The organism is Arthrobacter sp. ISL-85, assembly GCF_018613675.1.
Classification (GTDB): Bacteria; Actinomycetota; Actinomycetes; order Actinomycetales; family Micrococcaceae; genus Arthrobacter.
Genome location: NZ_JAGGPQ010000016.1, coordinates 1 through 225,107, shown reverse-complemented (window position 1 = coordinate 225,107; position 225,107 = coordinate 1). Strand labels below are relative to the sequence as shown.

Sequence of the window (225,107 nt, the reverse complement as noted above, 5' to 3'; positions counted from 1 at the left end):
CCTGCCCTAGGCTGGGGCACACAGCACTCTGGGATGCTGATGAATATGGGGGGAATCCTGGTGGCAGGAACTTTGTGGGGCGCCGACGTCCAACAACTGCGGACCCTCGCGCAGCAGTTCAGCAAGACGGCGGATCTGCTGCAGCAGCAGTCAACACAGCTGAGCAGCCAGATCAACAACAACCCGGCTTGGAAGGGCGCAGACGCCCAACGGTTCCGCTCTGACTGGAACAGCAGCCACCGGACGCTTCTTCAGCAGACCGTCTCGCGGCTGCAGCAGGAATCGAAAGTACTGCTCAAGAACGCTGACGAGCAGGAGAAGGCGAGCACCGACGGCTCGGGCTCCGGCAGTCATCCGATTCCTGGGGTCCCCGGCTTCGGCGGGCCTGGTTCCGGATCTCCAGCGAATCCTTCCGGCCCGGATTGGCTGGCCAAGGGTTCGCCGTTCCGGGACGGGTGGGGTCTCCGCAGCCAGGTCAAGGAGGGCTTGGATCTGCCGAAAAGTGTTTTTGGTTTAGCCACGATGGCCTCCCAAGGGCTGGAGAACTTCACTGACGCCGCCCGCTGGGGCAAGCTGCAGGCCAATAGTGTCACCTACAACCTGTTGGATACAGGAACAGATTTCCTCGGGCTCAAGAATCTTTACAAATACTTCCCGGCGCTCAATCAGTTCGGCGGCGTGTTCAAAGAAAACACATGGCTGTTCAAAGGCCACGGCCCAGTGCTTGAGGGCCTCGGCAAGGGCGGCCTAGGTGTATTGTCCTCGGACGTTAGGAACGTGCGGCGTGGATAGGTGACAAAAAGAAGACCTCCGAGTGGAGTGGGGCTTGTCTAAGAGTCCGATCCACAAGGAGGTCTTCAATGTCCCATGCTAACGCGCTCCTCACGCCCAAGGGCAGGCTCCGGCTTGCCCGGTGCATTGTCGAGGACGGGTGGTCCCTGCGCCGGGCGGCGGAACGGTTCCAAGTGTCGGTGACAACCGCGGCCCGTTGGGCCGCCCGCTACCGGGCCCATGGTGAAGCCGGGATGAACGACCGTTCCAGTCGACCTGTCAGGTCCCCGGGACGCACGTCCGTGCGGCGGGAACGGCGGATCATCGCGGTGAGGGTCAACCGCCGGTGGGGCCCTGCCAGGATTGGTTTTCTGCTGGGCATCCACCCCTCCACGGTGCACCGGGTCCTGTCCAGGTTCGGGCTGGCGCGGTTGTCCTGGCTGGACCGTGCGACGGGCCGGGTGATCCGGCGCTACGAGCACCACAGCCCCGGGGAGCTGGTCCACGTGGACATCAAGAAGCTCGGGCGGATCCCGGACGGAGGCGGCCATCGTGTCACAGGCCGGGCCAAGGGCAATAGGAACAAGACCGGCACCGCCGTGAACCGGTGGCCGGGCTACGCGTTCCTGCATAACGCCGTTGATGACCATTCCCGGCTCGCCTACACCGAGATCCTGTGCGATGAGAAAAAGGACACCGCCGCCGGGTTTTGGGAACGCGCCAACGCCTTCTTCGAGTCCCACGGGGTTACCGTAAAACGGGTACTGACGGATAACGGCTCCTGCTACCGCTCTCATGCTTTCAAGGACGCGCTGGGGCCGGCGATCAAACACAAGCGCACCCGCCCGTACAGGCCCCAGACCAATGGCAAAGTCGAGCGTTACAACCGCACGATGCTCGATGGGGCCTACGCCCGTCCTTACCGCTCAGAGGCCGAGCGTGTTGCCGCCTTCGCCGATTGGCTCCATCACTACAATCATCATCGAGGCCACACCTCCCTCAAAGGTCAGCCACCAGCCAGCCGCGTCACCAACCTCACAGGTCAATACACCTAGGCCGGGCGGTGGGGTGGCTGGGCATCGGCCTGAACGGCATGGACACCGCGAACTACCTATCGGAAGGTAAAACGGGAGACGCGATTTGGTCCGGGGTGAAAACTGGACTGGGTATAGCTTGTTTCCTCCCGCCTCCCGCAGGAACGGTCTGTCAGGTAGCCAGCGCAGGCATCGCGATTTACGAAATGCCGGCGGTTAAGAACTTCGTGAACGGTGCGGTAAAAGACACAGGTGAAATCGTCGCCAAAAAAGCTGTTGAAGGCGCATCGTTTGTCGCCGAAACCGGAAAGAACTTGGCGGGCCTGGGCCAGAGCGCAGCTAAGTTCCTCGGAATCGGTTAGCGCAAAATCAAAGGAGCATAACGGATGACCCCCACGCTGCAAGAGGAAACGGCCCCGGATTCAGCCGTTGGTTTCGGCTTTGCCGAGGTCGCGTTCATGCTCAAGATGTTCGGGACGGCGTCGGCCACGAAGTCGGCTGAAGTGCTTCGACTGGAGGCGGAAGTAGATACTGATCGCCTATGCGTCGCTGGCGCGTCCTCGCTGCTCGGCCGGGGATTCGCCACCATCGGCGAAGACTTGGAACTTGAAGGGCCCGCTGTTGCAGTCGCTTACGCGCTGGCAAGAGCGCAACGCTGGACGGAAATCAGCCTCATAACCCCCGAATTCACTGACACGGTGGTCCACGTTGAGTCAGACAATGTCTCGGTGCTGCTCCAGCCGCGAACTCTCGAATCCTGGTTTGTGTTCGCTCAAGACCCGGCTTTCCCTGGCGCCGAGGCCGAGCTAGCCATTATCAAGGAACACGTCAGCAACCATCCTGGCGGCACGGCCTTCATTCGCGTGCGAACACTGGCCGGCGACGAGCATCTGCTCATCAGGCCTGACGCCGACGGCTGGGCCACCGGCAAAATCCTGGATCCTTCCCAGGACGTTGTTGAGACCACCGGATTGGACAATTTGGGTCTTTTGGGCCGGGTCCTTGCTGCACGGGGTGAAGCCGCATGAGCCACCGGAAAAACCAATCAGAACGTGGTCGCAGAAAAGGCTACTACGCCCGGCAAGTGGAGGCCGAGGCAGCACGCCAAGGCCTAACGGTGGAGGAATACGGGGTCTACAAGGGCGACGTCGGGAGCGCCATTAAGCCGGTGAATTCGGCTGGTGGACTGCTGTTCCTGAGCATCCTGATCACGCTGGTCATGACGGTTGTGGCCGTGCTTGTCGTCAAATTATTTATGGACGGGACCGAAGAACCCAATTGGGGCCAAATTGTGTTCGCCATTGCGTTTGGGCTTTGGATCGTCCCAACGACATGGGCCTATTACTTCAAGGAACGCAGGGCTGTACGTCTCCGGAAAGCATCAGGCAAGACACTTCAGCCCCCCACCCGTCGCTCAAGCCAAGCGGACTGGTAGCCGGCTGAAAGGCTTGCCCAAGACGCGTTTCGCCCTCACCGACGACCAGTCACGCGCTTGGTTCGAAGCCAATCCTTCAAACATCGTCATTTCCCCGAAAACCTCCCGGAGGGCACGCGCCCGTTTCCCGAGGAGGCTTCGCCGAACGCCCCCGCCAACAATAAGGATGTAGCCTGCCTTGATTTACAGCTCAGACCAGGAGCGGCGCAACGATGCAGTCTTCGCCGAGCACAAGGCCGCGCTTGCACGGGGTGAAAAGCGCGTGCTGCGAACGACCAAGACGGGTGAATTACACAGTTACCCCGCCGACGAAATTGGGTTTTCTCCGGGCCGTGGACACGTGCAGGTCCAGACCTGGTGGGGCATGGGAATTCTTGGCGCATTCCTCGGTCTCCTGTTCCTCGGATCTTCGGTTATGTTCGTTTCTACGTTCGGGCGCGCCGAGGGCCCGGAGTGGGGCGCACTTTTCGCTATCGGTTTAGGGGGATTCGGTGTCTGGTATGCCTTCGGCCTGGCGAGGGACGAATACCGGGCCAAGAAGTTGCGCAAGGAACGGCACGCACCGGAACCAGGAGCAGGACATGTCAACGAATGAACCGCACGGCAAGCATGAGGCAGCCGGAGAAAACGAGAAGCGGATCCTTTACCGCACCGTTACGAGGGAACTGCACAGCTATTCGCGGGAAGAGCTTGGCATAGTCGCCGCGAGTTCACATCCGCAGGTACGGGCCGCCGTCGGCTTCCTGGTGATGGCTGTCTTCCTAGCCGCTGTGGCCGTGTTTTCAATTCTTCTGGTAGCCGGGCCCACCAGCAGGGGCGAAGACCCGATGTGGAGCGCGCTGGTCCTCACCGCTGCGGGAGTGGCTGGTTGCCTGTATGCCCTCAGAATGGCGAAGGTGGCTTCGATGGCCAAACGGCTGCGCAGCCAACGGGGAATCCCCGAGCCCAGCGCCCGCCAGTTGTACTGGTAACAAGTGCCCGGAGAAGCGCTCCGGCGTGACGTAACCGACTGCGTCCTTCCGGATGCGAAGTCTAAACTGGACCAATGACTACAGCAGCTACCCCTTCCGTCGGCCTGGTCGGATGGCGCGGCATGGTCGGTTCCGTCCTCATGCAGCGCATGCAGGACGAGGGCGACTTCGCCAACATCAACCCGGTGTTCTTCTCCACCTCCAACGCCGGAGGTGCCGCGCCGTCCTTCGCTGACGGCGCCGGCAAGCTCGAGAACGCGTTCGACCTCGACACCCTGGCGAAGCTGCCCATTATCGTGACCGCCCAGGGCGGCGACTACACCAAGCAGGTCCACGGCGAACTCCGCAGCCGAGGCTGGGACGGCCTCTGGATCGACGCCGCCTCCACCCTGCGCATGAACGACGATTCGATCATCGTGCTGGACCCGATCAACCGCGATGTCATCGATAAGGGCGTGGTCAACGGCACCAAGGACTTCATCGGCGGCAACTGCACCGTGTCCTGCATGCTCATGGGCCTGGGCGGCCTGTTCAAGAACGGCCTGGTCGAGTGGGGCACGTCCATGACCTACCAGGCGGCCTCCGGCGGCGGCGCGAGGCACATGCGTGAGCTCCTCAGCCAGTTCGGCACGCTCAACGCCGAGGTCAGCACGGAACTGGACGACCCGGCGTCGGCCATCCTGGATATTGACCGCAAGGTCCTGGCCCACCAGCGCACCGACATCGACGCCACCCAGTTCGGCGTCCCCCTGGCCGGCTCCCTGATCCCCTGGATCGACGCCGACCTGGGCAACGGGCAGTCCAAGGAAGAGTGGAAGGCCGGGGTGGAGACCAACAAGATCCTTGGAACTTCCGAGGAAAACCATGTGATCATGGACGGCCTCTGCGTCCGTATCGGCGCCATGCGCTCCCACTCTCAGGCCCTGACCCTCAAGCTCCGCGAGGACCTGTCCGTCGCCGAAATTGAGAAGCTGCTGGACGACGACAACCAGTGGGCCAAGGTGGTTCCGAACACCAAGGAAGCCTCCATGGCCGAGCTGACCCCGGTGGCCGCCTCCGGCACTCTGGACATTCCGGTGGGCCGAATCCGCAAGATGGAGATGGGCCCGCAGTACATCAGCGCCTTCACCGTGGGCGACCAGCTCCTCTGGGGCGCCGCCGAGCCGCTGCGCCGCATGCTCAACATCGCAACCGGCAACCTGTAATCCCAAAGCTGCCTTCGAGTTGGCCTTGCCCTGCTGATGCGGGCAGGGCCAACTGCATTTAAGTGCCATACAACGCTCTCGCACTTTTGACCGAAAATCCCCGGACGCCGGCTCACCCCGGCACCAAAAGTGAGCGGGCGTTACCTCAAAAGATGTCGAAAGTGAGCGGGCGTCAGGTGGCCAGGAACGTCGTGTAGCGTTGCGCGGCCTTGGCCAGGGCTGCCTGGGCGGCGGGGCCCAGCGGCGCCGTCCCGTCGAAGAGGTCAGGTACGACGGCGGCGTCCGGTCCCGAACCCGGCAGCGACCAGGTGCCCACCACCTCGCCAGCCGCGACGACTGTCTTCTTGAAGACGCCGTTCCCGCCAGGCACGATCCGGTCAAAATGCTCGGGCGCCAGGACGGCTGACCTGTCCGTGTAGCCAAGGACGAATTCATCGAATCCCGGCAGCAGACACACGGAGCGCCCGCCCGGCACGCCGGAGTCCAGAAGGGCCGCTACCTCGGGGGAAAGCCAGTAGCTGGTGCCTTCGAACTCCAGCTCCACCAGCTCATGCCTGATGTTCTCAAACGCCGCGCGCACCTCGGTCAACGGCAGCTGTGTCCACCAGGCGAAGTCCCGCAGCGTGGCCGGTCCATGGCTCCGGAAATAACGAAGCACGAACTCGGCAATCGCCTCTTCCCGCTCCAGGATCCGCGACGCCGGAATCCACTCGTCGAAGGCCGCGACCAGCTGCTGGTTGCCAACAAGGGGCCCCAGCACCAGCCACCCGTGCCGGCACAGTGAACCCAGGAGATGGATCCCCCGCTGGCCCTGCGTCGGCTGGCCTCCGGCGTCGAACACCTCGAACAGCCCGGAACGGCTGATGGGACCGTCAGCCAGGATGCGGTCCAGGGCCAGGTCGCGGGCCTTCTCCACATCCGACCATGCAATGTCCAGCTGCCGGTGGCGGCCCGCGATGCTTCTGGTAAGCCGCTCGGCAGTAAGGTCCAGCATCCAGCGCAAATCCTCCGGCGCCACGAGGTGCAGAGTTCCCCGCATGGGCCAGGACCGTACCACGGTCCCGGCATCGATGGCAGCCCGCACATCCGTGATTCCCGCCCCGCGGACCCGGACTCCCACCGCCCAGAGCGCAGCGGGCAGGTCCTGCGCCTGCATGGCAGTCATCCACCGGACCAGCTCCGGCACTGACGCAGCGCCGCCGCCGCCGAGCTGCTGGGAAGCCAGTCGGAGCCGGCCGATCATCCTGCGGCCGCGCAGGCCACCTTTTGCCGCCATGGCCCCATCCTAGGCCGGTGCGGCCCTGGGGGGACGCCTACAGTTCGAGGCCAATCAGAAGGGGTTCCGGGTGCAGCGAAATGCCAAAGCGGCGTTCGACGCCGGCACGCACCTCCCGTGCCACCGCCACCATGTCAGCGGCACTGGCGGAGCCGCGGTTGCTGACAGCGAGGGTGTGCTTGGTGGAAAGCGACGCGCGGCCGCCGGCCACGCCGTCCGGTTCCAGGCCGAAGCCCTTGCCGAAGCCTGCCTGGTCGATCAGCCACGCTGCTGAAAGTTTCACGAGTCCATCCTGGCCCGCCGGGTAGCGGGGAGCCGACTCCGGCAGTTTGTCCGCAACGTCCGCAGCGACAATGGGATTGGTGAAGAAGGAGCCGGTGGAGTAGGTATCCCGGTCGGCGGCGTCCCACACCATGCCCTTGGAGGCACGCAGGCGCAACACTTCGCGGCGGACGTCATTCGCGTAGGCGCGCTGGCCGGCTTCCACGCCGAGGGACCGGGCCAGTTCGGCATACCGGACGGGGGCGCTCATCCGCCCGAGCGGCAGCTGGAATTCCACGGTGAGGACCACATACCGGGGCGAGCCATTGACGGTGGTCTGCTTGAGGATGGAGTCCCGGTAACCGAACTTTAACTCGGAGTTGGTGAAGGTCTGCACGGCGTTCCGCTCCCGGTCCCAGGTGCGGACGGCCGCGATGGTCTGGGAAACATCGGCACCGTAGGCACCCACGTTCTGGACCGGCGTGGCGCCGGTTGAGCCGGGGATGCCGGACAACGCCTCGATTCCGGACCAGGCGTGGCGTACGGCATGCTCCACCAGGTTGTCCCAGTTGTGGCCGGCCTGCACCACCACGGCCACTCCCCCGCATGAGTCCTCGGCGTTGACCGCGAACCCCTGGGAGGCGATCCGGATGACGGTCCCGGGGAACCCGTCGTCGGATACCAGGAGGTTGGAGCCTCCGCCGACGATCAGGACCTGTTCCCCGGCGGCATCCGCGGACCGGACCGCGTCGATGATCTCGGCTTCGGTGCCGGCCTCGACGAACTTGCCGGCAGGGCCTCCGACAGCGGAGGTGGTCAGGGAGGAAAGCAGGGTGGGAGTCACCCATCAACAATACTAGGGAAACCTAGCCAGCCTTCCGGGCCACCGGGGACAGCACGAAACTCACCGCGAGCATCACCATGACGGCAAGCAGCGAATGCAGGATGCCAACGTGCTCGGCCAGGAGCCCCAGCAGCGGCGGACCGCACAGAAAGGCGGCATAGCCGATGGTGGACACCACGGACACCCGGGCGGCAGCCATGGCGGGGTTGTCGGCAGCGGCCGACATGCCCACGGGGAATCCCAGCGAGGCGCCCAGGCCCCACAGCGCGAGCCCCGCATATGCAAGCCACGGAACCGGTGCAAAGACGAAGACGCCCAGTCCCAGCACAGCCATGGCAGCGCACCAGCGCATCACCGGAACCCTGCCGTACTTGTCCAGCAGCACCGTTCCGGCAAAGCGCCCGATGGTCATGAACGTGACGAACAGGCCGTACCCGGCGGCGCCTGCGGCGTCGGTTTGCCCATGGCCATCTGCCAGTGCGAGGGCCACCCAGTCCCCCGCCGCGCCTTCGGCCAGGGCCAGGCCGAGCACCAGGACACCCAGCAGCAGGGTCCGCCGGTCCCGCCACGCCCGGGCGATCTTGCGCTTGTTGTCCAGCGGGACACCACCGGATGTGGTTCCGGCAGCAATAACTGGAAGGGGCCCGGTACCGGGGTCCTCGAAGTTATCCGGGGAGTAGCTTCGCTCAGGCGCCACCGGGGTGGCGTCGGCACGGAACCAGGACGCCGCCGTCGCGACCGAAACCGCCACCACGGTCCCGGCCGCCGCAAGGTGCCAAAACACCGGCAGGGATACCGCTGCGGCAGCGGCACCGAGCCCTGCGCCGGCCACGGTCCCCAGGCTGAACGCACCATGGAGCCTGGGCATGATGTGCCGGCCCAGTGCACGTTCCACCGCGGCGCCTTCAACGTTGGACGCAGTGTTCCAGCTCCCGGTGCCCAACCCGATGATGGCCAGGCCAATGGCAGTTGCCGCAGGGCTTGCCAGCACGGTTGTGCCAAAACCGGCGGCCAGCAGGCCCGCACCCACCATGATGCTGCCGGTACGGATGGTCCGTTTGGACCCCAGGCGCAGCACGATCAGTCCCGAAGCGGAGACGGAGGCGAATGACCCCAGCGTCATGCACAGCAGGATAACGCCGATGTTGCCAGGGGTAAGGTCCAGCGCGTCCCGGATGGCCGGCAACCGGGACACCCAGGAGGCAAAGGCGAGGCCGCTGGCACCGTAGGCCACCACGACGGCGTTGCGCCAGGCGGTCACTTGGGCGGCGGTTGCGGTGGTTCCTGCAGGAGTGGTCAAAAGGGTACGGCTCAAGACAGCTTGACCAGGGCCTGGGCCTTCATCAGGACCTTTTGCCCGGCGGAGACCACGGTGAGGTCGATGCGCGCCGTGTTGGCTTCGGCGTCGAGCTTTCCGATGAGGCCGCTGACTTCGATGGTGGCGCCGGGCTCTTCAGTCCCGGTGGTGTCGGTGACCAGGACGGGCTTGGTAAAGCGGGTCTGGAAGTCGACGACGGCGGCGGGGTCCCCTGCCCAGTCAGACACCAGCTGGACGGCCGAGCCCATGGTGAACATGCCGTGCGCGATGACGCCGGGCAGTTCCACTCCGGTGGCGAAGGCTTCGTTCCAATGGATGGGGTTAAAGTCGCCCGAGGCGCCGGCGTACTTGACCAGGTCCGTGCGGGTGACCTCGATGCTGCGGCTGCCGATGTCCTGGCCGGGGCTGAGTTCGTGGATGTTGGGGCTCATGGTTACTGTCCCTCTCCGCGGACCAGGATGGATGACGTGGTGGTGGTGACGGGTTCCCGGGAATCACCGGAACCAAGAGCGAAGATCTCGGACCTCGTGGTGATCATGGCGCCGCCGCCCATGGCCCGGACGCCGTCGACATGCAGTTCCGCAACGAGCCGGTCGCCGGCGACGATGGGCCGGTGGTGGGTAAAGCGCTGGTCGGCGTGGACCACGCGGGAAAAGTCGATGCCCGCCTCCGGATCCTCGACCAGCTGGGCGTCGGCCCGCTGGGCGATGATGATGGCGAAGGTGGGCGGTGCCACCAGATCGCGGTGGCCCAGGGCCTTGGCTGCATCCACGTCAAAGTGCGCAGGGTGGGTGGCCTTCACGGCGCGGGCGAACTCACGGATCTTCTCGCGGCCGACGTCGTACACCTCTGCGGCAGGGTAGCTGCGGCCCTGCAGGTCCGGATTGATAGTCATGGTTTCCAGCCTATCGTTGCCCTGCCCTTCAAAAGGCGCCGATCCCCATCGGTATGATGGATGCATCATTCCATCAAGCCGCCGCCCCCGATTTTTCCCCGCTGTCCGTCGCGTACAGGAGCACCACCTCCCATGCTGTCTTCCACCCAAGCCCCGCTCTACGAGATCAAAGCCAACCTTTTCAAAGGCCTCGCCCACCCCGCGAGGATACGGATCCTTGAGCTGCTGGCCGCGGCGCCGCAGGAGTCAGCGGCAGTCAGCTACCTCCTGGCAGAGACCGGGCTGGAGGCCTCCCACCTCTCCCAGCACCTGGCCACCCTGCGGAAGCACAGGGTGGTGACCTCGGTGCGCAGCGCCAATGCGGTGACGTACCAACTCGCACATCCCGGCGTGTCACAGCTGCTTGCCATCGCCCGGACCTTCCTCCTGGACAGCCTCGCCGACTCCAACGAGCAGCTCCGGCTGGCCCAGCAGCTGCCGGCGGAACACCTGGCCCGCGGGTCACACTCGTGACCGCGGACCAGGTCACAGCCTCCGGCGGCGGCACTGGCACGGCCGCCAGGAGAATCACCCGGCTCCTCCCATCTCCCCAGGATTACGCCGGCCTTGGCGTCACGTGGCGCCCCGACCTGCTGGCCGGGATCACCGTGGGCATTGTCGCACTGCCGCTTGCCCTCGCCTTTGGCGTCAGCTCCGGGGTGGGCGCCCCAGCAGGCCTCATTACAGCGATCGTGGCCGGGCTGGTGGCAGCCGTTATGGGCGGCTCCCCCGTACAGGTTTCCGGGCCTACCGGCGCCATGGTGGTGGTACTGGCGCCCGTGGTAGCGGTCCACGGCGTCGGCAGCGTTGCCCTCTTGTCCCTGATGGCGGGGTTGCTGGTCTGTGCCCTCGGCTTCAGCGGCCTGGGCCGGGCCGTGGCCTTCATACCTTGGCCCGTGGTGGAAGGCTTCACGCTGGGAATTGCCGCCATCATCTTCCTGCAGCAGGTTCCGCTGGGCACCGGCACATCCGGCACCCCGGGGCACAACACCCTCCTGGCGGCTGTGGAGGCGGCAGCGGGCGCCGCCGCCCCGACGGTCCTGCTGACGCTCGCGCTCGTGGCGGCGGTCGCCGTCGTGATGGTCCTGGTGCAAAAGCTGTTCCGCGCAATTCCAGCCAGCCTCCTGGCGGTACTCCTGGCCACGGCCGCTGCCGAAATCCTGCAGCTGGACGTCCCACGGATTGGTCCGCTGCCACATTCACTCCCGGCACCGTCCTTCCCCACCTTCGACCTCGCCTCCCTTGGCGGGCTGGCAATGCCGGCCGTGGCTGTCGCCTTCCTGGCTGCCATCGAGTCACTGCTCTCGGCGCGGGTGGCCGCCGGGATGGCCGGTCCGGACGGCAGGCCCACCGGACCCTACAGCCCCGACCGTGAGCTGACGGGACAGGGCCTGGCGTCCATCGCGGCCGGCCTGTTCGGCGGCATGCCCGCCACCGGTGCCATTGCGCGGACTGCGGTCAACGTGCGTTCCGGAGCCCGGACCCGCCTTGCCGCAGCCGTGCACGCCGCGGTGCTGCTGGGCATCACCTACCTGCCGTCCGGAATGGTCAGCCGCGTCCCGCTGGCAGCACTGGGCGGGGTCCTGATGGTCACGGCAGTACGGATGGTTTCGCGGCGTACCATCACCGCCATCCTGCGCTCCACGCGGGCAGATGCCGCAGTCTTCGTGCTCACAGCCATCATCACGGTGACCTTCGACCTCATCGTCGCCATCCAGATCGGGCTTGCCGCGGCAGCCCTCTTCGCACTGCGGAAATTTGCCTCGCTAAGCGGCGTCCAGCGCGAGGAGATTCCGGGTCCCCCGGCCGAAGGGGACGGGCACATCGCCGTCTTCCGGCTGGATGGGGCGATGTTCTTTGGAGCCGCCGAACGCATCCTCCAGGAGATCAGCCAGGTAAAGGACGTCCAGGTGGCCATCGTCAGGTTGTCCCAGCTGCGGATGCTCGACGCCACGGGCGCCCACGCACTGGTGGAGGTCATTTCCGCCCTGGAACTGCGCGGCATTACGGTCCTGCTCAAGGGCGTCCGGCCGGACCACCTGGCCCTGGTGACCAACGTGGGCGTCATCCGTTCCCTGCGGCACCATAAGCATCTGTTCGAACGCCTTGACGATGCCGTGGAACACGCCCGCAGCCACGTCCTGCGGAACGCGGCAGCTAGCGCCTGAGGTGCTTGCGGACTGCCTGGCCACGGACCACGATGCCCACCACGTGCAGAACCAGTCCCAGCCCGATCAGCGGCAGGGAAGCGATGGCCAGCGCCTGGTTGCCGCTGGTATTACCCACCAGGTTGAGGATGATGCCGACGCCGATCAGCCCCATCGCGCTGAATACCAGGACTTTGTAGCGGGTTGGCGCGGTGGCCCAGAATTCGTTCAGCACCGTCCAAGTCTACCGAGTCCACCGGGAGCAGGCGGGGCCAGGGCGCCTGCAGTCAGAACAGCGACTCCTGCACTGCCGGCACCGCCGAGGCGTACTCCCCCAGTACGACGGTCCGGGCGGCCAGTTGGGACAGGTTGACCACGAACTGGGCGTCCGAGCCGTCCAGCCCGGCCAGCGCGTTCGCCCCACTGAGGGCGGCAATGCTGAAGCCGTGGTGCCCCTGGTCCAGTGGGTGCGGGTATGCGTGGCGGGATCCGGTCCCATAAAGGGCGTGGGCATGCTGTGGCCGCGCCCATTCCTCCTCCACGGCCTGGAAGCCGTCGACGGCGGTGCCCGCCAGCAGTGCCAGGACATCGCCGGTGGCGCGGGCGTTGATGGCATCCAGTGCTGCGGCCGGGAGCGGCTGCAGCAGGGCCTCCGCCTTGGCTGCGGAGCGCACCTGTTGCGTCAGGCCGACGCCGGCCGTCACCAGGTCCTCAAGGATGCGCACCACCCGGCCATCCTGCGCCCGGGCAACATACCGGGCGACCGCGGCGCCCTGCTCCGCCAGCCGGTTCCACTTCCGCGGGCCGGAGGCGGTTCCCACTTTGGTGGCACCGCCGGCGAAGGTGGCCACGTAGAGCCAGTGTTCCTGCATCAGGTAGTCGCGCAAGCCAGGGGTCACCCTGCCGCCGCGGTGGAAGTCGTGCATCAGCCGGGACTCGTCCAGCACGAAACACCGCTCGCACTGCTTGCCCCTCAGGGCCGGGGCAGCGGAGCCGCAAACGATGTGGCGGCGCGAGCTTGCTGACTGGACCTGGACGTGTCCAAGGCAGTACCTGCCTGGCTCCACCACCCTGAAGCCGAGCCGTTTGCCTGCCCTGAGGCCGAACTCCCGGAAGTCCCCCTCAGGTGACTGGAGGCGCAGGACCGGTCCGCCGGCGTCGTCCGCTGCATCGGAAGGGCCCTCTGCTTTGGACGCAGTAGGACCATCCCAAAAGACCCCGTGGACCAGATAGCGGGTATCGGTCACGGGCTCTCCTGAAGTGGTGGCCAGGTGCTACAGCGCGGGCTGCACCCCAAAGGCTACCGCGAGCTTCATGATCTTCTCGGCGCGGCCCAGGCGGGGCAGGTCGGACCCGTCTCGGATGACGCGGCCGTTGGCTTCGAAGTCGTTCATGAAGTCGGTGGCCCAGGCAACGTCGGACGGCGTGGGGCTGATGACCTCGTTGATGACGGGAGTCTGGTCGATGGCCAGGCAGAGCTTGCCGGTCATGCCCATCATCACCGTGATGCCGGTCTGTTCGCGCAGGATGGGGTGGTTGGTGCCCACGGTGGGGCCGTCGATGGGGCCCGGCAGGTTGCCGACGCGGCTGGCGACCACGAGCTTGGCGCGCGGGTAGGCCATGGCCTCGGGGGTGGCGGCCATGCCGGTGTCGCGGCGGAAGTCACCGGAACCAAAAGCCAGGCGGAACGCGCCCTGGGCCTTGGCGATGTGGTTGGCTTCCTCGATGCCGAGGGCGGATTCCACCAGCGGGATGACGGGCGTCTTGCCGTCCATGCGGTGGAAGCTTTCGGTCACCTGGTCCGCGGATTCGGTCTTGGCGAGCATCACGCCCAGCAACCCCGGGGTGCCGCGTAGGCCGGCGAGGTCGTCAGCCCAGAACGGGCTGGTGGCGTCGTTGATCCGGACCCAGGCCTTGCCGCCGGCCGTCAGCCACTCGATGACGTTGTCCCGGGCCTGGTCCTTCTGCGACGGGTCCACGGCGTCTTCAATATCCAGGATGATCGAGTCAGCCCGGGACACGGCCGACTGGTCGAAGAGCTCCGGCTTCATGGCATTGACCAGCAGCCAGGAGCGGGCGATCTCAGCAGGGATATTGCGTTCCGGCCTAACGGTTTCGGCGGCGATGGTAGACGTCATGCTTTCTACAGTATCCGCCCCGCAAGCGGCACGACGAAGAAAACGGCCCGCTTGTGAGGATCAATACGAACTAAACGGGTTGTGACCGATGCCGCGAATGAATGCAGGCAGCGCCAAGTGCCATGTTGAGGTTGAAAACGACACTTGGCGCTGCCTGGCTGGGAGGGGTCAGGGGATGTTGCTGCCGCGCGCGGTGATCCAGAGTTTGTACCAGTCGGCGCGGGTCAGGTCCCGGGCCACCCGTGCCGCGTCTGCGCATGCCCTGATCCGGTCCGGGTTGACCGTCCCGATCACCGGCGCGATCCCGGCAGGATGCTTCATCAGCCACCCCAGCAGGACGGCTTCACCCGAGGTGCTGTACTGGCCCGCAAGCTCCGACACCAGCTCGGCTGTGGCCGCCTCGGCTGTCGTGGGGCTCTCCGGTTCAGCGCCGGTGTAGACACCGCGGGCCAGGGAGCCGTAGGCCTGCAGGGTGACGTTGTTGCGGGTGCAGTACTCCAGTGTGCCCTGCGGAAAGCTGTAGTCCAGGTGTTCCGGGTGGTTGACTAGGACCTGGCTTTCCAGCCACGCCCGCTTGAGCAGGCTCATTTCCAGCTGGTTGGCCACCACGGGTGTCTCCAGCCGGTCCTGCAGCACCTCGATTTGCGCCGCGGACATGTTGGACACGCCCAGTTGCCGGACCTTCCCTTCGGCCATGAGCTGGCCGACGGCGGCTGCCACCTCAACCGGGTCCGCCAGGGGGTCCGGGCGGTGCAGCAGGAGGATGTCCACATACTCTGTCCGGAGCCGTTTGAGGCTGCCGTCGACCCGTTCCAGGATGGCTTCCCGGCTCAGGTCGTAGTGGGTTTGCAGGCCGCGCTCGTTCAGCCGGATGCCGCACTTGGTCTGCAGCCGGATCCGTTCCCGCAGGCCGGGCGTGGTGGCCAGCACCTCGCCGAACACCGCCTCCGACTTGCCGCTGCGGTAAATGTCCGCGTGATCGAAGAGGGTGATGCCGGCGTCCAGGGCGGTCTGGACGGCAGCCGCGGCCTGGTCCACATGGTGCGCGCCATGCGGTTCCTCAGACCAGCTGCCGCCCAGCCCCATGCATCCGTAAATGACTTCCTGCATCAGGCCCGCAGCCATGCGGTGGTGTTGGCCGGCAGCTTGCCGTCCTCAAGAGGGCCGCTGCTGACCAGCACCGTACCGGCGGGAAGGTCCACAGGGGTGTTCCCAAAGTTGGTCACGGACTGCCAGCCGTTGGAGCGCCTGAAGTGCAGGACGTCCGGGTGGCCGTTCTCCACCCATTCGAGGTCCTCGTCCGTCAGCAGTTCCCCGCGGAGTTTCAGGGCCTTGCGGTAGAGCTCCAGGGTGGAACCCTCAGTCCCGTCCTGGGCCTCAACTGCGTATTTGCTGAACCAGTCCGGCTGCGGGAGGTGGGACCCGCCGTCGCCGAACCCGAAGGAGGTACCTTCCACCTTCCAGGGCAGCGGGACACGGCAGCCGTCGCGGCCGACCTCCACGCCCTTGTTGCGGAAGAAGGAGGGGTCCTGCCGTTCTGATTCGGGAATTTCCGCCACTTCCTGCAGGCCCAGTTCCTCACCCTGGTACAGGTACGCCGAGCCGGGCACTGCCAGCATCAGCAGCGTGGCGGCACGGGCCCGCCGCTCACCCAGTCCAACGTCCAGCTGGTCCTTGGGGCCGCCGGCGAGGAGCCAGTCCTTGCCGTCCTGGCCCTTGGCACCGGCCTTCGCTTTGGCCACCTGTGGCAGGCCATAACGGGTGGCGTGCCGCACCACGTCATGGTTTGAGAACACCCAGGTGGAGGAGGCGCCGGTGGCCGCGGCCTCGGCGAGGTTGCGGGTGATGATCTCTTTGTATTCTGCGGCATCGAAGTCGGCCTGCAGCAGGTCGAAGTTGAAAGCCTGGCCCAGGCCCTGGGGGCTGGCGTAGCGGGCCCGGCGGGTGGCGTGCACCCAGGCTTCGGCGACGGCAGTGCGCGGCGGGTTGTACTCGTTGAACACCTCGCGCCACTCGGCGTAGATCTCGTGGACTTCGTCGCGGTCCCAGAACGGGTGCGTGCCGTCGTCGAATCCGTCTACGCCGGTGTTGGCGGCGCTCAGTTCCAGCTTGGACAGCAGCGGCTCGGTGAGGTCCTTGGTGAGGGCGTGCGCCACGTCCACGCGGAATCCGTCCACGCCCCGGTCCGACCAGAAGCGCAAAGTCTTGAGGAAGTCATCCCGGATTTCCCGGTTGGACCAGTTCAGGTCCGGCTGCTCCTTGGCGAAGATGTGCATGTACCACTGGCCGGGGGTGCCGTCCGGTTCGGTGATGCGCTCCCACGCCGGTCCGCCGAAGACGGAGTCCCAGTCCGACGGCGGGAACTCCCCGTTGGGGCCCTTGCCGTCCCGGAAGATGTAGCGGTCCCGGGCAGCGGAGCCTTTCGGCGAGGCCGATGCTTCCTGGAACCACTGGTGCCGGTCGGAGGAGTGGTTGGGGACGATGTCCGCAATCAGCTTGATGCCGGCGTCGTGCAGGGCCTTGGCCATCTCGTCGAAGTCAGCCAGCGTGCCCAGCTTGGGGTCCACGTCGCGGTAGTCGTCCACGTCATAGCCGCCGTCCGCCAGGGCGGAGGGGTAGAACGGGCTCAGCCACACCGCGTCAATCCCCAGCGACTTCAGGTACGGGACCTTGGCGGTGATGCCTTTGAGGTCACCAATGCCGTCGCCGTTGGAGTCAGCGAAGCTGCGCGGATAGATCTGGTAGACGGAGGCCTGGCGCCACCAGTTGGGGTCGGCCAGACGGTCGGAGTCGGACGGGGTTGCCAGCGTGGCAGTGGTGGACAAAGGGGTGGTCCTTTTCTTCAAGCCGGGTATATTTATTTTGAGTCTAAATTTACTTCCACACCCATTATTGGTGCCTGGCAGAGGAAGGTCAACAGCATGCCCGAACTCGTTCCGGCCACTCCCCAGTTGCTGCGGAGGGTCAGCGCCGGCGCAGTCCTGGACTTCATGCGCGCGTCGGCTGCCGTGACCGTCACGGACGTCATGGCAGCCACCGGCCTCACCCGCGCCACCACCATCGCCGTCTGCGAGGACCTGGTCCGGCGCGGCTGGCTCCGGGAGTTGGAGAACCAGCGGGAGTTTGGCGGCTACCAGAAGGGCCGGCCGGCCCGCCGGTTCGAGCTCAACGGGCGGGCGGGCGTGGTCCTGGGCATGGACATCGGCTATTCCAAGGTCACCGCGGTCGTTTCAGATCTCCGGGGCAGGACCCTTGGCCGGTCCAGCCGCCCGTTCCAGGCCGGCGACGTTGGGTCGCGTGAACGGATCGCTTTCATTGACGCCGTTGCCATGGCCGCGCTGAGCTCCGCCGGCACGGATCCACAGCAGGTGCTGGCTGTTTGCGCCGGTGTGGCCGCGCCCGTGGACCGGCACGGGGAGGTGGTGGCCACGCAGGAGTTCTGGGGCCTGTTCGACCTGGGACTGCGGCCTGCCCTCAAGGCGGCCCGGGGATGGACGGTGCTGCTCGAAAACGACGCCAACCTTGCAGCCCTGGGTGACCGGTGGCAGGGGGCTGCGGCCGGCATAGATGACGTGGTGGTGATCCTGGCCAGTGAGCGGCTGGGCTCCGGCATTGTGGAGGGCGGCCGCTTGGTGCATGGAACCCGGGGCAGCGCCGGGGAGCTCGCCTACCTGAACCTGGTGGAAGGCGTAGGTGATACGTACGGCATCGCCCATCTGGCCCGCACGTGGGCCGCGGAAGCGCTGGCCACCACCGCGCCGACTGCCCTCCGCGAGTTCCAGCATGGGCGGGTGGAGGCCGAGCAGGTCTTTGCCGCCGCGGCGCAAGGGGATGCCGTGGCACTGGGCATCCTGGAGCGGCTGGCGGACAGGATGGCGCGGGTGGTGGGCACCGTGGCCACCATGCTCAACCCGGAACTGGTGGTGATCGGAGGCGGCGTGGCAGATTCCGCGGGCGTACTCCTCGCCCCCATCAGCGAGCGCCTGGCTGGGTTCACCGCCACCCCCGCACGGGTGGCAGTGTCCCCGTTGGGTGATTCGATCGTGACGGTGGGAGCGGTGCGCTGCGCCCTGGACTACGTGGAGCGGAATTCCCTGGACCTGGTGCTGGCCACACCCGTTGTAACGGAATGATCCCCGTTACTCCGGCATAACCATCGTGCGCAGGTCCAGCTGCCGGAGCACCCGGTCCGCCACTTCGGGGTCCATGTCCGGCTCGCTCCGCGCGGCCACCACTTCCTGCCGGGCGGCGTCCAGCGCGATGGTCTGGACGGCGATGGCCAGCTCGCGTCCGCGCTGGCGCTTTTCGGCCAGCGGTTCGTTCCGCAGGCTGCCGTCGGTCAGTTCCGCGTGCAGGCGCCGCATCCGGTCCCGGACAAGCGTCACCTTTTCCGGGGGCAGGTCCCTCATCAGATCGTGCTGCTTCAAGGCTGCGACGGCGGCCGCCTGGGCGCGTGCGGCCAGCAGCCGGACAGCATCCCGTTCCGCCGTTCCATCCTCGGAGGCCTTGAGGACACGCATCAGCCACGGCAGTGTCAGGCCGGGAAGGACCAGGGTGGCAAGCAGCACTGCGCAGGCAATCACCAGCAGGTAGTCCCGCCCGGGGAACGGCGCGCCGTCCGCCAGGGTCAGCGGCAGGGCCAGGGCCAATGCCAGGGTGGCCAGCCCGCGCATGCCGCACCAAGTCAGGATGAGGACTTCCTTCAGGGACGTGGGCTGCAGGAGGTTCCGGCGCTTCCGTGCACCTAAGGTCAGGACGCCGAGCCACAGGAACCGGACGGCGAAGACCAGGACGCAGACCACAACCGCCACCCCGATCATGCCGAGGATCTCCGCCCCCTCCTCCCTGACGACATGGCGGATTTCCAGCCCCACCAGGCCGAAGGCCAGCCCGGTGACCAGCAGTTCCACCACATCCCAGAAAGCGGTCCGCGTGACCCTTTCAGCCGCGTCCTGCGGGCGCGTGTGGCGCTGCATTTCAAGGGCGGTGACCACCACGGCGATGACACCGGAGGCGTGCACCTCCTCGGCGAGGATGTAGGCCGCGAACGGCACCACCAGGGTCACCGCGCTCCGGGCCACCATGGATGTGACCAGCCGGGTGACCAGCGCGATCAGCCAGCCCATGGCGATGCCCACCAGGACGGCAAGCGCCGCACCCATCAGGAACTTCGGGACGACGTCGGCCTGCACCCTGGTGCCGCCCACGGCGGCCGCCACGGCTGCCTGGAAGATGACGATGGCCGCGGCGTCGTTGAACAGCCCCTCACTTTGGAGCACGGTAATGAGGCGGCGCGGCATGTGCACCCGGCCCGCCACGGATTCCACGGCCACGGGATCCGGCGGCGCCACCATGGCACCGAGGGCGATGGCCGCGGGGACCCCGATGCCGGGAATCATCAGCCATGCGGCACCGGCAACGACGGCCGTGCTGATCACCACCAGCGCCACGGCCAGCATGATCAGCGTCCGCCACCGGACACGGAACACCGCCCACGAACTCCGCTGGGCGGTGGCGAACAGCAGCGGCGGCAGGAAGATGGGCAGGATCAGCTCGGGTTCAATCTCCAGGTCGGGGAAACCCGGAATGAACGTCAGGGCCGCCGCCAGGAGGAGCATGAGGACCGGGTACGGCAGCCGCAGCCTGTCCCCCAGGCCCACAGCCACCACCGTGGCGAGCAGCAGTCCGATGATGAGTGCAAGCTGGTCCATAAGCCTCTTCCCCGCCGGCGGCTACGCGCGCGGTTCCAGGGCGGCTGCCACGGGCAGGGTGCCGTCGCGGAATTCGATGGTCCGGCCGGCGGTCTGGGGCAGGTCCAGCACAGCGGCTGCCACGATGGCTGTGTTGGCACGGGAGGTGTCCCGGTCCCCTTCCGGCGAGGGGTCGACGTCGATCAGTCCCGTCCCGGGCTTGTCCGTCAGCGCGCCGGGTCCAAGGATGGTCCAGGCCAGCCCGGTGCCGCGCAGGTATTCGTCCGCTGCCGCCTTGGCTTCGGCGTAGGCAAAAAAGCTGTTGCTTTCCGGCACACCGTGGTCCTTGCCCGCACCGAAGTAGGAGACCATGACATACCGGTCCACGCCTGCCTGGGCCGCGGCATCCATGGAGCGGATGGCGGCGTCCCGGTCCACCGCGTAGGTGCGGGCAGGACTTCCCCCGCCCGCGCCGGCTGACCAGACCACGGCGTCATGGCCGGCAAGGGCATCGGCGATGGCCGCCGTCGTGGAGTTCTCCACGTCAAGGATCACCGGGTTGGCGCCGGTGGCAGCGACGTCCTCGGCGTGGTCTTGATTCCGGATGAACGAGGTGACGGAGTGGCCCTCGCCGGTGAGGAGTGCGGACAGGAGGAGGGCCACTTTTCCGTGGCCGCCGATGATGGCGATGCTTGTCATGCACCCATTCTGCCCGCCCGGCGCCCGCCTGCAGAAGCCCATATGGCCCTCAACAGGGGCTTTAGCCCTATAGAGGGTTTCCGGCGCCCATCTATGCCGCGACCGCTGGAGCCACGACAAGGTGGTCCGCTCCACGCACGGGGCTGCTCCTGCTGGTGGTCACGGCCCTGACGGCCCTGGTGTTCACCCTGTTAGTGGTCCAGCCCAAGGCCGGGACGGCAGCCGTTCAGCGGGCGCGGTAACGCAGGTACACCACACCGTTCCCAAAGCGGCGCTCCTCCAGAAGTTCGAGACGTGCCTCCAGGCCGTCAGGCAGGAAGCGCAGTCCACCGCCCACCACCACGGGAGTCACGAACAGCTGGCACTCGTCCACCAGCCCTGCTTTGAGGGCGTGGGCCGCCAGGGTGGGGCCGCCGATGCTGATGTCTTTCCCGCTGGCGGCCTTCAGGTCCTGCACTGCCTCCGGGAGGAATTGCTGCTCCACGCGGGTCCGGGGTGTGGCTGCGGTGTCCAGCGTTGTGGAGTACACCACTTTGTCCGCTGCCTGCCAGATGCGGGCGTAGTCCTGGATCACCGGGTGGTCATCCTGCGTACCCATGGTTTCCCAGACGGACATCACCTCATACATCCGGCGGCCCAGGAGGTAGGTGCCCACATCCCGCTCCAGGTCATTGACGAAGGCATGCACTTCCTCGTCCGGGGCGGACCAGTTGAAGTTGCCGTCCTTGTCTGCCGTGTAGCCGTCGAGGGACATGATTGCGGAGTAGATCAGCTTGGACATGGGCCCATTCTGCCCCGGGAGTCCCTGGCCGAACAGGAATTTTCTCTGCAGGTTCGTGTCCGCCGGTGCATTTCTTCGTCCACTTCACGCAGCAGTGCATTGACTGGCTTTGCATGCAGCCTTAAAGTCCAATCAATACAGGGGACTGTATTGATTGGATGTAGGAGACCGAGCCTCCCCCGAGGCACCAAGGAGCCTTTTTCATGGACACGCCAAACGGCGTGGACCGCCTCCCCGACGGCCCTGTGCGCCGAATGTTTTCCGCAACGCAGCAACGCGATCTCGAAGCCATGGTGGCCGAGTTCGCCGAAGACTACGTCAACATCACCCCCAACCACCCCGCGCGCAGCTTCACCGGAAGCGCGCAGGTGCGGAGGAACTGGTCCGCACTTTTCGCAGGGATCCCTGACCTCACCGTGACAGTGCTGGACTCGGCAACCGGCACCGGCGGCAAGGTATGGGTCGAATGGGGATCGCGTGGCACCCGCCTTGACGGCAGCGCCGTCGAGCAGGCCGGCGTGGCAATCTTCAGCGTCCGGGACGACCGGATCGCGGCCGTCAGGTTCTACCTGGAGCCGGTGGACAAGGACACGGGAGACGTGAACGCCGCCGTCCAAGCAGTGGCCGGTGCCGGCCAGGAAGGAGCACCGGCATGATCCTCCTGGTCGGGGCAACGGGTGACCTGGGCGGACGGGTGGCCCGGTTACTGCGTGAATCCGGGCAGGATGTCCGCTGCCTGGTCCGGCCCGCCACTGACGATTCGCCGCTCCGGGCGATCGGCGCCGGGATTGTCCGCGGGGACCTCACCGAACCTGCCACGCTGCGGCCCGCGTGCAAGGGCGTCGAAACGGTGATTGCCACGGCAACAGTGATCACCCGCCGGTTCGCGGGAACCAGTTCCGCTACCATTCGGGACGTTGACGAAGTGGGCATGGGCCATCTTGTCGATGCCGCGGAGGCCGCCGGCGTCCAGCGCTTTGTCTACCTGTCCTTCCCGATCGGCAGCGCCAGCCTCCGGACCCCGCTGGAACAGGCCAAGCTCGCCATTGAGGAGCGCCTGGCGAACTCCCCCATGCGGGCCGTGGTGGTCCTCTCCGACGGCTTGCAGGAAGTCCAGCTCAGCCGCGCCGCACGGTTCGACCTCGCGGCCGGGAAGGCAGCCGTCATCGGCAAGGGCGACACCCCCCGCCGGCTGGTGTCCACCGGGGATATTGCCGCCCTCCTCGCCGCGGTGGCGCTGGAGCCCGATCCGCCGGCAAGGATCGAGGTGGGCGGACCCGAGCCGCTGACCAAGAAGGAGATCATTGGGATCGCAGGGGAACTGGCCCACCGCCCCCTGAAAGTGCAGCGCATGCCGCGCCTCGTGGCACGGCTGGCAACGCTTGTGTTGAAACGCAGGAACGACGCCATGGCTTCGGCCCTGGGTGTCGGCTTGTCCTCGGATATCGAGGAGGCTACCTGGGATGACAAGGCCCTCCGCCAGCGTGGGATCAACCCGAAGTCCGTCACCGAATTCCTGAAGGAGCAGGCGCAGGGATTGGCCAGCCACTGAACCCGCGCTCACGGCCGGCGCGACACCAGGAACTGCTGGCCCAGCGTCCACAGATTGGAGACCGTCCAGTAGACCAGGACGCCGATGGGGAAAAAGATCCCGCCTGCACCGAAGATCAACGGCAGCAGGTAGAGGAGTACCCGCTGCTGGCGCATCAACGGACTGTCAGTGTCCTGGCCGGCCATGGTCCGTGCCGCCACGAGTTTCTGGGTGAGGAACTGGCAGGCAATCATCACCAGGATCATGACGACGGCGAGCACGGCCACCGCGGTGGGGTCCCCGCCGCCGTGCAGCAGGGAGGCGGACAGCGGCGCCCCGAAGAGGCTGGACGAATCGAACTGAACCACTTGGTCGTGACTCATCGCTCCAATTCCTTCGCTCTTCAGCGCTGCGCCGGAGATTCCGGACAGCACCTGGAAAAGAGCCAGGAAGAACGGCGCCTGGATCAGCAGTGGCAGGCAGGCAGAGAACGGGTTGGTGCCATGCTTTTTATAAAGTGCCATCTGTTCCTGGGCCATGGCCTGCCGTGATGTTTGGTCCGTCCTGCCCTTGTACCTGTCCTGGAGCTCCTTCAGGTCCGGCTGCAGGAGCCGCATCCGGACCTGGGCCCGGACCTGTGCCAGGAACACCGGGATTAGCGCGGCACGGATGACCAGCACCAGCCCGATGATGGACAGCGCCCAAGTCAAGCCGGCCACCGGCGGCATGCCGGCGGCGCTCAACCCGTCATGGAAAACCACCATAATGACGGAGACGAGCCACCGGAACGGCTCCATCACCGCCGCGAAAAAGTCCACCGAGTCCCCATCCGCCAATTGCTGCCAAGCTACTGCGCCTTCGAGTGTCTTGTCACGACCCGCGGATTTCTTTTCGCATCCCACGTTCCACGAGGACACCCAAATAAGGGCCGCGCAGGTGAATATCCGTGGCGATTGTGGATCACCGCGTCGATAGATCCCGAAACGGGGAGGCTTCGATCCAGGAGACAGAAAAGCCCCCGGAATCTCGGGATTCCGGGGGCTTCATCTGTAGCGGTGGGGAGGCTCGATCTCCCGACCTCACGATTATGAGTCGTGCGGTGAATCCTTGCGAATGCTGGAAAGCGTGCGATTCAGTAGCCGTTTTATCGCCACATGTATTCCAGAAGGCAATAACTTTCGCTACGCGCCTCCTCCGGTCAGCAGGGCATCCACAGCCCTAGCGGACGCTTGAGCATCGTGGGCGAAGAGCTGGGCGTACACGTCGAGCGTGGTAACGGCGGAGCTATGCCCCGCAATCTGCTGAACCAGCTTTACATTTGCACCGGCGCTGACCGCCAGCGTAACCGCAGTGCGTCGCAGGTCGTGAAAAACGACCTCAGGAAAAGTTGGGTCGATTTCACCACATCGCTTGACGGCCGGGTGGAAAACCCGGCGCGAGAAGTTTGATGACCGCATCTCGGTGCCGGACGGGGACGTGAATACCAATGCACCCGGAACCAACCCCTCGACGTGAACCTCAAGCTCCCTAGCAACCGAGGCGGGAATCGGCACTGTGCGGGGTTTGCGCCCTTTGGTTGTCTCCCGGAACTCCAGACGGCCATCCACAGGCACAAGGGTGGACCGGACGATAACGCGGGGGTCGTCGCCGAAGGTAAGTGCACCAGCCTTGAGGCCGGAGACTTCCGACCACCTCAGCCCAGTCGTTCCGGCAAATAGGATCAGGAGCCTATAGGCCTCATGAGACTGGCCCGCGTAGCGGCCACCCCCTGCCGCCTGCTCCGCCAACGCCATCAGTTGTCCTGCAGTAAGAGCAGCAGGTTCCCGAATGGGACTGGGAGTTGGCACATTATTGATAGTCGCGTTGCGTGCCGGATTCGCAGCTAAGTAGCCGCTATCTACTGCATACTGCAGCATCCGGCCCAGCTGGCGGTAGGCCCGGCGTCGGGCATCGTCGGTAGCGAAGGTCGTCAGCCACTCATTGATGACTGTAAGCGTCACGCCCGCCAGGGTGCGGTTCACAAAGTGCTTCTCCATATGTCGCTCGTACACGCGCCGGTAACCAGCCACGGTCACTGGTGAAGCGGGCCGTTGGCCGTTTGCGCCGACGCGCTCAATGCGGCCCAGCCACTCCACATACAGCTCGTGAAAGCGAATCTTGCCACCCTTCCGGGCGTCAATCAGCGTGCCGCCAGACTTGGCCGTATTGATCTGCAACTCATGAGCCAACGCCTCAGCTTTGGTCCTGAACTGCTTGTAGCGGCGGACCCCGTCCACACGGTAGTCGTGACGCCACTTCCCATTTTCCAACTTGTTGATGGCCATAACCACAACAGTAGCCACAGAGTCGGATAATCGCGATAGGCAACAACTATTTGGGGTTCCAGGGAGACTCAGGGGTACGAACCATAATTTAACTACAAGCAATTCCCCAGCGGTCCCAGCCCTGACACCGAGAACCCTGCATTCGCCAACACAACAACCCTGAGGAGATAGCCCTGCTCAAAAATAATGAGTCTGCTTCCACTGTCCGTACGGCACAGGGGCTTTCAAACTCCGTGTACATGAACCGCCGCGAAACGGCGGAATTCATGGGCGTAAGTGAGAAATTCCTTGCCACCCACTTGCTGGACGGCCCCAAGCGCCTGAGGGTCGGAACCAAGGTGCTCTACCGCCTTTCGGATGTCGAGGCGTGGATGAAACAGCAGGAAGTATCTCGGTAGGTTAGTGCGCTTTGTCCAGGTGGCAGCGCGCTGGGGCTACCCCGGCCCCGCTCTCGCATAAACAGCTAATTCATTCACGTGGACGCCCAAGGAAGGACTACGACTTTTGCACGACAAGCCGGAAACAGTCAGCCAAGCTATGGAATTTCACAAAACCAAAAATCATTACCTCCGGCTGGACCTCTGTTCAGCATGTGCAGCCCGGGCGGCATGGGGCCACCAAATCGGATTCTCCCGCGTTAACCCTCCCTGCCCGAGCTGCAGGCCCGTGGTCGCAACCTTCCCCACTGTTCAGCCAGGCCCGTGGCGCAGCCTGAGCCGGAGGCACGGCCGCCCGCTCTCCCTGTAAGGGGCAGGGACCGCCCTGCCTGTCGATTTCAGGGTGGAGTGACGACAGGGTGGTCCTGTTGCACCGAACGCGACAGGACCACCCGCAAAACCGCACTGAACCCTTAAACCCGTCTGCCCTTCCACCCTGCCGGAATATTCACTGCGACAGGTCATCTCTTCGGAGATGCCCTTAGTGGCAACCGACCACACCAACCACCGTGACTACGCGACCAACAGTAATGACCCCTAGTTGGCCCGACTGCTTCTGACGTCGGGCAATCCAGCCAGCAGTAGGGGCGGGAAGGGCTTCCCCACTCCAAACCATGTACAAAAACACCTCACTCGTAAAGGAGCTTGTCGCTGCCCCGCACTCAAAACCGACTCTGCAAAGCGACGTCCTGCGCGCGAGCTGCCTATGCTTTTGGCCACTGCAAGAAACATTATGAGCAGGAGCGCCGCCGTCGCACTCCCTGCTCGGAACCTGACTGTCCGACAACTGCCGAGAAGTTGTCCTACTGTCGCCGCCACGAGCGCCGGGCGCTTGAGAAACTCGATTTGGGCAACATCGGAAGTCCTGTCCTCGATTCTGAGTTAGACCGCATTGCACAGGCACTTGGGGTCCACGAAGTTACCGGATGCTGGATTTGGACTGGTCCCCGCAATGGGGCCTATGCCTCCGTTATCGTGGGCGACCGGGAATGGCTGGGCCACAGGTTGATGTACGTGTGGTTCATCGGGGGGCACGCTCCGCGACGAGAGCTTGACCACGTCTGCAACAACACGCTGTGCATACGTCCGAATCACCTCCAGCCAGTTACTCACAGGATTAACGCGGCCCGTCGGACGCGTCGGGCGAGGAACCCTGAGGCCCCCTTTTGGACTGACGACTACTTATGCGTAACCAGTTTTTCCCTGCTCATCTGGGCGGGAAAGTACGGGCTTCCCGCTGCTCCAAGCCACTGGGACTCCCCCTTGCGAAACAAAGACCAGTTCGCTATCGGCGGTCCGCACACCTAACAAGAGAAAGGCTATAAATGGCAATCAAAATGTTGGCAATCTGCCAGGAAATTACCGAGATTTGGCCCGGATTCTGGGAGTACGACCGCAGGGTCTACCACTCACTTGACCAGGCCCGGATGGTTCGGGCTGCAACCAATGGAAACAACAACTATGAGGCGGACAACCACAATGACTGACAACAACTACGATCACTTCGGCATCCGCAAGACTGGCGCTGAGCATCTCGCCGATGCCACAGCCGCCGCCGGAGATACCGCTGCGCCTCACGATCCCGCAACTCTCAACTTCGATCCTGTGGAGGTCAGCCCTGGAATGTGGCAGCTGCCGCACGAAACTAACACCCATCACTTTTTCCGCACGGATGTGGAAGCCCGGCATGCCGGCTTCGCTGCTGAGGCAAAGGCGCAGCGTGAATATGCCAACTACATGAATGCGCTGCCGAGCACGTCACCGTCAGCGGGCCAGGAACAGTTTGTGGCCTATGCGGCCGGACGCGCGCGCGCCATGAGTGAGGGCGTAACTGAGGAAGCTTGGGTAAGCTCCCCAGAAATCAGGAAAGCCTACGTCCCCCGGCAGAAGACCGGGGCCGAACTCATGCAGGAGTACCGGCGGAATAATTAACTAACGATTGTGCAGGCGGGTTCAACTAGCCCGCCTGCACTCGTTGCTTCTGATCCCGTACGGCACCGCGGGCGCTATGACGGCCGGGTCACCGGCATTACGGCATTGGGGCCTACCCCCCAAGGGTCTAACGACAGGGCAGCCCGGGCCAGGACTCGAACTCCACTGTCCGCCGCCTATGTGAGCCCCCGGTGACACCGAGCCAGATATGGCCACGGACCGCCCGCCCGCCCGGGACGGCCGTAGTTGCTACGACGGGTGGGGCATCGTCTTCTCCTGCAGGTTCCTGCGTCTGCGCTTGAGGAGATGGTAGGGAATCATTACGGCCAACGCAGCCCCGACGAACCACATGCCGTTCACGGTGGCCGTGTCATCGGTGAACATCAGCCACACCCAGACCGCCACCACGATCCAATAGAGGACATTGAGTGCTGTGATTGCGTAATCGATCACTGAGCGCGGCATGAATCACCTACCAGCTCTTCACGGCTGACGGCATGACCGCGGACGCCACCTGCCCATTCCTGAATCTGATGTGAATTCTATTCCCTTTCTGGCGAATGGCACCCTGCACCTTGACGTTGTATGTGACCCTCAGGCCCTGCAGGAGGCGCTGTGCTTGGAATTCTTGACAACGCTTCGGCAACACGTGCCGAAGGTGGGGCGTGAACACAGGTGGGTCTTTTCCCGACCGTGGGCAGCGAACGCAGGTTAAAGTGCGCCCACTGGTTGGATGCGTGACGAGCGGCGAGAGAGGTCCAGTGCCCACTGACGGGTGAACGCGAGAGCCGGGGATCCTGGTGCCGGCCGCCCTGCCGGTCAGCTTCACGTTCCTCAACGGCGTAGCGCTGGCCGGCCTGTTATTCCTGACACGCGGCGTGTTCAAGCAGCCGCTTCACAAGTTTGCTCCCTTGGACTGGTTGCATGCTGCGCACTCGATCTGCAGGTTGGCTTCCGTACTAGACCCGCCCCATGAATATGGGATGACGTGGCCGAACTGCAGGTTGGTGGTGCTGCTGCACTCCACGCATTGGCCCCCGTCACGAGTCCAAACCATCTCCTTCACCAGCTGCGGAATGTATGGCCGGGGCAGGATGTCCCTGCGAAGCCTCGGCAGCATGCGCCCTTCGTACACTTCCTCGATGGCCTCGGCCATTCGGCTGCACTGGTCATCATCCGGGAAGGTGGCGCGGATCTCCGGCGTGGTGAGGGCGTCCAGCGCCCCCTCCAGTTCATCCTGCTCGTATGGGTCAGGCTTCCGGGCGATGCGCTTGACCTTGGTGAATGAGAACGCGGGCCGGGGATGACGCTTGAATACGCAGTCCGTGCACGCGAAATCGTTGGCCCTGTTAGACACCGTGAGTTCACCATTGCAGCCCAGGCAGCGCATGGCTATTCCTCGCCCGGGGCGTATTCAAATTGCTCCTGCTTGACCTTCTTGCGGCGCATCTTCACCTTGGCCACGTCCTCCCGGAGCTGCGCCATGAGCAGCGGGAACGCCTTGACCTGAGGGAAGTGCTCCTCGATCAGCACCGCCACCTCGACGGAGAGCGGAGTCCGGCCCTTCACCACCCCGTTGATGTACTTGGTGGAGAGGCCGGTCCCGCGGGCCACGTCGGCCTGGGTGATCTTGTTCTCGTCCAGAATGTCCTGCAGTGCCTGTCCTACGGTATTCACCAAGTCAGTATATGGATATGCAATGGTTTGGTGAGCGGGCCTTACGGATCGCGTTTCCGTCGGCCGAATGGCCGCGGGCGTCTAGTGTCAGGCGACAAAACAGTCGACGCCGAGTGGTGGTTGACGTGATCTGCCGCCTCATCACCCTCGATAGGGAGAACAATGCTGGCAGGCATCCCGGCCGAGGTGTTGGACTACCAGGTCAACGGGAAATCAGCCATCCAGTGGCCCCTGACTGCGGACCCGAAAGACCGGGCCACACTGTACCGCTACCTTGCCAAGAGCTAATTAAGACCTACACAGCGTTGAACGTTACTCGCCTGGAACCAAATGGGCCGTCCTGAAGGAAGAAGCTAGCATACTTCGATTCTGGCAAGCGGCGAATGATTCTTATTATTTGGCGTGAAGTTCTCTTCAAGTTGTCGTAATCCCTCAGAATTACCTGCACGAAGTCAACGTGAGAGGTGGCGGAGAACACGACGAACGAAAAGCTTCTGTTTGGGTGCTCTTGGTCTAGATGCTCGCGCAAGCCCGGCAAAAGTAGGAGCAACTGGACTGCGTCCCTATTCGGGCCTCTCCTGTCTCCCAACTGGACAGTGCACTCTACATGGTGTCTGCTGTTCAAGCGTTCCGCGTTGCGGTCCAGCCAGCTTCTAAAGAACTCACGGACTTGTTTCCACACATGAACCAAAATGTCGGCTGCTAAACCTGTTGCTATCGCCAGGATAATTTCCCCGGCGACGGCCCCCATACCTTTCAGAGGCATGGGGGCTACATTCAGCCCCGCCCTGGAGAGATATTCCAATGCCGACTGCCGAATTTGAGCGGTTGAATCCTCAGAGTTGTAGGCTCCATCTCCAACGGCTACCCCTACCGTGCCCTCCGGGTTCCAAGGGATGGAGAAGCCGGACGTCATTTCGGCACCGCCCTTCCCGCCTCCCTCGCCCTCATCGTTAATCGAGCGCGCCACCGCGAACAACTTCCAGATTGATCTCGGACGTATGGGGCCTATTCATACTTGGCCCGTTGAAGCTCTGCCGTTTCTTCTGGGCTGTTCAAATACGCAACAAGCTCACTCAGGATTACTAGATCGCAGTGCTTAGCCAGCGTGTCTTTGTCGTAAAGGACGTGAGTGACGCCGTGGTACTCGCGTTGGTCTGCGTTCTCATCAATGAGCAATGACTTGATTCCATAACGCTCTGCATAGGTTTTGCCCGACTCCCAAGCAATAGCAAGATCGATCTCGTTCAGGTTCTTGTCGTTGGCATCCAGGTCTTCCATCAGGCCGTCCAATGAGTACTTGTACTCCAGGATGTTCGGACCCAACGTTCTTCCGCCAAGCGCGGTCGCGTTATCTAGCGGAATTCCTAGGGGGTTCGTCTGCGGGTCATACGCGTAAATCTCCGGTGCCAAATCGAAAGCAACCTTGAACAGGCCGTCGTAGGTGAAGTACTCGTTGGTGGACATGATGTGCATGCCACGAATGACACCGCCGGCAATCAGCTGGTGGAACAGCGCAATTACGTCTTGCTCCCGCGTCGGCGTGGATGTGATCGCAATACGTTCAGTTGGCCGGAAGAAGTGCTCGCTGGCGAGCGAGAGGGGCTCAGCTTCCTCGTGCTGGAGCATGTCCTTCTTCCAGTCGTCGATCTTCATCTTGCGTATCAGATCCGGAGAGACGCCTGTATTGGCCTTCAATAGATCGCGCCGCTTGTAGACGAAGTTCTCCATCAAGTGAACTGCAACATTCTTCGCGAAATCAGTCAGTTCTCGGTGGAAACCCTTACGGCCCATGTCCGGAGTGTAGTTATCAAAATGGATGAGGAAGTGGACCTGATTCTGTCGGCCGATGTTTCGGGTCAGCGGTATCAGAATCGTTTCGCCCTGAGGCATGTTGTTGGCGGCGAGTTGAATGCCCGGCGTCAAGATCTTTTGCCCGGAACGTATGTTCAACGACGAGTTGAACTGGTTCCAAAGCTTGGCAGTGTACCCATACTCCATGCTGACGGTGGGAGGGTACTCCTCAAGGACGGCGAGATCTTCCTCGTCAAGATGATCCTTGAGCGCTTCCTCAAGCTCTGCCGGAGTCCACGATTCGTAGATGAAATCCAGATTCCGGTATCGATCAGGAAGATTCCGCTTCGCCCCATGCTTGTCGAAGGTCTCCTGCGCGACCTTGTTCAGTTCGGTCAGGCGCCCTTTCTTGTTCGCCGTCTCGTGCAGCCACAGGTACTTGGTCGAATCCAGCTCATGGGTCGTGCGGTTGCCGCCCTTAGCAACAACTTCGACCGACACCGCAATATCACCGTGTTGGACAACAGAACCAAGACCGGTTTTTACTGACAAAATTTTCGTCCATGTCTCCGCGTCATTCGCCGAGAGCCATTCAAGCTTCTTTGGATGTGTCGCGTCATCGAATCGAACGGTGATGGAAACACCCCTGTCGTTCGTATTGAACGTAGGATCAGCCAGTTCGCTGGTATCGGGTTCGACCCGCGGATTGTTACTTCCGGTCCCCTTGCCTTTGACCCAGTTGCGTGCCCCTCGGATTCGCCCAGAGGCTTCGAATCCAGGCGTACGCGTCGTCACGCGCATGTAATTGAAGCCGTATGCGACGTAGGTGGCACCGACCCCCTTGTGCCCTCTAGTGTTCCCAGTCTTGAAAGAGAAGTTCGGTGCGAGAAACTGCTCGAACTTGTCCTGGTCAAGCCCGATACCGTTGTCGGTAACGGTGAGGGTGTTGCTTTCGATGTCAATCAAGACATGGATGCGGGGCTGATAAGCAGGCCCGGTGCCCGTGCTCTCCAGCTCCCTCCGGGCGTCAACAGCATCCAGTGCGTTCTGGATCAACTCGGCAAAAGGGTCATACCAGCCCACGTAGGAACTCAAGATGTTAGAGATTTCCCGCTTGAGTGCAAGGAAAGCGGCATCGCTTGCCCTAGTACTCTTATGTGCCAGCGGGTCAAAGGCCGCGAAGTCTGTACCTACGGGAGCACTGTAATCGGGAAGCTGCTCAACATCGAGCCCATCCTGCGTACCAACTTCGGTCAAGACATTCCCCCAAACAATAAATTCCAACGCATATCCGGGCCAGCAAGGCCTCTTCCAGGGCCTCGCCCGGCATACCCGAGTATAGAGGCCATGCGGCGGCTTCACGGGGCTCTGAGGGACCGGAGGCGTTTGTGTCGTGACGGGGTCCATGTCCTCGGGACAGGGGACGCCTCATCGATGCCTCATCCGTAGCCATTTTGTAGCCACCAGGTGGAGATTTCGAGGGCAGGAGAGGGGTTTGAAGAGATTGCGGCAAGAAACGTCGAGCCTGCTTCAACAAGAAAGCCCCCGGAATCTCGGAGATTCCGGGGGCTTCATCTGTAGCGGTGGGGAGGCTCGATCTCCCGACCTCACGATTATGAGTCGTGCGCTCTAACCAACTGAGCTACACCGCCACGAATGAGAAAAACCTGTGTCAAGCCGGTCAAACCGCCTTGACACAGGCCCTCATTCAGAGCCCCCCACCGGAATCGATCCGGTGACCTCGTTCTTACCAAGAACGCGCTCTACCACTGAGCTAGGGGGGCAACGAGTAAATACTCTACCGGAAGATTTACGCACCAACAAATCGGCGTCCAGAGTGATCCCGGGACCATCCGGCACGTCCCCTCCTGGAGCGATTACGCCGGTTTTTCCGCGGATTTCCGGGGCTGGAGGGGTACCGGAGAACAGAGTGGACGACGGCGGGCAGCCCGCTCGAGGAGTCCCCCACCACCCCGACGGGCCACGAATGTGTCCAGCCCCACACCCCGCGTATCAGGAGACAGGTTAAATGCCGATGGGCCGGCTCGAAAGCCGGCCCATCGCCGTCGTCAATTCCTCAACGTGCGGAAGTGTTTACCACTTGCCCTTGCGGTTGAAGTCGCGGTGTCCGCTGTCGCCGCCGCTGCGGGGCTTGCGGGAGCCGTCACCGTGTCCGCCGAGGCGGGAGTCGCCTGACTGGCCGCGGTCACTGAAGGAACGCTCGGAGCGGTCGCTGTACGAACGTCCGCCGCGGTCAGCCGAGGACCGCTCGCCGTCGTTCTTCCGGAATTCCTTCTTGAACCCGCCATTGCCCTTGAAGTTGCCGCCACGGTCCCCGCCGCGGTTGCCCTGGTATGCGCCACGGTCGCCCGAAGGCTTGCGGCCGTTGTCCAGCTCGAGGTGGATCAGCTCGCCGCCGATCCGGGTGCGGGACAGGGCGCGCAGCTGCTCGGGGCTCAGGTCCGCGGGCAGCTCCACGAGGGAGTGGTCCGAGCGGATGTCGATGCCGCCGATCTGGGCCGAGGAGATGCCGCCCTCGTTGGCGATGGCGCCCACGATGGAACCCGGCATGACGCGCTGGCGGCGTCCGACGGCGATCCGGTAGGTTGCGTTGCCCTCGGTGAGCGTGCGGGTCGGGCCGCGTGAGCCGAAGCCGTCCTTGGAGCGCTCACGCTTCTGGTACTCGGGAGCCGCGGGCAGTTCCTTGACCAGGAGCGGCTGCCCGCCCTGGGCCATGACGGCCAGCGCCGCAGCGATTTCTGCTGCCGGCACCTTGTGCTCTTCCTCGTAGGAGGCGATCAGGTCGCGGAACATGGAGACATCCTCGGACTCAAGGGTCTCGGTGATGCGCTCGGCAAACTTGCCCAGGCGCAGCGTGTTCACGGTCTCGGCGGTGGGCAGGTGCATCTGCTCCACCGGCTGGCGAGTGGCCTTCTCGATGGAACGCAGCAGGTACTTCTCGCGCGGCGTCATGAACAGGATGGCGTCGCCGGAGCGGCCTGCACGGCCCGTGCGGCCGATGCGGTGCACGTAGGACTCGGTGTCGTGCGGGATGTCGTAGTTGATCACGTGGCTGATGCGCTCAACGTCCAGGCCGCGTGCGGCGACGTCGGTGGCCACCAGGATGTCGATCCGGCCTTCCTTAAGCGCGTCCACGGTGCGTTCGCGCTGCTGCTGGGGGATGTCACCGTTGATGGCTGCGGCCTGGAAGCCCCGGGCCTTGAGCTTGTCAGCCAGGTCCTCGGTAGCCATCTTGGTACGAACGAAGGCGATGACGCCGTCGAACTCTTCCACCTCGAGGATGCGGGTCATGGCGTCCAGCTTGTGCGGGCCCATGACCTGCAGGTACCGCTGGCGGGTGTTGGCGCCGGTGGTGGTCTTGGACTTCACCGAAATCTCGGCGGGATCGTTCAGGTACTGCTTGGACATCCGGCGGATCTGGCTCGGCATGGTGGCGGAAAACAGCGCCACCTGGCGGTCAGAGGGAGTCTGCTGGAAGATCTGCTCCACGTCTTCGGCGAAGCCCATGCGCAGCATCTCATCAGCCTCATCCAGCACCAGGTACTGCAGCTCGGACAGGTCCAGCGAACCCTTGGAGATGTGGTCGATCACGCGGCCGGGGGTACCCACAACCACCTGGGCGCCGCGGCGCAGGCCGGCGAGCTGGGGACCGTAAGCGGAGCCGCCGTAGACGGGCAGCACGGTGAAGTCATCGATGTGCTTGGCGTAGGAGGTGAACGCCTCGGCAACCTGGAGGGCCAGCTCGCGGGTGGGGGCGAGGACCAGGGCCTGGGTCTTGCGGGACGGGCCATTGAGGTCGTGGAGTTCAGCCAGGCGGGACAGCGCCGGCACTGCGAATGCTGCAGTCTTGCCGGTACCGGTCTGCGCCAGGCCAACAACGTCGCGGCCTTCAAGCAGCAACGGGATGGTGGCTGCCTGGATCGGGGACGGCTTCTCGTACCCGACATCCCGCAGGGCGGCCAGGACACGGGCGTCGATGCCAAGGTCGGCGAACTTCACGCCGTCTTCTTCATCGTCTGCGGCCTCGGCCGCGGGAGCGACGTCGGCTGCGGGGGCAGCGGGCTCGGCTTCGGCGGCAACGGGCTCGGCTGCGGGGGCAGCGGGCTCAGTGAATTCGACGGCGGCGGTTTCAGCGGTTACCGCTTCGGTGCTGGCGGCGTCGAAGGTTTCGTTCTGGTTTTCGGGCATAGGGAGTTATTCCTCATCCATAGGGGGCCACGCGGCACTACCCGAGGTGAGCGGAGCCGCAGTACACGTGCCGATGATGCCGGGCAAACGTTGACCGGCCGGTCACAGAAGTCCGGCGCTTTCGCAATCCCGTGGCAGGACTTCGCGCTGCATCTCTTGGCTGCTATCCCAGCAGTCTGTACAGCGTTTTCTTTAGCCGGCTCTCCCTATGAAAATGCCCGCATCGCGTGCGCGGGCCCCAACACTTGCCAGTCCTGCCTCAAAAATTGGGCAGGAATAAGGGATTTCCGGAGTGGGGGATGTTTCAAGTGTAAGGCACGGACGCCGCGGACCGGAAATTGAACGGCCGACGACGGCGGTGAGCTTGCGCACACGGCGCGCCTTTTGGCGCCGGCAGGGGAAGGGGACTACTTCCCCAGCCGCCGCAGCAGTACCTCAAACTTGGTGTGGTACTCGTCCTGGAGCCGGATCTCGCCGTCGGCCTCTGCCCCGCGCAGGGCCTCGATGACCTTCACGTCCGGCTCGCTGAACCACTTGCCGATGGTGACGCCGTGGGCCGGGACGAACGTCCGCTGGATGCTGTCGCCGGCCTGGATGCTGCCGGTGCGGATCACGCGCAGGTACGTCCCCACCCGCCCCTCCTCGGTGAAGCGCTTCACCCACTGGGGTTCCTTCATCCGGCGCTGGAACGTGGCGCACGGGGTCCGTGGGGACGTGACTTCCAGTTCGACGCCGGAGCCCACCGTCCAGCGCTCCCCAATCACTGCGTGGGTGGTCTCGATGCCGGATACCCGCAGGTTTTCCCCGAAGACGCCCGGCGGCAGCTCGCGCCCCAAAACACCGGCCCAGAAGTCGGCGTCGGCCTGGGAATAGGCATAGACGGCCTGGTCCTCCCCGCCGTGGTGCGCCCTGTTGGCCTGGATGTCCCCGCGCAGGCCCAGCTTGTGGACCTTGACGGGACCGTGGGCGGGGCGCTTGTCGATGGCCGTGACGCCCACGTCGCCCTGGTCCCCCACGAGCTGGTGGACGCGGCAGACGGCAAGGACAGAACCAGATTCCATGGCATCAGTCTAGGGTTCCGGGGTACGGCGCCCGCACCCATGCGCAATGGGCAGTTCTCCCCTATTCCGGACAGCGCTCCTTCTCGCAGGCGGCACCGGCAGGGACTACGCTGATTCGAGACTTGCATTTGGGGGTGCAGTGCTGCGCCCAAATCGCGTGACCAACATCGCGTGAACAAACCCAGGGGGACGCCGTGGACTCGAACCAGAAAGACCCAAAAGAGGATCCGGAGGCCGGCCCGGCAAAGGACGGCAGCAGTGGCGCCGGCAGCACCGCCAAGCCACCGCCCTGGCAGGTCCCCAAACCGGACCTGCGTCCCGAACTCCTCAACGAACCGGTCACCCCCGTGGATCCGTTTGCACGCGAGCGGGAGAGGCAGCTCAATCAGGCGGCGGCCCGCAAGAAACGCTCCCAGCGGCGCACCGTGGTGGTGGGCCTGGGCGTGACCGCACTCCTGGCCGGAACCATCACCGCGGTGATTGCCAGCAACGAGGACGACCCTGAATACGCGCAGGTGTGCTTCGACGACGAGACCGGCGAGCGCGTGGCGGACAACAACTGCGACAGTTCCGCCGGCCGCAGCGGCGGCATCTACGCCTGGTACTTCTACTCCCGCGGGGCAACCGTTCCGTCCATCGGCCAGAACAGGTCCACCGCGCCCAACTACACGCGCACCGTCCCCAGCGGCGCAAAGGCCTCCACGGGTTACAGCAGCAAGGGCGGCACGGTCAGCCGCGGCGGTTTCGGGTCAAGCGCCAAGAGCGGCTCCAGCGGCGGCGGCGGCAAGGTCTCGGGAGGCTGAAGGATGAAACGGTTGTTGTCTGAGCCCCGTCCGGGCTGGAAGCAAAAGATCGAAGAGCAGGGCCTGGTCTTCTCCACCACCACGATGGATGACGGGCGCCGCATTGAGTACTGGAACGAGTCCGCGTTCTACGAGTTCACCATAGACGAGGTGGAGACGCTTGAGGCGGTGGCCGAGGAGATGCACCGGATGTGCCTGGAGGCGGCAAAGTTCCTCGCCACCGGTGCCATGGGCAGCATCGGAATAGGGCCGCAGGCCTTGGAACTGGCGGCAGAATCCCTGCAGGCCGGTGATGTTGACGTGTACGGCCGGTTCGACTTCATCTATGACGGCCAGGGCGGGCCCGCCAAGATGCTCGAATACAACGCCGACACCCCCACCGGACTCATCGAAGCCGCCGTCGCCCAATGGTTCTGGCTGCAGGACGTGTTCCCGGAGAAGGACCAGTGGAACGGCATCCACGAGGCCCTGATACGGCAGTGGAAGAAGTTCCAGTACCGCACCGGGATGAGCACGCTCCACGTTGCCCATTCAGAGGTGGAGGAATCCGGCGAGGATTGGATGACCGCCGCCTACATGCGGGATGTGGCCGGCCAGGCCGGATGGACAACCATCGGCATCAACATGTCCGATATCGGGTGGGACCCCAACCTGAACCGCTTCGTGGACCTCGACAACTTTCTGATCAGCACCATCTTCAAGCTCTACCCCTGGGAGCTGATGATGAAGGAGGAGTTCGGCCCGCGGCTGCTGGAGCGGGCCCACAATCCGCGCTGGGTGGAACCGGCCTGGAAGATGCTGCTCTCCAACAAGGCCCTGCTCGCCGCCCTGTGGCACCTCTACCCCAACCACCCCAACCTGCTGCCGGCCTACCTCACGGACCCGGGACCGCTGAAGGAATGGGTGGCCAAGCCCCTGCACGGCCGTGAGGGCGACAACATCCGCATCCAGGCGGACGGCATCAGGGTGGAGCAGCCCGGCGGGTACGGCCGCGAGGGCTGGTGCTACCAGCAGTACCACCCGCTCCCGGACTTTGACGGCAACCATCCGGTCCTGGGGCTGTGGGTGGTGGACGGCGAGTCCGTGGGCTGCGGCATCCGGGAATCGGACGGGCCGGTCACGGACTACTTCTGCCGCTTTGTCCCCAACACCATTGACGCGCCTGCGCCGCTTTCGGCGGGGGCCTCCAACAAGGCAGGAATCATCTTATGAGTACGGACATGACGACGGCGGGAGGCCAGGGTGATGGGGCCGGCACCGCGGTGCCGGCCAAGGGACTGCGGGCCGGGATCCTGGACCTCGGCGACTCGGTCATGCTCGGGCTGGCCTCCACCGCCCCCGTGTACTCGCTCGCGGCCACCCTTGGCCTCATCGTTGCAGTCAACGGCAACTACACGCCCCTGATTCTCCTGCTGGGCTTCATCCCGGTCCTGTTCATCGCTTACGCCTTCCGCGAGCTCAACAGTGCCATTCCGGACTGCGGCACCACCTTCACGTGGTCCCGCCAGGCGTTTGGCCCCTGGGCAGGATGGCTTGGCGGCTGGGGCGTGGCGCTCGCCGGGATCGTAGTGCTGGCCAACCTGGCGCAGGTGGCCGGGCAGTACCTGTGGCTGCTGGTGGGTGACGGGTCGCTGGCGCAGAACAAACCGCTGGTCACCGGAACCGGCCTGCTGTTCATCGTGCTGATGACCCTGGTGAACTACCGCGGGATCCGGCTCGGCGAGCACGTCCAGCGCGTCCTGACCTACGTTCAGTACATTGCGCTGGGCATCTTCGCGCTGGCCATCGTCATGCGGATCGTGGGCGGGGCGCCGGAAGGCCAGGCCTTCGACTTTGAGTGGTTCAACCCGGTGGGAGCCTTCACCGATCCCGGTGCCGTGGTGCACGGAGCCCTCCTGGCCCTGTTCATCTACTGGGGCTGGGACACCTGCCTGGCGGTTAATGAGGAAACCGAGGACCCGTCCAGGACCCCCGGCCGGGGCGCCGTGATTTCGGCCTTCGTCCTGGTGGCGATCTATGTTTCCGTGGCGCTGCTGGTGATGATGTACGCGACGGTGGGCTCGGAGGGCATCGGCCTGGGCAATGAGGCGAACAAGGACGACGTGTTCCTGGCCATGAAGGACGTGGTGCTGGGGCCGTGGGGCTGGCTGATCGTCGTCGCCGTCCTGGCCTCCGTCCTGTCTTCCACGCAGACCACCATCCTGCCCACTGCGCGCGGCACCCTGTCCATGGGTGTCCACGGCGCCCTGCCGGCGAAGTTCGCCGAGGTGCACCCACGCAACCAGACCCCGGGATTTTCCACCCAGGTGATGGGCGGTGCGGCAGCAGCCTATTACGTGGCCATGAGCTTCCTGAGCGAAAACCTGCTGGGGGACTCCATCAGCGCCATCAGCCTGTTCATCGCGTTCTACTATGCCCTGACGGGGTTCGCCTGCTTCTGGTACTTCCGCGGAACGCTCCGGGACTCGGCCCGCAACCTCTGGTTCCGCGGCATCCTCCCCCTCGCCGGTGCGCTGCTGCTGACCGCCGCGTTCTTCATCTCGGCAGTCCAGATGTGGGACCCGGCCTACGGCGACACCCAGATCTTCGGCGTCGGTGGGGCCTTCGTGAGCGGTGTGGTGCTGCTGGCCCTGGGCGTCGTGCTGGCCGCTGTGTGCCGCTTCCTTCCCGCCACCCGCGGCTACTTCCTCGTAAAGAAATAACTGGTGAAGAAATGACAGGAAACGCCATGGCCGCCGGCCTATCGGACGTCCTGGGCCTCGATTCCCTGCTCTCGGCGGAGGAACTGGAGCTCCGGCAAAAGGTCCGGGACTTCACCCGCCAGCGAATCAGGCCGGACATCGCCCGCTGGTATGAGGACGCGGTCTTCCCGCTGGACCTGGCGCCGGAACTGGGCGAGCTCGGCGTCCTGGGGATGCACCTGGAGGGCTACGGCTGCCCCGGCCGGTCCGCGGTCGAGTACGGGCTGGCCGCCATGGAACTGGAGGCCGGGGATTCCGGGATCCGCACCTTCGTGTCGGTCCAGGGTTCGCTGGCCATGACCGCCATCCACACCTGGGGCTCCGAGGAACAGAAGCAGGAGTGGCTGCCCCGGATGGCGGCCGGCGAGGTCATCGGCTGCTTTGCCCTGACCGAGCCCACCGCGGGCTCGGATCCGGCCGCCATGGCCACCTGCGCCACCCGCGACGGCAGCGGGAACGACGCCGGCTGGGTGCTCAACGGTGCCAAGCGCTGGATCGGGCTCGCGTCGGTGGCTGGCGTCATGGTGGTGTGGGCCATGACGGACGACGGCGTGCGCGGCTTCCTGGTGCCGGCCGGAACCCCCGGCGTGACGGCCACGCCCATCCGGCAGAAACTGTCCATGCGCGCCTCCATTCAGTGCGACGTGGTGTTCGACGACGTCCCGCTGGGTCCCGGGGCCCTCCTGCCAGGTGCGCGGGGGCTTCGCGGCCCGTTCACGTGCCTGAACGAGGCCCGGTACGGGATCGCCTGGGGTGCCATGGGAGCCGCCCGTGATTCCTACGAGGCAGCACTGGAGTACTCGCTGGAGCGGCTGCAGTTCGGCAAGCCGCTGGCAGGCTACCAGCTAACGCAGGAGAAGCTGGTGAACATGCTGCTGGAGATCCAGAAAGGCACCCTGCTGGCGCTGCACCTGGGCCGGCTGAAGGACGCCGGGACCATCCGACCCGAGCAGATTTCCCTGGGCAAGCTGAACAATGTCCGCGAGGCCGTAGCCGTGGCACGGGAGGCGCGGTCCATCCTGGGCGGCAACGGCATCACCACGGACTACTCCCCGCTGCGGCACGCCGCGAACCTGGAATCCGTGCGGACCTACGAGGGAACCGACGAGGTCCACACCCTGATCCTCGGCCGGCACATCACCGGCCTGGACGCCTTCCACTGACACAGGATGTCAGGCGGAAAAGCCGCCGTCGGCCTTGATCAGCTGGCCGGACACCCAGCGCCCGGCCGGCGAGAGCAGGAACGCCACGGTCCCGGCAACGTCCGCTGGAGTCCCCAGCCGGCCGGTGGGCTGCAGCGCGGTGAGCTCGTCCCGGACTTCATCGTTCATCCAGCCCGTATCAATGGGCCCGGGGTTGAGGACGTTCGCGGTGATGCCCTGCGGGCCCAGCTCGCGGGCGGCGGCAATCACGATCCGGTCGAGCGCGCCTTTCGAGGCACCATACGGAAGGTTGAACGCTGTGTGGTCGCTGGTCAGCGCAACGATCGCGCCGCCGTCGTCCGTTGCCTGCCGCGCAAAAGCGGCAATCAGCTGCCAGCTGGCCCGGGTATTCACGGCGAAGTGCCGGTCAAAGGACTCAACAGTGGTGTCCAGCACGCCGGAATCCACTGATTCCGCGTGGCTGAGCACCATGCCCCGCAGCGGTCCGGCCAGCTGGGCGGATTCAGCCACGAGCCGGTCAGGGACGCCGGGGTCCTGGAGATCGGCCGACAGGACGTGGACCTTGGCGCCAATGGCTTCCAGCTCCGCGGTGAGGCGGACCACGTCTTCAGGTTCGCTCCCCCATGGCATCCGGGCGTCGTAGCCTGCCCAGTAGGACAGGACCAGGTCCCAGCCGTCTGCGGCGAGCCGGCGGGCGATTCCCGCACCGATGCCGGCCAGCCGGCCCACTCCGGTGACCAGGGCAACAGGACGGGCAGGGGCGGGTGGGGCGGATTCCATCCGACCAGCCTAGCGCCGGCCCCGCTCCCGTTTCAGGCCGCGGCCTGCTCCGCTTCCCCTGCCGTCGCTTCCGATGGACCTCTGTGCCGGCGGATAGTGGCGCTGATGACGGCGGCAATGGTGCACATGGCGGCAGCCCCAAACCAGGCGTAGGTGTAATGGCCGGTGGCGTCCCGGAGTGCACCGGCGGCGGTGGCTGCCGCCGCGGCCCCGAGCTGGTGTGCGGCGAAGACCCACCCGAAGACCACGCTGCCGTCCGCTCCGAACGTTTCACGGCAGATGGCGGCCGTCGGTGGAACGGTGGCCACCCAGTCCAGGCCGTAGATCACCACGAACACGATCATGCTGGGCTGCACCTCAGCGTTGAGCAGCAGCGGAAGCACGAGCAGGCCGATCCCGCGGAACTGGTAGTAGACAGCCAGGAGGACGCGCGGGTTGAAACGGTCGGTCAGCCAGCCTGACGCGATGGTCCCGATGATGTCGAAAATCCCGACGACGGCGAGCAGTCCCGCGGCGGTGGTTTCGGGCATGCCGTGGTCGTGTGCGGAGGGGATGAAGTGGGTGCCGATCAGGCCGTTGGTGGTGGCGCCGCAGATGGCGAACCCCGCCGCGAGCGCCCAGAAGGTCCGGACCTTGCTGGCCCGCCGGAGTACCTGCAGCGCGCGGACGGCGGCATTGGTCGGCGCCCCGTCCTGGGTCTCCGCTGCCTTGGCTTTCGGTTCTGCAGCGTCAACATCCGCCGGCTCCGCGCCGTACGGCAGGACCCCGACGTCGGCGGGCGAGTTCTTGAGGAACTTCAACACCAGCGGGATCACGGCGAGAGCGCCCGCGGCGATCAGCAGCGAGGCCTGCCGCCAGCCCGGGTCCTGGGCCAGCACGGCAATGACAGGCAGGAAGACCAGCTGGCCGGCCGCGCTGCCGGCGGTAAGGATGCCAATGACCAGTCCGCGGCTCCTGGTGAACCACGTGTTGGCGATGGTGGCGGCGAAAACCAGCGCCATGGAACCGGTACCCAGGCCGATCAGCAGCCCCCACGTCAGCAGGATCTGCCAGGACTGGTTCACCAGTACGGTCAGTGCGCTGCCCATGCCGATCAGGACCAGGGCCGTTGCGGTGACGCCACGGACGCCGAAGCGTTCCATCAGGGCGGCGGCGAACGGAGCGGTCAGGCCAAAGAGCACCAGGTTGATACTGACGGCCGCGGACAGGACCGTGGTGGACCAGCCAAACTCCTGCTGGAGCGGGACCATGAGGACGCCCGGAGCCGCCCGGAAACCGGCGGCCCCCACGAGCGCCAGGAATGCGACGGCAGCAACAACCCAGGCGGGGTGCAGGCGGCGGCGCTTTACCGGCGGGGACTGCGGCGCGGAGGCCTCCTGGGCGACTTGGGCCGCGTTCCCGGGCACGGCGTTCACGCGGCCGTTCCCTTCCCGGCTGCGGTGGACAACCGGATAGGCTGCTCCGACCGGGAGCGGCTGTGCCAGCTGGTGTTCGCCGCGGTGAGCCGCTCCCCGCATCCGGTGCAGGTGTCCGCCGAACTGGTGGCCTTGCCGCAGCCGGAATGGATGACGTACAGGTGAGCCTGGTCCGACGGCGCGGGCAGGTGCTTCTCCGCCCAGATGGTGACCGCGTTCAGGACCGGGAGCGCGTCCTCGCCCTTGGCGGTGAGGACGTACTCGTGACGGGTGCGGCCGCCGTCGTCGTAGGCCTTTTTCTCCAGCAACCCGGACTCCACCAGGCCTGCCAGCCGTTTGGTGAGGACCGAGTCCGCCACCTCCAGCCTGCTCTTCATGGCGTCAAAACGACCGTTCCCGAAGAAGACCTCGCGCAGCACCAGGATGCTCCACGGGTCGCCCAGAATGTCCAGGCCGCGGGCCATGCTGCAGGTGCGTTGGGACCAGTCGGATCGAAGAGGCATACGGGAACCCTAGCTGACTTTCTTCAAGAAAGCTAGGGTTCCCGCGGGTCGCTTACGGGATGGCGGAGAACGCCTGGTCCAGGTCCGCGATCAGGTCCTCGGCGTCCTCGATCCCGCAGGAGAGCCGGAGCAAATTCACGGGGACGGCCAGCTCGGTGCCCTTGACGGAGGCGTGGGTCATCTCCGACGGGTAGTTCATGAGCGACTCGATCCCGCCCAGGGATTCCGCCAGGGTGAACACAGAGGTGGACTCGGCCACCTTGCGGGCGGCGGGTTCACCGCCCTTGAACTGGACAGACACCATGCCGCCGAACTTCCGCATCTGCCTTTTGGCGAGCTCGTGGCCCGGGTGGCCCGGCAGGCCCGGGTAGAGGACGGCTTCCACCTCCGGGCGTTCCAGCAGCCATTCGGCCACGGCCTGGCCGTTCTCGCTGTGCCGGTCCATCCGGACACCAAGGGTCTTGAGTCCCCGGGTGGTCAGGAAGGCGTCCATGGGGCCGGACACGGCCCCCACCGCGAACTGGACGAAGCCGATCTTCTCCGCCAGCTCCTCGTCCGTGACCACGACGGCGCCGCCCACCACGTCCGAGTGGCCGCCAATATATTTGGTGGTGGAGTGGACCACCACGTCGGCACCCAGGGCGAGCGGGTTCTGCAGGTAGGGGGACGCGAAGGTGTTGTCGACCACCAGGAGGGCCCCGGCGTCGTGCGCTATGTCGGCAAGCGCCATGATGTCGGTGATCTTCATCAGCGGGTTGGACGGCGTCTCCACCCACACGAACCGGGTCTTGTGCGCGGCCACCGCATGGCGGACCCTGTCCAGGTTGGCCATGTCCACCGGGGTGTTGCCGATCCCCCAGTCCCCCAGCACCCGGCTGATCAGCCGGTAGGTGCCGCCGTACGCGTCGTTGCCCAGCACGATATGGTCCCCCGGGCGGGTCAGCGCACGGATGAGGGCGTCCTCCGCGGCGAGCCCGGAGCTGAAGCTGTAGGCGTGGGTGCCCAGTTCCAGCGCCGCGAGCTGTTCCTGGAGCGCGTCCCGGGTGGGGTTGCCGCCGCGGCCGTATTCGTAGCCGCTGCGCAGGCCTCCGATGCCGTCCTGCGCGTAGGTGGAGCTGAAGTGCAGCGGCGGCACAACGGCTCCGGTGCGTGGCTCAAAAGCCTGTCCGGCGTGGACGGCGCGGGTATTAAAACCTTGGTTTTCAGAGGCAGTCATGGGTGCTCCTTTTGTGTAACGCAGATCAGTTGCTGAGGTAGGCCAGCAGGTCGTGCCGGGTGAGGATGCCCACGGGCGCACCCACGAATGTGACCATCAGGGTGTCCGAGTCCGAGAGCAGTTCCCTGGCCGCGGAGATGGTTTCCAGTGAGCCGATCACGGGCAGCTTGGGGCCCATGTGTTCGGAGATCTTGTCCGTCAGCTTCGCTTCGCCGCGGAACAGTTTGGCGGTCAGTGTGCGCTCGTCCACGGCGCCCAGCACCTCGCCCATGACCACGGGCGGTTCCTGCGAGAGGACCGGGATGTGGCTGACGCCGAACTCGTTCATGATGTTGATGACGTCGCGGACAGACTCGTTGGGGTGGATGTGCACCAGGTCCGGCAGCTCGCCGTTCTTGGATTTGATGACCTCGCCCACCGAGGTTTCCTCTCCGCCGGAGAGGAAGCCGTAGGAACGCATCCACTGGTCGTTGAAGATCTTGGCCAGGTAGCCGCGGCCCGAGTCAGGCAGGATGACCACGACGACGGCACTTTCCGGCAGGTCCTTGGCCGCCTGCAGGGCGGCTACTACGGCCATCCCTGACGAACCGCCCACCAGCAGCCCCTCTTCCCGCGCCAGCCGGCGGGTCATGGCGAAGGAATCGGCGTCGGTCACGGCGATCACTTCGTCCGGGACCGTCTTGTCATAGTTCGCCGGCCACATGTCTTCGCCCACGCCCTCCACAAAGTACGGGCGCCCGGTGCCGCCGGAGTAGACCGAACCCGCCGGATCCGCGCCGATGATGCGGACCAACCCGCCCTCGGACTCCGGCCGGTCAGCCGAAACCTCCTTGAGGTACCGGCCGGTACCGGTGATGGTGCCGCCCGTGCCGGCGCCAATGACGCAGTGGGTGACCTTCCCGTCGGTGTCCCGCCAGATCTCCGGGCCGGTGGTCTTGTAGTGGCTGCCCGGCGCGGCGGGGTTGGAGAACTGGTCCGGCTTGAAGGCGCCCGGGGTCTCGCGGGTGATCCGGTCCGAAACGCCGTAGTAGCTTTGCGGGCTGTCCGGCGGAACGGACGTGGGCGTGACCACAACTTCCGCGCCGTAGGCCTGCAGCACGGCACGCTTGTCCTCGCCCACTTTGTCCGGGACCACGAAGACGCACTTGTAGCCCTTCTGCTGCGCCACCAAGGCCAGGCCCACCCCGGTGTTGCCCGACGTCGGCTCCACGATGGTTCCGCCGGGCTTCAGCTTGCCCTCGCGTTCGGCATCCTCGATCATCTGCGCCGCGATGCGGTCCTTGATGGACCCGCCGGGGTTCAGGTACTCCAGTTTGACCAGGACAGTGGCCTTGATGCCGTCAGTCACGTGGTTGAGTTTGATGAGCGGGGTATTGCCGATGAGGTCCAGGATGGACTGGGCGTACTTCATAGGTACAAAGCTACAGCTTCCTGCGCACCGTTCCCTGCCGCGGATGCGAGGATAGCCCGGTGAAGCAGTTCGCATGGCTGAAAGCCGCCCGCAGCTACCTGCTGCCCGGCGCAACCCTGGCAGCAGGCGTCGCAACCCTGGCACTGGGCGTGCTGCCCCTTCCCGCCTTCGGGGACCTGGCGTCCCGGACCATTCCCATCCTGGGCTTCGTGCTGGCCATGTCCCTCGTCACCGAACTGGTGGACGAGGCAGGGCTGTTCCGGGTAGTGACGGACCGCCTGGCCGCCCTCGGCCGGGGCCGGGTCTTCCTGCTGTGGCTCCTGGTCGTGGCCGTGGCATCGGTGTCCACGGTGTTCCTGTCCCTGGATACCACGGCGGTGCTGGTGACTCCCGTGGTGGTCCTCCTGGCCGTCCACGCCCGGATTCCGCCGCTGCCGTTCGCGCTGACCAGCATCTGGCTGGCCAATACCGCTTCCCTGCTGCTGCCGGTGTCCAACCTGACCAACCTCCTGGCGCAGGACCGGCTGGGCCTGACCCCCTGGCGCTTCGCGGGGCTGGTGTGGGCTCCGGCGCTGGTTGGCCTCGTGGTCCCCCTTGTCCTGCTGTGGCTCGCGTTCCGCCGGGACCTGCGCGGAACGTACAGTCCGCAGCCGGCGCATCCTGTCCGCGACCGCACCCTGCTCAAGGCCGCTGCGATCACCCTGCTGGTCCTGCTGCCCGCGCTGGTGTCCGGGTTGCCGGTCCAGTACCCGGCGCTCGCCGCCGCCGCAGTCCTGATGGCAGTCTTCCGCGGCCGCCGGCCTTCCGTCATGCGGTGGTCCATGATCCCGTGGCGGCCCCTGATGCTGACCGTGGGGCTGTTCATGCTGATGGAAACACTGCACGCGCACGGCCTCACCTCCCTGCTGGCGGGGGTGGCCGGGACCGGGGACAGCCTGCCTGCACTCCTGCAGCTGGCCGGGCTGGGCGCGGGCGCAGCAAACACTGCCAACAACCTCCCCGCCTACCTGGCATTGGAACCGGTGGCGGGATCACCGGTCCGGCTTGCTGCCCTCCTCATCGGCGTAAACCTCGGCCCGCTGGTGACCCCATGGGCATCGCTGGCCACGCTGCTGTGGCATGAGCGGCTCCGCGTGTTGAACGTCCCCATCAGGTGGGGCGGGTTCGCCGCCGCGGGGCTGGTGGCGGTGGCGCTGACCGTGCCGCTTGCCGTCCTGGCCCTGTGGACTGTTTCCGGCATGCCCTGACCCACCAGGAGTCAGCTCCCCGCAGCCTGGCCGCCCTCTCCAGCAGGAAGGTTTTGCCAGAGACCCATGACATTGTTCTCGGGGTCCCTGAAGTACGCGAAGTAGCCCATGCCGGGAATCTCGCTCCGGGGCATGACGACGGACCCGCCCAGTTCCTCCACGGTCTTCAGCGTGGAATCAATATCCGGGACGTCCACTGTGATGACCGGGTTGGTGATTTGTCCTTCCCTGGCCATCATTCCCCCGTTGATGGCGCCCGGCGCTGTCGGCTGGCCGGTGGCTTCGTCCATGGGCGTGGTGACCACCATGTTGTAGTCCATTCCGGGGACCGGCTCTATCCGCCAGCCCAGCGCCTCCTGGTAAAACTTCCGGGCCCGCTCCTGATCGTCCGCGGGGATCTCGAAATGCACTACGCCGCCCATGGTGGCCCTCCTGCTTTATCGGCACTTGCGGCGCAGTGGTTCCGCGCCGCACGCCGCGATTGTAGTCCCGGGCGGATCACTGCTTTAGGGCCTCTTGACTCTATTGTCAGGGGCCCGTGGGACGATGGAAGGCATGACGATCGTAGAGGCCCCTCCCCGGCTGGCTGCCGCGGCGGACGTGTCCCTGCGCTGGCATCCCGAGGCCCCCTACAGCCTTTCCCGGACCCTCGGCCCGCTCCTGCGCGGCAACACTGATACATCCTTCAGTGTCCAGGGCGACGTCATTTGGAACGCGTTTACGACGCCGGACGGTCCGGCCACCGTGCGGCTCGCTCCCGCGGGTGGCGGCGAAGCGGGCGGGCCCTTGGTGGACATCCAGGCGTGGGGGCCCGGTGCCGCAGCGGCCGCGCAGGCAGCACCCAGGCTGTTGGGGGCCGACGACGACTGGCAGGGTTTCGATGAACCCTCCTTCCATGCCACGCTGCCCCGGATGGTCCGGGAGGCCCGGCGGCGCAGCCTGGCGCTCCGGCTGCCGTCGAGCGGGCGCATAGTGGACCAACTCGTGCCGATCATCCTGGAACAGAAGGTGACGGTGATTGAGGCACGGCGCGCCTTCCGCTACCTGGTGCACCGCTACGGGACACCGGCGCCCCGCGCCGGACTGTCCACGCCCGCCGGCCTGGTGGTGGCACCGACGGCCGCCCAATGGCTGCAGGTTCACAGCTGGGAGTGGCACAAGGCCGGGGTGGGGCCGCAGCGGTCAGCCACTGTCATGCGCGCGCTGCGCTCCGCCGTCGCGCTTGAACGCCTCGCCGCCTTGCCGGCGCTGGAAGCAGCGGAGAAGATGCAGGCCATCCCGGGCATCGGGGTCTGGACTGCAGCCGAGGTGGTTCAGCGCACGCACGGCTGCCCGGACTCAATTTCCGTGGGCGACTACCACCTCGCGGCCTACGTGGGGGCGGCGCTGACCGGACGCAGGACGGACGACGCCGGAATGCTGCGGCTGCTGGAACCGTGGCGGGGGCACCGGCAGCGTGTGGTCCGGATGATCCAAAGTACGGGTTTCCGTAAGCCCACCTTCGGGCCACGGATGACCATCCAGGACCACCGCGGGCACTGAGACCCGGGTTCCCGGAAACAAATGCTTGATCTGAACGGCAATGGGTACGGCACCCGTAAGGGCGTCCAGCCACAAGTACGGCTGAACCATGACCGAAGGGATCTCCATGAGCTCCAATCCAGGCAGCAGCAACCGGCCCAACAGGGAGCCGCTGGACACGGATCCAACCGGGCAGGACCCGACCGCCGTGGATCCGATGGAGGATGAGAAGGTGCAGCTCCAGCTGGCCATCTTCGAGGTCACCAGGGACGCCGAGGGCAGGGGCCTGGACGAGATCAGGGAGATGCTGCTGGCTGCCTTCTCGCGCCGCGGGGTTGAGGCACCACCCGGCACGTGGGTGGAATCAGTGGCTTCCTCGGCGTTCTACGGCGAACCTTACATCGTTGACCTTGACGCTGCGGTGACGGCAGACACCATCGTTCCCGCTCCGAATGACGACGTCCGGGAACGGCTCGCCTCCAGGCGTGAACTGCGGCAGGAGCAGCTTCCGCCCGGAATTTTTCCCGCCCCGTCCGAGTGGGAACTTACCCCGGACGAGGTCACCGCCGTAGGTCCTGATAGTCCGCGGCGGGCGACTGCCCGCGCCTTGGTGCCGGCGGCAGGTGTCTCACGCCGCCTCCTGGCCGTCGCGGGGATTGCCGCAGCCCTCCTGGTTGCCCTTGTGGCGGTGCGGGCATCCCGCCGCCCAGGAGCGGCCGGCGGACAGGGCCAACCGGCAATTCTCGTTCTCCCCATCCCGCCCGGGGATTCCCTGCGATAGGCCGGAGGCCCGCCCACCAGCCCGGCCAGTCAGAGCCCCAGCCGGGCCACGGCCTCCTCGCGCATCTGGACCTTGCGGATCTTTCCCGAGACCGTCATGGGGAAGCTCTCCCGGACCTCGACGTAGCGGGGAACTTTGTAGTGCGCCAGACGCCCGCGGCAGAACTCGGCCAGGGACTCGGCGTCCAGCGGACCGGCACCCGGTTTAAGGATGACGCAGGCCATGAGCTCCTCACCGTACCGGCGATCCGGGACGCCGATCACCTGCACGTCCTGGATGTCGGGATGGGTGTAGAGGAATTCCTCGATCTCGCGGGGGTAGATGTTTTCGCCGCCCCGGATCACCATGTCCTTGATCCGGCCTTCCACCACCACGTAGCCGTCGTCGTCCATGCGCGCCAGGTCCCCCGTATGCATCCAGCCGTCTGCGTCGATGGCCTCGGCCGTCTTTTCCGGCTGGTTCCAATATCCGGCCATCACAGCGTAGCCGCGGGTGCAGAGTTCGCCGATCTGGCCGCGTTCCAGGCCCTCCCCGGTGGCAGGGTCCACGATCATGCTTTCCAGCTGCGGCATGGTCCGGCCCACGGTCTCCGTGCGCTGCTGCAGGCTGTCCCCCTTGCGCGTCATGGTGGACACCGGCGACGTCTCGGTCATGCCGTAGCAGATGGCAACGTCCACCATATTCATCTCCGAAATGACCCTGTTCATCACCTCGATGGGGCACAGCGAACCGGCCATCACCCCGGTGCGGAGCGTGGACAGATCGTAGGACCCGAAGTCGGGCAGCGCCAGTTCAGCGATGAACATGGTGGGTACGCCGTACAGGGACGTGGCGCTGAAGTCCTGCACCGCCTCGAGCGCCGCCGCGGGCGAGAACCCGCGCCCGGGAATAATCGTGGCGGCGCCGTGGCTGAACGCGTTCAGGTTGCCGATCACCATCCCGAAGCAGTGGTAGAAGGGCACCGGGATCACCACCCGGTCCTGCTCCGTGTAGCCCAGCAGCTCGCCGATCGCGTAGCCGTTGTTCAGGATGTTGTGGTGCGTCAGCGTGGCGCCCTTGGGGAATCCCGTGGTGCCAGAGGTGTACTGCAGGTTGATGGGATCATGCGGGCTTAGTTCGGCCATGCGCGCCAACAGGTGCGAATGCCCGACGCCGTCTGCCCGGGTGAGCAGTTCAGCGTACGTCAGTTCCGCGTCACTTTGGGGGCTGCCGGCCTTCAGCGCGTCCAGCCCATGGTCCGGCAGGAATACCAGCTCCTGGAGGTCCGGGCAGGTGAGGAGTGCCTGGCGGGCCATGGCGACGTAGTCGCTGTTGGTGTCCGACGGCGCCGTGACCAGCATGCGCATGCCGTTCTGCTTGACCACGAATTCGAGTTCGTGGCTGCGGTACGCCGGGTTGACGTTGACCAGGATGGCGCCGGCTTTGGCGGTGGCGTACTGCAGCAGCGTCCACTCTGCGCAGTTGGGGCTCCAGACGCCCACCCGCTCCCCCTTGGCGACTCCCAAGGCGAGGAGCGCGCGCGCCAGCCGGTCGACGTCGTCGTTCATCTTGGTGTAGCTCCAGCGGCGGGCGTCAGCGCCCGGCACCGGGGCGGCCTCGATGAGGGCGTCGTGGAGGGGAAACTGGGCCGCGACGCGCTCAAAGTTCGCGCCGATGGTTTCCTCCAGGAGCGGGACGTCAGTGTCCCCGGCTGTATAAGCACGCATGATGGCACGCTACCAACAGGATCCCGGCAGGAGAAGCATGCCGGGACCGCAACACTGCCGGTTCGTCCCCCAGCGCCCGGTATTGTGACATCCATGAGTGCACCCATTGACCTGATAGCAACGTTCATCCCCAACGACGGCGAGTTCCACCGCGTCAAGCTTGCCCTGGAAATCGCCATCGACGAGGTGGTGCAGGAGCCAGGCTGCATCCAGTACGAGCTGACCGAAGCCACCGAGGAGAAACTGGTCCTGACCGAGCAGTGGGCGTCCGAGGAGGACCTGGACAAGCACTCCAAGGGCACCGCCGTGCAGGACCTGAATGAATCGCTGAGCGCGCTGCTGGCCGAACCGGTCCAGCTGGAACGCGTCTAGCGCAGCCGTTAAAACGCAGAACGCGGGACCTCCCACCGGAGGTCCCGCGTTCTGCGTTTAACGAGTCTTAGAAGTCGGGGATCTGCGTGCCGTCCTGCGGTCCGGCCTGGCCGGCAGGCTTGCTGGCCGCGGCGGCTGCTTCCTCCTGCTGGCGGGCCACATGGGCGTGGACCTCGTCCATGTCCAGCGCCTTCACGGCGTCCACCACCTGTTCCAGCTGCTGGGCGTTGAGCGCGCCGGGCTGCGAGAACACCAGCACCTTTTCGCGGAAGGCCATCAGCGTGGGGATGGAGGTGATGCCTGCCTCTGCGGCGAGCTGCTGCTCGGCTTCGGTGTCCACCTTGGTGAAGAGGACGTCAGGGTGCTTCTCGGAGACTGACGAGTATGTGGGGCCGAACTGCTTGCAGGGACCGCACCATTCTGCCCAGAAATCAACCAGGACAATATCGTTGCCTTCGATCGTGGATGCGAACTTTTCACCTGTGATGTCAAGGGTAGCCATGTACCCACGGTACGCGCCCGGCCCGGGCCTGTCGCGGTTGTTCGCTTGCCGCGTGATTGGGAATAGCGGCAAGGGACGACGGCGGCGTAAGGCTCAGGTGGTGGCGTCCCAGAGGTGCGGAGCGGGCCTGCGGCTGCCGGGGAGGGCGCTGGAGGCGCGCCACTCGTGGATCCAGTCGGGGAGCACCAGGTCCGCCGGCGGGGTGCCGAACTCCGCGAGGATGTCCTCCTGGCTGACCGGGCCCGCCTTGGTGACCAGCCGGGTGGCGATGTAGGCACGGGCGTAAATCTCGCCGTCGGCCACCATGCGCTGTTCGAAGAAGATCGCTTTGGTGTCCAGCCCGATGATGCGGGTCTCGATGGCGTATTCCTGCCACAGCTGCAGCGACTTGCGGAAGGAAATGGTCTCCGCGGACACCACCGGGCTCCAGCCGCGGCGGCGCATCCGTTTCCAGACGCCGCTGCGCACCATCAGATCGAACCGGCCCAGGTCCATCAGGGACAGGTACATGCCGTTGTTGACGTGCATGGCGATGTCGATGTCCGTGGGCAGGACACGCAGGGGCAGGGCCGACGGGTCCCACACCGACAACGGCGGACGGCGGCGGGAGCGGAACAGCATGAGGAGGGTTCTCAGGACCAGGTGCATGCCTCGATGTTACCCGTCGGTAACATTTTCCGGCAGGCTGGCCGCACGGCATCCGCCGTGGGATTTCCTGTGTGACGCAGCAACGCTACCGGGCCCTGGCGGAGTGGCCCCCGATGGCTACGGCGCTGGTTTTCCTCGGCGCGTACGCCTGGCAGGTGGTCGGCCGGATCGATGGCGCCGGGGCGGACTGGCTCGACGGCGTCATGTGGGTAACGTGGTGCGTCTTCGTCCTGGACTACGCGGCCAACCTGTGGCTGGCGGAGAACCGCCGGCAATGGTTGGGTCCGGAACCTGCACGAGCTGGTGATCGTGGCCTTGCCGTTCTTCCGGCCCTTGCGGTTGCTGTGCCTGGTCCAAAGGGTGGAGGACACCGCTGAGGCCGTGGCGGAACCGGTGCGGGCCGAGGTGGCTGAACTGGTCGAGATCGCGTTGTTGCGGCGGGACATCGCGGAGCTGCGGGAACGCCGGCCGTTGTAACGGCAAGTACTCAACCTCCCGGCGTCGAGTAGCAGTTCAGTTCCGGGCGAGTAGCGGGCCTGCAAAGTCGGGTAACGCCTACTGGTGCCCGGCCCTGCCGGCATTCCTAGACTCGGGGTTCCTAGGACCACAACGCACTGGCGGGTCCCCCGGGTGGCTTCCGGGAGTCCTGCCTTCACGCGGAGCTCCGCATCTTCTGGGTGTGCGGATACCTCCAACCTGCGCCGCCTTCGGCTCCGGTATCCGCCGGGGCCGGCGGCGCAATGACATCTCGATCCGTCCGTCGTCCCGGCGTGCACCGCGCCGCCGAGGCGGGACCGACACCTGATGGGCAACCCATGAACAAGCCTTCCCTCCCCTCCCCCGACGGCGCCAGCAGAAGCTTCGCCACCGACGAGCCCCGGACCGACCTCACCACGGGCCGGCCAGTCATCAGCAACAAGTTATGGGCCGGCATGGCCACCGCCGCGGTGGTCGCGGCAGTGGGCGTCGGCGCACTTGCGGCACCGCCTGCGTCCCTTAGCGGGAGCACGACGGCGGCCCAGGTTACAGAGAACCCCGCAGCGCCGTCCGCTGGCAACGCGGCCCAATCCGCTCCCGCGGCCCGTTCCGGCGCGGTGGAAGCGGTCGCAACACAGGCGGCTGCTCCTGCTGCTCCGGCTGCTCCGGCTGCCGAAGTGCCGGCCCCTCCGGCCGAACCTGCTCCGGCCCCGGCGGCGCCCGAACCGGCACCCGCACCGGCCCCCGAACCCGGCGGCGATCCAAACCTGTACACGGTGGCCCCGGGCGACACCGTGGGTGCAATCGCCGCCGGCCACGGCGTGGACATGAATGCCATGCTCGCAGCCAACGGACTAAGCGCATACAGCATCATCTACCCCGGCCAGGAGCTCCTGCTGACGGGACCACCCATCGCGGTTGCCGCGCCTGCACCTGCTCCGGCGCCCGCGCCTGCCCCCGACGCGGTCCCGGTTGCTGCCCAGGCACCTGCGCCGGCTCCCGCGGTTGTGCCGGCGGCTCCTGCCGTCCGGACCATTTACGTGGCCGGTTCGGGTGGCCAGTCCATGGTGGATGCCTGCATCGGGCCCATCCACTTCACGCCCAATGACGGCTACTCGCTGTTCATCACCGAGCACGATTTCTGCGGCGGGTGGGCCAGGTTCTCGGGAATCGGCGTGGGCGAGGCGGTGAGCATCCCAGGTTACGGGACGTACACGGTGACCGGGCGCGGCACCATCCCAAACCCCGGAACCACCAATGACGTCATTGCGGTCTTCGGCGGCTTCCCCCGGGCGATCCTGCAGACCTGCATTCCGGGAACCAGCACGATGCTCCTGATTGCACTGAACTGAGGCGGCTGAACTGCCGCTCCCAAACTTGTCCGCGGGTCCGAACCCTGATGGGCGGGATCCGCGGACAAGGCCATGATGCACTGCGGCCGCTACATTCCGTGGCGCACCGATATATGTTCCACCAGTTCGCCCACGCGCTGCTCGGAGTAGTTGCGCGCAATGTCGCCCTGGCTGATGATGCCCACCAGCTTGTGGTCGGAGATTACCGGGAGCCGCCGGATCTGGTGCTTCTCCATCATGTCGATGGCTGCATCGACGTTGGCGTCGGCATCAACGCAGTAGGGCTTGCCGGAGGCCAGATCGCGGGCCATCATCTGTCCCGGGTCGCGGCCGGCGGCGACGCACTTGAGCACAATGTCGCGGTCGGTGATCATGCCCTTCAGCTTGCCGTCGTCACCGCAGATGGGGAGCGCGCCGCAGTCGAGGTCCATCATCATGCGGGCGGCGTCCACAAGGGACTCGTTTTCCCTGATACATCGCGCATCAGTGGTCATGAATTCGCGTACAGCACTCATTGAATCCTCCTTCATCGATGGAAATATCGACGCAGGGCATCGGGGCACGTGCGCCGATGCTGCCAGATTACGCCCGCACCAACATGGTGTCGACGGCGGCTGGAGCCTCGCTCCCGCCAACGCCCCATCACCTTTCGCAGTCCCTCCCACAACGCCCCATCACCTGTCGCAGTCCGTCCCACAACGCCCCATCACACCCTGTGAAGTGCGACGCAGGCGCGCCGCGGCCAAGTTCCCGGATTTTGTCGTCTCCGCGGCGCGCGTGATGGCGGGTTCCCGGAATACCTGCAGGAAGTGATGGGGCATTCCCAGGGCAACAAAAAAGCCTCCGGAACCTGGTGGTTCCGGAGGCTTCTCCTTGGGTGGCAGATGAGGGATTCGAACCCCCGTAGGCGTTGCCAGCTGATTTACAGTCAGCCCCCTTTGGCCGCTCGGGTAATCTGCCGAACTTCAAAAGAAGTACCCGCCGATGCAGTGTTCGGAAGGGTCCGTTTCCGGTCCGTTCCGCTTCAGTAACCGCGGGCAAGACAACTTTACAGAACTTCCGGCGAAGAATCGAATCGGGCCCTGCGCTGCCCCAAAACTGTCGAAACGGCGCGGAATTGCCGCGGGTCAGGCCTCCCCCAGGATCCGTCCGGCCAGCTTGGCTTCGAAGCTCAATGCCTGTTCCGCGGTGATCTGGTTCAGCTGGACCGCCCGCTGGAGGTCGGCCCGGACCCCGTCCATCCTGGAGGAGGCGTCCGCCACGGGACTGAAGATGATGGAGGCCGCCACCGCCGCAGCCGCCACCGAGGTGGCCGCCGTAGCCACCGCGCCGGTTGCCGCGGCGGTGGTCCGGGTGACGTAACGGGCGGCTTTGCGGTGCATGGTGTTCCCTTCGGACTGCGGTACAACTGCTCCAACTCTCCCCGCCGGCCCTTCGTTCCCCCGGCATGTCCGCTGAGAGGGAACTGTGAATCAGGCGCCCCCACCAGTCCTGGCATCCGTATTAGGCTGGATGCCAGTGATCCAGGCCCTGTACCCGCACGGGGCTCCCATCAACAAAGGAGAGTCATGGCAGGCGAGTCAACGTTCGACGTCGTAAGCAAAGTGGACAAGCAGGAAGTGGCCAACGCGCTCAACCAGGCCCAGAAGGAACTCACCCAGCGCTACGACTTCAAGGGCGTCGGCGCCGAGGTGGACTTCAGCGGCGAGAAGATCCTCATGAGGGCGAACTCCGAAGAACGGGTCCTGGCTGTCCTGGACGTACTGCAGTCCAAGCTGATCCGCCGCGGCATCTCCCTGAAGTCGCTGGACACCGGCGAGCCCTATGCCTCCGGCAAGGAGTTCCGCCTGGAAGCCTCCATCAAGGAGGGCATTGCGCAGGACCTGGCCAAGAAGATCAACAAGCTGATCCGCGATGAAGGTCCTAAATCGGTCAAGTCCCAGATCCAGGGCGACGAGCTCCGCGTTTCCTCCAAGTCCCGTGACGACCTGCAGGCCACCATGGCCCTGCTGAAGGACTTCGAGGAAGCCGACCTGCAGTTCGTGAACTTCCGCAGCTAGTCCTCCGCCGCCGTCGTTTTCGACGCGGAAAATTTCTGTCGCTACGCAGGAAGGCTGGCGCACCCGAAATATCGGGGGCGCCTGCCTTTTTGCGTAGCGCGGGCGGTTTTGCGCGCGGTGCGCAGGCGGGACGCTCCGGACTCCAGCGCATAAAACCACGCCCGAATGTAATCTCGGGAATTACGGCACGTTTAGTTTGCGTAATCGACGGCGGCGGGTAATCTCTTCCTTAGGCCTGCCTAAGTAAGGGCAGCCTGAGCGAAAGAAACTCCATGACTGCCAACTTCCTGATCGGCCTGCGCGAAGGACTCGAAGCCACCTTGGTGGTAGTCCTCCTCATGGCCTACTTGGCCAAAACCGACCGCCGCCACCTCATCCCCCGGCTCTGGGCGGGCGTGGCAGCAGCGGTTACGGTGTCCGTTGCCTTCGGCGCCCTGTTGACCTTCGGCCCCCAGGGCCTCACCTTTGAAGCGCAGGAGGCAATCGGCGGCACCTTGTCCATTGTCGCCGTCGGCCTGGTGACGTGGATGGTCTTCTGGATGGCACGCACCGCTCGGACTCTGGGAAGCGACCTGAAATCCCGAGTTGACAAGTCAGCGGGCGGAGCCGGTTGGGGCCTGGCCGTAATTGCCGCTGTCGCGGTGGGACGCGAGGGCTTGGAAACAGCCCTCTTCCTCTGGGCAGCGGCCAAGGCCACGGGCGAATCCACCCAGCCGCTCATCGGCGCTCTCCTGGGTCTGGCTGCCGCGGCCGGCTTCGGCTTCCTGCTGCACAGGGGCGTCCTGAAAGTAAACCTCTCGCGCTTTTTCACCTGGACCGGGGCAGCCCTGATCATCATCGCCGGCGGTGTCCTGTCCTACGGCATCCATGACCTGCAGGAGGCCGGGCTGCTTCCGGGCCTGCACTCCCTGGCTTTTGACATCAGCGGCGCCGTCCCGCCGTCGTCCTGGTACGGCACCCTGCTCAAGGGCACCGTGAATTTCTCCCCCGCCACCACCTGGCTGGAAGCCGGAGCCTGGCTGCTCTATGTGCTTCCGGTGCTGTTCCTGTACCTCCGCATCAACCGGAAAGCACCACCCAGCCCCGCCGGCTCCCGGGACGACACTGCCGTCCAGGCCGTGGCCGCCGCTTAAATCCCCCTTACCGCACCAAAGGAATCCCCCATGCCTGGCTTCTCCCTGCCTAAAAACAACCTGCCCAAAAACGCCCCCTGTGCCTTCCGCAGCAATCGCGCCGTCCTGACTGCCGCCGTCGTCGCCGTGCCGTTGATCCTCACGGGCTGCACGGACAACACCAAGGCGTCGGACACCTCCGGAGGTGCCATCGACGTCGTCAGCTCGAACAGCGAATGCAAGGTTTCTGCCACCAGCGTGCCCAGCGGCAACTTAACCTTCTCGGTCAAGAATGAAGGCACCGAGGTCACGGAGTTCTACCTGCTGGCAGCGGACGGGCTGCGCATTCTTGGCGAGGTGGAGAACATCGGCCCGGGCCTGAGCCGCAACCTGGTGGTCACGGCTCCCGCCGGCACCTACACCACCGCCTGCAAGCCGGGCATGGAAGGCCACGGGATCAGGGCTGCGCTGGAGGTCACCCAGTCCGGCAACCAGCAGCCGGCGGACGCGGATTTCCAGCACCTCCTCGATACCGCCACCACGCAGTACGCGTCGTACGTCAAGGACCAGAGCGAACAGCTCCTCACCGGGACCGAGCAGTTCGCTGCGGCTTTTGCAGCCGGTGACCCGGCGAAGGCGCGCGAGCTGTACGCCGCGACGCGCCAGCACTGGGAACGGATTGAACCGGTCGCCGAGTCTTTCGGCGACCTGGACCCGCAAATTGATGCACGTGAAGCGGACCTGGAACCTGGCCAGGAGTGGACCGGCTGGCACCGCGCAGAGAAGGACCTGTACCCGCCGGCCGGCTACACGGCCTTGACTGCCGCAGAACGCTCGGCCGTCGGCGACCGCATGGTGGCCGACACCAGGCACCTCGTGGAACGCACCCGCACGCTCGAGATCTCCGCGGACATGCTGGGCAATGGAGCCAAGGAACTCCTGGACGAAGTCGCCACCGGAAAGGTGACCGGTGAAGAGGAAATCTGGTCGCACACGGACCTCTGGGACTTCCAGGCGAATGTTGACGGTGCCCGCATAGCCTTCGAAAACCTGAAGCCGGCCCTGCTCCAGAAGGACGCCGCCCTGGCCACGTCGCTGGATGAGAAGTTCACCGCGCTGCAGGCCGAACTCGCCACCCATGCCCTGGGCCCAGGCTTCACGTCCTACGACAAGCTGACGCCGGAGCAGGTCCAGCGGCTGGCCTCCCTGGTGGATGCCCTTGGGGAGCCGCTGTCCCGGCTGACAGCGGCGGTGGTCCTGTGACCGGCTGCCCGTTTGCCGGCAGGCCGCCGGAGGCTTCCGGGCAGGAGGAGCCCGCAGTTTCGCCAGAGCCGCCGCAGGATGCGGGGGGCACGGAACAGCCGACGGCGGGAGCGCGCCTGAGCAGGCGCGGCCTGTTTGGCATCGCGGGACTGGGCGGGGCTGCGGCGGGACTTGCGGCCGGCTTCCTGGGCCACGACGCGGTGGCAGCCTCTGCCGCGCCGCCCGCCGCCGACAGTCCGGTGGTTCCTTTCCACGGGGACCACCAGGCCGGAATCACCACCCCCGCCCAGGACCGACTGCACATGGCCGCGTTCGACGTCACCACCACCAAGCGCGAAGAACTCATCCAGCTGCTCAAGGACTGGACACGTGCGGCCGAAGCCCTGACCGAAGGCCGCCCGGCCGGGGCGACCGGAGCCGTGGACGGCCCCTACGGCGCTCCGCCCGAGGACACGGGCGAGGCGCTGGACCTCAACGCGGGAAAGCTGACCCTGACCTTCGGTTTCGGCGCCAGCCTGTTCGAAAAGGACGGCACTGCCCGCTTCGGGCTGGAAGGGCGCCGGCCCGAGGCCCTGGCCGACCTGCCGCACTTTCCCGGCGACGACCTGGACCCCGCCCGCAGCGGCAGCGACCTGGTGGTCCAGGCCTGCGCGGACGACCCCCAGGTGGCAGTGCACGCCATCCGGAACCTGGCACGGATCGGTTTCGGCAAGGTCCGGGTGCGGTGGTCCCAGCTGGGCTTCGGCCGGACCTCCTCCACGTCCCGCGCCCAGCAGACCCCGCGGAACCTTTTCGGCTTCAAGGACGGCACCAACAACCTCAAGGTGGAGGACCAACAGCTGCTGGACCAGCACGTGTGGGCCGTCGCCGGCCGGCCTGAGGATGCGTGGCTGGCGGGCGGCAGCTACCTGGTGGCGCGGCGCATCCGGATGCACATCGAGACCTGGGACCGGACCTCACTGGGCGGGCAGGAGGGCCTGATCGGCAGGACCAAGCGGACGGGCGCGCCCCTGTCCGGCGGCGAGGAGTTCACCGAGCCCGACTTCACCCGGCAAGGCAAAGGCGGCAAACCTCTCATCCCGCTCGATTCGCACATGCGAATGGCCCACCCCAGCCAGAACAGTGGCGTCCGGATGCTGCGCCGGGGCTACAACTACACGGACGGTTCCGACGGCGTGGGCCACCTCGACGCCGGCTTGTTCTTCATTGCCTTCGTCACCGATCCCCGCACGCACTACGTTCCCATGCAGATGGCGATGGCCAAGGGCGACAGCCTGGCTGCGGAGTACCTGAAACACACAGGCTCCGGACTGTTCGCCGTTCCCGGCGGGGTGAAGCCCGGCGGATTCATCGGGGACGGTCTGTTCGCCTAGGAAAAACCGCTCCAGCCGGCCGCCCGCCGTCGTTTTCGACGCGCAAAAAGTTTCGCGCTACGCAGGAAGGCTGGCGCGCCCCGAATATTCGGGGCGCCACTGTGTATGCGCGTCGAAAGTGAGATTGCGCCATGAAGGGGAATAAGCGCGTCGAAAATGAGTTTGCGCCACGCACCGGAATCTGCGTGTCGCCGGGCAGGCGGCCGACGGCGGGTCCCGGCTACTGCTGCTGGCCCGCCATCCGCTCCAGCCGGGCGATCCGGTCCCGCATGGGCGGGTGGGTGGCGAACAGCTTGGTCATGGCGCCGCCGCGGAACGGGTTGGCGATCATCAGGTGCGAGGTGTTGACCAGGCGCTGGTCCTGCGGCAGCGGCGCGATGCTGACGCCGCGCTCAATCTTGGCCAGGGCTGAGGCGAGTGCCAGCGGATCGCCGGTGAGCTGCGAACCGTCCTCGTCGGCGTCGTACTCCCTGGTGCGGGAGATGGCCATTTGGATCAGCGACGCCGCAAAGGGAGCCAGCAGCGCCATGGCGATCATGGCCAGCGGGTTGGCGTTGCGCCGGTCGCCGCCGCCGAAGAACAACAGCATCTGCCCCACCGAGGTGATGACGCCGGCGACAGCGGCTGCCACGGATGAGGTGAGGATGTCGCGGTTGTAGACGTGCATGAGCTCGTGGCCCAGGACGCCGCGGAGCTCGCGCGGGTCCAGGAGCTGCAGGATGCCCTCGGTGCAGCAGACCGCAGCGTTCCGGGGGTTGCGGCCGGTGGCGAACGCGTTGGGATTCATGGTGGGCGAGACATAGATGCGCGGCATGGGCTGGTTGGCGCGCATGGAGAGCTCGCGGACAATCTGGTACAGCTGCGGCGCCTGGCCCTCGGTCACCGGGAAGGCCTGCATGGAGCGGATGGCGATCTTGTCGCTGTTCCAGTAGCCGTAGAACGTGGTGCCGACGCCGATCAGGGCCATGATCAGGATGGGCGCCGAGCTGCGCGTGCCCACCCCGATGATCCCGCCCAGGCCCAGCAGCACCGCCCACAGCACCCCGAAAAGCGCCGCGGTCTTCAGTCCGTTGTGATGGTTGTGCACGTTTCCTCCTCGCTTAAGGAACGGCTTGCTAGGGCACCGGGTTCCGCGCATCGTACTGCTGGAATCCCGGCTGCAGTTTCGCCGCCAGCCACGCCCCCGCAATGCACAGCACCCCGCCGAGCAGCAGGACCCAGCCCTCATTCAGAAGCTTAGTGGCACCGCCGGCCAGCAGGTCCCCGATCCGGGGGCCGCCGGCCACCACCACGATGAACACGCCCTGCAGCCGTCCGCGCAGGTGGTCCGGGGCCGCCGCCTGGAGGATGGTGTTGCGGAAGACGCTGCTGATGGAGTCCGCGATGCCGGCCAGGGCGCAGCAGACCGCGGCGGGAATCAGCCACAGGGTCACGGCACCGTGCGGCGCAGGCCCGGCGAGCAGCACCACCAGGCCAAAGGCTCCGATCGATGCGCCCCAGCCCATGACGGAAACCACGACGGCGGTCCCCTGGCGGCGCACGCTGCCCAGCGGCCCGGAAAAGAGTCCCGCCAGGAAAGCCCCGACGGCGGTGCAGGCCAGCAGGATGCCCACGGTCGCCTCCCCGCCACCGATCATGAGGGCAGCGACGGCGGGGAGCAGCGCCCGCGGCTGGGCGAGGACCATGGCCACAAGGTCGATGATGAAGGTCATCCGGAGGTTGGGCCGGGTGCCAAGGAAGCGGAACCCCTCCACGACGGAACGGATCCCTACCTTGCTGTGGCCGCCGGTGGGCGGCATGGGCGGCAGCCTGTAGACGGCCCACAGCACGAACGCGAAGCTGGCGAAGTCAATGGTGTAAGTCCAGCCGAACCCGAGCCACGCCACCAAAACGCCCGCCAGCAGCGGCCCCGCGGTCATGGCCAGGCCCATGGACAGCATGCTGAGGGCGTTGCCCGCCGGCAGGAGTTCCTTCCGGATGAGGGTAGGAATGATGGCGCTGCGGGCCGGCTGGTTGATGGCCTGGGCACCGCTTTGCAGGGCCACCAGCAGGTACAGCACCCACACGTTGCCCAGCTGCATCCAGGCCTGGAGCGCGATCAGGCCAGTGGTCAGCCACAGCACCGCGGAGGCGAGCAGGGCGATGCGGCGGCGGTCGTGCGCGTCGGCGATGGAACCGCCCATCAGCCCGCCAATTACCAGGGGAACCAGCGCGAAGATGCCCAGCAGGCCCACGTAGAAGCTGTCCTGGGTCAGCCGGTACACCTCAAGGCTCACTGCCACCAGGGTCAGTTGGCTGCCGACGGCGGACACCGCGGATCCCAGCCACAGCCGGCGGAATGCGAGGCTTTCCTTCAGCGGCGTGACATCGGCTAGTAATTTCCCCACCCGGTAACACTAGCGGGCGCCATGGGAAAGGTAAGCCGAGCCTTATTGTGAGTTAGTAATAATAAGTGTTTCAATGGAGCCATGATGGAACACTTTGACGGCCAGGAAGCGTGGGCTGCGGCCCTGCGCGCCCACGGCCGCAGGGTGACCAAGCAGCGGCTCGCTGTGCTGGCCGCCGTCGAACGCCACCCCCACTCCCCTGCCGAAAGCATCCTTGCCGCGGCCCGGGCTGAGCTGCCGGAACTGACGGCCCAGTCCGTTTACGTTGTCCTGGGCGACCTGACGGACCTGCACATGCTGCGCCGGTTCGAGCCGCCGCACTCCCCCGCGCTCTACGAAACGCGGGTGGGCGACAACCACCACCACGCCATTTGCGTCAGTTGCGGGCGTGTGGAAGACGTGGACTGCGCCGTCGGCCACGCGCCCTGCCTCACGCCGCACTGGAATCCGGACGCCAAGCCGATGACCATCCAGATCGCCGACGTCATGTACCAGGGCATCTGCCAGGAGTGCCAGCAGGCGCAGCAACTTCCTCCCCATAGTCCCTCGCAAGAAAAAGAGAAATAGGAGAACAATGACTGCCGTTTCCACAACCCAGTCAGGTGCGCCGGTTACGTCCGACGCACACTCGAAGTCAGTTGGTGCCGATGGTGCCATCATCCTGACTGACCACTACCTGGTCGAAAAGCTTGCCCAGTTCAACCGTGAGCGGGTTCCGGAGCGCGTAGTGCACGCCAAGGGCGGCGGTGCATTCGGCACGTTCAAGACCACCGAGGATATCTCCAAGTACACCAGGGCCGCGTTCCTGCAGCCTGGCGTCGAGACTGAGATGCTGATCCGCTTCTCCTCCGTGGCCGGCGAGAACGGTTCCCCGGACACCTGGCGCGACCCCCGCGGTTTCGCCGTAAAGTTCTACACCACTGAGGGCAACTACGACCTCGTTGGCAACAACACCCCCGTCTTCTTCATCCGCGACGGCATCAAGTTCCCGGACTTCATCCACTCCCAGAAGCGCCTGCCGGGCACCCACCTGCGCGACGCCGACATGCAGTGGGACTTCTGGACCCTGTCCCCCGAATCCGCCCACCAGGTCACCTGGTTGATGGGCGACCGCGGCCTGCCCGCCTCCTGGCGCGAGATGCAGGGCTACGGCTCGCACACCTACCAGTGGATCAACGCCGAGGGCGAGCGTTTCTGGGTCAAGTACCACTTCAAGTCCAACCAGGGCGTGAAGAACATGAGCTCCGAGCAGGCCGAGGCCCTCGCCGGTTCCGACGCCGACTTCTACATCCGGGACCTGTCCGAGAACATCGAAGCCGGCAACCTGCCCTCCTGGGACCTGCACGTCCAGGTCATGCCCTACGAGGACGCCAAGACCTACCGGTTCAACCCGTTCGACCTGACCAAGGTCTGGCCGCACAGCGACTACCCGCTGATCAAGGTCGGCACCATGGAGCTGAACCGGAACCCGGAGAACTACTTCGCGCAGATCGAGCAGGCCACCTTCGCGCCGTCGAACTTTGTGCCGGGCATCGCTGCCTCACCGGACAAGATGCTGCAGGCCCGCATCTTCTCCTACGCCGATGCGCACCGCTACCGCGTGGGCACCAACCACGCACAGATCCCGGTGAACCAGCCGAAGAACGAGGTCAACAACTACAGCCAGGACGGCCAGGGCCGCTTCCTGTTCAACGCCCCGTCCGTCCCGGTCTACGCACCGAACACCTTCGGTGGGCCTGCTGCAGTTGAGCCGCAGCACACGGCCGGCGGCTGGGAGAACGACGGCGAACTTACTCTCGCCGCGCACTCCCTCCACGCCGAGGACGGCGACTTCGTCCAGGCCGGCGCGCTGTACCGCGAGGTTTACGACGAGGCCACCAAGGCCCGCTTCCTTGAAACCATCACCGGTGCCGTGGGCGGCGTGAAGCGCTCAGACATCAAGGAACGCGCCATCCAGTACTGGACCAATGTCGACGCCGAGCTGGGCGCCAAACTGCGCGCCAACCTCGGCACGGTGGCTGCACCGTCAGCCCCCGCCTCTGACGCAGAGGCAGCCAACAAGATCGGCTGACCGCCCTCCTGCCGGCCGCACTGAAAGACCACCCCGCCACGGATTCGCCGTGGCGGGGTGGTCTTTTTTCCGTCTGGCATCTGTTTTGCACATAGGGCGCCTGGGGTCTGGCCCGGCAGCGCCCGGCGGCCCTAGGCTCCGTAGATGAATACTTTCGCAGGCATTCCCCCGGAAGCCTTCCGCTTCTACGCCCAGCTGGAGGGCCACAACAACCGTGACTGGTGGCTGGAACATAAAGCGACGTACGACCAATCGGTCAAAGAGCCGCTCAGCCTCCTGCTCTCCGAACTGGAGCCGGAGTTCGGGCCTGCCAAGCTTTTCCGCCCCAACCGGGACGTCCGCTTCTCGCCGGACAAGTCGCCGTACAAGACCGCCCAGGGGGCCTTCGCTGCACGTCAGGAAGGCGTGGGATTCTACGTCCAAATCAATGCGGAGGGGCTGTTGATCGGTGGCGGCTACCATTCCCACACGCCCGCCCAGCTGGCCCGGTTTCGCGCCGCCGCCGACGCTTCCGCCAGCGGCGCCGCCCTCCAGGACATTATGGCTGCCGTGGCCGCAGCTGGTTTTGCCATCGAGGGCGAAAAACTGAAGACCGTCCCCCGGGGTTTCGACAAGGAGCACCCCCGCGCCGAACTGCTCAAGCACAAATCGTTGTCCGCGGGAGTCGAGGTGGGCCAGCCGCAATGGGTCTCGACACCCTCGGCGAGGGAGCAGATCGCGGAAAGGTGGAGGCAGCTGCGTCCGCTCGTTGATTGGGTGGCCCGGTACGCGGCGCCATGAAACGCGGCTGCCCGCCCGGCGCAGGCCGGGCGGGCAGTTCAACAGCGGGTGCGGCAGGCCGTCAGGTCCGGCTCAGCTCGTCCTCGTCGTCACGCTCCACGGCTGTGCCGGGGGTGGAACCGTGCGTGCCGTTGACCGTCGCGCTGGCTTCGGCGAAACGCTCATTGAGCCGCGAGTGGCGCTGGCCGTAGGCGAAGTAGATGGCCAGGCCCAGGACCAGCCAGAAGCCGAAGAAGATCCAGGTCTCCACGGCGAGGTTGGTCATCAGGTACAGGCACAGCACTGCGGAGACGATGGGGAGCACCTTGCCCAACGGGACGCGGAAGGCGGGCTTCAGGTCCGGGCGCTTCCTGCGGAGAACCAGGATGCCCAGGCTGACCACCACAAACGCGGACAGCGTACCGATGTTGATCATTTCCTCGAGCAGGTCCACGTTGGTAAGGCCCGCCACCAGCGCCACCGCGGCACCGCAGATGATCTGGAGGCGAACCGGCGTCGAACGCTTGTCGCTGGTCTTGGACAGCGCCCGGGGCAGCAGTCCGTCGCGGCTCATGGCCAGTACCACGCGGGACAGGCCCATCAGGAGCACCATGATCACGGTGGTCAGGCCTACCAGGGAACCGAAGGCGATCACCTTCGCAGCGGAGGTGTCCCCCACCGCTTCGAAGGCAGTGGTAAGGGTGGGGCTCTTGGCCGCGGCGAGTTGGGTGTAGGACACCATGCCCGTCAGGGCCAGGGACACGAGGATGTAGAGCAGCGTTACCACGGCCAGGCCGCCGAAAATGCCGCGGGGCAGGGTCTTCTGCGGATTCTTCACTTCCTCCGCGGAGGTGGCCACCACGTCGAAGCCGATGAAGGCGAAGAACACCAGGGCAGCACCGGCGAAGATGCCCATGGTGCCGTACTGGGCGGGGGCGGCTCCGGTCAGGAAACCGAAGAACGACTGCTTCAGGACGTCCGCGGCACCGGTGCCGGCCGTGGGCTCCGCTGCCGGAACGAACGGGCTGTAGTTCTCGATCTTCACGTAGGTGAAGCCCACCACGATCACGAACAGCACCACGGCGATCTTGATCAGGGTGAAGATGTTGCCCACGCGGGCGGAGAGCTTGGTGCCCAGCACCAGCAGCACTGTGAAGATGGCCACGATGAGGAAGGCCCCCCAGTAGAGGTCCATGCCGCCAAGGGAGATGGCCGGCGGGACGTCCAGGCCGGTGAGGGCGAACACCTTGCTGAGGTAGATGCCCCAGTATTTGGCGATCACGGCTGCGGCGGTGAACAGTTCCAGGATCAGGTTCCAGCCGATGATCCAGGCCAGGAGCTCGCCCATGGTGGCGTAGGTGAAGACGTAGGCAGATCCCGCCACCGGAATGGCGGTGGCGAACTCGGCGTAGCACATGATGGCCAGCGCGCAGGTGACGGCGGCGATGGCGAAGGAAAGGGTAACGGCGGGACCTGCGAAGTTCGCGGCAGCCTTTGCACCGACCGAGAAGATACCGGCGCCTACAGCAACGGCGACGCCCATGATCATGAGGTCCCAGGTGCTGAGGGAACGCTTAAGCTTGCGTCCGGGCTCATCGGCGTCGGCGATCGACTGCTCAATGGATTTTGTCCGCAGAAGGTTCATAAGGGGGCCACAATCCTGGTTTGTGATGGAAACAGACCTATCAACGATAGTGTCCATCCACTGGACGGCCCCAATCGTCCCGAATAGTGAGACGCCCCTGTGGCCGAATATTGTTCTGCCAACATGCCCGGGGCCCTCCCAACGGAGAGCCCCGGGCTGCTGTTGATCGAACTTCCTAGGAGGGCCAGTTCATCAGCGTCGACCGGATCAGGAAACGCTTACCTTCAGGTGCCTCAACGGAAAACCCACTCCCCCGCCCCGGTACGACGTCGATGGTCAGATGGGTGTGGCTCCAGTAGTTGAACTGCTCCCGGGACATCCAGAATTCAAGCGGCAGGGGCTGCAGTCCCTCGGAGAGGTCGAACAGCCCCAGCAGGACGTCCGCTTCCCCCGTGATGAAGTCCCCGGCCGGATAGCACATGGGTGATGACCCGTCGCAGCAACCGCCGGACTGGTGGAACATGAGCGGGCCATGCCTGTCCCACAGCATCCGCAGCAGCTCCACGGACGCCGGCGTGAGCGCCACCCTGGAAAAATCTTCCCCGGGCAGCGTCACGGCGGCAGCCAGGTTTTCAGCCGGCATCAGAACCTCAGCACCACGCGGCCATCGATCTTGGCATGCTTCATCTCGTCGAGCACCGCGTTGACCTCCGGCAGCTCCCGCACCGACACCGTGGGGTGGATCTTTCCCCGGGCATAGAAATCCAGGGCTTCCTCCAGGTCCTGACGGGTGCCGACGATCGAACCCCGGACCGTCAGTCCCTTGAGCACAATCTCGAAGATCGGCGCCGGGAAATCGCCCGGTGGCAGTCCGTTGAACACGATGGTGCCGCCGCGGCGGGCCATCCCGATCGCCTGTCCGAACGCTGACGGATGCACTGCAGTAACCAGCACTCCATGGCAGCCTCCTGTTTCACGCTGGATCACCTCTGCCGGGTCCTCGTGCAGGGCGTTGACCGTAACTTCCGCGCCGTGGGCCTTGGCGAGGGCCAGCTTGTCGTCGGCGATGTCCACGGCGGCCACCCGAAGCCCCATGGCCACGGCGTACTGGACCGCGATGTGCCCCAGCCCGCCGATCCCGGAAATGGTGACCCATTGGCCCGGCCGGGTTTCGGTCATCTTCAGGCCCTTGTACACGGTGACGCCGGCGCAGAGCACCGGCGCCACCTCGACGGGGTCGGATCCCGCCGGTATGCGGGCCGCGAACCGCGAGTCGACGAGCATGTACTCGCCGAACGAGCCGTCCACGCTGTAGCCGCCGTTCTGCTGCGCCTCGCAAAGGGTCTCCCAGCCGGTGCGGCAGTACTGGCAGTCGCCGCAGGCTGACCACAGCCACGCGTTGCCCACCAGGTCACCGACGGCGAGGTCGGAAACCCCCTCGCCCAAGGCCACTACTTCGCCCACGCCCTCGTGGCCGGGCACAAAGGGTGGTGTGGGCTTGACCGGCCAGTCGCCTTCCGCGGCATGGAGGTCGGTGTGGCAGACGCCGGTGGTCAGGACCTTGACCAGCGCCTGCCCCGGACCCGGCGTGGGGATGGCGATGTCCTTGACGGACAGCTCGGCGCCGAATTGGGTTACTACTGCTGCTTGCATTGTCGTCGTCATTGGCGAAATCCTTGCGTCGTTGTAGTGGTGGGGCTGGGGTTTAGAAGAAGCCCAGCTTGTTTTCGTCGTAGCTGACCAGCAGGTTCTTGGTCTGCTGGTAGTGGTCCAGCATCATGGCGTGGTTCTCGCGCCCGATGCCCGAGGACTTGTAGCCGCCGAAGGCGGCACCTGCCGGGTAGGCATGGTAGTTGTTGACCCAAACGCGACCGGCCTGGATTTCCCGGCCGGCGCGGTAGGCGACGTTTCCGTTGCGGGACCAAACGCCGGCGCCCAGGCCATACAGGGTGTCGTTGGCGATGCCCATGGCGTCGTTGTAGTCGCTGAACCTGGTCACCGCCACCACGGGGCCGAAGATCTCCTCCTGGAAGATCCGCATCCGGTTGTGGCCCTCGAACACAGTGGGCTGGACGTAGAAGCCGCCAGCCAGGTCGCCGGGCAGTTCAGCACGGCCTCCGCCGGTCAGAATCTTGGCGCCTTCCTGTTTTCCGATGTCGATGTAGGACAGGATCTTCTCCAGCTGGTCGTTGGAGGCCTGCGCGCCAACCTGGGTTTCGGTGTCCAGCGGGTTGCCCTGGATCATCTTTTCCACCCGTGCCACGGCGTCCGCCATGAAGGACTCGTAGATGTCCTCCTGCACCAGGGCGCGTGACGGGCAGGTGCAGACTTCGCCCTGGTTGAAGGCAAACAGCGCGAAGCCTTCCTGCGCCTTGTCATAGAAGGCGTCGTTTTCCTGGGCCACATCGTTGAAGAAGATGTTGGGGCTCTTGCCGCCCAGTTCCAGGGTGACCGGGATGAGGTTCTGGGAGGCGTACTGGCTGATGAGCCGGCCGGTGGTGGTCTCACCGGTGAAGGCGATCTTCCGGATCCGGGAACTGGAGGCCAGCGGCTTTCCGGCCTCCACCCCGAAGCCGTTGACCACATTCAGTACGCCGGCGGGCAGCAGGTCCGCAATAAGCTCCATCAGCACCAGGATCGATGACGGCGTCTGCTCGGCGGGCTTGAGGACCACGGTGTTGCCGGCGGCGAGGGCGGGGGCAAGCTTCCAGTCAGCCATCAGGATGGGGAAGTTCCAGGGGATGATCTGGCCCACGACGCCGAGAGGTTCGTGGAAGTGGTACGCGGTGGTGTTCTCATCGAGCTGGGACAGGCTGCCCTCCTGGGCCCTGACCGCGGAGGCGAAGTAGCGGAAGTGGTCCGACGCCAGCGGCAGGTCGGCGTTGAGGGTTTCCCGGATGGGCTTGCCGTTGTCCCAGGTTTCGGCCACGGCGAGCATCTCAAGGTTCTCGTCAATGCGGTCGGCAATCTTGTTCAGGATGGCGGCGCGCTCCGCCACGGAGGTCTTGCCCCAGGAGGGTGCGGCCTTGTGTGCCGCGTCCAGCGCCAGTTCGATGTCCTCAGCGGTGCCGCGGGCCACCTGGCAGAAGGCCTTTCCCGTCACCGGGGTGATGTTCTCGAAGTACTGGCCCTTCACCGGGGCCACCCATTCGCCGCCAATCCAGTTCTCATACCGGTCCTTGAAGGTGACCTTCGAACCGTCAGTTCCCGGCTGTGCGTAAACGGTCATGTGCTTAGCTCCTTTGCTGTGCAGGAGGCGGGCCCACCAGGGCGCTCGCCGATGGAGCCAGCGTAGGCGCGGGGAGGTTGCAGCAAGGTTGCAACGGTGAGACCCGGATCACAGAAGGACCGGTGCTGCGTTCAGGCGCGCAGTTCGGCTTCCAGGCGTTCCAGGTCGGCCACGACGGCGGCCCGCTTGGGTGAGCGCGGCGGCAGGAGGCGGAGCGCAGCACGGCGGATGCCGACGTCGTCCCTTGCCTCGGGCAGCGTGGCGTACTTGAGCAGGGACTCGGCGCTGCCGTCCGTGAGCACCGCTTCCCGGAGCAGCGACGAAACCCGGGTCCTCAGCTCGACGATGCCCGGCGCCTCGGACCGCGGGAGCATCTCGCCGCGGTAGATTTCCAGGGCAATCCGGTGCGCGCCGCGCTGCAGGCAGCTGAGCACCTGGCCGGTATCCGGCACCAGGTCCAGCGGGAGCCGGTACGGCCGTGAGCCTGGCACGGCGTCAGGGCTCAGCTGCTGGATGACCTTGCGCAGCCGGACCATCTCAGCACGCAGCGTGATGGTGGACCCCTCCCCCGGGTACAACAACGAACTGAGTTCCTCGGCGCTAAGCCCCTCCGGATGTGCGCTCAGCAGGGCAAGGATCTCGCTGTGCCGCGCGGACAGGGAAACCGTCCGGCCACCCAGGCTGAGCAGGGCCTGGTCGCGCCCCAGCAGCTGAAGGCTGTTCCGGTAGAGGCTGCCTTCCTTGGCACGGCTGCCTTCCCTGGCACCCCGGCCCTGCCCGGCGGCGGCAGCCGGGGACCGCCGTCGTACCGGCTTCCTGGCGAGCTCCGCAGCAAGCTGCAGGCGCTCCACCCGCAGCTGCGCTTGTGCGGCGGCCACCGTGGCCTCCACCAGCGACAACGTGTGCGGTGCCACCGCTGTGGCCGTGCCGGTGATGTCCACGACGCCGAGCACAGCGCCGGAGTCCGGGTCATGGAAGGGGACGGCAGTGCAGCTCCAGGGGTGGACTGCCCGCTGGTAGTGCTCCGCGCCGGCGATCTGGATGCCCCGGCCCAGGGCAAGTGCGGTGCCCGGCGCGCTGGTGCCAACACTGGCTTCGGACCAGTCCGCACCGGGAACGAACATCATGCCTTCCGCCCGGCGCTGGAGCGTGGGGTCGCCATCCACCCACAGCAGCCTGCCCACCTCGTCGCCCACCGCAACGAGGAGCCCGCTGTCGTGGCTGGGCTGGACCAGGAGTTTGTTGATGACGGGCATGATCGCGGCCAGCGGGTGCTGCCGGCGGTAGTCCTCCAGCTGGTCCCAGTCAAACGCGAGCGGCGCTGCCGCGTTGTCCGGGTTGGCCTTGAAGCTTGCCGACCGTTGCCAGGACTCCCTGATGAGCCTGCGCAGTCCGGGGATCTCGGGGGTTCCGTTGACAGCGCCGGACCCCATGCGCTCATGCCCGGCCAGCGCGGCACTCTGGCGCGGTTCAGGGTGGAGCAGGTTCGTCATCGAACTCCCGTCCGGAGTTTTGCCCAGCCGTGCAGTGCTGGAGGGTGGCCAAGTCAGCATAGCTGGACAAGAACCCTGTGTCAGCCGCGGGAGATGCGGATCATCTCCTCCCGCGGCACCACCTTGATCCGTTCGCGCACAACGTGGTCCAGGCCCTCGGGACCGGCCCAGGCCGCACCCAGGCCCGCCTCGTGGGCGTCGAGCTTGTTCCACCCTTCCCAGGTGGTGTATTCGATGCCGCGTTCCTCGAGCAGGTCGATGATGGCCTGCGGGTCCGGGTTCCTGGCCGCCGGGAGGTTGAGCCGGTCCTCCAACAGGAAACCGATGGTCTCCAGCGCATCGCCCTTGGTGTGGCCGATCAGCCCCACGGGGCCGCGCTTGATCCAGCCCGTGGTGTAAATGCCCGGAACGGGGTTGCCTTCGCCGTCCAAAACGCGGCCGCCTTCGTTCGGGATGACGCCCCGTTTGGCGTCGTACTCCAGTTCGTCCAGCGCGGACCCGTGGTAGCCGATGGCCCGGTAGACAGCCTGGACGGGGTACTCAACGTACTCCCCGGTGCCTTTGGCGTTGCCGGTCCCGTCCAGCTGCATGCGCTCGAACTTGATGCCGCCCACCTTGCCCGTGCCGTCGTCGAGCACCTCAACGGGGCTGTGCAGGAAGTGCAGGTGCAGCCGGCGCGAGGAGGGATTCTCCGATTCCGCATGCTCCTCCACAAGCCAGTTGGTGAGGGTGTTCACCATGGTCTTGACCTGGTTGTTGCTGCGGATGGCCTCGTCCGAGGCATCGTCGAACTCAAAATCCTCTGGGTACAGGACAATGTCGACGTCGTCCATGTGGCTCAGTTCCCGCAGCTCCAGCGGGGTGAACTTGACCTGGGCCGGGCCGCGCCGGCCGAAGACGTGGACGTCCGTGACGGGGGACTTCTTCAGGCCGGCATACACGTTGTCGGGGATCTCGGTGGTGAGTAGTTCCTCCGGGTGCTTGACCAGCATGCGGGCCACGTCCAGGGCCACATTGCCATTGCCGATCACTGCGATCTCCCGTGCTTCCAGCGGCCACTCGCGGGGCACATCCGGATGGCCGTCGTACCAGGACACAAAGTCGGCGCCGCCGAAGGAACCGCGCAGGCCAATGCCGGGAATGTCCAGGTCCGCGTCCTTAATGGCGCCGGTGGAGAAGATCACGGCGTCGTAGAACGCCCGGAAATCGTGCAGCGTGAGGTCCCGGCCGTAGGTTACGTTGCCCAGGAACCGGATGTCACCGCGGTCCAGGACCTTGTGCAGGGCATTGACGATGCCTTTGATCCGGGGATGGTCCGGGGCAACGCCGTACCTGATCAGTCCATAAGGCGCCGGGTAGGCCTCGAAGAGGTCGATGCTGACCTGGAAGTCGCCGTCCTTCACCCCGCTGGACTTGGTGAGGATGTCCGCAGCATAGACTCCTGCCGGTCCCGCGCCGACGATAGCAACGCGGAGGGGACGTGTGGCGGCGGTTTCGCTGTGATTGGACACCGGGAACCCTTCTGAACTGGTCCTGCTCATGTTGCATGAGGGTGCGCAGCATGGTGCAGCGCACAGTCCCCTATTCTAGTTGGCGGCGAGGGGCACCACCTTGCCCTCGCGGTACAGGAGCGCCCTGAGCTCAGCTTCCGCCGAGTCCAGCCGTTTCGGATCGATGGTCTCGCCGTCGCGGTAGTGGTCGAGGACGCGCGGATCCACGTAGCTCTTGCGGGCAATGGAGGGGGTGTTCCCCAGCGTCTCGGCGGCGTCATACATAGCGCGGCTGATGGCCCGTTTCCGTTTGGCCGCAGTCCGTTGAACTCCTGTCCGCGCCAGGCTTTCCGCAGCCGCCACCGTTCCGCGCAGGGTCCGGAAATCCTTGGCGGTGAAGTCCGACCCGGTGCGCTCCTTCACGTAGGCGTTGATGTCCGCGCTGGTGACCGGACGCCAGGTCCTGCCCTCCTTGTACGCCAGGAGCCGGGCGTTGGGACCGCGGCGCTTGAGCAGGCGCAGGAGGGCGGCGAGGTCGGCGTCGCGGATTTCCGATTCCCAGTCCTTGCCGCTCTTGGCCGGGAACCGCAGGAGGATCCGGTCCTTGCGCACCTGGACGTGGGCGCACAGCAGGGTGGCCAGGCCGCGGCTGCCGTTCTCGTTGGTGTACCGCTCAGAACCGACCCGCAGGGATCCGCTGTCCAGCATCCGGAACGCCGCCGCCAGGACGCGCTCCCGGCTGAAGCCCTCGCTGCGCAGGTCCATCGTGACCCGCCGGCGGGCCACGGGCAGGGATTCGGCCAGCTGCAGGGACCGGTCGAACTTCACCCGGTCCTTACGCTCGCGCCACTCCGGGTGGTAGATGTACTGGCGGCGGCCCACCCCGTCCACCCCGGTCGCCTGGATGTGGCCGTTGTCGAACGGGGCGATCCACACGTCGGTCCAGGCCGGGGGGATGCCGATGCTTTCCAGCCGCTCCCGGACGGGACCGGGCGGCAGGGTGGAGCCGTCCAGGTCCCGGTAACTGAAGCCCTTGCCGGCGGCCACCCTGCGGTAGCCGCGGCCTGAGGCGTTGCTGCGCCGGAGCCTCATCGGATGGGCTCCGGCAAACGGGCACGTGTCATGAAAGCAAGCCTACTGATTATTTTCCGGATTACCGCCTGCCTGCTGGAATACCTGCCCGGCGGATGCTGTTATTGAGAGCGTGCCTATGCCAGAAGGAACATCCCCCGCCGCCCCTGTTGCCACCGCCGCATCCCCGTCAAAGTCCCCGGCCGGTGCCGCGCCCGCCGGCCCCGGGCCGGCAGCGAAGGAATCGACCGCCGGCATGCTGTTCGGCATCGGCGCGTACGTTTTGTGGGGGCTGCTCCCGCTGTACTTCTTCATCCTGATGCCCGCGGGCGCCGTCGAAATTGTAGCCAACCGCGTGGTGTGGTCGCTGTTGTTCTGCGCCCTCCTGATCACGGTGACCAGGGCGTGGGGAGCGCTGGCGGTGGCGCTGAAGGACCGCCGCGTCTTTGGTTCGCTGGCCGCGGCGGCGTTCCTGATCGCCATCAACTGGCTGACCTACACCTACGGCGTCACCACGGGGCAGGCCGTGGAAACGTCGCTGGGCTATTTCATCAACCCCCTCGTCTCGGTCCTGCTGGGTGTGCTGGTCCTGAAGGAAAGGTTGCGGCCGCTTCAGTGGGCCGCCGTCGGTGTCGGGCTCGTTGCCGTAGGCGTACTCACCTACTCTTACGGGAAGCTGCCGTGGATCGCGCTGACCCTGGCCTTCAGCTTTGGCCTGTACGGCTTCGTCAAGAACCGCGTGGGATCGAAGGTGGACGCCATCACCAGCCTCAGCGTGGAGACCATGGTGCTCGCCCCGCTGGCCGCCGTGGCCATGGTGGTCCTGGCCGCAGGGGGCAGCTCGACGCTGACGTCCCAGGGGCCGGGACACTTCTGGCTGCTGCTGGCCTCGGGCGTGATCACCGCCGTTCCGCTGCTCTTCTTCGGTGCGTCGGCACGACGGCTGCCCATGACCACCATCGGGCTGCTCCAGTATTTCGCTCCCGTCCTGCAGTTCCTGGTGGCGCTGCTGGTGTTCCGGGAGGCCATGACGGTTGAGCGCTGGATCGGTTTCGGGGTGGTGTGGCTGGCACTGTTGCTCCTGACCCTGGACATGCTGCGGACTGCTCGCAGGAACTCGCTGGCCCGCCGGGCAGCCCGCCGCCAGGCTGCCTGAACGGCGGCTTTCCCTCCAGGTCAGCCGCCCAGGGCGTGCTTCACGGCGTCGAACGCGGGCGTAGGCTGGCCGTTGTTAAACAGGTGGTCGTGACCCTGCTGCAGGCTCCCGTCGTCGTCGATCCACCAGTCGTAGCGGTCATCCACCCCCCAGGTGGTGTAGGAGACGCAGGTGCGCGAGCGCAGGCAGGTGGCCAGAACCGTGGCGTATTGCTTTGCCTGGGCGTCCGTCCCCTGTCCGTCCGTGACGTCGTTCTCGGAGATGCGGACGTGCAGTCCGGCGTCCCCGAAGCGGTTGAGCGTACGGGTGAGGTCGTCGGCGGAGATGGCGTCGGTCTTGAGGTCGTAAACGTGGCCCTGGAGCCCCGCACCGTAGACGTGGCCGCCCTGCGCGTTGGTATCGAGGATCAGTTTGAGCAGGGCCTCCTGGCGCTGCCCGGGCACGTCCGCACCGTTCTCGTTGATGTACTGCTTGACATCCGGATCAGCTGCATAGACAGCCTTGGAGACCGCGGCCGGGTAGCCCGCTCCGAAGACGCGGTACCAGATGTTCTGCTGCATGCTGGTTCCCTGGTTGACGTCGAACGGCTCGTTGACCACGTCAAGGGACGCCAGGTGCCCTTTGAAGTGCGCCACCACGGTGCTGATGTAGCCAAGCAGTGCTGCAGCGCTGGCCCGGCGGTCCGTCTCGGAGCCGGTGGGGAGCTCCTGCATCCAGCGGGGCATGGCCTCCGTGAAGGCGATGGTGTGGCCGTGGACCGCCATTCCCTTGCTCTTGGCAATCGCCAGGATCGCATCGGCCTCTTCGAAGGTGTACACACCCGGCTGCGGGGAGAGGGACTGCGGCTTCATGGCGTTCTCCGGCGTGAGGGCGCCGAAGTTGCCGACGAACTCCCGCGCATAGTCCTCGTCGCCGGTCAGGGGGCCAAGAGCCACGGCCGCGCCAACCAGGAAGTCCGGGCGGGTTTTGGCGGCGAGCGCCTGGAGTCCGTCGGTTGTCCGCTGGACGTCGGCGGCCGCGGCGCCCGAGGTATGCAGGCCGGTGGTTCCCGGTGCAACCGCCTTCAGCGAGGTGATGTCGAAGTCCCCGGAATCGCTGGAGAACCCAAGCCACAGTTCCCCTGAGGAGAACACCTTGCCGAGGGGCAGCGAGGAAAGGGTGTCACTGCCGCTGGCGACGGCCAGCGTATCGCCGGAGCGGCGCACGGTGAACGGAGCCCGCGGGTCCTTCACCGTTACGTGCTCGTCATGCACGGGCACTGGCTTGGTTACGTCCTTCTTCTGCGTCCCGTCAAAGACGGCGATCTTCAGGTCGTTGCCCTGGAGGGTAAGCCGCAGGCCCGCCGGCTCCACGCGGAACTCGTCCGCGATGACTGGTGGCCGGTCGTACAGGGCCCAGGACGCGTCCGCTGTCACGTCTGAGAAGGTTGCGCTAAGCGAAAAGTCCCCGCCTACCACCAGGTGGGTGCCGGCGAGGTTGAGCGGAGGGTTGGGCTGGCCCCCCTCCCCGCTCTGCTCTACGATGCGCCGGGCCGTCGGTGTCACCTGCAGTGCACCGTTGCCGGCCCGGAGACCGGGAACATCCTGCCAGTCCACGCGCAGCAGGTCCAGCGTCACGTCGGGCTTGGGCGGGGAGCAGGAGGCGAGGATGACGAGAATGGCGGACACCAGCAGCACCGTCAGTGCCTGCGGGCGCCCGCCCATCGTTTGTCCTCTCCCCCGCTGCTAGGACTTGGTCCAGCGGACGTCGTCGAAGTACGCCTGCAGTCCCGAGTTACCCACGACGATGACTTGCAGGCTCGCCTTGGCCACTGCGGTGCTGCTAGGCGAGTAGGTCAGGTCCACGTTGGTCACGCCGCCGGCCGAGACCCCGAGTTTGTACTGCCCGGAGATCCACTGCCCGGCGGAGTTGTATTCGTCAATGTAGAAGCCCATCTCGCCACTGGTGCGCGCCGTGATGTTGAGGTAGCTGGCGATCTTATAGCTACCGGCTGCCACGGCAACCTGCGGGGAGAACAGGTGCTTGTTGGCAGTGGTGGCTGTCATCTTGACCGAGTTCACCGGGTTTGCTGGGCTCCCGTGGTTTGCTGCGTCGGCCAGGATGGTGCCGGCGGAGTCTGTAGTCCAGCCCGAGCCGATGCCTGCATCAAACGTGCCGTTCGCCACGAGGTTGGGCGACGGCGTGGTGGAGCCGGCCCCAAGCGCCATCATCTGCATGTTGTCCACATAGGCCGTGATGCCGGTGCCGGTCACGTATACCTGAAGGGCGGCCGATGCCACGCTGGTGGAGCTCGGGGTGTAGGTGAAGTTCATCGATTCCACCCAGCGGGTGTTTTCCCGCTTGCGGAACTGCCCGGAGACCCACTGCCCGGCCGCGTTGTACTCGTCGACGTAGAACCCTACTTCGCCGGACGAGATCGAAGCCACGTTGAGGAAGGCCTTGTACAGGTAGTTCGTGGTGGCCGTCACCGGAACCTTCGGCGAGAACAGGTGGCCGGCAGCGGAACCTGACACCAGCTTCACCGATTTGGCGGCGTCCGGGTAGCTGCCGTTGTTCCCGGCGTCCGCGGTGATCGCTGCCGGGGCGTCGGTCCGCCATCCGTCGGCGATGCCGTTATTGAATGTCGGGTTGGGGAGCATATTGGGGCTGCCGTTCACCAGGCCCTTGCTGACATTGACGTTCCTGATCTGGCCGGCCGCCACCTTGGTCTGCACATACGCCGCCAGCTGGTCCAGCTCCGCCGTGCCGTACTGGTAGTCGTCCGGGGTCTTGCTCGGCGAAGGCCTGATGTCGTGGAACGTGAAGATGGCCCAGGTCTTATTCGCGATCGCCTCGTCCACCTTTGCCTTGAGGGTGGCCACCGGGGTGGTCACCTCCTGCGCGGGGGTGTTGTGGAGCAGGAGGTCGCCGAGCGGCCAGATGTTGTTGCCCACGTCGGCGAAGCCGCGCATGGAGCTGTAGTACTTGGCTATCCGGGCGAGCGTCGGCATGTCGTAGTCGCCGTAGGGTGTGGCAAGCGCGGTGGCGTTGAAACCGTGCGCAGCGAGCGCGGCCTTGCTGTTGGCCAGCTCGGCGTCCACCTGCGCGGCGGTCAGCTTGGTGGCCTGGCAGTCGTTGCCCACGCTCACAAGGCACTGGTGGTCAACGGTGTGCGAGCCGATCTCCCAGCCGTAGGTGTTCTGCAGCTGGGTGATTTGGTCCCATGTCATGTATGGAACGTCGGTGTTGGCGCGGCAGGTGTTCGGCACGGCGGTCATCCCCACACAGTTGGTGATGATGTAGCTGGTGCCGGTGAGCCCGTACTTCTTGAGCGTGGGGGCAGCCTGCGTCAAGGCATTCTGCATGCCGTCGTCGAAGGTGAAGGACACGAGCGGAGTTGGCGCGGGGTTGTCCACGGCAGCGTTCGCGGCCGCAGGGGACAGCAGCGCGGCGGCTATGGCCCACACGGCTATCCCGATGGTCAGGAGCCTGGCGCGGCTACGCGCCAGACTCGATCTGGATTGGATCATGACTTTCTCCTTCTTTCGGGTGGCGAAGGCGCCGCGCTGCACCGCATGGTGGGTGGTCACGGGCCCTGCAGTTGTTCGAACGCCTGGGCGACCGGTTTGACCTGGATGCCGCTTTCGTCGATGAGCTGCAGCTGGGTTGCGAGGACATCGCTGGTGATGGTGCTCCTGTCCGACGCAATGGAGTTCTTCTGGGTTCCCGACGAATCGGGGGCAGCGATCTGGTGGTAGACAAGGATGAGCCAGCCGTTGGACCGGGAAGCCTGGGCGAGGGCTTCCTTCAGGGTGTCCGGCGTGGTGGCATCGGTTATGTACAGGACTCTAAGGTCATGGGGGTTGATGTTCTGCCTTGTGTTGATGCCGTCGTCCGTCCCCCGCATGATCTTGAAGTACTTGCTTGCGTACCAGTCCACCTGGGCGTCGGAACGTCCGTATGGCGGTGCGAGGTCATCGGTGGGGAGGCCGGCTGCGGCCAGCGCGTCCTCGCTCTTCCTCAGTTCCTCGTCCAGCCGGTCAACGCCCACGGAGGTGAGGTCGACGTGCTGGTAGGCGTGGGCGGCGACTTCATTTCCCGCCTGGTGGAGCTGCTGGACCTCCGCACCCGTGATGAAGTTGGGCGTTTCGATGGAGCTGGCGTTGACGTACTGGGTGAACCGGAAACCGTGCTTGTCCAGCAGGGGCAGCGCGCGGTCGTACACAGACTGCCAGCCGTCGTCGAACGTGATCGAGACCATGGGCTGGTTCCAGCGCAGGGGCCCGCGCTTGGTGACGTCCGTGAGGGAATAGTCGCGGACGGCGGTGGTGCCGTTCCCATGTGCAACCAGGGTCACCATCGCGTTGGCCGCCCCCTCTGGCACTTGGAATGCCTCGCTGATGGTGGTCCACTCCCCTGCAGGCGGCACGGTCTCCAGGTTCCGGAATGTGCGCCCGCCGCCCGCGAGTTCAAACTCGGCCACCACGTCCACCTGGCGGTCCGACTTGTAGGCCGCGCCGAACCGGAAGTATCGGTCCGGGGTCACCGGGATGGGCTGGTACTGCCATTTCGACTCCCCGCTCTGGTAGTTTCCGATGCGGGTCCAGAGGAAGCTGCCGCGCCCGTCCTCGCCGCGCCCCGACTCCACCGTTGATGTCCCGGAGGAATAGGGGGACCAGAAGGCCGGTTGGTTCGGCTGGGTGCCGGCGAATCCCGGGTTGGGGACCATATTGGGGCCCGTCACTGCGGGTGGCGGAAGCTGGACATCGTCCGCCGGCTCGAGGTAGGCGCCTTCCACCCGCGCGGTGCCCGCAGCTGCGAACCGGAACACGTACTGCACTGCCGTGACCGTGTCTCCGCTGTTGAACGCGTCGCTCACGGTGAAGGCGGAGGTACCTGGCCGTTCAACAGAGTTCCGCAGTTGTTCCAGGGTGGTGCTGCCATCTTTGAGGGACTTCCGGGCCAGCAGCCTGAAATCCTCCTCGGTGGTGGTGAACACCTTGAAGAAGTAGGTCTTGCCGGGGGCCACGTCCACGCGTGGGCTGGTGAGGGTGACATCACCCGAGACGTACTGGGTGATGTCGAGTTTGAGGGCCTGGGCGCCCATCTGGCCGGGCACCAGTTCCAGGGAGGTCGTGGCATCCCCGCTGTGGCCGGCGGTCCAGCTGCCTGCCGGGGCCACCGAGGAACCGGCCGACGGCGACGGGCCGGGTGTCGCCGCTGGTCCGGCAATGGCGGGAAAGAGCGCCGGGAGCAGGTTGGCCCCGGGCCGCGCCTGGGCGAAGCTGCCTATCCTGCCCGTGTACATGAACCATCCGGCGGTGATCAGGAGGACCAAAACCGAGATGACCACGAGCGGATTCAACAGCACGCGGCGCACCCTCCGGCCCTTAGGCGGCACGGGCTATCACCGCCACACTGCCGGCACGTTGCGGGGATTTCCAGGTGTTGATCTCGGGACGCCGGACCAGTCCGCGCGCGCGGGCTATGCAGCGGACCGCTGCTACCAGCTGCACCAGGTCCATGATGTAGAAGAGGAAGTAGGCCGTGGGCGCGTACATGCAGAGCCTGGTGCGTTCACGCGGTGACAGGTTCTCATCCATCAGGACGGTCAGCAGCGTGTAAGCGGTGATGGTGGCGTAGGACCCGATGATCAGGGCCGGCGTGTACGTGGCCAGCGACCAGTAGACGGCGTACGTCCAGGCGAGGGGCGAGACGAGCAGCGTGAATTCACTCAGCACGGCCATGGGCATCCGGTAGTAGGACAAGGTGCGGCTGTAGCGGCGGCTGGGGTTCAGAATCATGCTGCCGTACTTGATGAGGTTCTGGCTGCTTCCGTACTTCCAGCGGTAGCGCTGCTTGGCAAGGGCCCGGAACGTGAGCACGCCCTCGGTCTTCGCCACCACGTCGGCGCCGTAGACCATGCGGAATCGCCGGTTGCCCAGGTGGGTGATCTTTGCGCTCAGGCCGATGTCCTCGGTCACGGTGTCGGTGTCGTAGAAATCGACCTTTCGGAGCACGCGCATCCTGTATGTGGATGCCACTCCGCCCACCACGAATTCGCAGTTCAGCAGCGAATAGAGCTTTTTGGACCGGTAGCCGATCATGTGCTCAAACCGCTGCAGGATGCCCAGCGCCGTAGGCTCGTCCATGATCTGGACGTTCGCAGCAACGCCGGCCACGTACGGATCGTCGAAGTAGGACAGCGCATTGGTGACTGCGTCCGGCTGGAGGACCGAGTCGGCGTCGAGCGTCATCACGAACTGGCCGCGTGCGAACCGGCGGAGCAGGGAGTTGAGCGCCGCCCCCTTGCCCACGTTCCGGTGCATCCGCACGATGCGCAGGTCCATGCCGGGATGGCGCAGTTGGTAGTCGCGGACCAGCCGCCCGGTGAGGTCGCCGGAGGCGTCGTCCGCCACGAGGACTTCGAAGGACGGGTACGTGCTGCGCCGGATGGAGTCCAGCGTCCGGACGATCACTGCTTCCTCGTTGTGGGCGGCAATGACAATGGAGACCAGCCCGGGGACCTCGGGGAGGGCGCGGCGGGTCCAGGTGGCCGTCGCTGCGGACTCCGCTTGGTAAGCGGTGGGAAGCCGGACGCCCCTCATTCCCTTCCGGCGCTGCTGCCAGATGTCATAGAAGTTGGCGCCGGCCAGATAGAGGCCGAAGTGCACAACGTACAGGATGCTGACACCCGCGAAGAGCCAAAAGACCATGAGCGCGATATCCATCGCTCATCCGTCCACGGAGTTGGACGCCAACACGTTCGTGAAGGCTTCGGCCAGCGGGAGGTTGGCCGGCTGGACCAGGTCCATCCCGGCCGCGATCGCGGGCACGACGGCGATGGCCGGCATTGCGATGGCGGCGGCCGGTGCGGCGGCGGGCCCCGCGGGCCCGGGAGTACCGATGCCGGGGGCCTTGATGCCCGCACCTGTGAGGTTTGGAACGGCGGCACTGGCCGCCGCGCCGACTGCCGCGATCCGGGCGAGGGCCCTGCGTGCGGCGCGGCGGTAGAAGCGGATACCGACAAAGCGGATGACCGCGGTGAGAGTGACCACGCTCCACAGCACCAGGCTCATCTGGGCCACAAAACTGAGCAGGCTCTCGAACATGGCGCCGTCACGGCCGAAGGTGGCCGCTGCAGGCACGGCGAAGGATCCCAGGTGCGTCACCACAGGCCCTTCCCGGTTCCCCTTGAAGGGTGCGTCATTGCTGAAGGCTGCGTCATTGCCTTCCCCCTGTCTTGACAAGATGTCCGTCATTGGGCTGTGGGGTGTCGCCGCCTGGGGTGCCCATGCACCAGGCGCTGGTGGAAGTTCCTGTCGTCAGCGCCATGGGAGGGCAGCGTCATTACCTCGTGGCTGACAACAATTGGGAGCGCGAATACAGCTCCGCAGTGTGGGGTGGCAGGCGGCGCCTCAGGCATCCGGCGTCGCGCACTGCCCGCCCTTTTATAGGTCAAAATTACGTATCCCGGCGTAGGCCAAGCACGAGTAACGGGTACTCAATAAAGATTATGGGGGTTACTTACCGCAAGGGTTTTGGGGGGACCGCGGCCTGCCCGCCGGTCATGGCGCAATGTTAGGTAGTTTGTGCAGTCCTGTCCGGGGGCCTAGGTATCCCCGCAAAGGAGGCTTTCCGCGGCAACGGAAAAGGCAGCACCCCATCAGGGTGCTGCCTTTTCCGTTGGACCGGCTTTGCAGCTCTTAGGCGTTGGCCTTGATGGCTGCGGCGAGGACTTCCAGGCCGTCCGCGAGGAGTTCATCGGTGATGACCAGCGGGGGCAGCAGGCGGATGACGTTGCCGTAGGTGCCGCAGGTGAGGATGATGACGCCCTCCTTGAGGCAGGCGGCGGCAACAGCCTTGGTCAGGTCCGGGTTCGGTTCCTTCGAACCTGCCTGGACAAGTTCGACGGCGAGCATGGCACCACGGCCGCGGACGTCGCCGATCACGCCGGTCCCGGCAGCGGCCAGCTCGGACTGCAGTTCCTGCAGGCGTGCCATGGCGATGGACTCGATGTGGCGGGCCCGGCCGTTCAGGTCGTACTCCTCCATGGAGCCGATGGCGGCCAGCGCAGCTGCACACGCTACCGGGTTGCCGCCGTAGGTGCCGCCCAGGCCACCGGGGTGTACGGAGTCCAGGAGGTCGGCACGGCCGGTGATGGCGGACAGCGGCATGCCGCCGGCGATGCCCTTGGCCATGGTCAGGATGTCCGGGATGACACCTTCGTGGTTGACGGCGAACCATTCGCCCGTGCGGCAGAAGCCGGACTGGACTTCGTCGGCGATGAAGACGATGCCCTTGTCCTTGGCCCATGCGGCCAGGGCCGGGAGGAAGCCCTCGGCCGGGACGATGAAGCCGCCTTCACCCTGGATGGGTTCGATGATGATCGCGGCAACCTGGTCGCCGCCGATCTGCTTCTCGATCATGGTGATGGCCCGCCTGGCTGCCTCGGCACCCGTGATGGCGGGGTTTTCCTCGCGGTACGGGTAGCTCATGGGCATCCGGTAGACCTCGGGCGCGAACGGGCCGAAGTTGGTCTTGTACGGCATGGCCTTGGCGGTCAGCGCCATGGTCAGGTTGGTGCGGCCATGGTAAGCATGGTCAAAGGCGACGACGGCGTCCCGGCCGGTTGCCAGGCGGGCCACCTTGACGGCGTTTTCCACGGCCTCGGCACCGGAGTTGAAGAGGACGGTGCGCTTTTCGTGGTCGCCCGGGGTGAGCCGGTTCAGCTGCTCGGCAACGGCCACGTAGCCTTCGTACGGCGTGACCATGAAGCAGGTGTGGGTGAAGTGCTCCACGGCTTCCTTCACGGCACCGACGACGGCGGGATCGGAGGCGCCCACGCTGGTCACGGCGATGCCCGAGCCGAGGTCGATGAAGGAATTGCCGTCGACGTCGTGGATGATGCCGCCGTCGGCGTCGGCAACGTAGACCGGGACGCTGGAGGCGACGCCGGCGGCCACCACGGCCTTGCGGCGTTCGGCCAGTGCCACGGATTTGGGGCCCGGGAAGTCGGCCTGGACGTTGCGCTTCTGCTCCAGGCGGTAGGTGATGTCTGCTGCGGTGGTGGTCATGGAATTTCTTTCTTGGTTGGGGCGCCGGTGGGGACTAGGAGTCGAGGGCGGACATGACGTGCTTGATGCGTGTGTAGTCCTCCACGCCGTACATGGAGAGGTCCTTGCCGTAGCCGGACTGTTTGAAGCCGCCGTGCGGCATTTCGGCGGTGAGCAGGATGTGGGTGTTGATCCAGACGGCGCCGAAGTCGAGGTCGCGGCTGACCCGCATGGCGGTGCCGTGGTTGGTGGTCCAGACGCTGGAGGCCAGGGCGTAGTCCACGTCGTTGGCCAGGGCCACCGCTTCTTCTTCGGTGCTGAACTTCTGGACCGTGATGACGGGGCCGAAGGTTTCCTTCTGGACCACGTCGTCGGTCTGCTTGGCGCCGGTGATGATGGTGGGTTCGAAGAAGTACCCCTTCTCCCCCGCACGGTGGCCGCCGGTCTCGATCCGGCAGTTCGCCGGCAGGTTCTCCACCACGGAGGTGACGGCATTGAAGTGGTTCACGTTGTTCAGCGGGCCGAAGTAGTTGTCTTCGTCGTTCTGCGAGCCGGTGTGCAGGGTCCTGGTGTGCTCCACCATGGCGGCCACGACGTCGTCGTGCACGGATTCCTGCACCAGTACCCGGGTTATGGCGGTGCAGTCCTGGCCGGCGTTGAAGAACGCGAATTCGGCGATGGCCGCGGCGCTCTTCTTGATGTCGGCGTCCGCGAAGACGATGGCGGGAGCCTTGCCGCCCAGCTCCAGGTGGGCACGCTTGAGGCCCTTGGCGGCGCCGGAGGCGACGGCGATGCCGGCCCGGACAGAGCCGGTGATGGACACCAGGCCGGGAACCTTGTGCTCCACCATCATGGCGCCGGTTTCGCCGGTGCCCAGCACCACATTCAGGACGCCGGCAGGCAGGATTTCGCCGGCCAAACGGGCCAGGACCAGGGTGGACTCAGGGGTGGTGTCGGAGGGCTTGAGGACCACCGTGTTTCCGGCCGCGAGCGCGGGACCGATCTTCCAGATGGCCATCAGGAACGGGTAGTTCCACGGGGCAACCTGGGCCACCACGCCGATGGGTTCGCGGCGGACGTAGGAGGTGTGGCCCTCGAAGTACTCACCGGCGGACTTTCCCTCCAGAATGCGCGCGGCCCCGGCAAAGAAGCGCAGCTGGTCGGCGCCGGCGGCAACTTCCTCGGAGGCGATGAGGGAACGGACCTGGCCGGTGTTGCGGTGCTGGGCTTCGACCAGTTCGTCGCTGTTGGCCTCAATAGCGTCGGCGAGCTTGAGCAGCATCAGCTGGCGCTGGCCCGGGGTGACGTGCTTCCAGGTCCGAAAGGCGTCCTTGGCGGCCGCCATGGCAGCGTCCACATCGGCCTGCACCGAAACGGGGGCCTGCGCCACCACTTCTCCGTTGGCGGGGTTGACCACGTCCAGCACGGTACTGCCGGCAGGGGTGACAAACTTCCCGTTGATGAAGTTCTGCAAGGTTTGGACCACGGTGTGCAACCTCTTTCGTAAGGGCCATCGGCGGCCGGACGGAACCCGGGACGGATGGATTTAACTGCTTTGAGCCTATGCCAGCACCCAATCGGGGTGAATAGCCACCTGCACACCCTTCCACAAGGGGTTTAGTGCGGTTGCCCAGCTCACGTTTATCCTTGCTTCATGGCCATTTCCCTTGCTGCCCTGGTGGGCGTTTCCTCCCTCAAGCTGGCCAAGGCTGGGGTGGCGGAAACTACCTGGAACCAGGACATCAATTGGGTCGCCGTCACGGAACTGGAGGATCCGCAGCGGTTCCTCAACGGCGGGGAGCTGGTGCTCACCACCGGGCTGCGCCTGCGTTCCGCTCCTGAGCAGCGCCGCTTTGTGCGGCAGGTGCAGCGGGCAGGCGCGGTGGGCATCGGGTTCGGCGTGGGGCTGTCCCATGAGACGGTCCCGCCGGCCCTCCTGGCTGAGGCCAACCGGTGGGGGCTGCCCGTGGTGGAAGTTCCCTACGAAACACCCTTCATCGCCATCACCAAGCTGGTGGCGGATGCCCAGTCGGCGGACCACTACGCCAAGCTGGAACGGCTGATCGCCGGGCACCAGGTGCTGGCCCGGGCGCTGCTGACCGGCGGCGGCCTGGCGGAGCTGTTGAAGAACCTGGGCGGCATGCTGCGCACGGATGTCGCGCTTACCCAGTTCACGGCACAGCTGTTCAACAGCGGCAGCGCCCACCCGTCGGCCGATACCTGGGCCAGCTATCCCGTGCCCACGGGACGGCGCGACGCCTGCACGCTGTGGGTGCGCCAGCCGTTCGAGGACACGGGAATCATCGGCTACGCGCAGAACCTGATCAGCGTGGAGCTGAACAACATGGTCAAGCAGCGGCAGGCCCAGCGCGCCCTTTGCGGCCAGGTGCTGGAGGACGTGATCCACGGCGCACTGGAGACGAGCGAGGCGCAGCGCCGGTTGGCCGGCGTGGGCGTGAACAGCACCCGCAAGAGTGTGGTGCTGCTGGCTGTTTCGGCTGCGCACGGCAAGGCCCTGGGGAGCACCTCTGTGCCGCACGACCTGGAAAAGGCCGTTGCCGCCGTCGTGGGCAAGGACCTGGTGCTGGTGATTACTGACGACGGCGGGACGGCGCCGGCAGTGGCACGGAAGCTGAGCGACCACCTGGCCGAGGCCGGCATCCATGCCACGATCGGCATCGGCGGGGCCTACACCAAGCCGAACGGCCTTCGCTGGAGCTACTTCGAGGCCCGCGACGCCGCCAGCCATGGGCTGCCCGTCAATGAGCCGGAGCGGCTGAGCCTGACCTCGCTGTTGCTGGCCAGCGAGGACGTCCCGCTGGCGGACATGGCCCAAGAGTCGCTGAATCCCCTGCGTTCCTTCGATGCCGCGCACGGGTCGGAGCTGATGGCCACACTGGAGAGCTACCTGAACAACAACGGCTCGGTGGCCGCGGTGGCGGAGGAACTCACCCTGCACCGCAACACTGTCCGGTACCGGCTGGCCCAAATCACCGAGCTGACCGGTTATGACCCTGCCGTCACCGGGGACCGGGTGCAGCTCTGGCTGGCGCTGGCGGTGGCACGGTTGTCCGCGCGGCAGGGCAAGTAGGCAGGGCAGGTAGCCCCCAGCGGCGCGGAAAGCCTCAGATCACGCCGTGCCCCAACAGGTCGCGCGACTTCTTCCATGCCTTCCGGTGCCTGGCCCGGGCCGCCAGCATCCGCTCTTCCTGCTGCTTGAGCAGCTCCGCATAGATTCCTGCCGTGGCGGGCTCACCGTAATCCGCAGCAACGGCTGCCAGCAGGTCGCGGGCCACCACGGCGTCCTGGAACTGGCCCAGGATCTTCTGCTGCCGGCGGGCGGCCTTGGCCACCTTGCCCGCGCGCTTGCCGTGCACCAGCGCGGCTGACTCAGCCACATGCCGCAGCCGCTTCGCGTCCTTGCGGACGCGGTGGAGGGCGAGTTCCTGTTCCCTGCCACGGCGTGCTCGCTTGGCAGCTTTGCGTGAGCGCTGCAGGCGCTTGGCGGCTTTGTCCACTGCTTTCGCGGACGTCCGCCGTCCCGGCGCCACCGAATCGGCGCGGACGGGCGGGTTGTCACGGAAATCCTCGAGCTTGTCCAAGAGCCGGAAGTAGCGGTTTGATCCCAGGGCTTCCTGCAGGAGGCGGTACGCGGCGTCGTAGTCCCCGCCGGTGCGCTGTTCCACCGTCGCCGTGGCACCGGCAATTCCGTCCGAGGGCTGCAGTCTGCCCAGCTGTTCATGGAGCTGCGCGCGGAGGACCTCGGCGTCCCGCGGCTGGCCGAGCAGCTGGCCCAGCCACTTCAGCTCACTCCGCAGCCTGCGCACCGGAGATGCCCGGTAGAGCTTGGCGTACGCTGCGAGGACGGAGCGGATGCGGCGTACGGCGGAGCGCATGGTGTGCACCGCTTCGGGTTCCTCCCCCCGGACAGCGGCGTCATTGGCAAGGACCTCGTCGATCTGCGCGGCTACGTAGACGGTGACGACGGCGGCGGCCGGGGCGCGCTTTCCGGCCAGGAGGGCGGGGCTCTTTTCGGAGCCGCCAGCATCGGCGGGCTCCTCGCCGGCGGCGGCCCGCTTCCCGGCCTTCGTGTCGGTGCCCAGGGCACGGGCCAGCTTGGAGGCGTGGCCGGCCGGCCGGGCGCCCGCGGCGAAGAGCAGTTCCTCCACGGGAGCGAAGAGGCCCGGCTCCCCGTGCACCAGTTCCAGCTCCCATTCGCGCCATTGCCGCCGGGTGGTTTTGTCCCCGTCCTCGAGCCCTTCGGCGGTTACCTGGTCATCGGCGAGGTCGGCGAGGTGGACGCCCTCGTCACCGTACAAGGGGTACGTGGTGCGCCGGGTGTCCAGGCGCACCACCGGCACAGGGACAGCACCCCGGAGGTAGGCGTAAAGGTGGGTCAGCAGGGCGTCCGGGACGACGTCGGGCCGGCCGAGGGGGGCGTGCAGTTCCGTCCGCTGATGTGGACCGTCCCCCGAATCCCTTGCAGCCTGGGGCGGCAGCTTAAGGTGCCATCCCGCGTCCTTCCCGCCGGTGCGGCGGCGGAGCGTGACGCGGCGTGCGGCCAGGGCATGGCTGGGGGTATCGAAGTACACCGCCTCGAGCAGGTCCGTATGGGGCTTGCCTATCCGGGCCACTCCCGCGGCCTGTTCCAGGGCCGGCACGACGGCGCCGGCGTCGACGTCGTATTTCTTCTCAATCTCGAATCCCCGGGAAGCCTCCACAGCCGTCCTTCCGCACCGCCCGGTCAGCACCGGGCCTTCGACAGTCTGTTGGCAGTCTATTGCAGGCAGCGGCAACACCGAGAGGTTGGCCACAAAAGCGCAGACATCAAACGTCTAACCTTTACGGTGGAAGGTATGCCCGCAATTCCTCCTGCTTCCGCGCCCGCAACTACCCAGGCGCCCTCCACGGTGGCCACTGCCCCGGCAGCTGGCGCGGCCCCCGGCCGGCCACGCTCCGCCGTCGTCTTCGGCGTCATTGCGCTGGTGCTGATCGGGCTGAACCTGCGGGCCGGCATCACCGGTGCGTCCGCGCTGCTGCATGACCTGCAGGCGGTGTTGGGCTACGGGGTGCTGGTGGCGGCGATCATCCCGTCCATCCCCACGCTTTGTTTCGCCGTGGCAGGTGCGGCCACCTCCTGGCTGACCGGCAGGCTCGGCGTGGAGAAAGCCATCCTGCTGTCACTGGCGCTGCTGGCCGGCGGCCTCCTGCTGCGCGGCATTCCCGCCACCGGCATGCTGGTGGCGGGCAGCGTGGTGGGTATGTCCGGGCTGGCCATCTGCAACGTGGCCATGCCCTCCTTCATCCGCGAGTACTTCGCCGCCCGCACATCGCTGATGACCGCCGTCTACACGGTGACCATGACCACCGGCGGAACCCTGACCTCCGTCGCGGTGGTACCGCTGGCACACGCCCTGGGTTCCCCGTCCGCCGCAGTGGGTGCCGTGGGCATAGCGGCCGTCGCTGCGTTCCTGGGCTTCCTGCCCGTGGCCCTGCACGCCCACCGCAACACCCTCCAGACCAGGGCGGGCCACGTGTCGCCCTGGCCGTTGCTGCGGACCCGCAAGGGACAGCTCCTCACTGCGATCTTCACCCTGCAGGCCCTGTTGGCCTACGCCCTCCTGAGCTGGTTCCCCTACATGCTCACCACCATGGGGCTGAGTGCCTCGGACAGCGGGCTGATGTTCGGCCTCATGCAGCTGGTCTCCGTCCCCGCGGGCATGGTGCTGATTGCCATCGGCGCCCGGCCGGGCATGCTGCGTCCCGCGTTCTACCTGGTGAGCATCACCATGGCGGCCGGGATCGCGGCGCTGCTGGTCCTCCCCGTGGGACTGGCAGTCATTCCGGCTGTCCTGCTGGGCTTTGGCCTTGGCATCTTCCCGCTGGTGATGGTGATGATCAGCCGGAGCGGAACCAGCACCGCCGGCACCACCGCCCTGTCCACCCTGGCCCAGTCCTCCGGTTACCTGCTGGCCACCGCGGGCCCGTTCGGCATGGGCCTGCTGCACAGCGCCACCGGCGGCTGGTCACTGCCGCTGGTACTGCTGCTGGCCCTCGCCCTGGTCCAGATCGTGGTGTCCCACCTGGTCACCGGGCCCGCGATGTCCGGAAAAACTGCGGGAGGGAAGTAATCCATGACCCTGAGCGCTTCCGTCCGTCCGCCGCTCGCCGCCGAAGTCACGGGCAAGCTGCGGGAGATGGTCCACTCCGGCGAGTGGCCACTGAACCAGCGCATCCCCTCCGAACCTGAGCTCATGGCGACGCTGGGCGTTTCCCGGGGCACCCTCCGCGAAGCGGTCAAAGCCCTTGCCCACGGCGGGATGCTGGAGGTCCGGCGCGGGGACGGCACCTACGTGCGGGCCACGAGCGAAATGTCCGGCGCCGCGCGCCGCATGTACCAGGACCACACCGAGCAGCACATCCTGGAGGTCCGGCTGGGCCTGGACACGCAGGCCGCCAGGCTGGCCGCGCGCAACGCAACCAAGCCCGACGTCGCCTCCCTGCGCGCCCTCCTCGCCACCCGGGACGCGGCCTGGAACAGGGGGGACGTCGAGGCCTGGGCCGACGCTGACTGGAGCTTCCACGAGGGGATCGCCCGGGCATCCGGCAATCCGCTGCTGCACGAGCTCTACGCCAGCTTTGGGACCGCGTTCCACCAGGACCTGCTCAAGCAACAGCGCCGGCCCGGCTTCAACGGGCTCCCCCGGGACGGCCACGAAACCCTGCTTGACGCCATCGAACGGCGGGACCAGGAGGCCGCGGTGGCCACCGTTAACCGGAACCTGAACTCATGCGCGGAGTGGCTGGCGGAGTAGCCACGCCGGGCTGCTGCGGCCTCCGGCTGCTGACGCCTTCGCTTTTCGACGCGCGGGTTACCGGGCGCACGCGAAATATCGGGTGCGCAGGGGAATGTGCGCCGCGCAGGGGAATGTGCGCCGCGAAAACGGACCTGCGCTTCCCGCCGGAAGATGCGCGGCGCATGGCAGCGGCCCGGTACCTGGGTGCCGGGCCGCCGTCGTCCGCTCTATGAGACCAGTGGTGCTAGTCGCGGCGCAGGCCCGCAAATACGTTCTTGGGGCGCTGCATCTCGCCGTGCTTGGCGCCAAGGATGATCACCAGGGCCGCGAAGCCGGGGATGGCCCACTGCAGGAGCCTGAGCTGCTGCTGGGCTGACTTCAGCTCGTCCGACGCAGCACCGTGCGGCTCGGTTGCACCTTCGGCGCCCTCACCGGCCAGCTTCTCCACCTTCTTGCCCAGGATGCCCGAGTACAGGGTCACCGCGGCGCCCGCTACCGTCACGGCCGTCTTGATGACGGTGTCGCGTGCCACACCCTCCTGCTTGGCGATGCGGCCCTTGTTCTCCCAGGCAATGGCGAGGTCCGCCACCAGGTGGGAGGCGAATGCTGCGGTCTGGAACGGTGCCCACTTCATCCATCCGGCACTGGAAAGCCGGGTGCGCTCGGCCGGGTCCTTAGCCTGGGCCGCCGCCCCATTGAGGCCGATGGCGCCCATCAAGGATCCACCAAACCATGCTGCTGCCGTCAGGTCGTGAACTGAACGGGCAATGAGATTTCCTGCCATGATGTGCATTCCTAACGTTGTGAACTGCTTCCGGGCTGCCGCGGCTGCGGACTTCACGTGCCGTCTTCCATCGAGGTATGGTGCGCCCATGGTAAGCACACTTACTAATAATGCGAAAGCCCGTCCCGGACAGAGCCAACCGCGTAATATCGTCGCCATGGGAAACACAGGGACATTGTTCGGCTGGGCCTTCGGGGACCCCGCCCGTGAAAGTGACGGCGACTATGTGAACGGGCTGCAGCGGGAAGCGCTGGGGAACGCGCGGGAAACGGCCAAGGCCAAGGGCGTTGACGTTGTAGCGGGCTCGGAGGTGTTCACCGTCCTCAGTGCGGACGATTCCCTGGTGGAGCTGGACAACGCTCCCGGCCAGCTGGTGGTCCGCTGCACCGTGCACGTGGAGGGACCGGGTGCAGGGAAGCTCCGGGCCGAAGGGCCCATGAACGGCTGAGCATGTTCGACGGCGAATCCACCCTCAGCCAGGCAGCGGACGCAGTAGAGGAGGCGTCCAACCACAAGGCCCTGGACGTCCTGGCCCGCACGGGGTTTGCCGTCATGGCCTTGCTCCACATCATCATCGGGGCCATCGCCGTTGCCATTGCCTTCGGCCATCCAGGCGACGCCGAACCCACCGGCGCCATCGCGCGGCTGGCGGACAACCCGTGGGGACCAATCGTGATGTGGGGCTGTGTGGCCGCCTGCCTGGGCCTGGCGCTGTGGCAGGCCAGCGAGGCAACATTGCGCGCCAGGAACCTTCCGCGCAAGGATCGGTTGGCCAAGCTGGTCTCTTCAGGATTCCTGGCGGTCGCGTACGGCAGCGTGGGGCTGACCTTCGCCGGCTTCGCGTTAGGGCAACGCAGCGACTCGGGCGAGAATACCCGTGACTTCAGTGCCAGTCTGATGGATAACCCCTTGGGGCCGTGGGTCCTCGTGGCGCTGGGCCTCACCATCCTGGGCGTCGGCATCTACTTCGTGACCAAAGGGCTCCGCCGCGGCTTCAAGGAGGAGCTGTTCCACTTCGAAGGCACGCGGCGCGGCAGGCTCATCGACAGCCTGGGCGTCACCGGCCACGTGGCCAAAGGCATTGCGCTGGACCTCACCGGCCTGCTGTTCATTATCGCCGCCGCCAAGCACCGGCCCGAGGAGTCCACCGGGCTCGATGGCAGCCTGAAGGCCCTGCAGGACCACCCCTTCGGGCCCACCATGCTGGTGGCCATTGGTGCCGGGTTTATCGCCTACGGGGTTTTCGCGCTGATCCGTGCCCGGTTCGGCCGCATGTAGCCCCGGGGTTTATGGGTAGGAAGGAAGTATGACCCAGCAGCTGCGCATTGATTCCGCCGTCACCGGGAGTGCCGGCCGGGCCTTCGCTGCCCTCTTCCGGCTCCTGAAACTTGCCAGGCCTGACCGGCCCATCCATCCGGAGGGGCTGGGCCTGTCCGGGACTCTGGCCAGGACCGGCAACCCGGCCGGGCCCTGCGGCATCGACTGGCTGGACTCGCCCGGGACGGACCAGGTGGTGGCCCGCTTTTCCCGGTCCGTGGGGCTGCCACAGGCGCTGCCGGACATCCTGGGCCTGGCCCTTAGGATTTCACCGTCCGGCGGCGGACCGGCCGACGTGCTGTTCGCCTCCACGGGCTGGGGACTGCCGGGCCGGTTCCTGCTGATGCCGCGGCTGGATGTCGCAGGAGCCACCATGACCACGCTCATGCCCTACCGCGGCCGGCGGGGCCCTGTCCTGCTGGGACTGAGGACGCGGAGCCTCCCACCGGGTTCGCTGAGTTCCGGGGAGTGGGTGCTGGGGCTGCACTGGGCGAAACCCGGCGGCCACTGGCGGGAATGCGGTGAACTGCGGCTCCACTCCGGTGCCAGTGCCACGGATATCCCCCTGCGCTTCGATCCCCTGGAAAACCAGCCGCCGGGGGCTGACGCCTACGGGTGGACCCGGCGCCTGCGGAAACCGTCCTACCAGGCCGCTCGGCGGCCCGCACCTCCCGCCGTCGTCCACCCCGGGCAGCCAGCCCGGCCAAAGAACCCCGCCGAAATACTCCAGCAAAGCACCACCGGAAGGAATTCCATGTCTACCGTCTCGCTGCTGTGCAACTCATCCCCTGCCGACGTCTGGCGGGTCATCTCCGACGGCTGGCTGTACTCCGGCTGGGTGGTGGGAGCGTCCCGGATCAGGGATGTGGACGCCGAATGGCCGCAGCTCGGTGCCCAACTGCACCACTCGGTGGGGACCTGGCCGATGGTCATTGACGACAGCACGCGGGTGACCGCCGTGGAGCCCGGCCGTTCCCTGGAACTTGTTGCGCGCGGCTGGCCCATGGGCGAGGCCAAGGTGGAGATTACGCTGGAGGACCGCGGGAACCAGTGCCGGGTGACGATTGCCGAGGACGCCATCCGCGGGCCGGGCAAGCTGATGCCAAAGTTCCTGAGGGATCCGCTGATTTCTGCCCGCAACCGGGAGACCCTGCGGCGGCTGGAGCTCATGGCCATCGGGGGCGCCGGCAAGTAGCGCACCCGGGTTAACAAGCCTTGACGCGAGGAACCGCGGGACAGCCGTCCCGCGGTTCCTTGCTGCATCCGAGGTACTAGACCTGCGCGGCGACTCCGTCGCGGGAGATGGCGACCATTTCCTCGCGCGCCACAACCTTGACGCGCTCACGCCCGACCTCAACGCCGTGCGAGCCGCCGGCTTCGGTGGCCGCGGCGCCGAGGGCCAGTTCGTGGGCGTCCAGCGCCAGCCAGCCTTCCCAGGACGTGAACTTCACGCCGCGGGAATCGAGGAGTTCGACGACGGCGTCTTCCGCGGGCGCCGGGGCGACCGGCAGGTTTTCGCGGTCTTCGAGCAGGTACGTAACGGTTTCCAGGGCGTCGCCCTTGGTGTGGCCGATCAGGCCAACCGGTCCGCGCTTGATCCAGCCGGTGGCGTAGAGGCCCGGCACGTGGGTGCCGGAAGCGTCCAGGACGCGCCCGCCGTCGTTCGTTACCACGCCCTTCTTGTGGTCGAACTCCACGTCCGGCAGGGCGGAACCGAAGTAGCCGATGGCGCGGTACACGGCCTGTACCGGGTAGTCCACGTATTCGCCGGTGCCGCGGGCATTGCCGGTGCCGTCCAGTTCGGTGCGCTCGAACTTGATGCCCGCCACCTTGCCGGGTGTCTCGGCGTCGTCGTAGATCTCCACCGGGCTGTGCAGGAAGTGCAGGTGCAGGCGGCGGGACGCCTTCAGCTCGGAGAGGTCCTCTGGCTGCTCGGCGATCCAGTTGGTGAGCGTGCCCACCATGGTCTTGGTCTGGTTGTTCGTCTGGATCTGGCGGTCCGATTCCTCGTCGAACTCGAAGTCCTCCGGGTACAGAATGATGTCCACATCCTTGGAGTGGGACAGCTCGCGCAGCTCCAGTGGGGTGAACTTCACCTGGGCCGGGCCGCGGCGGCCGAAGACGTGCACGTCGGTGACGGGCGAAGCCTTCAGGCCGGCGTAGACGTTGTCCGGGATTTCGGTGACCAGCAGGTCATCGGCGTGCTTGGACAGGACGCGGGCCACGTCCAGGGCCACGTTGCCGTTGCCCAGGACGGCGATTTCCTTGGCCTCCAGCGGCCATTCGCGCGGCACATCCGGGTGGCCGTCGTACCAGGACACGAAGTCGGCGCCGCCGAAGGAGCCCTCCAGCTCGATCCCCGGGATGTTCAGGTCCGCGTCCTTGATGGCGCCGGTGGCGAAGATGACGGCGTCATAATGGGCGCGGAGGTCCTCGATGGTGAGGTCCGTGCCGTAGTCCACGTTGCCGAAGAACCGGATGTCGCCGCGGTCCAGCACCTTGCGCAGGGCGTTGACGATGCCCTTGATCCGGGGGTGGTCCGGAGCAACGCCGTAGCGGATCAGGCCGTAGGGTGCCGGGTAGCGGTCAAAGAGGTCGATGCTGACGGTCAGCTCGCCGCTCTTGACGGCTTCGCTCTTGGTAAGGATGTCGGCGGCGTACACGCCGGCCGGGCCGGAGCCCACGACGGCGACGCGAAGCGGACGCGCAGCGGATCCTACGGTAGTGCTGGATGACACGGCTGTGTTCCTTTTCTTCTGCATCGATTGCTGAGTAACTGCCGTTTTGAACGCTCATAACGGCAGTTACTCAGCAATCGATGGGTTTCAGGTGGTGAGGACGGTCTTGCGGGGGCTGTTCGGGGTGGTGGTGCTGTAGTCAGCGGTTTTGAAGTGCGACGGCGCGAAGGGGCTTACGCGCACCACGTCACCGATGACAATCACGGCAGGATTTGCGACGCCGGCCGCCTGGGCCTGGTCGGCGATGGAACCGAGCGTGCCGATGGTGACGCGCTGGTCCGGCAAATAGCCGTTTTCCACGATACCAACAGGGGTGTCCTGCGGCAGGCCGGCTTCGCCCAGCGCGGACGCGGATTCGCGCAGCTGGCCCACGCCCATGAGCAGGACAATGGTGTGGTCTGCGCGGGCCGGAACCTCGGACAGCTCCTCGTGGCCGGTGACCACGCTGAAGCCCTTGGCCAAGCCGCGGTGGGTGACGGGGATGCCGGCGGCCGCGGGTACGGAGATGGCAGACGTGACACCGGAGACCACTTCCACCTCCACGCCGTACTGCCGGCAGTATTCGGCTTCCTCGCCGCCGCGGCCCAGCACGTACGGGTCGCCGCCCTTGAGCCGGACCACGCGGTGGCCGTTAAGTGCTTCCTCGACCAGGATGCGGTTGATCTCCGCCTGCGGCACAGGGTGGTGTCCGGGGGTCTTGCCCACTTCGATGACGCGGACGTCGGGGGCGAGTTCGTTGAGGAGTTCGCGGGGCCCCAGGCGGTCGGCCACGACGACGTCAGCCTGGCCCAGGAGCCGGCGGCCGCGGACCGTGATGAGGCCGGTGTCGCCGGGACCGCCGCCCACCAGCGCCACGCTTCCCTGGTGGGCACGGCGGCGGCGCAGGGGAAGGTCGCCGGTTTCGAGGGCGGTGGCCACGGCGTCGCGGACGGCCATGGCGCGCCGCGGGTCTCCCCCGGCGTTGATGGCGATCTTGACGTCGTCCACCTCTGCGACGGCGGGGGTCCAGGCGGCGGAAGCTTCATGGTTGGAGGCGTTGACGCACCAAACCCGCTGCGCCTCGGCGTCGGCCGAAACCTGGGCGTCCACATCCGGATCGCCCGTGGCGGTCTGGACGAACCAGACGCCGTCGACGTCCCTGGAAAGGTAGGGCCGCGCTTTCCACGTGAGGAGGCCGGCGTCGGCCATCTCCTGAAGGGCGGGCGAGGCAACCGGGGCCACGACGGTGACCACGGCACCGGCGTCGAGCAGCCCCTTGGCACGGCGGGCGGCAACCGGGCCGCCGCCAACCACCAGCACGGGGCGGCCGAGCAGCCGCAGCGCGGTGGGGTAAATGTCCTGAATTGCCATGGATCAACGGTAGGGCGGCGTCACAATGGCCCACAAAGGCTCAGCAACACCAGTTCACGTAAGGTAACGCTGCGTCACAAAGGATCCGGGCCGCCGTCGTGCCCTGTGGTGGGGCACTTTGGGGCGGCTGAAGGCAGCCCGAACCCTTCCCAGCGGCGTGGTCCGTGTCAAAGTGCCCCGGGACAGCCGCGGGAAGCAGGCAGCAAAGCCCAGAGCCCGACGGCGGGAGGTCGTCGTCGGGCTCTGGCAGTGCGTTTGGAAAGGGGTGGGGTCAGCGGGTGCTGCCGGCCAGGAGGCCCCGGCGGCGCAGGAGGCGCTTCTCGATGGGCCCGAAAACCAGCAGCTCAATCAGGATGCCGACGGCGAGGATCAACAGGATTGCCGCCATCACCACCGCCATGTCAGACAGTTGCCGGCCCTGGTCCAGCAGCGAACCCAGGCCGAAGCCGATGGTGCCGCCCACGGCAATGATCTCGGCGGCCATGAGTGAGCGCCACGAGAAGGCCCAGCCTTGCTTGAGGCCACCCAGATAGCCCGGCAGCGCCGCGGGGAGTATCACCTGCAGGGCCATCTGCAGCCGTGAGGCGCCAAGCACAGTCCCCACCCGGCGGTACTGGGGCGGGATCTGGTCCACCCCGGAGATCAGGCCGCTGATGATGGACGGGATTGCGCCCATGAACACTACGAAGTAGACGGTGGCGTCGGTGAGGCCGAACCAGATGATGGCCGCCGGAACCCACGCCACGGACGGCAGGACCTGCAAGCCGGAAATCAGCGGCCCGAATGCTCGGCGCAGCGGTGCAACCTGGGCCAGCAGCAGGCCCACCGGAGTGGCGATGGCCACCGAAATCACGAACCCGATGATGCCGCGCTGCAGCGACGTCCACACGGACTCCTGCACCTTGCCTTCGCCCCAGAGGACCGCCATCTGGTTCAGCACGTCCAAAGGCCCGGGAACCTGGTCGCGGCGCTTGAGGCCCAGCGAGACGTAGAACTGCCAGACGAGCACCAGGACCACCAGCGCGGCCACGGGCAGGAGGATCCGGCTCCAGTCGATCCGGTGCTTGCGCTCGGCGTCGGACTGCAGGGAGTCCAGACCGGATTCGAGCTCCCGCAGGTCCTCATGCCCGGTGGACGTCCGGGTCAACGCGGCATGCACGTGGGCGGCTGGCTTCGTTTCGGCGGGCTCAACCACCGGGTCGGAAAGGAATCTACTTGGCATGGCGGCGAATCTCCTCCCGCAGCCGGGCGGTGATGACCCCGGTCAGCTGGCCGGCGAGCCCGGCGTCGGTTCGGTGTTCCTCCGTGACCGCCCATTCCTGGACCACGCGTCCGGGGCGGGAGGACAGCAGCAGCACGCGCTGGCCCAGCCGGACGGCCTCACGGACATTGTGGGTCACGAAGACGATGGTGCGCCCGGTTTCCTTCCAGATGCGCTCCAGTTCGTCGTGCAGCAGGTCGCGGGTGATGGCGTCCAGTGCGGCGAACGGTTCATCCATGAGCAGCAGCTGACGGTCCTGAGCCAGGGAGCGGGCCAGGGACACGCGCTGCCGCATGCCCCCGGACAGTTCGTGCGGCCGCTTGTCCCCCGCGGAGCCCAGATGAACCAGTTCCAGGAGCTCCTGGGCCTTGGTGCGGCGCTCGGCCTTGCCCACTCCGCGCAGCTTCAGGGCCAGTTCGATGTTCTCCCGGGCAGTGAGCCACGGAAACAGGGCCGCGTCCTGGAACATGAAGGCGGCGCCGTCGCTGGGCACTTCCAGGGCGCCCGACGTCGGCGCTTCCAGTCCGGCGATGATGTTCAGGAGGGTGGATTTGCCGCAGCCGGAGGCACCGAGGAGGGCAACGAACTCGCCCTGCCTGATGTTGGCGTTGACGTCGTCCAGTACCGGGGCGCCGTCGCCGAAGCGCTTGCCCAGGTGTTCCAGTACGACTGGCATAGTGTCGTCCTTAGGTGGTGGTGGTCAGTCCCGGCCGAGGCCGGCTGCTGAGATCTTGTCGGCGCCGGTGACCTGGTTGAGTGCGGTGAGGTCGAAGAGACCGTTGATGTCGGCCTTTTTGGTAGTGCCCGCGTCCACGCCATCCTGCAGCAGCTTGGGGTAGCTGCCGGCCAGCGGGTCGAGCGTAAAAGTGATGTTGGCCAGCGACCGGGTGAGGACGTCGCCCGGCAGAGCGGCCCCGGCGGAGTCCTGGAGTGCGGAGTTGATCAGCGCGGACTTCTCATCGGTGGGTGCCGTGTTGAGCCAGGCCACCGACTCCGCGTTCCCCTTCACCAGGGCCTTCACGGTGCCAGGGTGGTCGGCGGCGAACTTCTGGTTCACGATCAGGATGGTGGTGGGGAATTCCCCAGGCTTGCCGGTGCCTGCTCCGTCCCAAAGGTCCTTTTCGTCCACCAGCACCTTGGCCCCGGCCTGGAGCACCAGGCGGGACGCCCACGGTTCAGGCAACCACGCGCCGTCGAGCTTTCCGTCCTGGAACAGCTTCAGGGTCTGGGCGTTGTCAGTGGGATTGATGGCAACGTCGCCGCTGCCGTCCACGTTGGTCTTGTAGCCCTGCTTGGTGAGCCAGGCGCGGAGTGCCACGTCCTGGGTGCCGCCCAGCTGCGGCGTTGCCAGCGTCTTGCCCTTCAGGTCTGCGGCGGAGTTGATGCCTGACTTAACCACCAACTGCGCGCCGCCTGCCGCGGCCCCCGCAATAACGCGCACGGACTGGCCCTGGCTCTTGGCGAACGAGTTGATGGCAGGATTGGGGCCGATGTAGGCGGCGTCGATGGCCCCGGCATTCAGTGCCTCGATCGCTGCAGGGCCGGCGTTGAAGGTTTCGGTGCTGAGCTTGGTGCTGCCCAGGGCTTCCGCGAGGAATCCCTTTTTGACGCCCACCAGCGCTGCCGCGTGGGTGACGTTGCCGAAGTAGCCCAGCTTCAGCTCCGCGGCGGGGGTGGGCTCGGCGGCCAGGGCCTCGGTGTTGCGCGAGATGTTGGAGGCAACAATGGCCCCGACGGCGATCAGCAGGACCAGCCCGATGGCCAGAGCAGCCTCGACGGCGCGCCTGCGCGGAGGGACCGCGCTTTCGCCGGCCACGATGCGGGTCATCCCGGGCTTGGAACTAGTCATTGCTTCACCATAGGGAGTGGCCCGAAGCCGTTCAATGAAGCGGAAACGGGGGGTCACGCACGTTCATCCAGCGTCATATTCGGCCGCACTGCTGCCCGGATCCGCAGATTCAGTTGCCTTTGACGTTAACCAACTGCCGCAGCTTGTGCCGCACCGTGACCAGGTCCGCGGCGTCCTGCATGACCTGGTCGATCGGCTTGTATGCCGCCGGGATCTCGTCGATGAACGCCTCCGACGCCCGGAACTCGATCCCCCGCATGGCCCGCTTCAGTTCCTCCAGTGTGAAGGTCTTCCGGGCGGCGTTGCGTGAATATTCCCGCCCCGCCCCGTGCGGAGAGGAGTTCAGCGAGGCAGGGTTGCCCCGGCCTTCCACAACATACGACGCCGTCCCCATCGACCCGGGGATCAGTCCGGGATCGCCGTGGCCGGCTTTGATGGCTCCCTTGCGGGAAACCCACACGGGCTTTCCGTAGTGCGTCTCCTGCTCCGTGAAGTTGTGGTGGCAGTTGATCCGCTCCAGCTCGCGGACCCGGCCGCCCACCCAGCGGCTGAACTGGGCCGTGACGCGGTCCATCATCTCCTCGCGGTTCAGCAGCGCGAAGTGCTGGGCCCACCGCAGCTCCGCGATGTACCGCTCGAACTGTGCCGTGCCCTCGTCCAGGTACGCGAGGTCCGGATCCGGCAGGTAGACCTGGTTCTTCCTGCTGACGTGCTGGGCCACTCCGATATGGTGCTGCGCGATCTTGTTGCCGATTCCCCGCGAGCCGGAGTGCAGGAAGAGCCACACGCCGTCATCCTCATCTGCCGAAATTTCGATGAAGTGGTTTCCCGAGCCCAGGGATCCCAGCTGGAGCTCCCACTTGGCGACGTACTGCGCCGGGTTGAAGCCGGCCTTCGCGGCCCGCTGCTTCAGCTCGGCGATCCGCGGCTCCGCGGTGGGAAGCACCTTCTTGTTGTTGTGCCCGGCGGACAAGGGGATGACCCGCTCGATGTCCTCGCGGAGGCTTTTCCGGTCCTTCGGCAGGTCCTTCACGGAGTACTGGGTGCGGACCGCGATCATGCCGCAGCCGATGTCCACCCCTACCGCTGCGGGAATGATGGCGCGGAGGGTGGGGATGACGGAGCCCACGGTGGCGCCCTTGCCCAGATGCGCGTCCGGCATCAGCGCCAGGTGCGGGTAGATGAACGGCAGGCCCGCGGTCATCACGGCCTGCTCGCGGGTCTTGTCATCCAAAATGGACGCCCAGTTCAAGAGTTTAGGACTGATGGTTTCCATGCCTCGCCTCCGGCCGCCGTGCCCAGGACTAACGTAAGTCCTAGGCTAACCCGGGGGCACTTCAGGAGGAGATGATCAATGGTTAACGTCAGGACCGGGATCCACATTGACAGGCCGCGGGCGGAGGTGGCGGCCTTTGCGGCGGACCCGGACAATGCGCCGCGATGGTACGTGAACATCCACCGGTCGCAGCGGCTGACCGACGGTCCCCTGAGGGTGGGCTCGAAGGTGGCGTTCACCGCGAAGTTCCTGGGCCGGGAGCTGGACTACACCTACGAGTTCGTTGAGTTCGTCCCCGGCGCAAGGCTGGTGATGCGCACCGCCCAGGGGCCGTTTCCCATGCAGACCACCTATACGTGGACGGACGACGACGGCGGCACCCGGATGACCCTCGGCAACAGCGGGAGCCCCTCGGGTTTCTCCCGGCTGGCGGGGCTGGTCATGGAGCCGATGATCCGCCGGGAAACCCGGAAGGACCTGCAGAAGCTCAAGTCGATCCTCGAGACGGGAACGTAGGCCGTCAACCACGAAATCGCCGGAACGGTGCGAGGCCGCCGCAGCAAGACGGCGATTTCGCAGCGTTCCAGCGATTTCGGTGACGAATCAGATGCTGTAGCGCTCGTCCTCGTGGTCGCCCGGGTGGTCTTTGACCAGGCCTGCGGCCAGCGTGTTGCCGTCCAGCGGGTCGATCACCAGGAAGGCGCCGGTGCGGCGGTGGTGCAGGTAGTTCTCCAGCGGCAGCGGGGCGGCGAGCCGGAGCTGCGCGTGGCCGATGTCGTTGAGTTCCAGGCTGGAGGCACCCTCGAGCTTGAAGGTGGCCAGGTCCAGCTTGCCGGAGACGCTGCGGACCATCGCCTGCACGGTTCGCGTGCCGTGCTTGACCAGGACTTTCTGGCCCTCGCGGAGCGGCTTGGGGGAAAGCCAGCACAGGGCGGCGTACAGGTCGGCGGAGGCTTCACAGACGGTGCCGGCGGCCGCGATGGTGTCACCACGGGCCACGTCGAATTCGTCCGCCAGCCGGATGGCTACCGACTGCGGCGCGGCGGCTTCCTCCAGCGAGGCGCCGGCGAAGTCGATCCCCGCCACGGTGGTGGTCCGCGGCGCCTGGCCCGGCGTCAATACGGAAACCTGCTCCCCCACCTTCACGGAGCCTTCGGTGATCTGGCCGGCATATGCGCGGTAATCGCGGAACGCTTCCACGTCGAGCCCGGCCGCGACAGCATCCGGTGCCAGGGCGCCCTGCGGCCGGATGACCAGCTGCACCGGGAAACGGAAGCTCTCCAGGTGGCTTTCCAGTTCATCAGCGGCGGGCAGGGTCTCGAGGACCTCCAGCAGCGCCGGGCCCGTGTACCAGGGGGTGCGCCCGGAGCGCTCCACAACGTTGTCGCCGTCGAGCGCGGAGACGGGGATCACCAGCAGGTCGCTGATACCGTCCGAGCCCAGGCCCAGTTCGCGGCCCACCTGCTGCACCTCGGCCTCAATGTCACGGAACACGGATTCGCTGAAGTCCACCAGGTCGATCTTGTTCACGGCCACAATCACGTGTGCCACCCGCAGCAGCTGCAGCACGGACAGGTGCCGGCGCGTCTGTTCCAGCACGCCCTTGCGGGCGTCAATGAGGACGACGACGGCATCCGCAGTGGACGCGCCCGTCACCGTGTTCTTGGTGTACTGCACATGTCCGGGGCAGTCGGCCAGGATGAAGCTGCGCTGGTCGGTGGCAAAGTAGCGGTAGGCGACGTCGATGGTGATGCCCTGTTCACGCTCGGCGCGCAGGCCGTCGGTCAGCAGGGCCAGGTCGATCCCGCCCTTGTCGCCGCCAAAGCCCCGGTCGGCCGAGGTGCGGGCAACGGCGTCGAGCTGGTCAGCCAGGATTGCCTTGGAATCGTGGAGGAGGCGGCCCACCAAAGTGGACTTGCCGTCGTCGACCGATCCTGCGGTGGCGAACCGGAAAAGGGTGGTGGGCAGGGCTGTTTCCAGGTCCGCCGGGAGAACTGCTGCGGTGGTCATTAGAAGTACCCGTCCTTCTTGCGGTCTTCCATGGCGGCCTCGGAGATGCGGTCATCTGCACGGGTGGCGCCACGTTCGGTCAGGGTGGAGGCAGCGACTTCAACCACCACGTCGGACACCGTGTAGGCGTTGGATTCGACGGCGCCGGTGCAGGACATGTCGCCCACTGTGCGGTAGCGGACGGTCTTGGTGATGACGTCCTCATCAGGCCGGGGCTGGGAGACTTCGCCCACCGCGCGCCACATGCCGTCGCGGGCGAAGACCTGGCGCTCGTGGGCGTAGTACAGGCCCGGCAGCTCAATGTTCTCCCGTTCGATGTAGCGCCAGATGTCCAGCTCGGTCCAGTTGCTGATGGGGAACGCGCGGACGTGCTGGCCCACCGTGTGGCGGCCGTTGTAAAGGTTCCACAGTTCGGGGCGCTGGTTGCGCGGGTCCCACTGGCCGAACTCGTCGCGGAGGCTCAGGATGCGCTCCTTGGCGCGGGCCTTGTCCTCGTCGCGGCGGCCGCCGCCGAATACGGCGTCGAACTTGTTCCGCTGGATGGCATCCAGCAGCGGGACGGTCTGCAGCGGGTTACGGGTGCCGTCGGCACGCTCGGCCAGCTCGCCGCGGTCGATGAACTCCTGCACGGAGCCCACCACGAGCTTCAGTCCCAGCCGCTCCACGGTACGGTCGCGGAAGTCGAGAACCTCGGGAAAGTTGTGTCCGGTATCAACGTGCAGCACCGGGAACGGGACCTTGCCCGGCCAGAACGCCTTGGTGGCCAGGTGCAGCATCACCACGGAATCCTTGCCGCCGGAGAACAGCAACGCAGGCTTCTCGAACTCGGCCACCACTTCGCGAATGATATGGATGGCCTCGGATTCGAGGGTGTCCAAAGAGGACAGTCGACCGGCCTGCAGAGCCGGAGCAGCAGATGCCGCCCAGGGAGTGGCATCTAAGGCATCGGCCGAGGGACCCGACGCGAGCTTGCGAGCGTTGGGAAGGCCGCTGCCGCTGTCGGAGCCGCGCGCATCGTCCGAAGGACGGATGCCGCGCGGCGAAGGGGCGGGGGCGGCATCTGCTGCGGAGGCGAACTCCGCCGTCGTCGTGCTCAAGTTGCTCATACGTGAAGTCCGCATTCTGTCTTGTCGGAGCCTGCCCAGCGGCCGGCGCGGGGATCCTCGCCGGGCGCCACCTTGCGGGTGCAGGGCTGGCAGCCAATGGAGGGGTAACCCTGGGAAAGCAGCGGGTTGACGGGCAGGAGGTTGTCGTCGGAGTACTCCACCAGCTGGTCGAAGGTCCAGGCGGCCATCGGGTTGACCTTGACCAGGCCGTTCTTGTCATCCCAGGTGACCAGCGGGGTGTTGGTGCGGGTGGGGGCTTCGTCACGGCGGACACCGGTGAACCAGAGTTCGTACCCGGCCAGGGTGCGCTGCAGCGGAGCCACCTTGCGGAGGGCACAGCATTGGGCGGCGTCGCGGGCGAACAGGTCCTTGCCCAGCAGCCGGTCCTGCTGCTCCACGGTGGTCTCGGGAAGCACGTCCACCACGTTGACGCGGAGGTTCGCTGCCACCTCGTCGCGCGTGGCGTAGGTTTCCGGGAAGTGGTAGCCGGTCTCCAGGAAGAGGACGTCGACGCCGGGCATCTGGTCCGCGACCAGCGCCGGCAGGACGGCGTCGGCCATGGAGCAGGCGACGGCGACAGCGGACAGGTCGAAGTTCCGCTCCACCCAGGCGATGACGTCCCGGGTGGGGGCGTCCCAGCCCAGCTCGGCGGCGCCGGACTCGGCCAGGGCCTTGAGCTCTTCCTTGGAACGGAGTGCAGCGGCAGGCGATGCCGTCACCGGATCCACACCAAGCGCGTGCTTACTCACTGCAGTGCCTCCTCGTCTGCTGCGTGGGCCCATTCGGCGAAGGTCTGGCCTTCGGCGCGGTCGGCCACGAACCGGCGGACCACGCGCTCCACGTAGTCGGGCAGGTCGTCGACGTAGACCTTCAGGCCGCGGACGGTGCGTCCCAAGCCCGCTTCCTCGCGGTCGCTCGAAGCCAGCCCGCCGCCCAGGTGGACCTGGAAACCCGGGGAGGGATCGCCGTCGGGCGTTGGAAGCATCATGCCCTTGAGACCGATGTCCGCCGTCTGGATGCGGGCGCAGGAGTTGGGGCAGCCGTTGATGTGCAAGGACAATGCCGCGGGCAGCTGGCCCGAGTCCGCGAGGTCGGCCAGGCGGCGCTCCAGCTCGGCTACGGCGGTGGCGGCCGTCATCTTGGTTTCGACGATGGCCAGCTTGCAGTACTCGATGCCGGTGCAGGCGATGGTGCCGCGCCGGAACACGGACGGGCGGGCGGACAGGCCCAGGGCGTCCAGCTCGGCGACGAGCGGCTCCACCTGCTCCTTTTCGACGTCCAGCACCACGATCTTCTGGTGCGGGGTGGTCCGCAGCCGGAACGAGCCGCGCGCCTCAAGCGTGTCGGCGAGCTTGACCAGGCCGGAGCCGGAGAGCCGGCCGCCCAGCGGGGTGGCGCCGATGAAGAACTTGCCGTCCTTCTGTTCGTGCACGCCCACGTGGTCGCCGGGGGTGGCGGGCTTGGGCGCGGCGGGGCCCTCGGCCAGCTTGTAGCCCAGGTATTCGTCCTCCAGGATCTGGCGGAACTTCTCCGGGCCCCAATCGGCCAGGAGGAACTTCAGGCGGGCCTTGGTGCGCATGCGGCGGTAGCCGTAATCGCGGAAGATGCTGGTGACGCCCAGCCACACATCCGCGGCCTGCTCGGGCTTCACGAACGCGCCCAGGCGCTTGGCCAGCATCGGGTTCGTGGCAAGCGCGCCGCCCACCCACAAGTCGTAGCCGGCACCGAGGTCGGGGTGGACCATGCCTACCAGGCCGAAGTCGTTGATCTCATGGACCACGTCCTGGCTGGGGTGGCCGGTGATGGCGGTCTTGTACTTGCGCGGCAGGTTGGACACGATCGGGTTGCCGATGAACCGTTCGCCCAGCTCCTCGATGAGGGGCGTGGGGTCGATGATTTCGTCCTTGGCAATGCCAGCCACGGGCGAGCCCAGGATCACGCGCGGAACGTCGCCGCAAGCTTCGGTGGTGGACAGGCCAACGGCTTCCAGCCGGCGCCAGATCTCGGGGACGTTCTCCACCTCGATCCAGTGCAGCTGGATGTTCTGGCGGTCCGTGACGTCCGCTGAATCGCGGGCGAAGTCAACGGAGATCTGGCCGATGACGCGCAGCTGCTCGGTGGTGAGCGCGCCGCCGTCGATCCTCACGCGGAGCATGAAGTACTTGTCTTCCAGCTCGTGCGGCTCCAGGGTGGCAGTCTTGCCGCCGTCGATCCCCTGCTTGCGCTGCGTGTACAGGCCCCACCAGCGGAACCGGCCGTGCAGGTCCTGGCTGGGGATGGCGTCGAAGCCTTCCTTGGCATAAATGGACTCGATACGCTCGCGGACGTTCAGGCCGTCGTCTTCCTGCTTCCAGGTTTCGTTGGCGTTCAGCGGCGTCTTGCCGTCCACCTTCCACTGACCGTGCGGCTTCGCGGCGGGCCGGGACGTGCGGGCGGGACGCTTGGCGGCAGCGGCATCCGCGGACGCTCCGGCTAGAGCTGTATCAGTCATGCATCGACTGTAGGGCGCCCCCGAATTGCGTCACAAAGGCCCGGAAACGCTAAGTCACCTAGGGAAATATTTCGTCACGAAACGCCGGATGGCCTTGAACGCGCCACGCTCCTGTGCATCGGCGGGAGCCTGCTTCGCTGCGCCAGTTGGGGCTTCTGCGGGGGCTTTTGCCGGTGCTTCGTTCATGGTTGCGACGGCGGCGTCGTACCTGTCGAGCGCGATCTCCGCGAGAGTCGGGGACGGCAGCAGGGGCCGGGTCACGACGTCGGCACCCGCCTTGGCCAGCTGGTCGTGGAAGAAGCCCGGCGCAAGGAGGTACGAGGCAATCACCACCCGGCCGCCGACGTCGACCGCTCCTGCGGACTCCCCCGCCCCCGCGCCACCGGCGAGCTCCTCCCGGAGCATGGCGACGGCGTCGGGAACGGACGGCTGGGCGGAGGCACCGTAGGCGGCCACCATCCGGTTGGACCGCAGCGCCTGCAGCTGGCCCAGCAGCTCCTCGACGCTGACCGCGGCTTTGGGGTTGGACGAGCCCGCCGCGGCAAGGACGACGACGTCATTGTCCGTGGTGCCGGCCTCGCGCAGCCGCTGGTCCAGCAGGGCGGCGAGGCGGGGGTCTGGGCCGAGCGGCGCAGCGGCTGCACTGCCCGGCCGGCTCTTCACCGCCCGGGCGATGTCTACTTTCACGTGGTAGCCCACGCTCAGCAGCAGCGGAACAACGACGGCGGACTCCCCCTCCGGCAGGCCCGCCACCACATCCACCAGGTCCGGCTGCTGGACGTCCACGTAGGCTTCCCGGACGTCAAGGCCCGGGCGGAGTTCCGCGATGGCGGCGCGCAGGGCGTTGACCTCCGCGGCCCCCTGTGTGTTGGACGTCCCATGGGCACAGGCGATCATGATGGGGCTGTTCATAGGGGCTAGCGTAACGTTGGAGCCGCCCTGTCCGCCCTCTTTGAAATACCGGGACGCCCCATGACATTCGCCTTTGACAACTCTCCGGTATGGCTGGATTTGATGGGCGTTTTCTTCTTCGCGGTCTCGGGTTCGCTGCTGGCGGCGCGGAAGCAGATCGACATTGTGGGGTCCCTGCTGCTGGCCTCCCTGGTGGGCCTCGGCGGCGGCGTCATCCGCGACATCATCCTGGGTGTCGTTCCCGCCGCATTCACCAATCCCGCCTATCTGGCGCCCCCGCTGCTGGCCACGGCGCTGGTGTACTTCCTGTTCTCCAGCGTCCAGCGGTACACCTCGCTGCTGGTCCTGTTCGACGCCGCCGGCCTGGCCCTGTTCTGCATGACCGGCACGCTCAAGGCCCTGGCCACCGGCCTCAACCCGGTGGCGTCGGTCCTGCTGGGGGTGACGACGGCGGTGGGCGGCGGCCTGCTCCGGGACGTCACGGCCAATGAGGTCCCCGAACTGTTCAACCCGAAGTCCATCTACGCGCTGCCGGCATTCCTGGGTTCCTCGCTGACAGCGGTCCTGTGGGTCCTGGGCGTGTTCAACGTCCTGACCGCAGCCGGCATCGCGGCACTGGTTTTCACGTTCCGGGTCCTGGCCTGGCGGCGCTCCTGGCAGGCGCCGCTCGCCGTCCGCGGCTGGCACCGGCGGGCAAGCGATTCAGGGCTGTGACGTTGGTTTCCATGTCATTTTGTGAGCCCGGTGATTAGCTAGGATATGAGCATGACTGACATGTTCCTCGAGAAGTTCCGCGCGCTTGTTCCAAAGTATCTCGAGGATGAATGGCAGGAAGCGGACGGCCTGACCCCCGAGGAACTGGACAAGGCCCTCGCCGAGCACCAATTCGAGATTCCCCTGGTCCTGCGCGAGTTCTACCTTGCCCTTGGCGGCTGCGAGGACCTCATGGAGGCCTACCACTACTTCTGGGACCCCGAGGAGCTCGAAGTCGACGACGAAGGCTTCCTCATGTTCCTCGAGGACGAAGAGGAAGCGTTCACCTGGGGCTTCCGGGTGGGCGACCTCAGCGTGCCGGACCCCATCGTGTACCGCCGCAACAATGCCCGCGGCCAGTGGAAGTCCGAGGAAGGCACCTTCTCCGAGTTCGTCTTCGACATGTTCGAGTGGGCGTTCGAGGAAGAAGAGGAAGAGTAAACCTCCCTGCTTCTTGGGGGTTCGCCCCAAATGCGTCACTTATGGGTAGGCCACAGAACCGTGCCCCCAGGTTTGCAGGGGCGCGCTCGCCTCGACAGCCCAATAATCACGCAATTCCGTTGCTATGCCTGCTGTTCGTTGGCCTCCGCCACACGTGCAGAACCGCCTGGACCTCAGCCACCATGGCCTCCGGGCGGTAGATGACGTCCTCATAGTAGTAGCAGCACCAGGTAGCCCCCAATGGTGCTTTGGTTGTTGCGCCGCTGGTCCCGCTTGATGGATTTCGGCTCGAAGTGGGTTGAGCCATCCGTCTCCACCACCAGGCACTCCTCGATCAGGAAATCCACCTCTCCAACTCCGGCAATGTGGACATGCCGCCGAACCCGCAGCCCGGCCCGCGCGAAATGGACATTTGCGAGTACTTCAAGCAAGGAGTCCGCGCGGGAAATCACCAGATCCAGGACCGATCGCGCGCGGCCATTGCGGCGGCCCGGGCAGCGCCCGTAGAGGAAATCGAGCGAGACGTCTCCGCCGCCAACCGCCGACTGCACCATCACCAGCGCCTCCAGCTCCGGCAAGCAATGGAGCGCATGCAAAAGAACATCCGCCAGCCCCAGCGCCGGTAGCCAGGGGTGCCGCGGATGCTTGGGGCGGCCGTGGTCGATGACGCCAAACGTAACGGTGGGATGGCTCCGGCTTATATGCAGGGCGGCGGGCTCCTTGAGAGTCCAAAGCTGATAGACGGGCGCGGCGGACAAACAGGTGAGCCGCCCACCGGCCGCCAAAGCCCCCGCAACACGCTTGTCGCCGGGCAGAGAATAGACACCCCGCCTGATTCTCATTACGAGGCCCAGCGCCACCGCCTCGCTGACCTTGGTCCGCGTGAACCCCGCTTTTTGCAGCTCCAGGGACCGGGCTGCTCCCCCGTGCCGTGCCAGGTAGTCACAGATGTCCATCCCTCATCGTGTCTATGCCTAGCCCCCGCTTGGAGCAGACGACAGTCTCTATGTGGAAAAAGGCCAACGGCCGTGAGCAACACATCCAGGGAAAGCGATGCTGAAAATTTCTTGACAGTGGCAGTAACAGGGGACTTGCGCATTGTGACAAAGCTGTCATAAGCTATTCACGGATCCGCTAAACGCCTCCGGCGGGTCTGATGCGAACGGAGAGATAGCCCCGGTTCACAGCAGCTTCGGTTGTTGGGAACCGGGGCTATCCCGTTAAGCCAGGGACAACGAAAAAGCCCGGCACCTCACGGCTGGATCAACCAGAGGTACCGGGCTCCTAACTAACTAAAATCAGCTGGCGCGGTCCACCACAGCCAGCGCGAAGTTGGACAGCGACTCCTTGACCACGCCCTCGGGCAGCGGTGACAGGGCTTCGATGGCCTCCTTGGCCCACTGCCGCGCAACCACCCAGGACTCGGCTGTGACAGGGTGCTCGCGCAGTCCTGCAACTGCGGCAGCCAACGCTGCATCGGAGGACAGATCGCCGTCAATCAGTTTCAGGAGGTCGACGGCGGACTGGTCACCATCAGCGGCAGCCTTGCGCAGGAGCAGCACCGGAAGGGTGGGAACCCCTTCGCGCAGGTCGGTTCCCGGGGACTTGCCGGACTTGACCTTGACCCCTGTGACGTCGATGACGTCGTCCGCGAGCTGGAAGGCTACGCCCACCTTCTCGCCGTATTCCACCAGGACGTCTTCGTACGCTTCGTCGGCGCCGGAGAAGATGGCCCCAAACTGGCCGGACGCAGCCACCAGCGAGCCCGTCTTGTCCGCGATTACGGAGAGGTAGTGCTCCACCGGATCCTCGTCCGGCCGCGGTCCGACGGTCTCGTGCAGCTGCCCCAGGCACAGCCGTTCGAAGGTGCGCGCCTGGATGCCCAGCGCGCGGCCGCCCAGCTCTGATACAAGGATGGACGCCCGGGCAAAGATCAGGTCCCCGGTCAGGACGGCTACGGAGTTGCCCCATACCTCGTGCGCAGTGGGGGCGCCGCGGCGGAACGGGGCGGAGTCCATGACGTCATCGTGGTACAGGGTTGCCAGATGCGTCAGTTCCACCACGACGGCGGCCTGCACCACGGCGGGCAGCGACGCGTCACCGAGGTGGGCACAGAGCAGGGTCAGCAGCGGCCGGATGCGCTTCCCGCCGGCTTCCACCAGGTGGCGCGACGTTGCGTCAGCCAGGGGATCCGAGTTGGCGATGGCTTCGCGAAGTTTCTTCTCCACCTTGGCCAGGTTGTTGGTGATGGCCGGGCCCAGCTCGGCGTCCCCCGCGATGGCCGCAAAACCTGCAGGCAGCTGGAGTCCCGTGGCGATGGCGGTGGTGTTGAGGCTGGGTTCGGAGTCCGGCAGGCCGTGCCCGGCGTGCGTCCAGCTTTGGTCTGCGGAGTTGGTCACGGGTTAACCCTAACTTTTTGTTGCGGATACCGCTGATTCGATGCTGGTGAAGTGTTGGATGTGGCGGGGACCAGTGATTCGAGGACCCGGATCATCCGGTCCTCGATGCCCTTGGCGGACGGATCGGTCAGGTTGGCGAGGAGCCGGACCACGAACCGCATCAGCACCGGAACGGGCATGCCGGTGCGCAGTGCGAGCTTCATGGCGGCCGGCTTCCCGATCAGCGCGGCAAATGCCCGCCCCAGCGTGAAGTGCGATCCCCACTGGTCCCGCACATAGTCCGCGTACCGCGAGAGGTGCGCATCGGCGTCGTACGTCCCGCCCGCCGCCAGCGAGCGTGAGGAGGCATCGATGATGAACTCGGCCGCGAACCGCGCAGACTCCATGGCGTAGGAGATGCCCTCGCCGTTGAAGGGCGAGACCATGCCGCCGGCGTCTCCCAGCAGGAGCAGGCCGGGCGAGTAGTGCGGGGTGCGGTTAAAGCCCATGGGCAGGGCGGCGCCGCGGATTTCTCCCACCTGGTTCTCCGGCGTGAAGCCCCAGTCTGCGGGCATGCCGGCGGTCCATTCGCGCAGGACCTGTTTATAGTCGAGCTTGCCGAAGTCCTTGGAAGAGTTCAGGATGCCCAGGCCCACGTTGGACGTGCCGTCGCCCACGCCGAACACCCAGCCGTAGCCGGGCAGCAGCTTGCCGTCGCGACCCGGAAGCTCCAGCCAGCCTTCCATCCAGTCATCGTCGGTGCGCGGCGAGGTGAAGTAGGTGCGGACGGCCACGCCCAGCGGGCGGTCGTCGCGCTTCTGGATCCCGAGGGACACGGACGTGCGTGTGGAGTTTCCGTCAGCGGCGAGGACGACGTCGGCAGGAAAGTCGCGCGTGTCGCCCGTCTTGCGTCCGGACTCGTCAAGGAGCGCGGCGCGCACCCCGGTCACGCGGCCGTCGTCGTTCGTCAGGGCCTCGGTGACGCTGTGTCGCTCGAGGATCGCGGCGCCGGCTGACTCTGCGTGCCGCGCCAGCTCCTCGTCGAAGCCCAGGCGGGTGCGGATCAGCCCGTACTGCGGGAAATCGGACACCTCGGGCCAGGGCAGTTCGATGGTGCGGCCGCCCGCAATGAGGCGCAGGCCCTTGTTCCGGCGCCACCCGTCATTCTCAGGGTGCTGCAGGCCCAGCTTCTGGATCTCGCGGACGGCGCGGGGCGTCAGACCATCACCGCAGACCTTCTCGCGGGGAAACGCCGTCTTTTCCAGGACCGTTACATCGAGGCCTGCCCTGGCGAGGTAGTACGCGGCGGTGGATCCGGCCGGACCCGCGCCGACAATCAGTACCTTCACAGGTCAGCGGACGATGTTGCGGCGCAGCTTGGCCACCGGGCCCTTGTGCGCGGCGATGGCGGCAGCTGCGGCGTCGGGCGCGGAATCGGCGGGTTTGAACGCGCGGTGGACCGCAACGATGCCACCGGTGAGGTTGCGGTAGCTGACTTTCTCCCAGCCGCTCTCCTGCAGCCAGGCGGCCAGGTGGTCCTGGTCCGGCCAGGCGCGGATGGACTCGGCAAGGTACACGTAGGCGTCCGGGTTGGAGGCGACCTTGACGGCGATGGCCGGCAGGGCCCGCATCAGGTATTCGGTGTACATGGTGCGCCACAGCGGAACCACCGGCTGCGAGAACTCGGCGATGACCAGGCGGCCGCCGGGCTTGGTGACGCGCAGCATCTCCTGCAGGGCCTTTTTGGGCTCGTTCACGTTCCGCAGCCCAAAGGAGATGGTGGAAGCGTCGAAGGTGTTGTCGGCGAACGGCAGGTTGGTGGCGTCCCCGGCCACGAAGTTGATGTCCGGGCGGCGGCGCTTGCCCACCTTCAGCATGCCCAGGGAGAAGTCGCAGGCCACCACCTCTATGCCGGCGTCAGCATATGGCTCGCTGGAGGTGCCGGTTCCGGCCGCGAGGTCCAGGACGCGCTGGCCCTTGGAGACCTCCATGGCGTCCACTACGATCTTCCGCCAGCGGCGGGTCTGCCCCATGGAGAGGACATCGTTGACGACGTCGTATTTCGGTGCGACGTCGTCAAACATCGTGGCTACTTCGTCCGGACGCTTATCCAAGGATGCTCGGTTCACCATGACATTGTCTCAAATGTTGGTGACGGTCAGGACCAGCCTTGTTTCACCCCCTCGCCGTGCCGGGCGCAGGGAAGGCGCAGGTCTACGCGGGAGTAGTGTTGTCTCATCATGACGAGCACGTTCCGCACCCTGACAGTCCCCCTGGATGGCAAAGCGTTCCCCGGGGGGCTGCCTTCGTTTCTGGTCCGGGACGACGTCCTTTGCTGGACCCGCCGCGAGGCCGGCCTGGCAGGCTTCGGCGAGATCGCGCGCTTCACCGCCACCGGGCCGGACCGGTTCCTGGAGGCCGACATCTGGTGGCGGCACCTGGTCCTGGAAGCGGACGTTGCCGATGCTGTTCAGCTGCCCGGCACCGGCCCCGTGGCCTTCGGCTCCTTTGCTTTTTCCAAGACGTCGATTTACGAATCCCGGCTGATTGTGCCGGAAATCGTGGTGGGCGTGCGGGACAACCAGGCATGGCTCACCCAGTTGACGTTCGACGACGGCCTGCTCACCGAAGAGACGGCCCTCGCCGCGCTGGGCCGCTGGCTGGGCAGTGCTTCTTCAGGCACCCCTGCTTCGGAAAGCACGACGGCGGCAGCCGACTTCGCCGGGGACGCTTCCCCGGGTGAGGTGCCCGGCGCAGGAGGCAGCGCCGTCGTACGTCCCCTCCCCCTGGCAGCCGGCGCAACGCTGCACACCGGCTCCCTCAGCGAGGAAGCCTGGATGGACGCCGTGGCCGCCGGCGTTGCCGAGATCCGGACGGGCGCGCTGGAAAAGCTGGTGCTGGCGCGCGATGTGGTGGCGACTATTCCTTCCGGCGTACATGCTGCTGACGTGCTGCGCGAGCTTTCCGCGCGGTACCGCGAATGCTGGACCTACGGCGTGGACGGGCTGGTGGGGGCCACGCCCGAGATGCTGATCCAGGTGGAGGGCCGCACCGCCCAGGCCCGCGTACTGGCAGGCACCCTGGACCGGCGCGACGCGCATGGCGAGGACGGCACGCCCATGGAATACGCCACACGCGTGCTGGCAGGGTCCGACAAGCAGCGGCATGAGCATGAGATCGCCATCCAGTCGCTGACCAGGCAGCTGGCACCGTTTTCCCAGGCAATGAATGCCCACGACGAGCCCTTCATCCTGGAGCTGCCCAACGTGTGGCACCTGGCCTCGGATGTCAAGGCTGAACTCAGCGAGGTGGAGGGCCATGTGCCCACGTGCCTGGCCCTGATCAACGCCCTGCACCCCACCGCTGCCGTGTGCGGCACACCCACGCTGGTGGCGGGCGAACTGATCCGCAAGCTGGAGCACCTGGACCGCGGACCATACGCCGGGCCGGTGGGCTGGCTGGATGCGGCCGGAAACGGAGAGTGGGGTATCGCCCTGCGCGGGGCTGTCATTGAATCCCCGGAAACCGTGCGGCTTTATGCCGGCTGCGGCATAGTGGACGGTTCGCAGCCTGAAGCGGAGCTGGCGGAGACGTGGGCTAAATTTCGGCCGATGCTGGAGTCCCTGGGCATCAACAGCTGACGTCCAGTGACAGTGAGTCTGGGATGACAGACGGCTCCTGCTCAGGAAGGCTTGATTTTACCCCCGTTACAGTTATCCAATAGTGAAACTTAGTTGCGTGTGACGTACCTCTCTTGTTGAGCGTTACACTATAAGCCGCGTTAGTACCTCATAGCCCCTGCAACAAAAGGTAAGAAATGCAGACTCCCCGTACCCTCCTGGGCACTTCCAAGCTGACCGCTGCCGCCACCATGATCGCCATCAGCGCCCTGGCCCTCTCAGCATGCACCAACGCCTCGGAAACGGGTCCCTCCAGCGCGGCTACCTCCTCGGGCAGCGCCAGCGCCAGCTTTGATCCCAGCACCGTCAAGAAGGACGACGCCCTGGCCGCCATGGTCCCGGACGCCATCAAGTCCAAGGGCACTATCACGGTGGGCTCCGACACCAGCTACGCCCCAGCCGAATTCCTCGGTCCGGATGGCCAGACGCCCGTCGGCTACGACGTGGACATCGCCAAGGCCATCGGCGCCACCCTCGGCCTCAAGGTGCAGGTCCAGACCGCGGAGTTCACCGGCATCCTCCCGGCCCTCGGCCCCAAGTACGATCTGGGCATCTCCTCGTTCACCATCAACCCGGAGCGCCTGGGCGCCGTGAACATGGTCAGCTACTTCAACGCAGGCACCGCCTGGGCCGTCAAGAAGGGCAACCCCAACAAGTTCTCGCTGGATGACGTGTGCGGCAAGTCCATCGGCGTGCAGACCGGCACCGTCCAGGAGGACCCGGACCTGGCCGACCGCAACAAGAAGTGCGCAGCTGACGGCAAGAAGCCCATCGACATCGTCACGCTGAAGAACCAGACGGATGTCACCACCCGCCTGGTGAACGGCAGCATCGACGCCATGGCAGCAGACTCACCCATCATCGGCTACGCCCTGACCCAGACCAACGGCCAGCTGGAGAAGCTGGGCGACGTCTACGACTCCGCCCCGCAGGGCATCGCGGTGGCCAAGGCGGACACCGCCTGGGCCGACGTCATCCAGAAGACCGTCACCAAGCTGATGGCGGACGGCTCCTACAAGAAGATCCTGGAAGGCTGGGGCAACTCCGAGGGCGCCATCACCAAGTCCGAGGTCAACCCGGCGGTTAAGTCTTGAGTTTTCGCGTTACCGACGACAAGTCAGGCGTGCACATGGAACACGATCAACACCGGGACGAGCCGGTACTGAACAAGTCAGTGCCGGTTCGCCACCCGGGCCGGTGGATCAGCGCCATCATCATCCTCGCCTTCGTGGCGGTCTTCCTGCAGAGCCTGTTCACCAATCCCAACTTCCGTTGGGACATCGTGGGGACCTACATCCTGGACGTGAAAGTCGTCCAGGGTGTGGGCTGGACGCTCCTGCTGACGGTGGCGTCGATGGTTTTGGCTATCGTCCTGGCCATCCTGCTGGCTTTCATGCGCCAGTCTGACAACCCGATATTCCGCTGGTCCAGCTGGGTATGGGTGTGGTTCTTCCGCGGCACCCCCGTGTACACGCAGTTGGTGTTCTGGGGCCTGATCGCGGTTCTGTACCCGAAAATCAGTGCCGGCGTGCCGTTTGGACCCGAACTCTTCAGTCTCGATACTTCCAGCGTCGTCAATGCGACCGTCGCTGCGATCCTCGGACTGGGCCTCAACGAGTCCGCCTACCTGGCGGAAATTTTCCGCGCAGGCCTCAAGTCCGTGGACCGGGGCCAGCAGGAAGCGGCCGAGGCCCTGGGCATGGCCAAGGGCAAGATCATGTGGCGGATCATCCTGCCGCAGGCCATGCGGATCATTGTTCCGCCTACCGGCAACGAGACCATCGGCATGCTGAAGACCACCTCGCTGGTCCTGGCAGTTCCCTTCACCCTGGACCTCACGTTCGCCACCAACGCCCTCGCAAACCGGACCTACCTTCCGGTCCCGTTGCTGATTGTGGCAGCCATCTGGTACCTCGTGATCACCAGCATCCTGATGGTTGGCCAGCACTTCATCGAGGCCTATTACGGCAAGGGCGTGGACAACCTGGCCCCGGCAGCCATCAACCCGGCCGCCGCCAAGGCTGCCGGCGCCGGCGCTGACGCCCAGCGGTCAATGAAGACGGACTTCCCCGAGGAGAGTGCACGATGACGATCACAGCAGAAAAGCCGCTGGTCAAGATCGAGGGGCTCCACAAGTACTACGGGCAGCACCATGTCCTGCGGGGCATCGACATGACCGTAAACCAGGGCGAGGTATCGGTGGTGATTGGGCCTTCGGGGTCCGGCAAGTCCACCATGCTGCGCTGCGTGAACCTCCTGGAGAGCATCAGTGCCGGGCGGATCTCCGTGGGCGGCCAGTTGATCGGCTACCGTGAGGTCAACGGCAGGCTGCACGACCTCAAGACCAAGGAAATCGCAGCCCAGCGCCGTGAAATCGGCATGGTGTTCCAGCGCTTCAACCTCTTTCCGCACAAGACGGCACTCCAGAACGTTATGGAGGCGCCCGTGCATGTGAAGGGCCAATCCAAGGCTGCCGCCCAAAAACGGGCGCTGGAGCTGCTGGACCGGGTGGGCCTCGGCGACCGTGCCGGCCACTACCCGTCCCAGCTCTCCGGCGGCCAGCAGCAGCGCGTGGCCATTGCCCGTGCGCTGGCCATGGAGCCGGAGCTCATGCTCTTCGACGAGCCCACCTCAGCCCTGGACCCGGAGCTGGTGGGCGATGTCCTGAACGTCATGAAGGACCTGGCAAAGTCCGGCATGACCATGATCGTGGTGACCCACGAGATCGGCTTCGCCCGCGAAGTGGGCGACACCCTCACCTTCATGGACGGCGGCGTGGTGGTGGAGTCCGGTGACCCCCGGGAGATCATTGCCAACCCCCAGCATGCGCGAACGAAGGAATTCCTGAGCCGCGTGCTCTGAGAAGCTCTGCTTTCGACGCTCAAATTCCCTGGCGCTGCCGTTATTCCGGTGGCGCCAGGGAATTTGCGTGTCGAGGACCGGCACAGGTGGCGGGGGCGGGCCCCTTACTGCCCGGCCAGCACACCCTCAACGGCTGCGGACACAGCTTCCTTGATCCGGGCATGCAACTGCCGCAGCGATCGGCGGTCCGTGCGGACCTCCACGATGGTGCGCCCCTGCACAGGCTGGGCGAGCGCTTCGGCGAGTCCCGCCGTCGTACTGACGTGGAAATGTCCGACGCCGTACGCTGCGGCGAGTGCCGCGATGTCCACGGAGTGCGGGGTGGCGAAGAGACGTTCGACGGCGTCTCCGTAGCGGCCGCCCTCCTCCACTCCCCCGTGCTCCAGGAGGCCGAAGATAGCGCCCCCTGAATCATTCAGGACCACGATCCGCAGGTCCGGCTGTTCCTCACCGGTGCCGAGCAACAGGCCGCCGGCGTCGTGCAGGAAGGTCACGTCACCCAGCAGGACCGTGGTCTCCTGCCGGCCCCCCAGGGCGATGCCGGTGGCAGTGGAGATGGTGCCGTCGATGCCTGCCAGGCCGCGGTTGGCGTACACGGTGGCAGCTGGATCGGCGGCGGGAAGTCCGGCGAGGTCAACGTCGCGGATGCCGTTGGAGGATCCGAGCAGCAGCTGGCCGCGCGAGTGCCGCCATACCAGGGAGGCTACGGAAGGGCCGGTGGCGGCCGCCTCGGCAGACACCACCTGGTCCAGGGCGTGCTGTGCGGCCGAGCCGGCGAGCAGCCAGGTGTCCAGCCAGGCGGAGCCGCCGCGGCCGGCGAAATCAGCCAGGTCCCCGAGGTTTTCCAGCGGCAGCTCGGTGCGGCGCCCCGGCTCGTACCAAGCAACCGGAACCGGCTGGTACAGGGCCGACTCGACGTCGGCACTGGCCAGGAGCGCGGCCACCGGACGGGACAACGTGGGCCGGCCGAACAACACCACGCGTTCGATAGGTTGCACCGAACCAGCCCTGAAATGCTCCAGCAGCAGCCGGTACGGGCCCACGGCGTTGGGACCGAAGCGGGAGTTGGATGAAGGTTCGGCGAGCAGCGGCAGGTTGTGGGCGCGGGCCAACGCCTCGGCGACCGGGCCGGCGTCGTGCCCTGCCAGCACCACAGTGCGCCGCTCCGGCAGGGTCCCCGGCGCCGGGGGCAGGTTCATGACCAGCGGCTCGGTACCCACCCGGTAGCGCTGCCGCTCCACCAGTTCGGGCAGCCCCTCGTGGGGAGCCGGAACCAGGGGGTCGCGGAACGCGAGGTTGAGCTGGACAGGGCCGGGCGGGAAATCAGGAAACGCACCGGTAGCCGCGGAGAGCCCGGTCTGGATGGCCCGCTCCGGGCTGCTTCCGGCGGGAACGTCGGCAGCGAACCGCACCTGCTCGCCAAAGAGGTCCGGCTGCACGGTGGTCTGGTTGGCACCAGTCCCGCGCAGCTCGTCCGGCCGGTCCGCCGACAGGACGATCAGCGGGACGGCGGCATGGTTGGCCTCCATCACCGCGGGCATCAGATTCCCGACCGCGGTCCCGGAGGTGGTGAGGACGGCGGCGGGCGATCCGGTGGACAGGGCCAGGCCCAGTGCGGTGAAGCCCGCGGCGCGCTCGTCGATCCGGACCAGCAGGTCCACCCGTCCCGCGGCGGAGGCCTCCGCGAGGGCGTACGCCATGGGCGCAGACCGCGAACCGGGCGACACCACCACGTGCTGCACGCCGCCGTCGAGCAGGACATCGACGGCGATCCGCGCGGCAGCCAGCGCGCTCAACTCATCGTCCGGGGCGTCGGGAATGCTCAACTGGGGGCTGTCCGGGGTCGGTTCGTTCAACGAAGTCACCAATCCAGTCTGCCACCCTCCAACGCCCGCTCACCTATGACAGCCAATCCCCACACGCCCGCTCACTTATCGCAGCTGAAGACGAACGCCCGCTCACCTATCCCGCCCGGATGGAAGGGAGGTGAGCGGGCGTTTCAGAAAAACCCGTCAAAGGTGAGCGGGCGTCGGAGAGGTTAGCCGCGGAACACCTGGACCACTGCGGGACGGGGCGCGCGCACCCGGCCGGGGGCCGGCGTCGTACCTGCCGGGACGTAGTCCGGGAAGAACGAGTGCGGCGCCTCGAAGGTGCCTTCCTCGCCCGGGTGCTGCACGGAGACGAACACGGTACGCTCGTCGTCGTGGATGACTGGGCCGCAGGTTTCGGCGTCACGCGGAACGGAGAGGAACTGTTCCACCTTGCCGCGCTCAGCTCCGTCCAGGGTGACCTTGAAGAGGCCATCGTTGTAGCCGATACCGGAGGGGGCGCCGTCGGTGGAGATCCAGAGGTTGCCAACGGAGTCGAAGGCCACGTTGTCCGGGCAGGAAATGGGCGAGACCTTGTCCGCGGGGTAGCCGGAGAAGTAGGTGGCGTCGCCCTGCGCCGGATCGCCGCAGACCATCAGGAGTGTCCAGTTGAACCTGGTGGAGGCCTGGCCGCCGGTTTCGGTGATTTCCACGATGTGGCCGTCCCGGTTCTGCGTGCGCGGGTTGACCTCGGTGGCGCCTTCCTTGGTGCCGGTGCCGCGGTCCGAGTTGTTGGTGCAGACCACGTAAACCTTGCCGGTGTGCAGGCTGGGCTGGACGTCCTCGCAGCGGTCCATCTTGGTGGGGCCCACCTTGTCAGCGGCGAGTCGGGTGTACACCAGGACCTCCTCCACGGACATGCCGGGCACCTTCGAGACGCCGCCCACCACCAGGGGAAGCCATTCGCCGGTGCCGTCGAACGCGCCGTCGGAAGGAAGCGCTCCAGTGCCAGTGATCTCCGCGGCGGGTGAGTTGCCGGTGAACTTGGCCACGTAGAGGTCGCCCTCGGACAGGAGGTCCACGTTGTTGCTGCGGTCGCCCTCAACGTACTTGCCCGCCGAGACGAACTTGTAGAGGTAGTCGAACTTCTCGTCGTCGCCCATGTAGGCCACCACGTGACCGGATTCGGCCACGATCACGTTGGCGCCCTCGTGCTTGAAGCGGCCCATCGCGGAGCGCTTCTTGGGGGTGGAGGTGGGGTCGAACGGGTCCACCTCCACGACCCAGCCGAAGCGGTTTGTCTCGTTCTCGTAGCCGGGGTTGCGGGTGTCGAAGCGGGCATCGTCGAGTTCCCACTGGCGTGCGGTGGGCTTCGCGGTGAGGCCGTAACGCTTGTCGCTGGTGGAGGTGCCGCCTGCGATGAAGTAGCCGTTGAAGTTTTCCTCGCCGGAGAGGATGGTGCCCCAGGGGGTTGTGCCGCCGGAGCAGTTGCCAAACGTGCCCTTGATGGCGCGGCCGGAGGGGTCGGCCACGGTCTTGACCAGGGCGGAGCCGGCAACAGGGCCGGTCAGTTCGTAGGTGGTGTCGGAGAGGTAGCGGCGGTTCAGCGGCGCGCCCTTCACGTAGCTCCACGGCTTGGTGGTGTTTTGGCGCTCCAGTTCCACCACGGCCAGGCCATGGGCGGCGCGTCCGATGGCCCGGGTTTCCGCAGCGTCGTAGCCGGCGGGGACCATGATGTTTTCGTTGGTGTACTCGTGGTTGGTGAACAGCACGGCGCGGCGGCCCTTGCTGCCCGGAATTTCGACGATGTCCGTGTAGTCGTTGTTGTAGCCGAACTGGCGGGCCTGGGCTGCCGCGCTCTGGTTGTTCAGGTCGAACTCGGGGGAATCGCTGAACAGCGGGTCACCCCAGCGGATGAGGGGCTGCCACGTGAAGCCCTCCGGAACCGTGAAAGCGTCGACGGCCTTGTCCACCGGCTTGATGGCGGTGAACTGCAGCTTGGACTTGCCGAAGCCTTCCTTGGCGGCCTTGGACAGCCCTGCGGCGGAGGCAGGTTCGGCGGAGGTCACCTTGGAACCGAGGGCGACGGCGAGGGCCCCGGCGGCGCCCAGGCCCAGGGCGGCGCGGCGGGACAATGTCGTTGAGGCGATGTTGCGGAAGTAGCTGTTGGAGCTGGTGTTGCAGACGTCGCCGGCGCAGGCGTTGTCGCACTTGAGCGCACAGGTGACAGGGCTGCGCTTGCCCTTGGTATGGCCGAGCATGGGCAGCAGCGTGAATTTGCGGGCAGTTTCAGACATGGGGAACCTTCCGAAGGAATGTCTCTGGGGTGCCCGATCACCCTTCCAGCCGCTTCCTACAGGAACCCATCAACTGGATGAAATTGGGGTTAACCGCCTGTGACCTGCAGGAATGTTGGCGCGGACCGGCAGGAGAAACCCGCCAGACGTGAGCGGGCGTCCTGGGAAAACCCGCCAGACGTGAGCGGGCGTCCCGGGAAAACCCGCCAGACGTGAGCGGGCGTGTCAGGCGGTGAGGCGGGCGTGGACGCGGCGGAGCCGGGCCAGCCACCAGTCCCGGCGTTCCGCGGGAGCCGCATACCGCTCCAGCAGCCCGGCGTCGGCGGCCACGTCGCGCAGGCGGATGGCGCCGTCGTCGGCCACCAGGGGGTCCAGGGTGATGTCTGATTCGAACAGGGACACCGTCCCCAGCCCGCAGGCGTAGGGCAGTCCGGGCAGCGCAGCTGCCAGGGCCAGCCCGGCGCGGATGCCCACGGAGGTATCCAGGGCAGAGCTGACGACGGCGGGGAGTCCGGCCTGTGCAACGATGTCCAGGGCGCGCCGCACTCCCCCAAGCGGCGCCACCTTGACCACGATCAGGTCCGCGGCGCCGGCCCGGGCCACGCGGAGGGGGTCGGTTTCCTTGCGGACGCTCTCATCCGCCGCGATGAGCACCGGGGTCCCCGCGTCCCGCAGCCGGGACCGGACCTCGGCCAGGCCCTCAATGGAAGGCACGGGCTGCTCGGCATACTCCAGCCCCACCAGCGCCAGCCGCGTCAGCGCCTGCAGGGCGCCCGGTACGTCCCACCCGCCATTGGCGTCCACGCGGATGGCAGCATCCGGCAAAGCGTCGCGAACGGCGTGAAGCCGGGCAACGTCGTCATTCAATGACTGCCCCTGCTCAGCGACTTTGACCTTCACCGCGTCCACCCTGCCGAACCGGGCCAGCACGTCAGGAACCCGGTCCGCGGGAACGGCGGGCACGGTAGCGTTCACGGCCACAGCTGAACGCAGTGGAGCGGGGAAGCCCTGCCACCCCGCTTCGAGGGCGGCAGCCAGCCACCGCGACGCCTCGGCGTCCCCATACTCCGGGAAGGGGCAGAACTCAGCCCAGCCCGCGGGACCACGCAGCAGCAGGCTTTCGCGCTGCATGATCCCGCGGAACTTCACCCGCATGGGCAGGCTCACCACGTGGGCTGAAGCCAGCAGTTCCTCCAGCGGGGGAACGTGTCCCGGGAAAAGGGCGGGCGGGAGACCGGGGTTGGGCATGCCGTTTACTGTACGCCGCACGGCAGGACGCGCAGATTACTCCTGGACCACCCGGATGGTGCCCAATGACGGGTCGGCGGGATCGGGCAGGACCATGCCGGCCTTCAGCCCCGATTCCAGGTAGTCCACCACAGCCTGGTTGATCCGCTCCCCCGGCAGGATCACCGGGATGCCCGGCGGGTACGGAGTGATCTGCTCTGCGCCGATGCGTCCCACAGCTTCCCGGGCTGGCACATCCTCGCGGGGCCCGAAGAATGCATCCCGTGGAAGCATCACCGTCTCCAGTTCCAGGCCAGACGGCGAGGGCAGGTCAACCTTCGCAGGGGCAGGAAGCGCCGGAGCTGCCTCGATCAGGGCCTGCAACGCGTCCAGGAGCCGCTGGGCGGAAGCGTCGTCGTCGGCCATGGACAGGGTGGCCATGATGCGGCGGTGGTCGCTGAGGCCCATGTCCACCTGGCAGTTTTCGCGCAGCCAGTCCGCCGCCTGGTAACCGCTGATACCCAGCCCTGTGAGGTCCATCAGGATTTGCAGGCGGTCAAGGTCGTGCGAGGATTCGGCGGCCAGCAGCTCGTCCTCAAGGACATGGATGCCTGGGAGCGCGTCGATGTCGCTGCGCAGCCGGCGGGCCAGGTCCATGGCGTTGCCCAGAAGCTCCGCGCCGTGCTGGACCATCTGGCGGCGCCAGCCGTCCATAGCCGAGTACAGGATGACGTTGGGGCTGGTGGTCATCAGCAGGTCAGCGCACTCCGAAAGGTGTGCAGGGTCCACCAGATCGCCCTGGATGTGGTAGACGGAACCCTGCTCAAAACCGGCGCCCATCTTGTGCACCGACACCACGCAGACATCCGCCCCGGCACTCATCGCCCAGGTGGGAAGGCCCTCATGGAAGGGAAGGTGCGCGCCCCACGCCTCATCAACGATCAGGGGCTTCCCCCGGTCGTGGCAAACTTTCGCGATGCCGGCGATATCCGCGCAGGTTCCGTAAGGGGTGGGGCTGACGATCAACGCCCCTGCCGCATCCGGGTACCGTTCCCACATTTCCTCCACGTCCGCTGGCGACGGCGGGTGCGCCAGGTGCAGTTTGGAATCCCAGCGGGCCCGGATCCAACGCGGCTGGATTCCGGAAAACACCAGCCCGGCGGTGATGGATTTGTGGGCGTCCCGGCTCACCAGCAAGTCCCCCTTGCCGGCGGCAACGGCCAGGACCGCTGCCTTGACCGACAGGGAGCTTCCGCAGGTGGAGAAGAAGGCCTGCTCCGCGCCCACGGCATCAGCCATGAGTTGCTCGGCCTTCTTCAGGTATCCGCCCGAGGACGAGCGGTCGTCCAGCCCGGATGACGCCAGGACGTCGGAACGGAATGTGTCGGCGCCCAGGGTCTCCCGGACGCGCGGGTCGGCGCCGCGGCCCTGGCGGTGTGCCGGCGGGGTGAAACCGTAGCGGTCCAGCCGGTGGTAGCGGTCCAGGGCGTCCAGCAGTGGTGCTTCGTTGTGGTCCATTTGTATCTCGCTTTCGTTGGATCGGTCAGTAAGTTTCGTGCAGGATGGCGGCGCGTACGACGGCGGCCGTTCCGTCGGGCGGGCAGGCTAGGCCCCGGTGAGGGTCGTCCAGACACCGATGCTGCCGGCCACCACCATGACTGCCGCCGTGAACCAGCCCAGGGTGGCGGCAAGCCTGCCGTTCCGGTACTGGCCCATGATGGCTTTGTCTCCGGAGATCAGCATGGTGACCACCAGGAACGGGGCGGCCGCTATGCCGTTGACGGTGGCGCTGAAAACCAGGAGCCCGATGGGGTCGGCGGAGACGAAGCTGATGAGTACGCCGGCAACGATTCCCACGCCCAGGAGGGTGTAGAACAACGGGGCGCGCCGCGGACTGAGGTCCAGGCCCCAGTCCCTGCCGAACAAGCCGGCCAGTCCTGCCGCACCGGAGGCTGCGAGTACAGGGACGCCGAGGATGCCCGTGCCGATGAACCCGGCGGCAAACAGGAATGTGGCGGCGGGCCCCACCACGGGTTCAAGCGCTTTGGCGACGTCGGCCGCGGTGGTCACGTCCGTGCCGTCCCTTCCCAGGGTCGCTGCGGTGGCGGCCATGATCGAGAACATCACCAGGACGGAGAAGACCATGCCGATGAACACGTCGGCCCGCGCTTTTTTGAGGGTATGCGCGGCGGCGGCATCCGGGCGGTCCTTCAGTCCCACTGCCTCGTCTCCGCCATGGTCCTCGGCGCGCAGTTCCTGGACCCTGTGTGCGCTCTGCCAAAAGAACAGGTATGGCGAGACGGTGGTGCCAAGCACTGCGACAATCAGGCCAAGGTATTCCGGGGCGAAGCTGAACTTCAGTCCCAGTACGCCTTCCAGGACATCCGGCCAGTCGACGTCGGCCACGAACAGGACCGCGACGTATGCCAGCAGGGTGACGCACAGCCACTTGAACACTTTCGCTATGACTGCGAACGAGCCGCTCATGAGTGCCACGGTGATGCCGATCCCTGCAATCGCGCTCCACAGATGGTCGGGGCCGGCACCGAGCATCTGCATGCCCTGCCCGATGGCCATGAGGTCCGCAGCGGCGTTGAGGACGTTGCCCACCAGCAGGGCAACGATCAGGATGGCAATCACGAGCCGCGGGCGGCGGGAAAACTTGCGCCGGGCCAGCCTGCCGAGGCTTTCGCCGGTGGCAAGTGCCGTGCGGTCGCAGATCTCCTGGACCGCCATCATCATGGGAAGTGCCGCCGGCGCCGTCCACAACATGCCGTTGGAGAAGGTGGCACCGGCCTTTGCGTAAGTGGCAATCCCGGACGGGTCATCGTCAGCGGCACCGGTTACCAGTCCGGGACCGAGCAGCGAACCGAACCTGCGCAGGAGGGACTTCCGTCCTGCGGCGGCTGCCGCGCCCTCGACTTGGGGCCGTCCGGTCGTTTCGGCCTTGCTCATCCAGTTCTCTCCACTCACCATCGACTGCCAAGCCGCCAACTACTAAGCAAGCTTAGGATTAGTAGCCCATGGTAGGGCATGAAACTGTGAGGACCGCATCAGGGACGGTGGCTCAGATCCATTTGTTGTGCTTGAACGCCAGGTAAAGGACAAGGCCCATGGCCACCATCAGGCCCAGCGCATACGGGTAGCCGTAGGTCCACGCCAGCTCCGGCATATTGGTGAAATTCATCCCGTAAATCGACGCCACCAGCGTGGGGGCGAAGAGGATGGCCGCCCATGAGGAGATGCGCTTGACCTGCTCGTTTTGCTCAAAGCTGGACTCGGTCATGCGCTGCATTTCATCGTTTTGCCGCTGGGCCACCAACGCCGCGTTGACGGCGAGCGCGTTCTGGAGCAGGGCGCGGAAGGAGGCCACCCGCTCGTTAAGCCGCAGTACGTGGTCAAGGACATCCCGGTAGTGGTCCCTGAGCTCCGTAGCCTGTTCGCGGTCCGGGGCTCCGGCCATCAGGGCCTGCAGGATCCCAGCGAGCGGGCTCGTGGCACGCTGGAAGGTGATGACCTGGCGGGACAGTTCGTAGATGCGGCGGGACACGTCCGGATCGGCACCGAAGAGGTCGTCCTCAATCTCGTCGATGTCGTTTTCCAGGCCGGCCACAACTGGCTCGTACTCATCCACCACCTGGTCCAGGATCCCGTACAGCACGGCATCCGGGCCAAGGGCCAAAAACTCCGGCATGGATTCCATGCGGTGCCTGACCTTGGCGAGGTCCGGGGACTCCGCGTGCCTGACCGTGACCACGTACTCCTCACCCGCAAAAACATGGATCTCGCCGAAGTCCACCTTCTCCTCGTCGTCGCGGTACCGGGCGGGCCGGAGCACCAGGAACAAGCACTCACCGTAATGCTCCAGCTTGGCACGCTGGTGGCCGGCGAGCGCGTCCTCGATGGCCAGGGGGTTGAGGTCGAATTCCTCGCCCACGGACTGCAGTTCCTCTGCGTCAGGCCGGTAGAGGCCGATCCATGCCATTCCCTCGCGCTGCCGCAGCAGGAAGTATGTCTCGTCAAGGTCCTCCGGGTCCTCGGTGCGCAGCCCGTTGACGTACACCGCATTGTCGATGATGGTCACGGCTCCGCCTCCCGCTCACGCTCCCACTCGTCCAGCAGGGCAGGCAGCCGCGAGTTGAGGAACCGGTAGAACCGGGCCATCTCAGCCACCCGGGCCCGGGCCGCCGATCCTTCCACGAGCGTTTCCGCCGTGGCGTCCGTCAGCGCCGCAAGCTTTTCGTAGACGGGGCTGTTCCGCATGGAGACGACGTACCACTCGTCCTGGTGAAGGGCGTAAAGGTCACGGCGGCTTCCGGGCTGCGCGACGCGGTGCACGAAGCCGACGGTCTGCAGGTATCGTACGGCGCCGGACACGGCCGCGGCACTGGCACCCAGCCGCTCCGAGAGCTCAGCGGCCGTGAGGCTCCCCTGCTCCGAGGACACCAGCGCCAGCAACGTCCGTGCCGGCATTTTGGGAAACCCTGCTGCAGCGAAGGCGGCTGCGGTACGTTCGGCCGCGGCGGCGGTGGCACCCGTGGAACCGCCATCCGCGGCACCGGCGTCCGGCAGCACGTCCCGGGCGGCCGCCACATCGGCCTCGGCCCTCATGGCGAGCCCACCTCCCGCCGCCGCATCAGGCCAACAGCCAGCGCGGCGGCAACGGCGGCAATCAGCAGCATCCACCAGGCTCCGCTCCAGTCCGTGGCATCCCCCTGCGGCACTGGTGTGTGGGCGAACGGCGAGAGGTCGCGCAGGCTTTGATCGATGCCCAGCATGGCCCCGAATATTCCCAGCATCACCCCAAGGGCCAACAACGCCCAGCTGCCGGCGATGGTGGCAGCGGGCCACAGGACGAACACCAGGGCAGGCACGGCCAGGTAGATCAAGGCCGCCGGCAGCTGGGCCAGGGCCGTTTGCCACAGGGCACCGGCCGGCATGGATTCATCGCCGGAGCCGGTAAGGGTGGCCCACGCCCCCACTCCCGTCAGGCCAACCACCAGCACCACCGCGGCCGCTCCCAGCAGCAGGTAGCCGGCAAGCCACCTCACCCGCCCCACTGGAGCCGACAGCAGGAGTTCGGCCGTACCGGCCGCTTCCTCCTGCCGCAGCCTGATCACCGCCTGCAGCGCACATGCCGCAGCCAGGACCCCGGCCATGGAAAAGAGCACGGACACCATGAGCTGGGTGAGCGAGGTTCCCTGCGACTGGAGCATCAGGCGCAGCATCGCCGTGATGCTGGTGTCCGGAGTGTCGATGGCGGCAATCGCGTTTCCGAGCGATCCCGCCAACAGCCCCACGGCCAGGCCGCTGACCCCCCAGCCGGTGATGGATCCCGCCTGCAGCCGCAGGGCCAGGGCCACCGGACTGCGAAGGCCGCGCCGGGCGGCGGCCCGTCCGGGCCGTGTGCCCCAAACGGACGCACCGGCGTCACGGGTGCCCAGGATGAACCAGGCCGCCGCGAGGCAGCCTGCGCCCAGTCCCACCGGCAGCAGCAACGGCCACCCGCGGTTTCCGGAGTAGGCGAAGGTTTGCTGGCCCCAGCCGATGGGGGAAAGCCAACTGGCTGCCCCCTCGGTCATCGTGGTTCCGCCCGCGCCCGGCGTTCCGGTGGCGTCCCCGATCCCGCGCAGGACGTACGCCAGGACCACCAGCGCCGCGGATACGCCGTTCGCGCCCCGGGAGGTCCCCATGAACTGGGCCACCAGCAGTCCTGCGCCAAGGAAAGCGAGGCCGACGGCGCCCGTTGCGGCTCCGGCGATCAGGGAACCTTGCGGTTCCAGGCCCTGCGACAGGAACCCGGCAAAGACGGCGAGAGCCACGAGGACGTTGGCCGTGGCGCCGTGCAGCAAGGTGGCGGCCGTGGGCAGCAGCCGTCCCGCCGGCGTGGCTGCGATGAGTTCCGCCGCGCCGGTTTCCTCCTCCGCCCGCGTATGGCGCACCGCGAGGAAGGTGCTCATCAGGCCGGCCAGCAGGGCCAGAAATGCGTAGATCAGGAAGAACGTAAAGGCGCCCTGGTCTGCGCCGCGGGGCAGGCCGCGGAGCAACAGGATGGCGGGGGTGGCGATGGCCACCTGCAGGATCTCGGTGCGGCTGGCCACGTTGCCGTAGGTTTGCGTGACGGCGGCCGCCGCGAACATGGCGAATGCCCCGATGGCCACTACCCAACTGAGGAGCTGCCAGCGGTCCCGGCGAAGCCGCTGGCCCCAGAGGACCAGGAGGACGCCCATGTCAGCTCCGCCCCCTTGCGCCGAGCAGGTGCCGCCGGGAGCCGTGGTTGCCGTCGGCCGGCGTGTCGGCCCGGGTTTCGGCGCCAAGGGAGGTGTCCCCATAATGCCGGAGGAACAGCTCCTCCAGCGACGGCGGGACGATCGTCAGGCCCTGCACGCCCAGTGTCCCCAGGGCCGGAAGTACCTCTGCGATCCGGTCCGAATCGGCGGTGAACCTCACCCGCCCGGCGTCGAGCGTCAGGTCATGCACGGCACCCAGCCGGGCCAGGGCCTGCGCGTCCAAACCGTCTGCAGCGAACGATACTTCCGACCTGGTGAGGTGCCGCAGGGAGTCGAGCGTGCCGCCGTCGACAATCCTGCCCGCGCGGATGATGCTCACGCGGTGGCACAGCACCTCCACTTCCGAGAGGATGTGGCTGGAAAGGAGCACGGTGGCGCCGCGGCCGACGGCGGCGAGCAACTCCCGGCGGAACACCTCCTCCATGAGCGGGTCAAGGCCGCTGGTGGGCTCGTCCAGCAGGTAGAGCTCAGCCTCGGTGGCGAGGGCTGCGATCAGGGCGACTTTTTGCCGGTTGCCCTTGGAGTACGCACGCCCCTTTTTCGCCGGGTCGAAGTCGAAGACCTGGCACAGGTGGTTCTTCCGGCGGCGGTAGGCCGCACTGTCCGCCGTACCGCCGCGCAGCCGCGAGAGCAGGTCGATGGTTTCGCCGCCGGAGAGGTTGGGCCAGAGCCGGACGTCGCCGGGTACGTAGGCAAGCCGGCCGTGCAGTTCCACGGCCTGGGTCCAGGGCTCGTACCCGAGAACAGTTGCGGAACCGGAGGTGGCCCGGGCGAGGCCCAGGAGGACCCGCAGGGTGGTGGACTTTCCAGCGCCGTTCGGGCCCAGGAACCCGTGGATTTCCCCGCGCTGGACTTCCAGGTCCAACCCGTCGAGGGCCCTGACGTGGCCGAAATGTTTGTGCAGCCCCACTGTTTGGACAACGGTGTTCATGGCCTAAGTCTTCGAAGTTTTCACAAGTTTGTGAAGGTACTAAAGTCCCCATTATGAGCTCCGACGGATCCCTGCCCGGCAGGCAGCCTGCCCGCTCGTCAACGGCACCGCTGTACGCGGCGGGGTTCGTCACGGCGTTCGGCGCCCACAGCATCGCGGCCGGACTGGGCTCGCAGAGCCAAAACATCGGCTTGACCCTGCTGAACCTCGGCATCCTGCTGGCCCTCTACGATGTGGCCGAGGTGTTCCTCAAGCCGGTCTTCGGCGCCCTCAGCGACCGCGTTGGCGCCAAGCCCGTCATCGTCGGCGGACTGCTCGCCTTCGCAGCACTGTCGTTGATCGGCCTCGGCGCTGCCAACCCGCTCATTCTTGCCCTGGCCCGGCTGGGACAGGGGGCCGCAGCCTCGGCCTTCTCGCCGTCGTCGTCCGCCATGGTGGCAAGGATGGCCCGGGGCGGAAAGGCGGGCACCTACTTTGGCCGGTACGGCTCCTGGAAGAGCCTGGGCTACATCGTTGGTCCGCCGCTGGGCGCCGGTTTGATCCTGGCCGGTGGTTTCCCCCTGCTGTTCGGCATGTTGTCAGCGCTGGCGGCGGCCACGGCCGTATGGGTGCTGCTGTCCGTGCCGCGCCTGGCGCCGTTGCCGCGGAAGCGGTACACGCTGCTGGACCTGGCCCGGCAGGTGGGCGAGCGCCGTTTCCTGGTCCCCACGCTGGTGCTCGCCGCGTCCACGGGCGCGCTGGGTGCCGCCGTCGGATTCCTTCCGGCGCTGGCCACCCGCCACGGCCTGGACGCCTTCGCCGGCACTGCCGCGGTCAGCGTGGTGGCCCTCGGCTCGGTGCTCACCCAGCCGTGGATCGGCAGGCTGCGGGACCGGCATGCCGTCACCGACAACAAGGGCACGACGACGGGCCTGCTCCTGATTGCCGCGGGCGTTGGGCTGGTGGCGGCCGCCCCGGGAGTGGTCACCATTTTCGTTGCGGCCGCACTTACCGGGACGGGCATCGGCGTGGCTACCCCGCTTGGCTTCGCGCACCTGGCGGACACCACGCCGCCGGAGCGGATGGGCCGGACCATGGGCTCGGCAGAGCTGGGGCGGGAACTGGGCGATGCCGGCGGACCCCTGCTGGTGGGCGCCATCGCCACGGCCACGGCCCTGCCGTTCGGGCTCGGTGCGCTGGCGCTGCTGGTGGCAACCGCGGCCGTCCCCCGGCTGGACCCGGTCAAACCCGCCGCCTGAGCGGCCTTCCAGCTTTTTGTGTCACCCTTAACCGCGATGACTTCTTCACGGCAACTCTCCACCAGGACTCCCGCACGGCCTGCCCCGGGCTCGGCGTTCCTGTTTGTGCTGTCCACGGTGGGGTGCATCGCGGGACTGGTTGCCACCTACTACTTCTTCGTCCAGACCACCACGGGCCAGTTCATCGACGAGTCCGCGCTGGCGGAAGCAGTGGAGATCCACGGGCCGGCCGGCAAGGCCGCCACCCAGTTCCTCGATTGGCTGCCCACCATTTCACTGGTGATGGCCGCCGTCGTGGTCCTGTTCGTTACCGTGATCCGTCGGCATTGGGCGGAAGCCGGGATTGCCGTGGCGGCGTGCATCGGCGCGAACGTGGCAACGCAGGTGCTGAAGGACCTGCTGCCGCCGCGCCCGGACAAAGGCGTGCTGACCCTGGAGCTGAATTCGCTTCCCTCCGGCCACACCACGCTGGCGGCCTCTGCCGCGGCGGCCGTGTTCCTGATGGCGTCCCCGCGCTGGCGCCCGATGGCCGGCTTCATCGGGGGCTCCTTCGCCATCGCCTCCGGGGTATCCACCCTGATCAACCAGTGGCACCGCCCGGCGGACGTGGTGGCCGCGTTCCTGCTGGTGGGCGCCTTCATGATTCCGGCCGGCTGGCTGATCCTCCGGCGCGGGTCGTGGAACGAGTGGGACGGGTTCGGCGAACACCCCGGCTCGGCACGGATCTGGCTCACGCTTCCGGTGCTGATTGGGCTGGGCTCCGCCGGGGTGGCGGTCTATTCCCTGATCCGGATTGCGCCCAGCCCATGGCAGGAAACCAGCACCACCAACTACTTCTGGGCCGGTATCTCGCTGATTGTGATCGCCGGGTACCTGGCCACCGTGGCCACCACCTCCCTGTTCGCGTTCGCCGCACGACGGCGGGACGCACCGCGCCGCTGACGGGCCACCTTTGGCGGTTAGTCCGCGGCGTTGAGGCGGGCCAGCAGCACAGCCTCGGCCAGGATCGCGTTTTCGAAATCGCCCAGGTGGATGGACTCGTTGGCCCCATGGGCCCGGGAGTCAGGGTCCTCGGCGCCGGTGACCAGGATTTCCGCCTCCGGGAACAGCTTGTTCAGAATGTTCACGGCGGGGATCGAGCCGCCCACGCCCATCGAGACAGCCGGAACACCCCACACGTCACCCATGGCGGCCAGCATCAGCTCCGATGAACGGGAGTGTGCATCCCCGGCAAACCCCTGGGTCCGGCCACCGGGGGTGAACACCACCTCCGCCCCGAAAGGCACATGCGTCTCCACATGCCGGCGGACCGCCTCCATGGCCGCCGCCGTGTCGGATGCCGGCGCCAGGCTGAGGCTGAACCTGGCCCGGGCCGCCGGCTGCAACGTGTCGGAGGACAGTGCCACGGAAGGCGCATCGATCCCGATGATGGCCATCGCCGGTTTGGTCCACAGCCTGGACGTCAAGGATCCCGTGCCGGCAAGGGGCACCCCAGGGCGGACACGCGAATCAGCCCGGAATTCAGCCTCGGACAACGGCGGGCCGGGCTCCTCCACAGCCAGCAGGCCCTCCACCGCCACGCTGCCGTCGTCGTGGTGGAAGGACGCGATGAGGCGGGACAGCGCGGCCACCGCATCCACCAGTGGACCGCCGTACGTCCCGGAGTGCAGGGCGTGCTCCAGCACCCGCACCTCGATGGTTCCCAGGATCAGCCCGCGGAGGCTGGTGGTCAGGGCCGGCACGCCCACCTTCCAGTTCCCCGAGTCGGCCACCACCAGCACATCCGCCCGCAGCAGGTCGGCGTGCTGCTGCAGCAGCTGGGGCAGTGACGGCGAGCCCGCCTCCTCCTCGCCGTCGACGAACACAGTGATCCCCACGCCCAGACGGCCGTCCAGGACCCGGAGCGCATTGCGGACGGCGGCCACGTGCAGCAGCACCCCGGCCTTGTTGTCCGCCACTCCCCTGCCCCACAGCCGGCCGCCGCGCTCCACCGCTTCGAACGGCGGGCTCTCCCAAAGTTCCAGCTGGCCAGCGGGCTGGACGTCATAGTGCGCGTACAGCAGGATGGTGGGTTTGCCCTGTGCTGCGTGCCGGCGTCCCACCACGGCAGGTGCACCGGGGGTGCCCTCCGGCCGCGGCGCCTGCAGGATGTCGACGTCGGCCAGGCCGGCACCGCGGAGCAACTCCGCCACCTGCAGCGCGGCCTGGTCCAGCTGCGAGGGGTCGAAGGAGTCCCAGGCCATGGCGGGGATCCTGACCAGCGCCGAGAGTTGGTCCACGGCGGCAGGAAAGTCGCCGTGGACGGCCTGGCGCAGATCCGCCGGCACGTCCCGGCCTGCGCCGGACGCTACTGCCATGCCCTACCCCACACCGTGGCGCTGCAGCCACATTTCCAGCAGCGCGAACTGCCACAGGACGTTGCTTTTCACCGGTGTGCGCTGGCTGTTGGGATCCTCCAGGAGCCTGTCGATGTAGGACGGGCGGAACAAGCCGCGTTGTTTGGCCTCGGGGGCGTGGAGGGCGTCGGTGACCATGGTGATGAACGGTTCCTCCAGGTGCCGCAGGGCCGGGACGGGGAAATACCCTTTGGGCCTGTCGATCACGGCCGCCGGCAGCAGCTGCCGGCCCAGGTCTTTCAGGATTCCCTTGCCGCCCTGCGTTGCCTTGAGTTCCGGCGGGCACGAGGCCGCCAGTTCCACCAGTTCGTGGTCCAGGAACGGCACCCGGGCCTCAAGCCCCCAGGCCATGCTCATGTTGTCCAGCCGCTTTACCGGATCGTCCACCATGAGCAGGTGGGTGTCGAGGCGGAGGACAGCGTCCAACGCGGTTTCCGCGCCCGGAGCCGCCAAGTGGCTGGCCAGGACCCTGCCGCTGACATCGGAACCGGCGTACCACTCCGGTTCCAGGATCCTCAGGAGTTCCTCGTGGCTGTGGTCAACGAAAGAGGCAGTAAAGGCAGCCAGGGCCTGTTCGCGCGGCACACCGGCCAGGGGCTGGTGGTAGCCGTAGCCGCCGAACACCTCGTCCGCGCCCTGCCCGCACTGCACCACCTTCAGATGCCGGGACACCGTGTCGGAGAGCAGGTGGAAAGCGGTGACGTCGTGGCTGGCCATGGGCTCCGACATGGCCTCGAGCGCGTCCCCGATCGAGGGCGCAAAATCAGCGGTGGAAACGTGCAGCCGTTCGTGCCGGGTACCGAATTCGCGTGCCACCAGGTCCGAGTACTCGAACTCGTTCCCGGCGTCACCGCCGGCACCGTCGTCGAACCCGATGCTGAACGTGGACAGTCCGTGCTGGCCCTCTTCCGCGAGCAGGGCAACCAGGAGGCTGGAATCCAGTCCCCCGGACAAAAGGACACCTACCGGCACATCGGCCACCATCCGGCGTCGTACTGCTGTCCGCAAGGAATCCCGCACGGCGTCCTGCCAGTCGGCAGCGGACCAGCCCGCGTGCTCTGGCTTCCGGGTGTACTCCGGCCGCCAGTACTCGCGGTCATGCCACGTCCCGTCAGCGCGGACGGTGCGGATGGTGGCGGCCGGCAGCTTGCGGACACCGCGCAGGATGGTGTGCGGCGCCGGCACGATCGAGTGCCAGCTCAGGTAGTGGTGCAGAGCCACCTCGTCGATGCCGGTGTCGATCCCGCCGGAGGCAACCAGCGCGGGCAGCGTGGACGCGAAGCGCATCTTCCCGGGCAGGTGCGAAACGTACAGCGGCTTGATGCCCAGCCGGTCGCGGACAAGGAGGACTTCCTCCCGCTGCGGATCGTAGATGGCGATCGCGAACATGCCTGCCAGGTGGTGGACAAAGTCACCACCCCATTTCCGGTAGGCCTTGAGGATCACCTCGGTGTCACTGGTAGACCGGAAGCGGAACTCGGGCTCCAGTTCCCGGCGCAGCTCCTGGTAGTTGTAGATGCAGCCGTTGAAGGCGATGGTGAGGCCACCGTCGTCCTCCATGGGCTGGGACCCTGCGTCGGAGAGGTCGATGATGCTCAGCCGCCGGTGCCCCAACGCAACCCAGCCGCCGCTCCAGCTTCCCCTTCCGTCCGGTCCCCGGGAGGTCATGGCCCCCATGATTTTCAGAACTGCTTCCCCCGACGCCGCCCTGCCATTGAATGCGATTTCGCCGGCTATGCCACACATGTTGTATTCCTTGCTGTTTACTGCGGTTTTCAGGTTCCTACTGCTGTTTGTGGTGTTCTTCGCGGACAACCCGGATGGTCTTCAGGGTCGGGTCGGCAGGATCGGGCAGGACCATGCCCGCCTCCACGCCGCTGCGCAGGTAGTCGATGGCCGCCTGGTTGATCCGTTCGCCGGGCAGCAGCAGCGGCACTCCGGGCGGATAGGGCGTCGCCATCTCGGCGGCAATCCGGCCGGCCGCTTCCTCCACCGGGACCACTTCCACCGGCCCAAAGAAGGCATCACGGGGCAGCATCACCGTTTCCAGGAAGAGGTCCTTCTCATCGGGGATCACGACGGCGGGCGGCCGGGGCAGGGACGGCGCGGCATCAACCAGCGCGCGCAGGCCGTCCAGCAGCAGCTTCGCCGTGTCGTCATCGTCCGACACGGACATTACGGCCTCGACGCGCCGGTGGTCGTTGGTACCAAGGTCGATGCGGCAGTTCCCGCGAAGCCAGTCGGTGGCCTGGTAGCCGCTGATGCCCAGCTGTGAGACGTCAACCAGGACGTGCAGGATGTCCAGGTCATGGGAGGCCTCCGCATGGACCAGCTCATCCTCCAGGACATGGAGGCCGGGAATGGCCTCGATCTCTTTGCGCACGCGGCGCGCCAGGCCCAGGGCCTTGTCGATCATGGCCTTGCCTTCCTGCACCATTTGCCGCCGCCAGCCGTCCATGGCCCCGTAGATCAGGGTGTTGGCGCTGGTGGTGGACAGGACGTCCGCGCACTGGCTGAGGCGGACCGGGTCCACCAGGCCTCCCTGCAGGTGGAAGATGGAGCCTTGTTCAAACCCCAGGCCCATCTTGTGGACGCTGACCACGCAGATATCGGCGCCGGCAGACATGGCCCAGGTGGGGGTGTCCGGGTGGAAGGGCAGTTGCGCGCCCCACGCTTCGTCCACAATCAGCGGCTTGCCCCGCTTGTGGCAGATTTCAACGATGGCTTCCAGGTCCGCGCACGTCCCGTACGGGGTGGGGCTCACGATCAGGGCCGCCGACGCATCCGGGTAGCGCTGCCACATCTCCTCCACTGTCTCGGGCGCGGGCGGGTGGCTCATCTTCAGCTCATTGTCCCAGCGGGGTTTGATCCACCGCGGCTGCAGCCCCGACAACACCAGGCCGGACGTGACCGACTTATGCGCGTCCCGGCTGATGAGGAGTTCCCCTTCGCCCCGGGTCACGGCCAGGATGGCAGCCTTGATGGAGAGTGAACTGCCGCAGGTGGAGAAGAACGCCTGGTCAGCCCCGACAGCGGCCGCCAACAGCTTTTCCGCCTTGGACAGGTAGCCGTTGGAGGACTTCCTGTCGTCCAGGCCCGAGGAGGCAACGACGTCGGCCTTGAAGCTTTGTTCGCCCAGCACCTCCAGCACGCGGGGGTCCACCACCCGGCCCTGCCTGTGCGCGGGCGGGGTAAAACCGTACCGCCCCAGCTTCTGGTGTTCCGCCAGCGCGTCTATTACTGGCGCCTGGTTCTGATCCATTTCATTCTGGTCCACGGGGACCTCCTGCGTCGGTTAGAGGGGCTGGTTGTCCAGGACCGCGGTACCTTGACCGTGGTCCGGCGCCTGGCCGCGGACGGGATCGGGCGGGGCGGGATTGGGGTCGGGAGTTGCTAGGGCGGGATTGGGTTCGGGAGCTTGGTCGTCCTGCCGGTGATGGGCCATGGCGGGCAGGGCAGTGCTGTGGATGGCCTGGGCAATCATGGCGGCCAGGCTGCCGGTGCGGGCGAATACCTCGCGCTGGGCCACGGCCCCCGTCCCCCTGGCCATCACCTGGAACAGCAGCAACTCCACTGTTTCCAGTTCGCCCTGTTCCGCCAGCACGGGGCGGACGTAATCCAGCAGTGCGGAAAGCACGTCGGAGGCCGGCCGCGGCTCGCCCAGTGCGGGATGGATAAGGTCGCTTTCCAGGCCAAACCGGCTGGCTTGCCAGGAGGCGAGGCGCACCTGGGCCGTGGGCACCGGTGCCGGGGACACGCCGTCGCGCCATTGCCTGGCTGCTGTCTCTGCCAACGCCCGCACCAGTGCGGCCACCAGGACCGCGTCGTCCGCAAAGAGGCAGACGTCCGCGATCCGGACTTCAACAGTGGGGTGGCGGTCGCTGAGCCGGGCGTCAAAGTAAAGGCTTGCCTTGTCCAGGGGGACCCCGGAGCCCAGGATTTGCCGGACGTGGGCGTGGTAGGCGGCGGCCGACCCAAAAATCCCGCTGGGCCCGGTGGTGGGCCAACGGTTCCACGCCTGGGAGCGGTAGCCCGCATAGCCCGAATCGTTGCCGTTCCAGAACGGCGAGTTGGAGGCGATGGCCTGCAGTACCGGCAGCCAGATCCGGATGCGGTCCAGGATGGCCGCGCCTTCCTCGTCCGATTCGATCTCCACGTGCACGTGGCAGCCGCAGGTAAGCTGCTCCACCGCGGTCAGCCCATACCGTGCCATGAGCTGGCCGCAGCGTTCACCGGGCGCCACCGTCGAGTCAACGGGCAGCGGAGACGTCGCCAGCGCAACTGCCCTCGCACCGGCCAGCCGGGCCAGGGCGTCGGCGTTCCTGCGGCCCGCCACGATGTCCTGGGAAATTTCCGCGAGGGTCAGCCTGGGAAGCGTACAGGTTTCTATCTGTTCCTGCTTCATTTCGCTGCTGAGGTTGGGGTACTCCGACACCCGCTGCATCACCTGCCCCAACGCCACGGGGTGGCCGTTGGCGCCGTCGACTATGAGGAACTCTTCTTCAACACCCACTCTGCGCGTCATCGCACACTACTCCCAGGCCAGCAATAGTAGGGCTCTTGCTTCACCTCACTTCCATATACTAAGCATGCTTATTTCTTTACCGCAAGGATGGGTGACGCCATAACCCGGCTCTCCCGGCAGCTTTCGCGGAGTTCCAGCAGGTCAGAAGGCTTCCGGGTTCACCGAGATCGCCGGGACTGAAGTTGCCAGGAAAGACGCGGGTGAGTCAGCAACGGACGACGGCGTTGCCGGGCGCAGGCGGGACAGGTACTTCGCCCGGGCTGCTTCGACGAACCCCTGGAAGAGCCCGTAGTCCTCAGACAGTTCCTCGGGGTGCCACTGAATGCCCATGGCGAAAGTGGCCGGGGGATATTCGATGGCCTCCACCACGTGCTCTTCCGTCCACGCCGATGCCACCAGGCCCTCGCCCAGCTTGTCCACAGCCTGGTGGTGGGCCACTGGAACCAGCTGGATATCGGCACCTATCAGCTGCGCGAGCTGGGATTCCGGCCGTACTTCCACCGGGATCCGGTTGTACTGGAAGCCGCCCAGCTGGTGCTCGCCGTGCCCAACCACTTCGGGCAGATGCTGGTGCAGCGTGCCGCCCAGGGTCACGTTCAGCAACTGCTCACCGCGGCAGATGCACAGCAGCGGGACGTCCTGTCGGAGTGCCTCCCGGATCAGGGCCTGTTCCCAGGCGTCCCGTTCGGGCCGCGGCTGGTCAGTGCGCGGGTGTGGTTCCTGTCCGTAGAGGGCCGGGTCCACGTCCCAGCCGCCCGGAATCAGCAGGCCGTCCAGCCGGCTTACCAGGATTTCGATCACGCCCTGCGCCACGGGCTGGGGCGGAAGCAGGGTGGGGATGCCGCCGGCGGCAATAATCGGCGCGAGGTAAGTTTCCGGCAGGAAGGCGGCACTGAGGGCACCACAGCCGGCGGTGTCCGCCTGCTCGAGGTAAGTGCTGAGCCCGATGACGGGCTTCACGACGGTGTCCGTGGTTTCCATGCTCTGATGGGTCCTTCCCTGAAAAGTCCTGCATTTAAGGTTACGGGAGAAGGGGCGCCGGAATGTTTCGGCTGGGTCAACATCACGTGTTATCGGTGTCACCCACGTCCGGCGCATCCCGTCCCATGCTTTCGCCCATGGCTGCTGCAAGCTCAATGTCGTCAAGGTAGCGGGCGGCCGGCCGTCCGGTTGCCTTGGCAAGCCTGTCCAGGGTCGCAAGGTGCTGGCGGGCCAGTTCGATGGCCAGTTCCTCCAGGATGCTGGGTCCATTCCGGACCACGAGGTCGCTGAGGTATGCCTGGAGGCGGTCGGGGGGCAGGCTCCTTGCCTTGGCATCCGCGGCAACGAGCCTTGTGAGGGCGGCCGCGGCGATTGCTGGTTTGTCGCTGAAGAGCTCCATGGTGGTACCTCAGTCGCGATGGGCTGGTGTGGGGAGGCGCCAGCATGAGTAGCTACAATGTAGCGGCCGCGCGCCTGCCCCGTAAGGACCTTTGGCCCAGATTTTAGCGGTTGGTCCTGGCCTCCGCGGCGTCGGCGTAGCGGGCGCCCTGGACGGGAAGCGTGGCCCAGGCCAGCGCGACCTGGCCCGGGGTGCAGCCGTTGCCTTCTGCAATACGGCTTACTGCGCCTACCAAGGGCCGTTGTGGGACATCTCATGACCAGCCAAGCCTGCGTCGATTGCTCCTGCGTACTGTCGGGAAGTCTTGAGGCAACCTTGAGGATTTGGAGTCCCCACCCTTGATTGGTGCAGTGAATAGTTGCAGGTGCCTGGGCGGCGTTTTGAAGTGGGCGCCGCCAGGTACTCACCCTTCACGCGCTTTCAGTTCCTGCCCGGAGGGATAGTGTTTCAGCGATCGAGCCGTTTGCGCAGCAGGCAGAACTCGTTTCCTTCGGGATCCTGCAGGACGTGCCACTGCTCGTCGCCGGTCTGCCCCACGTCGGCCGGCCGGGCACCGAGGGCCAGCAGCCGTTCCAGCTCAGCGTCCTGGTCCCGGTCCACCGGGTTGACGTCGATGTGCAGCGGAAGCCTTCCCACCCTGGGATTGGTGCTTGGGCTGAGGAAAATCGTGGGCTGCAGTCCGACGAACCCGGCGCCCGGTGGACCGATCTCAATCCCGCCCTCCTCCCGGTCCAGCTCGACATAACCAAGGACCTCACTCCAGAACCGCGCAAGCAGTTCGGGGTCGGCGCAGTTCAGGACCAGTTCGCTGATTCGGCAGGACATGGTGCCAGTGTACGGAGCGCCCCGCGCCGCCGGCTGCCCCCCCTACCCGCATATCCTCTTTCGCGGCCCACATTTCAGGAGCGCATGGGACGCTGCGGGTCGGAGAAGAATGTGCGCGTCGCCAGCTCGGCGGGAGACGGTGCCACTGCATGGGGGGATGCAGCGGCACCTTCTTCCGCCGAGCTGACGGCCTGCTGATCTAGACCGGAACGCAGTAGATCTTCTTGTTGCCTGTGCCTATCTCAAGGTTCACCTTCACGTAGGCGGTGGCCTGAACACCGCCCGAGAACGTTGCCACAATCTTCACCGTTGCCGGCGTGGTGGCGACTTGGGTAAAGATCGTGGAGTCGCCGAAGAGCGACAAACTCCCGGAGGTACCGAACGGGCCGGCCATGTCCGCACTTGTCCCGTAGACGCCATTGGTTCCGGCTGCCGAGAAGGTGAACTTTGCCGGAGCTTCGGAGAACCCTGAGTACCCGAGTGAGACGTACTTGTTGGCGCTGTCTACATTGCTGCAAACCGGAGTAGCGAACACTGGCGCGGACCAGGTTCCGGATGCGGTGACCGTCATGGTCGTCGTGGCACTTTGCTGCCAGAGCGCCGACGCCGAGGCGCCGCCAATACCGAGCAGCACCGTGAGCGCGAAGGCCCCGACGGCGAGCGCCGCACCTGGAAGGTTCCGGAACTTCAACATCTACCCCGCCTCGGCAGCCAAGTCATCGCGCTTGCGGCTCTTGCGGACGGACTTGTACACGGTGATGGCTCCGTAGCCGATGAGGGCCACGGCCGCGACGACAGTCCACGTCCCCCGGTCGGAGTTCCCCAGGAAGTTCGCCACGAAACCCACGTACGGGACGGCATAGAACAGTTTTCCCTTGACCTGGATGGCACGAACGGGGCTGGCATCGTTTGCGCCGTTGTTGTCACCCTTGGTGATCAGCGTCTTATCGCCCTGCTGGGTGGATCCGAAACCGACAATCCGGTGCGTTTCCACGTCCGGGCGGCCCGAGTAGATCTGGAAGGTGATCACATCGCCATACTTGAGGTCTTCAAACGGCACGGGTTTCATCACCATGAAGGTGCCCGGCGGATACTTCTGCGCCATGGACTTGGTCAGGATCGTGTAGGTCTGCGAGCCAGTCGCCACTGGTACCACGATCAGGACGAGGGCGGCGAACAGGGCAACCAGCAGGGCGGCCATGCTGGCAAGGCGTCCGACGGCGGCCCAGGCGGCTTTGCGTTTGCCTCGACTTTGCGGGGTGTGCGCCGTAGTCCCGGTCCACCGCTTCGACGGTTCGGCTGCACCGCCGAGAAGGCGTTCGGTCAGATCAGCAGCCACTGGGCACCCCGCAGAGCTGACGTGCGGTGAGTGTAGTTTGGATTGTCACTGCTTGTCCTTTCACTGTTGATGGGGCGCTGGGATCGAGGCTGACCTGGAAGCAGAACACGGTTGACCCTGTTTTGGCTACAGCGGGCGAGATGAGCCCTGGCGCACCGATCGCCGCATAACCGGTGGACGCGCTGCATTCCGTAGGCGAAGCTGCCAACTTCGCGCTGACGGTGATGTACGTGGCAAGCACTCCGCCGTTGAGGTTCGCAACGCCCGGCTGTCCTGCCGTGATAGCGGTGTTGAACTGGCCACCGGCAAAGGTATTGTTGGTGACCACCACTCCGCCATACACCGAAGTGCCCGGACCCAACGTTCCGGCTGGAGACAATGTCAGGGTTGCCGAGGTCTTGCCGTCCGCGAGCGTCATGTTGGTCGACGTGCCGGTGTTGACCGCTTGAAGCGCCATATCGAACGACGCCGAGCTTATGGTTCCGGGTGCGGCAACCGCAGTGGCGTTCCACAACGCATAAGTTCCCTGCACCGTGAACAGACCCAGAACCACTGCTACGGCGATCAACGCCGCCGCCTCAAGTGAGCGCTTGATACGCATGTGGTTCCTCCTGGTCCTGTCTCCTGAAGCTGCCGGCCGGGTGGCCCTGGGGCCACCCGGCATATCAGGCTACGAAAGACCGGGCTGGGTGATCTGGGTCAGCTGGAATGCCACGTTGTTGAAGTTGTAGCTCGCGGTGGTGTCCGCGCGGCCTGTCGTGGTGGACAGGAACTCGAAAGTTACCGTCGCAGTGACGGTCTGCATGGAACCCGTGGGCTTGAGCGGGTTGGAGACAGCCGTACCGCCTACGGTCAGGACAGGTGCGGAGACCGACACATTGGCCGGGGTGAAGCCGTTGGTTGCGGTGCCGGTAGTAGCCACGTTGGCGGCCATCTTGTCGCCGACCAACGTTACATTGAGGGTCTGGGTGAAGGTGAGCTTGTCGCCCGGAACTACCTTGTAGGCTGCGATGTTGACGGGATTGCCGGAACGGTCTGTCCATGTGCCGCTGCCCGTTGTGACGTTCAGGTCGCCGGAAACGATGGTGCCCGGTGCGGCGGTAGCTTCAGCGTTCCAGTTGGCCAGGGTGCCCCCGCCGCCCAGCAGCAATGCGGCGCCAACGGCGATGGCAGCGGTTCCCTTGATCAAAGTGCTGTTCTTCATGATGTGTCCCCTCAGACTTGGTTGGTGCGCTGTGGTCTAACTGAGGACAACTTTGCAGGGCCAACCTCAAAAAGTGAGGGGGTAAAGAGTCAACAAAGGCTCAAGTTATTTGAAAGTTCAACTGGCCCCTGACCTGCACTTCTATCCAACCAGCACCCTTGGCTGCGCACACGGAACCTCCGGCCCGCCTCATGAAATGGTGTAGGAATTCAAAGGCCGCCCGGTATTGCCGTAGGCGAGGTCCAGGACCAGGAGGCCCTTGCGTTCCAGCGTGCTCAGGTAACGCTGGGCAGTCGGCCGGCTGACGCCGAGTTGCTCGGCAATTTCGGCAGCGTTAACCGGCCCGCGGGCTGCACGGACGGCGTCGAACACTTTCTGCATGGTGGGTTGCAGCCGTGGTGCCGGAGCAACCGCCTTGATCCCGGCCAAACGGGCCTTGTAGAGGCTGTCAATGGTTGCCTGGCTGGCTGTCGACGCCGATTCCAACTCTTCCCGCCACTTCCGGTAGGCCTCCAACTGCGTGCGAAGCCGGTCAAACCCAAAGGGCTTAACAAGGTAGTACACGGCTCCGCTGGTCATCGCTGACTTGACGGTCGCCAAGTCCTGGGCTGCCGTAATGACAATGCAATCAACCTGTTTTCCGGCTGCCTGCAGGGACCGCAGGAGGGAAAGCCCATCCTCGTCCGGCAAGTGGATGTCCAGCAGGAGCAGGTCAGGATTCAGCTGCGCAATTGCTTGCCGCGCCGCTGCCGCACTGTACACCTGGCCCACGCACTCGAACCCGTCCACCCGGGCCACCCGTGCGGCGTGGATAGCCGCAACCCGGAAATCGTCGTCCACTACCAGCGTCTTAATCAACGCCCGCGCTCCTGTCTTCAACTGCTGCCGGCGTCTTTGCCGGAAGCCACACCTCAAAATTACCGCCGGGCCCAGGGAACACGTCCAGTGTCCCCCCTGCCCTTCGCACAATCCTGCTCACCAGGGCCAGCCCGATGCCGCGCCGCATCCCCGGCCGCGGGTCCTTCGTGGAGTACCCGTCCACCATGACCTGGTCGATCTTGTCCGCCGGTACGCCGGGGCCGTTGTCGCGGACGGCAATGAATACACCGTCCGCGTCGTCGAACTGTACCGTCACAAGGCGCGGCCGCGGCGTATTGGACAGTGCGTCCACCGCGTTGTCGAGGAGGTTGCCCACGATGGTCACCAAATCTGTGTGGTCAACCTCCGGATGTTCCAGCCGGGAGTCCGCCGTTACCTCCATCTGCACGTCCTGTTCGGCGGCGACCGCCACCTTGGCCAGCAGCAAGGCCGCAAGTTCCGGCGGGGCAATCGTGGCGCGCAGCCGTTCGCCCAGCGATCTGGACATGGTGGAGACCTGTGAGACGTATCGTTTGGCCTGGTCCAGGTTCCCCATCTCCAGCAGGCCGTCCACGATGTGGAGCCGGTTGGCGTACTCGTGTTCGAGCGCCCGCATTGCCTCCATGAGGCCTTGGATGGAATGAAGGTCCCGCACCAGCCCTTCAATCTCGGTGCGGTCCCGAAGCGTGACCACCGAACCGATGGTGCGCCCGGCGGTGGCCACGGGCATCCGGTTGACAACCAGCAGGGCGTCCTCGGTCAGGGCCACTTGGTCTGCGCCGGGCAGCCGCCCGGCAAACAGGGACCGCAGCCGGCCGTGCGGAAGCAGGTCGGTGATGGGCTTCCCCAAGGCTTCCCCCTCGAGGTGCAGGAGCCTCCGGGCCTCCTCGTTGATCACCGTCACTTTGCCGTCGTCGTCCAGCCCGACGACGCCCTCCCGGATTCCGTGCAGCAACGCCTCGCGTTCCTGCAGCAGCGAAGCAATCTCGGCCGGCTCCAAGTCGAAGGTGACACGTTTGATGCGCCGGGAGAGCAGCAGCGAACCGGCGACTCCAAGGGCAAGGACCAGCGCTGAGAAGCCGGTGATAAGCCAGATGTTCTGCATTTGGTTGCTGAGGACCTGGGTGTCCTCTATCCCCACCGACACTTGGCCGATGACCACGCCGTTGGCGCCAAAGACCGGGGCCTTGGCGTTGGCAGACCGGCCAAGGCTTCCGGGGTCGAAACCCACGTGGGTTTGGCCATCGAGGACCGCCACCGGTTCCTCCAGTTTGCGGCCAATCAACGCCGGGTCCGGGTGCGAGAACCGCGTGCCTTCCGCATCGCTGACCACCACGTAGTCGGGCCTGGCAGCGGCCATTACTTCATGGGCGATGCCGTCGATGGCATGGTCCGGATCCCCTGCAGCCAGCGCGGAGCGGATTTCCGGCATCTGTGCGGTGGTGGCCGCAATGCCCAGGGCACGCAACTGGTACTGCTGGTCCAGAGTCTGGTTGCTGATGATCGAGTAAAGAAAGCCGCCCAGGACCACGGTGAAGAGCAGCAGCGACAGCGAGGCCAGGAGGATCTGGGCGGTCAGCGTGGTGAAACGCCGTCCGAGCCGGAGCCGCGGCGCCAGGGACGCCCAACTCAAAGCCGCCCCCTAGGGACTTTCACCGATGAGCAGAAAATGCACAAAACGTGCACTTTTGCGGCTAAAGCACACATCTTACTGAAGTCTTTCTGGCCGGAATGAACACTTCCTAAACTACACACAGTTCCAGTGATCCCCGTCACGAACCTTGAACTCCTTGAACAGAAGACAGCGAGGTCTTGCAATGAACACAGCCCGCACACCCCGGCCGCCCGGCCCTCCAGCCAAAGCGGCGGAGGAGGGCCGGATCGAGGTCACCGGCCTGACCAAGCGCTACCTCACCCCCAAGGGTGAAACCTTCACGGCGATCAGGGATGTGAGCCTCAGCGTCGAAGCCGGCCAGTTCTGCTCCATCGTTGGACCCACAGGCTGCGGCAAATCCACCACCCTGGCCCAGGTCTCGGGACTCGAACAGCCAAGTGCCGGCTCGGTGACGGTCGGCGGCAACCCCGTGGACGGCATCACCAAGGGAGTGAGCTACATGTTCCAGGCAGACGCCCTGTTTCCCTGGAAGAGCGTCCTCAGCAACGTCATGATGGGACCCATCCTGCTCGGGATGCCAAAGCGCCAGGCCACGGACCTCGCCAGGGACTGGCTGCGCCGCGTGGGCCTGGCCGGATTCGAGGACCGCTACCCGCACCAGCTCTCCGGCGGCATGCGCAAGCGCGTCGCCATGGCGGCCGCGCTCATCAACAATCCGCGGATCCTCCTTATGGATGAGCCCTTTGGGGCACTGGACGTGCAGACCAAAGCCATCATGCAAAACGAACTGCTCAAGCTCTGGGAAGAACTGCGCCCTTCCGTCCTGTTTATTACCCATGACCTGGACGAGGCAGTTGCACTCTCTGACCGCGTGGTCATCATGACCAGCAGCCCCGGTTCGGTCAAGGACGTCTTCGACATCGACCTTCCCCGGCCCCGCGGCAACGTCCAGGAGATCCGCCACGAGGAGCGGTTCCTGGAGCTCCAAGGCCGCATCTGGGAGTCCCTCAAAGACGAGGTCACCCGCGCCTATGCCATGACGGCAGGTGCGGCATGACGGCCCTCACCCATAGCGAAACCCGCAAAAGCGAGAAGCCAGTGGAAACAGAGACAGCAGCAAAGATCGCGGGCCGGATCAAAGCCCGCCGCCGCTCCATGTCCATCTGGATTGGCCGCGTGGTCCTGGCAGTCGCCGTTGTGGGCGGCTGGCAGTGGTTCACCACGGAGGGGTGGGTGGATAAGTTCTTCTTCGGCCAGCCCTCGGAAATCTGGAACAGCCTGGTGGTGCTCTTCACCGAAGGTACGGCCTTCGGCACCATCTGGGAAAACCTCGGTGTTACCGCGCAGGAAGCATTCCTCGGCTTCCTGCTGGGAACGGCCGTGGGCGTGGTGCTCGGCATCCTCCTGGGCTCCAACAAGTACCTGTCGGCCGTCGTCGGGCCCTACATCAGGATCGTGAATTCGATCCCGCGTATTGTGCTCGGCTCGATCTTCATCGTGGCGTTCGGCCTGGGGGTCTTCCCGAAGATCCTGCTGGCGGCCGTGCTGGTCTTCTTCGTGGTGTTCTTCAACGCCTTCCAGGGAGTCCGGGAGGTGGACCAGAACCTCGTGGCCAACGTGCGCGTGCTCGGAGCTTCCCCGTACCAGGTGGCGATGCACGTGACCATACCGTCCGCAATGACCTGGATCATCGCCAGCCTCCACACCGCGTTCGGCTTCGCGATCATTGGCGCCCTCGTGGCCGAGGTGCTTGGTGCCCAGAAGGGAATCGGCCTCATCATCAGCCAGGCACAGGGCACGTTCGATCCGAACACGGTGTTCGCGTGCATGGTGATCATCGCCGTCGTCACGCTTTTTGCCGAGTCCCTGATCAACCTGCTTGAACACAGGATCCTCAAGTGGCGGCCGCCGAACCGCTCCGAGGCGCAGGCCATCTGAGCGGCACCAACTTCCCACCCCGCAAAACCACAAACCAACACCAATGTCCCGTTCGGGACGAACATAAGGATGCGTAAAACAATGATGATGAAGCGCCCTATTCTCGCCGCCGCCGCTGCCGGAGCGGTTGCCCTTAGCCTCGCAGCATGCGGCAACAACTCCACCCCAGCGGCCAGTGGCGGTTCTGCGAGCGGCAGCGCAGCCGCCGGCAGCAGTTCGATGCCCACAGTGAAGATGATGGTGGGCGGCATCGACAAGCAGATCTACCTTCCGTACCAGCTTGCGCAGCAGCTGGGCTATTACGAGAAGTACGGGGTCAAAATGGAACTCTCCACCGAGCAGCAGGGCGGCGTAGGTGCTGAGGAAGCCATGGCGTCCGGCCAGGTGGATATGGCCGGCGCATGGTATATCCACACCGTGGACTTCCAGGCCAAGGGCAAGAGCGTCACTAATTTGGTCCAGCTCTCCGGTGCACCCGGCGAGCGCATCATGTGCAGCCCCAAGGCCAACGTCCACTCCGGCGCCGACCTGAAGGGAAAGACCGTGGGTGTGACCGACCTCGGTTCAGGAACCGATGAACTTACCCAGTTCATCGCGTCCAAGGCCGGCCTGGCCAAGGGTGACTACCAGACGATCGCCGTCGGCTCAGGCGCCACCGCCATCGCCGCGATCCAGCGCGGCTCGGCAGACTGTGTGATGACCACCCAGCCAACGGTCGGCGCCCTTGAAAGCAAGAACCTTGCGGTTCCGGCCATCGACCTCGCGACGGCGGACGGTGCCAAGGCTGCCCTCGGCACCTCACTGCCGTCGGCCGGTCTCCTGGCCCAGACGGACTGGGTCAACAGCCACCAGGATGAAGCCCAGAAGGTGGTTGACGCACTCGTGGACACCATGCACTGGATCAGCACCCATTCCGCAGCCGAAATTGCGGACAAGCTGCCCCAGTCCTTCGTCCAGAACAGCACCATCAGCAAGGACGACTACGTGAAGGCCCTCGACCAGGACAAGGGCCAGTTCCTCCCGGATGGCATCATGCCTGCGGGCGGCCCCAAGACGGTCTTCGACGAGGAGAAGACCATCGGGGTGGACACGTCCAAGGTCAACATGGCGGACACGTTCGACCAGAAGTACGCCCAGGCGGCGCTCAAGCTTGAGGGCTACACGGCCACCACCACGCCCGCTGGCGCCGACGGCTGACATCGCGAAGGATCGCTTGAGGCGGTAGTGCCCTCCAAGGCACTACCGCCTCTGCGCGTTCATCCCACCGTCCCTGCTCAGGCCGGCAGGTTCAGTTGCTCCACAATGATGCGGGCGGTCGCGGGATCGCCAAGGATCTTGAAATGCCCCGCCGCCGGCAGCTTGATGTTGGTGGCCCCGGGCAGCACGCTCCCCTCCGGAATATGCGGATCGAAGGGGCCGTAGATGGACGTGATGCGGCTGTTGATGGTCAGCTCGCGGGACATCTGGAGGGTCAGGGCGTTCCGCGGGGAGAAAATCCGGAGGCTCGGCAGCAGCATGTACCGGGCGTAGCGCGAGCCGGAAAACGGCGCGCAAACGGCGATCATCCGGTCGATCCGGTGCTCGGGGTCCAGGGACAGCATGGTGTACTTGCCGATCAGCCCGCCCTTGCTGTGCGCCACCAGGATGGCGTCGCGCAGCCCCGCTTCCTCCAGGTGCTGGGCCACCAGTTTGGCGGCGTCCGGCACCTTCAGTTTGTTGCGCTGGAGCACCGTGACCACATGTACGGGGTGCCCGGCGTCGTGGATGGCCTGGATGACCGGCATCATGAACTGCCAGTTTTCGTACACGCCGGGGATGATCACCACCGGCGGGCGGGTCCCGTTGCGGAAGGACGCCGGCTGCACGCGCGACAGGAAACCGCGGACCTGCCGGCCGGCGGCGTATACATAGTCCTGCGCCCACCACACAGCCTTCTGCAGCGGGCTGAGGCGGGCAACGGCGCCGGGATCACTCATGAGTCGAGAATAACCTCGCCGGACGGCCTACCCACCAACCGGGCCCGAAAACACGGCTCAGTAGTTGCGGCGGTGCTTCAAGCGGGGAATCACGACGGCGAACACGGCCGCCGCCGCGAACCCCAGAATGCCCGTGGCTGAGATCCCCGGGCCAAGGGAGGCGATGGCCGTCACCCCGGAGAGAAGGACAGGGCCGCCGGTGGATCCGGCGTCGGCCATGAACCGCCAGAGGCCCAGGAACTGCCCGCGTCCGCGATCCGGCGAGAAGTCCGCGCCCAGGGTCATCACCAGCCCGGAGCTGATGCCGTTGCCGAATCCGATCAGCAGCGCCGCCAGCAGCAGCCCCATAAAGGACCCGGCCAGCGGGATCAGGAGCAGCGCGGTCCCCATCAGCAGCGTGGAGGGAACCGCCACCCACTGCCGGCCCTTCCGGTCCATCAGCTTTCCAGCGGGATAGAACACCAGCATGTCGATGGCGCCGGACAGCCCGTAGATCAGGGACGCGGAGGTGGCGTCCATGCCCAGGTGGTCGGACCAGAGCGGGATCACCACCTGCCGGGACGACCGCAACGCGCTGAGCAGGAGGATGCCCGTGCCGAGCGAAAGGAACACGCCCGCGTGGGACACCGCAACGCCGCGGAGCGTGGGCTGGGGGCCGGCGCCCGCACCCGGGCGGACCTCCGGCGTCGTGAGGTCCGGGATGGTGAAGGACAGCAGCGCCGCGGCCGCCATCGCCGCCACGCCCACCCAGTAGGCGCCGGCGATGCCGAGGAACTGCATTGCCGCCGCGCCCGCGAACGGGCCGATGAACACGCCGATCCGGTTGACCCCGCCCAGCGTGGACAGTGCGCGGGCGCGGAACGCGACGGGCACGGCTTCGGTGAGGTACTTTTGCCGGGCCAGGCCAAATACCGCCCCGGCCATCCCGACGACGGTCATGGCAACGGCGAGCAGCCAGAGCCCGTTCGGGGCCAGGCCGGAGGTGGCGGCGGCCGCCAGGGCCAGGCCGGCGGCGACGGCGGCGCCCACGATGGACCAGCGTTCACCAAAGCGCAGGGTCACCAGGGAGGCCGGCAGGTTAAAGAACCAGGAACCGAGCCCGATCAGGGTGACCACCAGGGCGGCCACCGCCACCGAGGCGCCCAGGTCGCGGGCTGACAACGCCACCACCGGCAGGATGGCACCCTGCCCAATTCCGAAAAGCAGCGTGGGGCCGAAGGCTGCTACCGCAATACTGCGCAGGCTGAAGGGCTCGGGGTCATCCGGGGAAGTCATCAGATTTATCCTATGGCCGCCGCATCTGGACCCCCTGCATGTCATCACGCACGTCGACTGATGCCCCTACTCCCTGGCCAGGCGTCAGCGCGGCCGCGGCTCGAGTCCGGCCAGGGCGCGGAACAGATTCACCAGCTCAACAATGGCGCCGATGATCGAGCCTACGATGCCAAGCCCCAGGAGCACGCGTATCAGGACGGGCCAGCCGGACCAGCTGGCGCCGAAGTCGAAGGGGAAGACTTCCCAGAGGCGCATCAGGGCCGCCAGCCCGATGCCCACCACCACCAGGTTTCCCAGTGCCAGGAGTGCCCTCAAGTGGATCACCGCGCAGACCACGTTGACGATGATGGCGGCGATCAACGATGCATTGATGAGCTCCAGGACGCGGCCCATGTCCGCGGTCAGGAACGGCAGCACCCGCCACCCGGGCCAGATGTTGATCCCGTACAGCAGCAGGGCGTTGACGATGGCGGAGCCAATGTTGCCGCTCCGGCTGACGGTGGTCCTGGCCGCCATACCACCCTCCTCCAGGTCAACAGGGCCCCATCCATTGCTGAGCACCTGCCGTTTTGGGCCCTGAAAACGGCAGTTACGGAGCAGTGGATGCCGAAACCAGCCCCGGACAGCTGGGACGTGAAACTAGAGTCACCCGGAACACGCATCACGGTAAGTGCCGAAGGTCCCACGGCCCCGGGCCGTCAAGGGCAGCATGACGGGGCAGGCCGGGATCAGTATCCGGCCAGGAGTTCGCCTGCCTTGCCGTTTGCTGCGGCGTTCACCAGCTCTTCTGCCACGATATGCAGCTTGGTGTTGGCATGCTGGCTTCTGCTGGCCAGGACCTGGAAAGCCGCCGGGCCATCCACACCCTGCAACGCCATGACAATGCCTTTGGCCTGTTCGATCAGGGCTCTGTGCCCGTAGGCACCCTCGATGGCTTCCTCGGCCGCGTGCTGGGATTCGATGCGCAGGCTCTGCGTCACGTCCACCATGAAACCGCGGATGTACTCCACCTGTCCCGATGGCTCGGCCACGGCCTGGATTGCAGAAAAAACGCGCCGTTCCTTGCCCCGCACGTCAATGACCCGGTGCAGCAGCGCCCCTTGGCCGCCACCCTTTAGAAGGTCCTCCCAGAGTGCGAGCACGGCTCTCCGGTCCAGCGGATGCTTGTGGGCCATGAACAGTTCGAAGGTGGGCACCACCTCACGCTGCTTCAGTCCGTGGATCCCGAACATGCCCTCGGACCACTCCATCTTTCCCGAGGGGATGTTGAGTTCGAAGGTTCCGGAAGGACACTCCGAAGAAGGCTGCAGCGGGTAGAGATAGGTATCAAGCTTTGCCCACATACATTCCTCCCAAACTCAGCTGCGTCCCCGGCGGGGTAACGGCACCCACCATAACGGAACTGGACCAAATGGACATGGCATATTCGCCGGGCAGTGGCCGAAGAAGTACAGGGGTCACAAAAATACCGGGACGGAGTAGTGTTCGCCTTATGGGGCGCTGGTGATCTGTGCCCACAGCCAAGGGGAGGTCATTTCATGGGTGAAGTATGGATCCGCACGCTGGGCAACGGGCTGGTCCGGGCAGACCGCGTCACCGAGATTACATCCAGCCGGGGGTCCTTGCAGGAGGACCGCGGGTATTCGCTAAAGGTCATTGTGGACGGCAAGAGCCACGTGCTGATCGACGACGGCGCCCTGCGGGGTTCGCTGCCCGAGCGGCTGGAATACGCCAGGCACCTGGAGGACGCCCTGCTGCTGGCCATCGATGAGGCGCGCGAGAACGACGCATCCATGGTGATCTCCTACGAGCCGGAGCGCGGGCGCTGGTCATCGGCACCCGTTTCCGTATTAACGGGAAGGCTCCCCGAAGTCGTCTGACGCGGGGAGCCTTCCGTCGCCCAGGACTCAGCTGTGGATTGGCTCCTCCACCAGGGCGGTGGCGATGCTGGCGGCATCTTCCAAGGCGGCGAGGAAGCGCTCGGCGTCCAGGGCGGCGGCGCAGCCGGTGCCGGCGGCGGTGATGGCCTGGCGGTAGCGGTGGTCCACCGCATCACCGCAGGCAAAGACGCCGGGCAGGTTGGTGACGGTGGTGGGCGCATCCACCTTAATGTAGCCTTCGTCGTCCAGGTCCACCTGGCCGTGCAGCAGTTCGGTCCGCGGCAGGTGCCCGATGGCCACGAAGATGCCGGTGGCGTCCTGGTGCCGGGTCTCACCGGTGCGGGTGTCCGTCAGGGTGACGCCGGTGACCTTGCCGTCGCCATGGATGGCGGTGACGGCGGAGTTCCAGGCAAAGCGGATCTTGGGATTGTCCTTGGCGCGCTGGGCCATGATGCGGGAGGCGCGCAGTTCGTCCTTGCGCACGACGACGGTGACGGACTTTCCGAAGCGGGTCAGGAAGGTTGCCTCCTCCATGGCGGAGTCCCCACCGCCGACGACGATGATGTCCTGGTCGCGGAAGAAGAACCCGTCGCAGGTGGCGCACCATGAGACACCGTGGCCGCTGAACTTCTTCTCCTCCGGCAGGCCGAGTTCCTTGTAGGCGGAGCCGGTAGCCAGGATGACGGCCTGGGCCTCGTAGGTCTCCCCGCCGCCGGTGACCACGCGCTTGACGTGACCCTTGAGGTCAACGGACGTGGCGTCGTCGTACTCAATGCGTGCGCCGAACTTCTCAGCCTGCTGCTGCAGCCCGTCCATCAGCTCGGGGCCCTGGACGCCGCCGGGGAAGCCCGGGAAGTTTTCCACCTCGGTGGTGTTCATCAGCGCGCCGCCGGCGGTGACGGACCCGGCCAGGACCAGGGGATTCAGTCCGGCACGGGCTGCGTAGATGGCGGCGGTGTAGCCGGAGGGGCCGGAGCCGATGATGATCAGCTGTTCTTTGCTCATTGCTTGTCCTTCGGTGGCGGTACTGCTGGGCACGTCTGATTCTTTCACTGCTGCGCAAACTGGGAGGAAACTCCGTTCGGTGTAATAAACGTCACGGTGTTGCGCGCGTCACATTTGTTGCCTAATCTGGTTGAGGCTTAAGCAAACAGGCCATGCAAGAAGCTGCAGCGTCGCAGCCAATGCCGGGGAAGGCTTTACATCTTGAACTCTAAGCTGAACGTCGTGGTCCGGGTGGATCTGGACCACGGCAAGGCCCAGGTGATTGCAACGGGGCATATCACCATCCACAGCGTCAACGCCCTCTATGTGGTGGCAAAGCGTGCCAACTCCCTCAAGGGAGGCCTGGATCTGGAGCTCGACATCTCCAGTGCCCGGGTGGACGCGGAGGCACTGGAGATGCTCCACGCCGCCTCCAAGACACGGCAGCTGCCCGCGAGGATCGATCCGGACCAGGCCCCCTGCACCATCAGCGTGCTGGCCCACCGCCGATATCCACGAACTGCGCCGGCCCGCCGGGCCGCATAAGACTCACGGCCGCTCGCCGCGCCCACGCTTCGGGCCAGAGCAGGCCGGCTACCGCTTCCTTTTCCGCTCCGAACAACCCGAAGTGCAGCTGCATCTGAACACACGGATGGCTGCACTTCGGGGCTGTTAGGAGCAGCCGTTAAGAGCCTGCGGACTCAACCAGTCCCGGGGCTTTGGTCGACGGCGGCGTGCCGCCGTCCAGGAATTCCTGGAGCTCCGCCGCACCCAGGCCCGCGGCCCTGACCAGGGCTTCCTGCCCTGCGCCACGATTCGAGGCGCTCCTGAGCGTGTTCTCAAACTGCTCCTGCGCAGTGTCGAGCTCCCCGTCTGGCGCCGCGTCAGTGCCTGACAGTCCATGTGGTGCGGGTCGTCAAATGAGAATGCCGTGAGTTCATCGGGCACCATGGGCACGCCCGGCTTAGACGGAGTTCCCTGCGCGGACAGGTACCCGCGGAGGGCCGGAAGGAAAAGTAGAGTACCGGCTACTCGTGCCGCTGCCCGGCCGCCCCAATAGATTTCTATGAATCCCGTGGCAGCACGGCCAAGGGGCGTGACGCAGATGGGGGTGCAGGGTGGCGGTTGGCCCGGCAAACAACAAGGGGCCTGAGCGGCAAGGGTTCCTGCTGGACTTAATAACAGGGGCCGACGGCGAGGAAGAGTCCCTGCAGAAGCTCGCCGACGCTGCCGCCCGGTGGATCGGTGCCGCGGCAAGCACGGCACTGGAGTGCGCCGCCGTGCTGCACCGGCAGCGGACCTGTCCCGTCACAGCCGGAAGCACACCGGGCGCCGGCGCCCTCGCGGCCTCGGAGGACGAGCACGGAGACGGGCCAACGGGACTGGGCGCCGCCTTGACCGCCCCAACAGTGGTCAGCCAGGCCGGCCCACGCTGGCAGGGCTATCGGCGGCGGTTGCTGGAGCTCGGTTTCGGCGCAGCCCTTACGCTCCCCCTGGCGCTGCCGGTGGGTTCGTCCGCCTCTCTGGTGTTCCTGGCATCGGGCAACTACGCATTCAACGCCAAAATCGTCGATGAGGCGGCTTGGTTCGGCGAGGTGGCATCACACAGCCTGAAGCTGGCCCTCGACGTCCACGGCGTGATCCGTGCAGGCGACAACCTGAAACAGGTTTTGGAGAGCAGGACCAGCATCGACGTTGCCTGCGGGGTACTCATGGCGCAGAACCGCTGTTCCTACGCGGAGGCCTTCAGCAGGCTGGCCGGCACGTCAAGGAACCGCAACCTCAAGGTCCGCAGCGTGGCGGACAGCATCCTGAAGGCGATGCCCAGCGGTGCGCCTAAAACCCGTTTCGAACCACCGGCGATCGCCTAGATCCTGCCGGGAGGACCTGGTGGCGGGCCCGCGCCCTGATGACGCCTGCCGCAACGAGTCCTGCACACCCGAGTGAAGCCAGCATGCCGCCGAGAGCCACGAAGTAATCGGGGATGGTCATTGTCCTGCGCTCCTTCCGTGCTGCCTGGTGCGCCCACGCTACGCGGCAAAACTCAGGGTTCCCCGAAGAACCGCCAGCAGCTTTGGTCAAGATCGGGTCACGGATTATGCGGGGATCCACATAGTTTGGCCCGAAATCTTTCCTTTATCACAGCGTTCCGTATTATTCATGCATGTGGACTAAACAAAGCCAGAGCTTCTGCCCTACCTGCGGCAGGACCACCAATCACGTCACCCACTTCCAAAAGGACGACGCCGGTTCCCTGGTTGCTGACGTCCGCTGCGCTGAGTGCCGGGAGATTGCCGGGGCGGTGGCCTAGGAAGGTTCGTTCCGCGAAGACTTCGCCTCCGGGCGCACGGCCTGGGGACGGACGACGGCGAAGATCACCATGGCGGCTGCCTGCACTGCCGTGACGGTGAGGGCCAGGGCAGGGATTGAGTATTCGTAAAGCAACCCGATGAGGAAGCTCCCGGCCAGCCAGGCGAGGCCGTAGCACGCGGTGAACATTCCGTAGGCACTCCCCCGCCGGCCCGCCGGGGCCAGGCCCGCCACGCCCGCCCGCATGGTGCTTTCCTGGACGCCCATGGCCGCTCCCCACACCAGCACCCCGGCCACGGCGAGCGCCGTGTTGTTGCTGAAGCCCAGCCATGGCACGGCGGCGGCCAGTACGGGAAGGACCAGCAGGACCTTCAACCCCACCCGGTCAAAAAGCCACCCGGAGATCAGCGCGGCCACCGCATCCACTCCCATGGCCCCGGCGTACAGGACCGGGACCAGCGCCGGCGGGAGGAGTCCGGTGGCCACCAGGTGGAACGAGAGCAGCCCGAAGGTGGCGTAGCCGAACATGGTCAGGCTGCTGAACGCGGCATACATCCAGTACTGCCGCGGCATGGGAGGGGCCTTGCCGGAAACAGGACCAGGGCTACCGGGAACGGGGCCGGCCGCGGCTGGCTGCAGGTCCGGAACCTCATAGACGGCCGGGTCTGGAACCCTTCGCCGCAGCCAGAAGAGGATCATCATGGCGGCGAGTCCCGGGACGGCCAGCAGCATAAAGCCTGCCCCGTAGCTGCCCGAAAGCCCCAGTGCCGCCCCCACCAGGAGCGGCCCCACCAGGGCTCCCACCTGGTCCAGTGCCTCGTGCAGCGCAAACGCCTTGCCCTGGCCCAGCGCGGAACCTGCCTCGGCCAGCATGGTGTCCTTGGCAGGGCTCCGCACGGCTTTGCCCAGCCGCTCAGCCAGGACCAGGAGGCATGCGATCCACAGCGCGTCGGTGATTCCCAGCAAAGGCACGGACACCGCCGTCAAGGCGTAACCACTGAGCGCCAGTGCCCACCGCAGCCCGGGCCTGTCGGCAAGCCGCCCGAACACCAGGCGGAGGACCAGGGCCACGGCCTCCCCGGCACCGGTGACCACGCTGACCAGGAGTGCGGAGGCGCCCAGGGCGCCGAGATACGGCCCGGTGACGCTCCGTGCGCCCTCGTACACCATGTCCATCAGGGAGCTGATAATCCCGAATACCAGGATGAAGCGGATGGCAGTCATGGGCGCCGCTGGACCCGTCCCTGCGGCGTTACGGCTGGTAGGCATGCTCCCGGACCTGCTTCTCCGCCGTGTCCTGTGCCCTGTCCAGCCGGGCCTTGCTCCGGGGCCGGACGCGCTCCGGGACCGACCCCTCGGGACGGGTCACCGCCAGGATCACCCCGATCCCGGCCAGGGAGGAGACCATGGCTGAGCCCCCGTAGGAGATGAACGGCAGCGGGACGCCGATCACCGGGAGCAGCCCGCTGACCATGGCGATGTTGATCACCGCCTGTCCCAGGATCCAGGTGATCACGCTGCAGGCCACGATCCGGGAGAACGTGTCCGTGGTGCGGGCGATGGTCTTGAACACGGCAATGGCCAGGATGGCGAACAGGCCCAGCACCAGCAGCGACCCGGCCAGGCCCAGTTCCTCGCCCAGGATGGAGAAGATGAAGTCGTTGTGGGCTTCCGGGATCCAGTTCCACTTCTGCCGGCTTTGCCCCAGACCCACGCCGAACCAGCTGCCGGAGGCCAGTGCGTAGGCGCCGTGCTGTGCCTGGTAGCCCATCCCCTCAGCGTCCTCGGGGGAGCCCATGCCCAGCCAGGAGGAGATCCGTCCCATCCTGTTGCCGCTGGTGGCCGCCAGCACCAGGGCCACCACAGCACAGATCATCCCCGCCACGGAGAACACCTTCATCCGCACGCCACCGTAGAACATGGTGGCGGCGAGGATCATCATGATGATCATGGTGGTGCCCAGGTCATGGCCCAGCGCCACGATGAGCATGATGAGTCCACCGGCGGGCGCCAGGGGGATTACCGCGTGCTTCCACTGCCCCAGCAGGGCCTGTTTCCGGTCCAGGATGCCGGCGGCCCACACAATCAGCGCGAGCTTGGCGAATTCGGACGGCTGCGCGGTGAAGCCGCCCACGCTGAGCCAGTTCCGGTTGCCGTTCACTGACATGCCCAGCGGGGTGAACACCAGTACCAGGGCAAACAGGGACGCGATCAGGAGCGGCCAGCCGAGCCACCGGATCCGCCGGAGGGACATTCGCGCCAGCACCAGCATGATCACCACGCCGGCCACGGTCCACATGGCTTGCTTAAGGGGAAGATCGTAGGGGTTGTTTCCTGCCGCCACCGATTCCACGGACGACGCCGACGCCACCTCCACGAGGCCGATCGCCGAGAGCGTGAGGACCACCGCCAGGATCAGCGGCCTGAGGCGTCCCGGGGAGTCATCCTCCAGCCACACCGCCAGCTTGCCCAACCCACGCCGGGCAGGACGGCCCGTCCCGCCCTGTTTTTGTCCTGTTTTCATCTGTCCGTTCCTCAGCCTGCACACCCGGGCTTCCCCCAGGGCCGGACCCATTTCCGGGGCGTGTACCGCCGAGAAGAAAGAGTACGCCCCCGCACGCATCGAAGGGCTCCGACAGGGCCGTGGAGACACCGGTTCTAGGGGAATTGCCAGCTTGGGCCTGTAGGGTAGCGGAAACCTGTCCCCTCCCGAAGGTCTTTTTGTCGTGTTCGGTTCCAGAAAATCCCCCGGCCCGGATCAGGTTGGCTCCAGCTCCGCTGCCTACCCCGGCCAAGGCGAGCTGTACGCCTCCAGTTCGCGCCGCCGTCGGCCCTTCCGCCGTGCCCCGCGCTGGGTCAAGGCCCTCACCGCCGTCGTATCCGTCCTGCTCCTGGGCATCCTGGCGTTCGGCGGCTACTGGGCCTGGCGCCTGCAGTCCAACATCAGCACCTCGCAGCTGTCGGCCGGCGGCCAGCGGACCGAAGGTGCCGTCAATGACAGCACCGACCGGCTGCAGATCCTGGTGCTGGGCTCGGACACCCGGAGCGGCAACAACAGCCAATATGGCACCGCGGACCAGTCGACGGGCTATGGGCAGTCCGACGTGATGATGCTGCTGGACATCTCTGCGGACAACAAGCACGTCAACGTCATCAGCTTCCCGCGCGACCTGCTGGTGGACGTCCCGTCCTGCACTGACTCGAAGACCAACCAAACGTATCCCGAGCAGCAGGACGCCATGATCAACAGCGCCATGGCCCAGGGCGGCATCGGCTGCGCGGTTGACACAGTGAACAAGCTCACCGGTCTGGAAGTTGACCACTTCATGATGGCGGACTTCAATGCCGTGAAGGAGCTCTCCAATGCTGTGGGCGGCGTGGAGGTCTGCGTCACCGCTGCCGTCAACGATCCCGATTCCCACCTCACCCTGCCTGCCGGCAAGTCGCAGGTGCAGGGTGACCAGGCGCTGGCGTTCCTGCGCACCCGGCATGGCTTTGCCAACGGCGGGGACCTGGGGCGCATCCAGGCCCAGCAGGGCTTCCTGGCCTCCCTCAGCCGCAAGCTCAAGTCCGAGGGGACCCTGGGCAACCCGCAGAAGGTGCTGAGCATTGCCGACACCATCACCAAGAACTTGACGGTGGATTCCGGGCTGTCCTCGGTCCCGTCGCTGCTTACCATCGCCAACCGGCTGAAGAACATCGATCCGGCCAACATCAACTTCATCACCACGCCTACAGTTCCCTCGCCGCAGGACCCCAACCGCCTGGCCCTTGATGAACCGGCAGCGTCCAACTTCTTCGCTGCCCTGCGCAACAGCCCGGACCTGAGCCAGCCTGCCCCTGCTGCACCCACGGAAACGCCGGCAACACCGGCGGCGCCGGCCTACGACAAGTCGCTGCAGCCTGTCTCGGTCGCCAACGGCACCGGCGTGACGGGCCGGAGCAATGCGATCGCCGGGCTGCTTTCGGACGCCGGGTTCACCAAGGTGACCAAGCTGCAGGCCCAGGCGCAGGGCCGGACCATGGTGTACTACTCCTCCGGGTTCGAGGACGTCGCCGCGGATGTGGCCGCGCTTTTCGGCCTTCCGGCCGGCAGTGTCCAGCAGGTGGCGAACATCCAGGGCGTGCAGCTGTACGCCGGCACGGATTTTGCCACCGGCACCAAACCCGCCGCACCGCCGTCGTCCGCTGACTCCTCCGGAAGCGTGGTGGCGCAGACCGGCAGCGACCAGACCTGCCAGTCAGCCAACCCCACGGGCTACTAAACCAACCCCGCGCAATCCACCTTTGCCTGAATACAGCCAGCGCTGTACTTTGGGTGCATGCAGACCCTCACTCACGGACCCGTCCTGGCCCGATTCGGCTATGCGGTATCGGATCCCACCCGGGCCCGCGTGCTCCTGGCTCTTTCGGGGGGCCCGTCCTATCCCTCGGATCTGGCAGACACCCTGGGGGTGTCCCGGCAAAGCATGTCCAACCACCTGACCTGCCTGCGGGGCTGCGGGCTGGTGGTTGCGGTTCCGGACGGACGGCGGAGCCGCTATGAGCTGGCGGATGCCCGGATTGGGCACGCCATCAAGGACCTGATCAACGTTGTCCTGGCAGTGGACCCCGCGTGCTGCGCCCCAGACGGGGAGTGCGTGGCATGACCGTCGCATTGCACGCACCCAGCGTGGACCGGCGGCCGCTGGGCCTGCGGACCACCAGGAAGGGCTGACCCATGGGCAGCGGACACAACCACAGCCACGACGTCGCCGATCCCCACAGCCAGCGCGGCAAACTGCTGCTGGTTTTCGCCATCACGTTCACGGTGATGGTGGCTGAGATCGTGGGAACTGTCCTTACCGGCAGCCTGGCCCTCCTGGCCGACGCCGGGCACATGTTCACGGACTCCGCGGGCCTGCTGATTGCAGTGATCGCGGCATCGCTGGCTTTGAAGCCGCCAACCTTCATGCGCACGTGGGGCTACAAGCGCGCCGAAATCCTGGCCGCAGCGGGGCAGGCCGCGCTGCTGCTGGGCGTAGGCGGGTTCGTCATTTTCGAGGGCATCCGCCGGCTGTTCCAACCGCCGGAAGTCGGAGGCTCCCTGATGCTGTGGTTTGGCGTCATCGGCCTGGCCGGCAACGCCGTGGGACTGTTGGTGCTCGCCTCCGGCCGCCACCACAGCTTCAACATGAAGGCCGCTTTCCTTGAGGTACTCAACGACGCCCTCGGCTCCATCGCCGTCATCGTGGCCGCACTGGTCATCGCACTGACGGGCTGGACCCAGGCAGACGCCGTCGTATCCCTGCTTATCGGCGTGCTGATCATCCCCCGCACCCTGAAGCTGCTGCGGGACACGGTGAACGTGCTGATGGAAAGCACTCCTCCCGGCCTGGACCTGGCGGAGGTGCGCCGGCACATCCTGGCGCTGCCGCACGTCATTGACGTCCATGACCTGCATGCCTCGCTGGTGGCGTCCGGCGTGCCGGTCCTGTCCGCGCATGTGACCGTGCAGGACGGGTGCATGCGCGACGGCCATTCGGCCACCATCCTTGCGGACCTGCAGCGCTGCGTGGCCCAGGACTTCGACGTCAGCGTGGAGCACTCCACCTTCCAGATCGAACCCGCGGCCCACCGCGACCAGGAAAGCATCGCGCACTGACACGCGGCGCGGGTACGCGCTGTTCAGCCCAGCGACTTAGCCCGCTGACGCCGCCACGGGCGCCTTGGAACGCCCGGCGGTGGAAGGCACGACGGCGGGATCGAGCCTTCTATTCGCCCAGCGCCGCAGCGGCCGCTCAACAAAGCGGAACGACGCGTACGCCAAAAGCACGGTGAAGGCTGCGGTGAGGGCGATACGGAGCGGCAGTGCCGGGATGAGGGGCATCAGCAGCAGGTAGACCGGCAGATGCCAGAGGTACATGGCGTACGACAGGTCGCGGCCGGGCCGGGCCAGCCAGGGGTGGCTGAGCGTGCGTGACAGAAAGCCGGCGGGCTGGAGGACCAGCGAGCCGATCAGTACTGCGGAGAGCAGCGCGAGCGCCACGGGACCAACCGTCCAGAACGTATTGAACCAGGCGCCGGGGGTATCTGGCTCCTTCAGCAGGAACAGCGCGGCCACCAGGGTGACGCCGGCGACGGGCGCGCCCCAGCGGGCAGCCGACGCCAGGGCGTGATGCAGCCGGGATCCCTGGCGCACCGCGGTGAACAGCAGTGCCAGTGCACAGCCGATCAGCAGTTCGTCGGCCCGCGTGTCCGGCCCGTTGTAGATGCGGTCCAGTGGCTGGCCGGCATCGACCAGCAGGAAACGGTTCAGCACGAAGGCGGCGGCCAGTGCCACGGTAGCGAAGGCTGCGGTGCGGACCTTCCAGAACCGGAGCATCACCAGCAGGAGCAGCGGCCAGACCAGGTAGAACTGTTCCTCGACGGCCAGGGTCCAGGTGGGGCCCAGGGTTTCGCCGGCAATGGAGTCGCCGAACATGCCAAAGTGCGCCAGGTTCATGACGTAGCCGGCAGCGGGAAGGACAAACCCGGCCTGCCCGCCCCAGCCCGAGGCAGGGAACAGGAGACCGGCGCCGACGATCACCGCACACAGCGCCAGCAGCGCCGGCCAGAGCCGGGCCAGGCGCTTGGCGTAGAAGATGCCAAGATGGAGCCGCCCGGTTGCGATCCTTTCCTTCATGATCAGCAGCGTGATGACAAACCCGCTGAGCGTGAAGAACACATCCACGCCAATGGAGCCACCCGGCATGGACTCCGTTGCCGTGTGGAAGAAAAACACGCCTGCGACGGCAACAATCCGGAGCCCGTCCAGGGCATGCTTGCGCCCGGCAAGAAGCCCTGTTTCGGCGCCTCCCGGGCCTGTTGATGCTGACAGAATTCCGCTGCTTGACCTCAAAACCACTAGGCAAGCATATATAACGGTTCCATAACTGCGCTGGGTGGAAGCTGGGCGAAGGCTGGCAACAAGGACAAATCAGGCACACCCTTGTGGGGGCTGGCCGCCGCTTCTACATTGAATGGATGGTGGACCAGGACAGGACAGACGACCTCGAAGAGCTTGTGGACCTCATCGCAGGCATGGAAGACATCAAATCCGTCCTCGATGACCTCACCGGGTATGCGGCGGCCACCATGACCAGCACCACGGGAGAACCCATTGAGTGCGCCGTAACGCTGCACCGCCGCAAGCGCACGGCCACCATCGGCGGCAGCAGCGGGAGGGCAGTGGTGCTGGACCGGATCGAACAATCACTGGGCGACGGCCCCTGCATCGAGGCCCTCGAAACCGGCGTTCCCGTCCTGCTCGACGACGTGTCATCGGACCTCCAGTGGCCTGAGTACCGCACGGCCCTGTCGGCCGCGGGCGTCGCCAGCACCCTGGGAATCCCGATGAAACTGCACGACGACGGCGGAGCGGTCCTCGATTTCTTCGCTCCCGTCAGCGGAGTCTTCAACGAGCAGGCCATAGCCGACGGGGTGAGGTTCGGCGAGATGGCGGGCAAGGCGCTCCGGCTGGCCGTGCGTATCGCGTCAGTGGAACAGCGCGCCGAGAACCTGAGGGCGGCGATGGATACCCGGACCGTGATCGATTTGGCCTGCGGGATCATCATGGCGCAAAACAAGTGCGACAAGGACGAAGCATTCGAGCTCCTCCGCAGTGCCTCCAACACCAGGAATCAAAAGCTCAATGAACTTGCCGAAGGACTGGTGAGCCGCTTTGCACGGCCGGAGGACGCGAAGGCGCACTTCGACGACTGAAGACTGAATGATGGCCCGGGGGCCAGCGACGCTGCTGGCCCCCGGAGGGAAAGACGGGATGTGGCCCACCCCCGAAAATTGGATACCCTGGGCCACATCCGCGTCGGCTTAGCGGACGTTTGCGCGCCTTGGGGGTGTTTGCCATCGGCTGGCCCGAGTGGAGGGGTGGCGGTGGAAAAAGATTTCCCTGGGCGGCAACAGAGGGGCCGCCTGCCTGACCCGGTGATCAGCTTAACAAACCCGTGCCTCTTGGCAATAGGGGGCTTTCCCGCATTTTTTGCTCAATTTTTCCCAATTAATGCATCCGTGGCGCCTGGCTGCCCTTGCCGGCCGTCAGGCAATAAAGGAAACACTGGGGTCTACAAAAGGGATAAGGGCGGGGCGACTGATAATATCGCAACGCTCCGAGTAGATGCTGCAGAAAGCCGCGCCCATGTTCCCATCCCGCCCTGCCCCTTTTGTATCCGGGCCGGCACGTCCGCGGCTGCTTCTTCTTGACTGTCTCCGGCTCGCGGCCGCCCTTGGGGTCGTCGCCTACCACTACACGGCAGTCTTCGGAGATCTGTTCTGGGGTGTTCCCTCGCGGGAGGTCTTTCCCAGACTTTCCGGAATTACCGCTTACGGCGCCATGGGTGTCCAGCTCTTCTTTATCATCAGTGGCTTTGTCATCCTGATGTCAGCCCACGGGCGGTCGGTTGGCCAGTTTGCCGCCTCGCGGATCTCGCGGTTGTTTCCCGCCTACTGGACAGCCGTCCTCCTTGCATCTTTTCTCCTGTTGGCCGTAACCCACGGGGACATGAACCACGTCAATTGGACTGACGCTCTGCTGAATTTGACTATGCTGCAGCAGTCCGTGGGCGTCAGTTCGCTGGACGGTGTCTTCTGGACGTTGTGGGTCGAACTGTTGTTCTACGTCACGATTGCCTTCTTCCTGTGGCGCGGAATGACCCATCAACGGCTGCTCGCGTTCGTCTTCCTGTGGCCGCTCCTTGGAATGTTGGCCATCCAGGCAGACTCCAAACTGCTTGAGGCTCTGCTGATCCCCGATTTTTCGCCTCTCTTCGCGGTGGGAATCGGCCTCTACCTGGTCCATTCACAGGGCCACAGCCTGGTCCGCTGGCTGGCCGTTGGTGTCAACACCTTGCTGGGTTGCCATCAGACAGCTGACAGGTTCCTCCCGGCCATGTCCCAAAGCACGGGCCATCCGCTTCCACCAGACACGGCGTGGCTGGTGATCCTCACCTTCGTTGCCGTCGTTTCGCTGGTCACCACCACGCCTCTTCGTCATGCGGGATGGAAGTGGATGAGCATCGCGGGAGCGTTGACGTACCCGCTGTACCTGGTCCACGAAATGTGGGGGTGGTGGATCATCAAGAGCCTGCATGTGGCCCTTGGGCCGTGGCCAACGGTAACCGTCGCATTAGCGTTCAGCCTCATCCTGGCGTGGCTTATCCAGCGGATGGTCGAGCGACGCTTCGCGGGCAGGCTGAAGAAGGCCGTGCTCCGCTCCCTGTCGCCGGAGCAGCCCGCCGCCGCAGCCGCCCAGCCGGGGCCCGCAGCTGTCCACCCATTCCCTGCGACGGCCGACCACCCCGTGGGTCAACTCAGTTCTTCACCGGCCCCCATTGCCGAACCACTTGGCGAGGGCCTCGGCGAGCCCGTTCGCTGAGCCCTCGCCCACCCAGGCCACGTAACCGTCGGGCCGCACCAGGACTGCCATGGGCGGAGCAACCGCACCCAGCACGGGAAGCTGCCACGCGCCGTCGTACGTTGCCCTGACGTGCTGCACGTACCCCGCCGAGGCGCCCACCTCCAATCGGGGGCCGCCGAACTCGAGCAGCAACGGGCGTGCTTGGTGCAGCAACTGGTACACCCGGACCGGGCCAGAAGCCGCCGAGATGTCCAGGTCGGGCATGCGGCGGCCCAGAAGGGGACGGCCGGGGCCCGGATCGTAGGCGACGTCGAGCCCGGTAATGAGCCCCGCAATGGGGGCGCCTGCACCGTCAGCGCGAAGCACTTCGGCGAGCAGGTCGCGAAGCGCCTCCTGCCGGGGGTCGGCCTTCTGGAAGAGGGACTGCGCCATGGTGTACTTCAGCGCCCGTTCCCCTGCCGGGTGGCGCTCAGCGTGATAGGTGTCCAGCAGGTCCCCACCGGAGACGCCCCGCAGCACCTGCCCCAGTTTCCAGCCGAGATTGACGGCGTCGTGCAGTCCCAGGCCGATCCCGAGCCCGCCCGTGGGTGAATGGACATGGGCGGCATCGCCTGCCAGCAGCACCCTGCCCTTCCGGTAGGACTCCGCCTGCCGGGTGGCGTCGGTGAACCGCGACAGCCAGGTGGGACTGTGCACCCCGAAGTCCGTCCCGAACACATCGTTCAGGGCCTGCCGCAGGTCCGTCAGGGTGGGCTCGGTGGCCGGGCCAAGGGAAGCTTCGGTCACCACCACCCGGACGGTGCCGTCACCCATCGGGTACAGCCCGTGGATCCCTCGGGCGTCCACCTTTCCCTGCTGGACGGGCTCCCCCGCCACCTTCACTTCTGCGATCAGGCTGCTCCGGGTGGCGTCCGGGCCGATCATTGGGATGCCCACAGACCGCCGCACCATGCTTCTCCCGCCGTCGGCGCCCACAACGTAGCGGGCCCGCACCGGACTGCCGTCGGCAAGCTGAACGTCCGCGCCGGCGTCGTCCACTGAAACTCCGGTGACCTCCACCCCGCGCCGGATCTGCACGCCAAGCTCCTCCACCCACTCAAGCAGCAGCCGCTCGATGTGGTTTTGGAACAGTGCCAAGGTGTAGGGGTGGCGTGTTGGCATGCCGCCAAGATCCAGCTGGGTGCCGCCGAACGTGGCGGTCTGCAGCGTCTTGCCCGCGGCGAGGAACCGGTCCGCGATGCCTCGTTGGTCCAGCAGTTCGATGGTGCGGGCGTGGATTCCACCACCGCGCGAGCCGGCCAGTTCCTGGGATGTGCGCCGCTCCAGGACAACGGCGTCCACCCCTGCCAGCCGCAGCTCCCCCGCCAGCATCAATCCCGTGGGCCCGCATCCCACAATCACTACGTGATGCATTTGTGACCCCATTCCCGTTTTGTTCGACCGCCAGTATGCGGCCGGATGGGGGCCTTGCGGCAAGGCCCCTGCGGCGGGGTACCTTGGAAATGGAGGGAATACTACGGCTGTTGTCGATTCCGCTTCCCCTGTGCGTCGTATTGGTAGAGGCTCGATGAAGGGCCCTTCATCACGGCAAAGGAGCATGACATGTCCAAGTACCTGATCCTGATCTATCAGGACGAATCGGTGGCACGGCAGGCCGAAGGGGAATCGATCAGCGCGGGCTACCAGGAGTTCCAGCAGCGCCGTGGCCCGTCCCTGCTCGGCGGAGCGGCCCTGCACCCCTCCTCCACGGCGACGTCGGTCCGCCGCGACGGGGCCGGCGGATTCCTGGTCACGGACGGCCCGTTTGCGGAGTCCAAGGAAACCCTGGGCGGCTACTACCTGATCGAGGCAGCCGACCTCGATGAGGCACTTGAGATCGGCAAGGAGGTTCCCGCCGGCGTCGGAGTCGAGGTGTGGCCCGTGCGGGTGGCCAACTGATGCCGCGGGCCGCCAGCGCGGAGGTTGCCGCAGCGGTGGCGGACGCGCACCGCCGCGAGTGGGCCTTCGTGCTGGCGGCCACGGTGCGGGTGGCGGGCGACATCGACACCGCCGAGGAGGCAGTCCAGGACGCCTACGCCAGCGCGCTGTCCAGCTGGGGCGGGAGCGGGATCCCCAGGAATCCGGGGGCTTGGCTCACGGTGGCGGCCCGGCGTCGGGCCCTGGACATGCGCCGCCGCGCGGCTACGGTTCAACGGTCGCTGCCCAGGCTGCTTGAGCCAGAGGAGTACGACGGCGGGCTTCCGGACTTCGATCCCGATGGCATTCCGGACGACCGGCTCCGCCTGATCTTCACCTGCTGCCACCCGGCCCTGGCGTTCGAGGCCCGTGTGGCCCTGACGCTGCGGCTGTTGTGCGGGCTGTCCACGGCCGAGGTGGCGCGGGCGTTCCTCGTGCCGGAATCCACTATGGCCGCCCGCATCACCCGTGCGAAGAAGAAGATCGCGGCGGCGCATATCCCGTACCGGGTGCCGCCCGCGTCGGAGCTGCACGAGCGTGTGGACGGGGTGCTGGCAGTGGTGTACCTGGTGTACACCACGGGGCACACGGCTCCGTCGGGCACGGAGTTGATGCGCCGAGACCTCGCCGAACGCGGGATGGAGTTGGCAAGGATGCTGCGCGTCCTGCTTCCTGCTGATCCCGCTGTCGCCGGGCTCCTGGCACTCGTTTTGCTCACCGAAGCCCGCAGGGATGCGCGGCTCGATGAGCACCATGACGTCGTCCTGCTGGAGCACCAGGACCGGTCCGTCTGGGACCGGCAGGCCATCAGTGAAGGTGCGGCGCTCCTTGGGGAAGCTTTAGCTGCCCGGCCGCCGGGGCGCTTCGCCCTCATGGCGGCCATCGCGGCCGTGCATGATGAGAGCAGGTCCTGGTCCGACACCGACTGGCAGGAGATCCTGGGACTTTATGACCTGCTGATGGAACGGTGGCCCTCCCCCGTGGTTCGGCTCAACCGGGCCATTGCCCTGGGCTTCGCCGCGGGATTTTCCGAAGGCCTCGCGGAACTGGATGCGCTCGGCGCCGAACCACAGCTGGCACGGTACCCGTACCTTGCCGCCGCTCGCGGGGATTTCCTGGTCCGGCTTGGCCGCGCCGAGGAGGCCCGGGTGGCGTTTGAGGAGGCCCTGATCCTCACGGACAACGACGCGGAGCGGCGCTTCCTCCGGGGCCGGCTGGACGAGCCGGCCGGGTGAGCTAAGCATCACTGCTGCCGGTGCAAAGGGGTTCCCAAGCAAAAGTTGGACGGACGACGGCGGCGCGCGGCCGCCGTCGTATGCGCAGCTTCACGGGCGAAGTCCCAGCCCCGGACAGCTGTGTCTTAGCCCAGATAGCTAGGTCTTTGCCCAGATGGAGACCCAGTCAACCAGGACGTGGCCTTTGGTTTGAGGCAGCGGACAAGTTGGTGAGCAGGACTCAGTCTGCAGAATGTAGTGCATAGGCTTGGTCGGTATGAACCTTGTGGAGACGCCAAGCGATTTTCCGTCAAGGAAGAACTCAATGCCATCGGCACGCCACTCGGTGGTGGCGATGTGCCAGTCACCGTATGGTTCGTTGGGTCGGAAAACGTCACTTTGGTGTTCGCCCGCCTCGACGCCATGCACGGCAGCGTAAATGACCTTTGACAGGTCCCCTTCGGGGAAGTCGATCTCTCCGTCCTGCGGCCACTGCTTGCTGTCTGGCCAGAGCAGCCACGCCAATTTGAATCCCGGCAGGACATCGGCTTTGAAGCGCACAGAGTACCGCCCGTACACCAGGCTGTTGAAGGGACGCTGACTGGCACCGCCGAGTTTGGGCGACGGAGCTGCACCCATTGCTACCCCGTCTTCCGAGTGCAGGTACATATCCAAAACGCCGTCATGGACACTTAAAACCTTCGAGGGGTAGTACCCGGAAGTCCGTGCGTCGCTGGGTTGCTGTTGGGCCGCTGTGTCCGGCGTCCCATCAATGTAGTTCTCGCTCCATCTCGGGCTGTAAACCGGGCCCGGAAAGGCGCCGACGCTGACATCTCCGCCGGTGAAGTCCTCCGAAAATACTTGCTTCCAACCAGGCAGGTCGGCGGTCGGCACGGTCTGGGAAGCCGCCGTGGGGTCTGGGGCTCGAGGAGGACCGGAAACTGCAGAGGAGGTGACGTCTCGAGAACGCTCTGGGGCTGCAGAGAGTTCTGACGCTTGGGAAGAATCGCCTGCCGTTGGCTCTGCAGTATCGGGGACCCTGCTTCCCGGATCAGCACCTGATGTGGGCCCTGAACCTGCAGGAGCCCTGAGGTCGCCACATGCGACAGCCGTCAAAGCCAGGACCAAGACAAGGACGATACTGCGGGCAACGTGCACGAATGTCTGCAAAGGCGTGCCTCCGTCCAAAAGAGTTATTGGATTCTACCGCTGGGTCCACCAAGCGGACACGGAAGCCGCGACGGGTGCTTGCATAGCTGTCCTCCCCCTGGATCCGCGGGGATGGGCAACCCTGCGCGGCATCCCCGTCCCCTGTTCGGTCCATCCTACGAGCGGCTCCGTCAACTGGCCATGAGTATCGGGTACTCATGTTTCCGGCCCCTCCCTCGGACCGGCTGCCGGGGGTACCTGTTTTTGCGTCAAACGCCGTTGAGAGGCCAGATGCGTCGTTACAATTGGCGATTGCCCGGGGGCGGGACCGGCTGGCTGACCGGTCAGGTAGTCCGCACACATGCCGGGTCAAAAGGGAAGGCCCCTCCTAGGAGGGGCCTTCAACGTAGTGGTCATTTGTCTTCTGGTTACGGTCAGCGGTGATGCACTCCCCCTTCCCGGACGCCCCCGGCGCCCATCCGGACTATGACGCGTTCCACTTTAGTTAGCTGCTGCCAGTGCGTAAAGACCCTAATGCGGAAAAGATTTCTAACGCGGGTGCGCTGTCGCTACTGGACCAGGTTGAGGGGCCGCTCAATTAGCCCGGAACCGGCGCCGCCGCAGGGTGACCCGGAGTGCGAGCAGCCCGATCACCGAAACGACGATAAGACCCACCACGTAGAACGTGGAGGACAGGGAGGCCACCTCGGCGTCGGTTCCCGGCCGGAGGAAGCCATACTCCAATGCAGGGATGGCATTCCCCGTTGCCACAAAGGCCAGCAGCGCGGCGATGCCGCCCATGGAATCCCAGAGGCCGTGCAGGATGGACACCCCGACGAAGGCGAACACAACGCCCCTGGTGAACCGGTACCGCCCGGCACCTGCGGCGGCACCGAACAGGACGGCCCCGAGCAGGGCCGTCCAGAGAACGTGGCCCACAGGCGTGAGGACGGAGCGCATTACCTCGGTCTGCAGCAGCGACGCCAGGTCGATGCCGCTGGTGGTCACGGCCGCATTGAAGGCATATCCGGCAGATTCAAACGCAGCAAACCCGGCTCCCACGCAGGCTCCCAGAAGGGCGCCCTGCGGGGCAGACTTGGGAACAACGGAGCGGCCGATCAACAGGAGGATCACTGCCTTGACGAACTCCTCGATGAAGCCAACGCGGAAGTAAATCCATGGGGACGCGTGAAGATCGGATTCCAGGAGTGACGCTCCCAGCACGCCAAAGACGCCGCCGAAGAAGAAGGCCAGGATCAGCTGGATGGGCGCGAAGGTGCCTGCCACGCGTTCGACGGCGAACAGCACCACACAGAACGGAACCAGGAAGCTTCCCAGCAGGATCAGCGTGGGGATCAGGTTCACATTTCCGGTGGCGCCGGTGACCACGATGGTAACCACCCACAGGCCAAAGCCGGCCAGCAGCGTCTTCCACCACCAGCCGTGGCGGTGGCCCCTGACAACGGTGTTAGTCATGCCGTTCTTCCCTTCCCTGCGAAGCTCCTAAGTGTGCCTTCGACCTGCCACCGCATCGTGAACACCCTGAAGGCTGCGGGAGCCGACAAACTAAGCATGCTTATTATTCTATGCGCAGATCGTCCTGGAAACCCGTTTGCATGAAAGATCCTTCCAGCGTGGATGCCCCCTTGGCAGGCAACTCCCTTTGTTCTATAACTAATAGAACAAAGGCGAGGAGCGGGCGTTGATCATCAACGTGGATCTGGCTGCCGAGGTCCCGATCTATCAACAGATCCGGGACCAGGTCGTGGAAGCGATCGCACACGGCACACTGACAGAAGGCAGCACGCTGCCGCCCATCCGCACCCTCGCCGCCGATTTCGGCATCAACTTCCACACCGTCAACAAGGCCTATGACCTCCTTCGCCAGGAGGGGCTGATCCGCCTCAGCCGCAAGACCGGGGCAGTGGTCACCGCGGCTGCCACGGACCAGTACCTCCCCTCGGACTGGACGGCAAAGGCCCGGACACTTCTCGCGGAAGCCGTGGCCAGGGGCATACCGGCTGATGACGTTCTCCATGCCTGCCGGACGCTGCTCGATTCATTTAGTGCCACCCAGCAGGAGGACAAGCCATGATTGTTTCCATCATTTTGGGTTTCGTGCTGCTGGGGCTGGTTCTTTTGCTCGCGCTCGTGCTGCCCTCAGTTACCAGCGGCACAGTTCCCTTCGGGGTCCGGATCCCGGCCCAGTACACGGCGAGTCCCGTGATAGCGGAGCAGGCCCGGGTATATCGGCGGAGGGTGCTGGTCTGCGGCGGCGTCGTTGCCCTGGGCGGAGTGGTCAGCGTCGCGGCGACCGGGCAACCGCTGCTGCTGCCCTTGTCCGTGCTGGTGCTCGTCGGCACCTGGTACGGCTGCTTCTTCCTGGCCCATCAGGAGATCCGGGCGGCGAAGGCGGCCGGCGGCTGGTTCGAGGGCCTGCACCAGGGCATTGCGGTGGACACGGAACTCCGGACCAATCCCCCGAGGTTCCCTTGGCGCTGGTTGGCACCGGCGGTCATCATCACGGCTGGAACGGCAGCCATCGGCGTCCTGATGTACCCGTCCATGCCCGAGAACCTCGCCGTTCACTATGGCGCGAACGGTGTGCCAAACCGGATGGAGGCGAAGGCGGTTGGCTCGGCCTTTTCGCTGGTCTTCCTGCAGCTGGGCCTCACGGCACTGCTGGCGGGCATGACGGCGGCCATCATTCGAAGCCGGCCGGATCTTGACCCGGCCCGCCCGACGGGTTCCGCACGCTGGGCCCGGCACTATGTGTCGGTAGGCGCCAAGGCACTGCTCGGGCTGGTGGCGATGATCGATCTCGGGCTGATGGGATCGTCGCTTTTGATGTGGACCGGAACGGTTACGCGGTGGGCACCGCTGGTTATCGTGGTCCCGGTACTGGCGTCCGTGGTGGCAACCGTCACGGTGCTGGCCAGGAACAACAGGGACCGCGCCGAGAACGGGGAAGAGACGGGCCTGACCCACCGCGACGATGACAGGTACTGGCGCGGCGGCCTGATCTATATCAACCGGGAAGATCCGGCACTTCTGGTTCCCCGCAGGTTCGGCCTTGGGTGGACCTTGAACTTCGGGGATCCCCGGGCGGCGATGCTGCTGGCCGGTGTCGTTGCCCTAATCGGACTGGTGATCACGCTCCGCTTCGATGGCTGAAGACGTGCGACGGCGGCACTCAACGGCTTGGCGGCGTCAGATGCTGGGGGCCAGCCACGCGTAACCTCCACATTCCATACGGACTGGCACCGATGGTGGAGGCGGCAGATCGGTGTGGATCTGCAAAGAGCCTTCGGCCCCCGTTGGCGAGTTAGGGGCTCGAAAGAAAGCCGCTTGCCCCTGAGAAGTGGGAGGGTACGCCGCTGCATCAGGGAGAGCATCGTGGGTGGAGACCGCACTTTGGACGTTGCCGACGCTGGAACGAGACCACGGGCATGCAATTTCCACGATGATTACGTCCTTCCCCTAGCGCTACGAAAGCGTAAGGAGGTTGTTTTGAAGTCCGCTCAGCGATCCCTACAGAACGGATAATATGACAATCCGATCAGGTCGAAATTGATCCCCTGCGATGATTCGATCGAGGGAGGTCCGGAACAGCGCGACGGCCGCGTGCTCGAACCGGGCGTGCTGAGAGGTGCGAGGGATATCCTTCATCGACGGCTCAACGAGTCACGAGGCCGCCCCTTCCTCACCTCAGGTCACCGACCGGGACGAACGTGTAGCCGAGATCCTTGATGCCGGTGACCGTCTGTTTGAGCAAGTCGAGGCTCAGGTAGGGATGGAAGAAGAAGCTGGCCGTGGACTCCCGGACGACCAGGTTCGCTTTGGCCCGGTCGATGATGTACTGCGGATCCCGGATGGCGTGGTTGTTCTGCTCCGTGACGGTGATATTGCCGAGGTTTTCGGGATACACCGTGGTGCCGTAGATGTCGTGGACGGTGTACGGGAACTGCTGGCTGTCGGACCGGGTGGTGATCTTCTTGCCCGAGATCATGCCGGTGTAGTAATCGGACTGTTCGTACCGTGCCTTGTACACCGCGGCGATCGCGGCATAGGCGTTGACGGATGCGGAGTAGTGAGGAGTCTCAAAAATCGTAGGTGCGCCCAGTCCGGCGTCGATCATCACCTGCCGGCCGTGTTCGATCCGGGCGACCTGCTGCTCGACACTGTCCTCCGGAACCGGGCCGATCTTGGTGATGTAGGAGTCGGCCTTGCACTCCCCGAATTTGTAGGGCGGCCGGTCGGTATCCGTGCAGCCGTACCGGTAGAACTCGTAGTCCTCACCCGATCTGCCGCTGTACGGGTTGTTGAACGTTCCGTACTGATGGGTGGTGCCGTGCTGGATGAGTGTTCCACCACGCGCTTGCATGTACTTCAGCGCCTCGACCACCTTCGGTCTGTCGAGCAGGCTCAGTCCGTACCAGCCGTCCTTGCCGGGGATGCGGGCCACCTGGACGGAATAGACAGCCACCTGGAAGGGCACCCCTGCATCGTGCAGGTAATCGGCCACCTTCCGCAGGTCGTTGGGATCGGCTTCGGGGCCTACATCCTCCAGGCGTAGAGCAGCTTGCCGCACGGGTTCCGTCCCCGGCGCGAGTAGGTCGTAGTAAAGATCCGAGAAGATCAGGTAGAGGTCGTTCTCGTCGATGTAATTGAGGGGCATCTCGGCCACATAGGTAAGGTTGCCTGAGCTTACGGCCCAGGCAAGTCCAGTCATCGGTGGTTCGCCGGAGACCTCACACGGAACAGGGTGCTGCGGGTCACCGCACACGATGGTCGCAAGGGTCCGGGCCTTTCCGGGCTCCACAATGCGCGGACTGTAGACGGTGTCGGAGTTAAGCGTGTTGCGGTGCACGGAACGGTCCTTGTACAACACGGATTTCACTTGGTCGTTGCTCACCTGCAGAGGGGCGGTGGGATCCCAGCCATAATGGGATACGAACTCCGCGACCGAGCCCGGCTCGTCTCCGACGAGGTTATCGATGTTCTGCTCCACCCAGAGCACGGGCACGGTGCCCTTCAAGACGTCGGTGAGGAAGGCCGTTGGCGGTGTGGCCTTGGAGTCCGTTCCGAGGTAGACGACGGCATCGAAGTCCTTCATCATGTCCGCGGTGTAGTCGCCCACGGCCGCGACCTTGGCCTCGCCGAAGTGCGTGGCCAGATTCCCAGCCTCAATGCCGTATAGTTCGGCGTCCTCCGAGGCGGTACCGGTGCCGTCGTAGAGCACGAGCGTGCGCTTCCCGTCCGGTCGGCCGAAGCGCGGCGAAAACGTGGCGGTCTTCACCGCCGATGCGTCGGCAACGGAGTTCGTCACCGTGGTGTAACGCTGCGCGAGTGGGGAGTTCTCTCCTTCGACGAGGCTGTCGTCGGTGAGGCCGAAGACCGCGCTCGCGGCGACCAGGGGCAGGGACACCAGGGCGATTATCCACCTCATGCGCCCTCTCTTGGACAACTCGTACTGCTTCTCCATGGATTTCTCCTTGAGGGTGCGGGTGACGGCTCCGCTCGCCGGCGCGGATTCCGCGTGTGGTGACTTTCAGGCGACGGGGACGGCTGTTGCCCAGTCCTGGAACTCCTGCACGGTGTCGTCGTGTCCGTAGTGGCGGGCCAGGGCCTGGACGGTCCGCTCGGCGGCGTGACCGTCGCCGTAGGGATTGAGCGCCCTCGCCATGCGCCGGTAGGTCCGTTCGTCCTTAATGAGGATGGACACCGCGTCCACGATCGTCTCCTCGTCCGTGCCGACCAGTTGCACGGCGCCCACGGCCACGGCCTCCGGCCGTTCGGTCGTATCCCGCATGACCAGCACCGGCTTGCCCAGCGAGGGCCCCTCCTCCTGCACTCCGCCGCTGTCGGTGAGGATGATGGAGGAGCGCTCCAGCAGTGCGCAGAACTGTGCGTAGGGCAGGGGTTCCGTAACCAGGACGTTGGGGCAATGCTGCACAGCAGGCAGGATCGCCTCGCGCACCAAGGGATTGCGGTGCGCCGGGAAGACGAAGTCGTGGTCCGGGTGCGCTGCAGCCAGTCGGGCGATCGCCCGGCCGACCTGACGCAGCGGTTCTCCCCACGATTCACGGCGGTGTGCCGTCACGAGCACCACGGGATGCCCCGTCGCCAGACGCGCGCCCAGTGCGGGGTCCTCGATCCTCGGCCGGGAGGCAACAGTGATGAACAAGGCGTCTATGACCGAGTTGCCCGTCACCACGATCGAGCCGGAAGGGACGTTCTCGTGCAGCAAGTTGTCCCGCGCGGCCCACGTTGGAGCCAGATGGAGGGACGCCATCTGGCCGGTGAGGCGACGGTTGATCTCCTCTGGGTAGGGCGAGTATTTGTTGCCCGTTCGCAGTCCCGCCTCGGTGTGCACCACCGTGACGCCGGCGTAGAAGGCCGCCAGGGACGCGGCGAAGGTGGTTGTCGTGTCGCCCTGCACCAGAACCGCATCCGGTCGGTCGTCGAAGACCTGAGCCAGTCCCTGCAGGGTCCGCGTCGTGATCTCGGTCAGCGTCTGACCGGCGGCATGAATGTTCAGGTCCTGGTCCGGGACGATGCCGAAGGCCTGATTGACCTGGTCCAGCATCTCGCGGTGCTGGCCCGTGACGACCACGCGGACCTCGAAGCGCGGGTCGTCGCGCAGTGCGATCACGAGAGGTGCCATTTTGATCGCCTCGGGCCGTGTGCCGTAGATCGCCATGACGGAGATGGGAGCCTTGGGGAATGAGTGAGACATGGGATTGCTCCTGGTGCGTGGGTGTTCTGGTTGAGAGCCTGAAGGCCCTGGTCAGCCGGAGGCGGCGTGGAGGATGTCCAGGTGGGTGAAGCGGACTCTTGCGTCCTCGGTGTACAGGCCGATGGTTCCGCCGCGGTACGGTCTTTCATCGTCTGTGATGGTCGCGAGCTCCCGCCCGTCGACGCTCACCGTCATGCGGGGCCAGTCGTGCTTCACTCGCACGCGGTAGTCCTGGCCGATAGGGAACTGCGGTTCCGCACCTGTGGTGATGAAGCGCTGGTTGCCGGGGTAGGCAGGGTCCTGCTTGGAGATCTCCCACCCGTTGGGCTTGAGTGCCACGGCGTAGAAGTGCTCGTCGTCGCGGAGGTTCCACAGCACCCAGCCCACTTCCCAGTCGTTCGGCGTGCCGTTTCGCACCTGAGCCTCGGTGTGCACGGTCACCTCGAAAGTGGGGTCCTTGTAGGAGCGGGTGGTGTGCACGAGACCGCCATGCGTGATGTCCGCGGAGGCGGCCGACTTGGGCTGGAGCACGACCTCGTCGTCATTGCCCGAGGCTTCGCCGTGGCCGGTGTACATCACCGTCCATCGTCCGTGGACCTCACCGTCCGACCATGGGCCGGTGTGGCGCTGACTAAGGCCGACTGGGACGGCGATGGCACCTACGAGAAGGATGGCCACGCCCAGAAAGAGTGCCGTCCTCATGCCGGTGCCGCCAGCGGATGGTCCAGCTCCTGCGTGGTCGGGTCCTGGTCGTCCGTGGTCCGGTCCGTCTTTGCCCAAGAGTTGCGGCCGGTGAGGGAGCGGAAAGCAGCTTTCCAACCGGCGACGTACCACAGGACGGCGTAGCCGACGTAGACGTGTAGGACCACGAGGGCCTTCAGCGGACCGAAGCCGTGACCGCGTTCCTGACGCCAGTAGACGGCCCCGAACATCAGTGCAGGTCCGAAGGCCGCGGCGTAAGCCGAGACCCACCACCACGAGAAGTGCAGAGACCCGGCTAACACACCAATGCCAATACTGACGATCCACAGCACGAAGGCGGCGCTGAGGAAGGAGGCGAGCAGGAGGAGGTAAGGGCTCGTCAGGTGATAGAGCAGGTCCACGCGGCGCGCGCCGGTCAGGTCCCGGAGCACCCAAGGGACCAGCGTCCAGGACTGCATGTGCCCCTGGAACCACCTGGTCCGTTGTTTGACCCAGCGCCGGGCGTCCACGAGACCCTGCTGGTGCACGGCCGAGGTGGAGCAGAATTCGATGTTCCACCCTCTGATCAGCAGCCGCACGCCGAGATCGAGGTCCTCGGAGAGGCTCCTGGACCAGGGCTCGGGGCCGAGGCTGTTGAGGGCTGAGAGCCGCACGAACTGCCCGTTGCCACCCAGCCCCACGCTCCCCATGTGCCGCCGACCGCGTTGGAAGACTTGTGTGTAAAGCACGAACTCGATGTCCTGCATGCGGGCCAGCAGGTTCTGGTGGCGGTTGTTGATCCGAACGCCGATCTGGACGGCGCCCAGCCGAGGATCGGCGAAGAGTGGCATCACCTCATTTAGGGACTGCGGCTCCATCCTCCCGTCGGCGTCCACGACGCAGACGACGACGTCCGAGGGGTCGGTGTAGGCGCCGAGCGCCCCGGAGCGGAGGTGTCGGATCGCTGCGTTCAACGCTTCACCCTTGCCCTGACGGGCGGTGGGCAGTCGGCGTTGCAGCAGTCTGACCCGGGGGTCGGGGTGCGCTCGCACGATGGCCGCTGTGCTGTCGTCCGACCCGTCGTCGATCACCAGGATCTGCATCTGTAGGTAGTCCATCTCCACGAGCCGATCGAGGCTTGCTGCGACAACCCGTTCCTCGTTGAGGCAGGGCACCACGAAGATGACGGCTTTCTGGGCCACGGTCGCGGGGAAAGTCATCGCTCGACGTCGCGTGTACGCCGGTTCGAACCGGGACAGCACGAGCATCAGCACGCCGTACAGAACCGACAGGAGCACCAGGCTGACGGCCAAGATCAGTACGAAGTCGACGCGCTGGCCATACAGAATCATCATGGTCTTTGTTCCCTACGCCCGTACTCCATGGCGGTCGCCCGCAGAGTCGATGCGCCGCAACAGTGCTGCGGACTGCGGAGCGCCGGATGCGGCTGGTACGTCGTGCGCGAGACGCTTGCGGACGGAGCGAGCCGTGCTCAGAAGGCCTGACACCACGACGGCACCGAGCATGAGGAGCAAGTAGGAGAGGAACAACGTCATCGAGACCATAAGCAGGATTCGTCCCACTTGATGGAGCGCCGACTGTGCGGCTTCTGCCGAAGTGGAGTCAAGAAACCCAGCCCCGCCCGTCACAAATGCACTCATATCAACCCCTCTGAGTTCGGGAGTGTTGGTCGTATTTTTTGCGAGGCGGTGCCGAGTGAGTCTATGAACACAAGGGCCACTGCTGGCCCAGCCTGCAACCCGATCGCCGGGTAGGGACAAAGGTAGCCGCACTCACCGCCGCGCGGTACTGAGTACTCCTCCGCTGCCACCGCCCCGTATACTCGCTTTTGTAACCTTCTCGTTATACGACTACTTGGTTTTCGCTTGGCATCAAATAGACGTGTTACTCGTGGTACAGATGACGATCAGACGAATTCCTAAAACGGTCATGGGAGATCCAAAACTTAATAGGAATCTGCCGAGATTTTCGAAAGCTCAGGCGAAGCAGACGCGACATATCTGATTAGAAATGTGACCACTGATCGAAAGGGCCGGGCGGGTCGGCATAATTGGCGGCTTTGCAGCACATCTTGAGCGGAGTGGGCTAGGTCCAAACGTCCCGTTTTAATGAGGGAGATCTTGGATTTGTCGCCAAAATGCTTCTCCGGCCACCTCGCCAGCTCACCCTGCTTGTGTTGCACCGTCGATGATGTTTCTTCGACGGGCCGGGCGGCCGAGCGGTTCCAGTTCTCCCTCAGAACTGCTGTAAGGTGGATCGCCGCAATCCACTCAAGGCGTGAATAACGTAGAAGACGTCCCCAGGTGCCACATTGGGGTCTTTGCAGTGCGACATAGTATTAGGGCCTCGGTTGTTTCGTACCACCAAAAGGGCTGGAGCCGGCCACGGTTACTTTGATCCGCCATTTTGCAGAGGACAAGCGCGGGCCCATAACCCATACTCTTCTCGAGAAACTAGGCAGAATTTCTCGAGGAGAGTGGTGCTGGGCCGTCAGCCGGACGGATCCGGCCGACGACAAGGTCAACCCGACATCCACCTACGCCTATAGTGCGGTCGATTACCGCTGCTGCTTACGCGTCCCCAGCACTTCAACTTATTCGAGCCAGCACCCCAGCGTCAGCAGCAGTCGTACACTGCAACGAGGAACGCACCCTTATCTGGGAGGTGAATCGAGAATTTGTCTGCTGTGCTATCCAGCCTTGGCCGTCAAGACAGATCTTAAACTTCACGTCCATCGCCGTGCCCGAAAACCGCACGAGCGTGTAGTCTGCAACGGCAGCCTCTGATATGCGGTACGTTCGGCCAAATCTGACTGCCTGGATTTCGTGATCCCTCATTAGACGGTAAACTGTAGCCTTGGACAAACGCATGGCGGCAGCGACTTCGGCTACGGTCAGGAAATTGACCGGTTCCTCTCATACATAGGTACTCCTCGCTGCGGCGAACCAAGGTCAACGAGTCGCCGAACCGAGCGCCAACCCTGCGAGAATCCCAGGTCAACCGTCTTGTCTGCGAAACTTTTCTGAAACTAATAATCCAGAACTTTCCCCCTAATTCGCCCTTATCGTTCCCAGTATTCGAGCAGGCAAATATTAGGGGGCCCACCTATAAGTTCATTTAGGTACCCACGGCCTGAGGGACTTCGGCCCGGGCATGATATGCATCTTCGCAGCACTTCCAGAGCCCGGTCCCCGCTGCGTACTTCCACACCGCAGAGACTTGCCTCTGACAACCCACACCATTCCCGCCTGTTTTCCGACCGTCACTATGCGGAGTACCTTGGAAGGGCAAAATTGCTCGGGCCGACGTTATGGGTCCTGACCTGCCGGGTCGGGCCCTGACCTGCCAGGGTAGTGAGGTCACCGCAAGCGATGGCAGCGAAAGCGGGGACCACGCATGACACCCCGGGACGGCCCCTGCCGGTAGCGAGGCGATGCCGCTATAATTCCGCCAGCAGTGCGCTCGGGTTCTCGATGGCGTCTGCCACAAAGCGGAGGAAGCCGCCGGCCGTGCCGCCGTCGCAGACCCGGTGGTCGAACGTCAGGGTCAGCTCGGTAACCTTGCGGACAGCCAACTGGCCGTTCACCACCCACGGCTTGTCGATGATCCGGCCAACGCCGAGGATACCCACCTCCGGGTGGTTGATGATCGCGGCCGAACCGTCCACGCCGAACACGCCATAGTTGTTCAGGGTGAACGTCCCGCTACCCAGCTCAGCCGGGGTCGCCTTGCCGTCGCGGGCCACCTGCGTCAGCCGGCGGATCTCCGCATCCAACTCCCTGGCGCTGAGCTTTTCGGCCCCGCGGACGGAGGGCACCACCAGACCGCGGTCCGTCTGGGCCGCGAAGCCGAGGTTGATTCCGTCGAACGCCACGATCTCCTGCGACCCGTCCTCCGCGGTTTCGATCCGCGTGTTCAGCTCCGGGTACTTCTTGAGGCCGGCGGTGACGAACCGGGCAATGAACGCCAAAAGGCCGGGAACCTCGGTGCCGTTCGTCTTAAGTTCCTCGCGCAGCTGCACCAGCGCCGTTGCGTCGACGTCCACCCACACCGTTGCTTCGGGGATCTCGGACCGGCTGCGCGCCATGTTCGCAGCCACCGCTTTGCGGACGCCCCGGACCGGAGTACGGGCGGAGACAGCAAGACCGGTGCGGGCATCGCGGCCCTGGGTTTCGACGGCCTCGGCGACCGAGGGCTTAGCCATTTCTCCAGGCCTGTCTTCGGGCGATGCCGCGGGGGCAGTTGTCCGGACTGCAGCCTCCACGTCCCGGCGCATGATCAGGCCGCTTTCGCCCGAGCCGGAGATGTCCCCGAGGTCGACGCCGTGCTCCCGGGCCATCCGGCGGACCAACGGCGAGATCACGGCCCCGAGCTTACCCGGCACGCGGGTGCGCAGGAGGGCGAGGTCGTCCTCAGTGGGCTTGGTCTCGGCGGGTTCAGCGAGGACGACGGCGGCCTTCCGGGCCCGGGTGCGCCGGGCAACGCCATGCCCGCCAGGAGTGCCATAACCAATCAAGACATTCCCGGAGCCGGCTTTTTCCTCCTCACGGTAGGCCTCGGCCTCCGTGGACACTGGCTTCGGCTCGGCCAACTCCGTCTCGGCTGGCTCAACCACGGGCTGGGCCGGCGAAGGGGCGGGGGCGGCATGATCCGCGGCGGCCACCGGAGCGGCGACAGAAGAAAGAGGCGTCACCGAGATCAGCGGCTTCCCCACATCCAGGGTCTCCCCCGGCTTCCCGTGCAACTCAGCCACGATCCCGGCGTACGGGGACGGCACCTCCACGGCGGACTTGGCGGTTTCAACCTCGGCGATCGGCTGGTCAATGGCTATTTCGTCGCCCACGGCAACATGCCAGGACACCAGTTCGGCTTCGGTGAGGCCTTCGCCCAGGTCCGGCAACAAAAAAACGCGTGGTTCGCTCATGGTCAGTTCTCCCATTGAAGGTCGTCAACGGCGTCAAGAATGCGGTCCACGCCGGGCAGGTAGTACTTCTCGAGTTTGGGTGCCGGGTACGGGACGTCGAACCCGGTCACGCGGCGGATGGGGGCGGCCAGGTAATGGAAGCAGCGCTCCTGCACCCGGGCCACAATCTCGGAGGACACGGATGCGAAGCCGTGCGCCTCCGCGATCACCACGGCCCGGCCTGTCTTCCGCACCGACTCGCACACGGTCGCATCGTCGAAGGGAACAATGGTCCGCACGTCAATGACCTCCAGCGAGCGCCCCTCCAAGGCAGCCGCTTCCGCAGCAGCCAAAGCGGTGGGCACGGACGGACCGTAGGCAATCAGCGTCGCGTCGGTGCCGGGACGCGCGACGGCGGCCCGCCCCTCAGAGCCAAGTCCCGGCGTCGTGCCTTCCTCATGAAGGCGGCGCAGCTCGCCCAGGTCCACCGAGTCCTTGGTCCAGTACATCTTCTTGGGCTCCATGAAGACCACCGGATCGTCGGAGTCGATGGCCTCGCGGAGCATACGGTAGCCGTCCGCCACCGTGGCCGGGGTGTAGACCTTCAGGCCGGCGGTGTGGGCGTAGTAGGCCTCGGAGGAGTCGCAGTGGTGCTCCACTCCCCCGATGCCGCCGCCGTATGGGATGCGGATGACCATGGGCAGCTTGACCATCCCGCGCGTGCGGTTGTGCATCTTGGCCACGTGGCTGACGATCTGTTCGAACGCCGGGTAGGCGAACGCGTCGAACTGCATTTCGATGACGGGGCGCATCCCGTTGATGGCCATGCCCACAGCCATGCCGACGATGCCGGACTCGGCCAGGGGTGTGTCGAAGCAGCGCTGCTCGCCGAAAGTGGCGGTGAGGCCGTCGGTGATTCGGAAGACGCCGCCCAGCATACCCACGTCCTCACCGAACACCAGGACGGTGGAGTCGGCGTGCATGGCGTCGGCGAGCGCGGTGTTGAGGGCCTTGGCCATGGTGACCGGCTGGGGCCCGGCGGCTTCAGCCGACGCGGCAGCAGATGCTGCGGCACGGGCGGTGGCGGCGCTGACGTTGCCGTTGGCCTCGGACGACGTGGTGATGGTGGGGCTCATTTGCCGGCCTCCTTCGAATCAGAGGTAGATGCTGCGTCGCGGGCCAGCTCGTCGGCTAGCATGGCGGACTGTTCCTTCAGCTGCGGCGTTTGCTCAGCGAAGACGTGGCGGAAGAGTTCCTGGGGGTCCACAGGCACATCCTCACTGAGGCCTTCGCGCAGCTGTGCGGCAACCGCCTCGGCGTGCTCACGGATCCTGGCCTCGCCGTCGTCATCCAGCAACCCGCGGTCCGTCAGGTACGTGCGCATCCGGTTGACAGGGTCCTTGGCCCGCCACTCCGCAACCTCGCTGTTCTCACGGTAGCGGGTGTCGTCGTCGGCGTTGGTGTGGGCCTGCATGCGGTAGGTGTTGGCCTCCACCAGCAGCGGGCCGGAGCCTTCGCGGGCCAGCGCAACGGCGCGGTCCAGGACGGCGAGGAGAGCCACGACGTCGTTCCCATCCACGCGTTCCCCCGCCATGCCGTAGCCCACGGCCTTGTGCGCGAGCGACGGCGCCACGGACTGGTGCGCCAGCGGCACCGAGATGGCGTACTTGTTGTTCTGGACGAAGAAAATCACCGGCAGGTGGAAGACGGCGGCAAAGTTGAGGGCCTCGTGAAAGTCCCCTTCGCTGGTGGCGCCGTCGCCGCACATGGCCAGCACCACAGTGTCCTCGCCGCGGAGCTTGGCGGCATGGGCCACGCCCACGGCGTGCAGCAGTTGGGTGGTCAGCGGCGTGCACTGGATGCCCACCTTGTATTTGAGGGGGTCGTACCCGCCGTGCCAATCGCCGCGGAAGATGGTCATCACCTGCACGGGGTCCACGCCGCGGGTCATCACGGCGACGGCGTCCCGGTAGGTGGGGAACATCCAGTCGCCCTCGGACAGGCACAGTGCGGCGGCCACCTGGCAGGCTTCCTGGCCGTGGCTGGAGGGGTACACGGCCATGCGGCCCTGCCGGACCAGGGCGGAGTTCTGGTCGTTGACGCGGCGGCCGACGACGAGGCGTTCGTACGCTTCGAGCAGTTCCTTGTCGCCGGGCACGGGATATTCGTGGCCGGGCTGGGTGCCCTGCTTACCCCCGGGAATGAGCCGGCCGTCCGGGTCCACCATCTGGATCTGGTGCCGGGCGGGGAGCATGTAGTCCTCCACCGTGATGCCGAATTTCTTCACAGCTTCCGTCAGCGCATTGTCTGCTGGCGCTGTGCTGGTGGTATCCGGCGCGGTGTGGTCTGCGGAGATCGTCATTGGTCCGTCCTTCGGTAGCCACTATTCCCTCCCAGTATTGTCCTGTGGCAGGTTTCGTATCCAGTACCTGCGCGAATCGTGGAGAAGCTGCCGATAAGTGCCTACTATGGGAGACAATTTGTAACTGTGATGTGGATTACCGATGGGAGCCGTGGACAAAATGCCGGGCAAGGATGCTGCCGCTGATTCGGCTCCGCTGGACGAGATTGACCGGCGCATTATTGCCGAGCTGACCCGGGACGGCCGAATGTCCGTGACGCAGGTGGCGGAGAACGTGCACATCTCCCGGGCGCACGCCTACTCGCGGATTTCCCGGCTGACTTCTGATGGCGTGCTGACCCGCTTTACCGCATTGGTGGACCCGATCAAGGCGGGGCTGAAGTCCTCCGCGTATGTGACCCTGAAGCTGAAGCAGGATTCCTGGCGCGAACTGCGCGACCAGCTGGGAGCCATCCCCGAAGTGCACCACATCGCGCTGGTGGGCGGGGACTTCGACGTGATCCTGCTGGTCCGGGCCGTGGACAACATCGACCTCCGCCGGGTCATCTTCGACCAGCTGCAAACCATGCCCGGCGTGCTGGACACGCAGACGTTCCTGGTGTTTGAGGACGTGGACACGCGGTAGGAGCAGCTCCACTCGGACGCCGACCGTCAGCGCGCTCTCGACGCGCAGATCAAATTTCGACGCGGAGGCTACTTTTCGAGGCCCAAATGAGGGCTGCGCCAGGGATTCTGCGTAGCGAAAATGCGCTTGCCTAGCGAGGATGTAGTCCGCCCCGGACACACTACTTGTTAGGCCTCCTCCTGCCCTGATTTCTCGGGGATTGGCACATATGCGCTGGTCAGGATCGGCTGGGTCTTGCAAGTAATGGGCCCCGCATCCAAGTGGTGGAAAGTTCAACCCTGTAAAAAGTCGGGTACCGGTACGTGTTGTTGCGCCCTGTTGCCGCCAGCAAATATTGGGTCATCGATCCACCGGAAGGCACCTGGATGGGGCCACCTATGGGGGAACGGGTTCTCACTCACATTCATCAAGGAGTCTTTCCATGCGTCCCATGACCAAGAAGAACAAGATCGCCGCTGTTGCCCTGTCCGCTACGTTGCTGGCAGCCGGCGGCGGTGCAGCGTACGCCTACTGGAGCACCACTGGCTCGGGTGGCGGCGCGGCTGCGGCTTCCGCCGGGACGACCGTGTCCACAATCACGATCGACGCCTCTTTTGAAGCGGGGATCACCCCCGGTGGTTACAAGGACATCGCTTTCACGGGAACGAACCCGAACTCCTCAAGCACCACGGTCACCTTGGATGCAGCTGTTGTCAGCGCCAGCGGCACGTGTGATGCGAAGTGGTTCGCAGCTTCAGTCCCGAACACCGTCACCACGCTTGCCGCTGGTGAAACGAAGAGCTTGGGCAGCGGCAAGCTTACGTTCACAGACGACCCCTCGGTCAACCAGAACGCCTGCAAGGGTGCCACGATCACGATCGCAGTCACCAGCCACTAACCAAACGAGTGGGCCGGGGGCGGTGCGAATCCGCCCCCGGCTTGCCGTCATTTGCACCAAAAATAGAGGGGGCACAGGGTGCACAACCAGGACGGACAGCCGCAGCGCCGCAGGCGGATCGGCATCAAGGCGGCGGTGGCAGCGCTTCTACTGCTGCTGTTGGGCGCCGGATCGCTGGTCGCGGCGGCGAACAATCCGAAGCCGGGCATTACCGTGCAGGTGTCCCCTGCCAGCCAGTCCGTCCAGCAGGGACAGTCGGCCGCCTACACCGTGACCGTCACCTCTACCGGCGGGTTGACCGGCACCGTCATCCTGGCCACCGCGGGACTGCCCGGAGGAGCGAACGGCGCGTTCACGCCGTCGTCCGTCACCCTTAACTCCGGCAGCACGGCAACGGCAACCCTGAACGCCGCCACCAGCGCCACCACGCCAGCCGGCACGAGTGCGGTGACCATCACCGGCACCAGCGGCAAGGTCTCCGGCAGCACTACCGCCAGCCTCACCGTGAACTACAAAATGACCACTGCGTTTTCAGTGGCGGCGACACCGGACTCCGTGACCGTCCCGCCCGGCGCCACCGCCGTGTACACGCTGCAGCTGACCCGCACCAACTTCACCGGCCCGGTCAGCTTCAGCGTCCTGGGCGGCCTGCCGTCCGGTGCCACGGCATCGTTCTCGCCCAGCCCCACCACCGGCAACTCCACCACCCTCCAGGTGGCCACCACGAGCGGCTCCCCCACCGGAATCTCCAGCCTGTACCTGGTGGGCACCGGCAAAGACTCCTCTGGGAAGGCACAGTACGCCTACGCGAACGTCCAACTGGTCCTGGACGCAACCATCAAACAGTTCGGCATCTCCGGGAACGTCCCCGGTACCCTGGCCCCCGGCACCTCGGCCGGACTGAACCTGCAGATCAGCAACCCCATAAACAAGCCGCTGTCGCTGACCAACCTTTCGGTCGCCGTCGCGGGCGTCACCAGGAGCGCGGCCGCGGTGGCAAGCAACCTGCCCTGCACGCCGGCCGACTTCACCGTCACCCAGTACAGCGGCCCCTACCCGCTGGCAGTCCCGGCCACGGGCGGTTCCCTTCAAGGGCTCAACGTCGCTCAAAGCGCCTGGCCGCGAGTGGGGATGCTGGACACGTCCACCAACCAGGATGGCTGCAAAGGCGCCACCCTCCAGCTCAGCTACTCAGGATCAGGACAGGGGAACTGAGATGACAAACACTAGAAGCCGGGGCCTCAAGGCAGCTGCCCTCGCCGGACTCCTCGTGACCGCCGGCGCGGGAACGGCCTACGCCTTTTGGAGCGGCACGGGCGCCGGGAGCGGATCAGCCACGGCGGCCACCATGCAGACCGTCACCGTGGACGCCCTTGTAGCGGGCGACAACCCCAAGACCGCCTTGTTCCCGGGCGGCAGCGCCGACGTCGTCCTCCGCCTGACCAACCCCAATCCGTACCCGGTGCAGGTCTACAGCGTCACAGCGAACGGGCCGGCCATGGCGGACGCAGCGCACTCCGGCTGCACCACCACCGGGGTCAGCTTCCGCGGCCCGGCGGCCCCACTCTCCCCCGCAACCTACGTTGCCGCCAACTCATCAGCACTCGTCACCCTTACCGGAGCGGCCGCCATGGATACCACCTCGCTCGCAGCCTGCCAAGGCGCAACCTTCAGCGTTCCTGTGACGGCGGAGGTCCGGAAATGAGCCTCGCAGTCCGCAACGCGTCCCTCTTCGTCGGCCACCGCCCGTCCCGCAGGCTGGCCTGGATCATCACCGCCGTCCTGCTCCTGCTCGGCTCGGGCACTGCCGCCTACGCGTTCTGGGCCTCCACCACCAGCAGCAACAACGCGGCCGCTGCAGCCGACACGCTCGCTCCCGGCTCCAAGCCCGCCGTCAGCGCCAACGGCGCTGCACTCTCGGTCACTTGGGCCAACGGGACTACCATCAACGGCCGCCCCGCCACCGGCTACACGGTCGCCCGCTACTCAGCCGCCACCGGCGGGACCGCCATCCCGGCCACCGGCGGCTGCGCGGGAACCGTCACCACCCTCACCTGCACGGAGCAGAACGTTCCCGGCGGCACCTGGTACTACACCGTCACCCCGGCCATCGCGCTCTGGACCGGCGCCGAGAGCCCGCGCAGCAACGGCATCAGCAGCGATACGCTCCCGCCCACTGCGTCAGCGTCCGTTTCGCCCACTCCCAACGCCGGCTGGAACAACACCAGCCCCGTCACGGTGACGGTCACGGCCGACGACGGCACGAACGGTTCCGGCGTCGCCTCCATTACATACGCGGTCGACGGCGGCGCGCAGCAGACTGTGCGCGGCGCCAAAGCGACCATCCCGGTCACCGGGGACGGAACGCACAGCGTGTCCTATTTCGCGACAGACAACGCGGGCAATGTCGGCTCCACTCAGAACCAGACCGTGAAGATCGATACCCAGGCGCCTATTGCGCCGGCCTTCGCATCCGTCCCTGGCTACGTAAACTCGGCCACCGTCTCCGGCGTGACCGTCAGCGGCACAGCGGAAGCAGGGGCCACCGTCACGCTCACCGCAACCGATAGCGCGGGGCATGCCGTGCCAGTGTCTGCCACTGCTTCCGGCACTGGCGCCTGGTCCGCAACGCTGAACTTGAGCAGCCTGAACCAGGGCACCGTCACCTACTCGGCCGCCGCAACGGACGCAGCAGGCAACACGGGCACGTCCAACACGGCCACTTCCACGAAAGACACGCTCGCGCCGGCGGCGGCGCAGGGCCTGAGCGTGCCGCAGCCGTACGTGAACAGTGCCGCGGTTGGTGCGGTTCCTGTCTCCGGCACAGCTGAAGCCGGTGCCGGCGTGACCGTTTCAGCAACGAGTGCCGGGTCGGCCACGCCGGTCACAGGAACGGCGACTGCCAGTGGCGGCCCTTGGTCCATGAACCTCGACCTCACCTCCCTCAAAGACGGGACAGTGACCTACTCTGTGACCGTCAAGGATCCCGCCGGCAACACCAGCGCCCCCGCCACTGCGACTGACACCAAGGACACCGTGGCGCCCGCTCCAACCATCACCGCTCCGATGTACGCCAGCAAGAGCAGCGCAGTCACCGGTACCACTGAGGCCGGAACGGTCGTGTCCGTTACTGTCAGGGATTTCGCCCTCAAGCCCGTCACCACCCAGGTCACCCCCATCGGGACGTCGTGGTCGACGACGATGGACATCTCAAGCCTGAGCGACGGCACCCTAACCTACACCGTCACAGCAACTGATGCGGCAGGCAACACCGGCTCTGCGACGGCCGCCGGCACTAAGGACACCTCCGCGCCTGCAGTCACGGGCATCACCATCAGCGGTACAGGTGGGAAGAGAAGCGGAACTCCCGATTCGGGCGACACCATTACGCTCAAATTCTCAAAAAGCATGGATCCTGCCAGGTCCTGCGCAGGATGGACAGGTACGCAGACCCTCAACGGCACCGCAACCCTGACCGATGCCGGTACATCAGCAGACACGATGACCTTCGCCTCAAGTAACTGCCCAGGCATGCTTGGAACGATGTCACTGGGAGCAAACTACATAGCGTCGGGAGCTACCGCCACCTTCGGAGGGAACGGAAACGGCAACGCGACCACCTTCACTTTTGACTCCACTGCCCAGATTTTGACTATCAAGCTCGGAGGCATCCAGAACGGCAGCGGAACACCTCTTTCGGCGGCCGCCGGAATCCCAACTTTGGCGCCCGCCGCTACCCTCACCGATCTGGCGGGCAACACGGCCCTATCTGGAGCGGGCAACTGGGGAACCTCGGGTTTCTGACAGTTCGAGCCGCTGCAATCGCAGTCACCCTGCAGTCCACCGGGCTGCAGGGTGACGTCGCTAACCAGAGTCTGGCCGCAGACCACCGGATACCCGCACCACAGGAACAGGACCGACACTCAAATCCATCCGCGACTTGCAGTTTCATTTCGAGGCGCACATATCCGGCGCGCAGCGGAATCGGCGAATCGAAAATGGGGCTGCGCATCGAAGACGGCCCGCGCGTCCCGAACAACGCTGCAGGTCAATAAGGCATCAATACCCAGGCCATTTAATGAACGGCGTGGTTCAATAGCGAATGTGTCCCACGGCACAGTCAGGACCAACCGAGCACCAGGAGGACAGTATGGCTGGAATCAATGCGAAGTTCGACAAGGAATACCTCGACAAAGGCATCGACGAACTGGCTAAGGCACCGGTTGAAGCGCTGAAGGGACTGTCGGAAAGCGACGCCCAGAAGCTTAAGGAGGCCCTGAACATCAAGACCGTCAAGGACCTCGGGACCAACAAGTTCTTCCTCTGGGCCCAGTCCGTCGCCAAACTGGCGGAATAAGATACCGACGCCGCACAGGCAAGCCCCTGCCCTGCGGGCACCAGGGGCTTGCCTGCGGCTCCAAGCCCGGGGGGAAGGGAAGGCCTCCAGTCCGACGAGCGGTCTTGATGCACTATTTAACCTCTGACGTGGAGGCACCGATGGGCGACTCAAAAAGCAGCACTGACTACGAGTTCCTGACCGTCTGGCGCGTGGCGGGAACCCCCCGCGAGGTCATGGACATTCTGGGCGACGCAGGAACCCTGGCCCGCTGGTGGCCCGCTGTCTATCTCACTGTTGAGCAGCTGGACCCGGGCAATCCGGACGGCACCGGAAAGAGTTTCTTCCTGCATACCAAGGGCTGGCTCCCCTACACACTCAAATGGCGGCTCACCGTCACCGAGCCTGTCATCGAACAGGGATTCGCAATCGCCGCACAGGGGGACCTGAACGGCACCGGACGCTGGACCTTCGAACAGGACGGGCCGGAAACGGTGGTCACCTACGAGTGGAAGGTCAGCGCGTCCAAACCGCTCCTGCGCCGGCTGAGCTGGCTGCTCAAGCCCGCCTTCGCCGCGAACCATCGGTGGGCCATGGCCCGGGGCCAGGAAGCGCTCGCCCTTGAACTCCGCCGGCGGCGCCTGGGCGCGGATCTTTCCAAAATCCCCCAGCCCGCGCCGCCCACCTTCACACTCCGGCGCCGCTTGCCGTGGATTTCCTCATAGCCCTGACAGGAACAACAAACCTGCAACCGGCACAGGATTACCCGGCGCCCCGCAGCCTTCCGTAGAGTGGATACCGGCAACAGCGGATGGAAGGTGGCGGTGGTATGCGTGCTCCGTTCCGCTTTCCCCGCGCCGTAGCCTTTACCGCGGCCATGTTCGTCCTGGCTTCAAGCGCCCACGTGCTTGCCGGTGGTTCCCTGCCACAACCGGCAATCGCGGCCGGAATCCTGGCCCTGGTGCTGGCGCCGGTCATGATGCTCTCGAAAACCAAAATCAATACGCCCGTGATGATCGGGCTCCTGGGTTCCAGCCAGCTCGTCCTCCACTGGGCCTTCGACGCGTTCTCGGTCTCCGCGGCTTTCACTCCCGCTGCCGGCCCCCACGTCCATGACTCATTGCTGGCTTCCCCTGGAGCTGTGGCCCTGATGCCGGAGCATGTAGCGGTGCCGGGCGCCCTGATGCTGGCCTTGCACGCGGCGGCAACACTGGCCACCGCGCTGGTCCTTGCCCGGGGCGAAGCAGCCGTCTGGGCGCTGGCCGCATGGCTGCGCCCGCTGGTCCGGATCCTGGCTGCCATCGCCATCCCGGAGTGGCCGCATGTTCCCGCGCCGGCCGCCGTCGTCGTTCCTTTCCGGTGGCGGAGCCTTCGGCTGCCGGCCCTCCGCGGCCCGCCAGCCTTCCAAGCCGCTGCCTAAGCGGCTGCTGACCTTCCGCGCCGTCCCCTCCTACTGAAGAGCAACGCAACGCTGGGGCGGGCGCGTTATCCCCCTTTTCTGCGCCCCGCACACGCGGTCCAGTTGGCGCACCCCTTTGGAAGGCTTGCTTTGAACACCTCATTCCGCCGTACCCTGAAGACCCTGACCGCCGCTGCTGCGGCCGCGGGAATGGTCGCCGCAGGTGCCACGGCCGCGTCCGCCCACGTCACCGTCAACCCGGACGACACCGGCGCCAACGGCTACTCGCACCTGACGTTCAACGTCCCCAACGAGTCCCCCACCGCGAAGACCAGCAAGCTCGAGGTCACTCTGCCCACCGATACGCCGTTCACCTCGGTTTCGGTCAAGCCCGTGGAGGGCTGGACCGCGCAGGTCATCACCAGTGACCTGCCCAAGCCCGTCACAGTATCCGGCACCACGGTCACCAAGGCCCCGAGCTCGGTGGTCTGGACCGCCGACGAAGCGCACCAGCTGGGCCAGAACCAGTACCAGTCGTTCTCGTTGTCCGTGGGCCGGCTTCCCGCAGAGGGCACCACGGTCACCCTGAAGGCTGCCCAGACCTACACCGACGGCAGCGTGGTGAAATGGGACGAAGCCAGTGCGGCGGGCCAGCCCGAGCCCAAGCATCCGGCCCCCTCCTTTGTCACCACGGCCGACGACGGTGCTGCCGCCGCCACGCCGTCTGCTGCAGCGGCGGCAGCGGCTCAGGCTCCGGCAGGGGAAACGACGCGCGCTTCGCAGAACACCAGCGACGCCGCATCAGTCTGGGGCATCGTCCTGGGTGCTGCCGGCTTTGTCCTCGGAGCAGCCGCGCTGGGGCTTGTCCTCACCGGCCGGCGCACGCGCACTGCGGCCAAGTAGCATGCCGTCCGGTGCTGCGGCGGGACCCGCGTCCCGCCGCAGCAGCGGACGATTCCTGAAAGGACCGGTCCATGAAGACGGAAAACAATGGTCTCCGCGGCTTGCTCGTGCGCGTCCTGCTCACCTTGGCCGGAGCGGCGCTCCTGATGGTGCCCGCCGCTGCGGCGCAGGCGCATGACTCCCTCGAGTCCAGCAATCCGGCCAACGATTCCACGGTCAGCGCGATGCCCGCGAAGATCGAGCTGACCTTCGACCACACCCCCATCGCCATCAACTCGATCGTCCGCGTGGAGGATGCCGCCGGGGCGGACCACGCGGATGGTCCGGTGGAGATTGTGGACAACCAGGTCAGCCAGGCGGTCAAACCAGGAGCCCCGGAGGGAAAGTACACGGTGGTCTGGCGGGTGGTGTCCTCGGACGGCCACCCCATCGAGGGGACGTTCAGCTTCACCGCGGGCGGCCCCAACACCGAGGCTGCGCCCACGGCCGCCGCAGCAGCAACCGCCGATTCCGGGCTTCCGGGGCAGCTGGTTGTGGTGGGGGTGATTGCCGCCGTGCTGGTCATCGCCCTGGTGGTGGCAGGAATCGTGATCAGGAACAGGTTGCGGAACGCGGAGGATGAGAGCTGAGCCCAGGCTCGACGCCGGGCTGGGTAATCAGCGGCAGGGGAACTGGAGTGGTACCGAGTGGGCTGCCTCCGACAGTGCGAGGCGCGGTCAGGCCTCGCATTCGCGGCAATAGAGGTGGCCGTCCTTTTCCCTGGCGATCTGGGAACGGTGCCGGACCAGGAAGCAGGAATAACACGTGAACTCATCCGCAGCTGCGGGCACAACCTCCACGGTCAGTTCCTCGGCCACGATTTCGCCTCCAGGTACGCCCAGCCCTTCGGCATCATCGGGTGCATCCAGCTCCCGCACCACACTGCGCGCGTCCGGGGCATTGGCAGATTTGAGGGCCTCGAGCGAACTCTCCTGTGTCTCCTTGACGTCGGTACGCAGTTCGTCGTAATCAGCAGCCATGACCATCCTCATTTCCCTTGCAGTCCCGTATGCAACGAACCCGCCGCTTCGGTTGTTCCCTCTGACAAGAGGCGGGCAGTTTTCGTAGGGAGACGGGCTTCCAGGGCCGACCGTTCGGCACGCCTCCTGGGCAGGGACGTGCCGAACCTGTTCCTCAATTAGAGGACGGTGGACAGCTGCCAGGGGACGAATTCGTTGTCCCCGTACCCCAGTTGTTCGCTTTTGGTTTCTTCACCAGAGGCAACCCTGAGGATGAGATCGAATATCTGCTGTCCCATCTCCTCGATGGACAGCTCGCCGTCCGCCACCGCCCCGCAGTTCACATCGATGTCGTCCCGCATGCGGTCGTAGAGCGGCGTGTTCGTGGCGAGTTTGATGCTCGGCGTGGGCTTGCAGCCGAAGGCCGAACCGCGGCCGGTGGTGAAGGCAAGGACCTGGGCACCGCCGGCAACCATGCCGGTGGCGTTGACGGGGTCGTATCCCGGGGTGTCCATGAAGACGAGGCCGTGGGCAGTGATGGGTTCGGCGTACTCGACGACGTCCACCAGGTTTGTGGTCCCGCCCTTGGCCACGGCTCCCAGGGACTTTTCGAGGATGGTGGTGAGCCCACCGGCCTTGTTCCCGGGGGATGGGTTGTTGTTGATCGACGATCCGTCCAGGGCGACGTGCTGTTCCCACCAGCGGACGCGTTCCATGAGTTTGTCCGCCGTACGTTGGGACTCAGCACGGGACGTGAGCAGGTGTTCGGCGCCGTAGATTTCCGTGGTTTCACCGAATACCGCGGTGCCGCCGTGCCTGATGAGCAGGTCAGCGGCTGCGCCCAGCGCCGGATTTGCTGTGACGCCGGAAAATGCGTCCGATCCTCCGCACTCCATGGCGAGGACAAGTTCCGATGCGGGAACTGCAGTCCTCTGTGCCTTGTTGATCTCGGGAAGCAGTTCCTCGATGCGCCGTACTCCCTCGGCCACCGTGGCTTTGGTGCCGCCCTGGGCCTGGATGGTCATGCTGGAGATCGACTTGTCAGGACTCAAGGACCATCCGGCGGTGAGGCCGGCAACCTGGTTTACTTCACAGCCAAGGCCCAGCACCAGGATGCTGGCGAAGTTCGGGTGGTTCGCATAGCCGTGGAGGGTCCGCTGCAGCACCTCGAAGCCATAGTTACCTTCTCCGCCGGTGCCGCAGCCGGAGGAATGCGTCAGTGCCACTACCCCGTCGACGTTGGGGTACTGGTCCAGGACACCGCTGTTCTCGATCCGGGAGGCGATGAGTTTTGCCGCCGTCGCGGAACAGTTCACCGACGTCAGGATGCCGATGTAGTTCCGGGTACCGACGGAGCCGTTACTCCGCCGGTAGCCCTGGAACGTTGCCCGCTGGTCCTCGGGCACGAACTCGGTGGCCCGCAGGGCGGTGCCGGCCTCGCCTGCCCGGTCGAACTCGCGGTACGCCACGTTGTGGACGTGCACATGTTCGCCCTGCCGGATCAGGCGCCCCGCGAAGCCGATGATTTGCCCGTACTTCCTGACCGGTTCGTCAGCCTCGATGGTCCGCAATGCCACCTTGTGTCCGCTGGGAATCTCATCCGTGCACAGCAGGTCACCACCGTCAAAAGACACCGGGGTGCCGGCGGGGACCGTCCCCAGGGCCGTACCAACGTTGTCCTCGGGATGCAGGACAAGCAGTCCCATGTCCGCGGCGAGCCGCGGGTTGGCGATCAGTTCAATCGGTGTGTTCATGTTCATGCCTTTACTGTTGGCCGTCCCTGCTGCGCCGGGCACCGGGGTGGCTAGTTGAGGACCTCGGGGTTGACGATGTTGCGGGGCCGGCGGCCCAGGCAGGCGTCCACCACGTTTTCAGCGGTGCGCCGTTTCAGCTCGTCGCTGGATTCCTCCGTGTACCAGGCGGTATGCGGTGTCAGCACCACCCGGTCAAGGTCCAGCAATGCACTGTTCAGGGGAAGGGGCTCTTCCTCAAAGACGTCCAGGCCTGCCGCCTGGAGCTTTCCGTTCTTCAGCGCATCAACAAGGGCCGCGGTGTCAATCACCCCGCCGCGGCAGGTGTTGACGATGGTGGCGCCCGCCTTGAACTGCCCCAGCGTGCGCGCGTTGATCAAGTGGTGGGTGTGCTTGTTCAGCGGCACGTGCAGGGATACGACGTCGGACGCGGCCAGCAGTTCCTCCAAGGTCACCACCTCGATGCCCTCCTTGGTGGTGGTCCCCGGGGTGTGGAGGGGATCGTAGCCCAGGGCGCGGAAGCCCAGCGCCTTGGCCTTGGCTGCCGTGGCCGCCCCGATCAGGCCCAGTCCGATGACGCCGAATGTCTGCGAGGAGAAGCGGCGGAGCGGTTTGACCGTGTCGAGCAGGTTTTGCCCGGACCGGACTCCCCTGTCCAGGTCCGGGATGCCCCGGGCCAGCGTCAGGGCAAGGGCAACGGCGTGGTCGCTGACGTCCTCCACACCGTAATCGGGCACGTTGGACACCACCACGCCGCATTCTGTTGCGGCCTGGACGTCAACGGTGTCCACGCCTACCCCGTACCGGCTGACGGCTTTGAGCCTCGGCAGGTTCTTCAGGACACGTTCGGTGATGGGGGCGTACTGGACGATGAGCCCGTCCACATCGGCCGCAGCCTCCAGGACGTCGTCCTCGGTCCTGCAGTTGGCCCGTACCAGTTCAACACCGTTGGCGTCTGCCACGGCCTGCTCTTGGCTGATCGATTCGAATTCGTAGTCGGTGATGAGTATGCGCGGCATGCCCGTCCTTCCTTTCTCCTGCATTCCCTGATCCTCACGCCCAGCGGAGGATCAGGGGGTCTTTGCGCTTGGCCATCTCCACCAGCTGCGCACGGGTGTGCGGGTTCAGCTCCCCCACCGGATGGCGCGTCCTGTCGCTGGCGATGATGTTGCCCTCCTTCATCAGGACTTTAGTGGCGCGCAAACCGCATTGCCGGTTCTCGAAGTGGATGAACGGAAGCAGGTCTTCCCAGGCATGGATCGCCTTGTCCCGTTCCCCTGCGTGGAAATCCCGCACGATCTGGCCCAGCTGGTCCGGCACCATGCAGCTGCTCATCGTGCCCAGGGCCCCCGCTTCCAGGTCCGGGATGAGCGTGATGGCTTCCTCGCCGTCGAAAAGTCCGGGCAGCGACGGGCCGGCCGCGGCGCCGAGTGCGCGCAGCTTGTCCGCCGCCTGGGGCATCTCGATCTTGGCGTAGTTCACCTGCGGCACTTCCCTGGCGATGCGGGCCAGGAGGTCGACAGACAGTGGTGTGGTGCTCATCGGCGCGTCCTGGATCATGATGTCGATCTCCAGGCCATCAGCCACGCGCTTGAAGTACTCCACCACGGCCTCGTCGTCCACCTTCATGGTGGCCCCGAAGAACGGCGGCATGAGCATGACCATTTCCGCCCCAAGCTCCTGGGCACGGAGGCTGCGTTCCCGGGCGATCCGTGTGCTGAAGTGGCTGGTGGTAACGCAGACCGGCAGCCGTCCGTCCAGGTGCTCCATGGTGGTCCGGAGCACCTGCTCGCGTTCCCCGTCAGTCAGGGAGAACTGTTCCGAGTAGTTGGCCAGGATGCAGACGGCGTCGGACTTGCCGTCCACCAGGTAATCCAGGACCCTGCGCTGGCCGTCGAGGTCCAGTTCCTCGTTGTCGGCGAAAATGGTGGGCGCTACCGGCATTACGCCAGTGATGGCACTCATGGTTGTCCTTCAGGGTTTGTAGGGGTTTGCGGGCACCGGGATCAGCGGTTTGCGCTGACGGCGGCCACTGACGCGTCCTCGTAGTCTTCTGCGTCGATGTCGCGGCCGTGCGGGTCCCACTTGTTGATTAGGATCACCACGATGGCGATGGCGGGCACAACGGCGAGTACCAGCAGCGCCTTGGTGCCCCAGGCTGCCGTGGCCAGGGGCCAGAACACGAGGCCGGCGATCGCTCCGAGGCGGATGCCGATCTGGGTGAAGCCGGTGCCGGCTCCGCGCAGGGAGGTGGGGTAGGACATGGTGGCCATGGTCATTCCCTGGGCCCCGGGGCCGGCTGCGTGGCAGAAGATCAGGAGGCCGATGACCAGGGCGCCGATGAAGGACCAGGCACCTTCGACGTTGCTGAGGCTGCCGGCGATGACCATGCAGGTGAAGGTGCCGCAGAAGCCGAGGAGTGCAAGCTTGCGCGGGCCGATCTTGCCGGAGAGGCGGGCGCCGATGAAGCCGCCGGTAACGCCGAAGGCGAGGTTGAGGATGAGCGAGGAAACGATGTTGGTCATGACGTTCTGGGTGTGCAGCATGGCCAGCACGATCTGCCCGACGAAGAAGCCGACAGCGTAGTACTCCATCGACTGGCTGGCATTGATGACGAGGGCCAGGCCAGTGCGGCCGCGGTACTTCCTGCCGACGAGCTTGCCCCAGGCCTGGGTCAGGGTCATCTGGAACTGCTTGCGCTCAGCTCGGGGGTCGACGGCGTCTTCCGCCACTTCGGCGTCCACGTTGTAGGTCCGCTTGAGGATCTTGGCTGCTTCGTGCAGGCCAAGGTTCTGCGCCGCCCAGGAGGGGGATTCCGCCATGTACTTCTGGCGGAAGACCATAATCAGGATGGCAGGGACGGCACCGAAGCCCACAACGATGCGCCACATCTGGTTTTCGGACCAGTTCATGCTCTGGAAGAGGAAGTACACGGGAACCAGCAGCGCGAAGGTGGATGCCACGGCGGCGTACCACATGGGCTGCCAGAGGGAGACAGTGCCGCCCTTCTTCTTCCGTGAGGCGTATTCGGCCAGGAAGCTGAAGGCGACAGGGAAGTCGACGCCGATGCCCACGCCCATGATGAAGCGGGCGATGATGAGGGTCCAGACGTCCGGGGCGACGGCGCAGGCGATGGCTGCGACAACGAAGAAGACCATGTCCGCCATGAACACCTTGAACCGGCCCAGCTTGTCCACGAAGTAGCCGCCGAAGACTGATCCGACGAGGGCGCCCACCATGATCGAGGCGGACACCACGGACAGCATCTCAGGGCTCAGGTGGAAGTCCTTGGAGATGTAGGGAAGGCCGAACGCCACCGAGGTGAAGTCGTAGGCGTCCAGGAAGATGCCGCCCAGTGCGATGAGGGTAATGGCGAAGGATTTGCCCGTCTTGAGCGCACCGCTGTTGATGAGGTTGGTGACGTCCTGGGCGGAGCGCAGGACGATCCGTCCGCCGCTGGGCTCAGCGGCGTTGGGGACTGCTGACATTGGGGGTCCTTTCGAAAGCCCACTGCTTTGTGGGTCTCATCTTTGCGAGTCTGCTTGGTTCGATATTTCGAACATTGGTCGATGTGGCGATCACGCATTCGCTGGGGTAGGGTGATCGGGAACACAAAGGAGTCTAGGGACGCCACCCCGGACCGTCAAGCGGTGAACCGGAATTTGGACGGGAATACCTGCACCAGAGGCGATGCAGGGCCCTCAGCCACTGGCCCTAGTTCTATCACCGGCCCGGTTCAGTGGGATCTACTTCCCGACCTTTGTACTAAATTTCGAACTTGAAAGGGGTTGCTCCGCATGGAGGACCGTCAACTGCCCAAGTGGTCCGAGATCCGCGAACTTGTCCAGTTCCGGAGCTTCGAGATGCACCCGGTGCAGCGAAGGCTTGCCCGGGCATTTACCATCGCCGACCTTCGCGCCATGGCCCAGAAGACCACCCCGAAGGCTGTGTTCAACTACACGGACGGTGCGGCCGAAGAAGAGATCACCATCGCCAGGTGCCGGCAGGCCTACCGGGACGTGGAGTTCTCGCCGGCAGTCCTCCGCGATGTCTCGGATCCGGATCCTTCCACGAAGCTTTTTGGCCGGACCATCGACTTCCCGCTGGTCCTGGCGCCCACTGGCTACACGCGGATGATGCACAACGACGGCGAAAAGGCAGTTGCGCGCGTGGCGGCCCGGAACAACATCCCGTACACCCTCTCGACGGTGGGCACCACCACGGTGGAGGACCTTGCCAAGGCTGTGCCCGAAGGGAACAACTGGTTCCAGCTCTACATCGCCAAGGACCGGAGCAAGACGGAGGGCCTGCTGGAGCGGGTGCTCACCAGCGGCTACGACGTGCTGATGGTCACCGTGGACACCCAGGTGGGCGGTGCCCGCGTCCGGGAGCTGCGCGACGGCCTGACCATTCCGCCCACGTTGTCACCCAAAACTTTCGCGGACATGGCCCTGCACCCGTCCTGGTGGTTCGACAAGCTCACCACCCCGCCCATCGAGTTCGCCTCCCTCCGCGGCTTTGGCGGGAATTCCGCGGAGGTGGCGGACCAGGTCTTCGATCCCGCCCTCACCTTCGAGGACATCGCCTGGCTGCGGAAAGTGTGGCCGCACAAGCTGCTGGTCAAGGGCATCCAAACGGTCAAGGATGCGGAGCGGGTTGTCGAGCTGGGCTGCGACGGCGTCGTCCTGTCCAACCACGGGGGCCGGCAGCTGGACCGCTCGCCCACCATCTTGAAGATCCTGCCCCAGGTCCGCGAGGCCCTGGGGTCCGATCCAACGGTGCTGATCGACAGCGGCATCATGTCCGGCAGCGACATCCTGGCCGCGGTCGGCCTGGGTGCGGATGCGGCGATGGTGGGACGGGCCTACCTTTACGGCCTGATGGCCGGCGGCGAGCGCGGCGCCGCCCATGCCGTGAAGATCCTGCGCTCCCAGTACGTACGGTCCATGCAACTGCTGGGCGTCAAGTCCACGGCCGGCATTTCGGGCGATCATGTGGCACTGGCCGGCTGACCGCCAAAGGTGGGCCCCGCTCCCCCAGCCGTCAGCGGTAGCCGAGCTCGGCACTCAAGCGGGCAGCGCCGTCGGCCGCCAACGCCGACCACTCCTCCACCGGGCGCTGGTTCCAGCGCATGTCCGGAACGGAGATGCTCAGGGCCGCCACCACTGCGCCGGTGTGGTCCCGGACCGGCGCAGCCACGCAGGAAACGTCCGGCGTGGACTCCCCGGACTCGAAGGCCAGCCCGGAGGCACGGATCTCGTCCAGGACGTTGGCGAGCGCGTGGGGTTCAGTGATGCTTTTGGGGGTCAGTTTGGCAAGGCCCTTTGTGAAGATGCGCTTGCGTTCGGCGTCCGGCAGGTACGCCAGAAGGGCCTTGCCCACGGCGGTGCAGCTCGCCGGAAGCCGGCCGCCCATGCGCGAGACCATGCGCACGGACTGGGTGCTGTCCACCTTGCAGACGTACACCACGTCCGCGCCGTCGAGGATTCCCACATTCACGGTCTCGTCGCACTCCCTGCCCACGGACTGGGCAATGCGCAGCCCGACGGCGTGCAGGTCCAAGCGTTCGGCGAACGCGTTGCCCAGCCGGAAGACGCTCAGCCCCAGATGGTAGGTGGCGGTGGCATCGTCCCGGCGGAGGTATTTGCGCTCTGTCAGGGTGGTGAGCAGTTCGTGGACGGTGGTCCGCGGAAGGCCGGTCCGTTGCACTACTTCGGGTGCGGAGAGCCCATGGCGGGCGTCCATGAAAAGCTCCAGGACGTCAAGGCTCCTGACGACGGCGGGGGTCAAGCGGGGCACTTGGAGTCCTTTCGTTGGGGGCGCCTTTGATTAGCGCGGCTTCCAGTCTACGCGTACCGTTCGAAATATCGCACATTGTTCGACAAAGAGGGAATTTGGAACTCAAGATGATTCCAGGAGGAAACAACATGCACACCACCCCAGAGCAGGTCGAAAACCAGATAGTCGCCGCCCACGCGGCCTATGAAAAAGCCCGGGACGTGGAACCGCACGTCCGCGGGTCCTGGCTGGAGGCCATCGCCTCAGCCCTCGAAGCCAACGCGGATGAACTCGTCGGCCTCGGTGAGAAGGAAACCCACCTCGACGAGGGCCGGCTGCGCTTCGAACTGAAGCGCTCCGTCTTCCAACTGCGCCTCTTCCGCAGCGAAATCCTTGCCGGTGAGCACTTGGGCGCCATCATTGACCATGCCGACCAGGACTGGGGAATGGGCCCCCGGCCCGACCTCCGCAAAGTCAACGTGCCCCTCGGCGTCGTAGGCGTCTTCGGCGCCTCCAACTTCCCCTTTGCCTTCAGCGTGATGGGCGGGGACACTGCCTCCGCCCTGGCCGCGGGCTGCGCCGTGGTGCACAAGATCCATGAAGGACACCTGCAGCTTGCCCTGCGGACCGCGGCCATCGTCGAGGAAGCCCTTGCTGCCACCGGCGCGCCGCAGGGACTTTTTTCCGCGGTGGTGGGCCGGCAGGCAGCGGAGGCGCTCGTGGACCACCCCCTGACCAAGGCGATTGGGTTCACGGGTTCCACTGCCGGGGGCCGGGCACTGTTTGACCGGGCCTACCGCCGCCCCACGCCCATCCCCTTTTACGGGGAGCTGGGCAGCATCAATCCCGTGTTCGTCACGGAGCAGGCCTGGGCCCGCCGGCGGGATGCCATCCTCTCCGGGTACGCCGCCTCATTCACGGCAGGAATGGGCCAGTTCTGCACCAAGCCGGGGCTGCTGTTCGCGCCCGTGGAGGATTCCGACGGCGTGGCGCAGCTTCTTCAGCAGGAGCTTGAATCCAAGAGCCTGGCACCGCTCCTTAGCCCGAAGCTCCGCGAGGGCTTCGACGCTTCCCTGGAAAAGGTACGGTCCGCCGAGGGCGTGGACGTGCTGGTGCGGGGCGACGACTCCGAGGCACCCCGGCCCACCGTGCTGGCAACCACCGCGGAGGCAGTGCTGGCACAGCCGGAGCTGCTGGAGCAGGAAATGTTCGGCCCCGCCACCCTGCTCATCCGGTACCGTCCTGGAACCGACCTCACCACACTGGCAGCCCTGCTGGAAGGCCAGCTGACGGCCACGGTCCAGGGTGAGCCGGAGGAAAAGCTCGATGACCTGCTGACGGTGTTGCGCGAACGGAGCGGGCGGCTGGTGTGGAACGCGTGGCCCACTGGAGTCAGCGTCACCTACGCCCAGCAGCACGGCGGGCCCTACCCTGCCACCACAGCGGCGTCCACCACCTCCGTGGGCACGGCCGCCATCGGACGGTTCATGCGCCCGGTCGCTTACGACTCCTTCGCCCCGGAGCAGCTTCCGCCTGCACTGCGTGAGGACAATCCCTGGAACATCACACGGCGCGTGGACGGAATCCATGAACCTGCCGGAGAGAAAGCAGAAGCACGATGACCACAGTTACCCCAGACCAGATCCTCCCTGTTGACGCGGACAACGCCCTGCTGGTGGGGCGGGTCTGGGACCCGGAGTCCGGTGGGCCGCGGGTGGTCACCGTCAGGGGGCAGGAGGTCTTCGACCACACCGCGGAGGTACGGACCGTCTCGGAGCTCATGGACCTCGACGACCCCGCGGGGTTCATAACCTCCACCCGTGAGTCACCCCGGTGGGACCTTGCCGCACTGATCGATGCCTCCCTGGCGCAGGACCGCGAACGCGCCCACCTCCTGGCCCCGGTGGACCTGCAGGTCATCAAGGCCTGCGGCGTGACGTTCGTTGACAGCATGATCGAGCGCGTCATCGAGGAAAGGTGCGGTGGGGACTTCCAGAAGGCCGCCGCTGTCCGTGAATCCGTGCTCGCCGTTCTTGGGTCAGACATCGCCGGGGTGCGGCCCGGTTCGGAGCAGGCCCGGCAGGTCAAGGAAGTGTTCACGGCCAAGGGGATGTGGTCCCAGTACCTGGAAGTTGGGCTCGGCCCGGACCCCGAAGTGTTCACCAAGGCCCCGGTCCTCTCCAGCGTCGGCTTTGGTGCCCGGATCGGCCTGCCCACGTTCTCGCACTGGAATAACCCGGAACCGGAACTCGTCCTGATCGTGGATTCCACGGGACGGGTACGCGGCGCCACCCTGGGCAATGACGTGAACCTGCGCGACGTGGAAGGCCGAAGCGCCCTCCTCCTGGGGATGGCCAAGGACAACAACGCGTCCAGCTCCATCGGCCCGTTCGTGCGCCTCTTCACCGAGGGGTTCAGCATTGAGTCGCTGCGGAGCGAGGACATCACGCTGACCGTGGAGGGGACCGACGGCTACCGGCTTGAAGGGCAGAACAGCCTGTCCCGGATCAGCAGGCCATTCGAGGAGTTGGTGGGCGCCGCCTACGGCAAGCACCACCAGTACCCGGACGGATTCGCCCTGTTCACCGGCACCCTCTTCGCGCCCAGCCAGGACCGGGACGAACCGGGCCTGGGCTTCACCCACAAGGACGCGGACCAGGTCACCATTTACAGCGCCCAGCTGGGATCACTGATCAACACTACGGGCACAACGGAGGAGCTCCCGCCGTGGAGCTTCGGAATCCGCGACCTCATGGAATACCTCTCCCGGAGTGTCCCGGTCCCGGCCCACCACGGCTAGGACCACAACAGCGAAGGCAGGGTCCGGCATTCCGGACCCTGCCTTCGTGCGTTATTGGCCAAGCACTGCCGGGCCTGACCTCAGCCGGCGCTTGACGTGGGAACCGGCGCGAGGGTCGCCCCCGTGCCGGAGCCGGCAGTGGGTGCGGGCGTCCCGTAGTCAACGGACGACGTCGGCTGCCCGCCTCCCCCGTACTGGTCCGCCGGGGCCGTGGCCACCCCAGTCGCGGCGGGGGCGGGAGCGAAGGTTTCGGCAGGTGCGCCGGCGGGTGCCGTGGGCACGGCGTCAGTGAGCGAGGACGTCGGCCCAGGGCTCGCACCGCCGCTCGGCCCGGCCGTCGCCGGCGCCGTCGCGGAAGGACCGGCAGCACCCGCCGAAGCGGACCCCTTGACGATGGCCGTGATCTGCTCCTTGTACCCGTTGAGCGTGGCCTGGATGTCGGAGAGCGGCACGTCCTGGATGTGGCAGCCGTACTCGGCGATCTGGGCCCACAATGCCTCGAGCTGCTGCTTGCTGTCCCCCGTCAGCGGCCCGTCGAGCGTCAGGACCAGCTGGCTGGCCAGGGCGTAGGCAAGGCAGTCCAGGCAGTTGTAGTTGGCCGCCGCGGAGAGGTTCTGCGGCACGATCACGTCGGTCTGGCCCACCACCAGGACCACCTGGAATGCCACGGCCACCGCCGCGCAGCCACTGCAGTTGGCAAACGCGTAGGCCTCGTTGGTGGTGGTGACGGGGTCCCCGTCCTCGGCCCACACCAGGGCGAACGCCACGCTGTACTGGACGGACCCGTCGGTGGTGTTGACGGCGAGCGCCTGGTTTCCGTCGCCCTCGGGGGCGGCGGGCCGGTCGAACGGGAACACCCAGGACGGCGCCGCAGGAGCCGCAGCAGAAGCAGCACCGCCGGCTGGCGGCGCCTTGGAAGGAGACGCCACAGCCGGCACCAGCACCATGCTCAGCTGCGGGTTGTCCCGCGTGGGCTTCGCGGCGCCGGCAGGCCACAACGCTACGGTCCTTCCGGCCGCGCCCTGGCGCAACGTCCCGCCGTCGCGGACGGGAAGGATTGCCCTGGTGGCGTCACCCAGCGTCCCGCGTTCGTACGCCTGGACGGGCCGGTACGTCCCGCCGTCGGGCCACCATGCCCAGGCGAGCCCGCCAAGTAATGCCGCCACGGCCGCCATGGCGACGGTCCGCTGCACCGTCTTGCCTCGGGTTTTCTGCCAGAGGCCGGTGACCAGCTGCCGCAGCAGCCGCACCACGATGTACAGCACGCCCAGCACGGGGACGGCCACCACAACAATGGCCAGCGCCCGCACCGCGACGCCCAGGACGTCCCCGGCGGACAGGCTCGCCGCGAGCAGCTCCTGCTGCTTGCCCACACTGGCCCAGCCGGTGGCCAGCAGCCGCGGCAGGGACAGCACCATCATCACCATGCTGAACAGCAGCACCGGCACGGTCACCAGGACCCAGACGGTGACCACGGCCCGCGCCCACGGCTTCAGCACCTTGCTTTCCGGGTTTCCCCACCGCCAGGGAAGGATCCCCAGGAGGGTGGGCTTGATCCGCTGGAACAGGTCCGGCACACCGGTGGCGTCGGCCAGGATGTGGTAGCCGTCGTACTTCACCAGCGGAATCAGCTGGCGGACCATCTGCAGGATCTGCGTGACCACCACCAGCAGGAGCGCGTCAAAGCCGGTGGCCCACCACAGCCCCATGATGGCCACGGCCACGATGGCGTTGAAGTACAGCCCGCCCAGGTCCGTGCGGATCCTGCCGCCGCGGCCCAGCCGGTAGGAGTCGGTGACGTCCGTGAAGAACGCCGGCCACAGCAGGTACAGCCCGGCGCCCATGGCCCCCGGCGTTGCCCCGCCCTTGCGGGTGGCGGCGGCGTGGCCGAATTCGTGGAAGCCGGCCGAGAGGATGGTGACGGCGAGGATCAGCAGCAGGAGCGCGGGCTGTTCGAAGGCCTCATGCGTGGCCGAGCCCAGGCCCTTGACCATGAGCAGCCACCAGCACGCCGCCAGGAACGCGGCCGTCACGGCCACCACGATCAGCGGGTTGAACAGCACCGCGAACGGCGCGGTGATCCTGCGGGTGCGTTCGGGGTCCGAGACGATGTAGCGGAAACGCAGGCCCAGCAGCGGGTTGGCCTTTTTAACCTCGGGCTGGGTGCCGTCGGCCAGCCGGAGCAGGCCCATGGGCAGCAGTTGCGAGTCCATCAGGGTGCGGACGTTGTCCGCGCTCACCAGCCGCCCGGAGCCCGCCGAAACATGCCGGGCAATGCCTTCCAGGTCCTGCGTCCCGTCCGCGGCCTCCAGCACCAGGTACAGGAGGCGGGTCAGCTGGAGGGTCTGGCCGTCGGCGCGGCGCACCAGGGCGGGCGGTTCTCGGTAGCCGGACCCCTCGGCGGTGCCGAGCAGCTGGACGCCGTCGGCCAGGGCGGGAAGGTGCGCGTCCGTCGTCGTTGTGTGGCCCTGCGGATCCCGTGCAGGAGTAACGCGTGACGACGGCGGGTCCGCCTGGGGAGGCGGCCCGCCGTGGGTTGGGGTCATCTTTGCTTACTGCTGCAGGTCGGACTGCTGGCCCGCGGTGGCGTTGGCGGCGCCGTCGATGTGCTGCGAAATCGTGGCGCTCTGGTCCGAGATGGCGTACGCCTGGCTGTCGATGGAGCCGATGTTCGCGGCGACTCCAGCGTCGATGGGTGCGGCCACGTTGGCGTTGGCGGCCACGGCACCGTTGATGGGGGCGGCGATGGCGGCATTGGCGTCCAGGTTCACGTCGACGTTCAGGAGGTTGCCGTTCAGCGCTCCCGCAGCATCGGTCAGCCCGCCGGTGCCGGTGGGCGCCGTGACGGCACCCGCGGTTCCGGCCGTGGTTCCGGCGTCGGTGGTGCCCGCGTCGGTGGTGCCGGGGTCAGCGGTGCCACCGCCTTGGCCAATCACGCTGTCCTGGGCGGAGTTGGCGTTGGCGTCGGCCACGATGCCCTGGTCGATTGCGGCGTCCTGATGGGCAAGTGCCTGCGCGTCGGAGCCGAAGGAGAGGATGTTGGCCGACGCGGCGGCGTCGATGGGTGCGGCCACGTTGGCGTTGGCGGCGACGGCCAGGTCGATAGGTGCTGCGGTGTTGATGCCCAGGTCCAGGTCCGCGTTCAGGTCCAGGACGGATGCCACTTCCTTGTCCGGCAGGGCGGTGGCCTGCTCGGACATCAGTTCTTCAGCAGTGAGGGGACGCATTTCGTTGTCCATGGTTGAGACCTCCGGTGCTGCGCAGGTGCTCTGCCCCCAGCGGACAGCCCGCGCCACACAATAGTAAGCATGGTTAGCAGTTTTGCGAAGGTCCGGAGTTCTCCTGCTGCAAGGGGTATCCCGCCAGCAGGACCGCCGGCATTCCTCGGTTTTTGCAGGGCGGAGCGCTAGGGTAGGCCTTGCTTCCTCGTGTGCTGCGGGTGTAAGCAGGTCCGTCTCGCAGCGGCGGGAACGTTTCGGTCCACATTCTCAAGCCCTAGGAGCATCAATGCCAAAGCCCCAAATCGCCCTGGGTGATCCTTGCTGGATCGACCTCATGACCTCGGACCCTGACCGGTCCCGAGAGTTTTACACCCGCCTGTTCGGGTGGACCTATGAAGAGGGTGACCAGGAGAAATACGGGGGTTATGTCACGGCGTTCGCCAACGGCTCGCCTGTGGCGGGAATGATGAAGAACGACGGCGAGTCCGGGTATCCCGACGTGTGGACGACATACCTGCGGGTGGAGGACATCAACGCGACGGCGGACGCGGCCGTGGCCGCGGGCGGTCAGATATTCATGCCACCCATGGAGGTTCCCGAGCAGGGACACATGGCGATGTTCGGAGACGTGGGCGGAGCTGCCGTTGGCGCCTGGCAGTTCGGTGGCCACACGGGATTCCAGGCAAAGGGCGAACCCGGGACCCCCTACTGGCATGAACTCCACACCCGCGACTACGCAGCGTCCGTGAAGTTCTACCAGGACGTCTTCGGGTGGGACACCGAGGTCATGAGCGACACCGAGGACTTCCGCTACACCACTCTTGGATCCGGTAACGACGCACGGGCCGGCATCATGGACGCCTCCTTCTACCTGCCGGAGGGCGTGCCGTCCAACTGGCAAACCTACTTCGCGATTGACAATACCGATGCGGGAGTGGACATCGCCACCACAATGGGAGCCCACGTGGTTCATCCCGCCGAGGACACACCGTTTGGGCGAATCGCAGTCCTGACCGACGCCACCGGCGCGTTGTTCAGAATCGCCCAGCGCTAGGTCCGCGTTTCCCCCCGGTTCCGCATGGGTAAGGTCTGATGATGATCCAGGCCGCGGCCGTGTCCGCATTGACGTCCTACCACTGGCTGGGGATTCCGATCGCCGCAGCCGGCGCCGTCCTGCTCGCTTTGGGAACCCTGTTCCAGCACCGGGCCATTGAAGACCAGCCAGCAGCCTCCGGGCGTGCGTCCGGCAGCATGGGTGGGGGACGCCTCCAGGCCCTGGTCCGGAAACCCCTGTGGCTGGGCGGGACGGCGATGCTGGGCGCTGCGATCCTCCTCCAGCTGACCAGCCTCCGGTTCTCGCCCCTGATCGTGGTGCAGCCCATTGGCGCGGTGGCCCTGGTGGTCACCACGCTTGCCACCGCCCGGATGACACGCAGGTCCCCCGGCCGCCGCGCGCTCACCGCCGTCGCGCTCTGTGTCGGCGGGGTGGGTGTGTTCGTCGCCGTGGCCGCGTTGTCCGCGGAGGACGTGGAAATCAGCGACCGGCAGCTGGTCACGATCCTGATCGTGCTCGCCGTCGTCCTGGCCGGCGTGGCCGCCGCCTATGCCCTGTGGCGGCACCGCTCGGGCGCGGTGGTGTTCACCGCAGGTGCCGGGATCCTGTTCGGGTTCGTCGCGGCCCTGGCCAAGACCGTCATTGCGCGGCTGTTCCAGGGCGACTTCGAGTGGCTGTCCCTGACGTGCCTGGCAGGGCTGGTGATTGCCGCCCTTGCCGGCAGCTTCCTGGTGCAGAACGCCCACACCCGGGGAACACCAGAGCTCGTGGTGGCGGGCCTGACGGTGATCGATCCGCTCGTCGCCGTGGCCATCGGCATCGCCATCCTGGGCGAGGCCGAGGCAGCACCCCCGCTGGCAATCGTCCTGTTCGTCCTGGCCGGAGCCACCGCCGTCGCCGGCGTCTTCCTGCTCGCCACCGTCAAGAAGCCGGTTGAGCCAGCCTTCAAACGGTGACCGTCCATCCAGGCGTTATTCGTGCTCCTGGACGTACTCCTCGGGGTCGACGTCACGGGCCTGGATTCCTGCGGCGTGTTGGGATTCGAAGATGGCGAATGACAGACCCAGGCGGTGGCGGAGCTCAAGGGAAGCGTGCTGCCTAAAGTCGGTCAGGCCCTCGCGTTCTTCCTCTGCCATGTGATCGCCGTTGACTTCATTGAGCTTGGTCATCCCTGCCCACCACTCGGTGGTACCTGCCGGGTGCTGCGAAACGTCAGCGACGGCGTCCCGGATTTCGTTGTGGTCGTGGATGGCGTCAAGGGTTTCATCGCCGGCGGAATCCTTTCCGCCGGCCCCCGTCCCCAGTTCCAGCAGCGCCGGATAGAAGAGCTCCTCTTCCGCTTTGGCATGGACTTCCAGCAGGATGCGGAGTTGCTTCCATACGGCGTCCAGGTCTGAAGGCCCGCACTTGTGCATCTCGTCCAGCAGGGCGAACCGGCGCCGCTGTTCGTGGTGGTCACTCAAAATCACTTCAACGATGTCCATGATGGTCCTTTCGGCGGGATGGCTACCCATCAACACTGCCTCTCAAAGCCCCGTCCGTCACCCCCGGCGCGCAGGGGGCCGCGATTCCCAGCCTATTCCCAGCGTGCACTCACGATTGCAGGGCCGTTCCTGGGTACGCCTTCCTTGGAACGGTGAGGCAAAACCACGGGAAGGAAGAGGCATGGATGCACTGCCCCTGGCAGTTCTGCTCCTGATTTTCGCCGGTGCAGCGGCGGTGATCTGGGTGGCAGGGACTCAACTGTCGAAACAAACCGATGTCCTTGATGACCGGCTGCATCTGGGGTCGGCGCTGGGCGGGCTGATCCTTCTTGCCCTTGCCACCAACCTGCCGGAGATCGCCATCACGGTCACTGCGGCCGCCTCCAACAACATCGAGGTGGCGGTTGGAAACATCCTGGGTGGCATCGCCATCCAGACGGTTGTGCTGGTCATCCTCGATCTGTTTGGAACCAGGGGCACCGATCCTCTCAGTTACAAAGCGGCGTCCCTGACGCTGGTTATCGAAGCCGTCACCGTCATCGCCGTCCTGGGGGTGGTGATTGCCGGCAGCCAAATGCCGGACTCGCTGGTGGCCTTCCGCCTGACCCCTGCCGCGGTGCTGATCGCCGTGATCTGGATCCTCGGACTCATCCTGGTCCAGCGCTCCCAAAAGGGACTGCCGTGGCACCAGCAGGGCGATGCCCCGGGCGGGCAGGACGAACCCCAAGGCCATTCCAAGAAGAAATCCGGCGAGAAGAACCGGCACATCAGCACGGCCAAGTCAGCCCTGATCTTCACCCTGGCGGCGCTGGCCACCCTGGCCTCCGGCGTCGTCCTGGAACGCAGCGGCGATGCGATCGCCGGGCACATCGGCCTCTCCGGGGTCCTGTTCGGTGCCACCTTCCTGGCCCTGGCCACCTCCCTGCCCGAGATTTCCACCGGCCTGGCCTCCGTGAAGCAGGGCGACTACAAGCTGGCCTTCAGCGACATCTTCGGTGGGAACGCCTTCCTTCCGGTCCTGTTCCTGGTGGCAGTCCTCATCACCGGCAAGCCGGTCCTGCCCCAGGCCCACGCCACTGACATCTACCTCACCGCCCTTGCGATCCTGCTGACCCTGGCGTATGTGCTGGGCCTCCTCTTCCGGCCTAAAAAGAAGCGCCTCGGCATGGGGGCCGACTCGCTGGTGGTCCTGGTCCTCTACCTCATTGGATTGGCCGGACTGTTCGCCGTGGCCACAACGTCCTGACCGCAACGGGGCCAAAGGCTACCGAGCCTCGCTGGCTTCCTCCTCACCGGAAAAGCCTGCGAGAAGCCGAATTCTGACGATCCGGGCCACCACTCCTGCCAGGACCAGGGCCACTCCCAGGCCCATGAGGATCCACACCGGTACTGAATCGGAATCGATGTCCCGGTAGCAGGTGACCGCCGCCCCGATCCCGCCCTGCTGCCGGTCAAGCAGTTCTGCTGCCCGGCTGTCAGGGAGCAACGGGCTGCCGCAGAGCGGACCGGACGGCTGTAATCCGATGACGAAGCCAAGGATGTACACGTCCAGTCCCGCAGCAACAATCCACATCCACGTCCGCTGCTGCCAAAGCCCCAGGGCGCCGCCGGCAACAGGCTTCGCCGGAAAATCATGCATGGCCATTGTCCGAGCATAATCTGCGTTGCGCCCGCCGGAGCCGGTACTCCCGCCACGTAATCCACACGATGAAGATGTCGAACGCGGTAAGGAGGACCATGCCCCACGAGAAGGCCACCGAAATCCTGTAGGACTGGTAGGCGATGAAGACGAGCAGGAACGCAATCATCCACGGGTACGCCCACAGCTTTTCCTTCAGGACAGCCCAGACCAGGACGATCTTCACCACACCGTGCAGAAGTAGGTAGACGGCGCCGAACAGCGACGCCGACCCGGAGAGGTTGGAGGTCAGGTGCAGCAGGCTGTTGGCCACGAAGTCCCGCGGATCCTGGGCAAGTTCGTGCTGGGTGAGGAAACGGGCCAGATCGCCGATCTGCGCCGGGGTTACCAGCAAAAGAAGGAGGCCGCCGATGATTTCCAGGACTCCGTCCAGCCCCTTGAGAATGAGGGAGACCCGGAATGTCCTGTCCAGCGCGCTGGTTTCCGGTCGCGTTATGTCCATTCTCATTCCCCTGAGACAATCCGTGCAGTCTATTCCTCGCCCGTCGCCACAAGCAGAATTATCAGAGCATTCCCAGTATTTTCAGGACCAACGCTCAGGCTCACTCCAGATGGTTTGGCGGTGCGGCGGAGCGGCTACATAACAAAGGCTCTGCTTCCTTTCAAGGACGCGGCGGCAACAGCCGCCCGCGTTTCTTCCCTGGACCTCGGAATACGACGGGCCTGAGCTATGGGACCTGGCCGGGGCCGCGGATGTCAAGCTGGGGATCTTCGGGCCGGGCTTCTGTGGCCACCCGGTTTGCCGGCCGCTTCGGCGGGATTTGGGGTGTAGCCAACCGCCGCGGACCGCTCCACAGGGCCGGAGGCGCATCGATGGCGTACGCGAGTCGATAGGCCACCGTCTCGTAGTTGAGGCGCCATCCGCGGAAGTGCGGCCACGCCTGTTCCGCGGTATGTTCCACCGGGTAACCCACGGACTTGAGCATCTCAACGGCCGTCTTGAATTCGGCGAACGTCAGCGCTGTCTCCCCGTCTGGATCCACATCCTCAACCACGGGGAGGGAGAGGGCGTGACCGATCTGGTTCAGGCAGGAAAATCCCATCCTGAGCAGCAGCCGCGCGCGCAGGGTGGGTGCCGTGCCGGGGCTGAGTGAAAGTTGCAGGGCCGCACTGTCCATCACGCTGAGCAGCGCGGTGAGCCAGTTCGACTCCGGCAACGGCGACCGTAAGGTGCACAGCGTCAGGTACGTGCTGTGGGACTCGGCAACTTCCGCAGCCCACTGTTCCCACGTGGCGTAGAGGGTGCCCAGTTCCGCAGTGCTGTCCACGGTGGAGAGGCCGAACCTGGTCCGCATAAGTAGCTCGGGTCCCCACGCCGGCGCGCCGGCCCTCGACACGAGCAGCGTTACTTCAGATTCGCGGCGGTTGAAAGCGGCGTATAACGTGGGCAGATAACCGATTTGGAGCGCTATGACCACCAAACCGGTAAAGGCTGCCGTGTAAACAAGCAACGTGTTTCCCAGCTCATCCGGAGGGGCGTAGCCAAGGGTGAACAGTGCCGAACCGGCCTCGCTGAACGCCCGGTGTGGATCGCCCTCGACAAACGGCAGGAGCATGAGGGCGAAGGACAGGTAGAACAGAATCATCCACATTCCCAGCCTGATGAACAGGGACATGGGTGCCTGCCATGCAAGGAGCCTGTCCAACCGCCGATAGGTCTTGATGGGACGGCGCGCCACAGCAAAGATCCCCTTGGCCACCAAAGCGGCGGAAGCGGAAAGCCTGTCCTTGTGCTGACGCGGCACAATGAGCGTGCCGATCACGCTTGTCCACGTCCAGAAGAGCAGGAATACACCCGCCGAAAAACCTACCCAGCCAGCAACTCCAGCCATGACGCACCCACCGATCCCGAACACTTTCCATACCGGCCCTGCGGGCGGCGGCATTACTACAAGCCCCCTCCCACCTTATGGACTGCCACGGGCATGCGGAACTTCCAGTCTCGGGCAGGGACCGGCTTTCAGCATTTCCCCAGCCAGTGCTCCTACAGTGATCCTTGCCGGTCCATACGTCGAGGCCTGGACGCATGCGCTAATTCGGAAGGACACACCGTGGTGAAGCCATCAATCCCGTCAATGAAGACCCGCATCGGAGTCGGAGCGGCAGCCCTCCTGGCCGCCGGCGCCATGGCCGCCGCGGGAGTCGGCGCAGCGTCCGCATCACCCACGGCAACACCCACATCTACAGCCTCCCCCGCCCCCAGCAGCGGGGCCAAGGCAGCCAGGGGCGCCGGCGGACTGGAGGCCTTCCTGCGCCTGAAGGCGGACAGCCCGCAGGCCGCCGGGGACCGCGCCGCAAAAGCCGCCACCGCGCTGGTCAACCACCCGCAGCTGTTCGCCAAGCTCCCCGCTGGCCTCCAGGCGGACGTGACCACCCTCAAGGACGCCGCCGCAGCAGACCGGGTGAAGGACGCCTACAAGATCAAGACCACTGCCCTCTCCGGCGGCTACGGCGCCGACATCCAGAAGCGTGCCGAGTCGCTGGAGAAGGCCGCTACCGGCCTGGCCGGCATGCGCCAGGAGCTGCGCACCGCGTTCAGCTCGGGCAACCCCGGCGCCGGGCTGCAGAAGGTGGCCGGCCAGCTCATCGGCCACCCGAAGTTGTTCGCCAAGCTCCCGGCGAATCTTCAGACGGACCTGACGGCGCTCAAGAACGCCGCCCCGGCTGACCTGGATGCCCAGGCCAACAAGATCAAGGACACCGCGGTAAATGGCGGCTACGGTGCCAAGGTGCAGAAGATGGCAGAGGCGCTGGCAAAGAAGGCTGCAACGCCCAGCACGTAAGGCAACAGCCAGGCGTCAGGACGTTTGCGACGCCGCCGCGGACGGTTCCAGGTCGGCGAGCGTGAGCAGGTGGGCGGGTTGGTCCGGGAAGGGAACGGTGCAGGTCACCGCCAGGTCCGGACCAACGTGCACCAGCTCCCCCGGTGCCAGAGGGCGCCAGCCCGGGTTGTGGTTCATTGGTTCGGTGGCAAAGAGCACCGAACGGGACTCCGAGAGTTCGGTGCTTCGCGAATGGATCCGGTGGCTCCGGGCGTCCAAAGGTGCCGCCGGGGAGGGCTCTGCTGAGGGGTCCCTGTCCAGGATGTACAGCGGGTGCGTGGCCGGGTAGCGGAGCGCCCAGAGGTCCGTCGCCGTCGTGACAATGATGTTCAGGGCCAGGACGGGAAGTTCGACGGCGATCCAGCCCACCGCGCGGGCGATCCCTTCCGCCACGTCCCCGCCGGCCCTGCGGCCCTCCGCCGTGATGAGGGCGAAGAGGCGTTCACTGTCGGTCTGGCCGTGCACCAGGCCTGCCACGCCAAGCTCACGAAGGCGTTCGTCCAGCCGGTCCAGGCCGTGAAAGGCGCCGTTGTGGGCGAACAGCCGGCCGTCCTGTTCAAACGGGTGGGTGTTCACCAGGGTGTGGGCGCCCGTGCTGGCGTACCGGACGTGGGCCAGGAAGGTGGTGCTGGTCAGCTGCCGTGCCTCCCGGGCAAAGGCGTGGTCCTCCCATGCGGCGAGCGGCCGTTTGCTGACCCGCGCGGCGCCGTCGGGATCGAAGCTCCCGATCCCCGCGCCGTCGGGCTCCCGCCTGCTCTGCGCGGACAGGCTGTCCGGGGCGTCCAGGAGCCAGAAGGTGGCGCGGACGGGCCGGGACCCTGCGTGCAGCCCGAACAACCGGCACATGTGACGCTCCTAGGAATGCAACGTTCCCCCAAAATCGAGGCAATGTCATGCGGCTATTGGCCCTGGTGGGGCGTGTCCTCCAGGGCGTGATAGCGGTCGTAGCAGTCCCGGGAGCAGAAGATCGCAGTGGGGGTTTGCGGCAGCGCCGAGCCGCAAAACCTGCATTTTGGCTTAGGTCGAAAACTTCGAAGCACTGTGTTCAGCATGGATGCAGGGTAGGCGGCTGCCCGGCGAATTGGACCAGTAGAAAATACCTGAATCTGCCCGCAGGGATACCTGCCCGGCGACGCTGCACGGAAGCGCATCATTGGACGCCGTGGAGGCGCTGGCAAACACTATTTGATGACCGTCTCCAGCTGGCTGGTGGTGCGTTGGCCGGTATTTACTAGCCTGCGAAGATACTTGGCAGCAAGTCCCGGCAGCACGGCGGCCGGGTCCGATCCTGTGGCCGCCCCGCGAATTGCCTGTTCCAGTTCCAGGGCAATTGCGGCCAGCTGCAGGGCTCCCACCATTTGCGCCGATGTCCGGAGGCTGAGTACGGCGGTCAGCGCGCTTTTGGCGTCGCCGCTTGTCAGTGTGCTGCGCAGCTTCTCGATCCTCGGGGGCATCTGCTCGATGAAGTTCTGCACGAAAACTTTCCAGATCCCGTCGTCATCGTCAGTTTCAGCGCGCAGCCGTGCCAGCACCGAGTCATCCAGCAGGGGCAGGCTGTGGCCGTCCTCCTGGTTCACGGCTGCCCCAGTGCCTTCGGCGCACACGGTTTCCTGCCCATACCTATGCTCCCCCTTGCACGTCAGTCCATTTCCGAACCAACTCCGACGTTATGCGGCGGGCGCAGGCGGGCACACGAGTAGTGGGTACTCGAATTGCGGCTGCAGGACCGGCTAGTGGTGGAAGGCTTCCTTCTGTTTCTCCGCGGGCATGGGCGTTTCCAGGGCGTCCAGGTAGGCCACTTCCTTCTTAAGGTCGTCCAGGAAACTGGCTGCCAGGTCCCGGGTGAAGCCGTTGCGGACCACGATCCGTTGCACGGTGATTTCGCTGAGGCCGTCGGGCAACGGGTAGGCGGGGACCAGCCAGCCGTTCATGCGCAGGCGCTCGGAGAGGTGGTGCAGGTTCCAGTTTTGGGTGTGGCCGTCGGTGAGCTGCCACGCGAAGACCGGGATGTCGGACCCGTCGCTCCACAAGGTGAAGGCGTCCATGGCGCCGATCTCGTGCGAAAGGTAGAGGGCAACGTCGCGCGAGCTTGCCTGCACGGACCTGTAGCCGGCAAAGCCCAGCCGGAGGAACAGGTAGTACTGCAGCAGCACCTGGGCGCCCGGCCGGGAGAAGTTCAGGGCGAAGGTGGGCATGTCCCCGCCCAGGTAGCTGACGTGGAACACCAGGTCGTCAGGGAGGGACTGCTGGTCCCGCCACACGATCCAGCCCAGGCCGGGGTACACCAGCCCGTACTTGTGGCCGGAGGTGTTGATGGAGGCCACCCTGGGGAGCCGGAAGTCCCACACCAGTTCCGGCTGCAGGAAGGGCGCCACCATGGCCCCGGAGGCGCCGTCCACGTGGATGGGGATGTCCAGGCCGGTGCTGGCCTGGATCCTGTCCAGGGCGGCGGAGATCTGCTCCACGGGTTCGTAGGCGCCGGTGTAGGTGACGCCCATGATGGCCACAACGCCGATGGTGTTCTCATCCACGTAGGTGTCCAGGTCATGGCCGTCCAGGGTGGGGTGTTCCGCGGACACCGGCACGTAGCGGGCCTCCACCTCCCAGTAGTTGCAGAACTTCTCCCAGCACACCTGCACGGCGGAGCTGAGGATAATGTTCGGCGCGTCCGTGGGCTTTTTAGCCGCACGACGGCGGTGTTGCCACCGGCGCTTGAGGGCCAGGCCCGCGAGCATGCACGCCTCGGAGGATCCAACAGTTGAGGTGCCGACGGTCACCGCCGGGTCCGGGGCGTTCCAGAGATCGGCGAGCATCCGCCAGCACCGGGTCTCGATCAGCGCGGTCTGCGGGTACTCGTCCTTGTCGATCATGTTCTTGTCGAACGTTTCCGCATAGAGCTGGGAGGCTTCCCGTTCCATCCAGGTCCCCACGAACGTGGCCAGGTTCAGGCGGGAGTTGCCGTCCAGCATCACCTCGTCGTGGACCACCTGGTACGCGGTGCCCGGCAGGGACTCCCCGTCCGGGATGGTGAACCGCGGAAAGATGGTGGACTCCCCCGGCCGGCTGAACAACGGGTTCAGCTCAACGCTCGTTTCGGGCTCGTGCCGTACGCTCCGGTGTGACCTCGTCATGTCCAGTTCCTCCGCCCGCCGTCGCCGCAGGCGGACGCCTGCCGCTGCGTATCCATTGTTCCCAGCACTCCGTATTATTCACGCACCCGGAGGAAGCCTTAGGACGCGGCGAGCCTCAGGATTTCTGCGGCGACGCCGGCCGCCCCGCCGTGCTGGACCAGGTGCGGCTTGCCGGGAATCTCCAGGAAGCGTCCGTGAGGCGCCGTGGCAGCCAGCTTCTCGCACCAGTCCCGCGGCGCAATGGGGTCCCGGGAGCCGCGGATCACGGTGACGGGCTGGCTCACCAGGGCCAGCCGCGCGTCGAGGTCGTAGCCCATCATGACGGGCACCTCGGTGAGGTACCAGCGCATCCCGGAACGGGCGTAGTCGGTGAAGACCACGGCATTCGCCAGCGGGCTCTCCTTCAGGCAGTCCACCCCCAAGGACAGGGACTGCTGAAGAACGGTGCGGCGGGACGGGTCCACCACCGGGCCCAGCAGCGCCACGTGGGAAACCAGGTCCGGCCGCTGGACGGCGAGCTCGGTGGCGAACTGCGTCCCCATGGACTGCCCCACCACTACAACGCGCCGGGCCCCCATCTTCTCCAGGACAGCAGCCGCATGCGCCGCATAGTCGGCCACGGACAGCTGGCGGTCCGGAGTGGGTGTGCCGCCGAAGCCGGGGAGGTCGATGGCTAACGTATCGCCGTGGCGGGCCAGCAGAAGCTGCAGGCGCCGGTAGTAGCGGTGGGACATTCCGATGCCGTGCAGCAGCACAAAGACCTGGCGGGTGGAAGCCGCCGGACCGGCCAGGAAATGGACGTGGGAGGTGAGTCCGCCGGTGGTGACGATCCTGGGGGTGGGGCGGGGACCCGTTCCGGGCAGCCGCAGGCGAGAGCGCCCCGGTTCAGCGTCGGGTGTTTGATGGGTTGCGCCGTGCACCGTGGTCCCTTTCGATTCAAAATACTGCGAGCGATTCACTACCCTAAAGTGGCCAGCGCGGCAGGTGCGCTATGGACGGTGACCAGCGTGTCGGCGTCGAGCGACCTCACCTCCCCGTCGATCTGGTACGGCATGGGCTTAAGCGTGGTAAACCCGTAGCTGCTGACGCTGGGCTGGTCCCCCAGCCCCTTGGTGGCCGCCCGCAGCGCGGTCAGCAGGACCCGCAGCTTGGACCTGTGCGGGAAGAGCACCACCTCGAACTTGCCGTCCGCCAGCTTGTCGTCGGCCTCGCTCAGGGTGGCGTACTTGGCCATCTGGGCGATGTTGGCCAGCACCAGGCTGTCGAACTTTTGCCGTTTGCCGCCGGTGGGCACGATTTCGAAAGGCTTGAACTTGGAGAACGTGCGGACCACGGAGAATGTCTCCTTTAGTGCGCCCTTGCTGCCCTTCTCCAGGCCGATGGCCATGACGGGGGTCAGGCCGAAGCCGATGTAGGAGTGGGCGTACTCCTCAGGAGCGTCACCCGGCTCACCCGTGGTAATCCGCAGGAGGTCCATTCGCCGGACATCGCCTGCGGCAATGGCCTGTTCCAGGGGTACCGTGCGGGTGGTGCGCCGGTGGTCGTTGGCGTTGCCGGCGGCCATGACGGCGCAGACTGCGTCCGGGTTTCCGGCCTGCATGACGCCGTTCACCACCTCGTTGTACCCGCCGTCCCCACTGACCGAGACCACCAGCACGTCACCGCCGCCGGCAGCAGCCTCGCGGGCCAGCTGCACGGCATGCCCGGCGTGGTTGGTGGGCTGGAGCCCGATGTCCGGCGCGTAGGGAAGCAGACCGTTGAGGCTGTCCCTCAGCTGCCCGGCGAGCGCGGGGGCGTCGCCGGTGCTGTTGGGGTTGAAGATGATCGCTATGGACCGGAAGGTCCGCGGGGTGTTCATTGGTGTTTCCTAGCTGTTGCCGGTGTGGACCAGGCTGTCGAGGTCCTGCTGCTGGGCCGGGGCGTCAGAGAGGCCGGCGGGCGTGAGGTCGTAGTGTTCCACGGCGGTGCGGGGTTGGTGGGCGGCAGCGGAAGTGGGCTGGGTGCAGGCGTTGTTCGTCATCTGTGGGGTACTCCTTGGGGTTTCACGGGGACCGAGGTCCTGGGAGGGAAGGGCTGCCACGTACTCTGCCGTGGTCTCCAGCACCCTGGACCGGGAGCACTGCGAACAGTGGACGGCAACGGCGATGGTGGAGGCGCGGGGGTTCTGGACGGCCGGCGAGTCAACCACCAGGTGGAAGTCGGTGTCGCACTGTGCGCACCAGGGGTGTTTTCCGTGTGGCTGGAGGGTGTGCCTGGGGACGTAGCTGTACGAGGCAGGGGTGACGGGAAAGCTCACACCACGGCCCGGTAGCTGCACAGGATGTAGTCGGCCGCGGCCGGCCCCATCATGCGCAGGCATTGGCCGGGGCGGAGGCTCTGGCTCATCGCTTCAAAGAAGATGTGCTCGTCCTGGGGCTGCTGCTGGGACAGCTGGCACCAGCTGGTGTACAAGCCGTACAGGGTGTCGTTGTCAAGGGTTCGTCCGGACTCGTGGTCCGGGCAGGTGGCTTCTTGGAGGAACTGGTCAATCTGCGAGTGCGCCATGATGGCTCTTTTCAAGCAAGGTGCAGAGGTCCGCCGTTCGGCTACAGCGGGTTCAAGCCCAAGGCCTTGCACAGGGTCCCGGGGCGGTTGCCGGCACCTTGAGGAGAAGCCGGCGGGGTGATTCAAAGATGGGCGGTTGAGAAGCGCCGCATACGTGGACATGTAGTTTTTCTTGTAGGGGCGAGCGGCCGTTGCGGCTCTGCAAACGCTGATCCCTTTACTAAAATCATGTCGACAACTTCTCTACACTGTAGACGTTACCCGTAGACGCAACAGTAAGCAAGCTTTGGAATGGCGCGGGATGCGCCTTAGGCGGCAGAGGCTGGGAGACTCAGTTGCCCAGGCGGGCTATGTTACGCAGTGCGTACGACGGCGGGTGGTCACCACAGCCGGTGAACTGGCGGGGGTGCGGGGCCTGTCTCCTTCGTCCGCAATGCACATCGCACTCAGGTTCCTGCCGGGTCCGCAGGGGACAATCTCGGCATGACCGAACCTCCCCAGCAGAACATCCCGCAGGACCGCAGCACGCCAGCGGCCCACGACCCCGGCAGCACCACAACGATGACGGGCACACGAACGGGCGCCCCGGTGCGCACAGCCCTGGCCAAGGTCCCGGAAATCACCGCGTGGTTCTGGGTGGCCAAAGTGCTCACCACCGGGATGGGCGAGACCGCCTCCGACTTCCTGGTCCACCAGCTGGACCCGGCCGTGGCGCTGGCCCTCGGGGGCATGGGCCTCGCCGGAGCGCTGATCCTGCAGTTCGCCGTTCGCCGCTATGTTGCCTGGGTGTACTGGCTGGCGGTGGTGATGGTCAGCGTGTTCGGCACCATGGCGGCGGACGCGGTGCATGTGGTGTTGGGTGTGCCGTACGTGGCGTCGGCAGTGTTCTTCCTGGCCGTGCTGTCCGCCGTCTTCGTCATCTGGTACCGGACCGAGGGGACGCTGTCCATCCACAGTGTGGATACCAAGCGCCGCGAAATGTTCTACTGGGCAGCCGTGCTGACAACGTTCGCCCTGGGCACCGCCACCGGCGACATGACCGCGTACAGCCTGGACCTTGGCTACTTCGCGTCGGGACTCGTTTTCGCGGCGGTAATCGCCGTGGCCGCACTGGCTTACTGGCGCGGATGGGTCGCTGCCATCCCCGCCTTCTGGTTCGCGTATATCCTCACCCGCCCGTTGGGCGCGTCCTTCGCCGACTGGACCGCCGTGTCCGCCGACCGCGGCGGCCTGGGCTGGGGAACGGGAATTGTCACCATGGGACTTGCGGTGTGCATCGCGGCCATGGTAGCCCGGGAGTCTGTTGTGGGCCGGAGGGCCTGACCGGCCCGGCACAACCGGTCTCGCCGAAGAATAAAACGTGCCGCCGCCTCATTATTGGGGGGTATGAGGCGGCGACACTGCATCCAAGGTACCCGTCTGGCACGTCGGAACAGCCGGCATTTGCTCTTCACGCCGAAACCTTGACGTTTTCTTTACGCCGGGGTTCAGGACCCTTGGCAAAGCGAACCAGGCAACAGGCGCGGGCACGCCAGAAGTACGACGGCGCCACGCACTAACCAGCCGAGTGCTAGTTGATGAGGTAAGAGTCCTCAGGCTCCGGCGGGCGCACCAGGTTCTTCCTGAACGGCAGGGCTCCAGCCAAGGCCTTGAGCCCTATGGCGGGAAGCAATACCGCGGCGGCAGTTACCGACAGTGCAGTGAAGCCCACCAGCTCCAGGGTTTCCCGCTTCGGTGAGCGGCGACGGCGGCGCCCACCGTCCATTAGTTCCATCATGGTGAAAGGCTAGGAGGCCGCAGTCCGGAACACCCCCGTACCGGCTACCTGTCTTTAGACCGGGTCACTACTGGGTTTAGCGATGCTAAAAATTCGGGGATCTTCTCTGCAGGCAGGCCCGGAGTGCAGCGGTTCCGGGCATGTTGGGGGGTGATCTCTCCCTGTGCGCCGGCCGGGTCCCGGGCTGCAGGACATCGAGAGTCCCTAGGTCGCCGTCGACAAGGCCTCGTCAGACAGAACGGCGATAAGCCCCCGCTAGCGCCAAGGCCTGAAGGCATCCGCCAGCACCGGGTCTCGATCAGCGCGGTCTGCGGGTACTCGTCCTTGTCGATCATGTTCTTGTCGAACGTTTCCGCGTACAGCTGGGAGGCTTCCCGTTCCATCCAGGTCCCCACGAACGTGGCCAAATTCAAGCGGGAGTTGCCGTCCAGCATCACCTCGTCATGGACCACCTGGTACGCGGTGCCCGGCAGGGACTCCCCGTCCGGGATGGTGAACCGCGGAAAAATGGTGGACTCCCCCGGCCGGCTGAACAAAGGGTTCAGCTCAACACTCGTTTCGGGCTCGTGCCGTACGCTCCGGTGTGACCTCGTCATGTCCAGTTCCTCCGCCGCCGTCGCCGCAGGCAGATGCCTGCCGCTGCATGTCCATTGTTCCCAGCACTCCGTATTATTCACGCCTCAGGAAAGGGCAGCAGGACCGGCGGGTTTGGGCGCAGCAGAAGTACGACGGCGGCACGCACGGTATCAGGCGAGCGCTAGTTGACGAGGTAAGAGTCTTCGGGCTACAGCCAGGTCACCGTGTTCTTCACAAAGGCCTAGGCATGTTCAACTTCTCCGGGCGCTCGCGCCGAAAGCCAGCGCTGATTTTCTACCGCAGCAAATTGCCGCCCTAGGTGCCTCCCATACCGGCGCCCGTTGTTCGACCAAGTGTTGAAATCCACCCCGATCATTGGGCTAATCCTCCCGTTGAGACGTTGCACGTTCACCGTCCCGCCGCCTAACAGGGGCACCTTGGCGATGACCTTGGGCTCACCGCCGTAGACGAATCTGCGGGCGGTCCTTGGGACGATATCCGGCCGCTGGCCGGCGTGCTCATTCTCCGCGCCCTCGAGTACGAACTTCGTCTGATCCTCGAAGAGTGCTACGGAACCACTAACCACCAAGAAGGCCCCGTACCACTCGGGGGGGGAATGCGTGCGGGGCCTGCGTTCAGCCGTTCGGCTCCTTGGGGGAAAGCTCCGAACGGTCCGTCTAACTTACTGGCGGGTAGGGGTGTCGAAAAATCCTGTTGGACGACAGCAAGGGCGGAGCCGCGAAAGTTGTCGGCGTCCTTCGCTCCACGGAAACCCAAACCATTGACTTAGAAGCAGCCTGACGCGAGGAAGGCCGCCCAGCTCTCGGCACAGATCCCGGACGGGTGGCAGCTGCACGTCAGGAACGAGAAGTGACGGGAACCGAGAAGCGCCGGTTCTTGACCATTGAGCAGGTAGCTGAGGAATTGAACGTCGGGTTGCCCCTGGTGCGGAGCCTTGTGAAGTGCGGCGAGCTGCGCGGGATTCAGATTGGACGGGGTTTGTGGCGGATTAGCGTTGGAGACCTCAAAGACTATGCGGAGCGAACTTACGCTGAGACCGCTGGTCCGGTCACGAGAGGTGAACTGGCTCTAGAACACGATGACAGCGCAGGGGGAGATTGATGGTCGAGGCAATAGGAAACTTTTTTTTAGCAACTTTCAGGCCATGGACTGGGTGACTTTCTTACTGGCCGTCGCGGCGGCACTTATCTCGCTTACTGGATTCGTCCGGAATCAGATTGACCAGGACCAGATGCTGCTGAAGGATCAGGCTCGTTTCCACCTCACTTGGTATGTTCCCGACACGTTGGCAACTGGTCCGTACTCTTCGTGAAGAACGTTGGGCGGCGAACGCCTACGACGACACGATACGACTAAACGTTGACCCGGAACGACTCTTGGGACTGTGAGCGGCAACTTT

The 225,107-nt window shown here is 65.9% G+C and carries 212 protein-coding genes, 3 tRNA genes and 1 pseudogene; 85 read left to right on the top strand and 131 right to left on the bottom strand.

Features of this window, described 5'->3' with window-relative positions; genetic code table 11:
- Positions 1 to 72 precede the first annotated feature (72 nt).
- From J7I84_RS12675 to asd, 8 genes are all read left to right on the top strand, one after another.
- Positions 73 to 792 carry a hypothetical protein gene (locus J7I84_RS12675; protein ID WP_214944925.1) on the top strand — a complete coding sequence of 240 codons (720 nt, stop codon included), beginning with the start codon at positions 73 to 75 and terminating at the stop codon, positions 790 to 792.
- A gap of 68 nt (positions 793 to 860) precedes the next feature.
- On the top strand, positions 861 to 1,826 hold the full coding sequence (locus tag J7I84_RS12670; protein WP_214944924.1) for an IS481 family transposase: 966 nt from the start codon (positions 861 to 863) through the stop codon (positions 1,824 to 1,826).
- Between the two features lie 38 nt (positions 1,827 to 1,864).
- A complete protein-coding gene (locus J7I84_RS12665; RefSeq protein ID WP_214944923.1) occupies positions 1,865 to 2,167 on the top strand; it encodes a hypothetical protein in 303 nt (100 codons plus the stop codon).
- A gap of 24 nt (positions 2,168 to 2,191) precedes the next feature.
- On the top strand, positions 2,192 to 2,833 hold the full coding sequence (locus J7I84_RS12660) for a hypothetical protein (protein ID WP_214944922.1): 642 nt from the start codon (positions 2,192 to 2,194) through the stop codon (positions 2,831 to 2,833).
- Complete coding sequence (locus tag J7I84_RS12655) at positions 2,830 to 3,240, top strand: hypothetical protein (protein WP_214944921.1); 411 nt, start codon at positions 2,830 to 2,832, stop codon at positions 3,238 to 3,240. Before J7I84_RS12660 ends, J7I84_RS12655 begins: the two co-directional genes overlap by 4 nt.
- A 178-nt stretch (positions 3,241 to 3,418) precedes the next feature.
- Entirely contained in the window at positions 3,419 to 3,835 is a 417-nt protein-coding gene (locus J7I84_RS12650; protein WP_214944920.1) for a hypothetical protein, read from the top strand.
- Positions 3,822 to 4,211, top strand: a complete 390-nt coding sequence (locus J7I84_RS12645; protein ID WP_251046547.1) for a hypothetical protein — start codon at positions 3,822 to 3,824, stop codon at positions 4,209 to 4,211. Before J7I84_RS12650 ends, J7I84_RS12645 begins: the two co-directional genes overlap by 14 nt.
- 74 nt (positions 4,212 to 4,285) lie before the next feature.
- Entirely contained in the window at positions 4,286 to 5,416 is a 1,131-nt protein-coding gene (gene asd / locus J7I84_RS12640) for an aspartate-semialdehyde dehydrogenase (RefSeq protein ID WP_214944919.1), read from the top strand.
- 172 nt (positions 5,417 to 5,588) lie between these two features.
- Here asd and J7I84_RS12635 read toward each other — a convergent pair whose 3' ends face one another.
- Genes J7I84_RS12635 through J7I84_RS12615 form a run of 5 tightly spaced genes read right to left on the bottom strand, consistent with a single transcriptional unit; the run spans position 5,589 to position 10,010 of the window.
- Positions 5,589 to 6,692: a winged helix DNA-binding domain-containing protein gene (locus J7I84_RS12635; RefSeq protein WP_214944918.1), complete on the bottom strand. Its 1,104-nt coding sequence runs from the start codon at positions 6,690 to 6,692 to the stop codon at positions 5,589 to 5,591.
- A gap of 37 nt (positions 6,693 to 6,729) precedes the next feature.
- Complete coding sequence (locus J7I84_RS12630; RefSeq protein ID WP_214944917.1) at positions 6,730 to 7,797, bottom strand: UDP-N-acetylmuramate dehydrogenase; 1,068 nt, start codon at positions 7,795 to 7,797, stop codon at positions 6,730 to 6,732.
- Between the two features lie 22 nt (positions 7,798 to 7,819).
- Entirely contained in the window at positions 7,820 to 9,097 is a 1,278-nt protein-coding gene (locus J7I84_RS12625; protein WP_214944916.1) for a sugar MFS transporter, read from the bottom strand.
- A gap of 11 nt (positions 9,098 to 9,108) precedes the next feature.
- Positions 9,109 to 9,546, bottom strand: a complete 438-nt coding sequence (locus J7I84_RS12620) for a MaoC family dehydratase (protein ID WP_214944915.1) — start codon at positions 9,544 to 9,546, stop codon at positions 9,109 to 9,111.
- A 2-nt stretch (positions 9,547 to 9,548) separates the two neighbouring features.
- Positions 9,549 to 10,010 (bottom strand): MaoC family dehydratase N-terminal domain-containing protein, encoded by a 462-nt coding sequence (locus tag J7I84_RS12615; protein ID WP_214944914.1) that lies wholly within the window; start codon positions 10,008 to 10,010, stop codon positions 9,549 to 9,551.
- A 132-nt stretch (positions 10,011 to 10,142) separates the two neighbouring features.
- Here J7I84_RS12615 and J7I84_RS12610 point away from each other — a divergent pair, with 132 nt between their 5' ends.
- On the top strand, positions 10,143 to 10,523 hold the full coding sequence (locus J7I84_RS12610) for a metalloregulator ArsR/SmtB family transcription factor (protein WP_214944913.1): 381 nt from the start codon (positions 10,143 to 10,145) through the stop codon (positions 10,521 to 10,523).
- A complete protein-coding gene (locus J7I84_RS12605; RefSeq protein ID WP_396020065.1) occupies positions 10,520 to 12,217 on the top strand; it encodes a SulP family inorganic anion transporter in 1,698 nt (565 codons plus the stop codon). Before J7I84_RS12610 ends, J7I84_RS12605 begins: the two co-directional genes overlap by 4 nt.
- Here J7I84_RS12605 and J7I84_RS12600 read toward each other — a convergent pair.
- The 5 genes from J7I84_RS12600 to J7I84_RS12580 form a co-directional block, all read right to left on the bottom strand.
- Positions 12,207 to 12,431 carry a DUF3188 domain-containing protein gene (locus J7I84_RS12600; RefSeq protein WP_214944912.1) on the bottom strand — a complete coding sequence of 75 codons (225 nt, stop codon included), beginning with the start codon at positions 12,429 to 12,431 and terminating at the stop codon, positions 12,207 to 12,209. The genes J7I84_RS12605 and J7I84_RS12600 overlap by 11 nt on opposite strands.
- A 52-nt stretch (positions 12,432 to 12,483) precedes the next feature.
- Positions 12,484 to 13,443 (bottom strand): DUF2797 domain-containing protein, encoded by a 960-nt coding sequence (locus J7I84_RS12595; protein ID WP_214944911.1) that lies wholly within the window; start codon positions 13,441 to 13,443, stop codon positions 12,484 to 12,486.
- Between the two features lie 27 nt (positions 13,444 to 13,470).
- Positions 13,471 to 14,334, bottom strand: coding sequence for a CoA ester lyase (locus tag J7I84_RS12590; RefSeq protein ID WP_214944910.1), 864 nt, complete (start codon positions 14,332 to 14,334; stop codon positions 13,471 to 13,473).
- A 168-nt stretch (positions 14,335 to 14,502) separates the two neighbouring features.
- Complete coding sequence (locus tag J7I84_RS12585) at positions 14,503 to 15,444, bottom strand: aldo/keto reductase family oxidoreductase (protein WP_214945004.1); 942 nt, start codon at positions 15,442 to 15,444, stop codon at positions 14,503 to 14,505.
- Positions 15,444 to 17,159 (bottom strand): glycoside hydrolase family 13 protein, encoded by a 1,716-nt coding sequence (locus J7I84_RS12580; RefSeq protein ID WP_214944909.1) that lies wholly within the window; start codon positions 17,157 to 17,159, stop codon positions 15,444 to 15,446. Before J7I84_RS12580 ends, J7I84_RS12585 begins: the two co-directional genes overlap by 1 nt.
- 96 nt (positions 17,160 to 17,255) lie before the next feature.
- Between J7I84_RS12580 and J7I84_RS12575 the strand changes: the two genes are divergently transcribed.
- Positions 17,256 to 18,467, top strand: a complete 1,212-nt coding sequence (locus J7I84_RS12575; RefSeq protein ID WP_214944908.1) for an ROK family protein — start codon at positions 17,256 to 17,258, stop codon at positions 18,465 to 18,467.
- A 6-nt stretch (positions 18,468 to 18,473) separates the two neighbouring features.
- Here J7I84_RS12575 and J7I84_RS12570 read toward each other — a convergent pair whose 3' ends face one another.
- From J7I84_RS12570 to J7I84_RS12560, 3 genes are all read right to left on the bottom strand, one after another.
- Positions 18,474 to 20,045 (bottom strand): Na+/H+ antiporter, encoded by a 1,572-nt coding sequence (locus J7I84_RS12570; RefSeq protein ID WP_214944907.1) that lies wholly within the window; start codon positions 20,043 to 20,045, stop codon positions 18,474 to 18,476.
- A gap of 21 nt (positions 20,046 to 20,066) precedes the next feature.
- Positions 20,067 to 20,723, bottom strand: a complete 657-nt coding sequence (locus J7I84_RS12565) for an SDR family oxidoreductase (RefSeq protein WP_214944906.1) — start codon at positions 20,721 to 20,723, stop codon at positions 20,067 to 20,069.
- 226 nt (positions 20,724 to 20,949) lie between these two features.
- Entirely contained in the window at positions 20,950 to 21,504 is a 555-nt protein-coding gene (locus J7I84_RS12560) for a dihydrofolate reductase family protein (protein WP_214944905.1), read from the bottom strand.
- A 203-nt stretch (positions 21,505 to 21,707) separates the two neighbouring features.
- On the opposite strand from J7I84_RS12560, the gene J7I84_RS12555 reads away from it, so the two are divergent.
- Both J7I84_RS12555 and J7I84_RS12550 read left to right on the top strand, forming a co-directional pair.
- Complete coding sequence (locus tag J7I84_RS12555) at positions 21,708 to 22,160, top strand: nuclear transport factor 2 family protein (RefSeq protein ID WP_214944904.1); 453 nt, start codon at positions 21,708 to 21,710, stop codon at positions 22,158 to 22,160.
- Complete coding sequence (locus tag J7I84_RS12550) at positions 22,157 to 23,056, top strand: SDR family oxidoreductase (RefSeq protein WP_214944903.1); 900 nt, start codon at positions 22,157 to 22,159, stop codon at positions 23,054 to 23,056. Before J7I84_RS12555 ends, J7I84_RS12550 begins: the two co-directional genes overlap by 4 nt.
- A gap of 8 nt (positions 23,057 to 23,064) precedes the next feature.
- On the opposite strand, the gene yidC is transcribed toward J7I84_RS12550, so the two are convergent.
- The gene (yidC, locus tag J7I84_RS12545) at positions 23,065 to 23,853 is read right to left on the bottom strand and encodes a membrane protein insertase YidC (RefSeq protein WP_214944902.1); all 789 of its coding nucleotides are present in this window, start codon (positions 23,851 to 23,853) and stop codon (positions 23,065 to 23,067) included.
- Positions 23,854 to 24,216: 363 nt separating this feature from the next.
- Positions 24,217 to 25,359, bottom strand: coding sequence for a site-specific integrase (locus tag J7I84_RS12540; protein ID WP_214944901.1), 1,143 nt, complete (start codon positions 25,357 to 25,359; stop codon positions 24,217 to 24,219).
- 239 nt (positions 25,360 to 25,598) lie between these two features.
- On the opposite strand from J7I84_RS12540, the gene J7I84_RS12535 reads away from it, so the two are divergent.
- The 3 genes from J7I84_RS12535 to J7I84_RS12520 all read left to right on the top strand — a co-directional run bounded on the left by J7I84_RS12535 (position 25,599) and on the right by J7I84_RS12520 (position 27,728).
- Positions 25,599 to 25,757, top strand: a complete 159-nt coding sequence (locus J7I84_RS12535; protein ID WP_214944900.1) for an AlpA family transcriptional regulator — start codon at positions 25,599 to 25,601, stop codon at positions 25,755 to 25,757.
- A gap of 1,364 nt (positions 25,758 to 27,121) precedes the next feature.
- Positions 27,122 to 27,283 (top strand): hypothetical protein, encoded by a 162-nt coding sequence (locus tag J7I84_RS12525; protein ID WP_214944898.1) that lies wholly within the window; start codon positions 27,122 to 27,124, stop codon positions 27,281 to 27,283.
- Positions 27,276 to 27,728, top strand: coding sequence for a hypothetical protein (locus J7I84_RS12520; protein WP_214944897.1), 453 nt, complete (start codon positions 27,276 to 27,278; stop codon positions 27,726 to 27,728). The genes J7I84_RS12525 and J7I84_RS12520 overlap by 8 nt, the downstream gene beginning before the upstream one ends.
- 249 nt (positions 27,729 to 27,977) lie before the next feature.
- Here the strand turns inward: J7I84_RS12520 and J7I84_RS12515 are convergent, their stop codons facing one another.
- From J7I84_RS12515 to J7I84_RS12505, 3 genes are all read right to left on the bottom strand, one after another.
- The gene (locus tag J7I84_RS12515) at positions 27,978 to 28,193 is read right to left on the bottom strand and encodes a hypothetical protein (protein ID WP_214944896.1); all 216 of its coding nucleotides are present in this window, start codon (positions 28,191 to 28,193) and stop codon (positions 27,978 to 27,980) included.
- 430 nt (positions 28,194 to 28,623) lie between these two features.
- Positions 28,624 to 29,085: an HNH endonuclease gene (locus tag J7I84_RS21925; protein ID WP_214944895.1), complete on the bottom strand. Its 462-nt coding sequence runs from the start codon at positions 29,083 to 29,085 to the stop codon at positions 28,624 to 28,626.
- Between the two features lie 35 nt (positions 29,086 to 29,120).
- Positions 29,121 to 29,405, bottom strand: a complete 285-nt coding sequence (locus J7I84_RS12505; protein ID WP_214944894.1) for a helix-turn-helix transcriptional regulator — start codon at positions 29,403 to 29,405, stop codon at positions 29,121 to 29,123.
- Positions 29,406 to 29,567: 162 nt separating this feature from the next.
- On the opposite strand from J7I84_RS12505, the gene J7I84_RS21795 reads away from it, so the two are divergent.
- The gene (locus J7I84_RS21795) at positions 29,568 to 29,693 is read left to right on the top strand and encodes a hypothetical protein (protein WP_285291219.1); all 126 of its coding nucleotides are present in this window, start codon (positions 29,568 to 29,570) and stop codon (positions 29,691 to 29,693) included.
- A gap of 720 nt (positions 29,694 to 30,413) precedes the next feature.
- Here J7I84_RS21795 and J7I84_RS12500 read toward each other — a convergent pair.
- From J7I84_RS12500 to J7I84_RS12480, 5 genes are all read right to left on the bottom strand, one after another.
- On the bottom strand, positions 30,414 to 32,456 hold the full coding sequence (locus tag J7I84_RS12500) for an ATP-binding protein (protein WP_214944893.1): 2,043 nt from the start codon (positions 32,454 to 32,456) through the stop codon (positions 30,414 to 30,416).
- 321 nt (positions 32,457 to 32,777) lie between these two features.
- Positions 32,778 to 32,851 (bottom strand) — tRNA-Met (locus J7I84_RS12495).
- Positions 32,852 to 32,911: 60 nt separating this feature from the next.
- Positions 32,912 to 32,983, bottom strand: a tRNA-Thr gene (locus tag J7I84_RS12490).
- A gap of 310 nt (positions 32,984 to 33,293) precedes the next feature.
- Positions 33,294 to 35,408 carry a DEAD/DEAH box helicase gene (locus J7I84_RS12485; protein WP_214944892.1) on the bottom strand — a complete coding sequence of 705 codons (2,115 nt, stop codon included), beginning with the start codon at positions 35,406 to 35,408 and terminating at the stop codon, positions 33,294 to 33,296.
- Between the two features lie 407 nt (positions 35,409 to 35,815).
- Positions 35,816 to 36,469, bottom strand: coding sequence for an MOSC domain-containing protein (locus J7I84_RS12480; RefSeq protein WP_214944891.1), 654 nt, complete (start codon positions 36,467 to 36,469; stop codon positions 35,816 to 35,818).
- Between the two features lie 194 nt (positions 36,470 to 36,663).
- Between J7I84_RS12480 and J7I84_RS12475 the strand changes: the two genes are divergently transcribed.
- From J7I84_RS12475 to J7I84_RS12460, 4 genes are read left to right on the top strand one after another with little or no spacing between them, the layout of a single operon-like run.
- Positions 36,664 to 37,272: a Tat pathway signal protein gene (locus J7I84_RS12475; RefSeq protein WP_214944890.1), complete on the top strand. Its 609-nt coding sequence runs from the start codon at positions 36,664 to 36,666 to the stop codon at positions 37,270 to 37,272.
- Between the two features lie 3 nt (positions 37,273 to 37,275).
- Positions 37,276 to 38,484 (top strand): glutathionylspermidine synthase family protein, encoded by a 1,209-nt coding sequence (locus tag J7I84_RS12470; RefSeq protein ID WP_214944889.1) that lies wholly within the window; start codon positions 37,276 to 37,278, stop codon positions 38,482 to 38,484.
- On the top strand, positions 38,481 to 39,974 hold the full coding sequence (locus J7I84_RS12465; RefSeq protein WP_214944888.1) for an APC family permease: 1,494 nt from the start codon (positions 38,481 to 38,483) through the stop codon (positions 39,972 to 39,974). The genes J7I84_RS12470 and J7I84_RS12465 overlap by 4 nt, the downstream gene beginning before the upstream one ends.
- An 11-nt stretch (positions 39,975 to 39,985) precedes the next feature.
- Entirely contained in the window at positions 39,986 to 41,176 is a 1,191-nt protein-coding gene (locus J7I84_RS12460; RefSeq protein ID WP_214944887.1) for an acyl-CoA dehydrogenase family protein, read from the top strand.
- Between the two features lie 9 nt (positions 41,177 to 41,185).
- Here the strand turns inward: J7I84_RS12460 and J7I84_RS12455 are convergent, their stop codons facing one another.
- The 5 genes from J7I84_RS12455 to J7I84_RS12435 are packed head-to-tail and all read right to left on the bottom strand — an operon-like array spanning position 41,186 to position 46,501.
- Positions 41,186 to 41,956, bottom strand: coding sequence for an SDR family oxidoreductase (locus J7I84_RS12455; protein ID WP_214944886.1), 771 nt, complete (start codon positions 41,954 to 41,956; stop codon positions 41,186 to 41,188).
- 32 nt (positions 41,957 to 41,988) lie between these two features.
- Complete coding sequence (locus tag J7I84_RS12450) at positions 41,989 to 43,362, bottom strand: MFS transporter (protein WP_311381141.1); 1,374 nt, start codon at positions 43,360 to 43,362, stop codon at positions 41,989 to 41,991.
- 5 nt (positions 43,363 to 43,367) lie between these two features.
- Positions 43,368 to 43,874 carry a helix-turn-helix domain-containing protein gene (locus J7I84_RS12445; RefSeq protein ID WP_214944884.1) on the bottom strand — a complete coding sequence of 169 codons (507 nt, stop codon included), beginning with the start codon at positions 43,872 to 43,874 and terminating at the stop codon, positions 43,368 to 43,370.
- 52 nt (positions 43,875 to 43,926) lie between these two features.
- Entirely contained in the window at positions 43,927 to 45,090 is a 1,164-nt protein-coding gene (locus tag J7I84_RS12440; protein WP_214944883.1) for a cystathionine gamma-synthase, read from the bottom strand.
- A 25-nt stretch (positions 45,091 to 45,115) separates the two neighbouring features.
- Positions 45,116 to 46,501: a cystathionine beta-synthase gene (locus J7I84_RS12435; protein ID WP_214944882.1), complete on the bottom strand. Its 1,386-nt coding sequence runs from the start codon at positions 46,499 to 46,501 to the stop codon at positions 45,116 to 45,118.
- 59 nt (positions 46,502 to 46,560) lie between these two features.
- Between J7I84_RS12435 and J7I84_RS12430 the strand changes: the two genes are divergently transcribed.
- Positions 46,561 to 47,748, top strand: a complete 1,188-nt coding sequence (locus tag J7I84_RS12430) for an SLC13 family permease (protein WP_214944881.1) — start codon at positions 46,561 to 46,563, stop codon at positions 47,746 to 47,748.
- Between the two features lie 11 nt (positions 47,749 to 47,759).
- Here the strand turns inward: J7I84_RS12430 and J7I84_RS12425 are convergent, their stop codons facing one another.
- The gene (locus J7I84_RS12425) at positions 47,760 to 48,170 is read right to left on the bottom strand and encodes a VOC family protein (RefSeq protein ID WP_214944880.1); all 411 of its coding nucleotides are present in this window, start codon (positions 48,168 to 48,170) and stop codon (positions 47,760 to 47,762) included.
- A 133-nt stretch (positions 48,171 to 48,303) separates the two neighbouring features.
- On the opposite strand from J7I84_RS12425, the gene J7I84_RS12420 reads away from it, so the two are divergent.
- Positions 48,304 to 49,290 carry a DNA-3-methyladenine glycosylase gene (locus J7I84_RS12420; RefSeq protein WP_214944879.1) on the top strand — a complete coding sequence of 329 codons (987 nt, stop codon included), beginning with the start codon at positions 48,304 to 48,306 and terminating at the stop codon, positions 49,288 to 49,290.
- 106 nt (positions 49,291 to 49,396) lie between these two features.
- The gene (locus J7I84_RS12415; RefSeq protein ID WP_214944878.1) at positions 49,397 to 50,050 is read left to right on the top strand and encodes a hypothetical protein; all 654 of its coding nucleotides are present in this window, start codon (positions 49,397 to 49,399) and stop codon (positions 50,048 to 50,050) included.
- A 29-nt stretch (positions 50,051 to 50,079) separates the two neighbouring features.
- On the opposite strand, the gene J7I84_RS12410 is transcribed toward J7I84_RS12415, so the two are convergent.
- Entirely contained in the window at positions 50,080 to 51,756 is a 1,677-nt protein-coding gene (locus J7I84_RS12410; protein WP_214944877.1) for an AMP-binding protein, read from the bottom strand.
- Between the two features lie 93 nt (positions 51,757 to 51,849).
- On the opposite strand from J7I84_RS12410, the gene J7I84_RS12405 reads away from it, so the two are divergent.
- Complete coding sequence (locus J7I84_RS12405) at positions 51,850 to 52,128, top strand: putative quinol monooxygenase (RefSeq protein ID WP_214944876.1); 279 nt, start codon at positions 51,850 to 51,852, stop codon at positions 52,126 to 52,128.
- A gap of 67 nt (positions 52,129 to 52,195) precedes the next feature.
- On the opposite strand, the gene J7I84_RS12400 is transcribed toward J7I84_RS12405, so the two are convergent.
- Together J7I84_RS12400 and J7I84_RS12395 are read right to left on the bottom strand one after the other, a co-directional pair.
- Positions 52,196 to 52,630: a co-chaperone YbbN gene (locus J7I84_RS12400; protein ID WP_214944875.1), complete on the bottom strand. Its 435-nt coding sequence runs from the start codon at positions 52,628 to 52,630 to the stop codon at positions 52,196 to 52,198.
- Between the two features lie 93 nt (positions 52,631 to 52,723).
- Positions 52,724 to 53,278 (bottom strand): acyl-CoA thioesterase, encoded by a 555-nt coding sequence (locus J7I84_RS12395; RefSeq protein ID WP_214944874.1) that lies wholly within the window; start codon positions 53,276 to 53,278, stop codon positions 52,724 to 52,726.
- Positions 53,279 to 53,349: 71 nt separating this feature from the next.
- Between J7I84_RS12395 and J7I84_RS12390 the strand changes: the two genes are divergently transcribed.
- Positions 53,350 to 53,655, top strand: a complete 306-nt coding sequence (locus J7I84_RS12390; RefSeq protein ID WP_251046545.1) for a hypothetical protein — start codon at positions 53,350 to 53,352, stop codon at positions 53,653 to 53,655.
- Positions 53,656 to 54,093: 438 nt separating this feature from the next.
- Positions 54,094 to 55,107: a LysM domain-containing protein gene (locus J7I84_RS12385; protein ID WP_214944873.1), complete on the top strand. Its 1,014-nt coding sequence runs from the start codon at positions 54,094 to 54,096 to the stop codon at positions 55,105 to 55,107.
- An 89-nt stretch (positions 55,108 to 55,196) separates the two neighbouring features.
- Here J7I84_RS12385 and J7I84_RS12380 read toward each other — a convergent pair whose 3' ends face one another.
- The 3 genes from J7I84_RS12380 to J7I84_RS12370 all read right to left on the bottom strand — a co-directional run bounded on the left by J7I84_RS12380 (position 55,197) and on the right by J7I84_RS12370 (position 56,489).
- The gene (locus J7I84_RS12380) at positions 55,197 to 55,622 is read right to left on the bottom strand and encodes a CBS domain-containing protein (RefSeq protein WP_214944872.1); all 426 of its coding nucleotides are present in this window, start codon (positions 55,620 to 55,622) and stop codon (positions 55,197 to 55,199) included.
- A gap of 363 nt (positions 55,623 to 55,985) precedes the next feature.
- Positions 55,986 to 56,067, bottom strand: a tRNA-Tyr gene (locus J7I84_RS12375).
- A gap of 167 nt (positions 56,068 to 56,234) precedes the next feature.
- Entirely contained in the window at positions 56,235 to 56,489 is a 255-nt protein-coding gene (locus tag J7I84_RS12370) for a hypothetical protein (RefSeq protein ID WP_214944871.1), read from the bottom strand.
- 186 nt (positions 56,490 to 56,675) lie between these two features.
- Here J7I84_RS12370 and J7I84_RS12365 point away from each other — a divergent pair, with 186 nt between their 5' ends.
- From J7I84_RS12365 to efeB, 4 genes are all read left to right on the top strand, one after another.
- Complete coding sequence (locus J7I84_RS12365) at positions 56,676 to 57,167, top strand: YajQ family cyclic di-GMP-binding protein (RefSeq protein ID WP_214944870.1); 492 nt, start codon at positions 56,676 to 56,678, stop codon at positions 57,165 to 57,167.
- Between the two features lie 272 nt (positions 57,168 to 57,439).
- The gene (gene efeU, locus J7I84_RS12360; RefSeq protein WP_214944869.1) at positions 57,440 to 58,300 is read left to right on the top strand and encodes an iron uptake transporter permease EfeU; all 861 of its coding nucleotides are present in this window, start codon (positions 57,440 to 57,442) and stop codon (positions 58,298 to 58,300) included.
- Between the two features lie 30 nt (positions 58,301 to 58,330).
- Entirely contained in the window at positions 58,331 to 59,542 is a 1,212-nt protein-coding gene (efeO, locus tag J7I84_RS12355; RefSeq protein ID WP_214944868.1) for an iron uptake system protein EfeO, read from the top strand.
- The gene (efeB, locus tag J7I84_RS12350) at positions 59,539 to 60,915 is read left to right on the top strand and encodes an iron uptake transporter deferrochelatase/peroxidase subunit (RefSeq protein WP_214944867.1); all 1,377 of its coding nucleotides are present in this window, start codon (positions 59,539 to 59,541) and stop codon (positions 60,913 to 60,915) included. The genes efeO and efeB overlap by 4 nt, the downstream gene beginning before the upstream one ends.
- Before the next feature lie 220 nt (positions 60,916 to 61,135).
- Here the strand turns inward: efeB and htpX are convergent, their stop codons facing one another.
- A complete protein-coding gene (gene htpX, locus J7I84_RS12345) occupies positions 61,136 to 62,002 on the bottom strand; it encodes a zinc metalloprotease HtpX (protein WP_214944866.1) in 867 nt (288 codons plus the stop codon).
- Between the two features lie 28 nt (positions 62,003 to 62,030).
- Positions 62,031 to 63,302 (bottom strand): MFS transporter, encoded by a 1,272-nt coding sequence (locus J7I84_RS12340; protein ID WP_214944865.1) that lies wholly within the window; start codon positions 63,300 to 63,302, stop codon positions 62,031 to 62,033.
- An 81-nt stretch (positions 63,303 to 63,383) separates the two neighbouring features.
- Between J7I84_RS12340 and J7I84_RS12335 the strand changes: the two genes are divergently transcribed.
- The 3 genes from J7I84_RS12335 (at position 63,384) to J7I84_RS12325 (ending at position 66,153) form a co-directional block, all read left to right on the top strand.
- Positions 63,384 to 63,869, top strand: a complete 486-nt coding sequence (locus J7I84_RS12335; protein ID WP_214944864.1) for a Fur family transcriptional regulator — start codon at positions 63,384 to 63,386, stop codon at positions 63,867 to 63,869.
- A 7-nt stretch (positions 63,870 to 63,876) separates the two neighbouring features.
- Entirely contained in the window at positions 63,877 to 65,373 is a 1,497-nt protein-coding gene (locus J7I84_RS12330) for a catalase (protein ID WP_214944863.1), read from the top strand.
- Positions 65,374 to 65,517: 144 nt separating this feature from the next.
- Positions 65,518 to 66,153, top strand: a complete 636-nt coding sequence (locus J7I84_RS12325; RefSeq protein WP_214944862.1) for a DUF2461 domain-containing protein — start codon at positions 65,518 to 65,520, stop codon at positions 66,151 to 66,153.
- 61 nt (positions 66,154 to 66,214) lie between these two features.
- On the opposite strand, the gene J7I84_RS12320 is transcribed toward J7I84_RS12325, so the two are convergent.
- From J7I84_RS12320 to J7I84_RS12290, 7 genes are all read right to left on the bottom strand, one after another.
- On the bottom strand, positions 66,215 to 67,777 hold the full coding sequence (locus J7I84_RS12320; protein ID WP_214944861.1) for an amino acid permease: 1,563 nt from the start codon (positions 67,775 to 67,777) through the stop codon (positions 66,215 to 66,217).
- A gap of 175 nt (positions 67,778 to 67,952) precedes the next feature.
- Positions 67,953 to 68,360 carry a DUF779 domain-containing protein gene (locus tag J7I84_RS12315; RefSeq protein WP_214944860.1) on the bottom strand — a complete coding sequence of 136 codons (408 nt, stop codon included), beginning with the start codon at positions 68,358 to 68,360 and terminating at the stop codon, positions 67,953 to 67,955.
- Positions 68,360 to 69,382 (bottom strand): alcohol dehydrogenase AdhP, encoded by a 1,023-nt coding sequence (gene adhP, locus J7I84_RS12310; protein ID WP_214944859.1) that lies wholly within the window; start codon positions 69,380 to 69,382, stop codon positions 68,360 to 68,362. Before adhP ends, J7I84_RS12315 begins: the two co-directional genes overlap by 1 nt.
- Positions 69,383 to 69,422: 40 nt before the next feature.
- Positions 69,423 to 70,946 carry an aldehyde dehydrogenase family protein gene (locus tag J7I84_RS12305; protein ID WP_214944858.1) on the bottom strand — a complete coding sequence of 508 codons (1,524 nt, stop codon included), beginning with the start codon at positions 70,944 to 70,946 and terminating at the stop codon, positions 69,423 to 69,425.
- A 131-nt stretch (positions 70,947 to 71,077) separates the two neighbouring features.
- Complete coding sequence (locus tag J7I84_RS12300) at positions 71,078 to 72,439, bottom strand: GAF domain-containing protein (RefSeq protein ID WP_214944857.1); 1,362 nt, start codon at positions 72,437 to 72,439, stop codon at positions 71,078 to 71,080.
- Positions 72,440 to 72,519: 80 nt separating this feature from the next.
- Positions 72,520 to 73,980, bottom strand: a complete 1,461-nt coding sequence (locus J7I84_RS12295) for an FAD-dependent oxidoreductase (protein ID WP_251046544.1) — start codon at positions 73,978 to 73,980, stop codon at positions 72,520 to 72,522.
- 45 nt (positions 73,981 to 74,025) lie between these two features.
- Positions 74,026 to 75,021 (bottom strand): DNA topoisomerase IB, encoded by a 996-nt coding sequence (locus J7I84_RS12290; protein ID WP_214944855.1) that lies wholly within the window; start codon positions 75,019 to 75,021, stop codon positions 74,026 to 74,028.
- 118 nt (positions 75,022 to 75,139) lie between these two features.
- On the opposite strand from J7I84_RS12290, the gene rarD reads away from it, so the two are divergent.
- Positions 75,140 to 76,156, top strand: coding sequence for an EamA family transporter RarD (gene rarD / locus J7I84_RS12285; protein ID WP_214944854.1), 1,017 nt, complete (start codon positions 75,140 to 75,142; stop codon positions 76,154 to 76,156).
- A gap of 20 nt (positions 76,157 to 76,176) precedes the next feature.
- Here rarD and J7I84_RS12280 read toward each other — a convergent pair whose 3' ends face one another.
- The 7 genes from J7I84_RS12280 to J7I84_RS12250 form a co-directional block, all read right to left on the bottom strand.
- Positions 76,177 to 77,859 carry an endo-1,4-beta-xylanase gene (locus J7I84_RS12280; RefSeq protein WP_214944853.1) on the bottom strand — a complete coding sequence of 561 codons (1,683 nt, stop codon included), beginning with the start codon at positions 77,857 to 77,859 and terminating at the stop codon, positions 76,177 to 76,179.
- Positions 77,860 to 77,880: 21 nt separating this feature from the next.
- Positions 77,881 to 79,665, bottom strand: a complete 1,785-nt coding sequence (locus tag J7I84_RS12275; RefSeq protein WP_214944852.1) for a polysaccharide deacetylase family protein — start codon at positions 79,663 to 79,665, stop codon at positions 77,881 to 77,883.
- Between the two features lie 56 nt (positions 79,666 to 79,721).
- On the bottom strand, positions 79,722 to 81,506 hold the full coding sequence (locus J7I84_RS12270) for a polysaccharide deacetylase family protein (protein ID WP_214944851.1): 1,785 nt from the start codon (positions 81,504 to 81,506) through the stop codon (positions 79,722 to 79,724).
- A 19-nt stretch (positions 81,507 to 81,525) separates the two neighbouring features.
- A complete protein-coding gene (locus J7I84_RS12265; protein WP_214944850.1) occupies positions 81,526 to 82,866 on the bottom strand; it encodes a glycosyltransferase in 1,341 nt (446 codons plus the stop codon).
- Between the two features lie 3 nt (positions 82,867 to 82,869).
- Positions 82,870 to 83,385: a hypothetical protein gene (locus tag J7I84_RS12260; protein WP_214944849.1), complete on the bottom strand. Its 516-nt coding sequence runs from the start codon at positions 83,383 to 83,385 to the stop codon at positions 82,870 to 82,872.
- A 456-nt stretch (positions 83,386 to 83,841) separates the two neighbouring features.
- Positions 83,842 to 85,212, bottom strand: a complete 1,371-nt coding sequence (gene gabT, locus J7I84_RS12255; RefSeq protein ID WP_214944848.1) for a 4-aminobutyrate--2-oxoglutarate transaminase — start codon at positions 85,210 to 85,212, stop codon at positions 83,842 to 83,844.
- A gap of 34 nt (positions 85,213 to 85,246) precedes the next feature.
- Positions 85,247 to 86,677 (bottom strand): aminobutyraldehyde dehydrogenase, encoded by a 1,431-nt coding sequence (locus J7I84_RS12250; RefSeq protein WP_214944847.1) that lies wholly within the window; start codon positions 86,675 to 86,677, stop codon positions 85,247 to 85,249.
- A gap of 168 nt (positions 86,678 to 86,845) precedes the next feature.
- Here J7I84_RS12250 and J7I84_RS12245 point away from each other — a divergent pair, with 168 nt between their 5' ends.
- A complete protein-coding gene (locus tag J7I84_RS12245; protein WP_214944846.1) occupies positions 86,846 to 88,282 on the top strand; it encodes a PucR family transcriptional regulator in 1,437 nt (478 codons plus the stop codon).
- Between the two features lie 34 nt (positions 88,283 to 88,316).
- Here J7I84_RS12245 and J7I84_RS12240 read toward each other — a convergent pair whose 3' ends face one another.
- Positions 88,317 to 89,912, bottom strand: coding sequence for a CYTH and CHAD domain-containing protein (locus J7I84_RS12240; RefSeq protein WP_214944845.1), 1,596 nt, complete (start codon positions 89,910 to 89,912; stop codon positions 88,317 to 88,319).
- Positions 89,913 to 90,047: 135 nt separating this feature from the next.
- On the opposite strand from J7I84_RS12240, the gene J7I84_RS12235 reads away from it, so the two are divergent.
- A complete protein-coding gene (locus J7I84_RS12235; protein ID WP_214944844.1) occupies positions 90,048 to 91,322 on the top strand; it encodes a CynX/NimT family MFS transporter in 1,275 nt (424 codons plus the stop codon).
- 3 nt (positions 91,323 to 91,325) lie between these two features.
- On the top strand, positions 91,326 to 92,006 hold the full coding sequence (locus J7I84_RS12230) for a FadR/GntR family transcriptional regulator (RefSeq protein ID WP_214944843.1): 681 nt from the start codon (positions 91,326 to 91,328) through the stop codon (positions 92,004 to 92,006).
- A 226-nt stretch (positions 92,007 to 92,232) separates the two neighbouring features.
- Here J7I84_RS12230 and J7I84_RS12225 read toward each other — a convergent pair whose 3' ends face one another.
- Positions 92,233 to 92,772, bottom strand: a complete 540-nt coding sequence (locus J7I84_RS12225) for a hypothetical protein (protein ID WP_214944842.1) — start codon at positions 92,770 to 92,772, stop codon at positions 92,233 to 92,235.
- Positions 92,773 to 92,929: 157 nt separating this feature from the next.
- On the opposite strand from J7I84_RS12225, the gene J7I84_RS12220 reads away from it, so the two are divergent.
- The 3 genes from J7I84_RS12220 to J7I84_RS21575 are packed head-to-tail and all read left to right on the top strand — an operon-like array spanning position 92,930 to position 95,284.
- Positions 92,930 to 93,220, top strand: a complete 291-nt coding sequence (locus tag J7I84_RS12220) for a hypothetical protein (protein WP_214944841.1) — start codon at positions 92,930 to 92,932, stop codon at positions 93,218 to 93,220.
- A gap of 2 nt (positions 93,221 to 93,222) precedes the next feature.
- Positions 93,223 to 94,050 carry a DUF1206 domain-containing protein gene (locus tag J7I84_RS12215; RefSeq protein ID WP_214944840.1) on the top strand — a complete coding sequence of 276 codons (828 nt, stop codon included), beginning with the start codon at positions 93,223 to 93,225 and terminating at the stop codon, positions 94,048 to 94,050.
- 28 nt (positions 94,051 to 94,078) lie between these two features.
- Entirely contained in the window at positions 94,079 to 95,284 is a 1,206-nt protein-coding gene (locus tag J7I84_RS21575; protein ID WP_251046542.1) for an SRPBCC family protein, read from the top strand.
- Between the two features lie 76 nt (positions 95,285 to 95,360).
- On the opposite strand, the gene J7I84_RS12205 is transcribed toward J7I84_RS21575, so the two are convergent.
- The 6 genes from J7I84_RS12205 to J7I84_RS12180 form a co-directional block, all read right to left on the bottom strand.
- Positions 95,361 to 96,827, bottom strand: a complete 1,467-nt coding sequence (locus J7I84_RS12205) for an FAD-dependent oxidoreductase (RefSeq protein WP_214944839.1) — start codon at positions 96,825 to 96,827, stop codon at positions 95,361 to 95,363.
- 87 nt (positions 96,828 to 96,914) lie between these two features.
- On the bottom strand, positions 96,915 to 98,177 hold the full coding sequence (cobA, locus tag J7I84_RS12200; RefSeq protein WP_214944838.1) for a uroporphyrinogen-III C-methyltransferase: 1,263 nt from the start codon (positions 98,175 to 98,177) through the stop codon (positions 96,915 to 96,917).
- 271 nt (positions 98,178 to 98,448) lie between these two features.
- On the bottom strand, positions 98,449 to 99,399 hold the full coding sequence (locus J7I84_RS12195) for an ABC transporter permease (protein ID WP_214944837.1): 951 nt from the start codon (positions 99,397 to 99,399) through the stop codon (positions 98,449 to 98,451).
- Positions 99,389 to 100,114 (bottom strand): ABC transporter ATP-binding protein, encoded by a 726-nt coding sequence (locus J7I84_RS12190; RefSeq protein WP_214944836.1) that lies wholly within the window; start codon positions 100,112 to 100,114, stop codon positions 99,389 to 99,391. The genes J7I84_RS12195 and J7I84_RS12190 overlap by 11 nt, the downstream gene beginning before the upstream one ends.
- 24 nt (positions 100,115 to 100,138) lie before the next feature.
- Positions 100,139 to 101,266: an ABC transporter substrate-binding protein gene (locus J7I84_RS12185; RefSeq protein ID WP_214945002.1), complete on the bottom strand. Its 1,128-nt coding sequence runs from the start codon at positions 101,264 to 101,266 to the stop codon at positions 100,139 to 100,141.
- A gap of 130 nt (positions 101,267 to 101,396) precedes the next feature.
- Entirely contained in the window at positions 101,397 to 102,563 is a 1,167-nt protein-coding gene (locus J7I84_RS12180) for an RtcB family protein (protein WP_214944835.1), read from the bottom strand.
- A gap of 78 nt (positions 102,564 to 102,641) precedes the next feature.
- On the opposite strand from J7I84_RS12180, the gene J7I84_RS12175 reads away from it, so the two are divergent.
- Entirely contained in the window at positions 102,642 to 103,079 is a 438-nt protein-coding gene (locus J7I84_RS12175; RefSeq protein ID WP_214944834.1) for an SRPBCC family protein, read from the top strand.
- A gap of 87 nt (positions 103,080 to 103,166) precedes the next feature.
- Here J7I84_RS12175 and J7I84_RS12170 read toward each other — a convergent pair whose 3' ends face one another.
- Genes J7I84_RS12170 through J7I84_RS12150 form a run of 5 tightly spaced genes read right to left on the bottom strand, consistent with a single transcriptional unit; the run spans position 103,167 to position 109,082 of the window.
- Positions 103,167 to 104,573: a sulfate adenylyltransferase subunit 1 gene (locus J7I84_RS12170; RefSeq protein WP_214944833.1), complete on the bottom strand. Its 1,407-nt coding sequence runs from the start codon at positions 104,571 to 104,573 to the stop codon at positions 103,167 to 103,169.
- The gene (cysD, locus tag J7I84_RS12165; protein ID WP_251046540.1) at positions 104,573 to 105,679 is read right to left on the bottom strand and encodes a sulfate adenylyltransferase subunit CysD; all 1,107 of its coding nucleotides are present in this window, start codon (positions 105,677 to 105,679) and stop codon (positions 104,573 to 104,575) included. Before cysD ends, J7I84_RS12170 begins: the two co-directional genes overlap by 1 nt.
- Positions 105,676 to 106,428 (bottom strand): phosphoadenylyl-sulfate reductase, encoded by a 753-nt coding sequence (locus J7I84_RS12160; protein ID WP_396020064.1) that lies wholly within the window; start codon positions 106,426 to 106,428, stop codon positions 105,676 to 105,678. Before J7I84_RS12160 ends, cysD begins: the two co-directional genes overlap by 4 nt.
- Positions 106,425 to 108,170, bottom strand: coding sequence for a nitrite/sulfite reductase (locus J7I84_RS12155; protein ID WP_251046537.1), 1,746 nt, complete (start codon positions 108,168 to 108,170; stop codon positions 106,425 to 106,427). Before J7I84_RS12155 ends, J7I84_RS12160 begins: the two co-directional genes overlap by 4 nt.
- Positions 108,171 to 108,224: 54 nt before the next feature.
- A complete protein-coding gene (locus J7I84_RS12150; RefSeq protein ID WP_214944832.1) occupies positions 108,225 to 109,082 on the bottom strand; it encodes a sirohydrochlorin chelatase in 858 nt (285 codons plus the stop codon).
- A gap of 60 nt (positions 109,083 to 109,142) precedes the next feature.
- Between J7I84_RS12150 and J7I84_RS12145 the strand changes: the two genes are divergently transcribed.
- Both J7I84_RS12145 and J7I84_RS12140 read left to right on the top strand, forming a co-directional pair.
- A complete protein-coding gene (locus tag J7I84_RS12145) occupies positions 109,143 to 109,796 on the top strand; it encodes a trimeric intracellular cation channel family protein (RefSeq protein WP_214944831.1) in 654 nt (217 codons plus the stop codon).
- Between the two features lie 51 nt (positions 109,797 to 109,847).
- Positions 109,848 to 110,276 carry an SMI1/KNR4 family protein gene (locus J7I84_RS12140; RefSeq protein WP_214944830.1) on the top strand — a complete coding sequence of 143 codons (429 nt, stop codon included), beginning with the start codon at positions 109,848 to 109,850 and terminating at the stop codon, positions 110,274 to 110,276.
- A 209-nt stretch (positions 110,277 to 110,485) separates the two neighbouring features.
- On the opposite strand, the gene J7I84_RS12135 is transcribed toward J7I84_RS12140, so the two are convergent.
- The 4 genes from J7I84_RS12135 to J7I84_RS12120 form a co-directional block, all read right to left on the bottom strand.
- Positions 110,486 to 111,232, bottom strand: a complete 747-nt coding sequence (locus J7I84_RS12135) for a hypothetical protein (protein ID WP_251046535.1) — start codon at positions 111,230 to 111,232, stop codon at positions 110,486 to 110,488.
- 342 nt (positions 111,233 to 111,574) lie between these two features.
- Entirely contained in the window at positions 111,575 to 112,675 is a 1,101-nt protein-coding gene (locus J7I84_RS12130) for a polyprenyl synthetase family protein (RefSeq protein ID WP_214944829.1), read from the bottom strand.
- On the bottom strand, positions 112,672 to 114,003 hold the full coding sequence (locus tag J7I84_RS12125; protein ID WP_214944828.1) for a geranylgeranyl reductase family protein: 1,332 nt from the start codon (positions 114,001 to 114,003) through the stop codon (positions 112,672 to 112,674). The genes J7I84_RS12130 and J7I84_RS12125 overlap by 4 nt, the downstream gene beginning before the upstream one ends.
- A 3-nt stretch (positions 114,004 to 114,006) precedes the next feature.
- The gene (locus tag J7I84_RS12120) at positions 114,007 to 114,783 is read right to left on the bottom strand and encodes a demethylmenaquinone methyltransferase (RefSeq protein ID WP_311381140.1); all 777 of its coding nucleotides are present in this window, start codon (positions 114,781 to 114,783) and stop codon (positions 114,007 to 114,009) included.
- A gap of 111 nt (positions 114,784 to 114,894) precedes the next feature.
- On the opposite strand from J7I84_RS12120, the gene J7I84_RS12115 reads away from it, so the two are divergent.
- The 4 genes from J7I84_RS12115 (at position 114,895) to J7I84_RS12100 (ending at position 119,196) form a co-directional block, all read left to right on the top strand.
- Positions 114,895 to 116,295 (top strand): isochorismate synthase MenF, encoded by a 1,401-nt coding sequence (locus J7I84_RS12115; protein WP_214944826.1) that lies wholly within the window; start codon positions 114,895 to 114,897, stop codon positions 116,293 to 116,295.
- A gap of 176 nt (positions 116,296 to 116,471) precedes the next feature.
- Positions 116,472 to 117,428, top strand: coding sequence for an ABC transporter substrate-binding protein (locus J7I84_RS12110; protein WP_214944825.1), 957 nt, complete (start codon positions 116,472 to 116,474; stop codon positions 117,426 to 117,428).
- A gap of 35 nt (positions 117,429 to 117,463) precedes the next feature.
- Complete coding sequence (locus tag J7I84_RS12105; RefSeq protein ID WP_214944824.1) at positions 117,464 to 118,423, top strand: amino acid ABC transporter permease; 960 nt, start codon at positions 117,464 to 117,466, stop codon at positions 118,421 to 118,423.
- Positions 118,420 to 119,196, top strand: a complete 777-nt coding sequence (locus tag J7I84_RS12100) for an amino acid ABC transporter ATP-binding protein (RefSeq protein WP_251046533.1) — start codon at positions 118,420 to 118,422, stop codon at positions 119,194 to 119,196. Before J7I84_RS12105 ends, J7I84_RS12100 begins: the two co-directional genes overlap by 4 nt.
- Positions 119,197 to 119,300: 104 nt before the next feature.
- Here the strand turns inward: J7I84_RS12100 and menD are convergent, their stop codons facing one another.
- The 9 genes from menD to J7I84_RS12055 all read right to left on the bottom strand — a co-directional run bounded on the left by menD (position 119,301) and on the right by J7I84_RS12055 (position 131,749).
- Positions 119,301 to 121,061, bottom strand: a complete 1,761-nt coding sequence (gene menD, locus J7I84_RS12095; RefSeq protein ID WP_396020063.1) for a 2-succinyl-5-enolpyruvyl-6-hydroxy-3-cyclohexene-1-carboxylic-acid synthase — start codon at positions 121,059 to 121,061, stop codon at positions 119,301 to 119,303.
- A 173-nt stretch (positions 121,062 to 121,234) separates the two neighbouring features.
- A complete protein-coding gene (locus tag J7I84_RS12090; RefSeq protein ID WP_214944822.1) occupies positions 121,235 to 123,301 on the bottom strand; it encodes a PhoX family phosphatase in 2,067 nt (688 codons plus the stop codon).
- Positions 123,302 to 123,526: 225 nt separating this feature from the next.
- The gene (locus tag J7I84_RS12085; protein WP_214944820.1) at positions 123,527 to 124,549 is read right to left on the bottom strand and encodes an o-succinylbenzoate synthase; all 1,023 of its coding nucleotides are present in this window, start codon (positions 124,547 to 124,549) and stop codon (positions 123,527 to 123,529) included.
- Between the two features lie 36 nt (positions 124,550 to 124,585).
- Positions 124,586 to 126,046: an aminotransferase class I/II-fold pyridoxal phosphate-dependent enzyme gene (locus J7I84_RS21790; protein WP_214944818.1), complete on the bottom strand. Its 1,461-nt coding sequence runs from the start codon at positions 126,044 to 126,046 to the stop codon at positions 124,586 to 124,588.
- Between the two features lie 87 nt (positions 126,047 to 126,133).
- Positions 126,134 to 127,483, bottom strand: a complete 1,350-nt coding sequence (locus J7I84_RS12075; protein WP_214944816.1) for an Nramp family divalent metal transporter — start codon at positions 127,481 to 127,483, stop codon at positions 126,134 to 126,136.
- A gap of 112 nt (positions 127,484 to 127,595) precedes the next feature.
- Complete coding sequence (corA, locus tag J7I84_RS12070; protein ID WP_214944814.1) at positions 127,596 to 128,612, bottom strand: magnesium/cobalt transporter CorA; 1,017 nt, start codon at positions 128,610 to 128,612, stop codon at positions 127,596 to 127,598.
- On the bottom strand, positions 128,609 to 129,139 hold the full coding sequence (locus tag J7I84_RS12065) for a GbsR/MarR family transcriptional regulator (RefSeq protein WP_214944812.1): 531 nt from the start codon (positions 129,137 to 129,139) through the stop codon (positions 128,609 to 128,611). Before J7I84_RS12065 ends, corA begins: the two co-directional genes overlap by 4 nt.
- Positions 129,136 to 130,758: an ABC transporter permease gene (locus J7I84_RS12060; RefSeq protein WP_251046532.1), complete on the bottom strand. Its 1,623-nt coding sequence runs from the start codon at positions 130,756 to 130,758 to the stop codon at positions 129,136 to 129,138. The genes J7I84_RS12065 and J7I84_RS12060 overlap by 4 nt, the downstream gene beginning before the upstream one ends.
- Position 130,759: 1 nt before the next feature.
- Positions 130,760 to 131,749, bottom strand: coding sequence for an ABC transporter ATP-binding protein (locus J7I84_RS12055; RefSeq protein WP_214944808.1), 990 nt, complete (start codon positions 131,747 to 131,749; stop codon positions 130,760 to 130,762).
- Between the two features lie 53 nt (positions 131,750 to 131,802).
- Between J7I84_RS12055 and J7I84_RS12050 the strand changes: the two genes are divergently transcribed.
- Positions 131,803 to 132,987: an MFS transporter gene (locus J7I84_RS12050; RefSeq protein WP_214944806.1), complete on the top strand. Its 1,185-nt coding sequence runs from the start codon at positions 131,803 to 131,805 to the stop codon at positions 132,985 to 132,987.
- Positions 132,988 to 133,023: 36 nt separating this feature from the next.
- Positions 133,024 to 133,929, top strand: a complete 906-nt coding sequence (locus J7I84_RS12045; protein WP_214944804.1) for a phosphatase PAP2 family protein — start codon at positions 133,024 to 133,026, stop codon at positions 133,927 to 133,929.
- A 17-nt stretch (positions 133,930 to 133,946) separates the two neighbouring features.
- On the opposite strand, the gene J7I84_RS12040 is transcribed toward J7I84_RS12045, so the two are convergent.
- The 14 genes from J7I84_RS12040 to J7I84_RS11980 form a co-directional block, all read right to left on the bottom strand.
- Positions 133,947 to 135,344, bottom strand: coding sequence for a M20/M25/M40 family metallo-hydrolase (locus tag J7I84_RS12040; protein WP_214944802.1), 1,398 nt, complete (start codon positions 135,342 to 135,344; stop codon positions 133,947 to 133,949).
- 3 nt (positions 135,345 to 135,347) lie between these two features.
- Entirely contained in the window at positions 135,348 to 137,129 is a 1,782-nt protein-coding gene (locus J7I84_RS12035; RefSeq protein WP_214944800.1) for an N-acetylglutaminylglutamine amidotransferase, read from the bottom strand.
- 37 nt (positions 137,130 to 137,166) lie between these two features.
- A complete protein-coding gene (locus J7I84_RS21785) occupies positions 137,167 to 138,660 on the bottom strand; it encodes an ornithine decarboxylase (protein WP_311381139.1) in 1,494 nt (497 codons plus the stop codon).
- A gap of 18 nt (positions 138,661 to 138,678) precedes the next feature.
- Positions 138,679 to 139,908 carry a glutamate--cysteine ligase gene (locus J7I84_RS12025; RefSeq protein WP_214944798.1) on the bottom strand — a complete coding sequence of 410 codons (1,230 nt, stop codon included), beginning with the start codon at positions 139,906 to 139,908 and terminating at the stop codon, positions 138,679 to 138,681.
- A gap of 141 nt (positions 139,909 to 140,049) precedes the next feature.
- Entirely contained in the window at positions 140,050 to 140,889 is an 840-nt protein-coding gene (locus tag J7I84_RS12020; RefSeq protein WP_214944796.1) for a gamma-glutamyl-gamma-aminobutyrate hydrolase family protein, read from the bottom strand.
- A gap of 82 nt (positions 140,890 to 140,971) precedes the next feature.
- A complete protein-coding gene (locus J7I84_RS12015) occupies positions 140,972 to 141,289 on the bottom strand; it encodes a hypothetical protein (protein WP_214944794.1) in 318 nt (105 codons plus the stop codon).
- Between the two features lie 103 nt (positions 141,290 to 141,392).
- Positions 141,393 to 141,524 (bottom strand): hypothetical protein, encoded by a 132-nt coding sequence (locus J7I84_RS21780; RefSeq protein ID WP_285291218.1) that lies wholly within the window; start codon positions 141,522 to 141,524, stop codon positions 141,393 to 141,395.
- Positions 141,525 to 141,736: 212 nt separating this feature from the next.
- On the bottom strand, positions 141,737 to 142,114 hold the full coding sequence (locus J7I84_RS12010) for a VOC family protein (RefSeq protein ID WP_214944792.1): 378 nt from the start codon (positions 142,112 to 142,114) through the stop codon (positions 141,737 to 141,739).
- Between the two features lie 199 nt (positions 142,115 to 142,313).
- A complete protein-coding gene (locus J7I84_RS12005) occupies positions 142,314 to 142,808 on the bottom strand; it encodes a hypothetical protein (protein WP_214944790.1) in 495 nt (164 codons plus the stop codon).
- Entirely contained in the window at positions 142,809 to 143,453 is a 645-nt protein-coding gene (locus tag J7I84_RS12000) for a signal peptidase I (RefSeq protein ID WP_214944788.1), read from the bottom strand. It abuts the gene before it with no gap.
- The gene (locus J7I84_RS11995) at positions 143,443 to 144,054 is read right to left on the bottom strand and encodes a hypothetical protein (RefSeq protein ID WP_214944786.1); all 612 of its coding nucleotides are present in this window, start codon (positions 144,052 to 144,054) and stop codon (positions 143,443 to 143,445) included. The genes J7I84_RS12000 and J7I84_RS11995 overlap by 11 nt, the downstream gene beginning before the upstream one ends.
- A gap of 69 nt (positions 144,055 to 144,123) precedes the next feature.
- A complete protein-coding gene (locus J7I84_RS11990; protein WP_214944785.1) occupies positions 144,124 to 144,657 on the bottom strand; it encodes an alternate-type signal peptide domain-containing protein in 534 nt (177 codons plus the stop codon).
- Positions 144,658 to 144,846: 189 nt separating this feature from the next.
- Positions 144,847 to 145,515 (bottom strand): response regulator, encoded by a 669-nt coding sequence (locus J7I84_RS11985; RefSeq protein ID WP_214944782.1) that lies wholly within the window; start codon positions 145,513 to 145,515, stop codon positions 144,847 to 144,849.
- Positions 145,508 to 147,148, bottom strand: a complete 1,641-nt coding sequence (locus J7I84_RS11980; protein WP_214944780.1) for a sensor histidine kinase — start codon at positions 147,146 to 147,148, stop codon at positions 145,508 to 145,510. Before J7I84_RS11980 ends, J7I84_RS11985 begins: the two co-directional genes overlap by 8 nt.
- A 184-nt stretch (positions 147,149 to 147,332) precedes the next feature.
- On the opposite strand from J7I84_RS11980, the gene J7I84_RS11975 reads away from it, so the two are divergent.
- The 3 genes from J7I84_RS11975 (at position 147,333) to J7I84_RS11965 (ending at position 150,265) form a co-directional block, all read left to right on the top strand.
- Entirely contained in the window at positions 147,333 to 148,187 is an 855-nt protein-coding gene (locus J7I84_RS11975; protein WP_214944778.1) for an ABC transporter ATP-binding protein, read from the top strand.
- Positions 148,184 to 149,068 carry an ABC transporter permease gene (locus J7I84_RS11970; RefSeq protein ID WP_214944776.1) on the top strand — a complete coding sequence of 295 codons (885 nt, stop codon included), beginning with the start codon at positions 148,184 to 148,186 and terminating at the stop codon, positions 149,066 to 149,068. The genes J7I84_RS11975 and J7I84_RS11970 overlap by 4 nt, the downstream gene beginning before the upstream one ends.
- Positions 149,069 to 149,155: 87 nt before the next feature.
- The gene (locus J7I84_RS11965; protein ID WP_214944774.1) at positions 149,156 to 150,265 is read left to right on the top strand and encodes an ABC transporter substrate-binding protein; all 1,110 of its coding nucleotides are present in this window, start codon (positions 149,156 to 149,158) and stop codon (positions 150,263 to 150,265) included.
- Positions 150,266 to 150,342: 77 nt separating this feature from the next.
- Here the strand turns inward: J7I84_RS11965 and J7I84_RS11960 are convergent, their stop codons facing one another.
- From J7I84_RS11960 to J7I84_RS11945, 4 genes are all read right to left on the bottom strand, one after another.
- On the bottom strand, positions 150,343 to 151,044 hold the full coding sequence (locus J7I84_RS11960; RefSeq protein WP_214944772.1) for a triacylglycerol lipase: 702 nt from the start codon (positions 151,042 to 151,044) through the stop codon (positions 150,343 to 150,345).
- A 57-nt stretch (positions 151,045 to 151,101) separates the two neighbouring features.
- On the bottom strand, positions 151,102 to 152,319 hold the full coding sequence (locus J7I84_RS11955; protein ID WP_214944770.1) for an MFS transporter: 1,218 nt from the start codon (positions 152,317 to 152,319) through the stop codon (positions 151,102 to 151,104).
- Positions 152,320 to 152,403: 84 nt separating this feature from the next.
- Positions 152,404 to 152,835 carry a hypothetical protein gene (locus J7I84_RS11950; protein WP_214944768.1) on the bottom strand — a complete coding sequence of 144 codons (432 nt, stop codon included), beginning with the start codon at positions 152,833 to 152,835 and terminating at the stop codon, positions 152,404 to 152,406.
- A 212-nt stretch (positions 152,836 to 153,047) separates the two neighbouring features.
- On the bottom strand, positions 153,048 to 153,662 hold the full coding sequence (locus J7I84_RS11945; RefSeq protein ID WP_214944766.1) for a PAS and ANTAR domain-containing protein: 615 nt from the start codon (positions 153,660 to 153,662) through the stop codon (positions 153,048 to 153,050).
- A 195-nt stretch (positions 153,663 to 153,857) separates the two neighbouring features.
- Here J7I84_RS11945 and J7I84_RS11940 point away from each other — a divergent pair, with 195 nt between their 5' ends.
- On the top strand, positions 153,858 to 154,199 hold the full coding sequence (locus J7I84_RS11940) for a hypothetical protein (RefSeq protein ID WP_214944764.1): 342 nt from the start codon (positions 153,858 to 153,860) through the stop codon (positions 154,197 to 154,199).
- A 27-nt stretch (positions 154,200 to 154,226) separates the two neighbouring features.
- Here J7I84_RS11940 and trxB read toward each other — a convergent pair whose 3' ends face one another.
- The gene (gene trxB / locus J7I84_RS11935; protein ID WP_214944762.1) at positions 154,227 to 155,204 is read right to left on the bottom strand and encodes a thioredoxin-disulfide reductase; all 978 of its coding nucleotides are present in this window, start codon (positions 155,202 to 155,204) and stop codon (positions 154,227 to 154,229) included.
- Positions 155,205 to 155,405: 201 nt separating this feature from the next.
- On the opposite strand from trxB, the gene J7I84_RS11930 reads away from it, so the two are divergent.
- The 3 genes from J7I84_RS11930 to J7I84_RS11920 all read left to right on the top strand — a co-directional run bounded on the left by J7I84_RS11930 (position 155,406) and on the right by J7I84_RS11920 (position 157,494).
- Positions 155,406 to 155,729 (top strand): hypothetical protein, encoded by a 324-nt coding sequence (locus J7I84_RS11930; RefSeq protein WP_214944760.1) that lies wholly within the window; start codon positions 155,406 to 155,408, stop codon positions 155,727 to 155,729.
- A gap of 572 nt (positions 155,730 to 156,301) precedes the next feature.
- Entirely contained in the window at positions 156,302 to 157,054 is a 753-nt protein-coding gene (locus J7I84_RS11925) for an ANTAR domain-containing protein (protein WP_214944758.1), read from the top strand.
- A 293-nt stretch (positions 157,055 to 157,347) separates the two neighbouring features.
- Complete coding sequence (locus J7I84_RS11920; protein ID WP_214944756.1) at positions 157,348 to 157,494, top strand: DpnI domain-containing protein; 147 nt, start codon at positions 157,348 to 157,350, stop codon at positions 157,492 to 157,494.
- Here the strand turns inward: J7I84_RS11920 and J7I84_RS11915 are convergent.
- Positions 157,491 to 158,762: an MFS transporter gene (locus tag J7I84_RS11915; protein WP_251046531.1), complete on the bottom strand. Its 1,272-nt coding sequence runs from the start codon at positions 158,760 to 158,762 to the stop codon at positions 157,491 to 157,493. The two genes, J7I84_RS11920 and J7I84_RS11915, sit on opposite strands and share 4 nt — an antisense overlap.
- Positions 158,746 to 160,017, bottom strand: coding sequence for a putative lipid II flippase FtsW (gene ftsW / locus J7I84_RS11910; protein ID WP_251046529.1), 1,272 nt, complete (start codon positions 160,015 to 160,017; stop codon positions 158,746 to 158,748). Before ftsW ends, J7I84_RS11915 begins: the two co-directional genes overlap by 17 nt.
- Positions 160,018 to 160,219: 202 nt before the next feature.
- Between ftsW and J7I84_RS11905 the strand changes: the two genes are divergently transcribed.
- The 3 genes from J7I84_RS11905 to J7I84_RS11895 all read left to right on the top strand — a co-directional run bounded on the left by J7I84_RS11905 (position 160,220) and on the right by J7I84_RS11895 (position 163,137).
- Positions 160,220 to 161,758, top strand: coding sequence for an LCP family protein (locus J7I84_RS11905; RefSeq protein WP_214944754.1), 1,539 nt, complete (start codon positions 160,220 to 160,222; stop codon positions 161,756 to 161,758).
- Positions 161,759 to 161,815: 57 nt separating this feature from the next.
- Positions 161,816 to 162,142 (top strand): helix-turn-helix transcriptional regulator, encoded by a 327-nt coding sequence (locus J7I84_RS11900; protein ID WP_214944752.1) that lies wholly within the window; start codon positions 161,816 to 161,818, stop codon positions 162,140 to 162,142.
- Between the two features lie 71 nt (positions 162,143 to 162,213).
- Positions 162,214 to 163,137, top strand: a complete 924-nt coding sequence (locus J7I84_RS11895) for a cation diffusion facilitator family transporter (RefSeq protein WP_214944750.1) — start codon at positions 162,214 to 162,216, stop codon at positions 163,135 to 163,137.
- Between the two features lie 36 nt (positions 163,138 to 163,173).
- On the opposite strand, the gene J7I84_RS11890 is transcribed toward J7I84_RS11895, so the two are convergent.
- On the bottom strand, positions 163,174 to 164,379 hold the full coding sequence (locus tag J7I84_RS11890; protein ID WP_311381138.1) for an acyltransferase: 1,206 nt from the start codon (positions 164,377 to 164,379) through the stop codon (positions 163,174 to 163,176).
- A 119-nt stretch (positions 164,380 to 164,498) separates the two neighbouring features.
- On the opposite strand from J7I84_RS11890, the gene J7I84_RS11885 reads away from it, so the two are divergent.
- Both J7I84_RS11885 and J7I84_RS11880 read left to right on the top strand, forming a co-directional pair.
- A complete protein-coding gene (locus J7I84_RS11885) occupies positions 164,499 to 165,236 on the top strand; it encodes a GAF and ANTAR domain-containing protein (protein WP_214944749.1) in 738 nt (245 codons plus the stop codon).
- Between the two features lie 412 nt (positions 165,237 to 165,648).
- The gene (locus tag J7I84_RS11880; RefSeq protein WP_214944747.1) at positions 165,649 to 166,905 is read left to right on the top strand and encodes an acyltransferase; all 1,257 of its coding nucleotides are present in this window, start codon (positions 165,649 to 165,651) and stop codon (positions 166,903 to 166,905) included.
- On the opposite strand, the gene J7I84_RS11875 is transcribed toward J7I84_RS11880, so the two are convergent.
- Positions 166,849 to 168,300, bottom strand: a complete 1,452-nt coding sequence (locus J7I84_RS11875) for an FAD-dependent monooxygenase (RefSeq protein ID WP_214944745.1) — start codon at positions 168,298 to 168,300, stop codon at positions 166,849 to 166,851. The genes J7I84_RS11880 and J7I84_RS11875 overlap by 57 nt on opposite strands.
- A gap of 189 nt (positions 168,301 to 168,489) precedes the next feature.
- On the opposite strand from J7I84_RS11875, the gene J7I84_RS11870 reads away from it, so the two are divergent.
- Both J7I84_RS11870 and J7I84_RS11865 read left to right on the top strand, forming a co-directional pair.
- A complete protein-coding gene (locus tag J7I84_RS11870; RefSeq protein ID WP_214944743.1) occupies positions 168,490 to 168,825 on the top strand; it encodes a YciI family protein in 336 nt (111 codons plus the stop codon).
- On the top strand, positions 168,825 to 170,078 hold the full coding sequence (locus J7I84_RS11865) for an RNA polymerase sigma factor (RefSeq protein ID WP_214944741.1): 1,254 nt from the start codon (positions 168,825 to 168,827) through the stop codon (positions 170,076 to 170,078). The genes J7I84_RS11870 and J7I84_RS11865 overlap by 1 nt, the downstream gene beginning before the upstream one ends.
- A gap of 138 nt (positions 170,079 to 170,216) precedes the next feature.
- Here J7I84_RS11865 and J7I84_RS11860 read toward each other — a convergent pair whose 3' ends face one another.
- Both J7I84_RS11860 and J7I84_RS11855 read right to left on the bottom strand, forming a co-directional pair.
- Complete coding sequence (locus J7I84_RS11860; protein ID WP_214944739.1) at positions 170,217 to 170,951, bottom strand: glycoside hydrolase family 16 protein; 735 nt, start codon at positions 170,949 to 170,951, stop codon at positions 170,217 to 170,219.
- 849 nt (positions 170,952 to 171,800) lie between these two features.
- Complete coding sequence (locus J7I84_RS11855; protein WP_214944737.1) at positions 171,801 to 172,682, bottom strand: PrsW family intramembrane metalloprotease; 882 nt, start codon at positions 172,680 to 172,682, stop codon at positions 171,801 to 171,803.
- 226 nt (positions 172,683 to 172,908) lie between these two features.
- On the opposite strand from J7I84_RS11855, the gene J7I84_RS11850 reads away from it, so the two are divergent.
- The gene (locus J7I84_RS11850) at positions 172,909 to 173,301 is read left to right on the top strand and encodes a GntR family transcriptional regulator (protein WP_214944735.1); all 393 of its coding nucleotides are present in this window, start codon (positions 172,909 to 172,911) and stop codon (positions 173,299 to 173,301) included.
- Positions 173,298 to 174,380 carry a DUF1648 domain-containing protein gene (locus tag J7I84_RS11845; RefSeq protein WP_214944733.1) on the top strand — a complete coding sequence of 361 codons (1,083 nt, stop codon included), beginning with the start codon at positions 173,298 to 173,300 and terminating at the stop codon, positions 174,378 to 174,380. The genes J7I84_RS11850 and J7I84_RS11845 overlap by 4 nt, the downstream gene beginning before the upstream one ends.
- 529 nt (positions 174,381 to 174,909) lie before the next feature.
- Here J7I84_RS11845 and J7I84_RS11840 read toward each other — a convergent pair.
- The 9 genes and pseudogenes from J7I84_RS11840 to pdhA all read right to left on the bottom strand — a co-directional run bounded on the left by J7I84_RS11840 (position 174,910) and on the right by pdhA (position 185,912).
- Positions 174,910 to 176,655, bottom strand: coding sequence for a DUF2334 domain-containing protein (locus tag J7I84_RS11840; protein ID WP_214944732.1), 1,746 nt, complete (start codon positions 176,653 to 176,655; stop codon positions 174,910 to 174,912).
- A gap of 102 nt (positions 176,656 to 176,757) precedes the next feature.
- Entirely contained in the window at positions 176,758 to 177,945 is a 1,188-nt protein-coding gene (wecB, locus tag J7I84_RS11835) for a non-hydrolyzing UDP-N-acetylglucosamine 2-epimerase (RefSeq protein ID WP_214944730.1), read from the bottom strand.
- Positions 177,946 to 177,996: 51 nt separating this feature from the next.
- Positions 177,997 to 178,647 carry a DUF1080 domain-containing protein gene (locus tag J7I84_RS11830; protein ID WP_214944728.1) on the bottom strand — a complete coding sequence of 217 codons (651 nt, stop codon included), beginning with the start codon at positions 178,645 to 178,647 and terminating at the stop codon, positions 177,997 to 177,999.
- On the bottom strand, positions 178,644 to 179,981 hold the full coding sequence (locus J7I84_RS11825; protein ID WP_214944726.1) for a glycosyltransferase family 2 protein: 1,338 nt from the start codon (positions 179,979 to 179,981) through the stop codon (positions 178,644 to 178,646). The genes J7I84_RS11830 and J7I84_RS11825 overlap by 4 nt, the downstream gene beginning before the upstream one ends.
- A gap of 12 nt (positions 179,982 to 179,993) precedes the next feature.
- On the bottom strand, positions 179,994 to 180,287 hold the full coding sequence (locus J7I84_RS11820) for a hypothetical protein (protein WP_214944724.1): 294 nt from the start codon (positions 180,285 to 180,287) through the stop codon (positions 179,994 to 179,996).
- 1,125 nt (positions 180,288 to 181,412) lie between these two features.
- Positions 181,413 to 181,544: pseudogene (locus J7I84_RS21550) on the bottom strand (helix-turn-helix domain-containing protein); the annotation flags it as partial.
- Positions 181,545 to 182,086: 542 nt separating this feature from the next.
- On the bottom strand, positions 182,087 to 183,571 hold the full coding sequence (locus J7I84_RS11810; RefSeq protein WP_214944720.1) for a dihydrolipoamide acetyltransferase family protein: 1,485 nt from the start codon (positions 183,569 to 183,571) through the stop codon (positions 182,087 to 182,089).
- A gap of 2 nt (positions 183,572 to 183,573) precedes the next feature.
- A complete protein-coding gene (locus J7I84_RS11805; protein ID WP_214944718.1) occupies positions 183,574 to 184,686 on the bottom strand; it encodes an alpha-ketoacid dehydrogenase subunit beta in 1,113 nt (370 codons plus the stop codon).
- A complete protein-coding gene (pdhA, locus tag J7I84_RS11800) occupies positions 184,683 to 185,912 on the bottom strand; it encodes a pyruvate dehydrogenase (acetyl-transferring) E1 component subunit alpha (protein WP_214944716.1) in 1,230 nt (409 codons plus the stop codon). The genes J7I84_RS11805 and pdhA overlap by 4 nt, the downstream gene beginning before the upstream one ends.
- A 160-nt stretch (positions 185,913 to 186,072) precedes the next feature.
- On the opposite strand from pdhA, the gene J7I84_RS11795 reads away from it, so the two are divergent.
- The 10 genes from J7I84_RS11795 to J7I84_RS11750 all read left to right on the top strand — a co-directional run bounded on the left by J7I84_RS11795 (position 186,073) and on the right by J7I84_RS11750 (position 194,681).
- The gene (locus J7I84_RS11795; protein WP_214944993.1) at positions 186,073 to 186,537 is read left to right on the top strand and encodes an Lrp/AsnC family transcriptional regulator; all 465 of its coding nucleotides are present in this window, start codon (positions 186,073 to 186,075) and stop codon (positions 186,535 to 186,537) included.
- A 421-nt stretch (positions 186,538 to 186,958) separates the two neighbouring features.
- A complete protein-coding gene (locus J7I84_RS11790) occupies positions 186,959 to 187,414 on the top strand; it encodes a hypothetical protein (protein ID WP_251046527.1) in 456 nt (151 codons plus the stop codon).
- A 78-nt stretch (positions 187,415 to 187,492) separates the two neighbouring features.
- Positions 187,493 to 188,629: a hypothetical protein gene (locus J7I84_RS11785; protein WP_214944714.1), complete on the top strand. Its 1,137-nt coding sequence runs from the start codon at positions 187,493 to 187,495 to the stop codon at positions 188,627 to 188,629.
- A gap of 1 nt (position 188,630) precedes the next feature.
- The gene (locus J7I84_RS11780; protein WP_214944712.1) at positions 188,631 to 189,119 is read left to right on the top strand and encodes a hypothetical protein; all 489 of its coding nucleotides are present in this window, start codon (positions 188,631 to 188,633) and stop codon (positions 189,117 to 189,119) included.
- The gene (locus J7I84_RS11775) at positions 189,116 to 191,218 is read left to right on the top strand and encodes an Ig-like domain-containing protein (RefSeq protein ID WP_214944710.1); all 2,103 of its coding nucleotides are present in this window, start codon (positions 189,116 to 189,118) and stop codon (positions 191,216 to 191,218) included. Before J7I84_RS11780 ends, J7I84_RS11775 begins: the two co-directional genes overlap by 4 nt.
- A 346-nt stretch (positions 191,219 to 191,564) precedes the next feature.
- The gene (locus tag J7I84_RS11770) at positions 191,565 to 191,771 is read left to right on the top strand and encodes a hypothetical protein (protein ID WP_214944708.1); all 207 of its coding nucleotides are present in this window, start codon (positions 191,565 to 191,567) and stop codon (positions 191,769 to 191,771) included.
- A gap of 140 nt (positions 191,772 to 191,911) precedes the next feature.
- Positions 191,912 to 192,475, top strand: a complete 564-nt coding sequence (locus tag J7I84_RS11765) for an SRPBCC family protein (RefSeq protein WP_214944706.1) — start codon at positions 191,912 to 191,914, stop codon at positions 192,473 to 192,475.
- Between the two features lie 104 nt (positions 192,476 to 192,579).
- Positions 192,580 to 193,170: a hypothetical protein gene (locus tag J7I84_RS11760; protein WP_214944704.1), complete on the top strand. Its 591-nt coding sequence runs from the start codon at positions 192,580 to 192,582 to the stop codon at positions 193,168 to 193,170.
- A gap of 129 nt (positions 193,171 to 193,299) precedes the next feature.
- Positions 193,300 to 194,052 carry a YcnI family protein gene (locus J7I84_RS11755; protein ID WP_214944702.1) on the top strand — a complete coding sequence of 251 codons (753 nt, stop codon included), beginning with the start codon at positions 193,300 to 193,302 and terminating at the stop codon, positions 194,050 to 194,052.
- 71 nt (positions 194,053 to 194,123) lie between these two features.
- Complete coding sequence (locus J7I84_RS11750; RefSeq protein ID WP_214944700.1) at positions 194,124 to 194,681, top strand: copper resistance protein CopC; 558 nt, start codon at positions 194,124 to 194,126, stop codon at positions 194,679 to 194,681.
- Between the two features lie 87 nt (positions 194,682 to 194,768).
- Here J7I84_RS11750 and J7I84_RS11745 read toward each other — a convergent pair whose 3' ends face one another.
- The 5 genes from J7I84_RS11745 to J7I84_RS11725 all read right to left on the bottom strand — a co-directional run bounded on the left by J7I84_RS11745 (position 194,769) and on the right by J7I84_RS11725 (position 200,289).
- Positions 194,769 to 195,071, bottom strand: a complete 303-nt coding sequence (locus tag J7I84_RS11745; RefSeq protein WP_214944698.1) for a DUF4193 domain-containing protein — start codon at positions 195,069 to 195,071, stop codon at positions 194,769 to 194,771.
- A gap of 158 nt (positions 195,072 to 195,229) precedes the next feature.
- The gene (locus J7I84_RS11740) at positions 195,230 to 196,804 is read right to left on the bottom strand and encodes a UxaA family hydrolase (RefSeq protein ID WP_251046526.1); all 1,575 of its coding nucleotides are present in this window, start codon (positions 196,802 to 196,804) and stop codon (positions 195,230 to 195,232) included.
- Between the two features lie 50 nt (positions 196,805 to 196,854).
- Positions 196,855 to 197,820 carry a C-terminal binding protein gene (locus J7I84_RS11735; protein WP_214944697.1) on the bottom strand — a complete coding sequence of 322 codons (966 nt, stop codon included), beginning with the start codon at positions 197,818 to 197,820 and terminating at the stop codon, positions 196,855 to 196,857.
- A 34-nt stretch (positions 197,821 to 197,854) separates the two neighbouring features.
- Entirely contained in the window at positions 197,855 to 198,766 is a 912-nt protein-coding gene (locus J7I84_RS11730; RefSeq protein WP_214944695.1) for a dihydrodipicolinate synthase family protein, read from the bottom strand.
- A gap of 41 nt (positions 198,767 to 198,807) precedes the next feature.
- Positions 198,808 to 200,289 carry an MFS transporter gene (locus tag J7I84_RS11725; RefSeq protein WP_214944693.1) on the bottom strand — a complete coding sequence of 494 codons (1,482 nt, stop codon included), beginning with the start codon at positions 200,287 to 200,289 and terminating at the stop codon, positions 198,808 to 198,810.
- Positions 200,290 to 200,598: 309 nt separating this feature from the next.
- Between J7I84_RS11725 and J7I84_RS11720 the strand changes: the two genes are divergently transcribed.
- Positions 200,599 to 201,813, top strand: a complete 1,215-nt coding sequence (locus tag J7I84_RS11720; protein WP_214944691.1) for an alpha-hydroxy acid oxidase — start codon at positions 200,599 to 200,601, stop codon at positions 201,811 to 201,813.
- A 31-nt stretch (positions 201,814 to 201,844) separates the two neighbouring features.
- Here the strand turns inward: J7I84_RS11720 and J7I84_RS11715 are convergent, their stop codons facing one another.
- Positions 201,845 to 202,600 carry an IclR family transcriptional regulator gene (locus tag J7I84_RS11715; protein WP_214944689.1) on the bottom strand — a complete coding sequence of 252 codons (756 nt, stop codon included), beginning with the start codon at positions 202,598 to 202,600 and terminating at the stop codon, positions 201,845 to 201,847.
- Positions 202,601 to 202,728: 128 nt separating this feature from the next.
- On the opposite strand from J7I84_RS11715, the gene J7I84_RS11710 reads away from it, so the two are divergent.
- Together J7I84_RS11710 and J7I84_RS11705 are read left to right on the top strand one after the other, a co-directional pair.
- Entirely contained in the window at positions 202,729 to 204,201 is a 1,473-nt protein-coding gene (locus J7I84_RS11710) for an aldehyde dehydrogenase (NADP(+)) (protein ID WP_214944687.1), read from the top strand.
- Positions 204,198 to 205,379 carry a fumarylacetoacetate hydrolase family protein gene (locus tag J7I84_RS11705; protein ID WP_214944685.1) on the top strand — a complete coding sequence of 394 codons (1,182 nt, stop codon included), beginning with the start codon at positions 204,198 to 204,200 and terminating at the stop codon, positions 205,377 to 205,379. The genes J7I84_RS11710 and J7I84_RS11705 overlap by 4 nt, the downstream gene beginning before the upstream one ends.
- Positions 205,380 to 205,459: 80 nt before the next feature.
- Here the strand turns inward: J7I84_RS11705 and J7I84_RS11700 are convergent, their stop codons facing one another.
- Positions 205,460 to 207,925, bottom strand: a complete 2,466-nt coding sequence (locus tag J7I84_RS11700) for a hypothetical protein (RefSeq protein WP_214944683.1) — start codon at positions 207,923 to 207,925, stop codon at positions 205,460 to 205,462.
- A 6-nt stretch (positions 207,926 to 207,931) separates the two neighbouring features.
- Positions 207,932 to 208,618, bottom strand: a complete 687-nt coding sequence (locus J7I84_RS11695) for a peptidoglycan-binding protein (protein WP_214944681.1) — start codon at positions 208,616 to 208,618, stop codon at positions 207,932 to 207,934.
- 268 nt (positions 208,619 to 208,886) lie between these two features.
- On the opposite strand from J7I84_RS11695, the gene J7I84_RS11690 reads away from it, so the two are divergent.
- Positions 208,887 to 209,654 carry a VOC family protein gene (locus tag J7I84_RS11690; RefSeq protein ID WP_214944679.1) on the top strand — a complete coding sequence of 256 codons (768 nt, stop codon included), beginning with the start codon at positions 208,887 to 208,889 and terminating at the stop codon, positions 209,652 to 209,654.
- 38 nt (positions 209,655 to 209,692) lie between these two features.
- Positions 209,693 to 210,610 (top strand): multidrug DMT transporter permease, encoded by a 918-nt coding sequence (locus tag J7I84_RS11685; protein WP_214944677.1) that lies wholly within the window; start codon positions 209,693 to 209,695, stop codon positions 210,608 to 210,610.
- Between the two features lie 15 nt (positions 210,611 to 210,625).
- On the opposite strand, the gene J7I84_RS11680 is transcribed toward J7I84_RS11685, so the two are convergent.
- A complete protein-coding gene (locus J7I84_RS11680) occupies positions 210,626 to 211,138 on the bottom strand; it encodes a hemerythrin domain-containing protein (protein ID WP_214944675.1) in 513 nt (170 codons plus the stop codon).
- A 181-nt stretch (positions 211,139 to 211,319) separates the two neighbouring features.
- On the opposite strand from J7I84_RS11680, the gene J7I84_RS11675 reads away from it, so the two are divergent.
- Positions 211,320 to 212,384, top strand: a complete 1,065-nt coding sequence (locus J7I84_RS11675; RefSeq protein ID WP_214944673.1) for a sodium:calcium antiporter — start codon at positions 211,320 to 211,322, stop codon at positions 212,382 to 212,384.
- A gap of 18 nt (positions 212,385 to 212,402) precedes the next feature.
- On the opposite strand, the gene J7I84_RS11670 is transcribed toward J7I84_RS11675, so the two are convergent.
- From J7I84_RS11670 to J7I84_RS11660, 3 genes are all read right to left on the bottom strand, one after another.
- Complete coding sequence (locus J7I84_RS11670; protein WP_214944671.1) at positions 212,403 to 212,783, bottom strand: hypothetical protein; 381 nt, start codon at positions 212,781 to 212,783, stop codon at positions 212,403 to 212,405.
- The gene (locus J7I84_RS11665) at positions 212,770 to 213,279 is read right to left on the bottom strand and encodes a DUF2127 domain-containing protein (protein WP_214944669.1); all 510 of its coding nucleotides are present in this window, start codon (positions 213,277 to 213,279) and stop codon (positions 212,770 to 212,772) included. Before J7I84_RS11665 ends, J7I84_RS11670 begins: the two co-directional genes overlap by 14 nt.
- A 226-nt stretch (positions 213,280 to 213,505) precedes the next feature.
- Positions 213,506 to 214,669, bottom strand: coding sequence for a hypothetical protein (locus tag J7I84_RS11660; protein ID WP_214944667.1), 1,164 nt, complete (start codon positions 214,667 to 214,669; stop codon positions 213,506 to 213,508).
- Between the two features lie 219 nt (positions 214,670 to 214,888).
- Between J7I84_RS11660 and J7I84_RS11655 the strand changes: the two genes are divergently transcribed.
- On the top strand, positions 214,889 to 215,620 hold the full coding sequence (locus tag J7I84_RS11655) for a hypothetical protein (RefSeq protein ID WP_214944665.1): 732 nt from the start codon (positions 214,889 to 214,891) through the stop codon (positions 215,618 to 215,620).
- 15 nt (positions 215,621 to 215,635) lie between these two features.
- Here J7I84_RS11655 and J7I84_RS11650 read toward each other — a convergent pair whose 3' ends face one another.
- From J7I84_RS11650 to J7I84_RS11620, 7 genes are all read right to left on the bottom strand, one after another.
- Positions 215,636 to 216,505 (bottom strand): class II glutamine amidotransferase, encoded by an 870-nt coding sequence (locus tag J7I84_RS11650; RefSeq protein ID WP_214944663.1) that lies wholly within the window; start codon positions 216,503 to 216,505, stop codon positions 215,636 to 215,638.
- Positions 216,506 to 216,840: 335 nt separating this feature from the next.
- Positions 216,841 to 217,236: an Hpt domain-containing protein gene (locus tag J7I84_RS11645; RefSeq protein WP_214944661.1), complete on the bottom strand. Its 396-nt coding sequence runs from the start codon at positions 217,234 to 217,236 to the stop codon at positions 216,841 to 216,843.
- Positions 217,237 to 217,389: 153 nt separating this feature from the next.
- The gene (locus tag J7I84_RS11640) at positions 217,390 to 218,790 is read right to left on the bottom strand and encodes a glutamate decarboxylase (protein WP_214944659.1); all 1,401 of its coding nucleotides are present in this window, start codon (positions 218,788 to 218,790) and stop codon (positions 217,390 to 217,392) included.
- Positions 218,791 to 218,888: 98 nt separating this feature from the next.
- Positions 218,889 to 219,710, bottom strand: a complete 822-nt coding sequence (locus J7I84_RS11635; protein WP_214944657.1) for an alpha/beta fold hydrolase — start codon at positions 219,708 to 219,710, stop codon at positions 218,889 to 218,891.
- 38 nt (positions 219,711 to 219,748) lie between these two features.
- Positions 219,749 to 220,648, bottom strand: coding sequence for a diacylglycerol kinase family protein (locus tag J7I84_RS11630; RefSeq protein ID WP_214944655.1), 900 nt, complete (start codon positions 220,646 to 220,648; stop codon positions 219,749 to 219,751).
- A 9-nt stretch (positions 220,649 to 220,657) separates the two neighbouring features.
- Positions 220,658 to 221,086 carry a hypothetical protein gene (locus J7I84_RS11625; protein ID WP_214944653.1) on the bottom strand — a complete coding sequence of 143 codons (429 nt, stop codon included), beginning with the start codon at positions 221,084 to 221,086 and terminating at the stop codon, positions 220,658 to 220,660.
- Positions 221,083 to 221,334, bottom strand: coding sequence for a hypothetical protein (locus tag J7I84_RS11620; RefSeq protein WP_214944651.1), 252 nt, complete (start codon positions 221,332 to 221,334; stop codon positions 221,083 to 221,085). The genes J7I84_RS11625 and J7I84_RS11620 overlap by 4 nt, the downstream gene beginning before the upstream one ends.
- A 483-nt stretch (positions 221,335 to 221,817) precedes the next feature.
- Between J7I84_RS11620 and J7I84_RS11615 the strand changes: the two genes are divergently transcribed.
- Positions 221,818 to 222,657 (top strand): hypothetical protein, encoded by an 840-nt coding sequence (locus tag J7I84_RS11615; RefSeq protein WP_214944649.1) that lies wholly within the window; start codon positions 221,818 to 221,820, stop codon positions 222,655 to 222,657.
- 247 nt (positions 222,658 to 222,904) lie between these two features.
- Here the strand turns inward: J7I84_RS11615 and J7I84_RS11610 are convergent, their stop codons facing one another.
- A complete protein-coding gene (locus J7I84_RS11610; RefSeq protein ID WP_251046525.1) occupies positions 222,905 to 223,111 on the bottom strand; it encodes a hypothetical protein in 207 nt (68 codons plus the stop codon).
- A 1,419-nt stretch (positions 223,112 to 224,530) separates the two neighbouring features.
- Between J7I84_RS11610 and J7I84_RS11605 the strand changes: the two genes are divergently transcribed.
- On the top strand, positions 224,531 to 224,809 hold the full coding sequence (locus J7I84_RS11605; protein ID WP_311381137.1) for a helix-turn-helix domain-containing protein: 279 nt from the start codon (positions 224,531 to 224,533) through the stop codon (positions 224,807 to 224,809).
- The last annotated feature ends 298 nt before the right edge of the window (positions 224,810 to 225,107 follow it).

What these genes read in the sequence shown, in the direction of transcription:
- J7I84_RS12670 (WP_214944924.1), top strand. Translation starts at nt 861, where the DNA reads ATGTCCCATGCTAACGCGCTCCTCACGCCCAAGGGCAGGCTCCGGCTT.
- J7I84_RS12665 (WP_214944923.1), top strand. Translation starts at nt 1,865, where the DNA reads ATGGACACCGCGAACTACCTATCGGAAGGTAAAACGGGAGACGCGATT.
- J7I84_RS12660 (WP_214944922.1), top strand. Translation starts at nt 2,192, where the DNA reads ATGACCCCCACGCTGCAAGAGGAAACGGCCCCGGATTCAGCCGTTGGT.
- J7I84_RS12655 (WP_214944921.1), top strand. Translation starts at nt 2,830, where the DNA reads ATGAGCCACCGGAAAAACCAATCAGAACGTGGTCGCAGAAAAGGCTAC.
- J7I84_RS12645 (WP_251046547.1), top strand. Translation starts at nt 3,822, where the DNA reads ATGTCAACGAATGAACCGCACGGCAAGCATGAGGCAGCCGGAGAAAAC.
- asd (WP_214944919.1), top strand. Translation starts at nt 4,286, where the DNA reads ATGACTACAGCAGCTACCCCTTCCGTCGGCCTGGTCGGATGGCGCGGC.
- J7I84_RS12635 (WP_214944918.1), bottom strand. Translation starts at nt 6,692, where the DNA reads ATGGCGGCAAAAGGTGGCCTGCGCGGCCGCAGGATGATCGGCCGGCTC.
- J7I84_RS12620 (WP_214944915.1), bottom strand. Translation starts at nt 9,546, where the DNA reads ATGAGCCCCAACATCCACGAACTCAGCCCCGGCCAGGACATCGGCAGC.
- J7I84_RS12615 (WP_214944914.1), bottom strand. Translation starts at nt 10,010, where the DNA reads ATGACTATCAATCCGGACCTGCAGGGCCGCAGCTACCCTGCCGCAGAG.
- J7I84_RS12610 (WP_214944913.1), top strand. Translation starts at nt 10,143, where the DNA reads ATGCTGTCTTCCACCCAAGCCCCGCTCTACGAGATCAAAGCCAACCTT.
- J7I84_RS12590 (WP_214944910.1), bottom strand. Translation starts at nt 14,334, where the DNA reads ATGACGTCTACCATCGCCGCCGAAACCGTTAGGCCGGAACGCAATATC.
- J7I84_RS12585 (WP_214945004.1), bottom strand. Translation starts at nt 15,444, where the DNA reads ATGCAGGAAGTCATTTACGGATGCATGGGGCTGGGCGGCAGCTGGTCT.
- J7I84_RS12575 (WP_214944908.1), top strand. Translation starts at nt 17,256, where the DNA reads ATGCCCGAACTCGTTCCGGCCACTCCCCAGTTGCTGCGGAGGGTCAGC.
- J7I84_RS12570 (WP_214944907.1), bottom strand. Translation starts at nt 20,045, where the DNA reads ATGGACCAGCTTGCACTCATCATCGGACTGCTGCTCGCCACGGTGGTG.
- J7I84_RS12565 (WP_214944906.1), bottom strand. Translation starts at nt 20,723, where the DNA reads ATGACAAGCATCGCCATCATCGGCGGCCACGGAAAAGTGGCCCTCCTC.
- J7I84_RS12560 (WP_214944905.1), bottom strand. Translation starts at nt 21,504, where the DNA reads ATGTCCAAGCTGATCTACTCCGCAATCATGTCCCTCGACGGCTACACG.
- J7I84_RS12555 (WP_214944904.1), top strand. Translation starts at nt 21,708, where the DNA reads ATGGACACGCCAAACGGCGTGGACCGCCTCCCCGACGGCCCTGTGCGC.
- J7I84_RS12550 (WP_214944903.1), top strand. Translation starts at nt 22,157, where the DNA reads ATGATCCTCCTGGTCGGGGCAACGGGTGACCTGGGCGGACGGGTGGCC.
- J7I84_RS12540 (WP_214944901.1), bottom strand. Translation starts at nt 25,359, where the DNA reads ATGGCCATCAACAAGTTGGAAAATGGGAAGTGGCGTCACGACTACCGT.
- J7I84_RS12535 (WP_214944900.1), top strand. Translation starts at nt 25,599, where the DNA reads ATGAACCGCCGCGAAACGGCGGAATTCATGGGCGTAAGTGAGAAATTC.
- J7I84_RS12525 (WP_214944898.1), top strand. Translation starts at nt 27,122, where the DNA reads ATGGCAATCAAAATGTTGGCAATCTGCCAGGAAATTACCGAGATTTGG.
- J7I84_RS12520 (WP_214944897.1), top strand. Translation starts at nt 27,276, where the DNA reads ATGACTGACAACAACTACGATCACTTCGGCATCCGCAAGACTGGCGCT.
- J7I84_RS12515 (WP_214944896.1), bottom strand. Translation starts at nt 28,193, where the DNA reads ATGCCGCGCTCAGTGATCGATTACGCAATCACAGCACTCAATGTCCTC.
- J7I84_RS21795 (WP_285291219.1), top strand. Translation starts at nt 29,568, where the DNA reads ATGCTGGCAGGCATCCCGGCCGAGGTGTTGGACTACCAGGTCAACGGG.
- J7I84_RS12485 (WP_214944892.1), bottom strand. Translation starts at nt 35,408, where the DNA reads ATGCCCGAAAACCAGAACGAAACCTTCGACGCCGCCAGCACCGAAGCG.
- J7I84_RS12480 (WP_214944891.1), bottom strand. Translation starts at nt 36,469, where the DNA reads ATGGAATCTGGTTCTGTCCTTGCCGTCTGCCGCGTCCACCAGCTCGTG.
- J7I84_RS12470 (WP_214944889.1), top strand. Translation starts at nt 37,276, where the DNA reads ATGAAACGGTTGTTGTCTGAGCCCCGTCCGGGCTGGAAGCAAAAGATC.
- J7I84_RS12465 (WP_214944888.1), top strand. Translation starts at nt 38,481, where the DNA reads ATGAGTACGGACATGACGACGGCGGGAGGCCAGGGTGATGGGGCCGGC.
- J7I84_RS12460 (WP_214944887.1), top strand. Translation starts at nt 39,986, where the DNA reads ATGACAGGAAACGCCATGGCCGCCGGCCTATCGGACGTCCTGGGCCTC.
- J7I84_RS12455 (WP_214944886.1), bottom strand. Translation starts at nt 41,956, where the DNA reads ATGGAATCCGCCCCACCCGCCCCTGCCCGTCCTGTTGCCCTGGTCACC.
- J7I84_RS12445 (WP_214944884.1), bottom strand. Translation starts at nt 43,874, where the DNA reads ATGCCTCTTCGATCCGACTGGTCCCAACGCACCTGCAGCATGGCCCGC.
- J7I84_RS12440 (WP_214944883.1), bottom strand. Translation starts at nt 45,090, where the DNA reads ATGACTGCCTCTGAAAACCAAGGTTTTAATACCCGCGCCGTCCACGCC.
- J7I84_RS12435 (WP_214944882.1), bottom strand. Translation starts at nt 46,501, where the DNA reads ATGAAGTACGCCCAGTCCATCCTGGACCTCATCGGCAATACCCCGCTC.
- J7I84_RS12425 (WP_214944880.1), bottom strand. Translation starts at nt 48,170, where the DNA reads ATGGGCGGCGTAGTGCATTTCGAGATCCCCGCGGACGATCAGGAGCGG.
- J7I84_RS12420 (WP_214944879.1), top strand. Translation starts at nt 48,304, where the DNA reads ATGACGATCGTAGAGGCCCCTCCCCGGCTGGCTGCCGCGGCGGACGTG.
- J7I84_RS12415 (WP_214944878.1), top strand. Translation starts at nt 49,397, where the DNA reads ATGAGCTCCAATCCAGGCAGCAGCAACCGGCCCAACAGGGAGCCGCTG.
- J7I84_RS12410 (WP_214944877.1), bottom strand. Translation starts at nt 51,756, where the DNA reads ATGCGTGCTTATACAGCCGGGGACACTGACGTCCCGCTCCTGGAGGAA.
- J7I84_RS12405 (WP_214944876.1), top strand. Translation starts at nt 51,850, where the DNA reads ATGAGTGCACCCATTGACCTGATAGCAACGTTCATCCCCAACGACGGC.
- J7I84_RS12400 (WP_214944875.1), bottom strand. Translation starts at nt 52,630, where the DNA reads ATGGCTACCCTTGACATCACAGGTGAAAAGTTCGCATCCACGATCGAA.
- J7I84_RS12395 (WP_214944874.1), bottom strand. Translation starts at nt 53,278, where the DNA reads ATGCACCTGGTCCTGAGAACCCTCCTCATGCTGTTCCGCTCCCGCCGC.
- J7I84_RS12385 (WP_214944873.1), top strand. Translation starts at nt 54,094, where the DNA reads ATGAACAAGCCTTCCCTCCCCTCCCCCGACGGCGCCAGCAGAAGCTTC.
- J7I84_RS12380 (WP_214944872.1), bottom strand. Translation starts at nt 55,622, where the DNA reads ATGAGTGCTGTACGCGAATTCATGACCACTGATGCGCGATGTATCAGG.
- J7I84_RS12370 (WP_214944871.1), bottom strand. Translation starts at nt 56,489, where the DNA reads ATGCACCGCAAAGCCGCCCGTTACGTCACCCGGACCACCGCCGCGGCA.
- J7I84_RS12365 (WP_214944870.1), top strand. Translation starts at nt 56,676, where the DNA reads ATGGCAGGCGAGTCAACGTTCGACGTCGTAAGCAAAGTGGACAAGCAG.
- efeU (WP_214944869.1), top strand. Translation starts at nt 57,440, where the DNA reads ATGACTGCCAACTTCCTGATCGGCCTGCGCGAAGGACTCGAAGCCACC.
- efeO (WP_214944868.1), top strand. Translation starts at nt 58,331, where the DNA reads ATGCCTGGCTTCTCCCTGCCTAAAAACAACCTGCCCAAAAACGCCCCC.
- J7I84_RS12335 (WP_214944864.1), top strand. Translation starts at nt 63,384, where the DNA reads ATGATGGAACACTTTGACGGCCAGGAAGCGTGGGCTGCGGCCCTGCGC.
- J7I84_RS12330 (WP_214944863.1), top strand. Translation starts at nt 63,877, where the DNA reads ATGACTGCCGTTTCCACAACCCAGTCAGGTGCGCCGGTTACGTCCGAC.
- J7I84_RS12325 (WP_214944862.1), top strand. Translation starts at nt 65,518, where the DNA reads ATGAATACTTTCGCAGGCATTCCCCCGGAAGCCTTCCGCTTCTACGCC.
- J7I84_RS12320 (WP_214944861.1), bottom strand. Translation starts at nt 67,777, where the DNA reads ATGAACCTTCTGCGGACAAAATCCATTGAGCAGTCGATCGCCGACGCC.
- J7I84_RS12315 (WP_214944860.1), bottom strand. Translation starts at nt 68,360, where the DNA reads ATGCCGGCTGAAAACCTGGCTGCCGCCGTGACGCTGCCCGGGGAAGAT.
- adhP (WP_214944859.1), bottom strand. Translation starts at nt 69,382, where the DNA reads ATGACGACGACAATGCAAGCAGCAGTAGTAACCCAATTCGGCGCCGAG.
- J7I84_RS12305 (WP_214944858.1), bottom strand. Translation starts at nt 70,946, where the DNA reads ATGACCGTTTACGCACAGCCGGGAACTGACGGTTCGAAGGTCACCTTC.
- J7I84_RS12300 (WP_214944857.1), bottom strand. Translation starts at nt 72,439, where the DNA reads ATGACGAACCTGCTCCACCCTGAACCGCGCCAGAGTGCCGCGCTGGCC.
- J7I84_RS12295 (WP_251046544.1), bottom strand. Translation starts at nt 73,980, where the DNA reads ATGAGCAGGACCAGTTCAGAAGGGTTCCCGGTGTCCAATCACAGCGAA.
- J7I84_RS12290 (WP_214944855.1), bottom strand. Translation starts at nt 75,021, where the DNA reads ATGAGGCTCCGGCGCAGCAACGCCTCAGGCCGCGGCTACCGCAGGGTG.
- rarD (WP_214944854.1), top strand. Translation starts at nt 75,140, where the DNA reads ATGCCAGAAGGAACATCCCCCGCCGCCCCTGTTGCCACCGCCGCATCC.
- J7I84_RS12280 (WP_214944853.1), bottom strand. Translation starts at nt 77,859, where the DNA reads ATGGGCGGGCGCCCGCAGGCACTGACGGTGCTGCTGGTGTCCGCCATT.
- J7I84_RS12275 (WP_214944852.1), bottom strand. Translation starts at nt 79,665, where the DNA reads ATGATCCAATCCAGATCGAGTCTGGCGCGTAGCCGCGCCAGGCTCCTG.
- J7I84_RS12265 (WP_214944850.1), bottom strand. Translation starts at nt 82,866, where the DNA reads ATGGATATCGCGCTCATGGTCTTTTGGCTCTTCGCGGGTGTCAGCATC.
- gabT (WP_214944848.1), bottom strand. Translation starts at nt 85,212, where the DNA reads ATGACCACCACCGCAGCAGACATCACCTACCGCCTGGAGCAGAAGCGC.
- J7I84_RS12245 (WP_214944846.1), top strand. Translation starts at nt 86,846, where the DNA reads ATGGCCATTTCCCTTGCTGCCCTGGTGGGCGTTTCCTCCCTCAAGCTG.
- J7I84_RS12235 (WP_214944844.1), top strand. Translation starts at nt 90,048, where the DNA reads ATGCCCGCAATTCCTCCTGCTTCCGCGCCCGCAACTACCCAGGCGCCC.
- J7I84_RS12230 (WP_214944843.1), top strand. Translation starts at nt 91,326, where the DNA reads ATGACCCTGAGCGCTTCCGTCCGTCCGCCGCTCGCCGCCGAAGTCACG.
- J7I84_RS12225 (WP_214944842.1), bottom strand. Translation starts at nt 92,772, where the DNA reads ATGGCAGGAAATCTCATTGCCCGTTCAGTTCACGACCTGACGGCAGCA.
- J7I84_RS12220 (WP_214944841.1), top strand. Translation starts at nt 92,930, where the DNA reads ATGGGAAACACAGGGACATTGTTCGGCTGGGCCTTCGGGGACCCCGCC.
- J7I84_RS12215 (WP_214944840.1), top strand. Translation starts at nt 93,223, where the DNA reads ATGTTCGACGGCGAATCCACCCTCAGCCAGGCAGCGGACGCAGTAGAG.
- J7I84_RS21575 (WP_251046542.1), top strand. Translation starts at nt 94,079, where the DNA reads ATGACCCAGCAGCTGCGCATTGATTCCGCCGTCACCGGGAGTGCCGGC.
- cobA (WP_214944838.1), bottom strand. Translation starts at nt 98,177, where the DNA reads ATGGCAATTCAGGACATTTACCCCACCGCGCTGCGGCTGCTCGGCCGC.
- J7I84_RS12195 (WP_214944837.1), bottom strand. Translation starts at nt 99,399, where the DNA reads ATGCCAAGTAGATTCCTTTCCGACCCGGTGGTTGAGCCCGCCGAAACG.
- J7I84_RS12190 (WP_214944836.1), bottom strand. Translation starts at nt 100,114, where the DNA reads ATGCCAGTCGTACTGGAACACCTGGGCAAGCGCTTCGGCGACGGCGCC.
- J7I84_RS12185 (WP_214945002.1), bottom strand. Translation starts at nt 101,266, where the DNA reads ATGACCCGCATCGTGGCCGGCGAAAGCGCGGTCCCTCCGCGCAGGCGC.
- J7I84_RS12180 (WP_214944835.1), bottom strand. Translation starts at nt 102,563, where the DNA reads ATGGAAACCATCAGTCCTAAACTCTTGAACTGGGCGTCCATTTTGGAT.
- J7I84_RS12175 (WP_214944834.1), top strand. Translation starts at nt 102,642, where the DNA reads ATGGTTAACGTCAGGACCGGGATCCACATTGACAGGCCGCGGGCGGAG.
- J7I84_RS12170 (WP_214944833.1), bottom strand. Translation starts at nt 104,573, where the DNA reads ATGACCACCGCAGCAGTTCTCCCGGCGGACCTGGAAACAGCCCTGCCC.
- cysD (WP_251046540.1), bottom strand. Translation starts at nt 105,679, where the DNA reads ATGAGCAACTTGAGCACGACGACGGCGGAGTTCGCCTCCGCAGCAGAT.
- J7I84_RS12155 (WP_251046537.1), bottom strand. Translation starts at nt 108,170, where the DNA reads ATGACTGATACAGCTCTAGCCGGAGCGTCCGCGGATGCCGCTGCCGCC.
- J7I84_RS12150 (WP_214944832.1), bottom strand. Translation starts at nt 109,082, where the DNA reads ATGAACAGCCCCATCATGATCGCCTGTGCCCATGGGACGTCCAACACA.
- J7I84_RS12145 (WP_214944831.1), top strand. Translation starts at nt 109,143, where the DNA reads ATGACATTCGCCTTTGACAACTCTCCGGTATGGCTGGATTTGATGGGC.
- J7I84_RS12140 (WP_214944830.1), top strand. Translation starts at nt 109,848, where the DNA reads ATGACTGACATGTTCCTCGAGAAGTTCCGCGCGCTTGTTCCAAAGTAT.
- J7I84_RS12135 (WP_251046535.1), bottom strand. Translation starts at nt 111,232, where the DNA reads ATGGACATCTGTGACTACCTGGCACGGCACGGGGGAGCAGCCCGGTCC.
- J7I84_RS12115 (WP_214944826.1), top strand. Translation starts at nt 114,895, where the DNA reads ATGACGAGCACGTTCCGCACCCTGACAGTCCCCCTGGATGGCAAAGCG.
- J7I84_RS12110 (WP_214944825.1), top strand. Translation starts at nt 116,472, where the DNA reads ATGCAGACTCCCCGTACCCTCCTGGGCACTTCCAAGCTGACCGCTGCC.
- J7I84_RS12105 (WP_214944824.1), top strand. Translation starts at nt 117,464, where the DNA reads ATGGAACACGATCAACACCGGGACGAGCCGGTACTGAACAAGTCAGTG.
- J7I84_RS12100 (WP_251046533.1), top strand. Translation starts at nt 118,420, where the DNA reads ATGACGATCACAGCAGAAAAGCCGCTGGTCAAGATCGAGGGGCTCCAC.
- J7I84_RS12090 (WP_214944822.1), bottom strand. Translation starts at nt 123,301, where the DNA reads ATGTCTGAAACTGCCCGCAAATTCACGCTGCTGCCCATGCTCGGCCAT.
- J7I84_RS12085 (WP_214944820.1), bottom strand. Translation starts at nt 124,549, where the DNA reads ATGCCCAACCCCGGTCTCCCGCCCGCCCTTTTCCCGGGACACGTTCCC.
- J7I84_RS21790 (WP_214944818.1), bottom strand. Translation starts at nt 126,046, where the DNA reads ATGGACCACAACGAAGCACCACTGCTGGACGCCCTGGACCGCTACCAC.
- J7I84_RS12075 (WP_214944816.1), bottom strand. Translation starts at nt 127,483, where the DNA reads ATGAGCAAGGCCGAAACGACCGGACGGCCCCAAGTCGAGGGCGCGGCA.
- J7I84_RS12065 (WP_214944812.1), bottom strand. Translation starts at nt 129,139, where the DNA reads ATGAGGGCCGAGGCCGATGTGGCGGCCGCCCGGGACGTGCTGCCGGAC.
- J7I84_RS12060 (WP_251046532.1), bottom strand. Translation starts at nt 130,758, where the DNA reads ATGGGCGTCCTCCTGGTCCTCTGGGGCCAGCGGCTTCGCCGGGACCGC.
- J7I84_RS12055 (WP_214944808.1), bottom strand. Translation starts at nt 131,749, where the DNA reads ATGAACACCGTTGTCCAAACAGTGGGGCTGCACAAACATTTCGGCCAC.
- J7I84_RS12050 (WP_214944806.1), top strand. Translation starts at nt 131,803, where the DNA reads ATGAGCTCCGACGGATCCCTGCCCGGCAGGCAGCCTGCCCGCTCGTCA.
- J7I84_RS12045 (WP_214944804.1), top strand. Translation starts at nt 133,024, where the DNA reads ATGACTTCTTCACGGCAACTCTCCACCAGGACTCCCGCACGGCCTGCC.
- J7I84_RS12040 (WP_214944802.1), bottom strand. Translation starts at nt 135,344, where the DNA reads ATGGCAGTAGCGTCCGGCGCAGGCCGGGACGTGCCGGCGGATCTGCGC.
- J7I84_RS12035 (WP_214944800.1), bottom strand. Translation starts at nt 137,129, where the DNA reads ATGTGTGGCATAGCCGGCGAAATCGCATTCAATGGCAGGGCGGCGTCG.
- J7I84_RS12025 (WP_214944798.1), bottom strand. Translation starts at nt 139,908, where the DNA reads ATGACGCGCAGAGTGGGTGTTGAAGAAGAGTTCCTCATAGTCGACGGC.
- J7I84_RS12020 (WP_214944796.1), bottom strand. Translation starts at nt 140,889, where the DNA reads ATGGAAACCACGGACACCGTCGTGAAGCCCGTCATCGGGCTCAGCACT.
- J7I84_RS12015 (WP_214944794.1), bottom strand. Translation starts at nt 141,289, where the DNA reads ATGGAGCTCTTCAGCGACAAACCAGCAATCGCCGCGGCCGCCCTCACA.
- J7I84_RS12010 (WP_214944792.1), bottom strand. Translation starts at nt 142,114, where the DNA reads ATGTCCTGCCGAATCAGCGAACTGGTCCTGAACTGCGCCGACCCCGAA.
- J7I84_RS12005 (WP_214944790.1), bottom strand. Translation starts at nt 142,808, where the DNA reads ATGTTGAAGTTCCGGAACCTTCCAGGTGCGGCGCTCGCCGTCGGGGCC.
- J7I84_RS11995 (WP_214944786.1), bottom strand. Translation starts at nt 144,054, where the DNA reads ATGCGTATCAAGCGCTCACTTGAGGCGGCGGCGTTGATCGCCGTAGCA.
- J7I84_RS11990 (WP_214944785.1), bottom strand. Translation starts at nt 144,657, where the DNA reads ATGAAGAACAGCACTTTGATCAAGGGAACCGCTGCCATCGCCGTTGGC.
- J7I84_RS11975 (WP_214944778.1), top strand. Translation starts at nt 147,333, where the DNA reads ATGAACACAGCCCGCACACCCCGGCCGCCCGGCCCTCCAGCCAAAGCG.
- J7I84_RS11970 (WP_214944776.1), top strand. Translation starts at nt 148,184, where the DNA reads ATGACGGCCCTCACCCATAGCGAAACCCGCAAAAGCGAGAAGCCAGTG.
- J7I84_RS11965 (WP_214944774.1), top strand. Translation starts at nt 149,156, where the DNA reads ATGAAGCGCCCTATTCTCGCCGCCGCCGCTGCCGGAGCGGTTGCCCTT.
- J7I84_RS11960 (WP_214944772.1), bottom strand. Translation starts at nt 151,044, where the DNA reads ATGAGTGATCCCGGCGCCGTTGCCCGCCTCAGCCCGCTGCAGAAGGCT.
- J7I84_RS11955 (WP_214944770.1), bottom strand. Translation starts at nt 152,319, where the DNA reads ATGACTTCCCCGGATGACCCCGAGCCCTTCAGCCTGCGCAGTATTGCG.
- J7I84_RS11950 (WP_214944768.1), bottom strand. Translation starts at nt 152,835, where the DNA reads ATGGCGGCCAGGACCACCGTCAGCCGGAGCGGCAACATTGGCTCCGCC.
- J7I84_RS11945 (WP_214944766.1), bottom strand. Translation starts at nt 153,662, where the DNA reads ATGTGGGCAAAGCTTGATACCTATCTCTACCCGCTGCAGCCTTCTTCG.
- J7I84_RS11940 (WP_214944764.1), top strand. Translation starts at nt 153,858, where the DNA reads ATGGGTGAAGTATGGATCCGCACGCTGGGCAACGGGCTGGTCCGGGCA.
- trxB (WP_214944762.1), bottom strand. Translation starts at nt 155,204, where the DNA reads ATGAGCAAAGAACAGCTGATCATCATCGGCTCCGGCCCCTCCGGCTAC.
- J7I84_RS11920 (WP_214944756.1), top strand. Translation starts at nt 157,348, where the DNA reads ATGTGGACTAAACAAAGCCAGAGCTTCTGCCCTACCTGCGGCAGGACC.
- J7I84_RS11915 (WP_251046531.1), bottom strand. Translation starts at nt 158,762, where the DNA reads ATGCCTACCAGCCGTAACGCCGCAGGGACGGGTCCAGCGGCGCCCATG.
- ftsW (WP_251046529.1), bottom strand. Translation starts at nt 160,017, where the DNA reads ATGAAAACAGGACAAAAACAGGGCGGGACGGGCCGTCCTGCCCGGCGT.
- J7I84_RS11900 (WP_214944752.1), top strand. Translation starts at nt 161,816, where the DNA reads ATGCAGACCCTCACTCACGGACCCGTCCTGGCCCGATTCGGCTATGCG.
- J7I84_RS11895 (WP_214944750.1), top strand. Translation starts at nt 162,214, where the DNA reads ATGGGCAGCGGACACAACCACAGCCACGACGTCGCCGATCCCCACAGC.
- J7I84_RS11885 (WP_214944749.1), top strand. Translation starts at nt 164,499, where the DNA reads ATGGTGGACCAGGACAGGACAGACGACCTCGAAGAGCTTGTGGACCTC.
- J7I84_RS11880 (WP_214944747.1), top strand. Translation starts at nt 165,649, where the DNA reads ATGCTGCAGAAAGCCGCGCCCATGTTCCCATCCCGCCCTGCCCCTTTT.
- J7I84_RS11875 (WP_214944745.1), bottom strand. Translation starts at nt 168,300, where the DNA reads ATGCATCACGTAGTGATTGTGGGATGCGGGCCCACGGGATTGATGCTG.
- J7I84_RS11870 (WP_214944743.1), top strand. Translation starts at nt 168,490, where the DNA reads ATGTCCAAGTACCTGATCCTGATCTATCAGGACGAATCGGTGGCACGG.
- J7I84_RS11865 (WP_214944741.1), top strand. Translation starts at nt 168,825, where the DNA reads ATGCCGCGGGCCGCCAGCGCGGAGGTTGCCGCAGCGGTGGCGGACGCG.
- J7I84_RS11855 (WP_214944737.1), bottom strand. Translation starts at nt 172,682, where the DNA reads ATGACTAACACCGTTGTCAGGGGCCACCGCCACGGCTGGTGGTGGAAG.
- J7I84_RS11845 (WP_214944733.1), top strand. Translation starts at nt 173,298, where the DNA reads ATGATTGTTTCCATCATTTTGGGTTTCGTGCTGCTGGGGCTGGTTCTT.
- J7I84_RS11840 (WP_214944732.1), bottom strand. Translation starts at nt 176,655, where the DNA reads ATGAGGTGGATAATCGCCCTGGTGTCCCTGCCCCTGGTCGCCGCGAGC.
- wecB (WP_214944730.1), bottom strand. Translation starts at nt 177,945, where the DNA reads ATGTCTCACTCATTCCCCAAGGCTCCCATCTCCGTCATGGCGATCTAC.
- J7I84_RS11830 (WP_214944728.1), bottom strand. Translation starts at nt 178,647, where the DNA reads ATGAGGACGGCACTCTTTCTGGGCGTGGCCATCCTTCTCGTAGGTGCC.
- J7I84_RS11825 (WP_214944726.1), bottom strand. Translation starts at nt 179,981, where the DNA reads ATGATGATTCTGTATGGCCAGCGCGTCGACTTCGTACTGATCTTGGCC.
- J7I84_RS11820 (WP_214944724.1), bottom strand. Translation starts at nt 180,287, where the DNA reads ATGAGTGCATTTGTGACGGGCGGGGCTGGGTTTCTTGACTCCACTTCG.
- J7I84_RS11810 (WP_214944720.1), bottom strand. Translation starts at nt 183,571, where the DNA reads ATGAGCGAACCACGCGTTTTTTTGTTGCCGGACCTGGGCGAAGGCCTC.
- J7I84_RS11805 (WP_214944718.1), bottom strand. Translation starts at nt 184,686, where the DNA reads ATGAGCCCCACCATCACCACGTCGTCCGAGGCCAACGGCAACGTCAGC.
- pdhA (WP_214944716.1), bottom strand. Translation starts at nt 185,912, where the DNA reads ATGACGATCTCCGCAGACCACACCGCGCCGGATACCACCAGCACAGCG.
- J7I84_RS11795 (WP_214944993.1), top strand. Translation starts at nt 186,073, where the DNA reads ATGCCGGGCAAGGATGCTGCCGCTGATTCGGCTCCGCTGGACGAGATT.
- J7I84_RS11790 (WP_251046527.1), top strand. Translation starts at nt 186,959, where the DNA reads ATGCGTCCCATGACCAAGAAGAACAAGATCGCCGCTGTTGCCCTGTCC.
- J7I84_RS11780 (WP_214944712.1), top strand. Translation starts at nt 188,631, where the DNA reads ATGACAAACACTAGAAGCCGGGGCCTCAAGGCAGCTGCCCTCGCCGGA.
- J7I84_RS11775 (WP_214944710.1), top strand. Translation starts at nt 189,116, where the DNA reads ATGAGCCTCGCAGTCCGCAACGCGTCCCTCTTCGTCGGCCACCGCCCG.
- J7I84_RS11770 (WP_214944708.1), top strand. Translation starts at nt 191,565, where the DNA reads ATGGCTGGAATCAATGCGAAGTTCGACAAGGAATACCTCGACAAAGGC.
- J7I84_RS11765 (WP_214944706.1), top strand. Translation starts at nt 191,912, where the DNA reads ATGGGCGACTCAAAAAGCAGCACTGACTACGAGTTCCTGACCGTCTGG.
- J7I84_RS11760 (WP_214944704.1), top strand. Translation starts at nt 192,580, where the DNA reads ATGCGTGCTCCGTTCCGCTTTCCCCGCGCCGTAGCCTTTACCGCGGCC.
- J7I84_RS11750 (WP_214944700.1), top strand. Translation starts at nt 194,124, where the DNA reads ATGAAGACGGAAAACAATGGTCTCCGCGGCTTGCTCGTGCGCGTCCTG.
- J7I84_RS11745 (WP_214944698.1), bottom strand. Translation starts at nt 195,071, where the DNA reads ATGGCTGCTGATTACGACGAACTGCGTACCGACGTCAAGGAGACACAG.
- J7I84_RS11740 (WP_251046526.1), bottom strand. Translation starts at nt 196,804, where the DNA reads ATGAACACACCGATTGAACTGATCGCCAACCCGCGGCTCGCCGCGGAC.
- J7I84_RS11735 (WP_214944697.1), bottom strand. Translation starts at nt 197,820, where the DNA reads ATGCCGCGCATACTCATCACCGACTACGAATTCGAATCGATCAGCCAA.
- J7I84_RS11730 (WP_214944695.1), bottom strand. Translation starts at nt 198,766, where the DNA reads ATGAGTGCCATCACTGGCGTAATGCCGGTAGCGCCCACCATTTTCGCC.
- J7I84_RS11725 (WP_214944693.1), bottom strand. Translation starts at nt 200,289, where the DNA reads ATGTCAGCAGTCCCCAACGCCGCTGAGCCCAGCGGCGGACGGATCGTC.
- J7I84_RS11720 (WP_214944691.1), top strand. Translation starts at nt 200,599, where the DNA reads ATGGAGGACCGTCAACTGCCCAAGTGGTCCGAGATCCGCGAACTTGTC.
- J7I84_RS11710 (WP_214944687.1), top strand. Translation starts at nt 202,729, where the DNA reads ATGCACACCACCCCAGAGCAGGTCGAAAACCAGATAGTCGCCGCCCAC.
- J7I84_RS11705 (WP_214944685.1), top strand. Translation starts at nt 204,198, where the DNA reads ATGACCACAGTTACCCCAGACCAGATCCTCCCTGTTGACGCGGACAAC.
- J7I84_RS11700 (WP_214944683.1), bottom strand. Translation starts at nt 207,925, where the DNA reads ATGACCCCAACCCACGGCGGGCCGCCTCCCCAGGCGGACCCGCCGTCG.
- J7I84_RS11695 (WP_214944681.1), bottom strand. Translation starts at nt 208,618, where the DNA reads ATGGACAACGAAATGCGTCCCCTCACTGCTGAAGAACTGATGTCCGAG.
- J7I84_RS11690 (WP_214944679.1), top strand. Translation starts at nt 208,887, where the DNA reads ATGCCAAAGCCCCAAATCGCCCTGGGTGATCCTTGCTGGATCGACCTC.
- J7I84_RS11685 (WP_214944677.1), top strand. Translation starts at nt 209,693, where the DNA reads ATGATGATCCAGGCCGCGGCCGTGTCCGCATTGACGTCCTACCACTGG.
- J7I84_RS11680 (WP_214944675.1), bottom strand. Translation starts at nt 211,138, where the DNA reads ATGGACATCGTTGAAGTGATTTTGAGTGACCACCACGAACAGCGGCGC.
- J7I84_RS11675 (WP_214944673.1), top strand. Translation starts at nt 211,320, where the DNA reads ATGGATGCACTGCCCCTGGCAGTTCTGCTCCTGATTTTCGCCGGTGCA.
- J7I84_RS11670 (WP_214944671.1), bottom strand. Translation starts at nt 212,783, where the DNA reads ATGGCCATGCATGATTTTCCGGCGAAGCCTGTTGCCGGCGGCGCCCTG.
- J7I84_RS11665 (WP_214944669.1), bottom strand. Translation starts at nt 213,279, where the DNA reads ATGGACATAACGCGACCGGAAACCAGCGCGCTGGACAGGACATTCCGG.
- J7I84_RS11660 (WP_214944667.1), bottom strand. Translation starts at nt 214,669, where the DNA reads ATGGCTGGAGTTGCTGGCTGGGTAGGTTTTTCGGCGGGTGTATTCCTG.
- J7I84_RS11650 (WP_214944663.1), bottom strand. Translation starts at nt 216,505, where the DNA reads ATGTGCCGGTTGTTCGGGCTGCACGCAGGGTCCCGGCCCGTCCGCGCC.
- J7I84_RS11640 (WP_214944659.1), bottom strand. Translation starts at nt 218,790, where the DNA reads ATGACGAGGTCACACCGGAGCGTACGGCACGAGCCCGAAACGAGCGTT.
- J7I84_RS11630 (WP_214944655.1), bottom strand. Translation starts at nt 220,648, where the DNA reads ATGAACACCCCGCGGACCTTCCGGTCCATAGCGATCATCTTCAACCCC.
- J7I84_RS11620 (WP_214944651.1), bottom strand. Translation starts at nt 221,334, where the DNA reads ATGGCGCACTCGCAGATTGACCAGTTCCTCCAAGAAGCCACCTGCCCG.
- J7I84_RS11615 (WP_214944649.1), top strand. Translation starts at nt 221,818, where the DNA reads ATGACCGAACCTCCCCAGCAGAACATCCCGCAGGACCGCAGCACGCCA.
- J7I84_RS11610 (WP_251046525.1), bottom strand. Translation starts at nt 223,111, where the DNA reads ATGATGGAACTAATGGACGGTGGGCGCCGCCGTCGCCGCTCACCGAAG.